This window comes from Gordonia jacobaea (genome assembly GCF_001186365.1).
GTDB classification, from domain to species: Bacteria; Actinomycetota; Actinomycetes; order Mycobacteriales; family Mycobacteriaceae; genus Gordonia; species Gordonia jacobaea.
The window spans coordinates 1-227,722 of sequence record NZ_LDTZ01000014.1 but is presented as its reverse complement, the minus strand read 5'-3'; the positions used below and the strand labels follow the sequence as shown (position 1 = coordinate 227,722).

At 65.6% G+C, this 227,722-nt stretch carries 216 protein-coding genes, 1 tRNA gene, 2 pseudogenes and 1 riboswitch (1 of these 220 cut by a window edge); of the genes and pseudogenes, 91 read left to right on the top strand and 128 right to left on the bottom strand.

Annotated features, from left to right (window positions below; genetic code table 11):
- The 4 genes from ABW18_RS04040 to ABW18_RS04025 all read right to left on the bottom strand — a co-directional run.
- On the bottom strand, window positions 1–954 hold the 5' portion of the coding sequence (locus ABW18_RS04040; RefSeq protein WP_049697717.1) for a bifunctional MaoC family dehydratase N-terminal/OB-fold nucleic acid binding domain-containing protein. The gene continues 102 nt to the left of window position 1, outside the view; 954 of the gene's 1,056 nt are visible here — the first part of the coding sequence; its start codon is at window positions 952–954; its stop codon lies off the left edge, out of view.
- Window positions 951–2,114, bottom strand: coding sequence for an acyl-CoA dehydrogenase family protein (locus tag ABW18_RS04035; protein WP_049697716.1), 1,164 nt, complete (start codon window positions 2,112–2,114; stop codon window positions 951–953). Before ABW18_RS04035 ends, ABW18_RS04040 begins: the two co-directional genes overlap by 4 nt.
- Before the next feature lie 57 nt (window positions 2,115–2,171).
- Window positions 2,172–3,269 carry an acyl-CoA dehydrogenase family protein gene (locus ABW18_RS04030; RefSeq protein WP_049697715.1) on the bottom strand — a complete coding sequence of 366 codons (1,098 nt, stop codon included), beginning with the start codon at window positions 3,267–3,269 and terminating at the stop codon, window positions 2,172–2,174.
- A gap of 116 nt (window positions 3,270–3,385) precedes the next feature.
- A complete protein-coding gene (locus ABW18_RS04025) occupies window positions 3,386–5,578 on the bottom strand; it encodes an acyl-CoA dehydrogenase family protein (RefSeq protein WP_049697714.1) in 2,193 nt (730 codons plus the stop codon).
- Window positions 5,579–5,708: 130 nt separating this feature from the next.
- On the opposite strand from ABW18_RS04025, the gene kstR reads away from it, so the two are divergent.
- Window positions 5,709–6,443, top strand: coding sequence for a cholesterol catabolism transcriptional regulator KstR (kstR, locus tag ABW18_RS04020; protein ID WP_049697713.1), 735 nt, complete (start codon window positions 5,709–5,711; stop codon window positions 6,441–6,443).
- Between the two features lie 27 nt (window positions 6,444–6,470).
- Here the strand turns inward: kstR and ABW18_RS04015 are convergent, their stop codons facing one another.
- The 10 genes from ABW18_RS04015 to ABW18_RS03970 all read right to left on the bottom strand — a co-directional run bounded on the left by ABW18_RS04015 (window position 6,471) and on the right by ABW18_RS03970 (window position 21,439).
- A complete protein-coding gene (locus ABW18_RS04015) occupies window positions 6,471–6,782 on the bottom strand; it encodes a Rieske (2Fe-2S) protein (RefSeq protein ID WP_049697712.1) in 312 nt (103 codons plus the stop codon).
- Window positions 6,779–9,268 (bottom strand): nitrite reductase large subunit NirB, encoded by a 2,490-nt coding sequence (nirB, locus tag ABW18_RS04010; RefSeq protein WP_049697711.1) that lies wholly within the window; start codon window positions 9,266–9,268, stop codon window positions 6,779–6,781. The genes ABW18_RS04015 and nirB (ABW18_RS04010) overlap by 4 nt, the downstream gene beginning before the upstream one ends.
- The gene (locus tag ABW18_RS04005; protein WP_049697710.1) at window positions 9,268–9,621 is read right to left on the bottom strand and encodes a hypothetical protein; all 354 of its coding nucleotides are present in this window, start codon (window positions 9,619–9,621) and stop codon (window positions 9,268–9,270) included. Before ABW18_RS04005 ends, nirB (ABW18_RS04010) begins: the two co-directional genes overlap by 1 nt.
- A 16-nt stretch (window positions 9,622–9,637) precedes the next feature.
- Window positions 9,638–13,738, bottom strand: coding sequence for a bifunctional nitrate reductase/sulfite reductase flavoprotein subunit alpha (locus tag ABW18_RS04000; protein WP_235434291.1), 4,101 nt, complete (start codon window positions 13,736–13,738; stop codon window positions 9,638–9,640).
- 56 nt (window positions 13,739–13,794) lie between these two features.
- Entirely contained in the window at window positions 13,795–14,529 is a 735-nt protein-coding gene (locus ABW18_RS03995; protein WP_049697708.1) for a sirohydrochlorin chelatase, read from the bottom strand.
- Entirely contained in the window at window positions 14,519–15,700 is a 1,182-nt protein-coding gene (locus tag ABW18_RS03990; RefSeq protein ID WP_049697707.1) for a uroporphyrinogen-III synthase, read from the bottom strand. The genes ABW18_RS03995 and ABW18_RS03990 overlap by 11 nt, the downstream gene beginning before the upstream one ends.
- Window positions 15,697–16,101: a nitrite reductase small subunit NirD gene (nirD, locus tag ABW18_RS03985; RefSeq protein WP_049697706.1), complete on the bottom strand. Its 405-nt coding sequence runs from the start codon at window positions 16,099–16,101 to the stop codon at window positions 15,697–15,699. The genes ABW18_RS03990 and nirD overlap by 4 nt, the downstream gene beginning before the upstream one ends.
- Window positions 16,098–18,641, bottom strand: a complete 2,544-nt coding sequence (nirB, locus tag ABW18_RS03980) for a nitrite reductase large subunit NirB (RefSeq protein ID WP_049697705.1) — start codon at window positions 18,639–18,641, stop codon at window positions 16,098–16,100. Before nirB (ABW18_RS03980) ends, nirD begins: the two co-directional genes overlap by 4 nt.
- A gap of 8 nt (window positions 18,642–18,649) precedes the next feature.
- Window positions 18,650–20,107 (bottom strand): nitrate/nitrite transporter, encoded by a 1,458-nt coding sequence (locus tag ABW18_RS03975; RefSeq protein WP_049697704.1) that lies wholly within the window; start codon window positions 20,105–20,107, stop codon window positions 18,650–18,652.
- A 273-nt stretch (window positions 20,108–20,380) separates the two neighbouring features.
- Window positions 20,381–21,439, bottom strand: a complete 1,059-nt coding sequence (locus tag ABW18_RS03970) for an alpha/beta hydrolase (protein WP_049697703.1) — start codon at window positions 21,437–21,439, stop codon at window positions 20,381–20,383.
- Window positions 21,440–21,643: 204 nt separating this feature from the next.
- Between ABW18_RS03970 and ABW18_RS03965 the strand changes: the two genes are divergently transcribed.
- Genes ABW18_RS03965 through ABW18_RS03945 form a run of 5 tightly spaced genes read left to right on the top strand, consistent with a single transcriptional unit; the run spans window position 21,644 to window position 26,579 of the window.
- Window positions 21,644–22,804, top strand: coding sequence for an acyl-CoA dehydrogenase family protein (locus ABW18_RS03965; protein WP_049697702.1), 1,161 nt, complete (start codon window positions 21,644–21,646; stop codon window positions 22,802–22,804).
- A 40-nt stretch (window positions 22,805–22,844) separates the two neighbouring features.
- Window positions 22,845–24,065 (top strand): CaiB/BaiF CoA transferase family protein, encoded by a 1,221-nt coding sequence (locus ABW18_RS03960; RefSeq protein WP_049697701.1) that lies wholly within the window; start codon window positions 22,845–22,847, stop codon window positions 24,063–24,065.
- Entirely contained in the window at window positions 24,062–24,931 is an 870-nt protein-coding gene (locus ABW18_RS03955) for an HTD2 family dehydratase (protein ID WP_049697700.1), read from the top strand. The genes ABW18_RS03960 and ABW18_RS03955 overlap by 4 nt, the downstream gene beginning before the upstream one ends.
- On the top strand, window positions 24,928–25,773 hold the full coding sequence (locus tag ABW18_RS03950) for an HpcH/HpaI aldolase/citrate lyase family protein (RefSeq protein WP_049697699.1): 846 nt from the start codon (window positions 24,928–24,930) through the stop codon (window positions 25,771–25,773). Before ABW18_RS03955 ends, ABW18_RS03950 begins: the two co-directional genes overlap by 4 nt.
- Entirely contained in the window at window positions 25,770–26,579 is an 810-nt protein-coding gene (locus ABW18_RS03945) for an alpha/beta fold hydrolase (RefSeq protein WP_049697698.1), read from the top strand. The genes ABW18_RS03950 and ABW18_RS03945 overlap by 4 nt, the downstream gene beginning before the upstream one ends.
- 4 nt (window positions 26,580–26,583) lie before the next feature.
- Here the strand turns inward: ABW18_RS03945 and ABW18_RS03940 are convergent, their stop codons facing one another.
- A complete protein-coding gene (locus ABW18_RS03940) occupies window positions 26,584–27,018 on the bottom strand; it encodes a MarR family winged helix-turn-helix transcriptional regulator (RefSeq protein ID WP_049697697.1) in 435 nt (144 codons plus the stop codon).
- Window positions 27,019–27,072: 54 nt separating this feature from the next.
- Window positions 27,073–27,732, bottom strand: a complete 660-nt coding sequence (locus tag ABW18_RS03935; RefSeq protein WP_049698039.1) for a GntR family transcriptional regulator — start codon at window positions 27,730–27,732, stop codon at window positions 27,073–27,075.
- Window positions 27,733–27,781: 49 nt separating this feature from the next.
- Between ABW18_RS03935 and ABW18_RS03930 the strand changes: the two genes are divergently transcribed.
- The 3 genes from ABW18_RS03930 (at window position 27,782) to ABW18_RS03920 (ending at window position 31,099) form a co-directional block, all read left to right on the top strand.
- Entirely contained in the window at window positions 27,782–28,267 is a 486-nt protein-coding gene (locus ABW18_RS03930; protein ID WP_049697696.1) for a TspO/MBR family protein, read from the top strand.
- Entirely contained in the window at window positions 28,264–29,490 is a 1,227-nt protein-coding gene (locus ABW18_RS03925; RefSeq protein ID WP_049697695.1) for an MFS transporter, read from the top strand. The genes ABW18_RS03930 and ABW18_RS03925 overlap by 4 nt, the downstream gene beginning before the upstream one ends.
- 232 nt (window positions 29,491–29,722) lie before the next feature.
- Window positions 29,723–31,099 carry an acyltransferase gene (locus tag ABW18_RS03920; protein ID WP_049697694.1) on the top strand — a complete coding sequence of 459 codons (1,377 nt, stop codon included), beginning with the start codon at window positions 29,723–29,725 and terminating at the stop codon, window positions 31,097–31,099.
- A 67-nt stretch (window positions 31,100–31,166) separates the two neighbouring features.
- On the opposite strand, the gene ABW18_RS03915 is transcribed toward ABW18_RS03920, so the two are convergent.
- The 3 genes from ABW18_RS03915 to ABW18_RS03905 all read right to left on the bottom strand — a co-directional run bounded on the left by ABW18_RS03915 (window position 31,167) and on the right by ABW18_RS03905 (window position 34,719).
- Entirely contained in the window at window positions 31,167–31,370 is a 204-nt protein-coding gene (locus ABW18_RS03915) for a cold-shock protein (protein WP_005207466.1), read from the bottom strand.
- A 144-nt stretch (window positions 31,371–31,514) separates the two neighbouring features.
- Window positions 31,515–33,386, bottom strand: coding sequence for an Ig-like domain-containing protein (locus tag ABW18_RS03910; protein WP_049697693.1), 1,872 nt, complete (start codon window positions 33,384–33,386; stop codon window positions 31,515–31,517).
- 637 nt (window positions 33,387–34,023) lie between these two features.
- The gene (locus ABW18_RS03905) at window positions 34,024–34,719 is read right to left on the bottom strand and encodes a response regulator transcription factor (protein WP_049697692.1); all 696 of its coding nucleotides are present in this window, start codon (window positions 34,717–34,719) and stop codon (window positions 34,024–34,026) included.
- A gap of 259 nt (window positions 34,720–34,978) precedes the next feature.
- Here ABW18_RS03905 and ABW18_RS03900 point away from each other — a divergent pair, with 259 nt between their 5' ends.
- The gene (locus ABW18_RS03900; protein WP_152929998.1) at window positions 34,979–37,150 is read left to right on the top strand and encodes a sensor histidine kinase; all 2,172 of its coding nucleotides are present in this window, start codon (window positions 34,979–34,981) and stop codon (window positions 37,148–37,150) included.
- Between the two features lie 326 nt (window positions 37,151–37,476).
- Here ABW18_RS03900 and ABW18_RS03895 read toward each other — a convergent pair whose 3' ends face one another.
- The 9 genes from ABW18_RS03895 to ABW18_RS03855 form a co-directional block, all read right to left on the bottom strand.
- The gene (locus ABW18_RS03895) at window positions 37,477–38,397 is read right to left on the bottom strand and encodes an SGNH/GDSL hydrolase family protein (RefSeq protein ID WP_049698038.1); all 921 of its coding nucleotides are present in this window, start codon (window positions 38,395–38,397) and stop codon (window positions 37,477–37,479) included.
- 86 nt (window positions 38,398–38,483) lie between these two features.
- Window positions 38,484–39,260 carry an enoyl-CoA hydratase gene (locus tag ABW18_RS03890; RefSeq protein WP_049697690.1) on the bottom strand — a complete coding sequence of 259 codons (777 nt, stop codon included), beginning with the start codon at window positions 39,258–39,260 and terminating at the stop codon, window positions 38,484–38,486.
- A complete protein-coding gene (locus ABW18_RS03885) occupies window positions 39,209–40,351 on the bottom strand; it encodes an enoyl-CoA hydratase/isomerase family protein (protein WP_083444304.1) in 1,143 nt (380 codons plus the stop codon). The genes ABW18_RS03890 and ABW18_RS03885 overlap by 52 nt, the downstream gene beginning before the upstream one ends.
- An 81-nt stretch (window positions 40,352–40,432) precedes the next feature.
- Entirely contained in the window at window positions 40,433–41,371 is a 939-nt protein-coding gene (locus ABW18_RS03880) for an aldo/keto reductase (protein ID WP_049697689.1), read from the bottom strand.
- 45 nt (window positions 41,372–41,416) lie between these two features.
- Window positions 41,417–41,791, bottom strand: coding sequence for an EF-hand domain-containing protein (locus ABW18_RS03875; protein WP_049698036.1), 375 nt, complete (start codon window positions 41,789–41,791; stop codon window positions 41,417–41,419).
- Between the two features lie 233 nt (window positions 41,792–42,024).
- The gene (locus ABW18_RS03870) at window positions 42,025–42,663 is read right to left on the bottom strand and encodes a hypothetical protein (RefSeq protein WP_152929997.1); all 639 of its coding nucleotides are present in this window, start codon (window positions 42,661–42,663) and stop codon (window positions 42,025–42,027) included.
- A gap of 161 nt (window positions 42,664–42,824) precedes the next feature.
- On the bottom strand, window positions 42,825–45,368 hold the full coding sequence (locus tag ABW18_RS03865; protein ID WP_049697687.1) for an ATP-dependent Clp protease ATP-binding subunit: 2,544 nt from the start codon (window positions 45,366–45,368) through the stop codon (window positions 42,825–42,827).
- Between the two features lie 261 nt (window positions 45,369–45,629).
- Entirely contained in the window at window positions 45,630–46,193 is a 564-nt protein-coding gene (locus tag ABW18_RS03860; RefSeq protein ID WP_049698035.1) for a dihydrofolate reductase family protein, read from the bottom strand.
- A gap of 38 nt (window positions 46,194–46,231) precedes the next feature.
- A complete protein-coding gene (locus ABW18_RS03855; RefSeq protein WP_049697686.1) occupies window positions 46,232–47,014 on the bottom strand; it encodes a VOC family protein in 783 nt (260 codons plus the stop codon).
- Between the two features lie 244 nt (window positions 47,015–47,258).
- Between ABW18_RS03855 and ABW18_RS03850 the strand changes: the two genes are divergently transcribed.
- The 3 genes from ABW18_RS03850 to ABW18_RS03840 all read left to right on the top strand — a co-directional run bounded on the left by ABW18_RS03850 (window position 47,259) and on the right by ABW18_RS03840 (window position 49,773).
- On the top strand, window positions 47,259–47,819 hold the full coding sequence (locus tag ABW18_RS03850) for an LppP/LprE family lipoprotein (RefSeq protein ID WP_049697685.1): 561 nt from the start codon (window positions 47,259–47,261) through the stop codon (window positions 47,817–47,819).
- Between the two features lie 114 nt (window positions 47,820–47,933).
- Window positions 47,934–48,440, top strand: coding sequence for an RNA polymerase sigma factor (locus tag ABW18_RS03845; protein ID WP_049697684.1), 507 nt, complete (start codon window positions 47,934–47,936; stop codon window positions 48,438–48,440).
- Window positions 48,441–48,444: 4 nt separating this feature from the next.
- Window positions 48,445–49,773 carry a VOC family protein gene (locus tag ABW18_RS03840; RefSeq protein WP_049697683.1) on the top strand — a complete coding sequence of 443 codons (1,329 nt, stop codon included), beginning with the start codon at window positions 48,445–48,447 and terminating at the stop codon, window positions 49,771–49,773.
- A 73-nt stretch (window positions 49,774–49,846) separates the two neighbouring features.
- Here ABW18_RS03840 and ABW18_RS03835 read toward each other — a convergent pair whose 3' ends face one another.
- A complete protein-coding gene (locus ABW18_RS03835; RefSeq protein WP_049697682.1) occupies window positions 49,847–50,266 on the bottom strand; it encodes a winged helix-turn-helix transcriptional regulator in 420 nt (139 codons plus the stop codon).
- A 113-nt stretch (window positions 50,267–50,379) separates the two neighbouring features.
- Here ABW18_RS03835 and ABW18_RS03830 point away from each other — a divergent pair, with 113 nt between their 5' ends.
- From ABW18_RS03830 to ABW18_RS03820, 3 genes are all read left to right on the top strand, one after another.
- On the top strand, window positions 50,380–51,249 hold the full coding sequence (locus ABW18_RS03830; protein ID WP_049697681.1) for an SDR family oxidoreductase: 870 nt from the start codon (window positions 50,380–50,382) through the stop codon (window positions 51,247–51,249).
- Between the two features lie 113 nt (window positions 51,250–51,362).
- Entirely contained in the window at window positions 51,363–52,628 is a 1,266-nt protein-coding gene (locus tag ABW18_RS03825; RefSeq protein WP_083444303.1) for a PQQ-binding-like beta-propeller repeat protein, read from the top strand.
- A 219-nt stretch (window positions 52,629–52,847) separates the two neighbouring features.
- A complete protein-coding gene (locus tag ABW18_RS03820) occupies window positions 52,848–53,666 on the top strand; it encodes a lytic transglycosylase domain-containing protein (protein WP_049697679.1) in 819 nt (272 codons plus the stop codon).
- A gap of 52 nt (window positions 53,667–53,718) precedes the next feature.
- Here the strand turns inward: ABW18_RS03820 and ABW18_RS03815 are convergent, their stop codons facing one another.
- The 4 genes from ABW18_RS03815 to ABW18_RS03800 form a co-directional block, all read right to left on the bottom strand.
- Window positions 53,719–55,029, bottom strand: a complete 1,311-nt coding sequence (locus tag ABW18_RS03815) for a M18 family aminopeptidase (protein ID WP_049697678.1) — start codon at window positions 55,027–55,029, stop codon at window positions 53,719–53,721.
- A gap of 5 nt (window positions 55,030–55,034) precedes the next feature.
- Window positions 55,035–55,715: a phosphoribosylformylglycinamidine synthase subunit PurQ gene (gene purQ, locus ABW18_RS03810; RefSeq protein WP_005207444.1), complete on the bottom strand. Its 681-nt coding sequence runs from the start codon at window positions 55,713–55,715 to the stop codon at window positions 55,035–55,037.
- A 30-nt stretch (window positions 55,716–55,745) separates the two neighbouring features.
- On the bottom strand, window positions 55,746–55,985 hold the full coding sequence (gene purS / locus ABW18_RS03805) for a phosphoribosylformylglycinamidine synthase subunit PurS (RefSeq protein ID WP_005207443.1): 240 nt from the start codon (window positions 55,983–55,985) through the stop codon (window positions 55,746–55,748).
- Window positions 55,986–56,150: 165 nt separating this feature from the next.
- Complete coding sequence (locus ABW18_RS03800; protein ID WP_049697677.1) at window positions 56,151–56,639, bottom strand: glutathione peroxidase; 489 nt, start codon at window positions 56,637–56,639, stop codon at window positions 56,151–56,153.
- A gap of 221 nt (window positions 56,640–56,860) precedes the next feature.
- Here ABW18_RS03800 and ABW18_RS03795 point away from each other — a divergent pair, with 221 nt between their 5' ends.
- Window positions 56,861–57,295 carry a MarR family winged helix-turn-helix transcriptional regulator gene (locus tag ABW18_RS03795; protein WP_235434290.1) on the top strand — a complete coding sequence of 145 codons (435 nt, stop codon included), beginning with the start codon at window positions 56,861–56,863 and terminating at the stop codon, window positions 57,293–57,295.
- Complete coding sequence (locus ABW18_RS03790) at window positions 57,292–58,857, top strand: DHA2 family efflux MFS transporter permease subunit (RefSeq protein ID WP_049697675.1); 1,566 nt, start codon at window positions 57,292–57,294, stop codon at window positions 58,855–58,857. Before ABW18_RS03795 ends, ABW18_RS03790 begins: the two co-directional genes overlap by 4 nt.
- Window positions 58,858–58,932: 75 nt before the next feature.
- Here ABW18_RS03790 and ABW18_RS03785 read toward each other — a convergent pair whose 3' ends face one another.
- Window positions 58,933–61,125: a S9 family peptidase gene (locus tag ABW18_RS03785; RefSeq protein ID WP_049697674.1), complete on the bottom strand. Its 2,193-nt coding sequence runs from the start codon at window positions 61,123–61,125 to the stop codon at window positions 58,933–58,935.
- Between the two features lie 7 nt (window positions 61,126–61,132).
- The gene (locus tag ABW18_RS03780; protein ID WP_049697673.1) at window positions 61,133–62,023 is read right to left on the bottom strand and encodes a phosphoribosylaminoimidazolesuccinocarboxamide synthase; all 891 of its coding nucleotides are present in this window, start codon (window positions 62,021–62,023) and stop codon (window positions 61,133–61,135) included.
- A gap of 93 nt (window positions 62,024–62,116) precedes the next feature.
- On the opposite strand from ABW18_RS03780, the gene ABW18_RS03775 reads away from it, so the two are divergent.
- Window positions 62,117–62,395, top strand: coding sequence for an Rdx family protein (locus ABW18_RS03775; RefSeq protein WP_049698034.1), 279 nt, complete (start codon window positions 62,117–62,119; stop codon window positions 62,393–62,395).
- A 91-nt stretch (window positions 62,396–62,486) separates the two neighbouring features.
- Here the strand turns inward: ABW18_RS03775 and purB are convergent, their stop codons facing one another.
- The 4 genes from purB to ABW18_RS03755 all read right to left on the bottom strand — a co-directional run bounded on the left by purB (window position 62,487) and on the right by ABW18_RS03755 (window position 66,010).
- Complete coding sequence (gene purB / locus ABW18_RS03770; protein ID WP_049697672.1) at window positions 62,487–63,914, bottom strand: adenylosuccinate lyase; 1,428 nt, start codon at window positions 63,912–63,914, stop codon at window positions 62,487–62,489.
- Between the two features lie 74 nt (window positions 63,915–63,988).
- A complete protein-coding gene (locus tag ABW18_RS03765; RefSeq protein ID WP_235434289.1) occupies window positions 63,989–64,396 on the bottom strand; it encodes a hypothetical protein in 408 nt (135 codons plus the stop codon).
- 17 nt (window positions 64,397–64,413) lie between these two features.
- Entirely contained in the window at window positions 64,414–65,025 is a 612-nt protein-coding gene (locus ABW18_RS03760) for a TetR/AcrR family transcriptional regulator (protein ID WP_049698032.1), read from the bottom strand.
- Between the two features lie 79 nt (window positions 65,026–65,104).
- A complete protein-coding gene (locus tag ABW18_RS03755; protein ID WP_049698031.1) occupies window positions 65,105–66,010 on the bottom strand; it encodes an SDR family oxidoreductase in 906 nt (301 codons plus the stop codon).
- 121 nt (window positions 66,011–66,131) lie between these two features.
- Here ABW18_RS03755 and ABW18_RS03750 point away from each other — a divergent pair, with 121 nt between their 5' ends.
- The 4 genes from ABW18_RS03750 (at window position 66,132) to ABW18_RS03735 (ending at window position 68,497) form a co-directional block, all read left to right on the top strand.
- Window positions 66,132–66,683, top strand: a complete 552-nt coding sequence (locus tag ABW18_RS03750) for a TetR family transcriptional regulator (protein ID WP_235434288.1) — start codon at window positions 66,132–66,134, stop codon at window positions 66,681–66,683.
- A 100-nt stretch (window positions 66,684–66,783) separates the two neighbouring features.
- Window positions 66,784–67,050, top strand: coding sequence for a metal-sensitive transcriptional regulator (locus ABW18_RS03745; RefSeq protein ID WP_005207431.1), 267 nt, complete (start codon window positions 66,784–66,786; stop codon window positions 67,048–67,050).
- Between the two features lie 44 nt (window positions 67,051–67,094).
- Window positions 67,095–67,487, top strand: coding sequence for a DUF302 domain-containing protein (locus ABW18_RS03740; protein WP_049697670.1), 393 nt, complete (start codon window positions 67,095–67,097; stop codon window positions 67,485–67,487).
- A gap of 26 nt (window positions 67,488–67,513) precedes the next feature.
- Window positions 67,514–68,497: an alpha/beta hydrolase gene (locus ABW18_RS03735; protein WP_049698030.1), complete on the top strand. Its 984-nt coding sequence runs from the start codon at window positions 67,514–67,516 to the stop codon at window positions 68,495–68,497.
- 1 nt (window position 68,498) lies between these two features.
- Here the strand turns inward: ABW18_RS03735 and purD are convergent, their stop codons facing one another.
- The 7 genes from purD to ABW18_RS03700 all read right to left on the bottom strand — a co-directional run bounded on the left by purD (window position 68,499) and on the right by ABW18_RS03700 (window position 77,881).
- Window positions 68,499–69,752, bottom strand: a complete 1,254-nt coding sequence (gene purD / locus ABW18_RS03730; protein WP_200903207.1) for a phosphoribosylamine--glycine ligase — start codon at window positions 69,750–69,752, stop codon at window positions 68,499–68,501.
- Between the two features lie 72 nt (window positions 69,753–69,824).
- Window positions 69,825–70,868, bottom strand: a complete 1,044-nt coding sequence (locus ABW18_RS03725; protein ID WP_049697668.1) for an adenosine deaminase family protein — start codon at window positions 70,866–70,868, stop codon at window positions 69,825–69,827.
- A gap of 56 nt (window positions 70,869–70,924) precedes the next feature.
- Window positions 70,925–72,232 (bottom strand): MFS transporter, encoded by a 1,308-nt coding sequence (locus ABW18_RS03720; RefSeq protein ID WP_160318037.1) that lies wholly within the window; start codon window positions 72,230–72,232, stop codon window positions 70,925–70,927.
- A 37-nt stretch (window positions 72,233–72,269) separates the two neighbouring features.
- Complete coding sequence (locus ABW18_RS03715; protein ID WP_049697666.1) at window positions 72,270–72,857, bottom strand: TetR/AcrR family transcriptional regulator; 588 nt, start codon at window positions 72,855–72,857, stop codon at window positions 72,270–72,272.
- Window positions 72,858–72,967: 110 nt separating this feature from the next.
- The gene (locus tag ABW18_RS03710; protein ID WP_049698029.1) at window positions 72,968–74,185 is read right to left on the bottom strand and encodes a low temperature requirement protein A; all 1,218 of its coding nucleotides are present in this window, start codon (window positions 74,183–74,185) and stop codon (window positions 72,968–72,970) included.
- 155 nt (window positions 74,186–74,340) lie between these two features.
- On the bottom strand, window positions 74,341–76,548 hold the full coding sequence (locus tag ABW18_RS03705) for an ArnT family glycosyltransferase (protein ID WP_049697665.1): 2,208 nt from the start codon (window positions 76,546–76,548) through the stop codon (window positions 74,341–74,343).
- A 67-nt stretch (window positions 76,549–76,615) separates the two neighbouring features.
- Window positions 76,616–77,881, bottom strand: a complete 1,266-nt coding sequence (locus ABW18_RS03700) for a bifunctional glycosyltransferase family 2/GtrA family protein (protein ID WP_049698028.1) — start codon at window positions 77,879–77,881, stop codon at window positions 76,616–76,618.
- A gap of 114 nt (window positions 77,882–77,995) precedes the next feature.
- Between ABW18_RS03700 and ABW18_RS03695 the strand changes: the two genes are divergently transcribed.
- The gene (locus ABW18_RS03695; RefSeq protein ID WP_049697664.1) at window positions 77,996–80,128 is read left to right on the top strand and encodes a RecQ family ATP-dependent DNA helicase; all 2,133 of its coding nucleotides are present in this window, start codon (window positions 77,996–77,998) and stop codon (window positions 80,126–80,128) included.
- A 99-nt stretch (window positions 80,129–80,227) separates the two neighbouring features.
- Here the strand turns inward: ABW18_RS03695 and ABW18_RS03690 are convergent, their stop codons facing one another.
- Window positions 80,228–80,653 (bottom strand): HIT family protein, encoded by a 426-nt coding sequence (locus ABW18_RS03690; RefSeq protein ID WP_005207423.1) that lies wholly within the window; start codon window positions 80,651–80,653, stop codon window positions 80,228–80,230.
- 122 nt (window positions 80,654–80,775) lie between these two features.
- Here ABW18_RS03690 and ABW18_RS03685 point away from each other — a divergent pair, with 122 nt between their 5' ends.
- Together ABW18_RS03685 and ABW18_RS03680 are read left to right on the top strand one after the other, a co-directional pair.
- A complete protein-coding gene (locus tag ABW18_RS03685; RefSeq protein WP_235434287.1) occupies window positions 80,776–81,903 on the top strand; it encodes a DNA adenine methylase in 1,128 nt (375 codons plus the stop codon).
- 47 nt (window positions 81,904–81,950) lie between these two features.
- Window positions 81,951–82,790 carry a hypothetical protein gene (locus ABW18_RS03680; protein WP_005207421.1) on the top strand — a complete coding sequence of 280 codons (840 nt, stop codon included), beginning with the start codon at window positions 81,951–81,953 and terminating at the stop codon, window positions 82,788–82,790.
- An 82-nt stretch (window positions 82,791–82,872) separates the two neighbouring features.
- On the opposite strand, the gene ABW18_RS03675 is transcribed toward ABW18_RS03680, so the two are convergent.
- The 4 genes from ABW18_RS03675 to ABW18_RS03660 form a co-directional block, all read right to left on the bottom strand.
- The gene (locus ABW18_RS03675) at window positions 82,873–84,417 is read right to left on the bottom strand and encodes a sensor histidine kinase (protein WP_049697663.1); all 1,545 of its coding nucleotides are present in this window, start codon (window positions 84,415–84,417) and stop codon (window positions 82,873–82,875) included.
- On the bottom strand, window positions 84,417–85,178 hold the full coding sequence (locus ABW18_RS03670; RefSeq protein ID WP_414652014.1) for a response regulator transcription factor: 762 nt from the start codon (window positions 85,176–85,178) through the stop codon (window positions 84,417–84,419). The genes ABW18_RS03675 and ABW18_RS03670 overlap by 1 nt, the downstream gene beginning before the upstream one ends.
- A 102-nt stretch (window positions 85,179–85,280) precedes the next feature.
- Window positions 85,281–85,961, bottom strand: coding sequence for a DUF899 family protein (locus ABW18_RS03665; protein WP_049697662.1), 681 nt, complete (start codon window positions 85,959–85,961; stop codon window positions 85,281–85,283).
- A 249-nt stretch (window positions 85,962–86,210) separates the two neighbouring features.
- Window positions 86,211–86,933 (bottom strand): TetR/AcrR family transcriptional regulator, encoded by a 723-nt coding sequence (locus ABW18_RS03660; RefSeq protein ID WP_049697661.1) that lies wholly within the window; start codon window positions 86,931–86,933, stop codon window positions 86,211–86,213.
- A gap of 77 nt (window positions 86,934–87,010) precedes the next feature.
- Between ABW18_RS03660 and ABW18_RS03655 the strand changes: the two genes are divergently transcribed.
- Window positions 87,011–87,400 carry a VOC family protein gene (locus ABW18_RS03655; protein ID WP_049697660.1) on the top strand — a complete coding sequence of 130 codons (390 nt, stop codon included), beginning with the start codon at window positions 87,011–87,013 and terminating at the stop codon, window positions 87,398–87,400.
- Between the two features lie 42 nt (window positions 87,401–87,442).
- Here ABW18_RS03655 and ABW18_RS03650 read toward each other — a convergent pair whose 3' ends face one another.
- From ABW18_RS03650 to ABW18_RS03625, 7 genes are all read right to left on the bottom strand, one after another.
- A complete protein-coding gene (locus ABW18_RS03650; RefSeq protein ID WP_049697659.1) occupies window positions 87,443–88,636 on the bottom strand; it encodes a winged helix DNA-binding domain-containing protein in 1,194 nt (397 codons plus the stop codon).
- A 10-nt stretch (window positions 88,637–88,646) separates the two neighbouring features.
- Window positions 88,647–89,045 carry a RidA family protein gene (locus ABW18_RS03645; RefSeq protein ID WP_049697658.1) on the bottom strand — a complete coding sequence of 133 codons (399 nt, stop codon included), beginning with the start codon at window positions 89,043–89,045 and terminating at the stop codon, window positions 88,647–88,649.
- A 186-nt stretch (window positions 89,046–89,231) separates the two neighbouring features.
- On the bottom strand, window positions 89,232–90,596 hold the full coding sequence (locus ABW18_RS03640) for a lipase family protein (RefSeq protein ID WP_083444300.1): 1,365 nt from the start codon (window positions 90,594–90,596) through the stop codon (window positions 89,232–89,234).
- The gene (locus tag ABW18_RS03635) at window positions 90,593–91,849 is read right to left on the bottom strand and encodes a hypothetical protein (protein WP_049697657.1); all 1,257 of its coding nucleotides are present in this window, start codon (window positions 91,847–91,849) and stop codon (window positions 90,593–90,595) included. Before ABW18_RS03635 ends, ABW18_RS03640 begins: the two co-directional genes overlap by 4 nt.
- 131 nt (window positions 91,850–91,980) lie before the next feature.
- Window positions 91,981–93,165: a carboxylesterase/lipase family protein gene (locus tag ABW18_RS03630; RefSeq protein ID WP_331436418.1), complete on the bottom strand. Its 1,185-nt coding sequence runs from the start codon at window positions 93,163–93,165 to the stop codon at window positions 91,981–91,983.
- Window positions 93,162–93,566 carry a carboxylesterase family protein gene (locus ABW18_RS23350; RefSeq protein ID WP_083444299.1) on the bottom strand — a complete coding sequence of 135 codons (405 nt, stop codon included), beginning with the start codon at window positions 93,564–93,566 and terminating at the stop codon, window positions 93,162–93,164. Before ABW18_RS23350 ends, ABW18_RS03630 begins: the two co-directional genes overlap by 4 nt.
- Before the next feature lie 138 nt (window positions 93,567–93,704).
- A tRNA-Thr gene (locus ABW18_RS03625) sits at window positions 93,705–93,779 on the bottom strand.
- A 4-nt stretch (window positions 93,780–93,783) separates the two neighbouring features.
- Between ABW18_RS03625 and ABW18_RS03620 the strand changes: the two genes are divergently transcribed.
- The 4 genes from ABW18_RS03620 to otsB all read left to right on the top strand — a co-directional run bounded on the left by ABW18_RS03620 (window position 93,784) and on the right by otsB (window position 97,912).
- Window positions 93,784–95,223: a threonine/serine exporter family protein gene (locus ABW18_RS03620; RefSeq protein WP_049698024.1), complete on the top strand. Its 1,440-nt coding sequence runs from the start codon at window positions 93,784–93,786 to the stop codon at window positions 95,221–95,223.
- Window positions 95,224–95,327: 104 nt separating this feature from the next.
- Window positions 95,328–95,489: a hypothetical protein gene (locus ABW18_RS22960; protein ID WP_005172211.1), complete on the top strand. Its 162-nt coding sequence runs from the start codon at window positions 95,328–95,330 to the stop codon at window positions 95,487–95,489.
- 123 nt (window positions 95,490–95,612) lie between these two features.
- Entirely contained in the window at window positions 95,613–97,136 is a 1,524-nt protein-coding gene (locus ABW18_RS03615) for an alpha,alpha-trehalose-phosphate synthase (UDP-forming) (RefSeq protein WP_049698023.1), read from the top strand.
- Window positions 97,133–97,912: a trehalose-phosphatase gene (gene otsB / locus ABW18_RS03610; protein WP_049697656.1), complete on the top strand. Its 780-nt coding sequence runs from the start codon at window positions 97,133–97,135 to the stop codon at window positions 97,910–97,912. The genes ABW18_RS03615 and otsB overlap by 4 nt, the downstream gene beginning before the upstream one ends.
- 7 nt (window positions 97,913–97,919) lie before the next feature.
- On the opposite strand, the gene ABW18_RS03605 is transcribed toward otsB, so the two are convergent.
- From ABW18_RS03605 to ABW18_RS03595, 3 genes are all read right to left on the bottom strand, one after another.
- The gene (locus tag ABW18_RS03605) at window positions 97,920–99,032 is read right to left on the bottom strand and encodes a zinc-binding metallopeptidase family protein (protein ID WP_049697655.1); all 1,113 of its coding nucleotides are present in this window, start codon (window positions 99,030–99,032) and stop codon (window positions 97,920–97,922) included.
- A 4-nt stretch (window positions 99,033–99,036) separates the two neighbouring features.
- A complete protein-coding gene (locus ABW18_RS03600; protein WP_197494476.1) occupies window positions 99,037–99,861 on the bottom strand; it encodes a transglutaminase-like domain-containing protein in 825 nt (274 codons plus the stop codon).
- A gap of 107 nt (window positions 99,862–99,968) precedes the next feature.
- A complete protein-coding gene (locus ABW18_RS03595; RefSeq protein WP_049697654.1) occupies window positions 99,969–101,087 on the bottom strand; it encodes an ROK family transcriptional regulator in 1,119 nt (372 codons plus the stop codon).
- Between the two features lie 90 nt (window positions 101,088–101,177).
- Between ABW18_RS03595 and ABW18_RS03590 the strand changes: the two genes are divergently transcribed.
- Complete coding sequence (locus ABW18_RS03590; RefSeq protein ID WP_235434286.1) at window positions 101,178–101,978, top strand: SDR family NAD(P)-dependent oxidoreductase; 801 nt, start codon at window positions 101,178–101,180, stop codon at window positions 101,976–101,978.
- 21 nt (window positions 101,979–101,999) lie between these two features.
- Here the strand turns inward: ABW18_RS03590 and ABW18_RS03585 are convergent, their stop codons facing one another.
- Entirely contained in the window at window positions 102,000–103,244 is a 1,245-nt protein-coding gene (locus ABW18_RS03585; RefSeq protein WP_152930015.1) for a L,D-transpeptidase, read from the bottom strand.
- Window positions 103,245–103,322: 78 nt separating this feature from the next.
- Entirely contained in the window at window positions 103,323–103,928 is a 606-nt protein-coding gene (locus ABW18_RS03580; RefSeq protein ID WP_049697653.1) for a helix-turn-helix domain-containing protein, read from the bottom strand.
- 48 nt (window positions 103,929–103,976) lie between these two features.
- On the opposite strand from ABW18_RS03580, the gene ABW18_RS03575 reads away from it, so the two are divergent.
- Together ABW18_RS03575 and ABW18_RS03570 are read left to right on the top strand one after the other, a co-directional pair.
- Window positions 103,977–104,822 (top strand): class I SAM-dependent methyltransferase, encoded by an 846-nt coding sequence (locus ABW18_RS03575; RefSeq protein WP_235434285.1) that lies wholly within the window; start codon window positions 103,977–103,979, stop codon window positions 104,820–104,822.
- 16 nt (window positions 104,823–104,838) lie between these two features.
- Window positions 104,839–105,816 (top strand): NAD(P)/FAD-dependent oxidoreductase, encoded by a 978-nt coding sequence (locus ABW18_RS03570; RefSeq protein ID WP_049697651.1) that lies wholly within the window; start codon window positions 104,839–104,841, stop codon window positions 105,814–105,816.
- A gap of 173 nt (window positions 105,817–105,989) precedes the next feature.
- Here the strand turns inward: ABW18_RS03570 and deoC are convergent, their stop codons facing one another.
- The gene (deoC, locus tag ABW18_RS03565; protein ID WP_049697650.1) at window positions 105,990–106,667 is read right to left on the bottom strand and encodes a deoxyribose-phosphate aldolase; all 678 of its coding nucleotides are present in this window, start codon (window positions 106,665–106,667) and stop codon (window positions 105,990–105,992) included.
- A gap of 27 nt (window positions 106,668–106,694) precedes the next feature.
- Between deoC and purU the strand changes: the two genes are divergently transcribed.
- Entirely contained in the window at window positions 106,695–107,588 is an 894-nt protein-coding gene (gene purU, locus ABW18_RS03560) for a formyltetrahydrofolate deformylase (RefSeq protein WP_049697649.1), read from the top strand.
- Window positions 107,589–107,649: 61 nt separating this feature from the next.
- On the opposite strand, the gene ABW18_RS03555 is transcribed toward purU, so the two are convergent.
- The 6 genes from ABW18_RS03555 to ABW18_RS03530 all read right to left on the bottom strand — a co-directional run bounded on the left by ABW18_RS03555 (window position 107,650) and on the right by ABW18_RS03530 (window position 112,579).
- Window positions 107,650–108,453, bottom strand: coding sequence for a hypothetical protein (locus ABW18_RS03555; RefSeq protein WP_049698019.1), 804 nt, complete (start codon window positions 108,451–108,453; stop codon window positions 107,650–107,652).
- Between the two features lie 150 nt (window positions 108,454–108,603).
- Window positions 108,604–109,779, bottom strand: coding sequence for an LmeA family phospholipid-binding protein (locus tag ABW18_RS03550; protein WP_049697648.1), 1,176 nt, complete (start codon window positions 109,777–109,779; stop codon window positions 108,604–108,606).
- Between the two features lie 76 nt (window positions 109,780–109,855).
- Window positions 109,856–110,650 (bottom strand): carbon-nitrogen hydrolase family protein, encoded by a 795-nt coding sequence (locus ABW18_RS03545; protein WP_049698018.1) that lies wholly within the window; start codon window positions 110,648–110,650, stop codon window positions 109,856–109,858.
- Between the two features lie 44 nt (window positions 110,651–110,694).
- Window positions 110,695–111,396: a class I SAM-dependent methyltransferase gene (locus tag ABW18_RS03540; RefSeq protein WP_235434297.1), complete on the bottom strand. Its 702-nt coding sequence runs from the start codon at window positions 111,394–111,396 to the stop codon at window positions 110,695–110,697.
- Window positions 111,397–111,487: 91 nt separating this feature from the next.
- On the bottom strand, window positions 111,488–111,997 hold the full coding sequence (locus ABW18_RS03535; RefSeq protein WP_049697647.1) for a DUF2505 domain-containing protein: 510 nt from the start codon (window positions 111,995–111,997) through the stop codon (window positions 111,488–111,490).
- Between the two features lie 87 nt (window positions 111,998–112,084).
- Window positions 112,085–112,579 (bottom strand): DUF2505 domain-containing protein, encoded by a 495-nt coding sequence (locus ABW18_RS03530; protein WP_049697646.1) that lies wholly within the window; start codon window positions 112,577–112,579, stop codon window positions 112,085–112,087.
- A 70-nt stretch (window positions 112,580–112,649) separates the two neighbouring features.
- On the opposite strand from ABW18_RS03530, the gene ABW18_RS03525 reads away from it, so the two are divergent.
- Window positions 112,650–113,732 (top strand): UDP-N-acetylmuramate dehydrogenase, encoded by a 1,083-nt coding sequence (locus ABW18_RS03525; RefSeq protein ID WP_197494482.1) that lies wholly within the window; start codon window positions 112,650–112,652, stop codon window positions 113,730–113,732.
- A 24-nt stretch (window positions 113,733–113,756) separates the two neighbouring features.
- Here the strand turns inward: ABW18_RS03525 and ABW18_RS03520 are convergent, their stop codons facing one another.
- The 5 genes from ABW18_RS03520 to ABW18_RS03500 all read right to left on the bottom strand — a co-directional run bounded on the left by ABW18_RS03520 (window position 113,757) and on the right by ABW18_RS03500 (window position 118,066).
- Window positions 113,757–114,836 (bottom strand): alpha/beta fold hydrolase, encoded by a 1,080-nt coding sequence (locus tag ABW18_RS03520; RefSeq protein WP_049697645.1) that lies wholly within the window; start codon window positions 114,834–114,836, stop codon window positions 113,757–113,759.
- Between the two features lie 30 nt (window positions 114,837–114,866).
- Window positions 114,867–115,700, bottom strand: a complete 834-nt coding sequence (locus ABW18_RS03515) for a MerR family transcriptional regulator (RefSeq protein ID WP_049697644.1) — start codon at window positions 115,698–115,700, stop codon at window positions 114,867–114,869.
- Between the two features lie 94 nt (window positions 115,701–115,794).
- Window positions 115,795–116,112, bottom strand: coding sequence for a DUF2516 family protein (locus ABW18_RS03510; protein ID WP_064868961.1), 318 nt, complete (start codon window positions 116,110–116,112; stop codon window positions 115,795–115,797).
- A gap of 10 nt (window positions 116,113–116,122) precedes the next feature.
- Entirely contained in the window at window positions 116,123–116,653 is a 531-nt protein-coding gene (locus tag ABW18_RS03505; protein WP_049697643.1) for a helix-turn-helix domain-containing protein, read from the bottom strand.
- 72 nt (window positions 116,654–116,725) lie between these two features.
- Window positions 116,726–118,066, bottom strand: coding sequence for a DUF445 domain-containing protein (locus ABW18_RS03500; RefSeq protein WP_152930014.1), 1,341 nt, complete (start codon window positions 118,064–118,066; stop codon window positions 116,726–116,728).
- Window positions 118,067–118,118: 52 nt separating this feature from the next.
- On the opposite strand from ABW18_RS03500, the gene ABW18_RS03495 reads away from it, so the two are divergent.
- Both ABW18_RS03495 and ABW18_RS03490 read left to right on the top strand, forming a co-directional pair.
- Window positions 118,119–118,916 (top strand): TetR/AcrR family transcriptional regulator, encoded by a 798-nt coding sequence (locus tag ABW18_RS03495; protein WP_231894135.1) that lies wholly within the window; start codon window positions 118,119–118,121, stop codon window positions 118,914–118,916.
- Window positions 118,909–119,766, top strand: a complete 858-nt coding sequence (locus tag ABW18_RS03490) for a polyphosphate kinase 2 family protein (protein WP_049697640.1) — start codon at window positions 118,909–118,911, stop codon at window positions 119,764–119,766. The genes ABW18_RS03495 and ABW18_RS03490 overlap by 8 nt, the downstream gene beginning before the upstream one ends.
- A 36-nt stretch (window positions 119,767–119,802) precedes the next feature.
- On the opposite strand, the gene ABW18_RS03485 is transcribed toward ABW18_RS03490, so the two are convergent.
- On the bottom strand, window positions 119,803–121,014 hold the full coding sequence (locus tag ABW18_RS03485; RefSeq protein ID WP_049697639.1) for a benzoate/H(+) symporter BenE family transporter: 1,212 nt from the start codon (window positions 121,012–121,014) through the stop codon (window positions 119,803–119,805).
- An 87-nt stretch (window positions 121,015–121,101) separates the two neighbouring features.
- On the opposite strand from ABW18_RS03485, the gene ABW18_RS03480 reads away from it, so the two are divergent.
- Complete coding sequence (locus ABW18_RS03480; RefSeq protein WP_049697638.1) at window positions 121,102–121,650, top strand: helix-turn-helix domain-containing protein; 549 nt, start codon at window positions 121,102–121,104, stop codon at window positions 121,648–121,650.
- 117 nt (window positions 121,651–121,767) lie between these two features.
- Here the strand turns inward: ABW18_RS03480 and ABW18_RS03475 are convergent, their stop codons facing one another.
- The 4 genes from ABW18_RS03475 to ABW18_RS03460 form a co-directional block, all read right to left on the bottom strand.
- Complete coding sequence (locus ABW18_RS03475) at window positions 121,768–122,589, bottom strand: hypothetical protein (RefSeq protein ID WP_049698014.1); 822 nt, start codon at window positions 122,587–122,589, stop codon at window positions 121,768–121,770.
- Between the two features lie 201 nt (window positions 122,590–122,790).
- Complete coding sequence (locus tag ABW18_RS03470; protein WP_049697637.1) at window positions 122,791–123,684, bottom strand: 3-hydroxybutyryl-CoA dehydrogenase; 894 nt, start codon at window positions 123,682–123,684, stop codon at window positions 122,791–122,793.
- Window positions 123,685–123,861: 177 nt separating this feature from the next.
- Window positions 123,862–125,148: an isocitrate lyase gene (gene aceA, locus ABW18_RS03465; protein WP_005209419.1), complete on the bottom strand. Its 1,287-nt coding sequence runs from the start codon at window positions 125,146–125,148 to the stop codon at window positions 123,862–123,864.
- 513 nt (window positions 125,149–125,661) lie between these two features.
- Window positions 125,662–126,429: a hypothetical protein gene (locus tag ABW18_RS03460; protein WP_235434284.1), complete on the bottom strand. Its 768-nt coding sequence runs from the start codon at window positions 126,427–126,429 to the stop codon at window positions 125,662–125,664.
- Window positions 126,430–126,488: 59 nt separating this feature from the next.
- Here ABW18_RS03460 and ramB point away from each other — a divergent pair, with 59 nt between their 5' ends.
- Together ramB and ABW18_RS03450 are read left to right on the top strand one after the other, a co-directional pair.
- On the top strand, window positions 126,489–127,910 hold the full coding sequence (ramB, locus tag ABW18_RS03455) for an acetate metabolism transcriptional regulator RamB (protein WP_049697635.1): 1,422 nt from the start codon (window positions 126,489–126,491) through the stop codon (window positions 127,908–127,910).
- 239 nt (window positions 127,911–128,149) lie between these two features.
- Window positions 128,150–129,547, top strand: a complete 1,398-nt coding sequence (locus ABW18_RS03450; protein WP_083444298.1) for a lipase family protein — start codon at window positions 128,150–128,152, stop codon at window positions 129,545–129,547.
- Window positions 129,548–129,549: 2 nt separating this feature from the next.
- On the opposite strand, the gene ABW18_RS03445 is transcribed toward ABW18_RS03450, so the two are convergent.
- A complete protein-coding gene (locus tag ABW18_RS03445; protein WP_049697633.1) occupies window positions 129,550–130,017 on the bottom strand; it encodes a MaoC family dehydratase in 468 nt (155 codons plus the stop codon).
- Between the two features lie 26 nt (window positions 130,018–130,043).
- Here ABW18_RS03445 and ABW18_RS03440 point away from each other — a divergent pair, with 26 nt between their 5' ends.
- A complete protein-coding gene (locus ABW18_RS03440) occupies window positions 130,044–130,604 on the top strand; it encodes a carboxymuconolactone decarboxylase family protein (RefSeq protein ID WP_049697632.1) in 561 nt (186 codons plus the stop codon).
- A gap of 9 nt (window positions 130,605–130,613) precedes the next feature.
- Window positions 130,614–131,270 carry a class I SAM-dependent methyltransferase gene (locus ABW18_RS03435; protein ID WP_049697631.1) on the top strand — a complete coding sequence of 219 codons (657 nt, stop codon included), beginning with the start codon at window positions 130,614–130,616 and terminating at the stop codon, window positions 131,268–131,270.
- A gap of 78 nt (window positions 131,271–131,348) precedes the next feature.
- On the opposite strand, the gene ABW18_RS03430 is transcribed toward ABW18_RS03435, so the two are convergent.
- The 5 genes from ABW18_RS03430 to ABW18_RS03410 all read right to left on the bottom strand — a co-directional run bounded on the left by ABW18_RS03430 (window position 131,349) and on the right by ABW18_RS03410 (window position 136,027).
- Window positions 131,349–132,452 carry an LLM class flavin-dependent oxidoreductase gene (locus ABW18_RS03430; RefSeq protein WP_049697630.1) on the bottom strand — a complete coding sequence of 368 codons (1,104 nt, stop codon included), beginning with the start codon at window positions 132,450–132,452 and terminating at the stop codon, window positions 131,349–131,351.
- A complete protein-coding gene (locus ABW18_RS03425; protein WP_083444316.1) occupies window positions 132,449–133,189 on the bottom strand; it encodes an ABC transporter ATP-binding protein in 741 nt (246 codons plus the stop codon). Before ABW18_RS03425 ends, ABW18_RS03430 begins: the two co-directional genes overlap by 4 nt.
- On the bottom strand, window positions 133,186–134,028 hold the full coding sequence (locus ABW18_RS03420) for an ABC transporter permease (protein ID WP_049697628.1): 843 nt from the start codon (window positions 134,026–134,028) through the stop codon (window positions 133,186–133,188). Before ABW18_RS03420 ends, ABW18_RS03425 begins: the two co-directional genes overlap by 4 nt.
- Window positions 134,028–135,026: an ABC transporter substrate-binding protein gene (locus ABW18_RS03415; protein ID WP_049697627.1), complete on the bottom strand. Its 999-nt coding sequence runs from the start codon at window positions 135,024–135,026 to the stop codon at window positions 134,028–134,030. Before ABW18_RS03415 ends, ABW18_RS03420 begins: the two co-directional genes overlap by 1 nt.
- A gap of 173 nt (window positions 135,027–135,199) precedes the next feature.
- Window positions 135,200–136,027, bottom strand: coding sequence for a carbon-nitrogen hydrolase family protein (locus ABW18_RS03410; RefSeq protein WP_200903213.1), 828 nt, complete (start codon window positions 136,025–136,027; stop codon window positions 135,200–135,202).
- Window positions 136,028–136,107: 80 nt separating this feature from the next.
- On the opposite strand from ABW18_RS03410, the gene ABW18_RS03405 reads away from it, so the two are divergent.
- Window positions 136,108–136,749, top strand: coding sequence for a GntR family transcriptional regulator (locus tag ABW18_RS03405; RefSeq protein ID WP_049697625.1), 642 nt, complete (start codon window positions 136,108–136,110; stop codon window positions 136,747–136,749).
- Here the strand turns inward: ABW18_RS03405 and ABW18_RS03400 are convergent.
- Complete coding sequence (locus ABW18_RS03400) at window positions 136,721–138,052, bottom strand: MFS transporter (protein WP_049697624.1); 1,332 nt, start codon at window positions 138,050–138,052, stop codon at window positions 136,721–136,723. The two genes, ABW18_RS03405 and ABW18_RS03400, sit on opposite strands and share 29 nt — an antisense overlap.
- Before the next feature lie 129 nt (window positions 138,053–138,181).
- On the opposite strand from ABW18_RS03400, the gene ABW18_RS03395 reads away from it, so the two are divergent.
- A complete protein-coding gene (locus tag ABW18_RS03395) occupies window positions 138,182–138,874 on the top strand; it encodes a DUF2848 domain-containing protein (protein WP_049697623.1) in 693 nt (230 codons plus the stop codon).
- 47 nt (window positions 138,875–138,921) lie between these two features.
- On the opposite strand, the gene ABW18_RS03390 is transcribed toward ABW18_RS03395, so the two are convergent.
- Complete coding sequence (locus ABW18_RS03390; protein ID WP_049698013.1) at window positions 138,922–139,806, bottom strand: DNA-3-methyladenine glycosylase family protein; 885 nt, start codon at window positions 139,804–139,806, stop codon at window positions 138,922–138,924.
- Between the two features lie 150 nt (window positions 139,807–139,956).
- Between ABW18_RS03390 and ABW18_RS03385 the strand changes: the two genes are divergently transcribed.
- A complete protein-coding gene (locus tag ABW18_RS03385) occupies window positions 139,957–140,811 on the top strand; it encodes a universal stress protein (RefSeq protein ID WP_049697622.1) in 855 nt (284 codons plus the stop codon).
- A gap of 84 nt (window positions 140,812–140,895) precedes the next feature.
- Here ABW18_RS03385 and lpdA read toward each other — a convergent pair whose 3' ends face one another.
- Window positions 140,896–142,281 carry a dihydrolipoyl dehydrogenase gene (gene lpdA, locus ABW18_RS03380; RefSeq protein ID WP_082937874.1) on the bottom strand — a complete coding sequence of 462 codons (1,386 nt, stop codon included), beginning with the start codon at window positions 142,279–142,281 and terminating at the stop codon, window positions 140,896–140,898.
- 116 nt (window positions 142,282–142,397) lie between these two features.
- On the opposite strand from lpdA, the gene ABW18_RS03375 reads away from it, so the two are divergent.
- Together ABW18_RS03375 and ABW18_RS22305 are read left to right on the top strand one after the other, a co-directional pair.
- The gene (locus ABW18_RS03375; RefSeq protein WP_049697620.1) at window positions 142,398–143,000 is read left to right on the top strand and encodes a TetR/AcrR family transcriptional regulator; all 603 of its coding nucleotides are present in this window, start codon (window positions 142,398–142,400) and stop codon (window positions 142,998–143,000) included.
- Window positions 142,997–144,187 (top strand): annotated as a pseudogene (locus ABW18_RS22305) (oxidoreductase); the annotation flags it as partial. The gene ABW18_RS03375 and the pseudogene ABW18_RS22305, both read left to right, overlap by 4 nt.
- Before the next feature lie 147 nt (window positions 144,188–144,334).
- Here the strand turns inward: ABW18_RS22305 and ABW18_RS03360 are convergent.
- A complete protein-coding gene (locus ABW18_RS03360) occupies window positions 144,335–146,878 on the bottom strand; it encodes an excinuclease ABC subunit UvrA (protein WP_053117362.1) in 2,544 nt (847 codons plus the stop codon).
- A 160-nt stretch (window positions 146,879–147,038) separates the two neighbouring features.
- On the opposite strand from ABW18_RS03360, the gene ABW18_RS03355 reads away from it, so the two are divergent.
- The gene (locus ABW18_RS03355) at window positions 147,039–149,099 is read left to right on the top strand and encodes a prolyl oligopeptidase family serine peptidase (RefSeq protein ID WP_049697617.1); all 2,061 of its coding nucleotides are present in this window, start codon (window positions 147,039–147,041) and stop codon (window positions 149,097–149,099) included.
- A 36-nt stretch (window positions 149,100–149,135) separates the two neighbouring features.
- On the opposite strand, the gene ABW18_RS03350 is transcribed toward ABW18_RS03355, so the two are convergent.
- The 8 genes from ABW18_RS03350 to ABW18_RS03315 form a co-directional block, all read right to left on the bottom strand.
- Window positions 149,136–149,855 carry a rhomboid-like protein gene (locus ABW18_RS03350; RefSeq protein ID WP_235434283.1) on the bottom strand — a complete coding sequence of 240 codons (720 nt, stop codon included), beginning with the start codon at window positions 149,853–149,855 and terminating at the stop codon, window positions 149,136–149,138.
- 74 nt (window positions 149,856–149,929) lie between these two features.
- Window positions 149,930–150,829 (bottom strand): alpha/beta fold hydrolase, encoded by a 900-nt coding sequence (locus tag ABW18_RS03345; RefSeq protein ID WP_235434282.1) that lies wholly within the window; start codon window positions 150,827–150,829, stop codon window positions 149,930–149,932.
- Complete coding sequence (locus ABW18_RS03340; protein WP_049698009.1) at window positions 150,826–151,638, bottom strand: hypothetical protein; 813 nt, start codon at window positions 151,636–151,638, stop codon at window positions 150,826–150,828. The genes ABW18_RS03345 and ABW18_RS03340 overlap by 4 nt, the downstream gene beginning before the upstream one ends.
- A gap of 52 nt (window positions 151,639–151,690) precedes the next feature.
- Window positions 151,691–152,638, bottom strand: coding sequence for a polyphosphate kinase 2 (gene ppk2, locus ABW18_RS03335; RefSeq protein WP_049698008.1), 948 nt, complete (start codon window positions 152,636–152,638; stop codon window positions 151,691–151,693).
- A gap of 174 nt (window positions 152,639–152,812) precedes the next feature.
- Window positions 152,813–153,331 carry a DUF6764 family protein gene (locus ABW18_RS03330; protein ID WP_049697616.1) on the bottom strand — a complete coding sequence of 173 codons (519 nt, stop codon included), beginning with the start codon at window positions 153,329–153,331 and terminating at the stop codon, window positions 152,813–152,815.
- A gap of 185 nt (window positions 153,332–153,516) precedes the next feature.
- Complete coding sequence (locus ABW18_RS03325; protein WP_049697615.1) at window positions 153,517–153,957, bottom strand: SRPBCC family protein; 441 nt, start codon at window positions 153,955–153,957, stop codon at window positions 153,517–153,519.
- A 38-nt stretch (window positions 153,958–153,995) separates the two neighbouring features.
- Window positions 153,996–154,673, bottom strand: coding sequence for a DUF4166 domain-containing protein (locus ABW18_RS03320; protein WP_049697614.1), 678 nt, complete (start codon window positions 154,671–154,673; stop codon window positions 153,996–153,998).
- A 144-nt stretch (window positions 154,674–154,817) separates the two neighbouring features.
- Window positions 154,818–155,363 (bottom strand): TetR/AcrR family transcriptional regulator, encoded by a 546-nt coding sequence (locus ABW18_RS03315; RefSeq protein ID WP_235434296.1) that lies wholly within the window; start codon window positions 155,361–155,363, stop codon window positions 154,818–154,820.
- A 96-nt stretch (window positions 155,364–155,459) separates the two neighbouring features.
- Here ABW18_RS03315 and ABW18_RS03310 point away from each other — a divergent pair, with 96 nt between their 5' ends.
- Window positions 155,460–155,948 carry a PaaI family thioesterase gene (locus tag ABW18_RS03310; RefSeq protein ID WP_049697612.1) on the top strand — a complete coding sequence of 163 codons (489 nt, stop codon included), beginning with the start codon at window positions 155,460–155,462 and terminating at the stop codon, window positions 155,946–155,948.
- On the opposite strand, the gene ABW18_RS03305 is transcribed toward ABW18_RS03310, so the two are convergent.
- Together ABW18_RS03305 and ABW18_RS03300 are read right to left on the bottom strand one after the other, a co-directional pair.
- Window positions 155,945–156,757 carry a tyrosine-protein phosphatase gene (locus ABW18_RS03305; protein WP_049697611.1) on the bottom strand — a complete coding sequence of 271 codons (813 nt, stop codon included), beginning with the start codon at window positions 156,755–156,757 and terminating at the stop codon, window positions 155,945–155,947. The two genes, ABW18_RS03310 and ABW18_RS03305, sit on opposite strands and share 4 nt — an antisense overlap.
- A 32-nt stretch (window positions 156,758–156,789) precedes the next feature.
- Window positions 156,790–157,920: a DUF4331 family protein gene (locus tag ABW18_RS03300; protein WP_049697610.1), complete on the bottom strand. Its 1,131-nt coding sequence runs from the start codon at window positions 157,918–157,920 to the stop codon at window positions 156,790–156,792.
- 129 nt (window positions 157,921–158,049) lie between these two features.
- Here ABW18_RS03300 and ABW18_RS03295 point away from each other — a divergent pair, with 129 nt between their 5' ends.
- A complete protein-coding gene (locus tag ABW18_RS03295; protein WP_049697609.1) occupies window positions 158,050–158,802 on the top strand; it encodes an esterase/lipase family protein in 753 nt (250 codons plus the stop codon).
- Between the two features lie 6 nt (window positions 158,803–158,808).
- Here the strand turns inward: ABW18_RS03295 and ABW18_RS03290 are convergent, their stop codons facing one another.
- From ABW18_RS03290 to ABW18_RS03250, 9 genes are all read right to left on the bottom strand, one after another.
- Window positions 158,809–159,324: a hypothetical protein gene (locus ABW18_RS03290; protein ID WP_049697608.1), complete on the bottom strand. Its 516-nt coding sequence runs from the start codon at window positions 159,322–159,324 to the stop codon at window positions 158,809–158,811.
- Between the two features lie 131 nt (window positions 159,325–159,455).
- Window positions 159,456–160,124 carry a DsbA family oxidoreductase gene (locus ABW18_RS03285; RefSeq protein WP_152929995.1) on the bottom strand — a complete coding sequence of 223 codons (669 nt, stop codon included), beginning with the start codon at window positions 160,122–160,124 and terminating at the stop codon, window positions 159,456–159,458.
- A gap of 97 nt (window positions 160,125–160,221) precedes the next feature.
- Window positions 160,222–161,337, bottom strand: coding sequence for a linear amide C-N hydrolase (locus ABW18_RS03280; protein ID WP_049697606.1), 1,116 nt, complete (start codon window positions 161,335–161,337; stop codon window positions 160,222–160,224).
- 376 nt (window positions 161,338–161,713) lie between these two features.
- Window positions 161,714–163,339 (bottom strand): chaperonin GroEL, encoded by a 1,626-nt coding sequence (gene groL / locus ABW18_RS03275; RefSeq protein WP_007238086.1) that lies wholly within the window; start codon window positions 163,337–163,339, stop codon window positions 161,714–161,716.
- 188 nt (window positions 163,340–163,527) lie between these two features.
- Window positions 163,528–164,694 (bottom strand): alkaline phosphatase family protein, encoded by a 1,167-nt coding sequence (locus ABW18_RS03270; RefSeq protein ID WP_083444314.1) that lies wholly within the window; start codon window positions 164,692–164,694, stop codon window positions 163,528–163,530.
- A gap of 116 nt (window positions 164,695–164,810) precedes the next feature.
- Complete coding sequence (locus tag ABW18_RS03265) at window positions 164,811–165,467, bottom strand: GntR family transcriptional regulator (protein ID WP_049697604.1); 657 nt, start codon at window positions 165,465–165,467, stop codon at window positions 164,811–164,813.
- 13 nt (window positions 165,468–165,480) lie between these two features.
- Entirely contained in the window at window positions 165,481–166,524 is a 1,044-nt protein-coding gene (locus ABW18_RS03260) for an isopenicillin N synthase family dioxygenase (RefSeq protein WP_049697603.1), read from the bottom strand.
- Window positions 166,525–166,552: 28 nt separating this feature from the next.
- Window positions 166,553–167,449 (bottom strand): ABC transporter permease, encoded by an 897-nt coding sequence (locus ABW18_RS03255; protein WP_049697602.1) that lies wholly within the window; start codon window positions 167,447–167,449, stop codon window positions 166,553–166,555.
- Entirely contained in the window at window positions 167,449–168,225 is a 777-nt protein-coding gene (locus ABW18_RS03250) for an ABC transporter ATP-binding protein (protein WP_049697601.1), read from the bottom strand. Before ABW18_RS03250 ends, ABW18_RS03255 begins: the two co-directional genes overlap by 1 nt.
- Window positions 168,226–168,553: 328 nt before the next feature.
- Here ABW18_RS03250 and ABW18_RS03245 point away from each other — a divergent pair, with 328 nt between their 5' ends.
- From ABW18_RS03245 to ABW18_RS03220, 6 genes are all read left to right on the top strand, one after another.
- Complete coding sequence (locus tag ABW18_RS03245) at window positions 168,554–169,756, top strand: hypothetical protein (protein ID WP_049697600.1); 1,203 nt, start codon at window positions 168,554–168,556, stop codon at window positions 169,754–169,756.
- A 131-nt stretch (window positions 169,757–169,887) separates the two neighbouring features.
- Window positions 169,888–170,523: a DUF4178 domain-containing protein gene (locus tag ABW18_RS03240; protein WP_049697599.1), complete on the top strand. Its 636-nt coding sequence runs from the start codon at window positions 169,888–169,890 to the stop codon at window positions 170,521–170,523.
- The gene (locus ABW18_RS03235) at window positions 170,520–171,047 is read left to right on the top strand and encodes a DUF2617 family protein (protein ID WP_049697598.1); all 528 of its coding nucleotides are present in this window, start codon (window positions 170,520–170,522) and stop codon (window positions 171,045–171,047) included. The genes ABW18_RS03240 and ABW18_RS03235 overlap by 4 nt, the downstream gene beginning before the upstream one ends.
- The gene (locus ABW18_RS03230; protein WP_083444297.1) at window positions 171,044–171,652 is read left to right on the top strand and encodes a DUF4247 domain-containing protein; all 609 of its coding nucleotides are present in this window, start codon (window positions 171,044–171,046) and stop codon (window positions 171,650–171,652) included. Before ABW18_RS03235 ends, ABW18_RS03230 begins: the two co-directional genes overlap by 4 nt.
- Before the next feature lie 72 nt (window positions 171,653–171,724).
- Entirely contained in the window at window positions 171,725–172,156 is a 432-nt protein-coding gene (locus tag ABW18_RS03225; RefSeq protein WP_152929994.1) for a DUF350 domain-containing protein, read from the top strand.
- Window positions 172,153–173,739, top strand: a complete 1,587-nt coding sequence (locus tag ABW18_RS03220) for a polyamine aminopropyltransferase (RefSeq protein WP_049697597.1) — start codon at window positions 172,153–172,155, stop codon at window positions 173,737–173,739. Before ABW18_RS03225 ends, ABW18_RS03220 begins: the two co-directional genes overlap by 4 nt.
- A gap of 17 nt (window positions 173,740–173,756) precedes the next feature.
- Here the strand turns inward: ABW18_RS03220 and ABW18_RS03215 are convergent, their stop codons facing one another.
- Window positions 173,757–174,593, bottom strand: a complete 837-nt coding sequence (locus tag ABW18_RS03215) for an SDR family oxidoreductase (protein ID WP_049697596.1) — start codon at window positions 174,591–174,593, stop codon at window positions 173,757–173,759.
- 301 nt (window positions 174,594–174,894) lie between these two features.
- The gene (locus ABW18_RS03210) at window positions 174,895–175,812 is read right to left on the bottom strand and encodes a dipeptidase (RefSeq protein WP_049697595.1); all 918 of its coding nucleotides are present in this window, start codon (window positions 175,810–175,812) and stop codon (window positions 174,895–174,897) included.
- A 171-nt stretch (window positions 175,813–175,983) separates the two neighbouring features.
- Here ABW18_RS03210 and ABW18_RS03205 point away from each other — a divergent pair, with 171 nt between their 5' ends.
- From ABW18_RS03205 to ABW18_RS03180, 6 genes and pseudogenes are all read left to right on the top strand, one after another.
- Complete coding sequence (locus ABW18_RS03205) at window positions 175,984–177,261, top strand: sensor histidine kinase (RefSeq protein ID WP_049697594.1); 1,278 nt, start codon at window positions 175,984–175,986, stop codon at window positions 177,259–177,261.
- Entirely contained in the window at window positions 177,258–178,037 is a 780-nt protein-coding gene (locus ABW18_RS03200; protein ID WP_049697593.1) for a LytR/AlgR family response regulator transcription factor, read from the top strand. Before ABW18_RS03205 ends, ABW18_RS03200 begins: the two co-directional genes overlap by 4 nt.
- Window positions 178,034–178,486, top strand: a complete 453-nt coding sequence (locus tag ABW18_RS03195; RefSeq protein ID WP_049697592.1) for a membrane protein — start codon at window positions 178,034–178,036, stop codon at window positions 178,484–178,486. Before ABW18_RS03200 ends, ABW18_RS03195 begins: the two co-directional genes overlap by 4 nt.
- Window positions 178,483–180,231 (top strand): sodium/solute symporter, encoded by a 1,749-nt coding sequence (locus ABW18_RS03190; RefSeq protein WP_049697591.1) that lies wholly within the window; start codon window positions 178,483–178,485, stop codon window positions 180,229–180,231. Before ABW18_RS03195 ends, ABW18_RS03190 begins: the two co-directional genes overlap by 4 nt.
- A 251-nt stretch (window positions 180,232–180,482) precedes the next feature.
- A pseudogene (locus tag ABW18_RS03185) lies at window positions 180,483–180,758 on the top strand (DUF485 domain-containing protein); the annotation flags it as partial.
- 83 nt (window positions 180,759–180,841) lie between these two features.
- A complete protein-coding gene (locus tag ABW18_RS03180) occupies window positions 180,842–182,485 on the top strand; it encodes a solute symporter family protein (protein WP_049697589.1) in 1,644 nt (547 codons plus the stop codon).
- Between the two features lie 109 nt (window positions 182,486–182,594).
- Here ABW18_RS03180 and ABW18_RS03175 read toward each other — a convergent pair whose 3' ends face one another.
- Together ABW18_RS03175 and ABW18_RS03170 are read right to left on the bottom strand one after the other, a co-directional pair.
- Window positions 182,595–184,022: an amidase gene (locus tag ABW18_RS03175; RefSeq protein ID WP_049697588.1), complete on the bottom strand. Its 1,428-nt coding sequence runs from the start codon at window positions 184,020–184,022 to the stop codon at window positions 182,595–182,597.
- A 93-nt stretch (window positions 184,023–184,115) separates the two neighbouring features.
- Complete coding sequence (locus tag ABW18_RS03170) at window positions 184,116–184,745, bottom strand: TetR/AcrR family transcriptional regulator (protein WP_235434281.1); 630 nt, start codon at window positions 184,743–184,745, stop codon at window positions 184,116–184,118.
- 90 nt (window positions 184,746–184,835) lie between these two features.
- Here ABW18_RS03170 and ABW18_RS03165 point away from each other — a divergent pair, with 90 nt between their 5' ends.
- From ABW18_RS03165 to ABW18_RS03155, 3 genes are all read left to right on the top strand, one after another.
- Window positions 184,836–186,083 carry an MFS transporter gene (locus ABW18_RS03165; RefSeq protein ID WP_049697586.1) on the top strand — a complete coding sequence of 416 codons (1,248 nt, stop codon included), beginning with the start codon at window positions 184,836–184,838 and terminating at the stop codon, window positions 186,081–186,083.
- A gap of 143 nt (window positions 186,084–186,226) precedes the next feature.
- Window positions 186,227–187,396 carry an acyl-CoA dehydrogenase family protein gene (locus tag ABW18_RS03160; protein WP_049698005.1) on the top strand — a complete coding sequence of 390 codons (1,170 nt, stop codon included), beginning with the start codon at window positions 186,227–186,229 and terminating at the stop codon, window positions 187,394–187,396.
- Window positions 187,397–187,423: 27 nt separating this feature from the next.
- Window positions 187,424–188,548 carry an acyl-CoA dehydrogenase family protein gene (locus ABW18_RS03155; protein WP_049697585.1) on the top strand — a complete coding sequence of 375 codons (1,125 nt, stop codon included), beginning with the start codon at window positions 187,424–187,426 and terminating at the stop codon, window positions 188,546–188,548.
- Window positions 188,549–188,567: 19 nt separating this feature from the next.
- Here the strand turns inward: ABW18_RS03155 and ABW18_RS03150 are convergent, their stop codons facing one another.
- Window positions 188,568–189,731, bottom strand: coding sequence for an LLM class flavin-dependent oxidoreductase (locus ABW18_RS03150; RefSeq protein WP_049697584.1), 1,164 nt, complete (start codon window positions 189,729–189,731; stop codon window positions 188,568–188,570).
- On the bottom strand, window positions 189,728–189,913 hold the full coding sequence (locus ABW18_RS03145) for a hypothetical protein (protein ID WP_049698004.1): 186 nt from the start codon (window positions 189,911–189,913) through the stop codon (window positions 189,728–189,730). The genes ABW18_RS03150 and ABW18_RS03145 overlap by 4 nt, the downstream gene beginning before the upstream one ends.
- Before the next feature lie 155 nt (window positions 189,914–190,068).
- Here ABW18_RS03145 and ABW18_RS03140 point away from each other — a divergent pair, with 155 nt between their 5' ends.
- The 4 genes from ABW18_RS03140 (at window position 190,069) to ABW18_RS03125 (ending at window position 193,712) form a co-directional block, all read left to right on the top strand.
- Complete coding sequence (locus ABW18_RS03140) at window positions 190,069–191,280, top strand: LLM class flavin-dependent oxidoreductase (RefSeq protein WP_049697583.1); 1,212 nt, start codon at window positions 190,069–190,071, stop codon at window positions 191,278–191,280.
- Entirely contained in the window at window positions 191,277–192,620 is a 1,344-nt protein-coding gene (locus ABW18_RS03135) for an NtaA/DmoA family FMN-dependent monooxygenase (protein ID WP_049697582.1), read from the top strand. Before ABW18_RS03140 ends, ABW18_RS03135 begins: the two co-directional genes overlap by 4 nt.
- A 78-nt stretch (window positions 192,621–192,698) precedes the next feature.
- The gene (locus ABW18_RS03130; protein WP_005206677.1) at window positions 192,699–193,130 is read left to right on the top strand and encodes a DUF350 domain-containing protein; all 432 of its coding nucleotides are present in this window, start codon (window positions 192,699–192,701) and stop codon (window positions 193,128–193,130) included.
- A gap of 102 nt (window positions 193,131–193,232) precedes the next feature.
- Complete coding sequence (locus ABW18_RS03125; protein ID WP_049697581.1) at window positions 193,233–193,712, top strand: SRPBCC family protein; 480 nt, start codon at window positions 193,233–193,235, stop codon at window positions 193,710–193,712.
- Window positions 193,713–193,963: 251 nt separating this feature from the next.
- On the opposite strand, the gene ABW18_RS03120 is transcribed toward ABW18_RS03125, so the two are convergent.
- Window positions 193,964–194,764 carry an HAD-IIA family hydrolase gene (locus ABW18_RS03120; protein ID WP_049697580.1) on the bottom strand — a complete coding sequence of 267 codons (801 nt, stop codon included), beginning with the start codon at window positions 194,762–194,764 and terminating at the stop codon, window positions 193,964–193,966.
- 67 nt (window positions 194,765–194,831) lie between these two features.
- On the opposite strand from ABW18_RS03120, the gene moeA reads away from it, so the two are divergent.
- The 4 genes from moeA (at window position 194,832) to ABW18_RS03100 (ending at window position 200,444) form a co-directional block, all read left to right on the top strand.
- Complete coding sequence (gene moeA / locus ABW18_RS03115; RefSeq protein WP_049697579.1) at window positions 194,832–196,079, top strand: molybdopterin molybdotransferase MoeA; 1,248 nt, start codon at window positions 194,832–194,834, stop codon at window positions 196,077–196,079.
- A gap of 102 nt (window positions 196,080–196,181) precedes the next feature.
- Window positions 196,182–197,006, top strand: coding sequence for a phosphatidylserine decarboxylase (locus ABW18_RS03110; RefSeq protein WP_414651992.1), 825 nt, complete (start codon window positions 196,182–196,184; stop codon window positions 197,004–197,006).
- A gap of 1 nt (window position 197,007) precedes the next feature.
- Window positions 197,008–198,144 carry a CDP-alcohol phosphatidyltransferase family protein gene (locus tag ABW18_RS03105; protein WP_049697578.1) on the top strand — a complete coding sequence of 379 codons (1,137 nt, stop codon included), beginning with the start codon at window positions 197,008–197,010 and terminating at the stop codon, window positions 198,142–198,144.
- Window positions 198,141–200,444, top strand: coding sequence for an AAA family ATPase (locus ABW18_RS03100; RefSeq protein WP_049697577.1), 2,304 nt, complete (start codon window positions 198,141–198,143; stop codon window positions 200,442–200,444). The genes ABW18_RS03105 and ABW18_RS03100 overlap by 4 nt, the downstream gene beginning before the upstream one ends.
- Window positions 200,445–200,499: 55 nt before the next feature.
- On the opposite strand, the gene ABW18_RS03095 is transcribed toward ABW18_RS03100, so the two are convergent.
- Together ABW18_RS03095 and ABW18_RS03090 are read right to left on the bottom strand one after the other, a co-directional pair.
- On the bottom strand, window positions 200,500–201,075 hold the full coding sequence (locus tag ABW18_RS03095; protein ID WP_049697576.1) for a hypothetical protein: 576 nt from the start codon (window positions 201,073–201,075) through the stop codon (window positions 200,500–200,502).
- A 140-nt stretch (window positions 201,076–201,215) separates the two neighbouring features.
- Entirely contained in the window at window positions 201,216–201,632 is a 417-nt protein-coding gene (locus tag ABW18_RS03090; protein ID WP_049697575.1) for a hypothetical protein, read from the bottom strand.
- Window positions 201,633–201,707: 75 nt separating this feature from the next.
- Between ABW18_RS03090 and ABW18_RS03085 the strand changes: the two genes are divergently transcribed.
- The 7 genes from ABW18_RS03085 to ABW18_RS22235 all read left to right on the top strand — a co-directional run bounded on the left by ABW18_RS03085 (window position 201,708) and on the right by ABW18_RS22235 (window position 210,760).
- Entirely contained in the window at window positions 201,708–204,632 is a 2,925-nt protein-coding gene (locus ABW18_RS03085; protein WP_049697574.1) for a Na+/H+ antiporter subunit A, read from the top strand.
- The gene (locus tag ABW18_RS03080; protein ID WP_049697573.1) at window positions 204,629–205,318 is read left to right on the top strand and encodes a Na(+)/H(+) antiporter subunit C; all 690 of its coding nucleotides are present in this window, start codon (window positions 204,629–204,631) and stop codon (window positions 205,316–205,318) included. The genes ABW18_RS03085 and ABW18_RS03080 overlap by 4 nt, the downstream gene beginning before the upstream one ends.
- Complete coding sequence (locus ABW18_RS03075) at window positions 205,315–206,922, top strand: Na+/H+ antiporter subunit D (protein WP_049697572.1); 1,608 nt, start codon at window positions 205,315–205,317, stop codon at window positions 206,920–206,922. Before ABW18_RS03080 ends, ABW18_RS03075 begins: the two co-directional genes overlap by 4 nt.
- The gene (locus ABW18_RS03070; RefSeq protein WP_049697571.1) at window positions 206,919–207,710 is read left to right on the top strand and encodes a Na+/H+ antiporter subunit E; all 792 of its coding nucleotides are present in this window, start codon (window positions 206,919–206,921) and stop codon (window positions 207,708–207,710) included. The genes ABW18_RS03075 and ABW18_RS03070 overlap by 4 nt, the downstream gene beginning before the upstream one ends.
- On the top strand, window positions 207,707–207,970 hold the full coding sequence (locus ABW18_RS03065) for a monovalent cation/H+ antiporter complex subunit F (RefSeq protein ID WP_049697570.1): 264 nt from the start codon (window positions 207,707–207,709) through the stop codon (window positions 207,968–207,970). The genes ABW18_RS03070 and ABW18_RS03065 overlap by 4 nt, the downstream gene beginning before the upstream one ends.
- Window positions 207,971–207,983: 13 nt before the next feature.
- Window positions 207,984–208,316 carry a monovalent cation/H(+) antiporter subunit G gene (gene mnhG, locus ABW18_RS03060; protein ID WP_005206692.1) on the top strand — a complete coding sequence of 111 codons (333 nt, stop codon included), beginning with the start codon at window positions 207,984–207,986 and terminating at the stop codon, window positions 208,314–208,316.
- 125 nt (window positions 208,317–208,441) lie between these two features.
- A complete protein-coding gene (locus ABW18_RS22235) occupies window positions 208,442–210,760 on the top strand; it encodes a diguanylate cyclase (protein ID WP_235434280.1) in 2,319 nt (772 codons plus the stop codon).
- Between the two features lie 15 nt (window positions 210,761–210,775).
- Here the strand turns inward: ABW18_RS22235 and ABW18_RS03045 are convergent, their stop codons facing one another.
- The 5 genes from ABW18_RS03045 to ABW18_RS03025 all read right to left on the bottom strand — a co-directional run bounded on the left by ABW18_RS03045 (window position 210,776) and on the right by ABW18_RS03025 (window position 214,505).
- On the bottom strand, window positions 210,776–211,513 hold the full coding sequence (locus tag ABW18_RS03045) for a hypothetical protein (RefSeq protein WP_053117358.1): 738 nt from the start codon (window positions 211,511–211,513) through the stop codon (window positions 210,776–210,778).
- Window positions 211,514–211,685: 172 nt separating this feature from the next.
- The gene (locus ABW18_RS03040) at window positions 211,686–212,816 is read right to left on the bottom strand and encodes a glutamate--cysteine ligase (RefSeq protein ID WP_049697569.1); all 1,131 of its coding nucleotides are present in this window, start codon (window positions 212,814–212,816) and stop codon (window positions 211,686–211,688) included.
- Window positions 212,817–212,869: 53 nt separating this feature from the next.
- Entirely contained in the window at window positions 212,870–213,541 is a 672-nt protein-coding gene (gene sodC, locus ABW18_RS03035; protein ID WP_049697568.1) for a superoxide dismutase[Cu-Zn], read from the bottom strand.
- Between the two features lie 70 nt (window positions 213,542–213,611).
- The gene (locus tag ABW18_RS03030) at window positions 213,612–214,091 is read right to left on the bottom strand and encodes a LytR C-terminal domain-containing protein (protein ID WP_049697567.1); all 480 of its coding nucleotides are present in this window, start codon (window positions 214,089–214,091) and stop codon (window positions 213,612–213,614) included.
- Between the two features lie 45 nt (window positions 214,092–214,136).
- Window positions 214,137–214,505: a DUF3263 domain-containing protein gene (locus tag ABW18_RS03025; RefSeq protein WP_049697566.1), complete on the bottom strand. Its 369-nt coding sequence runs from the start codon at window positions 214,503–214,505 to the stop codon at window positions 214,137–214,139.
- Between the two features lie 256 nt (window positions 214,506–214,761).
- Between ABW18_RS03025 and ABW18_RS03020 the strand changes: the two genes are divergently transcribed.
- From ABW18_RS03020 to ABW18_RS03000, 5 genes are all read left to right on the top strand, one after another.
- On the top strand, window positions 214,762–215,373 hold the full coding sequence (locus ABW18_RS03020) for a peptide deformylase (RefSeq protein ID WP_049697565.1): 612 nt from the start codon (window positions 214,762–214,764) through the stop codon (window positions 215,371–215,373).
- A 19-nt stretch (window positions 215,374–215,392) separates the two neighbouring features.
- Complete coding sequence (locus ABW18_RS03015) at window positions 215,393–216,472, top strand: N-acetylglutamate synthase, CG3035 family (RefSeq protein WP_083444296.1); 1,080 nt, start codon at window positions 215,393–215,395, stop codon at window positions 216,470–216,472.
- A complete protein-coding gene (locus ABW18_RS03010; RefSeq protein WP_049697564.1) occupies window positions 216,472–217,032 on the top strand; it encodes a guanyl-specific ribonuclease in 561 nt (186 codons plus the stop codon). Before ABW18_RS03015 ends, ABW18_RS03010 begins: the two co-directional genes overlap by 1 nt.
- 24 nt (window positions 217,033–217,056) lie before the next feature.
- A complete protein-coding gene (locus tag ABW18_RS03005) occupies window positions 217,057–217,602 on the top strand; it encodes a barstar family protein (RefSeq protein ID WP_049697563.1) in 546 nt (181 codons plus the stop codon).
- 152 nt (window positions 217,603–217,754) lie between these two features.
- Window positions 217,755–218,057, top strand: coding sequence for a GlsB/YeaQ/YmgE family stress response membrane protein (locus ABW18_RS03000; protein WP_049697562.1), 303 nt, complete (start codon window positions 217,755–217,757; stop codon window positions 218,055–218,057).
- A gap of 69 nt (window positions 218,058–218,126) precedes the next feature.
- On the opposite strand, the gene ABW18_RS02995 is transcribed toward ABW18_RS03000, so the two are convergent.
- From ABW18_RS02995 to ABW18_RS02980, 4 genes are all read right to left on the bottom strand, one after another.
- Complete coding sequence (locus ABW18_RS02995) at window positions 218,127–218,474, bottom strand: GNAT family N-acetyltransferase (RefSeq protein ID WP_049697561.1); 348 nt, start codon at window positions 218,472–218,474, stop codon at window positions 218,127–218,129.
- A gap of 221 nt (window positions 218,475–218,695) precedes the next feature.
- Entirely contained in the window at window positions 218,696–219,547 is an 852-nt protein-coding gene (locus ABW18_RS02990; protein ID WP_083444313.1) for an ABC transporter permease, read from the bottom strand.
- Window positions 219,544–220,353: an ABC transporter permease gene (locus ABW18_RS02985; RefSeq protein WP_049697560.1), complete on the bottom strand. Its 810-nt coding sequence runs from the start codon at window positions 220,351–220,353 to the stop codon at window positions 219,544–219,546. Before ABW18_RS02985 ends, ABW18_RS02990 begins: the two co-directional genes overlap by 4 nt.
- Complete coding sequence (locus ABW18_RS02980; RefSeq protein WP_049697998.1) at window positions 220,350–221,312, bottom strand: daunorubicin/doxorubicin resistance ABC transporter ATP-binding protein DrrA; 963 nt, start codon at window positions 221,310–221,312, stop codon at window positions 220,350–220,352. The genes ABW18_RS02985 and ABW18_RS02980 overlap by 4 nt, the downstream gene beginning before the upstream one ends.
- Before the next feature lie 144 nt (window positions 221,313–221,456).
- Window positions 221,457–221,567: riboswitch (TPP riboswitch) on the top strand.
- On the opposite strand from ABW18_RS02980, the gene thiC reads away from it, so the two are divergent.
- The 3 genes from thiC (at window position 221,561) to ABW18_RS02965 (ending at window position 225,030) form a co-directional block, all read left to right on the top strand.
- Window positions 221,561–223,276: a phosphomethylpyrimidine synthase ThiC gene (thiC, locus tag ABW18_RS02975; protein WP_083444312.1), complete on the top strand. Its 1,716-nt coding sequence runs from the start codon at window positions 221,561–221,563 to the stop codon at window positions 223,274–223,276. Its footprint overlaps the riboswitch before it by 7 nt.
- A complete protein-coding gene (thiD, locus tag ABW18_RS02970) occupies window positions 223,273–224,136 on the top strand; it encodes a bifunctional hydroxymethylpyrimidine kinase/phosphomethylpyrimidine kinase (RefSeq protein WP_049697559.1) in 864 nt (287 codons plus the stop codon). Before thiC ends, thiD begins: the two co-directional genes overlap by 4 nt.
- A gap of 87 nt (window positions 224,137–224,223) precedes the next feature.
- Entirely contained in the window at window positions 224,224–225,030 is an 807-nt protein-coding gene (locus tag ABW18_RS02965) for an HAD-IIA family hydrolase (RefSeq protein WP_049697558.1), read from the top strand.
- A gap of 87 nt (window positions 225,031–225,117) precedes the next feature.
- On the opposite strand, the gene ABW18_RS02960 is transcribed toward ABW18_RS02965, so the two are convergent.
- Complete coding sequence (locus ABW18_RS02960; RefSeq protein WP_049697557.1) at window positions 225,118–225,504, bottom strand: SHOCT domain-containing protein; 387 nt, start codon at window positions 225,502–225,504, stop codon at window positions 225,118–225,120.
- A 145-nt stretch (window positions 225,505–225,649) separates the two neighbouring features.
- Between ABW18_RS02960 and ABW18_RS02955 the strand changes: the two genes are divergently transcribed.
- Together ABW18_RS02955 and ABW18_RS22670 are read left to right on the top strand one after the other, a co-directional pair.
- Window positions 225,650–226,699, top strand: a complete 1,050-nt coding sequence (locus ABW18_RS02955) for an LLM class flavin-dependent oxidoreductase (RefSeq protein WP_049697556.1) — start codon at window positions 225,650–225,652, stop codon at window positions 226,697–226,699.
- A gap of 232 nt (window positions 226,700–226,931) precedes the next feature.
- On the top strand, window positions 226,932–227,722 hold a 791-nt coding region (locus tag ABW18_RS22670), incomplete at its 3' end, for an IS30 family transposase (protein WP_160318036.1).

Genomic DNA, 227,722 nt, shown 5'->3' with positions numbered 1-227,722 from the left:
CTGCCCGATGTGCACGTCGGCGGGGTCGACGTCGCGCAACTCGGCGAGCAGTCGGACGGGAGAAGGCAGCGGCAAACCGTCGTCGTCGCTGTCACCGCTGTCGACCGATTCGAGTCCGTCGAGTTCGACGAGGGCGACCACGAAAGGCAGTTCACGTCCCGGCACCTTGGGTGCGCGGTGCACCACATAGCTGTAGACCGTTCCCGTGCCCGACGCGACGACGTAGTCGGTGACCGGCACGGTGCCATCGGGTAGCCGAGGCTTCCAGGTCGCGGGTATCGGCGGATGACGCAGCGTTCCGTCGTCGAGCTTCTGAATGCGCAGTTCGTGGGCTGCGACGCCCTCCCAGAAGAACTCGGTGTCACGAGAGGCGCTGGGCCGCAACATCCGTGAGGGGTCGAGGTCGGAGGGCACCTCGCCTGCGCCGGCATCCCTGGGCGCCACGTCGTCGTCGTGCGGGCGGAACTTCAGGATGCGGAAATCCATCTCGGCGACCACCTCGTCGTCGACCGACCAGGTGTTGCGCGTGGTGAAGAACCAACCCTCCCCCAGCGCCGTCTGCTTGGGTCCGACGACGTCGACCAGTTCGGCAGACAGCGAGACCTGCTCTCCCACATCGAGATAGCGATGATAGGTGGTGTCGCAGTTGGTGGCCACGACGGAGGTGTACCCCGCCTCGTCGAAGAGTTCCGACGCCCGGCCGAGCGGATCGTCGGCCGTACGCTGCCCGTTCAGCCCGCGCATCGTCCACACCTGCGCCATGGCGGGAGGTGCGACGATGCCCGGATGTCCCGCGGCACGCGCGGCGTCGGCGTCGATGTAGACAGGGTTCGTGTCGCCGATGGCCTCGACCCAGTTGTTGATCATCGGGGTGTTCACCGGATCGCGCCCGAGGGTCGGCGCGCTCGGCCCGGCGTCGATGATCGCCTGCGCGGCGGTGCGGATGTCGCTCATCGCTTCGCCCTAGGCAGTCCTAGTCCGGCGGTCGCGATCATGTCGCGCATCACCTCGTTGACGCCACCTCCGAAGGTGATCACCACGTTTCTCTTCTCCTGAACGTCGAGCCAGTCCACCAGCGCCGCGGTCTCGGGATCGGTGAAATCCCCGTAACGGCCGATGATCTCGTCGATCATTCGGCACACCACCTGCACGCGCTCTGTCGCGAACACCTTCGTCGCCGCGGCATCGGCCATCGAGATGGCCTCCCCCGTCGACGCGACCTGCCAGTTGAGCAGTTCGTTGATCCGCGCGTACGCATCGATCTGGGCGAGCGCCCGCGCGACGTCGGGATGCTTGGCGATCACCGTGCCGTCGGGGCCGGGACGCGACGCCCACGCACGGACACGCGACGCCAGTCCCTCGATACGTCCGGCAGGTCCGAGCATCACGCGCTCGTGGTTGAGCTGCGTGGTGATCAGTCTCCACCCGCTGCCCTCGTCGCCCACGCGCATCGACACCGGAACGCGAACATCGTTGTAGTACGTGGCATTCACGTGATGGGCACCGTCCGCGGTGATGATCGGCGTCCAACTGAAACCGGGATCGGAGGTATCGACGATGAGGATCGAGATGCCCTTGTGTTTGGGGGCGTCCTTGTCGGTGCGTACCGCCAGCCAGATGTAGTCGGCGTCGTGCCCGCCGGTGGTGAAGATCTTCTGCCCGTTGACCACGTAGTGATCACCGTCGCGGACTGCCGTCGTGGTCAGTGAGGCGAGGTCGGTCCCGGCCTCGGGTTCGGTGTAGCCGATCGCGAAATGGACGTCGCCGGCAAGGATTCGGGGAAGGAAGAGCTTCTTCTGCTCGTCGGTTCCGTGTACCTGGAGGGTGGGGCCGACCGTTTGGAGCGTCACCGCGGGAAGCGGAACGTCGGCGCGTACTGCCTCGTTGGTGAAGATCTGCTGTTCGATCTCCCCGAACCCCTTGCCGCCGTACTCCTTCGGCCACCCCACCCCGAGCCACCCGTCGCTCCCCATCTGTCGGATCACGTCCCGATAGGTGGGGCCGTGGCGCTCGGTGAGCATGGTCTGTGCTGCCGTGGGGTCGACCAGATCGGCGAAATACTCACGCAGATCTGCACGCAACTCCTGCTGCTGCGGCGTGAGGTCTATGAACATCGGTGTGCTTCCCCTGCGGATTCGGTTTGAGCGGTCGGGTGAATCAGGTTGGCATCGCTATGGATTCGACGCGTGGGCGAGTTCGTCGAGCCGAGCATTGGCTCCTCCGACGAGTCGCGCGAGATCCTTGGCGATCGAGAAGTAGCGATGCAACGGATACGTCAGGTCGACGCCGACGCCACCGTGGAGGTGGGTCATGGTCCGCATCGCCGCGGGTATCTCCGCTGCCGTCCAATACGACGCGATACCCAGATCCTGTTGTGCATCAAGACCTTCGGACAAGCGCCACGCGGCAGCCGTGGTCGAGAGGTTCAGCGACCGTCCGACGACGTAGATGTCGGCCAACTGCTGTCCGACGGCCTGGAACAGCGCGATCGGTTTACCGAACTGCGTGCGGTTGGACACGTGATCGGCGGTGAGGCGCGTGGCCCCCGCGACGAGACCGTCGGCGTACGCACTCAACGCGAGTCGGTACAGGTCACGCAGCCCCGAGACATCGGCGGTCAGCACATCGGCGTCGTCGACGGTCACGTCGTCGAATCGCACGGTGAACTCGCCCCACCCGCTCGACGCCGGAGTTCGCGTGATCGACACACCGTCGGCGGCGGTGGCCACGGCGACCACCCCGCCATCGGTGGCGACGAGCAGCGTCGACGCGCCGTCGGCGTGGAGTACTCCGCTCTTGGTGCCCGACAACCTTCCGTCACGCAACGTGGTGCGCGGCGTCGAGGTCAACGGGTCGCCGGGTTCGCCCATCGCGATCGCGTGCCATGAGCCAGCGGTGAGAGTCGCGGCCCATCGATCACGCGAGGCGTCGTCGACCGTCTGCAGGAGGAGCGACGACGTCAGCGAGCCGAGTGCAGGCGTCACCGCTGCGGCCGAACCCAGTTGACGCAGCAACGGAAGCACGCCGAGAACTCCGAGATCGTCACCCCCGAGCGCTTCCGGTAGCGGCAAGGCCAGCAGCCCGGCGTCGGTCAGCGCCGTCCAGAGGTTGCGATCAAAGCCGTCGTACGACGCCGCGGCATCCTCCCGCGACTCGCCCGCCCTGACCCGTCCGCCGAACAACGACGTCCAGTCGGACTCGTGGCGGGCGAAGACATCCCGCGCCACATCGGCGACCGCTTCTGCGGAGCTGTCCATGCCGAAATCCACCGACGATCCCCTTTTCGCCAACACCAAAACTAGAACTCGTTCTAGTTGTATCAGACTCCGCGCTCCCGGTGGGCGAATTGGCAGTTGATCTGCTGATTCTCAGCCAGAGTCCCGCATCAGCCGCGCGGCAGACCGAGAATCCGTTCAGCAGCGGCGGTCCGGAGTATCTGGGTGGTGCCGCCCGCGATGGACAGACACCTGTTCTGCAGGAGCTGATCGGACGCATCGCCCGCCCCGACGCCGTCGACCCCGAGCAGGTCGAGACCGAACTCTGGCACCGACTGCCGGTGCGCGACGCCGATCAGCTTGCGCACGCTCGATACCGCGCCCGGATCGTGGCCGGCCAGCCGACGAGAAACCGCGAGCGCGTCGAGGACACGTCCGACGTGCGCGTCGGCGACGAGATCACCCAACCGTGCCAACTCGCCTGCGGACAGCTCCCGACCCAACGAGTCGATCTGACCCAGCAGCGCGTCCATCTCCTTGCCGAGTCCCGAACCACCCATCGCCACACGTTCGTTGGCGAGTGTCGTACGAGCCAGCCGCCAGCCGCCGTCGACCTCACCGACCACGCACTCGTCGGGCACGAACACGTCGTCGAGAAAAACCTCGTTGAAGTTGGCCTGACCCGACAACTCGCGCAATGGTCGGATGTCGATGCCCGCCGACGCCATGTCGACCAGGAAGTAGGTGATCCCCTTGTGTTTCGGCGCCTCGGGATTCGTGCGCGCGAGACAGATCCCCCACTGCGCGTTGTGCGCCTGCGAGGTCCAGATCTTCTGCCCTGTCAGACTCCAACCGCCCTCGACGCGAATAGCCCTGGTGCGCAACGACGCAAGGTCGGAGCCTGCCTCGGGTTCGCTGAACAACTGGCACCAGACGATGTCGCCGACGAGGGTCGGATGCACGAAACGTGTGTGCTGCTGGGCTGTTCCGTGCGCGAGGATCGTCGGGATCGCCCATGCCCCGATCACGAGGTCGGGACGTTCGACGCCCGCGCGTTCGAACTCGGAGTCGATGAGCAACTGCAGCGCGGGGTCGGCGCCGAGACCATGCGGCGGCGGCCAATGCGGTGTGAGATAACCGGATTCGGCCATCGCCGCCCGCTGCGCATTCGGTTCGGCCGCCGCGATCGCGGCGATGTCGGCTCTGATGGCGCCACGGCGATGCTCGACGGAGGTCAGGTCGAGTTCGAAGCGTCGACGCCCACCGAGGATGCCGAGGCGACCGAGTTGTTCACGCTGCGTGGACGCGGCCGCCGTCGCCGCGCGCAGCGCCAATGCCGTTCGCAGGTAGAGATGTGCGTCGTGCTCAAACGTGAAGCCGATGCCGCCGAGCACCTGGATGCAGTCCTCAGCCGTCGCAACGGGCAGCGAGGCGACCAGCACGTCGGCGGCGAGCCTGGAGAATGCGAGTTGCTCGCGCGCGGCTTCGGCGTCGTCGTCGCCCACCGGTGCGGCCACCGCAGCGTCGACGGCCACCGCGAGATCCCACGCCGCCGCGGTGACCTGTTCGCTGCGACAGAGCATGTCGGCGCAGATGTGCTTGACGGCTTGAAACGAGCCGATGGGTACACCGAACTGGGTGCGCACCTTGGCATAGTCGACCGCGGTGTCGAGCGCCCAGCGCGTCACGCCGCTGGCGTAGGCGACGGCGGTCGCCGACAGTGCGCCCGCAATGAGATCACCATCGTCGACGACGAGCAGGTCAGCGACGCTCAGGTCTGTAATGCGCAGCCGGCCAACCGAGCCTCGGCCGTCGAGGCTCGCCGCTGGCTCGACATCGCGTAGACCCGCATCGGCAGGGATCACATACCATCCCGGATCGAGGCCCTGACCAGCAATTTTCGCGAGGATCACGCAACCGTCGACATATCCGACGACGCCGCCGAGATCGATCGATCCGTCGACCAACTCCGCCTCGCCGCCTGCCCGCGTGAGGGTGGGCACCGTCGCGGAGACCTCTCCCGACACCAACGCGTCGCGCACCGCCGCGGCACTGGGATCGGTCGACACGGATAGCGCCAGGGTCGCCACGACGGTCTCGCCGATCGGACCCGGCACCAGGCTCGCTCCGCATTGCTCGACCATCGCGGCGACGTCGGAGAACGAGGCACCGACGCCACCCTGCGCCTCCTCGACCAGCGCGGCGAAAACGCCCAATTCGGCCAGTTCCGGAAAGAGGTCTCGCCAGTGGTCGCGCGGTTTCTCCAGTTCAGCCCGTACGATGTCGGTGGTGCGACGACGCGTCGCCCACGCGGAAATGGCTTCGCAGACGGCAATCTGTTCGTCGGACGTGGCAAGGCTCACGCTGAAATCCTCTGCATTCCGGTTGTGACGAAGAATTAGAACCTGTTCTAATAGTCCGAAGGGGTTTTGTCCACCAGACCTTTCGACGCCGTCAGCGTCGATGGTCACGAGATGAGGATGTCGCCTACATATGACCCGGTCGTCTGAAGATGCCGTGCCACAGAAGTCGGCACCGAGTCCGAACAAGGGAGTCTCGTCGAAGTCGGTCGCCGCCAAGGGCACTCCCGCACCACCCGACGCCGCTACAGCAACAGCAACCGCAGCTACGTCGACGACGGAGAGTGGTTCGGCCGCACAACGCGACCGTAGACGCCGCATCCTCGACGCGACGCTCGCCCTCGCCTCCAAAGGCGGCTACGACGCCGTGCAGATGCGCACCGTCGCAGAGAAAGCCGACGTTGCGGTGGGAACCCTCTACCGATATTTCCCGTCAAAGGTGCACCTGCTGGTGACCGCGCTCGCGCGCGAGTTCGAACGCGTGGAGACCCGCGTCGACCGCTCGCAACTGCAGGGCGAGAACGCCATCGAGCGGCTGCGCCACGTACTCGACATGATCACCTTCGCGATGCAGCGCGATCCCCTGTTGACCGAGGCCATGACGAGGGCCTTCATGTTCGCCGACGCGTCGGCGACCGCCGAGGTCGATCAGGTCGCCGGGATCATCGACCGACTGTTCGCGGGCGCGATCGTCGACGAGGGCGAGCCGAGCGACGAAGAACTCGCGATCGCACGCGTGCTGTCGGACGTGTGGATGTCGAACCTGGTGCAGTGGCTCACCCGCCGCGCCTCGGCCACCGACGTCACCAACCGGCTCGAGCTCACGGTCCGACTGCTCCTCAAGGGCCGGGTCGCAGCTCAGGCGTAACCGAACCGCCGGGTTGGGCCGTCGCGATCAGCCCAGGTCGACGGTGATGGTGCCGGACTCGTCGGCGCGCACCGCGTACGCACGGACTCCGCTGCCGCCGAAGGCGATCTCGTCACCGGTGCCCAGGTCGTAGGTGTGATTGTGCAGCGGGCACACCACGACACAGTCGTCGATCAGCGCATCGGCCAGTGGCCCGCCGCGGTGTGGACAGACGGCGTCGAGTGCGCGCAGCGAGTCGTCGCGCAGTCGGAAGACCGCGATCTGTGTACCGTCGATACCGAATGCCCGTCCCTCGCCCGGCGGGATGTCGGCGATGTTGCCGACTGCTATCTCGCTCATCGGACCGGCACCTGCGGGAGCGGCAGCAGCGGCAGCGCCGAACGGAACTGACCCGGAGTGGCAGGCTTTTTGCCGTCCTGCCAGGGGTCTCGATAGGCGTCGACGGACCGCTGCATGTTGGAATCGAGTTGTTGTGCAATGCCTTCCGCGTCGTCGACGACGACGGCCCTGATCTTCTCGATGCCGTAGCGCGGAACCCACGCGTAGGTGCGTTCGAGCCATTTCGCGCTCTCGCGGTAGTACTGCAGGAAGCGGCCCGCCAGTGTCATGACCTCGTCGGCACTGTCGACGGTCGCCAGCAGATCTCCCTTGCGGATGTGTGCGCCTGCGGCACCGCCGACGTAGATCTCCCACTTGCCGCCGTCGATCGCGACGACGCCGAAGTCTTTGCACAGCGCTTCCGCGCAATTGCGCGGGCACCCGGTGACCGCGAGCTTCATCTTCGCCGGACCCGCTATGCCCTGATACCGCTCCTCCAGAGCAATGCCCAGCGCCGTCGAGTCGCCAACCCCGAACCGGCAGAAGTCGCTTCCCACACAGGTTTTGACCGTTCGGAAACTCTTGCCGTACGCATACCCCGACGGCATGTCGAGATCGGCCCACACGGCGGGCAGGTCCTCCTTGCGCAGGCCGAGCAGGTCGATGCGCTGGCCTCCGGTCAGTTTGATGAGCGGCACGTCGTATTTCTCCGCGACGTCGGCGATCTTTCTCAACTGCTCGACGTTGGTCACGCCGCCTTTCATCTGCGGCACAACGGAAAACGTACCGTCGCGCTGGATGTTGGCGTGGACGCGGTCGTTGATGAAGCGTTCGGCGCGTTCGTCGATGAAGTCCGAACCCCACATCATTTCCAGCAGCGACGACAACCCCATCTTGGAGTTCGCATCCTCCTTGCCGTCGGGTGCGAGGGCCGCGAACACCGAACGCACCGAGTAGAGCTTGAGCTCGCGGATCAGCCGCATGAGTTCTGGCTTCTCGTACGGGATTGCGGGAACGTACCAGTTGGCCGACGGGTCCTCGGTGACCGCGTCGCCTGCGGCCCATTCGACGACCTGCGCCACCAACCCCTTACATGAGCCGCAGCCCTTTCCGGCGCGGGTCGCGGCCATCACGCCGGCCACCGAGGTGGTGCCGCCAGCGACACAGCCGACGATCGTCGCCTTGTCGACGCCGTTGCAGTTGCACACCTGGGCATCGTCGGAGAGTTCCTCGACTCCCGTTGCGGCGTCGGGTGTTCCGATGTCGAACATCAGCGAGATGCGTTCGTCGGGGAGTTCGGTTCCCTGGTCGAAGGCCTGCATCAGGAACGAGACCTTGCTGACGTCGCCGACGAGCGTGGCGCCGACGAGCTTGTTCTCCCGGATCACCACGGTCTTGTAGACGCCGTGCCGGGGCTCGTAGAACTGCAGGTACTCGTCGTCGGCATGTTCGGGTGCCTTGACACCCATCTGGGCGACGTCGACGCCCGCGACCTTGAGTTTCGTCGAGGTCCGCGAACCATGATATGCGGCAGTCGAATTGGCTGCGGTGAGGTGATCGGCCAGGACTTTGGCCTGCTCCCACAGGGGTGCGACCAGTCCGTACACCTGGCCGCGGTGCTGCGCGCATTCACCGACCACGTAGATGTCGTCGTCGTCGATCGAGCGCATGTGGTCGTCGACGACGATGGCGCGTTCGACGGTCAGTCCGGCACCGCGGGCAAGCCCCACGTTGGGGCGGATACCTGTCGCCAGCACCAGCAGATCGCAATCCATCTGCTCGCCATCGGCGAATCCGATTCCGGTGATGGCATTCTCATCATCGGCGAAGGCTTTGACGGTGCGCTTACCGGTGACCACGGTGACGCCGGTCGACTCGATCGCGCTGCGCAACACCGCGCCACCGGTTTCGTCGAGTTGAGCGTTCATCAGGATCGGACCGGAATGCACCACCGTCGACGCCACACCACGGCCGTAAAGACCGTGCGCCGCTTCGAGTCCGAGCAGTCCGCCGCCGATGACCACCGCGTGTTCGGCGTCGTCGGCGTGGGAGATGATCGCCGTGGTGTCGTCAAGGCTGCGAAAGCCGAATACGCCGCTCAGCTGCGTGGTGTCGTCGACCCACAACCCCTCGATGGGCGGGAAGAAGGCACGGCTGCCGGTGGCGATGATCAACTTGTCGTAGGCCACCCGCGAACCGTCATCGGCGAGAACGACTTTGGCGTACGGGTCGATCCGGACCACCCGCACCCCGGCGCGCAGGTCGATTCCGTTGTCGCCGTACCAATCGACGGCGTTGAGGTAGATGTCGTCGGGGGCATCCGAGCCGGCGAGCACGTGGGATAGCGCGATGCGGTTGTAGTTTCCATACGGTTCGTCACCGAAGACGGTGATGGCGAACTGTTCTGCCCCGCCACGCGCCAGGATCTCCTCGATGGCGCGGGCGCCGGCCATGCCGTTGCCCACCACCACCAGCGACTGCCGGGTCACCGCAGTCTCCTGCGCCATCAGAACTCCACCACGCCGAGGTCAATGACCACGGTGCCCGACGCGGAGGTGGGTGCGGCGAGCGCAAGGGAAATCTCCGCGCCCTCCAGAAAGTCCTCGACCAGGCGCAGCGGCACGTGGGTGCCGCCCTGAGCGGCAATCGGGAAGTAGCGCACCGGTTTCCCGTCGTGCATCAGAGCAATCGTGATCATCTCGTCGCTGCTGTTGCCGCCACGGAAGTAGACCGCCTGCAGGGTCGAGCCATCGGGCACGGTCAGCGTGAGCGAGTCGTCGATGACCGCGAGGGTCTCGAAGCCGGCTCCCTTGAACGCGAACAGGCCCTGCAGAAATCGCGGTGTGCTGCTGTCACTCATGGGGCGGGGTCACCTTTCAGTAGACGTCACGCACGTAACGTTTATCGGCGGCAAGGGCTTTCACATATGCCTCGGCACTGGGGCCGGACAACTTACCGTGTTCGGCGACGACCCGGGTCAGCGCGTCGTCGACATCGCGGGCCATCCGCATCCGGTCACCGCACACATAGAAGTGCGCGCCGTCGGACAGCCATCGCCAGAGCTGTTCACCGTGCTCGATCATCCGGTCCTGCACATAGACTTTCGACTTCTGATCGCGGGAGAATGCGACGTCGAGCCGGTCCAACGACCCGTCGGCGAGCATCGTCTCGAGTTCGTCGCGGTAGTAGAAGTCGGTGGCCGCGTGCTGCTCACCGAAGAACAACCAGTTCGGCCCACGATGACCCAGTAGCCGACGATGATGCAGGAACCCGCGGAATGGTGCGATTCCGGTACCCGGGCCGACCATGATCATCGGGGCGTCCGGATCCTCGGGCGGCGAGAAGCCGGCATTGCGCTGCACCCAGATTCGAATGTCGTCGTCGGCGGCGTGGTCGGCGAGGTAGGTCGAGCAGACGCCGTGACGCGGGACGCCGTGCAGGTTGTAGCGCACTGCCGACACCGTCAACTGGACCTCGTCGGGACTCTCCAGCGGACTCGACGAGATCGAGTACTGCCGGGGTGTCATCGGCGCCAGCGTCGACAACCAGTCGGCCGCCGATGCACGCATCGGGAACGTGGTGAGCAGGTCGGCGATCTGCCTGCCCCACAGCCAGTCGTCTAGGTCGGATTTGTTCTCCGGCGCCAGCATCGACCGCAGATCCGCCGATGCTGCCCGGTCGCAGACGAATTCGAGGACACCGGGGCTGATCTTCGCGATCTCGAGGCGTTCACGCAGGGCGCTGGCCAACGGCATGTCCTCGCCGCCGACGGTGACCACCGTGTCGGCGTCGAGTCCGGAGGTCTCCAGGAACGCCTCGACCAGTGGTGGACTGTTGCGCGGCCACACCCCGAGGGCATCGCCCGCATCGTAGGTCAGAGTGTTCTCGGGCAGCGCGAACCCGAACTGCCGCACGTCCTTTGCCGATCCGTCGCCACTGAGGCGGGTGTTCCGGACCAGCGAGGTCACCAGCGGGTTCTTACGGCCGTAGGAGATCGGCGCGTCCGGCACCGGCGGGGCTTCCGCGGGGGCGCTCGCCGACGGCAGCGCCGTGGCCAGTTCACCGGATACGGCGTCGAGCCAGCCCTGCGCCGTCGACTCGAAATCGGGTTCGCAGTCGACCCGGTCGAGAAGACGCGTGGCCCCCAGTTCGGCCAGCCGGTCGTCGAGTTTGCGTCCGAAACCGCAGAATTCGTCGTAGCTGGGATCGCCGAAGGCCAGCACCCCGTACCGCACGCCGCTCAGCGGTGGCGCATCGTCGCCGGAAAGTTGGTCCCAGAAGGATGTGGCGTTGTCCGGGGGATCGCCGTCTCCGGTGGTGGAGGTGACGATCAGCACCGTGCTCTCCGGGGTGAGGGCAGCGAGTCCGGCCTCGTCGAGGGTTTTGGTTGCGGCCGAATAGCCCTGCGCCGCCAGCGATTGTGCGACGGTCGGCGCGTAGTCCTCGACGGTACCGGTCTGCGATGCCCAGAGCACCTCGACGGTCGGCGCGAGCGCCGCGTCCTCCGGCGCTGCTGCCTGCGGCCCGTCCGCGGTGGACGTGGATCGTGAGAATGCCCCGGCGAGAACACCATTCACCCAGGCGCGATTCTGTTCGGACAGCGGTGCCTCGGGCGGCAACAGCGGTACGCCTGCAATCGACGCCTCGCTCTGCAGCCCGGCGAGCACTCCGGCCACATAGGCCTGTTCGGTGGCCGACAGCGCGGGCGGAGCAACGGCCGAAAGTCCCAGTGTCACAGCGAGAGATGACGCCGGGACATCGGTGCGGGCATGGGCCGGTGCGGGTGTATCAGCGGTCGGCGCTGCGGCGACCTTCTCCAACGCCACGGCACTCACCTTGAACTCCGGTTGCAACGACGCCGGGTCGACGGCGTCGTTGGTGACGGCATTGATGGTGACGTCCGCACCGAACATGTCGCTCCAGTGAAACGGTGCGAAGCAGTTGCCGGGGCGTACGCGGTCGGTGAGGACGGCAGGCAGCACCGCGGCACCGCGCCGTGATCGCACGCGCACCGAATCCCCCTCGGCCACATCGAGAGCGGCCGCATCGTCAGGGTGGATCTCGACGAACGGTGACGGGTTGAGTTTGTTGAGCTTGGCCACCCGCCCGGTCTTGGTCATGGTGTGCCACTGGTGCGGCAGCCGGCCGGTGTTGAGGACGAGGGGGAACTCGTCGTCGGGCATCTCGGCGGGCGGCAGACATGGTCGGGCGTGGAAGATCGCCCGCCCGCTCGGGGTGGGGAAGACGAACTCCGGTGTGGTGCCGTCGGCGCGCACCACCTTGGTCTGGCTACGGCCGTCGTTGAGATAGCGGATGGGGTGGCGGTCGGCGTCGTCGTCGGGCGGGCACGGCCACTGCAGCGGGGTCTCGCGGAGCCGCGCATAGCTGGCACCGCGAATGTCCCAGCCGGTCTTGGGATTCCAGAACCGCTTGATCTCCTCGAACACCTCTTCGGCCGAACCGAAGGAGAATCCTTCGCCGTATCCCATCTCGGTGGCGATCCGGCAGATCAGTTGCCAGTCGGGCAGCGCATCGCCGGGTGGCGCGACGGCCGGCTGGAAGAGGGTGAGGTTGCGTTCGGAGTTGATCATCACCCCGTCGGACTCGGTCCACAGAGTGGCGGGCAGTGCGACGTCGGCGTAGGGCAGGGTCTCGTTCTCGGCGAACACATCCTGCACCACCACCAGCTCACAGCGTTGCAGTGCTTCGATGACACGCGATCGATTGGACACGCTGGCAATGGGATTGGTGCAGATGATCCAGCAGGCCTTGATCTTGCCGTCGGCCATCTGGTCGAACATGTCGATGGTGCCGGTCCCGACCTCACTGCGCAGCGTACCGCGTGGCACACCCCAGGTGTCCTCGCAGAAGTCACGGTCGGCCTCGGAGATCACCGCCCGCTGGCCGGGCAAACCCGGCCCCATATAACCCATTTCGCGTCCGCCCATCGCGTTGGGCTGTCCGGTGAGCGAGAAGGGACCACTGCCGAGGCGGCAGATCGCGCCGGTGACCAGGTGCAGATTGATCAGCGCGTTGGTGTGCCAGGTTCCGTGGATGGACTGGTTGAGTCCCATTGTCCAGCAACTCATCCAGTTCGTGGACTCACCGATCCACTGTGCGGCCGCGCGGATGTCGGCCTCGGGGATGCCGGTGGTCTCGCTGACGACACCGGGCGTGTACTCGGAGACGAACTCCTTGGTCGCATCGAAACCCTCGGTGTAGGTCTCGACGAAGGAGTGGTCGACGTCGTCGGCCTCGATCAGCAGGTGCAGCAGACCGTTCAGCAGGGCGAGGTCGGTGCCGGGTTTGACCTGCAGGTAGAGGTCGGCCTTGGCCGCGGTGGCGGTGCGTCGTGGATCGATCACGACCAGTTTCGCGCCTGCCTTGACCCGTTCCATCATGCGTAGGAACAGGATCGGATGGCAGTCGGCCATGTTGGAGCCGATGACGAAGAACAGGTCGGCGTGCTCGAAGTCCTGATAGGAGCCGGGTGGGCCGTCGGCGCCGAGGGACTGCTTGTAGCCGGTGCCCGCGCTGGCCATGCACAGTCGCGAGTTGGATTCGATGTTGATGCCGCGCAGATAGCCCTTGGTGAACTTGTTCGACAGGTACTGCGCCTCGGTCGACATCTGGCCCGACACGTACACCGCAACCGAATCCGGGCCGTGCTCGTCGGCTATCGCCCGCATCCGACGTGCGGCAAAAGAGATCGCCTCGTCGATTCCGACCGACTCCCGGTCGGTGTCACGGCTAGTCCGGATCGACGCCTTTTCCATCCGTCCCGGAGCGGCAAGCATGTCCGACGTGGTCGACCCCTTGGTGCACAACCGGCCGAAGTTCGTCGGATGATCCTTACGTCCGGTGGTCTTGGTGACCAACGGAAGTCCTGCGCCGTCGGGCGTCGACACGTGCAGCACCATCCCGCACCCCACCCCGCAGTAAGCACAGAGCGAGTCGACGGTGGAGGTCGCGGGCATGACTCCATGGTTGGAGCCGATTGTTTCCGATGCCATGAATGCGCGTTACCGGTCGATCACATGGTTCTCACACGCGCTAGTCGCGACTGTGAGTCGCCCCGGCCCGTGGTGGTGAGCCGCGCGACGATCAGATCCGCCACCCGCGGGTCCGCGCCGATCGGGGCAGCAACGCCGTCGGCGCCGTACTCGCTCAAGCGGGCGTGAAACAGTCCTGGCGCCAACAGGTAGGCGGCGATGAAGACCCGACGCCGCCGCGACCCACGCGTGGCCGACACCACGTCGGGGACGCGTGGTGTCGCGGTGGTGACGTAGCCGACCGGAACGTCGTCGTCGATCAGCTCGCCGAGCTGACCAGCTGCGGTCTCGACGTCGGCCAGCGCGAGCGCATCCGAGGATCCGGCGGCGGCCATGACCACGGCGTCACCGCGCCGCCAGCCGGCGGCGCGCAGTCGCTCGAGCATCAGCACCGCGAGCATCGGGTCGGGGCCCATGTTGTCGCACAGGGCGACGCTCTGATGGCCGCTGGCCTCGATGTGCTCCGGGATGTCGCGTCGGACGTGGTATCCCGCGGCCAGAAAAGCGGGCACGATCAGCGCAGGCCCCGGGGTCTGCCTGAGTAGCTCCGACGGCGAGGGACCGAGGACGTCGACGAATGCGACGCGCGTCGTTCCGACGCGCTCCCCCACGAGTTCGGCAATGCGTGCGATGGTCGCGACTCCCGCAACCGAGCGGGTGCCGTGAGCCACGAGGATGGGTTGCGGCGCGGTGGCAGCGAAGTGTTCAGGCGTCATCGGAATCGTTCTCGTCGTATTCGAGGTCGACGGCCAAGCGGTATCCACGCTTGACCACCGTCTGGATCATTTTGGAATCGCCCAACGCCGAGCGCAGTCTGGTGACCGCCATCTCGACGGCGTGCGTATCAGTGCCACCGCCGGGAAGTTCGTCGAGCATCGCTTTGCGCGAAATGACTTGTCCCGGAACACGATGCAGCACGCGCAGCAGCGCCATACTCGAGCCCGTCACCGATTGGAAGCAGCCGTCGACCACCACGCCCGACGCGCGCAGGCTCAGGTCGTGCCCCGCGACGCGGAGCACGCTCGCGCGACGCGGTAGTTCCTCGGCGATGAGTCTGACGAGCGCTCCGAGACGAAACCGGGCGGGCTGGACCGTGGGAACCTGAAGCGCGTGCAGCGGCCCCGCCGTCACGTTGCCGACGCACATCGCGGGTACCACGGTGCGCATGGCGTGCAGCAACGGTTCAAGCGCACCGGTGCGATGCGCTTGACCGAGCATCGACGCCACCGCTGGTGCGCTGGTGAACGTCACGGCGTCGAGGTCGCGGTTGATGACAGCGTCGATCATCCGGGCCATCGGGTCGGTGTCGTCCGGCGGAGTCCAGCGGTAGACCGGCACCGGGACGACCTCCGCGCCCGCCTCGCGGAGCACGTCGCACAGGTCGGGTAGCGGCTCCCAGCTCGTCGTCGCGCCGTGGAGCTGTACTGCCACCCGCAGACCCGCGACTCCCTCGTCGAGTAGCTCACGGATCAGCTCGCTCGACGACTCGCTAGGCGGCGACCACTGTTCACGCAGACCCGCCGCGCGAATGGCCCCCTTGGCCTTGGGGCCTCTCGCGAGCAGGCGCACGCCACCGAGCGTGTCCACCAGGTCGTCGGCGAGTCCCCACCCGTCGGCCGCCTCCACCCAGCCGCGGAATCCGATTCCTGTGGTCGCCACCATGACGTCTGGCGGTTCCTTGAGAATGGATTCGGTGGCACGCTCGAGCTCGTCGTCGTCGATGAGCGGGATGATGCGGATGGCAGGGGCATGGATGACCTCGGCGCCACGACGTGTGAGCAGCGCGGCGAACTCGTCGGCTCGCCGCGCCGCCGTGATGCCGATGGTGAAGCCGGTCAGGGTCTTGTCCGGATTCGCCGTGACCGTGGGTGGGTCGGAGGGTGTCATCGGGTGTCGCTGGTCTCGATGATCCCGACCTCGACCATTCCATCGACAACCCGCACCGGGTACGTCCGCAGCGCCTGCGACTCGTCATCGAGACACGCGCCGGATTCGAGCGAAAACACCTGCTTGAGCAGGGGTGATGCGACGGTGGGCTCACCATTTCGATCGCCGATCAGCCCGCGCGACATCACGGCGGCGCGGCCGAAGGGATCGATGTTGTCAACGACGCGCAGTGTGTCCGCGCCGTCGGACAGGCGGAACACCGCGACCTGTGTGGTGCCGACGAGCGCCGCAACACCGCGGCCGACAGTCAACTGGTCGAGCGTGCACACCGGCACCCAGGTACTCACGGTCGCAACAGTGGTGTCGCCCGCCGACTGCGGAGCGTCGTCCAACGCGGTCATGATGCTGTCTCCTTGAGTCGTGTGGGCGTGCCGAGCAGCACCGGGACCTTGCGGCCCGACGAGTCGTCGAAGGCGATGGTCGGGTCGGGAGTCTCCGGGGCGTTGACGAAGGACACGAAGCGACGCAGCTTGTCCTCATCGTCGAGCACTGCGGCCCATTCGTCGCGGTAGCCGTCAACGTGCCTGGCGACCGCATCCTCGAGGTCGCCTCCGATACCAAGGATGTCGTCACACACGATTTGCCGCAACCGATCGAGCCCTCCGTCGAAGCTCTCCTGCCACGGCGCGGTGCGCTGCAACCTGTCGGCGGTCCTGACGTAGAACATCAGGTAGCGGTCGATGTAGCGCACCAGCGTCTCGTCGTCGAGTCCGGACGCGAGAAGCTTTGCGTGCGTGGGACTCTGGCCGCCGTTTCCGCCGACGTAGAGGTTCCATCCATTCTCGGTCGCGATCACGCCGACGTCTTTGCCGCGCGCCTCCGCGCATTCGCGGGCACACCCTGACACGCCGAGCTTGATCTTGTGTGGTGAACGTAACCCGCGATAGCGATGTTCGAGGCGGACCGCCATTGCCACCGAATCCTGCACGCCGTAGCGACACCAGCTCGAACCGACGCAGCTCTTCACAGTCCGCAAGCTCTTGCCGTAGGCGTGGCCGGACTCCATCCCGGCGTCGACGAGTCGGCGCCAGATCTCGGGAAGCTGCTCGACGCGCGCACCGAACATGTCGATGCGCTGACCACCGGTGACCTTGGTGTACAGGCCGAAATCCTTCGCGATCTGACCGATCGTGATCAGTTGGTCGGCGGTCACCTCGCCACCGGGCATCCGCGGAACGACCGAGTAGGTGCCGTTCTTCTGCAGATTGGCCAGGAAGTGGTCGTTCGTGTCTTGCAGCGCGGCCTGCTCGCCGTCGAGGATGTGATCGCTCGACGTCGAGGCCAGGATCGACGCGACGGTCGGCTTGCAGATCTCGCACCCACTGCCGGTCCCGAAGCGGGCGATCAGCTCGGAGAAGGTGCGGATTCCGGTTGCGGCGACGATCGAGAACAGTTCGGCACGCGACTGCGCGAAGTGCGCACACAGGGCCTTGGACAACTCGACGCCCGAGTCGGCGAGCAGCCTGGTGATCGACGGCACGCAGCCACCACACGTCGTACCCGCCGACGTGCAGCCCTTGATGTCGGCGACCGAGCATGCGCCCTCGGCGATGGCCGAGCAGATCGATCCCTTGGAAACGCCGTTGCACGAACAGATCTCGGCGTCGTCGGGCAGTGCGGACAATCCGATGCCGCCGCCCTCGCCTGCCGCGGGCGCGATCAACGACGACGGATCGCCCGGAATCTCGCGTCCCACCATCGGTTTCAGCATCGCGTACGCATCGGCGTCGCCGACGAGGATGCCGCCGAGCAGGGTCGACGCGTCGTCGGAGAGCACGAGCTTCTTGTAGGTGCCCGCGACGGGATCGGAGTAGACGATCTCGAGTGCGTTCTCGGTGACACCCATGGCGTCTCCGAAGCTCGCGACGTCGACGCCGAGTAGCTTGAGCTTCGTCGACATGTCGGCGCCGGGAAACAGGGTGTCCTCGACGCCGAGGATGCCGTCCGCGGCGATCTCGGCCATCGTGTAGCCGGGAGCGACGAGCCCGTAGCACCGACCCTCGACCGCGGCGACCTCACCGATCGCCCAGATCGCCGAATCGCTTGTGCGACATCCGGTATCGGTGATGATTCCGCCGCGCTCACCGACGTCGAGCCCGGCCTGCCGACCGATCGCGTCCTGCGGGCGGACTCCCGCGGAGAACACCACGAGCGCGGCGTCGAGGACGGTCCCGTCCGACAGTGTGACGGCGAGGAGTTCGTCGTCTCCGTCGGCGATGGCCGTCGTGGACACGCCTGTGTGCACGTGCAGACCGAGCTCACCGACGAGCGATGCCAGCAAAGCTCCGCCGCCGTCGTCGACCTGAAGTGGCATCAGTCGGGGCGCGAATTCGACGACGTGCGGCGTCATTCCGAGCAGTCGCAGGGCGTTGGCCGCCTCGAGTCCGAGCAGTCCGCCGCCGACAACGACTCCCGGCGCACCCGGCTCCGCGGCCTCGGCGATCGCGCGGATCGCGTCGAGGTCGGCGAGCGTGCGGTACACGAAGCTCCGCGGATTGTCCTTGCCCTCGACAGGCGGCACGAACGGATACGATCCGGTGGCGAGAACGACTGCGTCGTAGTCGATCTCGTTGCCCGACGAAGTGATGATCCGACGTTGATCGCGGTCGATCGTCGTGGCCGACTCGCCCAACCGGAGCTCGACGAGGCCGTCTCCGGCATAGGTGTTGTCGGGCAGCGACATCGACGCGGGGTCCCACGATCCGACGTAGCTCGACAACCCGACACGGTCGTAGGCAGCGACCGGTTCTTCGCTCAACACGATCACCCGGTATCGGTTCGCGGTGTCGCGTTCGCGCAGTTCCTGAACGAATCGGTGTCCGACCATTCCGTGGCCGACGACCACACAGGTTTGTGTATCCATCGTTGGTGCCGAATCCATCTCGCGGGTCACTTCGCCGGTTCCGCTGCCGGGACCGTGGCCGAAGGCGCGTCGTCGGCGACGGGCGGGTCGACCGCGATGTCGGTGGTCTCCCGCTCCTCCAGCACGATCTCGCGGCGGGCGTAGAAGATCCAGGTGATGATCGCAGCGACCACGTAGAAGCCGAGGAACACCCAGAAGGCAACCGTCGCAGACTGATTGGCCTTGTAGCTCGAACGCAGAACCAGGTTGATGGCGACGCCGCCGAGCGCACCGACCGCACCCGCGATGCCGATGAGTGCACCGGACATCTTGCGTGACCAGATCACGCGGCCCATGGTGTCGAGGCCGGTGAGGTTGCGCGACTTGTGTTCGAAGACGGTCGGAATGATCTTGTAGACCGAACCATTGGCGATGCCCGAGATCAGGAACAGCAGGATGAATCCGACGATGAAGCCGATCAGCTGAGCGGTACCGATCTTGTGATGGGCGTGTGCGTCGGCGGCCATTCCGGAGATCACCAGGACCGACGCCGATGCGATCATCGCGAGGAAGCACAGGAAGGTGATGCGGCCACCGCCGAAGCGGTCGGCGAGCTTGCCGCCGAACGGACGGGCGATGGAACCGAGAAGCGGTCCGATCCAAGCAATCTGGGCTGCGGCGAGTGCGGCATTACCGACGCCGGACGACTTGAAGCTGATCTGCAGCACCTGCGAGAAGGCAAAGCTGAAGCCGATGAACGAGCCGAACGTGCCGATGTAGAGAAGCGAGATCAACCACGTGTCGCGGTACTTCAGGCAATCGACCATGGAGCGATAGCTCGAGGTCTGGTGGTCGAGGTTGTCCATGTAGAGCGCGGCACCGATCGCGGCGAACGCGAGAGCGACGAGGTAGATGGCGCACACGATCTCCGGCTTGTCGGACGCCAACCAGATGACCAACAGCCCGATCAACTGGATCACCGGGACACCGATGTTGCCGCCGCCCGCGTTGAGTCCCAGTGCCCAGCCCTTGAGGCGGTGCGGGAAGAACGCGTTGATGTTGGTCATCGACGACGCGAAGTTGCCGCCGCCGAGGCCGGTGAGCGCCGCGGCAAAGAGGAACCAACCGAATCCGAACTTGCCCGGATTCAGCATCAGTATCAACACCAGGGTGGTCGGGATCAGCAGGACCACCGCGGAGAAGATCGCCCAGTTACGGCCGCCGAACTTGGCGGTCGCCGTGGTGTAGGGAATACGGAGGCACGCACCGACGAGAGTGGCCGTTGCCGTGATGGCGAACTTCTGGTCGAGGCTGATGCCGTACTCCGGCGACATGAAGAGCACCATCACCGAGAACAGCGACCAGATGGAGAAGCCGATGTGCTCGCAGATGATCGACCAGACGAGGTTGCGCTTGGCGATCTCTGCGCCGCCCGCATCCCAGGCTTGCCGGTCCTCCGGGTCCCATCCGGTGATGTGGTGTTTACGGGTGTAGGTGTAACTCATGTTGATGCCGCTTCCTGCAATGGGCTGAGGTGTCGCGACAACGGCGGCGCGACGTGATGTGTCTATGACCATAGGAAGCGCCTGTTGCAGGAAGTTTTCTGCGCGTGACCTCGCCGTCACAGTCTGCTCACCTGACGAGGCGGCGAGGTGTGAGAAGGGCAGTGTGACAAGACCGCGAGCATGAGAAGACCGCGAGACGTGCGAACTCTGCGTGGAAGAGCGGCCGAGCGGAGAGTCGACGGCCGGGCCGCGTGCCCGGCGTTAGAGCAAACCCTACTTCTTCGGCGCAGCCTTTGCGGCCGGTGCGGGCTTGGCGTTGAGATCGGCCTCGATCATCGGCCAGGTGTCGTGGAGATCCTGTTCCCAGTATGCCCAGGAGTGCGTCCCGCCCGATCGGGTCAGAACCTTGTTGGGCACGTTCAGCTGCCTCATACGCGCAACCATCTGCTGGGTGCAGTTGTTGACGGCCGCCTCGATGACCCCACCGAGCAGGACCTGGTTGGCGAGAGTGACCGGGTCACCGTTGATCAGTGGCGAGTCGAGCCGATCGTACTGGCCGGGCAGCCCCGTGCCGCTGGTCATGTAGACCTTGGTACCGCGCAGCTTGGCCGCGTTCAGATAAGGATCGTTCGCCCGCCACCCCGGGCCGCCGGGCACGCCCCACATGTTCACGATGTTTCCGCGTCCGCGATCGCCGACGACCATCCGAATGTATTGCAGCCCAAGCGGATCACTGGTTCGTGCACACCCGCTGTAGGCTGCGACGGCCTTGTAGAGCTTGGGCTCTGCGATCGCAAGATTGAGCACCGACGTACCGGCCATCGAGATGCCGGCGATCGCGTTGGCCTTGGTGGTCTTGAACTCCTTGTCGATGAGCGGCGGTAGTTCCTTGGTCAGGAACGTCTGCCACTTGTTGCGGCCGAGAACCGGGTCGTCGCGCTGCCAGTCGGTGTAATACGAGAATGCACCGCCGATCGGGGTGACCACGTTGACGTTCTTGTCGGCGAAGAACTGCGCGTACGACGTCTTGGCTGCCCATGTCGCCGAATCCTCGCCTCCGCCTGCGCCATTGAGCAGATAGAGGGTGGGCACCGGCTTACTGGTGTCCTTCGGATGCAGCACCGTGACGGGGATTGCCCTGTTCATCGATGCCGAGTAGACGATCAGCGTCGACTGCAGCGGCGAGTCATGGACGACGGTCTGAATGCTGGACGGGGGCGGAACGGGCGTCGGGTCGGCTGCGGCAACTCCGCTCATCGTGGCAGCGCCGACGATCACAGCCGCGAGCGCGGTCAGAGCCGTCGCACACCGAACTCCACGAAGTCGCACCATCAGCCCCTTTAGTCACACCAATAACAACAGCCTCAAATGTTACTGCCGCGCGCCGAGCGTCGCCAAATGCTCAGGGGCGTCGTTAGGCAGTTGTGACCACGGCATACGCCGAGCGTGTCGCCCCCCCCTGGACGTAGAAGGTGGTGACAATTCCCCGCAAACTCTATAGACTATTTTTAATAGACACCGTTTGAAGGAGTTCCCATGACCAGCACGCTGAGCGTCGAAGAAGAAGCCATCATCAAGACCGTTCGCGACTTCGTCGACAAGCAGGTACGCCCGGTGGTGCGGGAGTTGGAGCACTCGAACACCTACCCCGAGGACCTCATCGAGCAGATGAAGGAGATGGGCATCTACGGGCTTGCCATCCCCGAGCCGTACGGTTTCGCCCAGGTCTCCATGCCGTGCTACGCGCGGGTGACCGAAGAACTCGCCCGCGGCTGGATGAGTCTCGCGGGCGCGATGGGCGGGCACACCGTCGTCGCAAAGCTTCTCCTGACCTTCGGCACCGAGGAGCAGAAGGAGAAGTACCTGCCGCGCATGGCAACCGGCGAGATCCGCGCAACGATGGCGCTGACCGAACCCGGCGGCGGCTCGGACCTGCAGGCCATGCGCACCAGCGCTATCCGTGAGGGCGACGAGTACGTGATCAACGGCTCGAAGACGTGGATCTCCAATGCCCGCAAGTCCGACCTGGTCGCACTGCTCTGCAAGACCGACCCCAAGGCCCAGCCCGCGCACGCCGGCGTCTCGATCCTCCTCGTCGAGAAGGTGCCCGGCTTCGAGGTGTCCAAGGACCTGCCGAAGCTCGGTTACAAGGGCGTCGAGAGCTGCGAACTGAATTTCACCGACGCGCGCGTGCCCGCCGACGCCGTGCTCGGCGGCTCAGAAGGCAAGGGCTTCGCCCAGATGATGAAGGGCCTCGAGGTCGGCCGCATCCAGGTCGCCGCACGCGCCACGGGTGTCGCGCGAGCAGCATTCGACGACGCGCTGAGCTATGCACAGGACCGCGAGAGCTTCGGGGTGCCGATCTGGAAGCACCAGGCCGTCGGCAACATGCTCGCCACCATGGGAACAAAGCTCGCCGCGGCCCGCAGCCTGCTGTTCGACGCCGCCGACCGCGTCGGCACCGGACAACGCGCCGACATGGAGGCCGGAATGGCCAAGCTCTTCTGCTCGGAGACCGCGATGGAGATCGCGCTCGACGCCGTTCGCATCCACGGCGGCTACGGCTACTCCACCGAATACGACGTCGAGCGCTACTTCCGTGACGCACCGCTGATGATCGTCGGCGAGGGCACCAACGAGATCCAGCAGAACGTCATCGCGAAGCAACTCGTGAAACGCGGCGGACTCGACATCTGATCTGATCACCACACCCGAATATCACCGCGGAGGTGAGAGCATGCTCCCCCTGTCCGGAGTGACGGTCCTGTCGCTCGAACACGCTGTCGCAGCACCGTTTGCGACTCGACAGCTCGCCGATCTCGGCGCGCGTGTGATCAAGATCGAACGTCCCGGTACGGGCGACTTCGCCCGCGCCTACGACGAATCCGTCGACGGTCTTGCCAGCTACTTCGTGTGGCTCAACCGCTCCAAGGAGTCCGTTGCACTCGACGTGAAATCGGAGTCGGGTGCAAAGATGCTGCACGAGTTGGCCGATCGCGCCGACGTGATCGTCCAGAACCTCGGGCCGGGTGCCGCGCAACGACTCGGGCTCGGAGCCGACGAGGTGCGGGCGCGCGATCCGCGCAAGATCGTGCTCTCCATCACCGGCTGGGGCAGCACCGGACCGTGGGCTGATCGCAAGGCGTATGACCTTCTGGTGCAATGCGAAACGGGTCTGGTGTCGATGACCGGAACTCCCGACGACGTCGCAAAGGTCGGTGTCTCCATCGCCGACATCGCCGCCGGGATGTACGGATTCTCCGGAGTGCTCGCGGCGCTCTATCAGCGCCAGGTGACCGGCGAGGGCGCCACCCTCGAGGTTTCGCTGTTCGAGGCATTGAGCGAGTGGATGGGCCAGCCGGCCCACTTCACTCAGGGCGCGGGCAGACAACCGGGACGCTTCGGCGCCGCGCACGCCACCATCTCGCCGTACGGCCCGTACCCCGCCGCGGACGGACACATCTTTCTCCTCGCCATTCAGAACGAACCGGAGTGGCAACGGCTGTGCGAGAACGTCTTCGACGACGCCGCTCTCGCCGTCGATCCACGGTTCGCATCGAACACGTTGCGGGTGACCAATCGCGAGGCCGTCGACGCCGCGGTGACCGAGCATTTCGGCAGGATGACAACGGACGAACTGACCGCCCGACTCAAGCAGGCGAAGATAGCCTTCGGCGGCGTCAACACCGTCTCGGAGTTCCTCGACCATCCGGTTCTGGCGGGCCGTGACCGCTGGCGCAGCGTCGACACCGAGCGCGGACCGATACGAGCTCTGTTGCCGCCCATCGGTTTCGGTGACGAAGCGCGAATGGACCCGGTTCCGGCGCTCGGCGCCGACAGCATCGCCATCGCCCGCGAACTGGGCGCATCCGACGACGACATCGACGCACTCCTCTCGTCGGGCGTGCTCGGTGCACCCACACAGAAGACCGGTACCGCACAGGGAGGCACCTCGTGACCGACACCGCGACCACCACGTTGAGCAGCTACGTCGAGAACTGGGCACCGCAGCCCGTCGTCGAGGCCGACGCTCTCGATCCCGCACAGGCATCACGCCTGGCGGCCACCCTCGACCTGGACGAAACATTCAGCGCGGGTTCACAACTCCCGATGACCTGGCAGTGGGTCTACTTCTCCGAGTGGCCCCCCACCGGTGAACTCGGCCCCGACGGACATCCGACGGATGGCCACTTCCTCCCACCGATCCCCGACCGACGACGCATGTTCGCCGGGTCGTCGATCCGGATCGCCGAACCGCTCCGCCTCGGTACGCCCACACAGAAACGGACGAGCCTGCACGCGGTCACCGAAAAGCACGGCCGCACAGGCGACATGCTGTTCGTCACCGTGCGGTCGGAGTACATCCAAGACGACCGGACGGCCCTCGTCGAGGATCAGGACCTGGTGTACCGCAGCGACTCCGGATCGTCACGTCCGTTTGAGCGCGAGGTGGAGGAGCTCGGTCGGACGGACGCCGCGTGGACCGCGGAGCCGACGCCCAGCGCTCCCCTGCTGTTCCGCTACTCGGCGCTCACGTCGAACGCACACCGCATCCACTACGACCAGCCCTACGTGACGCAGGTCGAGGGCTATCCCGACCTCGTGGTCCACGGCCCACTTCTCGCGACCTACCTGGCCGAGCTGGTGCGGGCGAGGTCAGGGCAATCGTTGCGCAGCTTCGACTTTCGACTACGCAAGCCCCTGTTCCTCGGCGACGCATTCCGCCTCGAAGGCCGGCCATCGGGAGACGGCGATGACATCGAGCTGAAGATCGTCAGCGGTATCGACACGGTGCACGTCACCGGGCAGGGTGCGCTCGAATGAACGTCGACCTCATCCGTGCTGCCAGGACCTTCCTGTTCGTTCCCGGAAACCGCCCCGATCGCTTCGCGAAGGCCGAGGCGGCAGGCGCCGACGTCGTCGTGATCGACCTCGAGGATGCGGTGGCGCCCGACGACAAGGATGCCGCGAGATCCGATGTTGCCCAGTGGTTGTCGGCCGGACACCCCGCAGTTGTCCGGATCAACGGCGCAGACACGACATGGTTCGACGACGACGTCGCCATGCTCGGCGCGGTAAGCACACACAGCACGGTGGGCACACACAGCGCGGTCGGGACAGCGGCCATGATCGCCAAAGCCGAATCGCCGGAGATCGTTTGGAAGGTCGCCGCGGCAACAGAGGCTCCGGTCATCCCGCTGATCGAGACCGCGGTCGGTGTGCTCAACGCCCCTCGGATCGCCGCGACACCCGGCGTCGCACGCGTCGCCTTCGGCACCATCGATTTCGCGGCCGAACTCGGCGTCGACCCCGACGATCGCGAGGCGCTACTGAACGCGAGGTCGACGCTGGTTCTCGCGTCGGCTGCGGCGCGCGTCGCTTCGCCCGTCGACGGGGTCACGACGGCGCTGCGCGACACCGAGCAGCTCACAGACGATGTGGGATACGCCGCGCGAATCGGTTTGCGCGGCAAGCTCTGCATCCACCCGAGCCAAGTCGCTGCGGTGCACGACAGCCTCGCACCGACCGATGATCAGGTCGCGTGGGCACGGCGGATCGTCGACGCCACGCGTGCCGACGGGTCGGCTGTCGCCGTCGACGGCCACATGGTCGATCCGCCCGTCGTCGCACGCGCGCAGCAGATCCTCGCCGCGGTCCGGTCATGACCAGCGGTGCTGTCAGAATGGTTCCCGTGCAGGAGTATCACGAGACCGCCCGTGCGTCCGACGGCACCCGCCTGGCCGTCCAGGTACGCGGGAGCGGACCGGTGTTGCTCCTCCTACCCGGTCAGTCCAACAACCATCACTGGTGGGACCGCACCCGCAACGACTTCGCGCGCCACCGCACCACCGTCACCTTCGACTATCGCGGCACCGGCGCAAGCGATTCCCCCGACGGCGACTACAGCACGCAGTTATTCGCGCAGGATGCGCTGTCGGTGCTCGATGCGTTGTCAATCGGCCGATTCGACGTCTACGGCACATCCATGGGCGGGCGCACCGCGCAGTGGATCGCCATCTCCGCGCCCCATCGCGTCCGCAGACTCGTTCTCGGCTGCACGACTCCCGGAGGAAGCCATGCGCGCGAACGGGATTCGTCGGTCCGTCGCGCCCTGGCCGGCCCGGATGCCACGCAGGTCATGACCGACCTGATGTACACGCCCGAATGGCAGTCGGCCAACCCCGGGCCGTACACAGTTCTCGGTGACCCGACGATGACGTTACGCGCACGCCGACAACACTTGCGCGCCAGCGACTCTCACGATGCATGGGACCACCTGCCGGAGATCACCGCGCCAACCCTCATCCTCCACGGCTCCGACGACCGATTTGCACCGGTCGTCAACGCCGAGATCCTGGCGTCGGCCATTCCTGACGCCAGGACGCACGTCTTCGACGGCGCCCGGCACGCCTATTTCGACGAGTGTCGTGCAGAGGCCAGTCCGCTGGTGATGACTTTTCTCGACGACTAGCGGACTAGCCGTCGGCGCGGAGTCGATCGGCGAGTTCAGCGAGAGCGTCTGTCGCCGAGAACAATTCAGACCTCCGACGCTCCGACATTCCGTCGATTCCCACTGCGAGGGCTTCGACGTGCTCACGCACTCGCTCCTCGATGTAGGCGGTACCCGAATCGGTGATCGCGATGAGCGACGCCCGCCCGTCGGCCGGATCTGGACGGCGCTCGACCATTCCCGAGCGTTCGAGCGAGGCTATGAGCGCGGTCATGGCAGGCTGGTTGAGACCCTCGAGTAGGGCGAGGCTCGTTGCGCGCCGCGGCCCCCAGCGCCACAAACTGAACAGCGTCGACGAGCCGGCGATACTCAGGTCTCGGGTTCTGCGTTCGAGCGCGTCGGTCAACAGGTCGAACAGGCGGGTTGCGACCTCGACACTCGTCTCACCCTCACCCGCCATGCCCTTATCCTAGGCGGATTGCACATAATCCGTAAGTCGCCGGCAACGCCCTCGTCAACGCTGTGCGGCGAGGAGGTGTCCCGCGTTCCTGATGTGGTCGACCATCGCCGCCCGAGCGGCCTCGCCGTCGCGAGCACGCAACCCCGCGATGATCGCCCGATGGTCGGCGGCCGACGCCTGCGGCCACCCGTCGACCGAGGCGAAGAACCGACGCGGCGCATAGTTGAGCGATCCCTTGATCATCCACGAGAGCTTCGGAGAGCCGGCGGCAGAGTAGATCGACCGGTGGAACACATGGTTGAGTCGTTCCACTTCGTCGTAATCTGCTGTGTCAGCGGCATGTTCGAGATCCGCCTGGATCTTCTCAAGCGCGTCGAGATCGTCGTCGGACATCCGTGAGGTGGCGCGCGCGGCCAATTCGCCTGCGAGAAGCGATTGCCCGACGAAGACATCCTCGATGTCGTTGGCGCTCAACGGAGAAACCATGAAGCCGCGGCGCGGTTCGACGCGCAGCAAGCCCTCGCTCTGCAGGGTCAGCAGTCCCTCACGCATCGGTGTCGCAGAGATGTCCAGTTCGGCCGCCATCGTCTCCGGACGGATGAACTGTCCAGGCTCGAGTTGACCGGAGACGATCAGCTCGCGCACATGCTCGGCCGCCTCGTCGGACAGTCGTGGCCGACGCCTGCGGGTGCGTGCGGGAACGTCGGCACTCATGGCAAACAATATAGTCTATTGAGTTGGGCGCGGCGGTAACGTCGATGGAGTGCGTCTGACAACACTTCTCGCCACGGGCCTGGGTACCGCAGCAGCGGCAGCCGTCGGCAGCATCGCGTCTCGCTCGGCACTGCAGTCGTGGTACCCGAAACTGAACAAGCCGTCGTATGTGCCACCCGATCTCGCATTCCCGATCGTGTGGACCGCACTCTATGCCGACATCGCGGTGACATCGGCGATCAGCATCGACGAACTGAACGAACACGACGCCGCCGAGGCGAAGAAGTACATCGCAGCGCTCGGGACCAATCTGGTGCTCAACGCCGGCTGGAGCTGGCTGTTCTTCGGCGCGCACCGACTCGGAGCGTCGGCGATCACCGCGTTGGCACTGACCGCGAGCAGCGCCGACCTCGCGCGGCGCACGGCCAAGGTCTCGCCGGGCGCGGGGGCCGCGCTGACGCCGTACCCGCTGTGGTGCGGCTTCGCGACGAAGTTGTCGACAGACGTCTGGCGGCTCAATCGCGCGCAGCGTTGACCGCCCCGACGTCGCCGCTACCCGCGCAGTCGACCGGGGTCTTCGCGTCACTGTCGGTACACAACTACCGCCTCTACTTCGGCGGTCAGGCGGTCTCGCTGATCGGGACGTGGATGCAGGCCACGGCGCAGGCCTGGCTGGTGCTCACGCTCAGCGGGTCGTCGTCGATCCTCGGTCTGATCGTCGCTCTGCAGGCGCTACCGATCCTGATCATCGGGCCGTATGCGGGCGTGATCGCCGACCGCGTCGACCGGCGTCTGCTCATGATCTTTCTGCAGTCGATCATGGGTGTGCTCGCGCTGGTGCTGGCGATCCTCACACTCGGCGGCTGGATCGAGGTGTGGCAGATCGCGATCCTCGCGCTACTCCTCGGGCTCAACAACGCATTCGAGAATCCGGCGCGACAGGCCTTCATCCACCAGATCGTCGGCGAATCGTTGATCCGCAACGCGGTTACCCTGAACTCCGTCATGGTGAACGCCGCGCGAGCGATCGGTCCCGCGGTGGCGGGCGTTCTACTCGCAGCCGTGGGCGCCGGATGGTGCTTCGTCATCAATGCGACGAGCTTCGTCGCGGTCGTGGTCTCACTCGTCGCGATGCGAACCTCGGAGATCTCCCACGAGATTCCCGTCCCCCGCGCCAAGGGACAGCTCCGTGAGGGCCTGCGCTACGTCCGGAGCAAACCCATCCTGTGGGTTCCGCTGGTCATGATGGCGCTCGTCGGCACGCTCGCATACGAGTTCCAGGTATCGCTCCCCGTTGCCGCCCGTGACGTCTTCGACGGCGGACCGCAGGCTTTCGGATTCATGACGTCGTCGATGGGGGTCGGCGCGGTCGTCGGCGGCCTCATCGTCGCCGCACGCGGCACCACAGGCCTGCGCACGCTGATCGTGACCGCGACCGGATTCGGCATCACCATCGCGGTGACAGCGGCAGCACCCAGCTTGTGGCTGGCGATCGTGGCGCTGTTTTTCGTCGGCTGGCTCAGCGTCTCGTTCATGTCGACGGGCAACGCGACGCTTCAGCTCAACTCACGCCCGCAGATGCGCGGTCGGGTGATGGCACTGTGGTCGGTCGCCTTCATGGGGTCGACACCGATCGGCGGACCGTTGATCGGTGCGATCACCCAGGTGGCCGGGGCGCGCACGGGGCTCGCCGTTGGTGCGGCGTCGTGCTTCGTCGCCGCGGCAATCGGGCTCGCGGTGTGGCGGCGCACCCGCTGACCAGCAATTACCCGATTCGGCGCAAACCGGACGTCGATTAGGCCCGACAGCTGTCTCACAGCAAGAATCACAGGATCGGGGAGTACCGTTCCTCGATGCAACACACCATTTAGGGCGACTCATGATCTCTGGTCGCCGGGTTAACGGAGGGTGAGCAATCGTAAGCCAGCAGACGACGCCGCGACTGCCAGAACCCGAAGGCTCCCCCGAAAGCGACAAAGCAGACACAACGGTGCTGGCCGAAACGCCGTCGCTGACCGAGAAACCGTCGCTGAACGAAAAACCCCGCCGCGACAAGCACCTGTATCAGATCGATCTGGTCCGGCTCGTGACCTTCGGAGGCGTGATCCTCGATCACGTCATGATCGGCATCACCGCCGCGACAAGTGTTGCCGCAGGCTCCGTCGAGGTCTTTCTTCGCTACACCCGATATGGCTTCTTCGCGCTCACCGGCTTTGTGCTGACGTATCAGTACCGAAACCGCAGCCTCGAACCGATCAGCTTCTGGCGCCGTCGATTCAAGCTCATCGGTCTGCCCTTCGTGACGTGGACACTGTTCTACTGGCTGTACGGGCGATACCGTATCGGCGGCCTGGAGACGTTGAAAGGCATTGTCGCCGATCAACATTCGATGGTGACCGCAGCCAAGAGCATCGGCTACGACCTCATCACCGGCAACGCGATGTATCACCTGTACTTCTTGTCGGTGAGCATGCAGATCTACCTGTTCTTCCCGCTCATCCTCGCGATCCTCAAGCGCACGTGGGGTTTTCACCGTTACCAGTTGATCGTGAGCTTCGCGATCCAGGTGACGTTGATGTACCTCATGGTCCGTCCGCCGCTCGACATATTTGCCGACGGCGTCGGCGGCGTGATCTGGACGCACCTGGTCATCACGATTTTCCCGTATCAGTTCTTCATCCTCGCGGGATGTGTCGCTGCCATGCACTACGAGGCGTTCCAGGCGTTCGTGATCCGTTGGCGCTGGGCACTTCTCGCGGCGTGTGTCGCGACCATCGGCGCCACGCTCGCGTACTACCTGCACATCACGTCGACCGGCACGAGCGTCGCGCGCGCCACCAACGTGTTCCTGCCACACAACGTCTACGCATTCATCGCGATCATCATGATGTTGTACTGCCTGGGCACCATCTGGCAGCAGCGTCGAACACCGGGGTCGGTCCCCGACAAGATTCTCCGCACGGCGTCGGACAGATCGTTCGGGATCTACCTCGCGCATCCCCTCGCGCTGAGCGCGCTGCTGCCCACCATCGCACCGGCGTCGTGGCCCGGTGTTCCGCGCGTGATCTTTGCCTACGCGGCCACCGTTGCGGCAACCATCTTCGTGGTCGAGGTGCTTCGACGCAGCCCCATCAGCCTGATCACCACCGGTCGTAATCGCCTCGATTGGCGATCGCAGAATGTCGGCCGATCGCTGGCCGTCGCGGCGGTGGCGGTTGTCGGCGGAGTGATCGCCTCAGAGGTGTTCGACGTCTGGGCCGGCTACCTGTTCGCCGCGACCGGAGCGCTACTCGCGATCTCCGCCGGGATCGTCGCGTGGCATCATTGGCGCAACCGTGACGACGAGTTCACCGAACAGCCGGTCTGATAAAACCAGCGTGCACGAAAAAGCCCCGACGACATCGTCGGGGCTTTTTACCTGTGTCTGATGTAAATCAGAGAGCGGTCACGTTGGTGGCCTGAAGTCCTTTGGCGCCCTGTTCGACGTCGAACTCGACGCGCTGCTGCTCCTCGAGGCTGCGGAAGCCGCTGCCCGTGATGGCGGAGTAGTGAACGAACACGTCCTGGCTCTGGTCATCGGGAGCAATGAAGCCGAAGCCCTTCTCGCCGTTGAACCATTTGACGGTGCCCTGAGTCATGCAATTTCTCTTCCTGTTTTGCTGAGCCGTCAGTTCGACGACCCGACTTCTAGTGTGTCACACATTGGGGCCTGTCCACGATCCGATGTCCACAAGGACACGAATCCCTTCGAGCGGACGACATTCGCTGGGCGAATCGGCCGATCACACCGAGACCGCGGGGGCGTTGATCGTGATCGCCTGCGATGCAATGCCGCCGTGGCCGTCGTCGACCGTGATCACGAAGCTGTCAGGGTTGGTCGAGCCCGGAGTGTCGGGGCTATAGGTCCATGTGCCAGTCGTCGGATCGATGACCACCGCGCCGTGGGCCGGCTGACCACTGACCGAATAGGCCAGTGTGTCTCCGTCAGCGTCCGAGCCGTGCGCAGTTCCGGTCACGACGCCCGTCGGGATCACACTCAGGGTGGCATCGGAGTTGGCGGTGTAGAGACGCGTGCCATCCGGGGTGAGCGCGACGCCGTTCGGCTGCGCGCTCACCGCGTACGTCCCGAGAACCTGCTGGTAGGTCGGGCTCTGCGGATCGACGTCGATGACCGAGACGACTCGTGCCGTTTCTTGGCTGACGTACAGGAGCTTGCCATCTCCGCTGACTGCAGCGCCAGTCACCCCAATCGCGTCGATCGTGGCGATCTCCTGTTGGTAGGTGCTGCTGGCGGGATCCATGTCGATGATGCAGACGGAACTGGTTACGGAATCGGATATTGCCAGGTAAAGACGTGTGTTGTCCGGACTGACCGCCACACCATAGACATATGGGCGTGACGGATAGGTCGCGATCACCGTCCCCTGGGTCGAGCCACCCCTGACGTCGATGGCAACGACGCCGTCGAGGGTGTTCGTATACAACGTGTTGCCATCGGGGCTCAGTGTCACGGCGACGGGCACGTCTGGGACGGCGATCCTCGCAACGGCGGTGCCCATGGTCGAACTCGTCGGATCGAGGTCGATCACGTTCACAAACTTCCTGAGCGCATTATCGATGATGTAGGGCGAGCTATCGGCGACGTAGAGAGTCTTGCCGTCCGGCGTGACGGCCACTCCCGTCGCACGATGGGAAGACACCTCCGTGACGACCTGGTTGTAGGTTGGGCTGGCTGGATCGGCGTCGACGACCACGACCCTGTTCCAACGAACGTCGCCGACAAAGGCGTACTTGCCGTTCGAGCTCACCGTCACCGCGGCGGGCCAACTTGCGTCGGTCAATTGAATAGTGCCGGCAGTTGGCGCATTCGAGGTCACCGACAACGTGGGTGCCTGGTTCTCCGGGGTGATCGGCACGACGACCGAGGCAGTCTGACCCGCCGTTGTGGTCGCCGACAAGTAGTGCGAGTGAACGGGATTCGACGATGTGTCGTCAGATACCGACACGGCGAACGAGTCGGTCGTCGTAGCGGTACTTGATGTGTCACTGAGCGAATGAGCGTATGCGGGGTCGGGCGTGTAGGTGTACGTGCCGTCCGGATTGATCACCACCGTGCCGTGTTCGGGTTGAGTGAGGACGGTGTAGGTCAGCACATCACCGTCGGGGTCGCTGGCGCCGAGTGACCCGGTGACCACACCGGTCGATGCATCCACCAGCGGCGTCGAGGGCGACACCGTCGGATACGAATTGAAGAACCGTCGATTGACCTGCTGCCACGCCGCCCACGCGAACACCAGCGCAGGCGCCGGCGCGGGGGCGCTTGGGTCATGCGCCACAAGCGGATTGAACCCCAGCACGCTGAACAGCGTCGCAATGAACTTCGTCGGCGCATTCACCACTCGCACCCCACCCGACGTCGTCACCGGCGCGGGACCCGAACCGACGACCACCTGCGTCGCAGACGCGTCGGCAGCGGTACCGGCCAACGGGTTCACGACCGACAGAGACGCCACGCGGGAAGTCGGGATCTCGACGACCGCCGCACTGTCCGGGGTAGCGCTGCGAGGTGTGGCGGTGTCGCTGCGTGGTGTGGCGGTGTGTGGGCTGTCGCCCGACGACGCCGCGGCCGACGTTGAGGGTGCACCGGATGTCACTGTGCGAATCGACGGCGCAGACGGCGCTCCTGTCGGCTGGTCGACGTGTGAAGGTGTCGACGTGTCCGCGGGCGGATCGGTCTCGGTCGGCGTAGCGGGGGGCGCGATGGGCTGCGACGTCGTCGACCCAGCGTCCGACGACCCAGGGCTAGTGGAACCAGGGCTAGTGGAACCAGGACTAGTAGAACCAGGACTCGGCGAACCAGCATCCGAAGACGGTGTCTCCGCGGGCGCGGCCTGCGAGTGTGCGTCCGGTGGTGTGGCAGTCGATGGTGTGGCAGTCGGGTCCGACGAGCCGGTCGGCCCCTCTGTCGATACCGAGGAGTCAGCGGGCGCGGCCTGTGCAACCGAGGAGATCGTCGCCTGCCCTCCCCACCACAACACAGCACCGATCCCCGCACCCGCCACCGCCGCCCGCACCCTGCGAGTCGAACCGCTACATCTGGCCTGGGTCATCGTGTTGTCTCGGTCATCGGGTGGTCTCGGTCATCGTCACTCCTCAGTGATGGGGAAGCCTCGCGTCGGCCGCGCAGAGTCGACACGCGGGCGGCGCGCGCCCGCACCGCAAACGATTCCAACTACTGCGATCACTGGAAAGCCCCATCATTTGGGGACACAATTGCCGTATCGGAGGCGGCTATTTCGGCGGATTCCGACGCGGCATAGGAAGCCAGCCGTCTTCTACGGCTCTTTTGTAGAGGTCCGTCTTCGTCGGAGCGTCGCGATGCACCTCGCGGTACTTGCTACGAATGCGCTCGATGTATTCGTTGACGGTGTCCGGAGAGAGCCCCATGACCCGAGCGACGTGAGCCCCCGATCCGCCTGCGGCGTACAGTTCCAACACTTCTCTCAGTCGCGTGGGAAGGTCGACGAATTGCGGGTCTGAGTCGAGCGCCGCCGCCCAATCCATCGACACAACGGTCGACCCCGCCGCTGCCGTACGCACCGCTGCGCACACCTCTGCCTTCGTCGCGTTCTTGCGGACGACGCCAAGAGTTCCAGCACCTGCCGCATCCCGAACCAAATAGGGTTCGTCTCCTGACGTGTAGACGAGCGTCGCTACTCCGGCTTGCGATAACTCGGCGATGTTGCGCGCAGGCGTCGACCCGTCACCGAGTCGGAGATCGAGAACGACCAGGTCAAGTGGGACGCCCATGTCGGGAGAGCCGGGTCCGAGCTGAGCAAGGAGTTCTTCGACGGTGTGCGCGCCGACAACCAATTGCAGGTCACGTGTATCCGCGAAGAAACCCCGTAAGCCCTCGATCACCGAATCGTGATCATCGATGACTCCGATTCGCCGGATCTGACTTTCGGATTCTTCCGAATTCACCATGGGATAGTCCCTTCGGGAAAGTGGTCGGAATGTGCTCTCTACGAGACAGCACGAGCTGCTTGGGGGAATAATGCGGGCGGTGACCGCACGGCAATTCCCCCGACCATATCGGTCGGTGTCCGAGTTCCGTCGGAACAGTGCGAGGCGACCATCGAAGAATGCCACGCACCAATCGCCCACCGCGGACTCCGCTGCCTCTCGAACGGCTGTCTCTCGAACGCTTCGCTACTACGGATTGTTTGCGGGCGCGGCCTACTGCGTGTTCATTCCATTTCTGATTCCCGCAGTAGCGCAAGCACGCTCGATATCGGCGTGGTGGTGGACTCCGACGGCATTGATCTGTGCAGCACTCCCGGGCGTCATCGTCGGAGTTCATTGCCTGATCTCGGCCAATCCGGTCCGGCTCCGACGGTGGGCCGCCCTCGGAGCACTCGGTGTGCTCGTGGCGGAACTCCTCTGGTGGCCTGCGTGGAACGGCACACCGCTCGACGATGCCACCGTCTACTGGCTCGGACCCTTCGTGGTGTTGGGCACGATCTGCGCGATGATCGCATGGAAACCTGCCCCGGCAGCTCTGTATCTGATCGTCTGCGCGATCACGATCAAGGTCACCGGCAATGTGACCCAGGGGATTTCGTCGCCGGCGACGATGATTGCCGACGCCGCGTGCAGCGCGGCATTTGCCATCGTGCCGTTCGCACTCGGCGTGTCCGGATTGCGCATCGCGGCCACCCTCGACCGCAACTCTGCCGCTGAGATCGCCCTCGCCGAGCAGACGGCTGCGACCCGCGCGCGGTTGGCCGAACGCGCGCTCACACGGGCGATCACCCACGACGAGATCATGTCCACTCTTCTTGAGGCCGCACGAAACCCGGACTCGCCTCGACTCCCCTCTCGTGCAACCGCAACGCTGGTCGCGCTCGACGACGCCCTGCGCGAGACGACGTCGGGTCTCAATCCAGAACCTGCCGGGGTCGTGCGCAGGCTCAGCGAGGCCGCGCAGCACAACGATCCCGGCATGACTGTGAGCAGCGACGTGCGCGCATCCGCCGGATCGACATTTCCGCAGGTGTCCGTGGAAGCGTTGGTCGGCGCGACCGCGGAGGCCGCTCGCAACTGCTTTCGGCACGTTCCACCCGAGTGCAGCCGATCCTGCCGAATACTCGTCGAAGATCATGGGATCGAGGTCACCATCGGTGATGACGGGCCTGGTTTCGATCGCCTTGCTGTGCCACGTGAGCGGCTCGGACTCGCGATGTCCGTCGAGGAACGATTACGGCGGGTCGGTGGTGAGGCGACCGTCGACTCCGGTCCCGGCAGGGGCACCACCGTGACGCTCGTCTGGCACAGGCCTGCCGATCCCGTCCGCGTCGATGAACCCGACCCACTCCGCCTGCGTTCATCCACCGCTCGGGTGCTCGCTGCGTCGATCGTCATCGTCCTTGCTGCGGCTGCTGCACTCAATCCGGGTTCCGCTCCCTGGTGGGTCCCGGTAGGGATCGTCGTCATGATGGCGGTCGCGGTCGCGTTCCTGGTCGGCGGCGCAACAGACGTCCTGCGCCCACTGCCGGCACTCTTCGTCGCAGCGGTGCCCGCGCTCATGTGCGCCACCTACCTCTTCGCACTCGAAGACACCACGCAGGCGATTCCCCTGTGGGTGACCGGCCCACCGGCGCTGATCGCGGCACTGCTCGCGATGAGGGGACGGCCCGCCACAGCGATCATCGGCTTCGCCGTTGCCCTGGCGGTGACAGGTCTGTGGTCGTACGCCGCCACGGGCAACGCACTTCCCGGAATTCTGCTGATCGGCCCCTCTGGCGGCTTCGTCGCGATCGGCATCGTGTTTGCGCGGGTCAATCGAACGCTGGCGCGTGATCTGACCGACAGTCGACAACGAACGGCAGAAGCTGCGGGCAACGTCGCCGCGGCGCGTGCCGCGGCCCAGGAACGCGCCCGACAACTCGAACCGGTCACCGCATTGGCCCGACCGCTCCTGCTGCGACTCTGCGGAGGCGAGCGCCTTGACGACGCAACCCGAACCGAATGCAGCCTCACCGAGGCGCGGCTACGAGATCTGTTGCGTTCCAGGGCATTGTGCACTCCGGACATCAACGCCGCGGTCGACGATGCCCGACGTCGAGGGGTCGCGGTGAGCCTCCTCGACGACCGCGGACTCGATCGCCCCGACAGCGACGCCCCGGATCCTCTCGACAAGTCCACACGCGAGCTGATCATCGGCACGCTCCGCCGAGCGGCGGACGGCGCAGTCCGCATACGTGCGCTGCCACGGCACCGCACGTTTGCTGTGAGCGTCGTCGCCGAGGCCGACGACCGATGCGAGTGGGTCGGAGTCGACGCTGATGGCCGGGTCCGCACGACAGTCACCGAGATGGGGATTACCGACCTGGGATTCATAGAATCACCGAGATGACGGAGGTTCCCTCTCGGCGACCGTCGTGTTCGGAGGCACCGACCGTCGTCGAAACGTCACGCTCGGATGTAGACGCCGCCCAGCTCGCGGCCCCCTCCCCAGGGCACCACGCGAGCTGGGCAGATAACAGCGGCGGCAATGGTCACAACAACCTGCACCCACGAGATCTCCATCCACACTGACATTCGTCCGACGGCGGCCTACCCCCTCACCCCGGTGGCACCGGAGCCATGACCAACGCTAAAGGCACCCCGCCTCACGCACATGCCCCAGCTTTCAGGGACACCGACTGGGACGCCGGCTTTCAGGAAAAATCGGGCGCCGGATCAGGCGACCGGACCGCCGAGCGATTCGACGACGAGGCCCGCGACGCCGGCCTTGCCGCGCGTCGTCGGGTGATACGGAATCGGCGGAGCGAACCCGCGCAGCCACGGCTGTGCAGAACACACGGTGTAGTCGGCGCCGGCGACCGACGCCTGGACCAGGTCGACGCCTGTCTCGTGTGCCGCCAGCGCTGTGGCGTCCGCGAGTCTGTCGAAGATCCGCACCGTCTGCGCAGTCTGCTCGGGCGTGAGTGGCAGCAGGTCGCATGGCGCCTCACCCGCGACGGTGAGCGGTGGGTAGTCGACGAGCACCACTCGCGCGTGAGGAGCACGCAGCTTGATCTCCAACACCGTTTGGATCAATAGGCGCTGAACCCTCGCGTAGTCGGCGTCGGTGGGTTCCGCGGCGATCCGATGCCCGGTGTGACAACTCCTGGCGGCCGGCCCCAAAGCTTTGTCGACGCCGCTCGCGACGTTGTTGCAACTCATCGCGAGCAATCGACCGATGTAGTCGATGTCGTTTCCGCCACTGGTGACGGTCACGAGCGCGGTGTTGCGGGTGACGGCATCGATCTGCTTATGCGCGAGGAATCGTTGCGGCTTGTCGACGATGTTCTCCGTCGTCGCACCCGAACACGTGGCGTCGACCAGTCGCAGGCGCATCGCTTTGGCCACCCGATTGGGGTAGTTGTCGGGGCTGCGGAAGCAGACGTTCAGTCGCGTCGGTACGGCGTCTGGACCCGCGGCGTACGAACTTCCGAGCGCCACATACGCCGGCGGTGTCTCAGCGGAGGCACGGACGGCAGGCTTGACGGTCGGCCCATGCGACGTGCCGTCTCCGCTGACGCCGGGCACGACCACTGCCGCGGCAGCGAGAAGTGCACCGGCGGCAATACCCATGCGGCGGAACAGGCGTCGAGACACGCCTGTGATCTTCCCATATTCCTGGCGCAGACCGTCGCGACCACACCCGTCGCCCCTCATGACCGCCGGTCGGCGATCGATCGGGTTCAGCGGTTACGGAAATCCGGCTCGCGCTTGGCCACGAACGCCGCCATGCCCTCGGTCTGGTCGTCGGTGGCGAACGTCGAGTAGAACAGGCCGCGTTCGGCACGCACACCCTCTGTCAGTGTCGTCTCGAAGGCACGATTCACCGCATCCTTGGCCAGCCCCGCCGCGATCGACGACTTGCCCGCGATCGTCACGGCAACCTCTTTCGCTGTCGCGAGGCATTCGGCGGCCGGCACGACGCGGGAGACGAGTCCGGCACGCTCGGCCTCATCGACCTTCATCTGGCGACCCGTGAGGATCAGATCCATCGCCTTGGCCTTGCCGATGGCGCGCGTCAGGCGCTGCGAACCGCCGATACCGGGGATGACCCCCAGGTTGATCTCCGGTTGCCCGAACACCGCGTTGTCGCCCGCGATGAGGATGTCGCAGAGCATCGCGAGTTCGCAGCCGCCTCCGAGTGCGTAGCCGGTCACCGCGGCGATGGTCGGGGTGCGCAGCCGTGAGAGGTTGTCCCAGGCGCCGAAGAACGACTCGCTGACCACTTCACTGAAGGTCTTGTCGGACATCTCCTTGATGTCGGCGCCCGCTGCAAAGGCACGCTCGGAGCCGGTAATGACGATGGCGCCGATGTCCGGATCGGCGTCGAATTGCTCTGCCGCAGCGACGACTTCGTTCATCAGCGTGGTGTTCAGCGCGTTGAGCGCTTTCGGTCGGTTCAGCGTGATCACACCGATTCCATCGGCACTCTCGGTGATGATCGTCTCGTACTCGGACATTCGATTCCTCCTAGACGGGTTGTGGTCTCGAGCGAGAGTTCACAGGCTGCAGGCAGCGGGGCGAACACGGCGTCGAGCGACGCGGCGGCCGACGCATGATCCGAGGTCCACGCCGGGGTGCGATCCTTGTCGATCACCTGCGCGCGGATTCCCTCGGCCATGTCGGGATGCTGCAGGAAGCGCAGCGAGACGCGATACTCACGACGCAGTGTCTGCGCGAGGTCGGATTCCTTGTGGCGCAACGCGTACAGGGTTGCGGCCAACGAGGCCGGACTCTTCGACGCAATCCGATCCGCGGCACGATCGGCCGACTCGACACCAACCGCTCGACACCCCTCGATGATCTCCGACACCGTGTCGGCTGCGAAAGCCTCACGTATCCAGTCTCTTTCGGCGTCGAGCGTCGATGCGGGCGGCGTCACGGCGTAGCGAGACAGCGCGGCGTCGACGCCGTCGGAGACGATGGAATCACGGAAGGCGTCGAGATTCTCGGCCGGGACGTAGTGGTCGGCGAGGCCCATGGCGATCGCGTCGGCACCGGACAGCGTGCCGCCGGTCAGCGCCGCGTACGTACCGAGTTGGTCCGGCACGCGTGCGAGAAGGAATGTCCCGCCGACGTCCGGCACGAAGCCGATACCGACCTCCGGCATGGCCAGACGAGTTCTGTCGGTGACGACGCGCGTGTTGCCGTGCGCGGAGATACCGACGCCGCCACCCATCACGATTCCGTCCATGATCGCGACGTAGGGCTTGGGATAGGTCGAGATGTCGAGGTTGAGGCGGTACTCGTCCGCCCAGAAGCGGCCGGACGGGCTGTTCGCGGTCGCGGCGTCGTCTCCCCCTCCACCCGACGAGAGCTTTGACGCGTCTCGATGGATGGCCGCGATGTCGCCCCCTGCGCACAGCCCACGCTCACCCGCACCTGCGACGACGACTGCGTCGATGGCGGGGTCGTTCGCCCACGTGCGCAAAGCGTCGTGCATGGAGAGCGCCATCGGATGATCGAGCGCATTGATGGACGCGGGCCGATTGAGTGTTATCTGCCCGATCCGTCCGACCACATCGATGAGAACCGTCGGCTGATCCGTCATGAGTGCACTCCTCGCTGTCGCGCGCCTACCTTCCCCCCCAAATACTTGCACATCCTAGTATTCGGGTGCCAGTCGCCTGACCTACGGGACGCGATGCCCGGCGGCGCGGAACAGTTCGTACCACTCCGGACGGGTGAGCGGAATGTCGGAACCTTTCGACGCGGCGGCGACGCGTGCGGGGGTGGTGGTGCCGAGAACCACCTGCATCTGGGCAGGATGTCGCGTGATCCACGCCGTGGCGATCGCGATCGGTGCGACGTCGTATTTCGCTGCGAGCCTGTCGATCACGGTGTTCAGTTCCGGGTAGCGGTCGGATCCGAGGAAGACGCCGTCGAAGAATGTGGCCTGGAACGGCGACCACGCCTGGACGGTGATGTCATTGAGGCGGCAGTAGTCGAGCACGCCCCCGCCGTCGAGGGTCTGCGCCTGCCCCTCGCCCGCCATATTCGCTGCAACACCTTGCGCGATGATCGGCGCGTGGGTGATCGACAGTTGCAGCTGATTGGCGACGATCGGTTGTGTCACAGACCTTTTCAGCAGTTTGATCTGCCGTGGCGTGTGATTGGACACCCCGAAGTGGCGCACCTTGCCCGCCTGTGCCAGGTCGTCGAAGGCGCGTGCCACCTCGTCGGGCTCGACCAGGGCGTCGGGTCGATGCAGGAGCAGGATATCGAGGTGGTCGGTGTCGAGTGCCCGCAGCGATCCGTCGACGGCCTCGACGATGTGGTCGTACGAGAAGTCGTAGTAGGGACCATCTTTGACGATGCCCGCCTTCGACTGGATCGTGATCTGCTCACGCTCCGACGACGAGAACCGCAGGGCCTGCGCGAACCGTTGTTCGCATCCGTGCGCAGGTGCTGTGCCGTAGATGTCGGCGTGGTCGAAGAAGTCGATGCCCGCGTCGCGGGCCACCCCGACGAGCTCGCGGATCTCGTCGTCGGAGCGGTCCTGGATACGCATCATCCCCAGGACGACATTGGGCACGGTGACATCAGTGGCGCCGAGCGCGATTCGTTTCATCACGCCGATGGTAGGCGCCACTGAGTCAGCCGCTGCACACGCGCGCTAGACGCCGTAGCTGGTGTCGACGTAGCCGTCACCGTTGGTGTCGTAGTTCGCGGTGTCGACGTAGCCGTCGCCATTGGTGTCGTAGTTCGCGGTGTCGACGTAGCCGTCACCGTTGGTGTCGTAGTTCGCGGTATCGACATAGCCGTCGCGGTTGGTGTCGGCGTACTGCGTGTCGATGTAGCCGTCGCCATTGGTGTCGCTCTCACGGACATCGACTCGTCCGTCACCGTTGGTATCGGTGTACCGAACGTCGGCGTAGCCGTCGCCATTGGTGTCCTGGAGTTTCACGTCGGCGTAACCGTCACCGTTGGTGTCCTTGAGCTGAACATCCACGTAGCCGTCGCCGTTGGTGTCGTAGCTTGCAGTCGCCATGATCATGGTCCTTTCGAGGAGTGGATCTCCGGTGGTCGTCAACGCTTTCTGCGTTGTCATTACATTGGATGCGGCCAAAGCACTGACATGTTCCCCCGTGCCGGAATCTTTTTCCGACGCCTCACCTTAGACATGCGAAGAGCCCGGCACCACGGGCGGTACCAGGCTCTTCGCTGCTGAATTTTCTATCGGATCGCGACGCTGGCCGGCGCCTACCTTCGTCAGCCGATCGGTCATCTGCGGTGCTCGTCGAGAATGGTGTGCAGCACCTCCTCGGCGGCGATCAGCTCACGCCATCGCTCGGTGCCGCGTGGCGCTGTGGCCGTCGTGGTGAACACCACCGCGCGGCCGCCGACGATCTCCACCGCCAGTCCGGTTCGCGAAATCGCTTGTGCGCGACGGCCGATGTCGGTCCATCGTGGGTCGGCGAGCAACGAATCGACGGCGGCCTCGTCGCAATCGCGTGACACTCGCACCGCCATGCCTGTGCCCTTCGACGACACCTTGCGCGACCCCCGCGACCCGAACCGGCCCGCGAGTCGGTGATGGCCGTACGGCACCAACCGCCATCCGATCTCGACATGCGGCAACGCAACCCGCGTGTGATCGGGCGCCGCGCGACCAGCGACGTCGTACACCGGCTGGTCGTACTCGTCGTTGAACACCTCGAGGTGTGAGGCCAGCACACCGCCGGGGCCCTCGATCGCCCATGCCTGCCATCGGGCGCCACGTCGCCGGAGGTCGTGGACATCGACGCCGGCGTAGGTCGGCGGCTGGATGGCCGAGAGGTCCACCGACGTGGCCGTGGCCCATCCGAGTTGCGCGCCGACCTCATACAACGCGGTCGGCGCATTGGGCCCACGTCGAAACATCCCGATGTCCTTTCGGCACGCACTGCCCTTTCGGGCAGACGCTGTCCTTCTGGCGGACGCTGCGGCAACTACCCGAGAAGATACAGCGCAGGGGCGCAACAGCTTTTACTGTTGCACCCCTGCACTTGTCGATCTATTGACTTGTCGGTCTTTCGACTGACTCAGGCGTCGCTCTTGCCCTCGCCTGCCTTGCTCAGCTCCACCGGAGCGTCGGGCAGCTCGCGCGGCTTCTCCGAACCGACGAAGGTGAACTTCGCGTCCTCGCCTTCGCCTTCGCCGTCCCAGTTCTCGACGTCGATCAGCACGATCTGCCCCGGCTCGACCTCGCCGAACAGGATCTTCTCCGAAAGCTGATCCTCGATCTCACGCTGGATGGTGCGACGCAGCGGGCGCGCACCGAGAACCGGATCGAAACCACGCTTGGCCAACAGCGACTTGGCCTTGTCCGTGACCTCGATGGCCATGTCCTTGTTGCGCAGCGCGGTCTCGACGCGTGCCAGCATCAGGTCGACCATCTGGATGATCTCGTCCTGGGTGAGCTGGTGGAACACGACGATGTCGTCGATGCGGTTGAGGAACTCCGGCCGGAAGTGCTTCTTGAGCTCGTCGTTGACCTTCTGCTTCATCCGCTCGTACTGCGAGCCGTCGGAGCCGGTCTTCGAGAATCCGAGGCCGACTGCCTTCGAGATGTCGGAGGTACCGAGGTTCGAGGTGAAGATCAGCACCGTGTTCTTGAAGTCGACGGTACGGCCCTGGCCGTCTGTGAGACGTCCGTCCTCGAGGACCTGCAACAGGGTGTTGTAGATCTCCGAGTGCGCTTTCTCGATCTCGTCGAACAGGACGACCGAGAACGGCTTGCGGCGCACCTTCTCGGTGAGCTGGCCGCCCTCTTCGTAGCCGACGTATCCGGGAGGCGCACCGAACAGACGCGACGCGGTGAAGCGGTCGTGGAACTCGCCCATGTCGATCTGGATGAGCGCGTCGTCCTCGCCGAACAGGAAGTTGGCGAGCGCCTTGGAGAGCTCGGTCTTACCGACACCGGACGGGCCGGCGAAGATGAACGAGCCCGACGGGCGCTTCGGGTCTTTCAGCCCTGCGCGGGTACGACGGATCGCCTTCGACACGGCCTTGACCGCGTCTTCCTGGCCGATGATCCGCTTGTGCAGCTCGTCCTCCATGCGGAGCAGACGGGTGGTCTCCTCCTCGGTGAGCTTGAACACCGGAATGCCGGTCCAGTTACCGAGGACCTCGGCGATCTGCTCGTCGTCGACCTCGGCCACGACGTCCATATCGCCACTGCGCCACTGCTTTTCACGCTCGGCGCGCTCGTTGACGAGTTGCTTCTCCTTGTCGCGCAGGCTTGCGGCCTTCTCGAAGTCCTGCGCGTCGATCGCGCTTTCCTTCTCCTTGCGCGCGTCGGCGATGCGCTCGTCGAACTCGCGCAGGTCTGGCGGTGCGGTCATCCGGCGGATGCGCATGCGCGCGCCGGCCTCGTCGATGAGGTCGATCGCCTTGTCGGGCAGGAAGCGGTCGTTGATGTACCGATCGGCAAGGGTTGCCGCTGCGACGAGAGCTCCGTCGGTGATGGACACGCGGTGGTGCGTCTCGTAGCGGTCGCGCAGACCCTTGAGGATCTCGATGGTGTGCTCCACCGACGGCTCGCCGACCTGCACCGGCTGGAAGCGACGCTCGAGTGCTGCGTCCTTCTCGATGTACTTGCGGTACTCGTCGAGCGTGGTGGCACCGATGGTCTGCAGCTCGCCGCGGGCCAGCTTCGGCTTGAGGATGCTCGCCGCGTCGATTGCGCCCTCTGCGGCACCGGCACCGACGAGCGTGTGCAGCTCGTCGATGAACAGGATGATGTCGCCGCGGGTGTTGATCTCCTTGAGGACCTTCTTGAGGCGTTCCTCGAAGTCGCCGCGGTAACGGCTGCCTGCGACCAGCGAACCGAGGTCGAGCGTGTAGAGCTGCTTGTCCTTGAGCGTCTCGGGCACCTGGCCGTTGACGATGGCCTGCGCCAGTCCCTCGACGACGGCGGTCTTGCCGACGCCGGGCTCGCCGATCAGAACAGGGTTGTTCTTGGTGCGGCGGCTCAAGACCTGCATGACCCGCTCGATCTCTTTCTCGCGCCCGATGACGGGGTCGAGTTTGCCCTCGGCGGCGGCCGCGGTCAGGTTTCTGCCGAACTGGTCGAGGACGAGCGAGGTCGACGGCGTGCCTGCCTCGCTGGAACGACCGCCGGTGCCCGCCTCCTGCGGCTCCTTGCCCTGGTAGCCGGACAGGAGCTGGATGACCTGCTGGCGGACCCGGTTGAGGTCGGCGCCGAGCTTGACCAGAACCTGCGCGGCAACGCCCTCGCCCTCGCGGATGAGGCCGAGCAGGATGTGCTCTGTACCGATGTAGTTGTGGCCGAGCTGCAGCGCTTCACGCAGCGACAACTCGAGGACCTTCTTGGCACGCGGCGTGAACGGGATGTGCCCCGACGGCGCCTGCTGACCCTGGCCGATGATCTCCTCGACCTGGCTGCGGACGCCCTCGAGGGAGATCCCCAGAGACTCCAGTGCCTTGGCGGCAACGCCCTCACCCTCGTGGATCAGACCCAGGAGGATGTGCTCGGTGCCGATGTAGTTGTGGTTGAGCATCCGCGCCTCTTCTTGGGCCAGAACCACAACCCGGCGTGCGCGGTCGGTGAACCGTTCGAACATTGTTCTCCCTCACATTGCTAGCGCCCCGGCCGTCGATGTCTTCAAGCCTCTTGGCGACAACTGCGGTGGTGTCGGATATACGACGACCAGCCTGGCTTCCACTGTAGTGGTCAACTGGAGTGCACCTGCACTTAACGTCTGCACAGGTCGCAACGAAAACAGGTGTCGGCGGGGATCTGACAGCTACAACTCCGCAGGACACGGGCATGTTCCGGCAAATGGTGACGTGGGCTACGCCGAGAGCGAACGAGGCTCTGTGTACTACCGGACCGGCTCGTAACGGAGCACGACGATGTCGGTGTCGAGCTCAGAGCGCTCGACGAGACGCAGGTCGACGTGCTGCGAGATCCCTTCGAAGATCCGTGGGCCGTGGCCGACGATGCGCGGATGGACGATGAACTCGTAGGAGTCGATGAGGTCGAGTTCGGCAAGCGCGAGCGGCAGCGTGACGCCCCCGGTGGCCAGCCCGTTGCCCGGTTGGGCCTTGAGTTCGCGGACCGTCGACTCGAGGTCGTCGCGACGGATCAGTTCGGCATTCCAGTCGACGCTGGTAAGCGAGTCGGAGACGACGTACTTCTTCGCACGGTCGATGACGTGGGCGAAGGGCACCATCCACTCGGGCCTGCCGTCGGTGATCTCGTCGTTCCTGGCGACCTCGCGCCAACCTGCTTCCATCATTTCGTAGATCACCCGACCGAAGACCAGCGCGTCGGCGTCGGCGAGTAGCTGTGCCGAATGCCGATGCATCGCCTCGGTCGGGTTGACGGCCGTGTGGTCGACACAGCCGTCGATCGTGATGTTGATGGAGTATCGCAGTGGCCGCATGGGCGAAGGATACTGATCCGCCGATGCCGCGCTCGCGCTCATTGCTCACCTCGTTGCGCAAGTGCAATCACGTTTCCCGAGGGATCGGTGAACCAGGCGATGTCGGGTCCGACACCGTTGCCGTGCACGATGCCGCGCTCGTCGTGCTCGAAGCCGTCGTAGCGCAGGAATTCGACGCCGCGCGCGGCCAGGTCGTCGATGCTCTTGGCGAGGTCGGGCACCGGAATGTTGAGCACGGTGAAGGTCGCGGGTTGGTGATCGGGCTTCGGGTAGGCAAGGACGGTGGTACCGCGGTTGATGCGGATACCCAGAATGTCGTTGTCTCCCATGGGGAATCGCAAGACTCGCATGCCGAGTACGTCGCGATAGAACTGCTCGGTCGTGGCGGTATCGCGAACCGCGAAGCCGGAGTAGGGCGATGTCGGGGAACTCATTTGCGCCTCGTGCTCGTCGGACAATGAGACGAGTTGCAGCCAGTTGCCGTCGGGGTCCTCGACCGTCGCGAACTGGTTGCCGTCGCGGTCTTCGAGCGGGCTGATCCAGGTGGCCCCGAGGGCGTCGAGGCGCGCGGCCGTCGCCGCAGCATCGTCGACCTCGACGTTGAGCAGCGTGCGCGCTCCCTGCGGGTTGCGCCCCGAGACGTCGTCGCGCTTGTCGAACATCAGGTAGAAGCCGTCGAGCTCGATGATTGTGTAGCCCGGTCCGTCAGGACCGCCCGGTGCCGACATCGGTTCGGCTTCGAATGCGGTCGCGTACCAGCGCGCGAGCTGCTGCGGATCGTCGGTGGACAGGAGCATGGAGGAAATGGTTGCGGTTGCCATGCAGGTGTTGACCGGCCCGCAGCCGAAAACTCATCGAAGTTGCGTGGGACAGCGGGGTACAAAAATGCCCCCGTGGATCCCACGCAACTCGGATCCCCGGGCGCGACCCGGCCGAGACGGCGTCCCATCGATGAATGACTCCTGCTAACGACTGCCCTGCCCGCCGACCGATCACCTCAACAGCGGGCCGATCGCACGGCCGGCGGCCAGCGTCCACTGGTTCCCCGAGCGGAAGGCACCCCTCATGCACTCATTCGCCACTCGAACCCGGCTCTCCCTCCGAACGCGACGTCTCATCGTCCTCACACTGACCCTCGCGGGCCTGGTCGCGGGAACGCTGGGGGCAACCACGCTCGGCTCGGGCGCCGCCTCGGCCGCACCGCCGTACGGCAGCGGCCACGGACTCTGTTTCGACATCAATTCCCCGCTGGCGAAGTCGTCACTCTCGAAGATCGGGCGTGACGCCAACGGTGGCGGTTGGTCGCCGTACCGAGCGAGCAACAATCCGTTGAGGAATGGGTGCAACCTCGACTGGATGTTGGTCAACGGCAACGGAATCGGCGATGCGACATATCAGTCACGCGTCCTGTTGTTCAAGCACGGTCGATTCATCGGAACCGTCGATCCGAGGCCGTACGGCTACACCTGGGTAGCGAAGTACACCAAGAACTCGGTGACGGTCCGGTACCGCTGGCTCAAGCCGTCGGACCCGTTGTGCTGCGCCAGCGGCGGACCGACGTTCGTCACGGCGTACACCGTCGGCACCCACATCATCCGCGTCGGACACTTCCCACCGCGCCCCTGATCCCACCTGGCCCGACCACCGCCCCGCTACGTTGACGCTGCGGGGCGGTGTGCTGTGGCAAAAAGTTCTCCCAACGGCCGTCGGGTTTCGGTGGCGGCAAACGATGATGGTGGTGTGAGCGGCGAACACACCGGCCCCGAGGCCATTCTCGAGGTCTACGACGAGGCGCTACCCGCTGTCTACGGGTACGTTTTTCGACGCTGCTCGGATCGGCGGATCGCCGAGGACGTGACCTCCGAGACATTCCTGGCCGCGATGGACACGATGCGCCGCGACCGGACCGCCTCGCCGAATGTCGGCTGGTTGATCGGCGTCGCCCGGCACAAGCTCGCCGACCACTGGCGGCGGGCGCAGCGCACACCCGAACCCGTCGACGAACTACCCGAACACCCCGACGACGGGTGGGATGCCCACCTCGACCGCATGGTCGCGCACGCGACACTGGCGCAACTCTCACCGATCAACCGCGCCGTGTTGACGTTGCGCTACGTCGACGACCTGCCGGTCGCCGACTGCGCGCACATCCTCGGCCGTACGGTCGGCGCCACCGAGGCACTGCTCACCAGGGCCAAGCGAGCATTCCGCGAGGCCTATCCGCTCAACCAGTCCGCGAAGGGGTGATCGCATGAACGCCGACGACGCGACGCCGACATCGCACGACCCGCTCAGCGTTCTGAGCTCCGCCACGACGCCGGGCTGGAACGAACCCCTCGCTCCCGCACACGATTTCGCCGAAGCACTACGCAGGCGACTCGAGCGTGGAGTGTCACTTCCCGAAGGAGTCGACATGAACACCGTCCAACTCGAACACGAATTGACCGCAACCGACATCGACACGAGCGCACCGCAGGAGCTCGTCGAACGTCCGGGCGCGCTGCCCTATCTCACCGTGCACGACGCACGCTCGGCGCTCGACTGGTACGTCGATCGGCTCGGCGCCACCGTTCGTGGTGAGCCGATCCTCATGGACGACAACACGATCGGACATGCCGAGCTCGAGGTCGGGGGCGGGGCGATCTACCTGGCCGAAGAGTTCCCCGACATGGGGTTGCGGGCACCGCAGCCCGGAGCGGTATCGGTCAGCCTCATGCTCGCCGTCGACGACACCGACGAGGCTCTGCGTCGCGCCACGGCAGGCGGAGCCGCGGTGACCCGAGAACCCTACGAGGCGTATGGTTCTCGCACCGCGACCATCATCGACCCCTACGGGCACCGATGGATGCTGACCGGTCCGACGCTCGCGGCGCGGGCGTCGATGAGCGAGCCGCCCGCCGCGCGAATCCTTCAGGGCGACATCGGTTTCATCTCGGTCAACACCCACGACGCCGCCCGCGCCCGCGCCTTCTACGGCGCGGTCCTCGGTTGGAAGTTCGACGACGAGCTGCGCATGGTGACCACCGCGAGTCACCCCACCGCCGTGGTGGAAACGTCTGGGCCGCAGACGATCTTCTGCGCCTACGCGGTCGACGACCTCGACGCCGCGCGGCGTCGAATCGAAGCGGCCGGCGGGACGACACGCGACGACCGGCACGGCCTCGACTGCGTCGACGATCAGGGCGTCGAATTCGCGGTGTACGTCGCAGCTCCCGACGAACCGCGCGCGGCTCAGCATCCGCGCGGCGTCGGAGAGCTGTCGTATCTGACGGTGCACACCCGCGACAGCGCACGGTTGCGCGAGTTCTACGGGACCACGCTCGGCTGGACGTTCACGCCCGGACGCATCGCCGACGGCTGGGAGGTCGACGACGCACACCCGCAGATCGGCATCGCGGGCGGAGCGGATTCCGACGTTGCGGTGCCCATGTGGAACGTCGTCGACGTCGACGCCGCCGTCGAGCGGGTCCGCGCAGCGGGAGGCTCGGTGATCTCCGAACCCGAGCGCGCGGCGTACGGGATCGTGGCACTGTGCGCCGACGACCAGGGAGCGCAGTTCTACCTCGGGCAGCTGTTCTGAGGCGACGAACCGAAAAGTTGTGTGGGACGTGCGGGTACAAAAATGCCTCCGTATGTCCCACGCAACTTTGCCGTCAGCGGCTGTCGTAGCGCTCGCGCGCCTGCTCGACGTCCGGTAGGTGCCCCTCGACCAGTTCGATGACAGCCATCAGGCGCTGAGCCACCTCGCGACCCAGATCGGTCAGGGAGTACTCCACCTTTGGGGGAATCGATTGCAGCACAGTGCGGTTGACGAATCCGTCGCGCTCCAGCGTCTGCAGCGTCACCGACAGCATTCGCTCGCTGACACCCTGTACCCGACGCCGCAGGGCACTGAACCGCAGGTCACCGTCGTACAGAGCTCCGAGCGCGAGCAGGCCCCAGCGACTCGTCACATCCTGCAGCACTTCGCGCGATCCGCAATCCCGCGCGAACACGTCGGCTTCGAGCGCCGGATCTTCTAGTGCCGGATCGATGTCGGAGTCACGCGCCGAGCGGTCTTCTGCCCTGGTCATGGCCTCAGTGTACTGCACATTACAGCCAGCGCTTCCAGAAACTGTTGCACTATACGAAAAGTAAGTGCACGATGAGATGGACAGCTTGATCCACCAGAACACCAGGAGATCACATGACCACCTATGCAATCACCGGAGCAACGGGGCAGCTCGGCGGACTCGCCGCCGGCAGCCTGCGCGCCGCAGGCGTCGACGTCGCCGACATCGTGGCGATCGTGCGCGACGAGAAGAAGGCGAGCACGCTGTCGAACGTGGGAGTGAACGTCCGCGTCGCCGACTATGAATCGCCCGAGACACTTCGCGCGGCACTGGCGGGCGTCGACCGCCTGCTGCTGGTGTCCGGCAGCGAGGTGGGCCGTCGAATCCCGCAGCACCGCAACGTGATCGACGCAGCCAAGGAAGCCGGGATCACGCTGATCGCCTACACCTCCATCCTGCGCGCCGACACCAGCACCTTGGCGCTCGCGGAGGAGCATCAGGCCACCGAGCAACTGCTCACCGAGAGCGGAATCCCCACCGTGCTCCTTCGCAACGGTTGGTACTGGGAGAACTATCTGGCGGGCGCGTCGGCCGCGATCGACTCGGGAAACCTCTACGGCAGCGCTGGCGACGGCAAGGTGGCGGGCGCGTCGCGTTCGGACTATGCAGACGCAGCGGCGTCGGCCCTGATCAACGCCAAGGGCGGCGAGATCTACGAGCTCGCGGGTTCGGAGCATCTGACGCTCAGCGACATCGCTGCCACGCTCGCGAAGGTGAGCGGCCGTCACGTGCACTACCAGGATCTCCCCGAAGCAGACTTTGCAGCGGCGCTGACCAGCAATGGCGTCCCCGAGGCTTTCGCGAAGGTCCTGGCCGACTCGGATGCGGGCATCGCGCGCGGTGAACTCGACTCCGATTCCACCGACCTCGAGACCCTTGCAGGCCATCCCTCGACGCCGCTCGCCGACGTGATCAGCGGCGCGCTTTCTGCGACCGGCGCCTGACTCGGGAGAGCGTGACCTCACGCGGGGCCGGTCGGCCGCTCGGCGCAGAACGCGTCCGTGATTGACTGTTGGCCATGTCTGCCCGCTCCGCTGTGAGGCGCGTTGCACAACGCATGCCGTTTGGCATCGGCACAGTCACCCTGGTGTTGATCGCACTGCTCGTCGCGACCGTCGGGATAGTGCTAGCCATCGGAACACCCACGGTGGCACGGACATACGAGAACGCCCAGCTCCGCGGCTACACACAGCAGCCAGAGGTCGCGTGGACCGCATCGGCGGAGACACTGCCCGGCTACAACCAGACCGGCAACATCGAGGTCGCCGACGCCCGCGGCGATCACTGGCTGCTCTCGTATCCGCGCGGCATCGGACGCGCCTACCAACTCGTCGATCGCCACAGTGGACGCGCACTGTGGTCGCAGCCCGTCGTCGCAGGGCTCGGTTCGTGTGCGTTCGACGCCGCGGGGAACGTCGGGTGTGCCATCAAGCTCGGCGATCAGCCGGACGGCTTCTATATCGTCGACGACTCGGGCAGCGTCGGTTCGAAGTCGGCCCTCGACGACACCGCCCGGGTGGTCGGAGTCGGCGCGAACTTCGTGCGCATCGATCAGGCCGGTTACGAGGTCTCGATGCGCACCGCGGGGGGCAAGCGCGTCTGGGGTCGTACCTTCGCGTCCGCTGCGCAGGCGACGTTCGACCACGACATGCTCATCATCTCGACGGCCGACGGCAGCCGATTCGTCGTCGATTCGCGGGGCAAGGACACTCTGCGCTGCCGCCAGTGCGACATCCTGACGTACTCCTCGGGCCTCGCCGTTGTTCGACGCGACGGGGATCAGGAGTCCGTCGACACCTATGCCGTGGTCGGCGGCACCCCCACCCGACACCCGACGTCGGAGTCCGCCGAAGCCGAGGTGGTCGACGGACCGTCGACCCTTCCGGTGCTCACGACGGTCGGCGACGCGTCCATGCAGGCGACGCAGGGTTTCTACCAGGTGCGCGACCCGGCCCGCGGGGGCGCGCTCTGGCAGATCACCGATCCGAACCTCTCGAAATCCAACACCCGACCGTGTGGATCGATGGTCGCCTTCGCGCAGATGGACCGCTCACGAGTCGTCTACCAACTCGACGACGGCGAGCGCGCGGGAACCCTGCCGGTGCCGAGCATCGACGACCCCGACACCAACCTCGACCTGTTGAGCTGTGTCGGCTCGTCCGGCGATCACCTGGTGTTCGGCAGCAGCGGCCAACTGACAGCGTTCGACGTCCCTGCGGGCAAGGTCGCTTGGACCCGTCCGATCCTCGGGCGGGCGACGGACGTCGACGGCTACATCGTGCTCACCGAGGGCACCTCGCTGTCGGTGTTGCGACCCAACTAGGGGTTTTACGAAGGGCCGAAATCCTTGCATCAGCAAGGGCCTAAAGCCCCTGTGTGCCAGACGTCACACTCGACGAAACATCCCCGTAACGACCAGCGATGTCGCACGTCGACGTTCAGCGATCACTCAGTTTTCGATAACGCTGCGATAACGGTAAGGACACGTCCGCATGTACGGTCTCTTTCGGTACATCCACCGACGTACGTGTGAGGTTCAGTTTTGGGTAAGCATTCGAAGCAGCGGCGAGCAATTCTGCCGCATGCGTTCACCAAGTCGCGGGCGCCGCTGATCGGGGCCGCGTTGATCCCCGTCGTCGGAGCCCTGACTGTTGCCGCGGGCGCCAACGCCGACCATGGCACCCTGGGCGCTCCCACACCGAGCCAGTCCACCACACAGTCCGCCGCCACTCCGAGCGCGCAGAAGGACGCTGAGGCGCAAAAGAAGACGCCCGCTCCCGCACAGCCGGTCGTCGCGACCCAGAAGGCGACAGCGACGCCCCCGCCTCCCCCACCGCTTCCCGCCAGCGTCACCGACGGCGCCGTCCCGCAGGTCGCGTTCGAGGCGTACCGAAAGGCCGCCGACACGATGGCACGCGATCAGCCGAACTGCGGCATCCCGTGGACGCTCATCGCCGGAATCGGCAAGGTGGAATCGCACCACGCCAACGAGGGCGACGCCACACCCGACGGCACGCTGAAGAATCCGATCTTCGGACCGATGCTCGACGGTTCGCTCGCGGGCAACCAGGTCATCACCGACACCGACGGCGGACGCCTCGACGGCGACTCCGTCCACGACCGCGCCGTCGGACCGATGCAGTTCATCCCCGCCACGTGGGAGAAGTACGGCGCCGACGGCAACGGCGACGGCAAGATCGACCCGCAAAACCTCTTCGACGGTGCGCTGACCACAGCCCGGTACCTGTGCGACGGCCACCTCGACCTGCGCAACCAGGCCTCCGAGGCCACAGCCGTTCTGCGGTACAACAACTCGATGGACTACGTGAACAACGTCCTGGGCTTCGCGCGCAGCTACTGACGCGCACACCGACCGTCCGCCGGGGCGTGAGGGGTGGCCCCGGCGGGCGGGATCAGGCCGGTGAACTCAGAAACGCCTGCAGCGCAGCGGAATACATCGGAACGTCGGCGGCGCCCATCAGTTCACGTGCGCTGTGCATGGCCAGCTGCGGTGCACCGACGTCGATGGTGAGCAGCCCTGTCCGCGTCGCCGTGATCGGTCCGATCGTCGAGCCGCACGGCAGGTCGGCGCGGTGGATGTAGCGCTGCATCGGCACCCCGGCGGTGTCGCAGGCGAGCGCAAATATGGCCTCCCCCAACGCATCCGACGCGTACCGCAGGTTCTGGTTGACCTTGAGAACCGGTCCGCCGTTGATCGCGATCCGGTGCGTCGGCTCGTGCCGGTCCGGGTAGTTCGGGTGAGTGGCGTGCGCCATGTCGCCCGAGACGCATACGCTCGATGCCATGGACCGTAGATAATCGTCGCGAGAACCACCCTGCGACAACACGATTCGCTCCAACGTCGTCGCCAGGAAGTCCGACGCCGCGCCCCGCTCCGAGCCGCTGCCCACCTCTTCGTGGTCGAACAGCGCGAGCACTCTCGTGTGGATCGTCGGCTCGCCGTCGAGCAGCGCGTGCAGTCCCGCGTAGCAGGTGCCCTGGTTGTCGAGCCTTGGGGCGCTGAGCAATTCGTCTTCGGGTCCGATGAGCCTCGATGGCGTGACATCGTGGGTCATCAACTCCCACCCGAGCAGGGCGTCGGCGTCGATGCCCGCGTACTCGGCAACCCACTGCAGGATCGGGGTCGCGGCGTCGACACCCCAGATCGCGTCGACGTGTCGCTGGGGGTTCAGTGTGACGCCCTTGCGGTCCTCGGAGAGGTGAATCGCCAACTGGGGCACGCGAAGTACCGGCTCGGTGACGTTGACCAGCACACTGCTGACGCCACTGTCCGCACGATAAGCCAGGCGGCCCGAGAGCCCGAGATCGCGATCGAGCCACGAGTTGAGCCACGCACCGCCGTAGGGTTCGAGCGCAACCGTTGCCAGCCCGGCTGATTCACGGTCGGGGTTCTGCTTGAGCCGCAGATTGGGGCTGTCGGTGTGGCCACCGACGATCCGGAATCCGTCGCCATCGCCGAGATCCCACGCGATGATCGACCCGCCACGAATGACATAGAACCGACGGCCCGCGTCGTCGACGAAGCCCTCGAAGGCATCGCTCTCCTCCGTCGACCAGTCCTGATCCTCGAAAAGGCGTTGAAATCCTGCGGATTCGAGCTCGGCGGCGACCGTCGCGCAGACGTGGAAGGGTGACGGCGAGGCGTCGATGAACTCACCGAGCCCCTCGGCTGTGGCGGACGTTGCCAGCGACGGGGTGGGCATTGGGATCAGGCGTTGGCGAGTACGGCGTCGATCGCGGAGTAGAACAGCCCGAGACCGTCGTCGCTGGGGCCGGTCAGCGCTTCGGTCGCGTGCTCGGGGTGCGGCATGAGTCCGACGATGCGTCCGTTGGGGCTGGAGATGCCGGCGATGTCGAGGACGGAACCGTTGGGATTGCTTCCGGCGTAGGTGAATACGACCAGGCCCTCACCCTTGAGTTCTTCGAGCTTGCGCTCCGGCGCGACGTAGCGACCCTCGCCCGACTTCAGCGGGATGAGGATCTCGGCGCCTGCGTCGAACCGCGACGTCCACGCCGTCGTGTTGTTCTCGACCTTGAGCCACTGGTCCTGGCAGATGAAGTGCAGACCCTCGTTGCGGGTGAGCGCGCCGGGCAGCAATCCTGCCTCGCACAGGATCTGAAAACCGTTGCAGATTCCCAGAACCGGCATTCCACGCTCGGCCGCCTCGATCACCGCACCCATCACGGGAGCGAACTTGGCGATCGCGCCGGCACGCAGATAGTCGCCGTAGGAGAAGCCGCCGGGAACGATCACCGCGTCGACCCCCTTGAGGTCGGCGTCGCCGTGCCAGAGTTCGACGGCCTCGGCGCCCGCGATGCGCACCGCACGCGATGCGTCGACGTCGTCGAGGGTTCCGGGGAAGGTGATGACACCGATACGTGCAGTCATGTGGGTCCTACTCGACTCGATCTCGTGCCGTCAGTCGGCGATGCGGGAGACGGTGAAGTTCTCGATCACCGTGTTGGTGAGCAGTTCTTCTGCGATCCGGCCGAGGGTCACGTCATCGACCGAGTCGTCGACCTCGAGCTCGAATCGCTTGCCCTGCCGTACCTCGGAGACGCCGTCGAATCCGAGCCGACCGAGGGCTCCGACGATGGCCTGCCCCTGCGGATCGAGGATTTCGGCCTTGGGCATCACGTCGACCACCACTCGTGCCATCGGCTAGCGCTCCTCTTCTCACGTGACATCCGCTCGACGAGACGCCGACGGATTTTCGACGGCTCTCACCTTACCGTTCAACCCGCAACCTGCACTCTCCGGTCGCGGTTTGCCGGTTCTGGGTTGACCTGGCTTGAAGTTGGCCCGGTCTTGGAGTCGACCCGGTCAGAGCACCGCTTCGATGGCTTCGATCACGACCGGGTCTGTCGGCTCGGTGCGCGGGCGGATGCGAGTGGTCACGTGGCCGTCGGCGTCGACGACGAACTTCTCGAAATTCCACTGCACGTCGCCCGCCTCGCCGTTGGCATCTTCGGTCTTGGTGAGCTCGGCGTAGAGCGGATGCCGGTCGTCACCGTTGACGTCGGTCTTCTCCAGCAGCGGGAAGGTCACGCCGTAGGTGGTCGAGCAGAAGGTGGCGATCTCTTCGGCGCTGCCGGGCTCCTGGCCCATGAACTGGTTGCAGGGCACGCCGACGACGGTCAGCCCGCGGTCTGCGTACTTCTCGGCGACCTCCTCGAGGCCCGCGTACTGCGGCGTGAGGCCGCACTTGCTCGCGACGTTGACCACGAGCAGCGGCCCGGAGAAGTCAGCGAGGCTCAGCGCCGAGCCGTCGAGCGCGGTGACCGGGATGTTCTTGATGTTGGTTTCCGACATGGGATCGAGAGTAGTCACCGGCGGCCATCCACCGAGATATGTCGCAGATCACAATAGGCCTCGACCATGGTTACATCTCACATATATTTGCGTTGGTGAGATAGTTGCAGGGGCGTTAGTGTTTTCAAGAGTCCGCTCCCGCTCAGCTCCAGAACGACGCCGCATGTGATGCGCTCAGCAGTTTTCTGGAGCGACTCTCCTGCCTCGGCACCGCCGAGGCCATGGACACTCTCGCGGCGTCGGAGCTGACGTTCACGCAGTTCCGCGCCCTTTTCGTCGTATCGATGCACGACGCCCCGATGCCCGTCCACGAGATCGCCGAGTGCGTCGACCTCTCGATTGCGACCGCGGGTCGCACCGTCGACCGGCTGGTGCAGGCCGGGCTGGTCGATCGTCGCGAGGATCCGGGCGATCGTCGGGTCAAGCTCGTGACGCTGACCGACCAGGGCCGCGAGACCGTCGAAAAACAGTTGGACATCAAGCGAGACCTCGTCGGACGATTCATCGACGGACTGCCCGATGAATTCCGGGCCGCGCTGACGTCTGCATTACGGAACATCGTCGACGCCGATGTCGACTACTTCACTCTCGACCGCGAGTCCTCGAGGACCCGCACTGCGACACCGTCCACCTCCGAACCGAAAGATCCCTCATGACGAGTTCCTCTGCCGGCGCGCACGCGCACGCCGGCCCACCGGACACCAAGCTCGATCGCCATGTGCTGATCGTCGCCGGTGTGGTCGTGCTCGGCGCGATCATGTCGATCCTCGACGTCACCGTGGTCTCGGTCGCGCAGAACACCTTCCAGAACGAGTTCAACACCGACGCCGCGGGCGCCGCATGGACGATGACCGGCTACACGCTGGCGTTGGCCGCTGTGATCCCGCTGTCGAGTTGGGCTGCAGCACGATTCGGCACCAAGAACGTCTACATGACGTCGCTGATCCTGTTCACCATCGGCTCCGCGCTCTGTGCCCTGGCATGGAACATCGGCTCCCTCGTGGCATTCCGCGTGGTGCAGGGTCTCGGCGGCGGCCTCCTCATGCCGATCGGCATGATGATCCTCACCAAGGCGGCGGGCCCCGAGCGCGTCGGTTCGGTGATGGCGGTTCTCGGTATCCCGATGTTGCTCGGTCCCATCGCGGGACCGATCCTCGGCGGCCTGCTCATCGAGAAGGCGAGCTGGCACTGGGTGTTCCTCATCAACGTGCCGATCGGCATCGTGGCCCTTGTCTATTCGTGGTTCGCGCTGCGCAACGACGAGGAGAAATCGAAACCCAAGATCGACATCCTCGGGCTGCTGTTGTTGTCCCCTGGTCTTGCGTTGTTCCTCTACGGAATCTCGTCGAGTACCGAGGCGGGTACGTTCATCGACACGAAGGTCCTGACCACGTCGATCATCGGCCTGATCCTCATCCTCGGATTCGTCTGGCACGCACTGCACACCAACCATCCGCTGCTCGACCTGCGACTGTTCAAGAACAAGGTGCTGGCGATCGCCGTCATCACGATGACGTTCTTCATGATCGCCTTCTTCGGTGCGGCGCTGCTCTATCCGCAGTACTTCATCGGAGTCCGCGGCGAGAGCACGCTCGCGGCAGGCCTGCTGCTGGCACCGCAGGGTATCGGCGCCATGCTCACCATGCCGATCGCAGGCAGGATGACCGACAAGATCGGCCCGGGCAAGTTCGTACTCGTGGGCATCGTCCTGATGGCACTCGGTATGGGCACGTTCATGTTCCTCGGTTCCGACACGCCGTACTGGCTGCTCTGTGGCGCGCTGTTCGTCCAGGGCCTCGGCATGGGTATGACGATGATGCCGATCATGTCGGCAGCGCTGGCAACACTGAGCAACAAGCAGGTGCCCGACGGCTCGACGCTGATGAACGTCGTGCAGCAGACCGCGTCGTCGATCGGTACCGCGATCATCTCGGTGATCCTCGCGACCAACCTCAAGGCGCATGCCGAGTCACAACTGGCGATCGCGTCGAATGCGGCTCCCGAGAAGTACGACATGGCCGTGAAGGCCGGAATGGCACCTCAGGACCCGCCGGATCAGTGGTTCAGTTGGGCCGCCGAGGCTTTCGGCACCACGTTCATCGTGGCCGTCGCGCTGATCGCGGTGACGATCATCCCGGCGTTCTTCCTGCCGCGCAAGAAGATCGCGTCGCCTCTGGTCGAGGAGGACATGGACCGCGCGCCGATCGTCATGCACTGACCTGATCGGCTGGTCACCAAACAAGTTGCCCCTGGCTGCGGAGATCGCGGCCAGGGGCAACTTTGTCGTTGTGGTCTACTCGGTCAGCGCGCCGGTCTGCTGAAGAATCCAGGCCAGTTCGAAAGCGACTTCTTCCCACTGTTTGTAGCGACCGCTGACGCCGCCGTGGCCGGCCGACATCTCGGTCTTGAGCATGATCGGAGCATCGGAGGTACTCAACGCCTGAAGCTTCGCAACCCATTTCGCCGCTTCCGTGTACATCACGCGGGTGTCGTTGAGCGACGTCTCGGCCAGGATCGACGGATAGGGCTGTGCGGTGACGTTCTCGTACGGCGAGTACGACTTCATATACTCGTAGACCTCCGCGTCGTGCAGCGGATCTCCCCACTCGTCCCATTCGATGACCGTCAGCGGCAGCGACGGATCGAGGATCGAGTTCAGTGCGTCGACGAAGGGCACCGACGCCAGAATGCCGTTGAACAACTCGGGCGCGAGATTGGCGACCGCCCCCATCAGCAGTCCGCCTGCCGAACCACCTTCTGCGACCATCAGTTTCGGCGTGGTCCAGCCCTTGTCGACCAGGTATCGCGCCGAATCGACGAAGTCGGTGAAGGTGTTCTTCTTGGTGAGCGTCTTGCCGTTCTCATACCAGTGACGCCCCATCTCGCCACCGCCGCGCACGTGTGCGAGCACGAATACGACGCCGCGATCGAGCATCGACAATCGTGACACCGAGAAACCGGGATCGAAACTCGCCTCGTACGAGCCGTAGCCGTAGAGCAACAGCGGTGCGGGCGAAGAACTCTCACTGCCGTCGACTCCGACACCCTTGCGTCGGACGATCGACAGCGGGATCTGCGTTCCGTCTGCGGCCGTTGCCCATTCGCGGGACTGCTCGTACTCGTCGGGGTCGTAGCCGCCGAGTACAGGCTGCCGCTTGAGCAGCGTGCGTTCACCTGTTTCGACGTCGAGCTCGAACAACTCGGCGGGTTCGATGAAGCTGCCGTATCCGAAACGCAGACGGGGCGTTGCCCATTCGCGGTTGCCGGCGAGCCCCAGCGAGAACAGCTCCTGCGCGACTGCGACCTCGATGAAGTCCTCCGCGACCGGCATGCCGTCGATACGGCGCAGATCGGCAATCGAGACCCGGGGCAGCGCGTCGGCGCGATACGACAGGACGAGGTAGTCGCGGAAGGCGTCGATGTCCTCGATCCGGACGCCGCGGCGATGACCGATGAATTCGGTTCGGGCAGAGGGGTCGTCGACGGGTGCGATGTCGATCGCGAAGTCGTCGGCCTTCTCGCCGTCGCGGATGTCATTGTGCACGATCAAGAAGTAGTCGCGACCGGAGATCTCGGCATGCTCAACCGAATACTCGACGCCATCGACACGCGGTGCGACACTGCGGAATTCACCCGTCGGATCGTCGGCGGCAAGCACAAAGCACTCCGACGTGATCTTCGATCCCGTCACGATCATCAGGTACTTGTCGCTGCGCGTCGAACCCATGCCGACCCAGTATCGCTCGTCCGGCTCGTGGAACACCGTCACGTCGTCGGTGCCAGCCCCGATGTCGTGGCGCCACACCGTATCCGGGCGCCACGCGGCGTCGACCGTCTGATAGAACACGTGCTTGGCGTCGAGTGACCACGACGCTCCGCCCGCGGTGTCGGTGATGACGTCGGGGAGCAGTTCGCCGGTCTCGAGGTTCTTGAACCGCAACGTGTATCGCTCGTCACCGACGACGTCGGTGCTGTACGCGAGCCACTTGCCGTCGTGGCTGATGGCGAGCGAACCGAGGCTGAAGAACTCGTGGCCTTCTGCTTCGACGTTGGCGTCGAGCAAAATCTCCTCGCCCGGCAGCGGTGCGTCGTCGGACACCTCGGGCGGTGTCCAGTTGTCGACATCGACGATGGGGCAACGACATTGGATGCCGTACTGCTTACCCTCCTGCGTGCGGCCGTAGTACCAGTAGCCGCCGCGTCGGCCCGGCACCGACATGTCGGTTTCCTTGGTGCGCGACTTGATCTCACCGAAAATGGTGGCGCGCAGGTCTGCGAGCTGAGCCGTATTCGCCTCTGTGTAGGCGTTCTCGGCCTCGAGGAAGGCGATCACCTCGGCGTCGTCCTTGTCGCGCAACCACTCGTACTCGTCGACGAAGGTGTCGCCATGGTGGGTGCGCTCGGTACGAACCTTCTTCGCGACCGGCGGTACCGCCGGGGAGGACGCGGTCGGGGTGGCAGCGTTGCCGGGTTGTGCGTCGGTCACGGGTCTCCTATGCGTGGTCGGGCCAGTCGTCGAACGACTTCTGCGAAATCAGTTCGTAGGCTTCGATATAACGTGCGCGGGTGCGCTCGACGACGTCAGCGGGCAGGCTGGGCGGCGGGTCGTCGGACGATCGGTCCCAGCCCGACGCCGCCGAGGTCAGCCAGTTGCGGACGATCTGCTTGTCGAAGCTGGGTTGTACGTGTCCCGGCGAATACGAGGCGGCGTCCCAGTATCGGGACGAGTCGGGGGTCAGCACCTCGTCGGCGAGGACGAGCGAGCCGTCGGGGGTTTGACCGAACTCGAACTTGGTGTCGGCCAGGATGATTCCGCGCCCTGCGGCGAGATCGGCTCCCCTGCCGTAGATGTCGAGCGTCGCGGTGCGCAGGGACTCGGCGAGGTCGGTGCCGACGACATCTGCAGCCTGCTCGAAGGTGATGTTCTCGTCATGATCACCCTGCTCCGCCTTGGTCGCGGGAGTGAAGATCGGTTCCGGCAGCTTGTCGGCCTCATGCAGACCCGACGGGAGTACGACGCCGCACACCGCGCCGGTCTTGTTGTAGTCGATGAGACCGGACCCGGTCAGATAGCCGCGGGCGACGCATTCGACGGGAACCATCGGCAGCTTGTGCACCACCATTGACCGACCCACGAGCTCAGCGGGTATGCGCTCGTCGTCGGGGCCACCGGCGAGATGGTTCGGCACGCCGAGCGCGTCGAACCAGAAGAAGCTCATCGCGGTGAGGATGCGACCCTTGTCGGGTATCTCCGGCGAGAGCACGAAGTCGTACGCCGAGATGCGGTCGCTGGCGACCATGAGCAGGGTGTCGGAATCGATCTGATAGATCTCGCGCACCTTGCCCGAGGCCACAAAGGTGTACGAATCGAGAGCTGGACGCATGCTTCGACCTTAGTTGCTGCGTCGGCGCGCAGACATGTTCGGGTTGACAGCCGGACTTCGGAGCCCCGGCACATCATGTGGGACCGTAGGCAGATGACCCCACCCGCGATCACCATCACCTACTGCACGCAGTGCAACTGGCTGCTGCGCGCGAGCTGGATGGCCTCGGAGATCCTGAGCACCTTCGGCACCGACCTCGGCTCGGTCACCCTGGTCCCCGGCACCGGCGGCATCTTCCGCATCGACGTCGACGGGACACAGCTCTGGGAACGCAAGGCCGACGGCGGTTTCCCCGACGCCGCCGAGCTCAAGCGCCGCCTGCGCGACACCGCGCTGCCCGACTGGCAACTCGGGCACTCCGAGAAGAAGTGAGTGGTTTCGACAAGCTCAACCAGCGGGGGGCAGCTCAACCAGCGGGTGGTTTCGACAAGCTCAACCAGCGGGAGCGCCGCTCAACCAGCGTCTAGAGGATGGGTGCGGGCACGTAGTTGGCGGCCTCGGGGTTGTCGGCGATGAGCTTCTCCGCGGCGGCGATGACGTCGGCGACCTGGCGGCCTGCGGCTCCGACGAACGCCTCCTTGTCGTCGAGTAGCGCGTCGAGCTGGGCGCGGTCGAGGGGGATGCGCTCGTCGGCGGCCAAGCGGTCGAGCAGGTCGGGCTCGCGACCTTCCTCACGCATCGCGAGCGCAACCGCGACGGCGTTCTCCTTGATCGCCTCATGCGCGGCCTCGCGCCCCACGCCCGCTCGCACCGATGCCATCAGCACCTTGGTGGTGGCCAGGAACGGCAGGTAGCGGGCCAATTCGTTCTCGATGACCGCGGGGTAGGCACCGAACTCGGCGAGCACGGTCAGGAAGGTCTCCAGCATGCCGTCGATCGCGAAGAAGGCATCCGGCAGCGCGACGCGTCGCACAACCGAGCAGAACACGTCGCCCTCGTTCCACTGCGCGCCCGCGAGTTCGGCAGCCATCGAGCCGTAGCCACGCAGCACCACCTGCAGGCCGTTGACGCGCTCACAGCTACGCGTGTTCATCTTGTGCGGCATCGCCGACGACCCGACCTGGCCCGGCTGGAAACCCTCGGTGACCAGCTCGTGGCCGGCCATCAGCCGGATCGTGTGCGCCAACGACGACGGCCCCGCACCCACCTGCACAAGCGCGGACACGACGTCGTGATCGAGCGAGCGAGGGTAGATCTGGCCGACGGATGTCAGCGATCGCGCGAATCCGAGGTGCCCGGCGACGCGCGTTTCGAGGTCGGCGAGCTTCGACGCGTCGCCGCCCAGCAGGTCGAGCATGTCCTGGCTGGTACCCATCGGCCCCTTGACGCCACGCAGCGGATAGCGGTCGATCGTTTCGTCGACGCGCTGCAACGCGATCATGAGCTCGTCGGCAGCAGATGCGAACCTCTTGCCCAGCGTCGTGGCCTGCGCGGCAACGTTGTGACTACGTCCGGCCATCACCGTCGAGCTGTACTGCGCAGCATGCTCGACGAGTCGTGCGAGCACCGTGATCCCGTGCGCGTACACGTGACGCAGCGATTGCAGGATCTGCAACTGCTCGACGTTCTCGGTGAGGTCGCGGCTCGTCATGCCCTTGTGGATCTGCTCGTGGCCGGCGAGCGCGTTGAACTCTTCGATGCGCGCCTTCACGTCGTGGCGGGTGATGCGCTCACGCTCGGCGATCGACGCGAGGTCGATCTGGTCGATGACTGCCTCGTAGTCGGCGACCGCGCCGTCGGGGACCTCGATCCCCAGGTCCTGCTGCGCCTTCAGAACAGCCAGCCACAGGCGGCGTTCAAGCGCGATCTTGTTGGTCGCCGACCAGATCTCGGCGAGGTCGGCAGACGCATATCGGCTGGCCAGAACATTGGTGATGGCAGGTTTCGACACGCCAACAGTCTAGTCGTGTACTCGACACTCGACTGTCACGGGCGTCTGGCCGTCGACCGGCCACGGGCGGCGACTCAGATCGCGATGCACGTCCCGCCCGAGCCGTAGCCCTGGTGCACTCGTGCAAGCGTCAGCTTCGACCGCACACCGTTCTGTTTGGTGTAGAGGTATCTGTCGCCGATCCGGCGGGGAATCCATCTGATCGTCGCCTGGCCGCCCGCAGGTTCGGCGCTCCCGATGAGCCGTGGTGTGTAGCCCTTCTTGCCCTCCCAGAACGTGACCGTCCCGCGCGAGTTCACCAAGCCCGTCAGCCAATACGTGCATCCGGTTCCGTAGACCACCGAGGAGAACGGCACTCCCGGATCGGGCGCCTGGACCGGTTCGGCCGACGCCGCGCCCTGCGCCGACAACGCTGCGACGAGCACGCCCACCGCGACGACGACGGTCGCCACAACCCGAGCGATACCGTGGCGCCACGCCACGACAGTTCTCCGCTGATTCACCGTGGTTCCTCCACTCGCGGGGCCAGCACGTCGACGACCTCGCCGAGCGCGTCGCGCGTCGCGCCGGCCGGCGACGATCCGCTGCCGAGCGCACCGAGAACGGCGCCGTCTTCGATGGCGATGAGATTCTCGATGTGTGCGGCCCGTGCCAACCGTCCCGACCTGTCGAGCACGACGAGGTGTGTTGCGGCGAGCGTCGCACGTCGCGCGGCCACGACGTCGTAGAGCCGCGGGTACCTCGGTGTGAGCGCGATCATTTCGTAGCGGGCCGCCAACTCGTCGTGGGGGGTGTTCTCACCGACGAACACGTCGGCGAGGATCTCTGCGGTCGCATGACTTCCTCGACGACGCCGTGCAACCGCCTCACCCCGATCGACGATCGCCTGCTCGTCTGCCCGCGACACGAAGCCCGCGGCCTCGGCCATCAGGTCGTCGAGCGAGCCGAAGTAGTACGTCGTCGACGCGAGTGGCAATTGCGCACGATCGGCAACTGCTCGGTGACGCACGGCGTCGAAGCCGCCCTCCAGCAACAACTCTCCGGCAGCCGCGATGAGGCGCGACCGCCTGCGCTCTCCCTTGGGAGTGGTCGCCGCCGTCATGGCCCCCATGCTGCCAAGCGATTTCACTGCACGGTTGGCTTTCGCGAATCTCGACCTCGCGATCACACGCGTTGGGCATATTGCGCACTCAGGTGAAGTAGTGCCCGGCCGCGAGGTCGCTGAGTAAACCGGGGAACTCCGGCTCCCAGTCGAGCAGTTCACGAGTCAGCGTCGAAGCCGTCGGATTGTCGATACCGACGAAGCCTGCGAGATAACCGAATACGTCAGCAGCCCTGTCCGCGGGAACCGACACCACCGGGACGTCGAGTCCCCGCCCGATGGCCGCGGCGATCTCCCGGAACGGCACACCCTCCTCAGCAACCGCGTGTAGCCGGGTGCCTGCCGGTGCCGACTCGAGCGCACGGCGATAGACGCGCGCGGCGTCGCGGGTGTGCACCGCGGGCCACCGGTTGTGTCCGTCACCCAGGTATCCCGACGAGCCAGCGTTACGCGCGAATCCGATCAACCCGGGGACGAAGCCATGGCAGTCGAGGTCGGAGTGCACTGTCGGAGGTAGACGCACGACCGACGACCGCACACCGTCGTCGGCGAGTCCGATCACGAAGTTCTCGGAGTCGATCCGGTACCCCGAAGGAAGCGCATCCTCCTCGGTGCCGGGGCGTCCGGTGATGCCGGAAGCGGCCAAGAGAAGCGTTCCGGATGTACCCACCAGGGGTTTGCCGGTGCCGCGCACGGCGTCGCCGATGGCGGCGAGCGCCGCGAGGTCGGAATCTGCGGCGCCTGCCATATCCCCGACCTGCATGAGGTCGTGTCGGAAGGCGAGATGGATGACCCCGTCGCAGTCCGACGCGGCGGCACGCAGCACGTCGAGGTCGTCGAGTCCACCACGGACGACCTCCGCCCCGCGGTCGGCCACGAGCGCGGCTGCGTCGTCAGAGCGAGCAAGTCCGACGACGCTGTGGCCAGCCGTAATGAGCTCCGGTATGAGTGCGGACCCGATGTGTCCCGACGCACCGGTGAGAAAAACGCGCATGACAAGCCTCTTCGTAGTGATGACATGATCTGACATCACTCACGCTACCCCTGATGTCAGGTTCTGTCATCGACGCTATTCTGGCCAGATGGGTCGATGGCCGACGGGATCACGGGAGCGGATGCAGACAGCCGCGGTCGAGTTGTTCCTCGAGAAGGGTTTCGACGAGACCTCGGTCGCCGACATCACCGAGCGCGCGGACGTCACCGAGCGGACCTTCTATCGGCATTTCGGCGACAAACGCGAGGTGCTGTTCGACCGTGAGCGCACCCTCGAGCGGGCGACGATCGAAGCGGTCGCCGATACTCCCGCGGGCGTTGCTCCGCTCGACGCCGCTGCTCACGCCCTCGCCGCGGCGAGCAGCCGGTTCTTCGTCGACAGGCTCGACCACGCTCGAATCCGGCAGCGAATCATCGACGCCACTCCCGAGCTACACGAACGGGAGCTACTCAAGATGACCTCGCTCGCGGACGCACTGGCCGTGGCACTGGAAGCCCGCGGCCACGCCCCCGTGCGCGCACGGCTGGCCGCCGACATGGCGATTGCCGCTTTCACCGCAGCGTTCGATCGCTGGCTCTCGGACGACACCGACACAGAACTCGGCGCACTCGTCCTCGACACAGTCGACGAGTTGCGAAGCGTGGCAGGCGAATCCACCGTTCGGCGGCCGTAACAGCGTTGCACGGTGCAACGTCGAGTACGGTGGTTCACGGTTTGGCGGATACCCCCTGGGGTATATTGGAGCCATATCCAGCCACCCCGAGGAGGCGCACATGGTCGGCGACGACGAAGCGATCACCGTCGTACTCAACAGATTGCGCCGTGCGCACGGTCAGCTCGCGGGCGTGATCTCGATGATCGAGCAAGGTCGTGACTGCAAGGACGTCGTCACGCAGCTCGCCGCGGTCTCGCGTGCACTCGACCGCGCCGGGTTCAAGATCGTCGCCACGGGCCTGCGTGAATGCCTCACCGGCGACGAGGCAACGACGGAACCCATGACAGAAGAACAGCTCGAGAAGCTGTTCCTCGCTCTGGCCTGAACCCGGCCATACAGAATCGCCGGGCACACAAGAAAGGAAACGCCATGCAACTCGGCTACTCCACCACCCTCACCACGGAGTTCGACGACGCCGTCGCCCGCACCCGCGCAGCGCTGGCAGAGCAGGGATTCGGCGTGCTCACCGAGATCGACGTCACCGCGACATTGAAGAAGAAGCTCGACGAAGACATCGAGCCCTACCTCATCCTCGGTGCGTGTAATCCCGGTCTCGCGCACCGCGCACTCGGCATCGAACGGCAGATCGGTCTGCTGCTGCCGTGCAACGTGGTCGTCCGGGCGAATCCCGAGGTCACGGGCGAAGTGATCGTCGAAGCGATGAACCCCGACATCATGGTCGCGGTCGCCGATGCGCCGGGGCTACCCGACGTCGCCGCAGACGCGTCGACCAAGCTGAAGGCGGCAATCGCCGCTATCTGATCGGTGCCCACTATCCTGTGAACTCGATGAGCACCGATCACCGGCCGAACGCCGCAACCCCGCGCGCCGACCCCGCCTCCGACGCGCCGTCGGCGCAGCCCAACCGTCGGGCCGTTCTCGCGTCCGCCCTGGGTGTCTCGGCAATCGGAGCGCTGTCGGCGTTCTCACTGTCGTCGTGCTCACGCTCGGATGCGGTGACTGTCGACGAGCGGCGAGCTGCGGTCCCCCGTTCCGCCGACGACGAGTTGCCCATCGAGACCTCGCCCGCGCCCATCGCCGAGGGTCCGAAGCTCATCACGGGTAGCTTCGTCTCCGCCAAGATGGGTGGTCGGCCGACGCGTTGGGCCGTGGCACGACCGTCGGGTGTGACCGGCACGCTCCCCGTCGTGGTGGTCCTGCACGCGTTGAACACAAACGAGCAGTCGATCTTCACCAATAAGCTCAGCGTCCAGACCGTGCTTCAGGAGTACGTCGACGCGGGCAATGCGCCGTTCGCGATTGCCGCGGTCGACGGCGCGCGCAACTACTGGCACGCGCGCGCCGACGGAACCGATGGCGGCGCAATGGTTCTCGACGAGTTCATCCCGATGCTGGCGAGCAATCGCGAACTCGACTTGTCCACCGATCGACTCGGGCTCTTCGGCTGGTCGATGGGCGGTTACGGAGCACTGCGCCTCGGAGCGCTACTCGGCGCGCCCCGCGTCGCTGCGATCGCGGTGAGTTCGCCTGCGCTGTGGGCAGATCCGAACAATTTCCCGCAGCGCGCCTTCGACAGTTTCGACGACTATCAGCGCAACTCGCTGTTCGGCCAGCAGCGCGCGTTCGACAAAATCCCGCTGCTGATCACCATCGGTTCGAGCGATCAGTTCTACACCTACACGCGTCAATGGGCCGCAGGACTACACCCACCGGCGGCATTCGGGACAGCGGCCGGCGGACACACGAATCGCTACTGGCGCAGCGTTCTTCCCGATCAGGTGGCGTTTCTCGGGCGCGAACTGGCCCGTTAGATCAGATACTGATCTCGCCGTCGAGCGCGGCCTTGCCGATGTCGGTGCGGTGATGCGAGCCCGGCAGTTTGATCGCGTCGATCCGCTCGTACGCCTGAGCGCGCGCCTCGGCGAGGTCGGCACCTACACCGAGCACTCCGAGTACCCGACCTCCCGACGACACCACGGCACCGGACGCGTCGACTGCTGTTCCGGCGTGCAGCACGCCCTCGCCGGTTGCGCCGGTAATCGCGTCGCCCGTGCGCGGCTTGCCCGGGTAGTTCTCCGCTGCGACAACCACGATGACCGCCGCGCCGTCTTCCCACTCCAGTGGGGGCAGGTCGGCCAGGGTGCCGGTTGCCGTCGCGTTGAGCGCTTGTCCCAGAGGCGATTTCAGCAGCGCGAGCACCGCCTGCGTCTCGGGATCACCGAACCGACAATTGAATTCGACGACGGACGGCCCGTCCTTGCCGATCGCGAGTCCGGCATAGAGCAGCCCGGAAAACGGCGTGCCACGTCGAACCAGCTCTGCGGCAACAGGTTTGACCACATCGTCGACGATCTGGCTGGTCACCTCGTCGGGTAGCCACGGCAGCGGCGTGTAGGCACCCATGCCGCCGGTGTTCGGTCCGGTGTCGTTGTCGCCGACCCGCTTGTGGTCTTGCGCGGGGATCAGCGGTACGACGGTCTCGCCGTCGACCAGGCAGAACAGCGAGACCTCTGGTCCGTCGAGAAAGCTTTCGAGCAGGACCGGATGGCCGATCTCGAGACACTCCGCCGCGTGACTCCGTGCGGCCGCGCGGTCGGTGGTCACGACGACGCCCTTGCCCGCGGCCAAGCCGTCGTCCTTGACCACCCAGGTCGGGCCGAAACGATCGAGCGCGGCGTCGAGTTTGGCAGGGTTGTCGACGACCTCGCTGTGCGCGGTGCGGACACCGGCCGCTGCCATGACATCTTTGGCGAAGGCCTTCGATCCCTCGATCTGTGCCGCCTGCGCTCCGGGTCCGAACGTCGCGAACCCGGCGTCGCGCAGCACGTCGGCCACACCGAGAACCAGCGGCACCTCGGGGCCGATGACAACGAGATCAGCGTCGAGCTGACGCGCCAGTGCCACCACACCGTCGGCCGACACGACGTCGACGGCGTGATTGGTGGCGATCGACGCAGTCCCCGCGTTACCGGGCGCGACGTGCAGTTCGGTGACCGACGGATCGCGGGACAGGCCGATGAGCAGGGCGTGTTCACGGCCGCCCGAGCCGATGACTAGTACGCGCACGCCCACGACTCTAGTGGTTGGGGTGCGCGCGAAGCAGCACAGGTGGGGCGGCGTCGACGCGGCGCAGCGATGTCACGACACCACAATGTCGCTCGCGCTTGCATCTTCGACCACCTGCAGTTCCGCTAACGCGTCTTCCTTGACCTGCACACTGGCCCAGCTCGCCCTGACGGTATCTCGCATGATTGCGATCATGCGCTCTCTTGTAATGCGTCCGTCATTCAGCAAGCCAGCGATCAGCTTGCTGAGATGTCCACTCGCGAACTCCTCAGGATCGTCTGTATTGACGCTGACAGACAAACCCCTATCGTGCATGTCAATGAGCCGTTCGATCCTTCGCGGGCCAGGGTCCGAGGGCCGCCAAGTGGGAACAACGGTGAAATGAATATTGCGGTCACGCGCTTCGGTTAACAAGGACTCGGGAGCATCGAGAATATTCACGCCGTGGTCGATTCGCTCGACCCCGATCTCTTGGACACATTGCCGAATGTGTTCGACGGAGTTCAGTTGATCGCAGTCACAGTGCGCCGTCAGGCGCAATCCTCGGTCGCGAGCCGCGGCGAAGAACTCCGCGAACATAACCGGCGGATGCCCTGTCTCTTCCGAACAACTACCTACACCCACAACGGAACCTGGGTGACGATCAATGACCTTGAGGACGGCGATGGCGGATGCGACGCTGAGGCTCCTATTGATGCCGTAGATGTACGCGACGTCCACCCCCATGCGGGTCGCGGAGAGCGCAGACTCATGGAGCGTATCGAGCAGCTCGTCGAGATCGATTCCGTGGTCGACATAGTCCTGTAAGCACACGTGCACTTCGACGTGCCTGATGTTGTTCTCGGCACACCGCTCGACGTAGCGCCGCGCAATGAGTTCAACATCCTCGACACGCCTAATCGCCGAGAAAACGGCGTAATGGTAAGCCAGAAAATTCTGGAGTGCGGGTTCGCCGTAGTCCTGCGCGGCGCGCATGTCGTCTACCGACTCGAATGGCAGATCGATACCATTTCGCTTTGCCATCGCTATCGAATCCTCAGGGCGGACTGTCCCCTCGAGGTGCGTGTGTAGCTCAAACTTCGGAAGCACGCTAGCCCACTCATCATCGGTCAGCACGGCTGGTCCTGACCCTGACGCACCAGCATCAACGTCGGACGAGTTTGGCCGGTGCGTCATGCTGCGACCGCCTGCACCGACGCCGGCGTTTTGGTTTCTCCAACACGCCTCGCCTGCATGAGCATGACCGTCATACAGGCCAGGCTGATCGTCGCCTGTGCGATCAGGAAAAGTACAATCGGCCAGTAAGAACCGCCTGTCGCTCGGAGGAGTTGAGTACTGATCAACGGCGCGAACGCACCGCCCAACAACGCGGCAAGTGTGGAACTCACCGAAATGCCAGTCGCTCGGATCTCGCGCGGAAATCTGCTTGCCGCCAGCGACGAGTTGAGCGCGAATACCGCGTTAGCCCCCGCGTAGCAAATCGGAACGGCGAGAAGGTAGAGCGCAAGATTGCCGCTATGGACCATGGCGAACATCGGGAATGCCATGACGATGGTATACAGACATCCCACTATGGATATCGAGAGAATCCCAAATCGATCACCAAGCTTGCCATACAGCGAGAACGTGCACACACTCGCAGCGCTCAGTATTACTGACGCAAGCAGAGTCTGGGGTTGACTGAACCCGACCTGGCGGGCATATACAAGTACCAAGAACACAGAGGTGATCTGAAATCCGCCGAATCCTAACAGAAGAGCGCCGGTAGCCAGACCAACCTCACGAACTCTGCCCTCTCTGAAAATCGCCACCAGTGGCTGCTTAGAAACTTCTCCGGCATCGCGCACTTTGGTGAACTCCGGCGTCTCGCCCACCCGTAGCCTAATGACCAGAGCGACGACGGTCAGCACACCAGCGAATAAAAAGGGAATACGCCAGAGCTCTTGAAGGCCAGCGTTGGTCGCCGACAGAGCAAAAAACAGCAACGAAGCGATCATCGATCCTGCCGGCGATCCCAATTGGACGAAAGTCCCGTACAGGCCACGACGATGAGCGGGCGCATGTTCCACCGCCATCAAAGTTGCCGAACCCCATTCTCCTCCCAGCGCGATACCCTGCAGGAATCGCAGCACCACTAGCAGCACCGGAGCTGTGGCCCCGATTACCGCATACCCTGGTAGGCAGCCTATGAGAAACGTCGAAACACCCATGATCGACACGGTTGCCACAAGAGTCGTTTTTCGACCTGCGCGGTCTCCCAGCGCCCCAAAGATCATCCCGCCGATCGGACGTGCTACAAATGCAACCGCAAAGGTGGCCAGCGCTGCTGCTGTTGCTGCGAGATCATTTCCTTCGGGAAAGAAGACGGAACCGAACACCGCTGCAGCAGCTGTCCCATAGATGACGAAGTCATAGTATTCGATCGTCGTGCCCGCAAATGCTCCGATAGCGGCCCGCCGTGCTTTTCTCTGATCGTTCATAGTTTCCTCGTTGAAGTATTGGGTTCGGTTCCGAAGATCACAGGTCCCGGTCCACATCATTGAGGACGAGTTTCATCAGCCATCCGACGGTTTCGGCGACCTCGAAGCCGTCGAGGCCCGATTCTTGGCGTAGAGCTGCCCATGCCGTAACGCTGTCGAGATACGACAGGCCGGCGATAGCTCTTCGACGGATAGCGGAGTCCGCCTCGGGGTACTCGGCATCAAACAGCTGCTCCAAGCGCGTATGCAAGGCGGCTCGGAAACCTGTCCGCAAGGGCTGAAACGTTGCCGACCGCGCCATCAGCATCGCCAGCCTTGGTCGGCGCTCGTAGAGCTCGACGACGCGCGCGTAGACATCCGGTAGGTCGCGCAGCGAGGACATCTCGATCAACCCGAAGACCTCGGAATTGATGTATTCGCCCGCGGCGGCGTACAGATCCACGCGAGTCGGATAGTGCCTGTGAACTGTGCGCTCAGAAGTACCAGCCCGGGCTGCGACATCCGCCATCGACACTGCGTCGGTTTCCCGCTCTTCAACGAGGCTTACGTAGGCCTCGACGATTGCGTGAGCAGTCTGTAAACGATACTTGGCGCGAAGGTCTTTAGACTGTTCAGGAGTTGTCATGTCATGACTCTGACATTTAGTCATGACTCTGTCATGACGTCACTATTACGCCAGCATTGCCCAGTTTAAGAACATGTGATCATCGAAGGTTCTTGCGATCAAGCGCGATGTCACGACACCACTGCGTCGAGTCCCATGTCGACGAGCGCTTGCGCGCGCCGCGGTACGCGGAACGCCTCGTCGACGATCACGATGAACACCGGCGCCAACGCGACCACCACGACGGAGATCGTCAGCGACACCCCGGCGAACGCCATCCACACCCCGGCGACGAGTAGGACAGCGGCCCCGATCGCGCACAGCAGCGAGACCGGGTCGAATCTCACCAGATAGTCGTACATGCCGAGAACAGAGAGGCAGTAGATGCCCAGCGGCACCGCGACGCATGCCACGACGGCGCCCGCGCTGATCTTCGCTTCGTGCTCGGTCCACAGCGCTGCCACCTCGAGGCCCGCTCCGGTTGCCGCGGCCGACATGAAGATCACGGTGTGCCCGTAGCCCCACTGGAAGCACTTGCCCGGGTTCAGATGCAGCGCGTCGCCAACCGGGACGGTGAAATAGATCCACCACATCGCGAAGATCATGACCATCGCGGAGAGTCCGAAGACCGCAGACTCGGTCGTCCAGCCCTCCTCCTCGACCACCGCCTGCAAGATCGCGACGGTGCCGACGACACCCTCGCCGAGAGTGACGATGGTCAGCGCCGAATAACGCTCGGCGATGTGATGTGGGTGCCACGGCGTCGAAGTGAAGCGCGTCTCCGCCACGTACGGCCCGAGGTATTCGACGAACGCGCACGCCGCGATCGCGATGATCGTCGGCCACAGCGACAGATCGACGATCGCAACGATCACCCAGAGGACCTGCGCGATGAAGATCATCAAGGCATAGGTCAGGCAGGTCTTGCGGTAACGCGGACTCTGCGACGCCGCCCGCAGCCACTGCGTGACCAACCCCAGCCGCATGACCACGTACCCGATCACGACAACGCGGATGTCGACGTGCTCGTTGTTCTCGATCGAGGTGAACACCGGCGCGATTCCCAACGCGAGGATCGCGACACCGACCATCTGCACCAGCACCATGACGCGGAAGAACCAGTCGTCGGTGTCGAATGCCGAGGCGAACCAACTGAAGTTGATCCACGCCCAGATCGCGGCGAAGGTGCACAGCACGTATCCGAAGAAGGCGGTACGCCAGTGACCTTCAGCGAGGTAGTGGGCCACCTGCGTGCCTGCTACCGAGAAGATGACCACGAAGACGAGGTCGAAGAACAACTCGAGGTTGGTCGCCGAGCGTCGTTCCTCGTGCGGGTCTCTGCCCGTCATCCGACTCAGTCGATGTCCGATCGTCAATGCCACGATCAGAACCTTAACGTCGGAGGACGTCGACGTCAGGACACTCAAGCGAGACCGGACCGATCGCAACAGGTGGTTGTCGATTAGCTCCCGACTGTCGAGGTCCCGACGCCGACGCCGGGCGACTACTTCGGAGCTGTCAGGTCGTAGGTGGTCACACCATCGACCGTCTTGGCGGTGAAGTTCTGCTCCACCCACGCAGTGATCTGACTCGACGGCCGGCTGCTGTCCGAACCGCCACCGAATCCGCCACCGCCGAATCCACCGCCGCCGATGAAGTAGTGGATCTTCTTCTGCTCCACCAGCTTCTGGAACTGTGCGAGCGTCGGCGAGGGATCGGTGCCGTTGAACCCGCCGATCGGCATCACCGAGTAGCCCGATTCGAGCTGGTAGCCCGACGCGGTGTTCGAGCCGACCGCCGCGGCAACCCAGGTGTACTTCTCGGCGTCGGACTTCAACAGCGCGAGCATCTCGGCGCTGGGCTTCGACCCCATCAGCAGACCGCCACCGGGACCGCCCATTCCGCCACGCATTCCCGCGTACCCGGCGCCCGCGGCCATGCCGGGCGGCATGCCCATACCCATACCTTGACCTTGGCCTTGGCCTTGGCCTTGGCCCTGGCCGCCCATACCCGGGCCGCCGAATCCGCCCTGGCCGCCCATGCCCTGGCCGCCGAATCCGCCCTGGCCGCCTCCACGCTGTCCGCCGAATCCGGCTCCGCCGCCGCGCATTCCGCCCGGTCCGCCCCGCATTCCGGGACCGAATCCGCCCTCGACGCGCGGTCCCGCACTGATGATCGACCCCTGCTTGGCCGTGGTGATGGTGTCGACGGTGTACGCGAACGGGCCTGCGAGTGCGGCGATCACCGACATCGCGATCGCGAGCGCACCGACGTAGGCGCGCTGCGCGAACAACATTGCAGCACCCCCGACGATCCCGAGGAACAGCACCACGTAGCGCAGCCACGGCACAAAGTCCGACGACCGCGCGAGCAGCGCGAAGCCCCAGATCGCCGCGATCCACACCGCAGCGGCGAGCACACACCGGACCCACACCTTGTCGCGCGCACGCCAGGCCACCGCGGCACCACCGGCGAGCACGGCGGCGACGGCCGGCGCGAGGGCAGCGGTGTAGTAGCTGTGGAAGATGCCCGCCATGAAGCTGAACACGGCCATCGTCACGAGCAGCCACAGCCCCCACACGACGAGGTAGGCACGTCGTGTGTCGGTGCGCTTGGCCCGACCGATGATGATCAGCGCGGCGATACCGAGCACCAGTGCCGACGGGATCAGCCAGGCGATCTGACCCCCCTGCTCGGGTTGGAACATTCGCAGCAGTCCGGGTTGTCCCCACATGCCGCCGCGGCCACCGGGCGCGCCCGGTCCCGCGAAATCGGCACCCATTCCGCCGGGCCCCGCTGCCGAACCACCGTAGGAACCGCGACCCATGCCCGGCCCGACGCTGCCGGTCTCGTTGCCACTGAGGCGGCCGAAACCGTTGTAGCCCAACGTCAGTTCCATCACGGAGTTGTTCTGTGATCCACCGATCCACGGTCGCGACGACGCCGGCCACAGCGCGACGGCCAGCAGCCACCAACCCGCGCTGACGATCATCGCTCCGAGCGCGGCGAAGCAGTGCGCGAGGCGTCGGCCCCACCCGCCCGGACCGAATGCGAAGTAGGTGATCGCGAGTCCCGGCACGATCAGCATCACCTGCAGCTGCTTGGTGAGGAAGCCGAACCCGACGAACACGCCGACCAGGATCATCCACCGAAGCCGCCCTGTCTCAACGGCTTTCAGACACGCCCAGACCGCGGCGACCATCAACAGGATGAGCAGCGCCTCGGGATTGTTGAAGCGGAACATCATTGCGGCGACCGGGGTGAGCGCCAACGTCGCACCGGCGAGGATGCCCGCCCAGTGGCCGAAGTACCTGCGGGTCATCCAGTAGAGCAACGCCACCGACGCCACGCCCATCAAGGCGTTGGGCACCAGGATCGCCCACGAGTTGAGCCCGAAGATCCGCACCGACAGCGCCGGAATCCACAGCGACGCAGGCGGTTTGTCGACGGTGATCGAGTTCGCCATGTCCGACGACCCGAAGAACCATGCCTTCCACGACTGCGACCCCGCCTGGATCGCCGCGGAGTAGAACGAGTTGGCCCACCCGTTCGCCGAGAGGTTCCAGAGGTTGATCATCGTCGTCGCGATCAATAGTGCGGCAAGCGATCCGCGCTCCCAGAGCGTCGTGCGTGCCGTCGAACCGGCCGTGGTGTCGACAGGCGCGCGGCCCCGGGAATCCGGGGCCGTCGCCGATTCTGCTGTGGTGGTCATCGTCTCGATTCTTGCTCGGTAGGGCGGCTGGCAGCAGTGTGGCTGGCCTCGTGAATGCTGTGGAACGTCATTCCGCTGCCTCGGCGGTGCGTCGCAGATGGGCGCGGAACACCCACCGCAATCCGACGAAGCGAGTCGCCGTCGCGACCAGATTGGCGACGATCAGCACGACGAGTTCGACATGCTTCGACGCTTCCGGCGCGTACGCGTGCAGTCCCGCGAGTGCCCCCGCGGTGACCGCCCACCCGAACAGGAAGACGCCGAATCCGAAGAGCTGGTGTTTGAGAGCATCCTCGCGACCATGCACGCCGAAGCTGAACTTGCGGTTGGCTGCGGTGTTGAGCACCGCGGTCACGGCGAGTGCCACAAAGTTGGAGACCTGCGCACCGAGGATCGAGTGCAGGAGCAGATAAAGCACCGCATACGCGGCCGTCGACGCCACCCCGACGACGCAGAATCGGACGAGCTGGCCGACCATGCCCGGCGGAACACCTGCGATGTCGGGACCGGCCGCGCGTTCACGACCGACCGTCGAACGCAGCTCGACGATGGGCAGCCGACCACGCGCCAGCGCGTAGCCCACCCGGGCGCAGCCCTTGAGGTCGTCGACCGCCGTGGACACGATGTCGACGGTGCTGTTCGGATCGTCGACCCAATCGACCGGGATCTCGGCGATCCGCAGCCCGATGCGCTCACCGAGGACGAGTAGTTCGGTGTCGAAGAACCAGCCCGTGTCCTCGACGTAGGGCAACACCTGACGGGCGATGTCGGTGCGCATCGCCTTGAAGCCGCACTGGGCGTCGGAAAACTTGGCGCGCATCGTCGTACGAAGAATGAGATTGTATGAGCGCGAGATGAATTCGCGCTTGGTGCCGCGTACCACCCGTGAGCCGCGGGACAGTCGGGAGCCGATCGCGATGTCGGAGTGCCCGGACTCCAACGGAGCGATGAGCGGCATCAGCGCGTTGAGGTCGGTGGACAGATCAACGTCGCAGTAGGCGACGATCCGTGCGTCGCTGCGCGTCCACACCGCCTTGAGTGCCCGGCCGCGGCCCTTCTCGTCGAGGTGCACCACCCGGATGTCGCCGAGTTCGCCCGCGAGTTCCGCGGCGATCGCGACGGTGGCGTCGGTGCTCGCGTTGTCGGCAACGGTGATGCGCGCGGTGAACGGGACGTGTGTCCGCAGGTGGTCGTGGAGGCGGCGCAGGCACAAGGCGATGTCGGTCTCTTCGTTGTAGACCGGTACGACGATGTCGACTACCGGAGCGGTGACCGATGTGTCGGCGACGATCGTCACGGGTGCCGCGGCCTGCGGGAGGGCTTCTGTCGTCATGAGTACAGATTCGGGTGCCAAACTGCAGCAACTCTGCGTCGAACCTGCCAGCTTCCTGTGAGCGTCTGGCCTGCGAAAAGGTCATCGTCGGTGGCCATCACTAGATTGGCGGGCATGACGGCAACACCGGTAGGACTGTCCGACGACGATCAGGCGGTCGCCGACGCGGTGATCACCAGCCTCGCGGGCGACGGCGCGCGCCTGCGCGACGACCAGCTCAGCGCGGTGGCGGGGCTGGTGGGGAGTTCGGGGAGCGAGGCGAGCGGGCCGAGAGTGCTCGTGGTGCAGGCGACGGGGTGGGGAAAGTCGGCGGTGTACTGGACTGCGACGGCGATCCTGCGGTCTCATCGGCGGGGTCCGACGTTGATCGTGTCGCCGCTGTTGTCGCTGATGCGCGATCAGGTGTCGGCAGCCGAGCGTGCCGGACTGCGGGCGGCGACGCTCAATTCGTCGAACGTCGACGACTGGTCGGCAATCGAGACGTCGTTGCGTTCCGGCGAACTCGACGTCCTGCTCGTCTCCCCAGAACGTCTCGCGAATCCGGGATTCGGCAGGCGCGTGCTCGACGCGTTGTCGGGCGAGCTGGGCCTGCTCGTCATCGACGAGGCGCACGCGATCTCCGATTGGGGTCACGATTTTCGGCCCGACTACCGCCGGGTCTCCGACGTCCTGCAGTCGCTCAATCCCCAGACTCCTGTTCTCGCAACCACGGCCACGGCGAACAGTCGGGTCACCGACGACGTCGCCGCGCAACTCAGCGCAGGCGGCGAGCAGTCCGAGACCTTGGTGCTGCGCGGTCCACTTGCTCGAAAGTCGTTGCACCTGAACGTGATCGACGGGCTGTCGCCGATCGGACGGTACGGATGGGTCGCACAGCACCTGCCAGAACTCCCCGGATCAGGCATCGTGTACGTGCTCACCGTCGCCGACGCCGAACGCCTCGTCGACGCGATTCGCGCGATACACGGCGATTCGCTGGCCGTCGAGGCGTACACCGGGCAGCTCGACGCAGACCGCAGGCACCATCTCGAAGATGCCCTGCTGCGCAACGAGGTCAAGGCGCTCGTTGCGACGTCTGCGCTCGGAATGGGTTATGACAAGCCAGATCTCGGGTTTGTGGTACACGTCGGATCGCCGCCGTCGCCGGTGTCGTACTACCAGCAGGTCGGGCGTGCGGGCCGCGCACTCGACGACGCCGTCGTGATGCTGTTGGCGTCGGCCACCGACAACTCGGTGTGGGACTACTTCGCGACCGCCACCATCCCTGATCCGGTGAAGATGGAGTCGGTGCTCTCGGCATTGCGCGAGGCCGACGAGCCGATGTCGGTGCCCGCGCTGGAGGCGGCGACCGGGCAGCGTCGAGGTCGAATCGAGTTGATGCTCAAGCAGCTTGCGGTCGACGGGGCCACCGAACGTGGGCCGGACGGATGGTCGGCGACGGGTACGCCGTGGACGTTCGACGCCGCCCACTATGACGGGGTCGTCGCGGTGCGGCGTCGCGAAGCCGACATCATGCGCAGCTACATCGCAGGCCGTCAATGCCTGATGCAGTTGCTCACCGAATCGCTCGACGATCCGCAGGCGCAGCCGTGCGGGCGTTGTTCGGTGTGCACGGGAGCTCTGACCGCACCGCTGACCGCCGACGTCGATCCCGCCGTCGTACGCACGATCACCGGCAACCTTCGACGTTCCGCGCAGATTCTCGAACCACGAAAGATGTGGCCGGGCGGCGATTTCGGGCGCCGCGGCCGCATCGCCGCCGACCTCGCCGCCGAACCGGGAAGAGTGCTGGCACACGCCGACGCCCCGGAGTGGACCGACCTCCTCAGTGCCGCTCGCGCCGACGATCAGCAGGCGCTTGCCGACCTCGGCGATGCTGCGGTGGCGACACTGTCGTCGTGGGTGCGGCAGTCGGGCGTGCGCCCCGACATCATCATGTCGCTGCGCCTGACCGGCACCAACCTGGCCGATCAGCTCGCCGAACACTTACGCGTCGTCGGCAAGCGGCCGGGCGGACATCTACCGGTGCGGCAGGGCAACCCGCCCGATCGCGACGCACCCGGCGCCGTCGAGGCCGCGTATTGGCGCGACCATCTGGGCGAGCCGCCCCCGGAGGTCGCGGGTCAGAACGTGCTGCTCGTCGTCGACGAGTCGCGGTCGGGGTGGGCGATCACACTCGCCGCCGCCGCACTGCGCGAGGCAGGCGCCACCGCGGTGATGCCGCTGCTGATTCACCGGAGCGTCTGACCGCCCGGGCCGCTCGACGACTGGGCACTGCAGATTGTCGACTGTGCGCTCGAGACTGCCGACTGGGCGCTCCAGCGCGTCGACTGTGCGGCGCGACGCTCAGTCTGCGACGTACTCGCCGTACCCGGTTGCCCGGAGCGCGGCGCGGATCTTCTCGGCGTCGGCGTCGAGTTCCTCAGGCGTGATGTCTTTGCGGGCCTTGCTGAGGTCGAACGTCTCCATGCTCTTGGCGGGGAAGACGTGCAGGTGCACGTGCGGTATCTCGAGTCCGGCGATGAGCAGACCCATGCGCGGAGCGTCGAACGCGGCTTTGACGGCACGGCCGACCTGCTGCGCGACGTCGGCGAGATGGGTGAACGATGCCGTGTCCATCTGCTCCCAGTGATCGACCTCCTTGCGCGGCACGACCAGGACGTGGCCCTCGGTCACCGGCTCGATGGTGAGGAATGCGACCGCCTGGCCGTCCTTCCACACGAATCGACCGGGCAGTTCTCCGTTGATGATCTTGGTGAATACCGATGCCATGAGGACATTCTATGGCGGTCGGGCGGCAATACTGCGGGTGTTGTGGGCAATCCCGGCGACGTTGTCGGCGATCGAGTCGTGTTGCCTGCGATCTTGTCGGTGGGCCGTGACATTCTTTTCCTGTGAGTCGTCGAGAGTTCACCGACGCCGCGCCCCCGACGCAGTCCGTAACGCCGTCCGGGACGCGGCCGGTCGGTTCCGCAGAGGTGGTGGCACGCGCCCAGCGCTTCCCCCGGTTGCGGTACATGGGCTCCAAGTACCGGCTCCTCCCCCACCTCGAGCGGACGTTCGCCGAGATCGGCGGAACCACCGCGGTCGACGCGTTCTCCGGGTCGGGGGTCGTGTCGTATCTGCTCAAGGCGCAGGGGTTCTCCGTTGCGAGCAACGACTTTCTGAACTTTCCGAGCATCATCGCCCGCGCGACGGTCGCCAATTCTTCGGTGCGTCTCGAGCCCGAGTTGATCGACGAGATCTGCGGCCCACCCCTCGACGACCGCGACTTCATCCGCAGCACGTTCGACGGCCTCTACTTCGACGCCGCCGACCGCGCCTTCCTCGATTCCGCGTGGTCACACATCGCGCGGCTGCGTGGGTACCGCCGCGACCTTGCCATCTCCGCCCTCGTCCTCTCGGCAGCACGTAAGCAGCCACGCGGCGTCTTCACGTTCACCGACGCCACCCGCTACGCCGACGGCCGGCGCGATCTGCGCATGTCGCTACGCGATCACTTCCGGCTGCGCGCGGCGTCGGAATACAACTCGACTGTCTTCAGCAACGGCCGCAAGCATCGCAGCAGTTGCGATGACGTCTTCGACCTCGACGTCACACCGCTGTTCGACGCCGCTCCCGACCTCGTCTATCTCGATCCTCCCTACGCACCGCCCACCGACGACAACGACTACATCAAGCGCTACCACTTCCTCGAGGGCCTCTCGGTCTACTGGGAGGGCATGAGCATCATGGAGAACACCAAGACCAAGAAGCTGCCGAAGCGGTTCACCCCGTTCGCCTACAAACGGACCATCGACGACGCCCTGGTCCGCACGTTCGAGCACTTCGAGGACGCGGGCGCGATCGTGCTGTCCTATTCGTCGAACGCCCTGCCCGGCGCGGACCGCATCGTTGACCTGCTTGGCAAGGTCAAGCCGTCGGTCGAGGTCATCGCGATCGACCACAAGTACAGCTTCGGCACCCACGCCGCCGCGACCCGTCGCGACGTGAGCGAGTACCTGTTCATCGGCCGAGACTGAACATCGTTGAAATACAACATCTTTGAGACACACAGGGATCGACGACGATGAGTGACGCGGGAGAGTTCGACGACTATCTGTCGACGCTGGGCCGGCTGACCGCACACGTCGACCCGACAGCGTCGACCCCCGATGCGGAAAAAATCGTCGACGCCGTCGAGACACTGACCGAGGTACTCGACACCGACCTCACTGGGCTCGCCGTCTGGGCGCGCGATCACGCCGACGAGGACAGCATTCTGCGGCTGGCCGTCGGCCTCTCGCAAGAGAAGTTGCGCAACAACCTGCGGCACGAGTTCGGGACGTCGTCGTGGCAAAAGGTTGCGCGCACACAGCCATACGAGCTGGTCAGTTGGATGGACCGGGAGTTCGACCTGGTCCGGATGCTGCGAGTACAGATGGCACGGACGTACACGTTTGCCGACATCCTCGTGGCGCGATCGGGAACGCGCGCAACGGCCACCCGCGCGGGAGCGTCGGGGCGACACATCGAAGACGAGATCGAGGCCATCGCCCGCGATCTCGGACTCCCCTACGTGACCCGCTCCCGATTCTCCGGACGAGGCGGGCGCGATGCCCCCGCCGATCTCATCGTCGGACACGAGGGAGCTGCCGACATCGTCGTCGCCGCAAAGGGTTTCGACTCAACCGGCAGCAAGCTGACCGACGCCGTGCGCGAGATCGAGGAGATGGCCGAGGTCCGGCTTCCGCGCCAGGTGGTCCTGGCGGTCATCGACGGAATCGGCTGGAAGTCGAGGCAGTCCGACCTCCGCCGCATCCACCAACTATGGGCCGACCGCCAGATCGACGGGATGTACACGCTCGCAACGCTCGACACATTCCGCGACGACCTCGCCGAGTTCGCGCGGCTGCACCGGCTGGTCTGACGCACAGTCGACGGTCCCGAGCGCCCAGTCGACGGTCCCGAGCGCACGGTCGACAGTCTCGAGCGCACGGTCGACGCGCAGCTCAGGCCGCGAGCCGGGGTAGGCGCACCCAGAAGCACGCGCCCTGGCCGGGTGTCGACTCGACCCCGACGCGGCCGCCGTGAGCCCCGACGAGTGCCGCCACGATCGAGAGGCCCAGTCCGCTGCCGCCGCCTTCGCCGCGGTAGCGCGACGAATCGCCGCGGTAGAACCGCTCGAAGACGTGCTCGAGTTCGCCGGCTTCGAGGCCCTGACCGGTGTCGGCAACGGTGATCACCACGTCGTCGACGGGCGCACCGTTGCCGTGGGTGCCTGCGCGGTCGACGGCGACTCCGACGGTGATCGACGCATCCTTCGGGGTGTGCACCACCGCGTTGTTCACCAGGTTGCGGATCACCTGCATGAGGCGTGGTGAGTCGCCCAGGACCATCGGCGGCTCGTCGGACTCGCCGATCTCGAGCCGGATGCTCCGCTCGGGTGCCGCGACGCGCGCCGCCTGCACGGCGTCGGCGGCCAGCGACAACACGTCGACGGGCTCGGAGTTCAGCGGCCGGTGCGCGTCGAGACGCGCGAGCACCAGCAGATCCTCGACGAGCAGAGCCATTCGGCCCGCCTCGTCGTCGATGCGTCGAAGTGCGTCGCCGGTGTCGGGGAGCGCGCCGCTGCGCGACAACTCGGCGAACCCCTTGATCGAGGTCAACGGCGTACGAAGTTCGTGGGAGGCGTCGGCGACGAAACGTCGCATCTTCTCCTCGGATGCGCGCGCCTGCTCTTCGGACGCCCTGGCCTGCTGCTCGGATGCGGCGGTTTTGGCGAACGCGTGCTGAATCTGGCCGAGCATGGTGTTCAGCGACGACGACAGGCTGCCGACCTCGGTGTTCGGCGCGGCAGGCGGTACGCGCATGTTGAGGTTGCCCGCCGCGATCGCGTGCGCGGTCTCCTCGACGCGGCGCAACGGGCGCAGCGAGGAGCGGACGAGTAGATAGCTCAGCACCCCGATCACGAGAACGATCGCCGCACCGATCCCGAACTCGAGCCACTGCAGACGCGAGATGGTCTTGTTCACATCCGTCAGCGGGATCGCGACGATCGACTGCCCCTCGGGACTCGACCGCTTGATCACCCGCCACTGCGGCCCGTTGCCGTCCGCGGAATTCACCGTCACCGGGCCGTCATCGCCCTGGGGCAGAGCGGAGGTGGCGGGCTCGTCGTCGAAGTCATTGCTGGAGATCACCGTCCCGTTGGACAGGGTGTTCTCCACGAAGTACGGCGACGGCGGCCTGCGAGGCCCCGGCGGTGGGCCGGGCGAGTCGCTGACGTGGATGCGGGGCTTGGCCCAGGTGTCGACCGCCGAAACGAGACCCGCGTCCGTGCGCGACATCAGGTCACTCTTCATCGCCGACGTCACGGCAATCCCGGACACCAGAAGGCCGACGGCCATCAGCAGAACCGTCAGCGCAACCAGCGAGATACGCAGTGGTACACCGCGTTTCGCACGACTGGCGACTGCGCCAGATAGTCCGCCCGCAGACTCGGCGCTCTGCGGAGCAGACCGTGCCGCTGCAGAGTGCGGCTGCGTTGCCACCATCAGGTACGCGGCTCTCGCATCACATATCCGACGCCGCGCAGCGTGTGGATGAGTGGCTTCTCGCCGAAGTCGAGTTTGCGACGCAGGTACGAGACATACGATTCGACGACGTTCACCTCGCCGCCGAAGTCGTAGTTCCACACATGGTCGAGGATACGAGGCTTCGACAGCACCGTGCCCGCGTTCACCATGAAGTAGCGGAGCAACGTGAACTCCGTCGGCGACAGCGAGACCAGCTTGCCCGCCTTCCAGACCTCGTGGGTCTCGTCGTCGAGTTCGATGTCGGCGAAGGTGACCCGCGACGCCTCTTTGGCCTGCGCGTCGAATCCGCTGCGGCGCAACAACACCTGCAAGCGCGCGACGACTTCTTCGAGGCTGAACGGCTTGGTGACGTAGTCGTCGCCGCCGACCGTCAAGCCGTTGATCTTGTCCTCGACGCTGTCGCGGGCAGATAGGAACAGCGCGGGTGCGTCGACGCCGTCGGCGCGCAACCTGCGCAGCAGCCCGAATCCGTCCATGCCGGGCATCATCACGTCGAGGATGAGCACATCGGGCTTGTAGGTTCGGCACCTGTCGATGGCCTCGGGGCCGCCAGCGGCGACCTCGACGTCGTATCCCTGAAACTTCAACGACACCGAGAGCAGCTCACGGATATTGGTCTCGTCGTCGACGACGAGCACTCGCGGCCCAGTTCCGGCGCCCCTGCTGATCAACTGGTGTGTTCCCTGACCCATCTCGTTCACAGATACACCTTCTCGCAGCATTCTGCCATCAGTCTGGAGACGAGCTGGCAGCTTCCTGTGAGCGTTGACCTGCACGTTCGGGAGCGTTCATTCTGCGACGCCGGGCCCAGGGCCCTGGGCCTACGCCTCTCCGTACAAGCGTGCGATGTCGGCCGAGCTCGCCCACCCCGAGTACGTCGGACGCTGCGGCCAGCCGTCGGGCACGTCCTGCCACTCCTCCTGCCTGCCCCACGGCAGGATGTCGAGGAGCGAGAAGCTATGACCGAGTTGCTCGGTGCCGCGGCCGGCGGTGTGCCAGGTACGGAAGACCCGTTGCCCGTCGCGGAGGAAGACGTTGATGGCGAAGCCCTCGCCGGGTGCCGCGTCGACCTCGGTGCCGAAGGTCGTGCCCGCCGCCGAGTACCAGTCCATCCGGTTGCCGACCCGCCGCTTGTAGTCCAGCGCCTCGCCGATCGGTCCGTTGGTGACGATCACGAAACGCGCGTCGTAGTTGTCCAGGAAGTCGAGCCGGGTGAACTGCGACGTGTACCCGGTGCAACCGCCACACTGCAACGCGGCTCCGTCTGTCCACATGTGGTTGTAGACGATCAACTGTGAGCGACCGTCGAAGATGTCCGAGAGCGCGATCGGGCCGCCCGGACCGGTGAGCGTGTGATCGGTGACCTCGACCATCGGCATTCGACGACGTTGCGCCGCAATCGCATCGAGTTCACGAGTTGCGGCCTTCTCACGGGCGCGCAGCTCGTCGAGTTCGCGACGCCAGGTATCTACGTCGACGACGGGTGGGAGTCCTGCAGACATTCAGTGCTCCTGTCCTTGAAGTTGGGCCGAGGAAGTCGGGCCGAATTCAACCGAGAAGAAGTCCGGTCACAGAGACTGACCGCGGTGACCGGGAAAACTCATCGTCGCGCCGACACACGAACACGTTGCCCCTGGGTACGTACACAACTGTGACGTCAGCGGGGCGCCGCGACAATTATTGTCGTGGCCTCTCGCTGACGACCGGATTGTGTACGCAAGTTTGTCGCGCTCGCGGCCTCCTCGCTGCGTTCACACCCCCGAGGACTCCATCGCCTCGATGCCGAGAAGCAGCGCCGACAATCCGAAGTCGCGGGCGGCGCCGGCGTTCTCGGCCGCCCCGGTCGCTTGTCCAGCGGCCGTACCGATACGGGATGCCAGCGGATAGCGTTCCTCGACACCGAGTTTCGCGAGCTGCGCGCCCTCCCGCTCCCACCACTGCTCGGGGGTCTCTTCTCGCCGCTCCGCAATCGCGTGATGCAGCGAACGAGCCGACGCACGAACGAAGTTCAGCACCAGTTGCAGCGCAGCATCTTTCGCCGCGTCGCTGAGCTCGAGAGACTCGACGGCGCCGAGTTCACGCTCGTATTTGCCGAGGGTTCCCGGTCCGAGAATCGCGCGTTCGGACTCGACGTCGACCATCCACGGGTGGCGGTCGAACAGGCTCAGGTTGTCGGCTGCGACCTGCCGCAGGCGCGACTGCCACGTTCCGGTCAGCACCGAATGCGTCATGTCGGCACGACACTGGTCGACCATGAGCTCGACGAGCTGCTCACGATTGTCGACGTAGGAGTACAGCGACATCACCGGCGCTCCCAGCTCCTGCGCGACGTCGCGCAGGGTGAATCTCGACCCGATCCGGTCGGCGACCGCGATGGCCGAGTCCACGACCGCGTCCGCCGTGAACCGCGGCGGCCTCCCCTGCCGCGCAGGCAACGGCACCACCTTGCGCCAGAGCAGTTCGATGGTGCTCACCAGTGCATCTCCCGTTCCTTGACTTTTCGTACACTATACGGATACTAGATCTCGTACCCCATACGAGAAAGGCTCACATGCCCATCACAGCCACCGCGATTTCCCTCAACGTGCCCGACCCACAGGCGTCGGCCGAGTTTCTATCCCGCCACGTCGGATACACCGTCGCCATGCAGGCAGACGGCTTTATCTCGCTGGCCGCCCCGGACGATGCGCCGACGGGGACACCGAACGTCATCTTTCTCAAGACCGGCCTGGAAACCTTCAAACCCGCCCATCGTGCGGGGAGCGCGGGAGACGGGCTACTCCTCGCATTCGTGGTCGACGACGTCGACGGTATTTTCCGCGCAGTGCGCGACGCGGGCGCACAGGTGGTGACCGAACCGGAGACCGAACCCTGGGGCGAGCGCTACTTCCAGATCGAGGATCCGAACGGCATCATCGTGCAGTTCGTCGAGTGGGTGTAGTTCGAGAGCACCCAACCCGTCGTGGTCAGCGGCCCGTAGCTCTCATCGAGGCGCCCCACGCATGAACGGCGCCGGGTATGCGGGCCGCGGGTTCTCGTCGCCGAGCCATTCGGCCAACGTGTCCGCGCGCGATGTCAGTGCCCGAGTCGCGGCGCGGGGCAGTCGCTCGAACGAATGGATCTCCACCGATCCGTCCGGCTGGCGCGACCAACCTCCGACGATCCGACCGTCCCACCACGCGGTTTGCCCGCCGTTGCCGTTCGAATCGAAGACGTGCTCGCCGTGCTCACCGAGGTAGAAGGCGCGTTGCTTGTGACCCATCGTCGTCGGGTCGAGCTCGGGGAGCAGCACCGCCTGCGGTTCCACGGCGCCGACTTCTTCGGTGTCGTCGGCGTGCACGTAGCCGACCGATCCGTCGTCGAGGTCGACCTCGACGACGTCGAGCTGCGCAAGTGCCGCTCGCACAGCGGTTTTGGTACTCCCGAGCCACCAGACGATATCGGTCTCGGTACCCGGTCCGAAGGCACGCAGCCACCTGTCGATCATTCTGACGTGGCCGGTCTCGATGTCGGGCGAATCGAGCGGTTCTTCGAGCCACTGCTCCATCCCGACCCACAGCGGCTTGGACCGATGCCAGGGACCGTCGTTGGGGCCGCGGACGATCTCGCCGGCTGCACTCATCATGTTCAGGACACGCGGTGCCATGGGAATCGTTCCGCCCCAAGACTTTCCCGTGCCGACGGTCACTCGACCATCGAGTTCCGGTAGCGCCTTGCGCAATTGGGTCGTGCTGCGTGGAACACCGTCGGACACCAGCCGCGCCACCGCCGCCCGCGCCGTGTCGATCCAGCCGTCGGGATCGGGAAAGTCGCTGCTGCGCCGCAGGTCTCGCAGCATGTTGGTCCGTTCCGACGCGGTGACGCGCGGACCGACAGCGCCGACGGCGTCGCGCAGGGTCTCCCTCGGCAGAACAAACATGGTGCGGCGCATGGCAAGTTGTCGGACCAGGCTGCGGTCGTCGTAGAGTGCGGCGTCGAGGTCGGCGGGCACGAAGCCCGGCATCCGCGCCCACGTCGACAGATAGACCGTCGACCACGTGGTCGCGTGCAGCCCGACCATCGACTGCGCGACGTCGACGGGCGTCGCGGCCGAGAAATCTTCGGCAAGTCGGTGCCTGCGCATGAGGCGAGCTCGACGCTCGGAATCGGAGATGTGCGGTCGGTGCGCCGAGCTCATCGGACCGCGGTCACGCGGGAAGTGCAGCGACAGCGTCGATTTCGACGACCTGCTCGTCGTACGGCAACACCGTGACCCCCACCATCATGGCCGGCGGCACTGACTCACCGAGTTCTGCGACGACCGCGTCCCACGCGACGGCGAGGTCGGCCTGGAGATGCTCGGCCACATAGATCGTCAGCTTGGCGAGATCAGCGGGTGTCGCGCCGCGCTCGGCGAGCAGTGCCGACAGGTTCTCCAGACACCGGCGAGTCTGCCCGACGACGTCGTTGGCCGCGACGACGACGCCCTCTTCGTCGAGCGGCGAGATTCCCGCGGTGAACAGCAGCGGCCCCGCGCTCACTGTCGCGCTGTAGGGGAATCCGCCGTTGTGGAGCACCGACGAGCCGTTGAGCGTGATCCGGGTCATGCCACGATCGTATGCCCCTCGCTGATCGAGCGCCCCCACCGCTGATCGAGCCTTACCCGCTGATCGAGCCCTACCCGCTGATCGAGCCTGTCGAGATCACCCCCCACCGCTGATCGAGCGCCCCCACCGCTGATCGAGCGCCCCCACCGCTGATCGAGCTTGTCGAGATCACCCCCTGGCGAGACCTCAGCTCTTCAGCCGCGCGTCGAGCCAGTCGATCGTCTGCATCCCAAAGAGGTCGGTGCCCCAGCCGTACATGTTGGTCAGGAAGTGCAGCATGCTGCAGTCCGTCGGCTGGTAGTCGACGCGGGTGCCGCCCGCGCGGTACGTCGCGGCGAGCTTGCGCGAATCCGCGGCGGGCACCAGCGACATCGGCGAGTCGTCCTTGGCGCAGGAGGCGATCAGCACCGGCGACTTCGGCGACCGTGTACCCAGCAGGTTGTCGCGGTAGACGTGCTGGAACTCGGGGATGTCGGCCGGGCTCTTGCCGCCCTTGAACAGCGTGCGCAGCGGCACGAACGGCGTGCCGAAGTAGGCGGGCGTCTGACACTGCGTGCGGAACACGTCGGCGAGCGCCTTGCCCGCGGGCGTCAGCTTGTCGTCGATCTTCATCTCCGGGTACCGCGGCTCGAGCCCGAGCAGCGTCGCAAACGCGAAGCCCGAACCGACCGAGCCGTCGGAGGTACGGATGAAGTTGCGCTGGTTGACCACCATGCCCTCGAGCACGGTGCCCTTGATGTTCAACTCGGGCGCGTAAGCCGCGGCCTTCTCTGCGCCGAACGCAGCGCCGACGCCGCCCCCGGCAATCCCGAAGATCGCCTTGGGAGCGCTCTTCGACAGTCCCGCCGGTCGATGGTCGAGCGCTGCGCGCATGCCGTCGAGCAGAGCGTTTCCACCGAACTTGCCCGCAAAGACGCCGTGCGGATTGGGATCACCGTCGTTGCCGACGTCGCTGATCATCACCGCATAGCCCTTGCCGAACATCTGCGCGAGCGGTCCGAGCGCCGACCACGACGCACCGTCGAGCGGATCGGCTCCGGTCCACATCGACGACGGGTGGCAGTACGCACCGACGCTGTCATTGGCGAACTGATAGCCGACGAGCGGCCGGGTCGCGTTGTCGCGGCCGTCGACCGGCACCATCAGGATTCCCGTGCTGAGCTCGGGTTCGTCGTGCAGTCCGCGCGTGACGTACATCAACTTGTAGGCGTCGAGGTTGCCAGGGCGGAATCCGGTGAACTGGACGTCGACCTTCTTGGCCTTGAGCACGGTGCCCGGCTTCTCGTCGCCACGCAGACGCGGCTCGGCGTAGAACGGGTCGCCGGAAGTGAGTGGCTTGATCACCTCATCGGGACTCGCCGGCCTGCCGTTGGTGAACGTGCCGACGACGTAACCGTTGAAGATCTCATCGAGTCCCGGTGTGCGATTGGGTGGGGCGGCGTGGGCGGCGGGTGCCGACAGCACCGCTCCCGCAAGCGCTGCGACGGCGAGAACCACGCCGAGTGCGCCGCGTCGTCGGTTGCCGCGCAACACCTTTGGTGTGTGACTCACTGGTAGCTCACCTTCGTCGTCTCCAGGGCGGACTGCAGCATCGGCGCGATGTTCCACATCGGCCGGTGGCTCTCCAACTGCTGGTCATACGGTTTGCGCAGCGTCGCGGAGAGCTCTGGCCAGTGATTGTTGACCTGCAGCTTGTACTTGGGCAGCAACTGATCGGTGATGTATGCCCACCGTTCGGGGAAGACCGACCAGTTCCAATTCGGCAGTGGCACAGTCAATGTCGCCGGACGCCCGTTCGGCGCGGTCCCGTGAATCTCGATCGAGCGGAACGAGCGCGGCGCGACAACGCCTGCCACAGAAGGCGATCCGGCAACGGTGCTCGCATACGTCATCGCCTCGCCGACGTCGCCCTTGTAGGCACGCGTCGCGTCCCACTGAGCCTTGATGACCTCGCCCTGCTCGCGACGCAGCAGTCGCGCGTTGCCCGCGGCGATCGCGTCGGGTTGCTTGGAGGCGATCTGCTGCCAGGCACGCAGGATCTCGCCGTCGAACAGGCCCGCACGGTGCATCTCGTCGAGAGCGGGCAGTCCGCCGACGACGTAGGCGCGGTGCATCGGCATGAGGTCGGAGAAGATGTTCTTCTGCATCACCAGGATGTCGCCCTGGATCTTGCGCAGGTCGTCTGCGGAGATGGTCGCTCCGACACGTGCCAGCGCACGCAGGCCGCGGGGCAGTTTGTCGACGAAGACCGGGCCGAGGGTCGTATTGGTCTGTCCGACAATCGCATTGGCGATCGGCTGCAGGCGGGCGAAGTCGTAGATGTTGGTCGCGAGCTCGAAGTCGAGGAGCCCGCCACCGAAGTCGGCGCCGACGAGCCCACCCATTCCCGCCCACTGCAGTTCACGATGCGACAGTTGCAGGTTCTCGTAGAACCGGTACGAGCGAACCAGATTCTGCCGATTGGCGCTCACACCTGCCCGCGGGTTCCACGACGCGAGATCGATCCCCGCGGCCTTCGTGGTGTCGGCGAGCCAGTATTGGAAGAGCAGCGCGCGATACGACGACGGCGCGATCGAGCGACTACGCGCTTCTTCGAGTAGCGAGCGGAGCACCGTCGGATCGGTGGGCAACGCGGGGTTCACACCACCGGGCCCGTTCGACGCGTCTCGGTTGACGAGCGGCAGGTTCAGAACTCTGTCGAGTCGATCACTCGCCGACGCCTGCGGCGTCGCCGCGACCACTCCGACGAATCCGAGCGTGACAACCACTGCTGCGAGCAGAGATGTCCCCAAGAATCTGCGCATTGTTCCCCTCCACGTCATCCCCTACTTACTTGCAAGTAAGAAGAGTCTGAGACGCGAGGTTAATGCCGTCTCATTCGAGAACGCAAATCTGCTGCGCTCAGGTTGATCTTTCGCCTGCGGGAGACGGTTGCTCAGCGAAACCCGAGAACCTCGTCGCCCCATGCTTCACGCAGCGGTCCGTCGAGATCGTCGACGACGCTGTCGTGAGCGTCGATGACCAGCGTCGCGCGACGGTCGGTGGTGAACGTCGGCCACGAGGGCGTTGCCGAGTCGAGACGGGAGTTCGGGTCGCCGTCGCGGATGAACGAACCCCACCGAGCCTGCATGTCCGCGGCGATCCGCTCACCGACCCGTCTGCCGCCGAGCCAGAACTGGAAGCCGGCCTTGCCGCTCGGAAAGTAGCCGAACAGATACGGCACCTCGGTGGCGTGCGACGCACGAATCCCGATGGCCCGCAACAGCCTTGTCGACCAGTCGAATCGATAGAGATGCACCGGAGCGACTCCCGCGTGACCCTCCGCGGCCCACACCGTCGGCATCCTGAACGCCATGTCGCGCGCGACGTCGAGGCCCATGGACTTCGCCTTCGCGCCCGGATACGCTGCCGCGACGCGCTCGGCCGTGGGGATCGAGACCTCCGGATACTCCGACGCGATCGCGGTGAACATCTGCACGATCGCGGGCTCACTGATGGGCAGCAATGGCGATTTCATGAACTTGAAGAGCGCGGCCTCGTCGCGATTGGTGCCGATGAGAAGTGGAATCGGCAGCGACTCGCCATCTCGGTAGACGTCGATCGGATGTCGCGGCACCAGATCGCCGTCGACCACCGGCGAGAAGGGGATGGTGCCCGGATGTGCGGCAGGCACCCCGGTGAATGCCTTCATCGTGGCGGCAACCAACTTGTCGGTGTCCAACGCAGCAAAGCTCTCGATGTCGCCACACGTTCCTCCGACAGCGGCGGTCAACCGCTCGACGACGAACCGTGCGCGCGCCCTGTCGTACACCGAGGTCACCGGGGAGCTCTGCGCGACGGCGCGGTGGAAGAGTCCTCGAGCGAGCGGCATCGTCAGCAGCGTCGTCACCATTCCGCCGCCGGCGGACTCGCCCGCGACCGTGACATTGTCCGGATCGCCGCCGAACGCGTCGATGGTGTCGGCCACCCAGCGCAGCGCGGTGAGGACATCGCTGAGGCCAGCGTTGGATTCGTATCGTCCACCGGCGGAGGCAGTGGGACCGGCCGCACCAGCCGTACCGGGCCCCGGAGCGCCGAGGTCGGCAAAGCCGAGAGCACCGAGACGGTAGTTCAGCGTCACCACCACGATGTTCTGCGTCGACGCGAGATGCGCGCCGTCGTAGATGGGTGTGTGCCCGCGCCGAAAACGTATGCGCCACCGTGAATCCACACAATGACCGGCAGTCGACGGCCATCGCCTGCCGCTCCCTGCGGCGCCCAGACATTGAGGAACAGGCAGTCCTCGCTCTTGACGGCGTCGGGTGACAAGGGGACGCCCGGGTTCACTTGCTGGGGCGCCACAGACCCGAACGTCGTCGCGTCGACGGTTCCCGACGTCGGCTCGAGCGGTCGCGCGCGGCGCCACCGTAGATCGCCCGTCGGCGGTGTTGCGTATCGGATGCCACGCCAGACATCGACGTTGCCGGTCGTCTGACCCCGGTAGACCGTCTGGCCGGCCACTGCGTCGGCTGCACTGTTCACGCCGCAATGATAGGGAGCCGTTGGCGGTTCGGCCTGCTGGTTTGTGCCAAAGGATCATCCGACCCCACACTTACGCGGGACATCGGATACGGGGCCCGGTCTGGGGAATCAGGCGTCGCGAGACACAACCGGGACGGGTGGAGCCCCCTGTCGGGATTGAACCGACGACCGCTCGCTTACAAGGCGAGTGCTCTACCACTGAGCTAAGGAGGCATGCGTGCGTGAGTATATCGGGCGCGCTGTCCGCCGCCTCACCGGGACGAGGCAGGCGACGATCGACACGATCGAACCGGGCAGCATCATGGTGGCACCGCGCCGCCCGATCGACCGGTTCGACGTCGGCGCGATCACCGAGGTGCTCGACCTCGCGACCAAGATCGGTGCCGTGCTCCTCGACTCGGGAACCGGCGCGATAGACACCTCCTCGCAAATCCGGTTCGTCGCGAGCATCTACGGCGTCGAGGATGTCGACGTCGACGTCACGTACAACACGATCGTCGTCGTAGCCCGACGTGGTGCGACCCTTCCCCCGATCACGACGATGCAGACGGTGCACTACCGGTCGCTCGACTTCACGCGCCTCGCAGCCGTCGACCGGCTGGTTCGTCGCATTCGCGACTCGGCGATCACACCGTCGACGGCACACCGGATCGTCGACCAGATCATCGCGGCCAAACACCCCTACCCGTACTGGGTCTCGACGTTCGCGTGGGGCCTCATGGCGTCGGGCATCTCGGTGCTTCTCGGCGGTGACGTGGTCGTGGCGGTCCTCGCCTGGCTCACCACCGTCGTCACGGTCACGTTCAACCGCCGACTCAACAGGATCGGCACACCGATCTTCTTCCAGCAGGTCGCAGGCGGATTCATCGCCGTCGTACCCGCTGCGCTCGTGTACGAACTCGGCGAGAAGACCGGGTGGCAAAGCCTGTCGATCACCCCGTCTCAGGTCATCGCCGCGGGGATCGTCGTGCTGCTGTCCGGCCTCTCGCTGGTCGGTTCGGTGCAGGACGCCATCACCGGTGCGCCGATCACCGGCGTCGCGCGCTTCTTCGAACTGCTGCTCATGACCGGCGGCATCATCGCGGGCGTCGGTATCGGATTGCGCCTGATGAGTTCGGTCGGCATCTACCTGCCGACGATCACCTCGTCGACGGAGTTCGCACCTGTCGACGTCCCCATCCGCGTCGCGTCAGGCGCAATCGCGGCCTTCGCGTTCGCGCTCGCCAGTTATGCGGAGCGTCGTGCGCTGCCCATCGCGTTCCTGGGCGGTCTCATCGGCGCAGGCGTCGCGGCAGCGGCGTCGTTCCTGCCGGTCGGCGACGTCATCGCCGCGGGACTCGCCGCCACCTGCGTCGGCCTCGTCGGCGGTCTGCTGGCCCGCCGCGCGCTGGTTCCGCCGCTGGTCGTCGCGATCGCGGGCATCACTCCCCTGCTTCCCGGTCTCGCCGTCTACCGCGCCCTCTACGGCGTGCTCAACGACCAGACGCTCACCGGACTCACCTGGATGGCCGCGGCGCTCGGCGTCGGCTGCGCACTGGCCGCGGGCGTCACGCTCGGAGAGTTCGTCGCCCGCACGCTGCGACGCCCCCGCCTGCCCGTCGCACCCGACTGGGCGCGCCGCCGTCGCGAGGCACGCGCCGCACGACGACGCTGGTAAGGTGTCCGGCCCGACGAGGTCTTGCAGTACAGCCCATCGCCAGCGGGTAAGATCGGGTGTTGCGCACAGCACAACCTCGCGCAACAGCAAGCCGAGAGGACGAGATGCCCCCCAAGACCACTGACATCGCCGACGAAGAGCTGGAGCCGGTGGCCGACGAGACCGCCAACTCCGCACGCCGCGTTGTCGCCGCCTACGCCACCGACGCCGACGAGTGCCGGATGCTGCTGTCCATGTTGGGGATCGCTCCGGGCGAGAACGCCTGAGTCGTGAACCCGGGATCCGAAGAGGTATCCGAGCGTTCCGACACCGACGCACCCGCAACGTCAGGCGTGCACAACACGGAGGCCACCTTCGGCGCACGCCTCCCCGAACCCGGCGATTCCCGCTTGGGTCCGGCCGGTTCATCCGACGACCCGGGTTCTGAGTTCGTCGTCGTCGCCAATCGACTGCCCGTAGACAAGGTGGTCGACGCCGACGGCAACGTCACCTGGAAGCGCAGTCCCGGCGGCCTGGTCACGGCGCTCGAGCCGATCCTGCGCAAGCACAAGGGCGCATGGGTCGGATGGTCGGGAGCTGCCGAATCCGACACCGAGGAAGCCGAGGTCGACGGCATCAGCATCCGCTCGGTCCCGCTCTCGGCCGAGGAGATCGCCGAATACTACGAGGGCTTCTCCAACGCCACGCTGTGGCCGCTCTACCACGACGTGATCGTCAAGCCCGAGTACCACCGCGAGTGGTGGAACGCCTACGTCGAGATCAATCGCCGATTCGCGGAGGCGACGTCGAAGGCCGCCGCGCACGGGGCGATCGTGTGGGTGCAGGATTATCAGCTTCAGCTCGTCCCGAAGATGCTGCGCATGCTGCGCCCCGATCTACGCATCGGCTTCTTCCTCCACATCCCGTTCCCGCCGGTCGAACTGTTCATGCAGTTGCCGTGGCGCACCGAGATCATCGAAGGCCTCCTCGGGGCCGACCTCATCGGGTTCCATCTTCCGGGCGGCGCACAGAACTTCCTCTACCTGGCCCGACGCCTCGCCGGCCAGGCCACGAGCAAGGGCACTGTCGGCGTCCGGTCGCGCTTCGGCGTGGTGCAGGTCGGTTTCCGGACCGTTCGCGTCGGCGCTTTCCCGATCTCGATCGACTCCGGAGAACTCGACACCCAGTCGAAATCCAAGGACATCCGATCCCGCGCCCGCGACATCCGCAAGGAACTCGGCAATCCCAAGACCATCCTGCTCGGCGTCGACCGACTCGACTACACCAAGGGCATCGACGTCCGGCTGCGCGCGCTGTCGGAACTGCTCGACGAGGGTCGCATCGATCCACACGACACCGTCATGATCCAGCTCGCGACCCCGAGCCGCGAGCGCGTCGAGAGCTACGTCCGCATGCGGGCAGGAATCGAGCAGCTCGTCGGAAACATCAACGGGCAGTACGGCGAAGTGGGCCATCCGGTGGTGGAGTACCTCAATCGGTCGGTGCCCCGCAACGACCTACTCGCCTACTACGTGGTGGCAGACGTCATGCTCGTCACGCCGTTGCGCGACGGGATGAACCTCGTCGCCAAGGAGTACGTCGCATGTCGCAGCGACCTGGGTGGTGCGCTGGTTCTGAGTGAATTCACCGGTGCCGCAGCGGAATTGCGCACCGCCTATCAGGCGAACCCGTACGACCTCGACGGCGTGAAGGACGCGATCGTCGCAGCCGTCGAGCAGACACAGGCCGAAGGCAAGCGTCGTATGCGGGCCCTACGCAGGCAGGTACTCACCCACGACGTCGAGAAATGGGCGAAGAGTTTCCTCGACACCCTCACGTCGACAACGGAGACCACGTCGTCGGCCAATCGCGGAGTCCAACTCGTCTCCAGCGGCAGCACAGACGACACCGACCGTGGGGACGAGAATTCGTGAGCGACACGGGAATTCCCGACGACCTGCGTGACGCCGTCGCACACACGGTCACCGTGTCTCGACTCTTGGTGTCGAGCGACTACGACGGCTGCATCGCGCCCATCGTGTCGCGTCCGCAAGACGCCAAGCCCAACGAGGCGTCGATCTCGGCGATCCGCGCCGCGGGTGCGCTACGCGACACCGAGGCCGCGGTCATCTCTGGCCGATCGCTTCACGACCTACGCGCACTGTCGGGTCTCGACGACGACTCGGTCACCTTGGTCGGCAGCCACGGCACCGAGTTCACCACCGGGTTCGGCGAGCAGGTCACCGACGACGAGCGAGCGCTCCTCGATCGAATCGTCAAGGCGTTCAATGAGATCGCCGACACCCATCCGGGTACGACGGTCGAGGTGAAGCCGATCAGCGCCGCACTGCACGTGCGCAATGCGGAACCCGACGTCGCCGATGACGCCCTCGCGAAGGCGCGGTCCGGGCCCGCGTCGTGGCCGGGGGTTCAGGTCACCGAGGGCAAGATGGTCATCGAGCTCGCGGTCATCGAGACCAGCAAGGGTCACGCACTCGACATATTGGAGACCCAGTTCGGTTCGGACGCAACGGTCTACATCGGCGACGACGTGACAGACGAGAAGGCGTTCGCGCACCTCACCGGCGAGAATGACATCAGCGTCAAGGTGGGCGACGGCGACACCGGCGCCCGCTACCGGATCGCCGACACCGACGACGTCGCAACACTTCTCGCGCTCGTCGTCGAGTTACGTAAGCAAGCCCTCTAGGCTCTACTTACGCCGGTGCGGCGACCGGGTCGATCAGCGGGTCGTCGTGCGCGGAGCGCTTGTCGGTTTCGCGGATCACCTTGTGGACAAAGCCGAGCTTGCTGACGACCGGTTGGGGGATGACGAACGGGTACAGGGGCCGCGCACCCATCGCCTGATTGACACGGTTGAACATGGTGCCCAACCACTTCCAGTCGTACAGGAGACGTTCGATGGGTTGGTCGGCGTAGGACTCCAGCGGGATGATGTCGCGGTCCATCGCGAAACGCACCTGGTCATTGTCGAGCCGAACGCCCGATTCCCGTGCGGTGTCGATGGTTCCGGTGATGTGCAAATAGTGGGCGAAGCATTCCGCGAAGTCTTCCCACGGGTGCATCGTCGCGTACTCGGAGATGTAGGACTCGGCCCAGTCGGCAGGCGCGCCGAACTTGTAGTGACGGTCGATGGCGTCGCTGTAGCTCGCACGTTCGTCGCCGAACAGTTCACGGCACTTCTCGAGGTATAGGTCGGCGCCCTCGCCGTTCTCGACGAGAATGCTCTCGTAGTAGTGGCCCACCTCGTGCCGGAAGTGTCCGAGCATCGTCCGGTACGCCTCGCCCAGATCCACGCGCAGCCGCTCGCGATACGCGTCAAGGGTCTCGGAGAGGTCGATGGTGACGACGCCGTTGGCGTGCCCGATCGTCACCGGCCTGCCGAGCGTCTGGCTCGACAGCAGATCGAAAGCCAGCCCGCCGTCGGTGCGCCAGAACGGTTCGACGGGCAGGCCGAGGTCGACGAGCTGATAGACCAGCATGCGCAGATCCGACAGCGCAGATGGTAGCTTCTCGCGACCGATCGGGTCGTCGGCGTCGGGGATCTTGCGCAGCAGCGAATCGGGGAAGCACCGACCGCGCATCCCCGCGTCCTCCTCGGAGAACTCGGCAGGGGTCATCCAGTTGCAGCCGCTGTCCCAATTGATGCAGCGCACCCAGCGTGCGCCGTCGATGTCGACGCCGTCGTCGGAGGCGACGACCAGTGATCTACTCGGCAGGTGGATACCGACCGTCGTGCCGCAGTTGGGGCATTGCTGTCCGAGAAAGCCCGACAGCGCATTACAGATGGGACATGTCAGTGCATGCATGGGTTCATCGTATGCTGATGCGCTCTTTTCCACTGTCAATGGGCAGCTCGCCACGGACTGTCGCCATGACCTGGTAGTTGTCCAGCGAGATCGAGCCGTTGTGGTTGTCGAGGAAAGCGGTGTCGGCGGCGTCGCGACCGGTGGCGATGCGCACGAGGCTCTGTCGAGGTGACAGCTTTGTTGCATCGACCACGACCCACTGCCCCTCGATCAGCGCCTCGGCGACCGCGTGGAAGTCCATCGGGTCGCACCCGGGCGCGTACACGGCGACCAACCGGGCGGGAATGTTCAACGCGCGCAACAGCGCGACGACGAGGTGCGCGTAGTCGCGGCACACACCCGCACCTGCGAGCAGCGTGTCGACGGCGCCGTCGATCGGGTCGCTGGCACCGGGGATGTAGTCGAGGCGGTCTTCGACGAATGCGGTCACCTGATCGAGGAGCTCACCCGCGGGGAGCGAGGCGTCGAACTGTCCGGCGGCAAACCCGAAGAACTTGTCGCACTCGGCATATCGGCTGGGGCGCAGGTACATCGAACGGTCCGTCGGCGCGACCGCCACCGGATCGGCCGGTGCGGTCACGGACGCGGTGTAATTGACGGCGACGACACCCGACTCCACGTTCAGCCGATGGATTCGACCGCCGTGCGGATCGATGATCTCCTCCGGGGTGATCTCGTCGCCGTTGACGGCTACGACGAGCTTCTCGTCGAGCTCGATGCCGGGCATTTTCGCCACGGCAATCTGCATCTCGAGTTCGGTCGGTGCGGTCACAGAAATCGACATGGTTGCGGAGACGTCACGCGGCAGCGTCAGGGGGGAGCTCGACATATCGCTCACTGTAAGGGCGAATTGCCCATCACGCGTAATCGAGCGTCACATCTGCGCTCTTGCCCTGCGCACCGCACGCCGTTTGGGCGTCGGGTCGGGACGGACCTCTACGAGAGCGAGGCGACCGGATCTGCGTAGATCACGCTGAGCGCCACCACAATTGCCGCGCCCTCGGGCACCGTGACCCCGAACAGGGACGGCGTGAGTTCCATCGGCCAGTCCGTCTTCGACGCGGCGTCGAACGCCGCCTGCACCGGCGCGAGGCCGTGGGGATGCGCGGCGAAGGCGTCGCCCGCGACGACGACCGAATCCGGATTGAGCGCATCACGGAACGTCGCGACAACCTCGCCGAGAATGCGTGCGCGTTCGTCGACGATCGGTGATGCGTCCGGCGAGATCCCCAATCGCCGCGCCGCCCGCAACGTCGGCTCGCTGCCGATGACGTCGGATAGTGTTGCGGCTCGCCCCGGACACAGCACCGGGGCGTCTACTCTCACATGCGCGATGCTGCCCGCGCCCCGTGCGGGGATGTGGACGCGCCCGTTGAGCGTCATGGCCATACCGGTGGTCTCGCGCGCATAGAAGAACAGGCCGGAAGCGGCGTCGACAATCGTCTGGCCGAGCAGCAGTTCGGCCGCCGCCATGGCCTCGACATGTTCGCAGACCGACACCGGCACGCCCAGTGCGTCTGCCAGCGCCGGTCCGAGCCGTGCGCGGTGCCACCCGAGTATCGGATGATCGACCGTGCCCGACGCCGCGTCGACCGAACCGCCGACGGCCGCCCCACCCCAGAGCAGGCGTCGTCCCGAGAAGCGGTCGGCGAGTTCGCGAAGTTGTCCGCAGAGTTCGGCGAGGGCGGTGTCGGCGTCGCCGTGCGGGGTGAGGACCGCATGGCTGTAGAGGGGGCGCCCGCCCAGATCCACGATGGTTAAAAGGGTGCGCCGCGCTCCGATATGCATGCCGGCAGCACACAGCGTGTCGCGGTCGAGGGTGAGTGGATTCTTGGGGCGCCCGATACTGCCGGGACTGACGAGGTCTGGCCGCTCGGTGACCAAACCCTGACCCGCCAGGGCTGTGACCTGGCGATTGATGGTTGCCGGGGACAACCCCGTGATGTCGGCAAGTCGGTCACGGGTGATCGGCGCACTGACCCGGATTGCGTGCAGCACGGCTGCAGCAGGCGTCGAGCCTATCTGCAATGTCGCCGGGACGACTCCACGCAACATGCGCTGAATGTAGCAGCGCACCGACGACTGACAGCAGCACCCCGCGCAGCGACGTCGGTCGGACGGCTCGGACTCGATAAAGTGAAGCCCATGACCACACCTTCCGACGACCCGACCACGACCTCGCCCGACGTCGAGCCCATCGCAGCGCACATAGACGACGCGAAGGTCGCCGTGGTGACCGGAGCCAGCTCAGGTATCGGCGAGGCGATCGCTCGCACGCTCGCGGCGCAGGGCTACCACGTGGTCGTCGGTGCGCGTCGCGTCGACCGCATCACCGAGCTCGCGGCCGAAATCGGCGGCACCGGAAGGCAACTCGACATCACAGACGACGAGTCGGTCGCCCGATTCGTCGACGGTCTCGACCGCGTCGACCTGCTCGTCAACAACGCGGGAGGCGCGAAGGGACTCGACCCGGTCGCGACAGCAGACCTCGACGACTGGCGCTGGATGTGGGAGACCAACGTCCTCGGCACGCTGCGGGTCACCAAAGCCCTGCTGCCCGCGCTGGAGGCGTCGGGCGACGGTCTGATCGTCACGATCACCTCCACCGCGGCGCTCGAGGTCTACGACAACGGCGCCGGCTACACGTCGGCGAAGCACGCAGAGGGCGTGCTGCACCGCACGCTGCGTTTCGAGTTGTTGGGCAAGCCGATTCGGCTCACCGAGATCTGCCCGGGGATGGTCGAGACCGACTTCTCGCTCGTACGTTTCGGCGGCGACAAAGACCGCGCCGACGCCGTCTACTCGGGAGTGACCCCGCTGACCGCGGGCGACATCGCCGAGGTCGTCGGATTCGTCGCCTCCCGACCCGCGCACGTCGACCTCGACCAGATCGTCATCCGGCCACGCGATCAGGCGTCGTCGCGCCGCAACGTTCGTACCGGGTAGGACCGATCAGTCCGTCTCGGCTCAGTTGGGGGCGCCCACCGACGTCGGGGCACCCTTGGGTGTCGCAGGGGCCGACGCCGTGCGCGGCTCACCCTTGATGGCCGACATCGACTTCCAGGTCGGCCAGTCGAAGATCCAGTCGAAGATGTCGCCGTCGGCCTCCGACAGGTCGATCCGCGTGCCGGTCACCTCGACGGGGTCGCCGTAGATCGCGGTGTTGAAGTACTGCTGCGCATTCTCGAGCGACAGGTTGATACACCCGTTGGTGACATTCGACGCGCCTTGCACGCCAACGGTTTGCGGGTTGGCATGGATGAACTCGCCGTTGTTGGAGATACGTACGGCCCATCGCTCGCGGATGTTGAAGTACCCGGCGGCCGGGTTGCTCATGTAGAAGTCTTCGTGCTTCTCGCTGACCACATGGATGCCCGAGCGGGTGACGTTGCGGTCGACGTCGCCCTGACCGTAGCTACACGGCAGCGTCATGAGGGTCGCGCCATCGCGCACGACGACGATCTGGTGACTCGACGCCTCGGCCTTGACGATCTGCGAACGCCCGACCACGTAGTCGCTGGTGACGTCGGCCGCGCCGTAAGCGCCGTCGCCGTGGTCGAGCCCGTAGAGCTTGGCCGACATGTGGATCTTGGTGCCGGGAGCCATGTACTCCTTGGACCGCCAATGCACGCGCGAACCGTTGTCCTCGCCGAGCCATGCCCAGCTTCCCTCTGTGGGCGGCTCGGTGGTGAGCGTGAGCGCCTTCTCGACAGCCTCTTTGTTGTCGACCGTGCCGTCGAACTTCAGGATGAGCGGCGCGGCAATGCCGACTTCCTGACCGTCTGCGATGTTGACGACGACGTTGAGCTGCGTCTTCGGGTCCAGAGTGGTGAATTTGCCCTCTACCGGACTGCTCATCCGGTCGTATCCGGTCGCACTGCCCTGCCACGTGTAGGTGGTGCCGTAACCGAGCGGCTCGGTGACCGTGAAGGTCGTGCGGTCGTCGGACATGGTGCCCGCGATGGCCTTGCCCGAGGGGTTGAGGAGCTTCACGTCGGGGTTGAGCACCCCGTCAATGGCCTTGACCTCGACCTTTGCGGTCGGATTCGGCGCAGCCTCATCGGTGAGCGACGGCGTGAACTCGACGCGGACCGTCGGCTTCTTGGGACCGCTCGCTGCTTGGGTGTCGTTCGACTTACCGCACGCCGCGAGCACAACTGCCGCAAGCGTCGCCAAACCACCGGTGGCGAGCACCGTGCGGCGACTGGGCATTACATTCTCGGACATCGAATACACAATAGCGATCGCATATGTGTTAGTGCCGTCGAAGACCTGTGAGGAACCTTCGACTCACTTCGCTGCGTGGCCCCTTTTCGTCGACCACGCCTGACGCACAGGACCGAGGTGGGCGCGCTCGCCGTCGTGGTCGAAGATCGACAAGATCTCGACCGCACCGTCGCGGGCCCGGATCGCGTGCGGGATCATGGTTGCGAATTCGGCCGCCTGACCTGCAGGAACCAATATCACGCGGTCGCCGAGCCAGAGCTCGACGGTCCCCGAGAGCACCGTGAACCACTCGCGCCCGGGATGCACCCCGAGGTTCTTGGGGTCGACGGGCGCTCCCGGGACGATCCTCATCTTGGCGACCGATACCCCGCCCGGCGTGTCCGACCCCGAGAGCGGCCACACGGTCACGCCCTCACTGTCGTGCGGCTGCGGCCGGATCACCACGTCCTCGTCGGACGCCGGCTCGACGAGCTGGTCGACGGACGTACCGAGTGCGCGCGCGATGGCAACGATCTGGTCGAGGGCGACGCGTCGACCACCGGTCTCGATCCTGCTCAACGTGGACGGACTCATTTCGCAACGCGAGGCCAGCGAGTCGAGCGTCCAGCCCTTCGCGAGTCGGAGGCCGCGGATGCGCTGCCGGACGACGTCGTCGAGTTCTTGCTCCATACGCAAGATTGTATGCCTCAAACGCACGAGCTGGCTAACCTCGGAGCCATGGGACACGATTCACACCCGCACGGGCACGGCCACGGCCACCAGCACGAGCACCAGGGCGAGGACATGGTCGAGATGCTCGAACTCGACGCCGCCGTCATGGGCTCATACCTCGACACAGCAACCGACCGCATCCGCGCGACGCTAGGGCGCGAGCCGTCGGTGATCGTCGACGTCGGGGCAGGCACGGGCGTCGGAGTTCGCGCCCTCGCACGCGCATTTCCGACCGCAGAGATCATCGGCGTCGACGCTTCTCCCGAGATGACCGCCCACATCGACGCGGCGTGCCACCCGCGGGTGCGTACCGCGATCGCCGACCTCGACAACGGCTGGCCGGCAGCAATTCCCGACGCCGACGTCATCTGGGCGTCGTCGTCTCTGCATCACATCGCCGATCCCGACGCCTTCCTCCGCACCGCGGCCGCGCATCTGAAGCCTGGCGGCGTACTCGCCATCATCGAGATGACCTCTCCCCCACTGTTTCTGCCCAGCGGCAACCCGCTCGAAGAACGTATCGCCGCGGCGATGAGCACACAGGAGATGAACCCATTCGCGGACTGGACGCAGGCGTTTTCACAGGCCGATCTCGACGTCGTCGAGTGCGTCGACCTGTCTGTGGAGATCTCCGAGATCACGCCGACGGTGCTTCGCTACGGCACGTCGTGGCTGTCGCGGATACGAACAGGCCTCGCCGACGACCTGACCGCCGACGACCTCGCCGCCATCGATGCACTCGTGGACGACGAGTCGCCGTCGTCGCTCGCTCGGCGCACCGACCTGAACGTACGCAGCGGCCGCAGGATGTGGATCACCAAGCCGCACAGCACAACTGACACAACTCTCTGAGAACGGAGACACCTTCATGCCACAGACATCCACTGGTACGTATGACGCGCTCGTGATCGGCGGTGGCGCAGCAGGTTTGGCTGCCGCCGTCGCGCTGGCCCGGTCCTTACGCTCGGTCGCGGTCATCGACGCGGGCAAGCCCCGCAACGCGCCCGCCGAGGAAGCACACAACCTCCTCGGCCGCGAGGGAATCTCGCCGTTGCAGCTCGTCGCCATCGGTCGCAAAGAAGCGCAATGCTATGGCGCACAGATCATCTCGGGAGAGGTACAGTCGGTCACGCGCACAGAACTCGACCGCGCAGAGCCCTACAGAGACACCACCTTCGACGCAGCTCTGACCGATGGAACGACGCTGCGTGCCCGCCGATTGCTGCTGGCATCCGGACTCGTCGACGAACTACCCGACATCGCGGGCATCGAATCACTATGGGGCACGGACGTGTTGCACTGCCCCTTCTGCCACGGGTACGAGGTTCGTGGAAGGCGTATCGGAATCCTCGGTACGGGACCGGCCACGCTGCATCAGACACTGTTGTTCAGGCAGCTGAGTCCGCACATCACGGTGATCGATCACGGCATGCCGCCGCTGTCCGACGACGACCGCGCGATGTTCGACGCACTCGGCGTCGAGTACGCCGCAGGGCCGGTGGCCCGACTGGACACGGATACATCGGGACGTCTTCGCGCCGCGGTCTTTGCCGACGGCAGCGAAGTGGAACTCGACGCGCTTGTCGTCGCACCGCGTTTCCTCGCGAGAACCGCACTGTACGAGTCGTTGGGCGGCGAACCGACCGCGACGCCGACGGGTGTGTTCATTCCGACGGAGATGGGCGGTCGGACCCCACTCGCGGGCGTGTGGGCCGCGGGGAACTGCGCAGATCCGATGGCCATGGTCGGCGCAGCGGCCGCAGCGGGCACGCAGGCCGGCGCGATGATCAACGCCGACCTCGCCATGACCGATGCACGTAGGACGGTCGGCAGCGCAGCCGCGTAGTCGTCGATCGTGTGGGAGTCGTTCCCCGATTCGGCGCCGCACGCGCTCGGCTGACCGGAGAATGTGTGTCGTATCGAAGGATGTGGGCGCTGCAGCACACAACTCCTTCGATACGGCACACATTTACGTGCCGCGGCTTTACGTGCTGCGGCCGGCCGCAGGCTCCAGAACGGCTACTCGGGGAAGCCGTCGAGCACCGCGCGGCTGCCGGACAGTCCGAGCCTGCTGGCCCCGGCCTCGATGAGTTCTGCCGCGAAGTCGGCGGTGCGGATGCCCCCGCTGGCCTTGACCCCGACCGTCGGCCCGACGGTGTCGCGCATGATGCGCACCGCTTCGATCGACGCGCCGCCCGCCGGATGGAAACCCGTCGACGTCTTGACGAACCCGGCGCCTGCCGCCACTGCGCGACGGCACACCTCGGCGAGGGTCTCGGGGCCCGCCACGTCAAGGAGTACGGCCGACTCGACGATCACCTTGAGCACCGCCGCCTCACCGATCGCCTCGTGCACGGTCAGCACGTCGACGAACACCTCTTCGAAGCTGCCCGCTAGCGCCGCCCCGACGTCGACGACCATGTCGACCTCGTCGGCGCCGGAGTCGACGGCCAGCCGCGCCTCCGCAGCCTTGACCAGCGAGTGGTGCTTACCCGACGGAAAGCCTGCGACGACGCAGGACTTCTGAGCTCCCGTCGCGATCGGCAGCATCGACGGCGAGAGGCAGACAGCGTAGACGCCGAGGTCGGCGGCTTCGGCGACCGTCGCTTCGGCATCGGCGCGGGTGGCTTCTGGTTTGAGGAGTGTGTGGTCGACGATCGCGGCGACGTCGGCGCGCCTCAGGTCGGTGTTGGTCACATAGGCGAGCTTGGCACACTGAGTGGTGTGAGCCTCGCAGACACCTCCAGTGCAGACACCTCCAGCCGAAGGTATGTGCTGACCCTCGGATGTCCGGACCGGACCGGTATCGTCGCGCGGATCTCGACGTTCCTCACCGACGTCGGCGGCTGGATCACCGAGGCCGCCTACCACTCCGACCCCGACACCGGCTGGTTCTTCACCCGCCAAGCCGTCCGCGCCGACTCCGTCTCGACCGGCGTCGACGAATTGCGCGAGCGCTTTGCCGAAGCCATCGCCGACTTCGGACCGGACACCGTGTGGCGACTCACCGACAGCGGAGTGCAGAAGTCGGTGGTGCTGCTCGTCAGCAAGGAGGGGCACTGCCTCACCGATCTGCTCGGTCGCGCCGACCGCGGCGAACTACCCGCCCGCGTCGAGGCCGTCGTCGGCAATCATCGTGACCTCGAGGGCCTCACGACGCGGTTCGGCGTGCCGTTCCATTACGTGCCGTTCCCCGCGGGCGACAAGCAGGGAGCCTTCGCGAAGGTGGCGTCGATCGTCGACGACCTCGACCCCGATGCCGTCGTCCTGGCTCGTTTCATGCAGATCGTGCCGCCGCAGCTGTGCGATCGGTGGGCAGGCAAGGCCATCAACATCCACCACAGCTTCCTCCCGAGCTTCGTCGGAGCGCGCCCCTACCATCAGGCGTTCGCGCGCGGTGTGAAACTCATCGGCGCGACGTGCCACTACGTCACCGCCGACCTCGACGCCGGGCCGATCATCGAGCAGGACGTCAGCCGCATCGACCACAACGACTCCGTGAACGACATGGTGCGTCAGGGCCGAGACATCGAAACGCTCGTTCTGTCACGCGGACTGCGCTGGCACCTCGAGGATCGCGTCTTGGTTCACGGGCGAAAGACCGTGGTGTTCAACTAGATTCGCGCACAGTCGGCTGTATAGAGCGCACAGTCGGCGGGATAGAGAGCCCAGTCGGCGGTCAGAAGTCGAACCCGCCGAAGTCGCCGCCACCGAAATCTCCGCCGCCGAAGTCGCCACCGGAATCGCCGCTGCCCCAGTCGCCGCCACCGTCGCCCGAGTCGCCGCCCCAATCGCCGGAGTCGCCGCCACCGTCGATGCCTGCCATGTCGGAGCCGTCGCCTGCGCCGTTCTCGAATGCGGCGGCGTCGTAGGGCACTCCGTGCATACCCGAGAACAGCGTCGAGAAGAGCAGCATGGAGCCGACGCCCCAGGCACCTGCCACCAGAGCAGGCTTCCACCACGGTTCGGAGTACCACCCGGCGGGCACGGGTCGTCCGGCGACGCGGCCGCCCGGGTAGTAGTTCGGGGTCCGCGACGACGGGGCGGGAGAGGCCTCGACCTGACGTCCGTCGAATTCGACGGTGCGGTCTTCGGTCACCGCGCCCGCGCTGCGCTGGCCGTCGAGCTCAGGAATCGCTGGTCCCGGGTCCATGTTCATCGCGGTGCGCGCGGCGCGGATGTAGTAGAGCCCCTCGATCGCGGTCTGCTTAGCAAGGCGGGCCTGCGCGGGTGAGTTGGCCTGATCGATCTGCGAGCCTGCCGCCGTGTAGCGCTCACCGGCGTCGGCGAGCGCCTGCTTCGACGCAGGTGAGTCGCCGACCAGCATGTACACCTGGCCGCCGAGACGTTCGATGACCTGTCGGGCGTCGGCCTTGGCGTCGTCGAGGCTGCGGGCTTTGCTCGCGCCTGAACGCTGCTGCGACACCACCACCACCCCAACAACGAGGACGACGACAATGATGATCAAGAGCAGCGCGGTCATGTTCTCCTCCAACACGGGGGCGAGTGGACGTCGTGGCAGAAAATCGGACATCCCCCTTCGAGGGTACCGATGCCGCGCGAGTCCGGCCTGCGACAACGTCGTCGACCGGTCCGGTTGGCTAGGGATTGGTCCCGGAGCGGTCGCGGAAGATCACATGACGTTGCAGCCGCCCGAGTTCTCGTTGCCGCCCGTGGCGGAACTGGTGAGTGTGAGGTTGTCGCCGTCGACAGCGAAGTCGACGCCGTCGTTGGTCACCTTGAGGTTCTTGACGTTCACCTGATCGAAGAACGGGCCGAACATCGACTTGGACACACCGTCGACGATCTGCTGGGCGTAGTCGGAGGGGATGCCGAAGACGAAGGCGTTGGCTTTGACGACCTCGAACTTGATGTGACCGTTCTCTGTCGTGGGTTTGATCGTCGCGCTCACCGGGATCGGGATGAATCCCAGGTTGAACGACGTACTGACGTCGACGGTTCCGTCTGCCTCGTTGCCGGTGATCGACTCGATGTTCGCGCCCGCGACGATCCCACCGGCACCACTCTGATCGGTTCCGGTGCCGTTCGTGCCGGTGCCGCCTGTGCCCGTGCCGGTGCCGTTCCCGCCGGTCTCCTGCTTACCGAGTTCGACGACGCGAGAGAACGGGACGTATCCGTTGCCGTCGAGCGAGCCGACGGTGGTCTTGTCGCCATCGGCGTCGATCCGGTCCGCGCGGATGTGCAACCTGGTCGCGCCCGAGTCGTTCGCGGTGTCGACCTGCACCCAGGGGATCTCACTTCCCGTGGCCTGCAGCAGCATCGGCTTCTTGCTGAGCGAGACGCTCGTCGGCACCCCGGTGAGGCTGCTGAACTGCTGTTCGAGACAGTCGGTCACCCGCTTACGCAGGATCAGCTCCGACGCCACCGCGCCGATCACGAGCACCAGGACGAGCGCAGCCGCAGTGATGCCGATGATCTTGGCGGTGCGACGCCGACGCACAGGTGACGTAAGGACCGGCTCGCCTGCGGGGTCGGCCGGATCGATGACAGTCGTCGCCGTCCCCTGCTCGAATGACCGGGTACCACCGTCGGTCGCCGAGTACGCCCGCGGTCCGGGCTCGGTCGGCGCCGCGGCGAACTGCTCGGTCGGGGCGTGATAGGCCGGAGCGTGATCGGTTGGCGCGTCATCAGATGACGCGTGATGAGCTGACGGTTGATCAGTTGATGAGGCCCCACCGGTCGTCGACGACGAAGTCGAGTCGGCCACCGGCGCCCATTCGCTGTCGGGGGTTGCCGATGGGTCGGCGTCGCCTGGCCGCGCCTGGGGTTCCTTGTCGTTGTCGGTCATGGTCAGAGCACCTCCGGTCCGTGGTCGTCGATCTGTGGCGCACAAGCTCGGTGGTGATTGCTTGGGCCGAGATCGGTCAGATGGATTTCCGGTTGGCGAGGACGGCGATGCGCGTCCGTGCCGTCTCCACCGCCGCTAGGTCGATGTCGTGAGCCCGGACACATTTTCCGGACCCGTACGCGGCGACCACCGTACCCAAGGGATCTGTGATTTGGCTGTGGCCTACACCGGTTGGTGTACTGCCCCGCGCAAGGTCCGGATCCTCGGGTTCTGCCTGCCCGACCGCGACCACGTAGCACGAAGAATCGAGTGCCCTCGCCGTCGCGAGCACTTCCCACTGCGCGACCTTCCCCGGCCCCGCACCCCATGACGCGGGCACCGCGATGACTTGCGCGCCGCGCTCGGCAAGGGTTGTGAACAGGTCGGGGAATCGGATGTCGTAGCAGGTGGCGACGCCGACCGTGGTGCCTGCGACGTCGACGATCACCGGTTTGTCGCCTGCGGCCACGGTCCGGGACTCGAGAAACCCGAATGCGTCGTAGAGGTGGATCTTGTCGTACGACTCCCGACGACCATCGGGATGCGCGATCAGCAACGTGTTGAACACCCGGCCGTCGTCGGCGGGGGTGAACATGCCCGCGATGATCGCGATCTGCCGGTCGACGGCGATCTGCGAGACCCGCGTGGCCCACGGCCCGTCGAGCGATTCGGCGATCGGGCCCAGCGGAACCCCGAACCGGCACATCGTCGCCTCCGGAAACACGACGAGGTCGGCTCCGTCGGCAGCGGCCCGCGCCGCGGCGTCGGCTACGACGACGAGATTGGCGCCCGGGTTATCGCTGGAGTTGATCTGTGCCATTGCGATGCGCATGTGGCAAGCGTAGTTGCCGGCCCCGACCGTCGAGACGGTCTCGGCTAGCTCGTCGGTGCAACGACGGACCACGGAACCGTCAGCACGTTGTCGACGCTGCGCCTGCGGACCGGCTCGACCGGAACACCCGACTCGGACAAGAGCCGTAGCGTCTCGCGCCACCGCGCACGCGGCCCGAACGCGGCGTGCGGAGCGGCGATATCCCAGCACCGGTCGGCGGCGACGAGCAGATCGTGCACGGGCTCGCCGGGCACGTTGCGGTGAATGAGCGCCTTGGGTAGTCGTTCGGCGACCTCCGACGGTCGGCTCGTGTACGCGGGAGCCCAGCTCAGGGTGAGGCTGCGGGGGCCGTCGGCGTCGAGCAAGACCCACGTGCAGCGTCGACCGAGTTCATCGCAGGTGCCCTCGACGATCACGCCGCTCGGCCCGAGCCGATCCATCAGCCGACGCCATGCGGGCCACACCTCGTCTTCGTCGTACTGCCTCAGCACGTTGAACGCTCGGACGACCTGCGGTCGCAGTCCCGCGAGTTCGAAACCGCCGAGACCGAAACGCACGCCGTCACGAGGTTCGACGACGCGCTCGGGATCGATCTCGAGCCCCACCATCTCCAGATCGGGCGCCACGGCTCGTAGCCGCTGCGCCATCTCGACGGTGGTGTCGGGTCGCGCTCCGTAACCGAGGTCGACGACGAGCGGTGCGCTCACCTCGTCGAGCGCGGCGAGCACCGACGGATCGGTCGCCATCCAACGGTCGACGCGGCGCAGACGGTTGATGTTCGTCGTGCCGCGGGTGATTCGGCCGGTCGGCTTGTCGGAGCCGCGCTGGGGCAACGCGCTAGAGGTTCTTCGTGATCCAGTCTGCGGCGTACTCGGCCTCGGCGCGGAACAGGTCGACGAGGTTGACCAACATCAGCTGCTCGAGCTTGCCGTTGACGAACGGGATGTACACCTTGACCTCGGTGGTCTTGCGGATCGCGCAGCCCGTCTCGGTGGGAAACAGTTCCTGCCAGCCGTTGAGGCTGCCGGGACCGGCGGGAATCGACGCGTTGTAGTCGCCCTTGGTGTTGTCGGGGTCGAACGGACCGAACGACTCCTCGCGGGTGATGACCATGTCCTTCATCAGCACTGTCTGCGCCAGTGCCGGGAGCTGATCACGTCCGATGGTCTGCTTGAGGACAACACTCATGCCGGTCTCGTCGGATCGGAAATCCTCGACCTCGCAGTGCGGCGAGATCATCTGGAACCCCGCCATCATGTCGTCCCAGTACTGCTTTGTGCTCTGCGCTTCGTAGAGCTTCTCCACGGGATGCGAGTAGCGCGCTGAGTAACTAAGCCGTCGTGCCATGGGTTTCAGGCTAACCGAGCACGGTACGGCCATCAAAAACTGGGACCGGCGCCGACCTGCCCGCACCGTACTGACTCGACGTCGAGCTCAGTGGTTGGACTGCTCCCAGGTGACGGTCTCGTCGTGCTCGGCGTCGAGCAACTTGGTCAGCTCGTCGATGACGGCCTTCTCGATCTTGCTGCCGACAAAGGGGATCGAGACGGTTGCGCTGCCGCTGTACTGCATCGACGCGGGATCGCCAGTCACCGACACCGTGGCCTCGACCGTCGCGGGTGCGCCGGTGACCGACGCGGTCATGGTTCCGCTGATGGTCTCGCCGTTGCGGGTGAACACGTTGCGGCGCGGGATCTCCAGATCGCCGGGGCGAACCTTGGTGATCATCGACGGCAGTTTGTCCTCGGGGATGCCCTGCTTCATCTCGACGGTCACGGTGTCGCCGTCGAGGGAGAACGACTCGAGCACGCCGTGACTCGAGTTGATGATCTGGAGCAGATCACGCCAGTACTGCTCGTTGGTGATGATCTCCCAGTACCGCGCGGTGGAGAACGTGTAGGTCACGGTGTGATTCAGCGTGCTCGCCATGACTGAGGAGACTACCCGAGCCGCCGTGCACCATCGGCCCCGACAGCGCCCGCTCGGTTACCGTTACACCGTGATCGACAACCCCTCCGCCCTGCAGTCCGCGCCGCTCGCCGATCTGACCACGTTGCGGGTCGGCGGCCCGGCGCACGCGATCGTGCACTGCCCGGATACTCGCAGCGTCGTCGAGGAGATCACCGCGCTCGACGCCGAGTCCGAACGGGTCCTCATCATCGGCGGCGGATCGAATCTGTTGATCTCCGACGACGGATTCGAGGGCACCGCCGTCGTGATCGAGAGCGGACACGTCGATTTCGGTACCGGACGCGAATCGGGCCGCGCGCACGTGACCGCCGACGCCGGGGTGGCGTGGGACGCTCTCGTCGAAGCAACGATCGACGCGGGATTCGGTGGGCTGGAATGCCTTTCGGGAATCCCGGGCGCTGCGGGCGCCACACCGGTACAGAACGTCGGCGCGTACGGGGTCGAGGTCGCCGACATCTTGCGAAGCGTGCAGGTGCTCGACAGGCGAGCTCGAACCCTGCGCTGGGTGTCGCCTGGCGAACTCGGACTGGGCTATCGGACGAGCAACCTGAAGTACCGCGACGATTTCGTCGTCGTCGCTGTCTCGTTCTGGCTCAACGACGATCGGCTCAGCGCACCGCTGCGCTACCGCGACCTCGCCGACCGACTCGACGTCGCGCGGGATTCACGAGTCGACGCCTCACTCGTCCGCGACACGGTCCTCGGACTGCGCCGCAGCAAGGGCATGGTGCTCGACGCCGACGATCACGACACCTGGAGTGCCGGTTCGTTTTTCACCAACCCGATCATCGGATCCGACGACGCGCCGGCCGTCATCGCGCGCATCCGCGACCGCGTCGGCGCAGACATCTCGATGCCCTCGTTCCCCGTCACCGATGGGGTCAAACTCTCGGCGGGCTGGCTGATCGAACGCGCGGGTTACGCCAAGGGCTACCCGGGACCGGCCTCCCCCGCGCGCCTGTCGACCAAACACACACTGGCAGTGACCAATCGGGGCGGCGCGACCGCCGACGAACTCCTCGACCTCGCGCGCGACGTACGCAACGGAGTGCGCGAGGCTTTCGGCGTCACGCTGCACCCCGAGCCGGTCCTGGTGAACTGCTCACTCTGACCAGGACGGCTCGATCAACACACCTCAGAGGTGAGCGGCCTGCACCTGCGTGCGCGACACCTCATCGACGACGTCGTCGAGCAGCTCGTTGACGCGCTGGGCCGCCTCGATCGTCGACATGTGACCGACGCCGTCGAAGATGACCTGGTCGCGCAGAGAACCGTTGCGGCGCAAGATGCCTGCCATCTCATCGGCGTGTCGGCGAGGGGTGAGTCGGTCGTCGGTGCCCACGATCACGGTCGTCGGAACACTCAGGGCCTCGAGTCCGGCCTCGACGTCGAGGCGGCCCATCGCCGCACCCCAGCGCCCACGCGCGCGAGGCGGACACGCCATGATCATCGTGTCGACGAACTCCACATGCGATGCGCGCGCCGCCGAGCCGAGCGTCACGTACTGGGAAACGCGAGAAGTGAACTGGCCGTGCGGCAATGGCGTCGACGCACTGGTGACGAGCCGACTGACCGCGGGCACGAACGGCCTGCTGTAACGCGGCAGCCCCTCGGGGATGAGCAGATGGTTCTGCACGACGCCGCGCGCCGCCGTTGACGCGAGCACCACCGCCGACACCGTCGTCGACACCTTCTCCGGGTGCTGCTTGGCCCACGACATGATGGTCATGCCACCCATGCTGTGGCCGATGAGGATCGCCTTGCGGCCGGGCGGGACAACCGCACCGAGCACGGCGTCGAGGTCGTGACCAAGGGTGTCGACGGTTGGCCTGCGGCGTCCGAGTTCGCTGAGCCCGTGCCCGCGCTGGTCGTACGCGACGACGGTCCGCTTACCCGCGAAGTGGTTGATCTGCGGATTCCAGTAGTGGGTGTTGCAGGTCCACCCGTGTACCGCGACGATCACGTCGCCGGTGTCGGCCGCACCCGGATCGGGCCCGTACAACTCGACGTTCAGCCTGGTTCCGTCGATGCTCGCCACGCTGCGCTGCACTCGAGGTGCCGTCGGGTCGGCCAGCAGGTCGTCGGGTCCATCGTCGAGGGCCGGAGCCGACGTCATCACGCCGCGCGCGATTCCAGCGAGGTTGGTGCCTGCACCGACGGCCACTCCGCCGAGTCCGAGCGCTGCGGCGCCGAGCGCCCAGTTCCGAGTCTTCATACGTCTCCACTCCACCCCGTGTGGTGCTCGCTACTCGCGAATGACATCTTCCGATGTAACACTACCCGTTGTCAGATTCGACGGCGATGCCTCATAGGTCGACGCCTCGGCCGGCTCCCCGTCAGCGTCTGCCTCGGGTCCGCCTGACGCGGCGTCGAAGTAGGTCGACGCCTCGCCGATGGCCTTGGAGATCTCGTCGTCGAGGGCTTTGCGGAACGTGGTCTCGACGATGTCGTGGGCCATCGGTCGGACCGTTTGGATGAGTTCGGCCATCTTGCTGACGTTGGCCTCACCGAGTTCTGGCAGCTTCTCGTCGAAGTACTTGTCGGTGATGATCGAGACGAAGCTGCGCGCCGCGTCTTCGAGGTCGTCTTGCACACGGACGAACCGATCGAGCAGGACATCGATGTCGATGCCGCTCTTGACCAGCACTTCGGCACCCTCGAGGACCTCGGGGTTCTTGATCGCGTAGTGGGCGCCGTCCTTGACCATCAGACCGAGTTTCTGGCCGAGCGCGATCGATTTGTCCGAGGCATTGAGCGTCTTGCGCAGTTCGGTGATCGTAATGGTCGCGGCGCGTTTGAAGTTTCGGAAGCGCCCGCCCTTGGGCTCGCCGCGCAGCACGTGTTCGACCTTCATCCCGTAGTGGGCGGCATGCAGGAGTTCGCTGATCGTCGCGAAGGTGTAACCACGCTCGAGCATGCGGGAGATCAGGTTGAGGCGGACCAGATGCTCTTCGGAGTACCAACCGGTGCGGCCGCGGATCGTCGGAGGCGGGAGCAGTCCGCGGTCCTGATACACGCGGATGTTGCGAACACTGACTCCCGACGCGTCCGCGAGCTCGTTGATCCGATACTCAGCCATGAATCAGAGTGTATTCGCCACCCATCGTGGCTCCCGCCACTCCCTGCAGGGGATCGACACGTAGCGATTCAGGCAGTCCGGGCCCCCAACGTCACTAGCGCCCGACCTTCCGAAACCAGGACTTCCCCTGAATCGAGTCGACGCGGGGCCGCACATCGACGATGTACACCAGGACGGCCACGACGCCGATCAGATAGAACAGCGACGGCGCCTGAAAGAACCAGATGAACACCGTTGCCGCGGCAAGGATCGCCACCCAGATGACCTTCTTCTGCCGATCGACGGCAGGGAAGGCGTCGGAGCGCTGGATCGACGCGTGGATCAGCGACACGATCGCCGCAACACCTGCGACGACGGTCAGCACCCACAGGATCAGGTTTTGGCCCGCAGCCATGAAGCTCACAAAGTTCACGAATCACACTCTAGTCGTGCTTGCCGACGGTCGGGTCTGCGTCGTTCTCGCGGTTCTCGCGCTGGAAGGACTCGTAGATCTCCAGCAGCATCTGCTTCTGCCGTTCACTGATCGACGTGTCGATCAGCAGCGCATCACGGACGGGGCTCGCGGGGCGTTCCTCGAGGATGCCCGCGCGCACGTAGAGCACCTCGGCGGACACACGCAGTCCCTTGGCGATTTGGGCCAGGACATCCGCAGAGGGTTTGCGCAGCCCGCGCTCGATCTGACTCAGATACGGATTCGACACTCCCGCACGGTCGGCAAGCTGACGCAGCGAGACCTCCGCTGCCACACGCTGTGAGCGGATGAACGAACCGATGTCCTGCGCCGCCGTCGCGACCACGTCCTGTGCCGCGTTGGCGACCGTCTCGACGGGGTTGCTCGAACCCTCATCCCCTGCCGCCTCGACAGCCTCGTCAACCGTCTGCTCGACGACCGCGCCCGCGTCGTCGGACCCGGTGTTCGCGTCGTCGTCCGATGGGATTGGTTTGCTCTGCACTGCTTCTCACTCCCGATACTCGCTGCCCCATGCCAGTATCGGGGTGCGTGCTAGCTCGTGCAAGCAGTCACGTCACCCGAAGATCAGAACCGACACCGTGTAGATCGCGAGTCCGGCCAGCGAACCGACCACGGTGCCGTTGATCCTGATGAACTGAAGATCGCGCCCCACCTGCAGTTCGATCTTCCGGCTGGTGTCGTCGGCATCCCAGCCCCGCACGGTCTCGGTGATCACGGAGATGATCTCGCGGGAGTAGTTCGTGGCGACGTGCTGAGCCACCCGAGCCACCCAGCCGTTCATCTTCTCCTGCAGCGGGCGGTCGTCACGGATGCGCGTTCCGAGTCGGATGACGGCGTCGGTCAGGGTGTTACGCAGCGTGCTGTTGGGGTCTTCGAGCATCTGCTCGATGACCGCCTTGCCGGTGTTCCATGCGGTCGACGCCGCGTCGGCGACCTCGGCACTACCGACGAGGTCGTGCTTGATGCCCTCGAAACGCTCGATCATCACGGGGTCGTGCTGGAGGTCGTGTGAGAACTGTTCGACGAACTGATGCATCGACCGTCGCATCTCGTGATCGGGATCGGTCTTGACCTTGTAGGTGAAGTCGACGAGTTCTCGGTAGATCTTGTCGCCGACGAGCGTCGAGACGAACTTCGGTTTCCACGACGGTCCGACGTCGCGGTCGACGACACGCTCGATGAGGTCCTGGCTTCCGACGGCCCAGTCGTAGGCTCGGTCGCAGAGCAACTGGAAGACCGGATCGAGCCGGTCCTCGTCGACGAGTTGTTCCAGAATTCGGCCGATCGGGGGCGCCCATTCCGGCTCTGCCGCCCATTTCAGCACGGCCTGGATGAACTGCTCTATGTCCTCGTCGCCGAGCATCTCCGAGGCCAGTTTGATCGCGCGTGCTGCCTCGTCGGAGATCCGCGGACGGTTCGCGGGATCGGCGAGCCACGTCGAGACTCTGCGCGGCATGTCGAGCTGTTCCGCACGTTCGACGACGACGGCGGGCGTCATGAAGTTCTCTTCGATGAACTCGCCGAGCTGGTCTCCGATCTCGTCCTTCTTCTTCCTGATCAGAGCCGTGTGCGGTACCGGAATGCCCAGCGGATGCTTGAACAGAGCGGTCACCGCGAACCAGTCGGCGAGTCCGCCGACCATGCCCGCTTCCGACGCCGCTCGCACGTAACCCACCCATGCCGCCACGTCGGCGCCGTCGCGATGCTCGAGGTAGCGCATGCAGAGGTAGACGATCGCGGCCACCACGAGGAAGCCGGTCGAGACCACTTTCATCTTGCGGAGGTCACGTCGGCGGCGCTGATCACCCGGTCCGTCGGCGGCACCGAATCCCGGCGACGACCCCTTCGCCCGCGCGGGCGTCTGCCCCGGTTGGCCGGATACGTCCGGAATCACTGTCGACACTCAATAAGTTCTACCCTCTCCCGGGGATTAGGCTGGCCGAGTGATACCCAACCGGCCAAGCCCTGCGGCCGCGGCACGTACTGCGCTTTCGGCTGCCGCACATGTGACACGCGGGGTCGAACAGGCCCTGTTGGGTGCGGTCACCGACGACGCGGTCAAGCCGGACGGTCGCAGACAGCGCTGGGAAAAGCACAAACAGGAACGTCGCAGCGAGTTGACCGACGGCACGATCGAGGCCGTGCGGGCACTCGGGGCCGACGCCGGCATGGACGAGATCGCCACGCACATCGGCGTCTCCAAGACCGTGCTCTACCGGTACTTCAGCGACAAGAACGACCTCGGCACAGCGGTCACGGTGCGCTTCTTCGAGACAACGCTCCTCCCTCGATTGGCGGAGGCTATCTCCGACGACGCCGACGAGTACACCCTGACCAGAACCGTCATCGGCGTCTACGTGCGAGCCGTCGCCGACGATCCCGGCCTCTACCGCTTCGCCCTGACGAACTCTCCGACGTCGTCTGTCGGGACCGTCGAATCGGAACGTCTGGTCGCGCAGTTGCTGACCGCGACCATCGTCGCCCGGATGGAGGAGCGCGCCGCGGACACGTCGGGCGCCATGGTCTGGTCGCACGTTCTGGTGGGCGGCATGCAGCGCGCCGTCGACTGGTGGATGACCGACCGCGAGCTTCCCGTCGACGATCTGATCGACTACCTGACGATGATGGTCTGGAGTTCGGTCACCGGGATCGCACGCGTCAACGGATCACGCGAAGCGTTCATCGCCGACCCTCCTGTGCTGACACAACCGACGAGACCTGAGGAGGTCAGCTTCGATGGCTAAGAAGGCTGGATGGACGACGCCCGCGACCGAGTCGCTGCGGGCATCGACGCTCGGGCCGATCGCCGACTTCGATCCCGAGTCGACCCCCGGCTTCGACGGCGACCGTGACCTCGGTGCGGAGTTGCTCACCGAGCGTGGGGAGGTGCTCGCCGACCTCCAGGAGTTGCTGTTCGCCAACGGCCGGTCGGGCGATCACCGATCGGTCCTGCTCGTGCTGCAGGGAATGGACACCGCGGGCAAGGGCGGAATCGTGCGACACGTCGGCGGCCTCGTCGACCCACAGGGCTTGTCCATCAAGGGTTTCGGCAAGCCGACGCCCGAAGAGCTCGAGCACGACTTCCTGTGGCGCATCCGCAAGGCCGTGCCGCCCGCGGGACGCATCGGCATCTTCGATCGCTCCCACTACGAGGACGTGCTGCCCGTGCGAGTGCACAACCTTGTGCCGCAATCGGAATGGGAAGGGCGCTACGCGACGATCAACGAGTTCGAGGACGACCTCGTCGCGACCGGAACGACCATCGTGAAGTGTGCGCTCGTCGTTTCCAAGGAGGAGCAGCGCACGCGTCTCGCAGAGCGCCTCGAACGGCCGGACAAATACTGGAAGTTCAATCCGGCCGACATCGATGAACGTCCGTTCTGGGACGACTACCTCGCGGCATACCAGGCGATCTTCGATCGCTGCGACTCCGACGCCGCACCCTGGTACGTGATTCCTGCGAACAAGAAGTGGTTCTCACGCCTCGCGATCTGCGAACTGCTGATCTCCGCACTGCAAGGACTCGACCTCGAATGGCCGAAGGCCGACTTCGACATCGAGGCCCAGAAGAAGCGGCTCGCCGAATCCGTCTGAGCGCGTTGGTTCTACGTCAGTTAGGTCGCGCGAGGTTCAGTCCCGCGTGGCCGATCCGGCGCCCGACTCGTCGCGGCGTCGAAGCACCGTGTGCGCCACGAGTCCGACGACGAGCGCCCAGAACGCTCCACCGATGCCCCAGAACGAGATTCCCGCGGCCGCGGTCACAAACGTGAGTGCGGCGGGAATCCGATACTCCTCCTGCGCCAGCGCACCGACGAGCGCCGAGGCGAAGGTGCCGAGTAGCGCCAGTCCCGCAACAGTTTCGAGCAGACCGTGCGGCGCGATCGCCGTGATCGTGACCAACACTCCCGACAGTGCGGCGAGGATCAGGTACGACACGCCCGCCGAGATCCCGGCGATCCAGCGTCGAGAACGATCCGGTCCGGCTTCGTCACCCGCGGCGAGCGCTGCCGACAACGCCGCCAGATTGATCGCGTGGCCACCGAACGGCGCGCCGATGACCGTTCCGGTACCCGTGACGAACATCGAAGCCCGCCACGGGGTCTGGTAGCCGAACGACTTCAACACCGCAACGCCCGGCACGTTCTGCGATGCCATCGTGACCACGTAGAGCGGGATCGCGATCCCGACGATCGCCGAGACGTCGAAATCCGGTGTGGTCCAGGTGATCTGCGGCCACCATTCGGTGTGCGCCGCGGAGTCGACACCGTGCACCGCGAGATAGATTCCGATCACGATGAGCGCGGTGATCAGAGCGAGCGGCAACGCCCAGCGCGACAACCAGCGAGTGGCACACAACCACACGACGAGAATCGGAATGGTCAGCAACGGTTGCACCGCAAGCGATTTGATCGGCGCCAGGCACAGCGTCAGCAGCACGCCCGCGAGCATCGCCTGCGCGATGGGCGTCGGAATTCTCGCTATGAGATCGCCTAGCGCCGGGATCAATCCCGTTGCGAGGACGAGAACTCCGACGACGAGAAATGCTCCGACTGCGGCCGGCCAGCCCGCGTGGTAGCTCGCGCCCATCGCCGCGAGGAGGGCTGCGCCCGGCGTCGACCATGCCAGAGTGATCGGCATCCGATAGCGCAGACACAGCACGATGATGCCGAGCGCGAACGTCACCGTCAGCGCCAACAGACCCGAGGCGGCTTGCGTCGACGACGCGCCGACAGCGCGGAGCCCGGAGACGACGACCACAAAGGACGAGGTGAAACCGACGAGCGCGGTGACGATGCCCGCGACGATCGGCTCGGTGTTCGACACCCGCTGCTGTGTGGTCACGACGCCAGCATAGCGGTATCGTTCTGTAAACAGAACACTCGGGAGCGGTACCCACCGCGACCGACGAATGAAGCGGAAGGCAGGCACGTGGTCGAGGGAGTTGCGAGCGACTCGGAGCGTGATGATCGACGACGGGACGTCGGTGAGCGGATCTCCGCGCTACGCACCGAACGCAACCTCAGCCTGTCCGCGCTTGCCCGCGCCGCCGGGATCGGCAAGGGCTCACTCTCCGAACTCGAAGCGGGACAACGCAACCCGACCCTCGACACGCTCTATGCCGTGGCAGGCCCGCTCGGCGTGCCACTGACGGCACTCCTCGGCGAGGCGTCGGGAACCGAAGGCGACGGCACGCACCTCACCGCACGGTTACTCCACGTCGAACATCACGACGACGGTTCGACGACGGAGGTCTTCTGGCTCCATGTCTCCTCCGGAGGGGTCCGACGCTCCCCCGCGCACGGCGCAGGCGTCGTCGAACATGTCCGGGTGGTGCGCGGAAACCTGGTCGCAGGACCCGTAGGCGACGAAAAGCCCGCGGGCGCAGGCGAATCACTGCAATGGATCAGCGACCGACCGCACACCTACAGCACCGACGACGACGTCCTCGCCGTACTCACCATCGACTCACCCGGCTAGCGGCCACCTGAATACTCGCGTCAACGCAGAACGTCCCGCGACTCGGACGCTGCACGATCGAATCATCGATCGTGAGGTCCGAGTACGCGGGACGCGAACTCTGCTAACCGAAACGGGTTAGCTGGTGCTCTTCTTGGCGGTGGTCGACTTCTTGGCGGTGGTCGACTTGGTCGCGGTGGTCGACTTTGCCGGAGCAGCCGTGGTGGTCCGCTTGGCGGCAATCTTCTTGGCGGGCGACGCATTTGCGGTGCGCGCCTTGCCCTCGACCGCGCCTGCGGCACCGTCGATCTTCGACGCTGCGGTCGCGCTACGGGCCTTGGCGGTCTTGCCGGCCTCGGTGACCGCTGCACTTGCCTCGTCGAGCTTCTCGTTCACCTCGAGGGCGGCCTCTTCGACCTTGCCGCTGAGATCGTCGACGGCGTCATCGAGGGCATCGCCGGCTTCGCCGACGCGGGTGCTGACCAGCGTTGCGAGCTTCGAAGCCTGCTCACCAACGGCGCGAGTCTGATGCGAGACCACACCGAGTGCGTCCTCGGTCAGGTCGACGGCGTCGTTGTAGGTCTTCTCCGCGCGGGTCAGACCCTCCTGCACGATCGGCTGCTGCCAGAGGCGGCCGACGGCCTCTTCGCCGCGCTCGGCGAGCGAGGTGTAGATGGTCGTGGCGAACTCGACGTAGCCGTCGGCAACCTTGCGCAGTTCCTCGGGGGACAGCTTGGTGCGCAGGTCGTCGATGGTCGACTCGATGGTGCCGGGGAGCTCCTCGGGCAGCGCGTTCAGGCGGCCGCGGGTCTCCTCGAAGCGGGTCTGAGCGGTCTCGCCCGCGGCCTCGGTGCGCTCCTTGATCTGCGTGACAGCGTCGCTCACCTGCTTGAGTGCAAGGTCTCCCGCGCCAACCACGGCATAGAACGGGCTGGGCAGATTGCGTTCGGTGGTGGTCATGGCGATCTCCTTAGTCATTGGTCACCAAAAAAGGTTGCGGCACAAGGCATATCGAGGAGGCAAACCACTTTGTCGCTTCTGGTCTCGATAGGTGCCGCACCAGCACTTGTAGTGGTTCCGAAAACCAGTATGCCACGTTTGCTAGCTATTGCAAGCAATCTGCTAGCACTAATTGCCGAATCGCTGTGATACCGCACACAGTCAGAATCGTGCCTGCTGGTCGTCGGCGTATTGATAAAAGCCACGCCCCGACTTCTTACCGAGGTGTCCGGCTTCGACCATCCGCAACAGCAACGGCGTCGGTGCGTACAGCGCCTCTTTTGTCTCCGCATACATGCGGTCGGCGATCGCCGTGACGGTGTCGAGACCGACCATGTCCGCAAGCCGCAGCGGACCCATCGGGTGCGCACAACCGAGAACCATGCCTCGGTCGACGTCTTCGATGTCGGCAAATCCGTTCTCCACCAATCTAATTGCCGAGAGTAGGTACGGCACGAGCATCGCGTTCACCACAAACCCCGACCGATCGGCAGACGCGATGACCTGCTTGCCGAGCACCGCGTTGGCGAAAGACTCTGCACGCGTGACGATGTCGGCACCCGTGTGCAGCGTTGACACCAATTCGACGAGCGGTAGCACCGGGACAGGATTGAAGAAGTGAAGGCCGACCACGCGCGCGGGGTTCTGGGTCGCCATGCCCAGCGTGATGATCGGAATCGACGACGTGTTGGACGCCAGAACGGCACAGGGATCCGACACGGTCTTGTCGAGGACGGCGAAGATTTCGGTCTTGACGGCCTCGTCCTCGACGACGGCCTCGCAGACGACGTGCCGGTCGGCGAAGCCGTCGAGTTCGGTGGTGAATCGCAGTCGCAACGCCGCCTGTTCGCGTTCACGCTCGGTGAGCTTGCCGCTCGACACTCCCCTATCGAGCGAGCGCAGTATCCGCGACCGGCCACCGGCGACGAGCTCACGCGTCGGTTCGTAGACCAGAACGTCTGCGTCCGACCGGGCACATACCTCGGCGATCCCCGCGCCCATCTGGCCCGCACCGACCACGCCGACACGCCATGCGTCCGCCACCACTGCCTCCATTCAGATCAACGCCGACCCGATCCACTCTGCCCATAACCCATGCGCGACAACGTATTTGGCGAGCACACGAGCAGCTCCGATGCACGCCCAGAAGCCCCCAGATATGCCAACAGGCGGCCCGCAACATAACGCTGCGAGCCGCCTGATGCGCAAAACCTCAGAGAGGCTGGCTGGTTCCTAGTGGAACTGGCCTTCCTCGGTGGAGCCCTTCAGAGCTGCGGTCGAGGTGTTGGGGTCGACCGTGGTGGCGATGCGGTCGAAGTAGCCCGCACCGACCTCGCGCTGGTGCTTGGTGGCGGTGTAGCCACGAGCCTCAGCAGCGAACTCGCGCTCCTGCAGGTCGACGTAAGCGGTCATCTGCTCGCGGGCGTAGCCGTAAGCGAGATCGAACATCGAGTAGTTGAGGGCGTGGAAGCCTGCCAGGGTGATGAACTGGAACTTGAAGCCCATCGCGCCGAGCTCGTTCTGGAACTTCGCGATGGTCGCGTCGTCCAGGTGCTGCTTCCAGTTGAAGGAAGGCGAGCAGTTGTAAGCCAGGAGCTGGTCAGGGAACTCGCTCTTGACGGCCTCGGCGAACTGGCGAGCCAGCTCCAGGTCGGGCTTGCCGGTCTCCATCCAGATGAGGTCGGCGTAGGGAGCGTAGGCCTTGGCACGCGCGATGCAGGGCTCGATGCCCTTCTTCACGTTGTAGAAGCCCTCGGTGGTGCGCTCACCGGTCACGAACGGCTTGTCGCGCTCGTCGACGTCGGAGGTGATGAGGGTTGCGGCCTCGGCGTCGGTACGAGCGACGACGACGGTCGGGGTGTTGGCAACGTCGGCAGCCAGGCGAGCCGAGGTCAGGGTGCGGATGTGCTGCTGGGTGGGGATGAGCACCTTGCCACCGAGGTGGCCGCACTTCTTCTCCGAGGCGAGCTGATCTTCCCAGTGGGTACCGGCGGCGCCGGCCTTGATCATGGCCTTCTGGAGCTCGTAGACGTTGAGGGCGCCACCGAAGCCGGCTTCGCCGTCGGCCACGATCGGCACGACCCAGTTGTCGACCGAGTTGTCACCCTCGACGCGGGCGATCTCGTCGGCGCGCAGCATCGCGTTGTTGATGCGCTGCACGACGGCCGGCACCGAGTTGGCCGGGTAGAGCGACTGGTCGGGGTAGGTGTGGCCGGAGAGGTTCGCGTCACCGGCGACCTGCCAACCCGAGAGGTAGATGGCCTTGAGGCCCGCGCGCACCTGCTGCACGGCCTGGTTACCGGTCAGCGCGCCGAGCGCGTTGATGTAGTTGTCGCTGTTGACGCCTTCCCACAGGATCTCGGCGCCACGACGAGCGAGGGTGTGCTCCTCGACGACGGTGCCCTGGAGCTCGGCAACCTGCTCGGCAGTGTATTCGCGCGTGATGCCCTTCCACCGCGGGTTGGTGTCCCAGTCCTGCTGGATTTCCGCGGCGGTGCGGGGCTTTCCGACGTTGCTCATTAGCCACTTCGCTTTCGTTGTGCTGCTCGTCCCGATCTCCCGGGACGAATGCTTGTCCGGCTCACAGAGACCGGGGCCTATATGGGCCCGGCCGAGGCTGCCAGGGAATGCATCCAGGCCGGGTGGTGTCAGGCCTCCGGGCGCGCGTCGAGCTCGCATGTGTGACGACCACCACAGCGTGGGGTCGGAGTTTGCGAACTCTTCGGCACTTCCCGGAAACGCCTGACTCAAGGGTGCCACAACGGAAACACGCAGGTCCAATCCCCTTTGACTGCAAAAATGCGCCAACCATGTGGCGAAGATTTGCAAATTTTGCAAATCTGGAGATGTGAAGAGTCGTCAGCAGGACGTTAAAAAGTACGCGCGTACTGCGTTTTCTCGATACGCCTCAGCGGTGGCCCACCCACGGCGGCACACCGCGTCGACGCTCGCCGGAAAGACTCCCGACACCTCACATGTGGCGTGTTTCACACCACGGTTCGAGGTACTCCCGGGCGCCGACGCCACTCCTCGTCACCGCGCGGCCGCGCTCAGGGCTGTGCCGAAGAGATCAACGAAGGCCGACGACGGCATCGGCTCCACCGCGTCGGCTGGCGGGTTCTGCGCCCGTCCGGCCGGGCCGTTCACCGTGAGAGCGACCGTGAAGACCGCTCCCCCGGCGCGCTTCACGAGCGCATATCCGACATATCCGACCTGCTTGCGGACCGTCGAATCCGGCAGCGCGGTCGACACATCCGAGCGCGACAGAAAAGCACGTTCGACGCTGAGTCCGTCGGGACCGTTGGCGACCTCCGGCGGGTCGGGCAGCGTCGTCGACTCGGTGGTGACCGTCGCACCCGCGAGGCTTCCCGACGCAACGGTGGTTCGCGTCGTTCGGCACTGCCCGCTCCTCGTGCGGATGTCGTCGTCGATGTCGCGTCGAACGGTGGACACCAGCTCCACGAGCCCGACGTCGGCCGCGCTTGCCGCCAACACCGCTGAGTTCGACTCGCCGACCTTCTCGGTGAAGCTCGTATCCGCGGTTGGACGGCACTCCTGCGGCACCACACCGTCGGCGCGTGCCGCGGCAAGTTGGGCCCGGTCGGAATCGACGAGGTCGGAGACGGTCAGTTGCGTCGTCGCGAAGCCGGAAGGCAACTGCGCGGGCCGAAGCAGCAGATCGGCGGGAGCGACGGCCGTGGCGCTCACGACCGCGTCATCGTCACCGCAGCCCGCGAGCGTGACAGCGACGCAGGCGAGCAGCGTCGCTGCCACCCACCGTCGAACCCACCGCCCACGCATCGGGTCACCGTACCCTGAGCGGGTCCGACGAATTGGCGACCTATGAACTGCGGGGACCTATGAACAACAGGGCCTATGTCGGATCGCGTTTGCGGCAACTTCGCTCCGAACGCGGGCTGTCGCAGGTGGCGTTGGCGCAGACGCTGCGCATCTCCGCGTCGTATCTCAACCAGATCGAACACGACGCCCGCCCGCTCACCGCGTCGGTGCTGGCGCGGATCACCGAGGCATTCGGAGTCGACGGCGGGTTCTTCGACTCGCAAGACGACGTCCGACTCGTCGCAGAACTGCGCGAGGCGCTGCTCGACGACGACATCGAGGCCGCGCCGACGACCGCCGACCCGCAGGAGATCGCGGCGATGGTCTCGGCTCACCCCGATATGGCGCAGGCGATGGTGAATCTGCATCGCCGGTATCGGATCGCGATCGACCAACTCGCCGCGGCGACCGACGAACGCAGCGACCGCGCCATGCGCGGATCGATAACCGCGCCCCATGAGGAGGTGCGCGACTATTTCTACCAGCGCCGCAACTACATTCACGCACTCGACGTCGCGGCAGAAGAGCTCAACGCACGCATGCGGATGCACTCGGGCGACGTCCGACGGGAGATCGCCGACCGGCTCGAGCGCGTGCACGGCGTGACGATCGCGCCACGCGTCGACCTCGGCGACTACCTCCTGCACCGATTCGACCCCACGACACGACGTCTCGAGGTCTCGGCCGCGCTGTCGGCCGGCCAGCGGGCGTTCAAACTCGCCGCAGAACTCGCGCTCGTCGAATTCGACGATCTCCTCACCGAATTGGTCGACGAGGCGAATTTCACCAACACCGAGGCGCAGGCGCTCGCGAAGACCGGACTGGCCAACTACTTCGCGGCCGCAGTGTTGTTGCCCTACACGCAGTTTCACGGTGCGGCAGAGGATTTTCGCTACGACATCGAACGCCTGTCGGCGTTCTACGCGGTCTCCTACGAGACCATCTGCCACCGACTTTCGACGCTGCAACGCCCGAATCTCCGTGGTGTGCCGTGGTCGTTCGTCCGCGTCGACCGCGCGGGAAACATGTCGAAACGACAGTCCGCCACGGGATTTCACTTCTCGTCGAGCGGCGGCACGTGTCCACTGTGGAATGTCTACGAGACGTTCGCCTACCCGGGAAAGATCATCACGCAGATCGCCGAAATGCCCGACGGCCGTGACTACTTCTGGGTCGCACGCACAGTGGAGAGGCGGGCGGTGCGATACGGCCAGCCGGGCAAGACGTTCGCGCTGGGACTTGGCTGCGAACTGCGCCACGCCGCTCGAGTGATCTACTCGGACGGCCTCGAAATCGGCCCGCAGGCGCGAATCACCCCAATCGGCGCGGGATGTCGCGTGTGCGAACGCCAGCACTGTGCACAGCGCGCATTCCCGCCGCTCGGCTCGAGCCTGCGCATCGACTCCCATCGCAGCAGCGTGTCGCCCTACATGTCGCTCTGACGCAGTCGACGCAGTCGCTATGACGCAGTCGACGCAGTCGCGATGACAGTCGACGCATTCTCGACAACTCTTCTTGTCGCACAAGCGGACCCCGGTCCGAGGGTTACAGATCAATCACATGTCATACGGCGTAGCCATTTGTGGGTCGAACGATCAGGATGCAGCCCTATGGTGGGCGCGGGAGAGGGGAAGCAGCCGTCGGGGGTGCTTCCCTTCTCCCGGTCTGGAGGCAAGGCGCCATGCGTTCGTCACGGCGACACCCATCGCGGCGAAACTCCGCCGCCGTCTTCCTGCTGGCGTGTGTTGTCGCCGCGATTGCCCCGAGCGTCGCCGCAGCGGATCCGCCGAACATGATGGGTATCCCCCAACAGGTCCCCGATACCATCGACCGCGTCGTCCCCGCACCACCCTTTCCACATCTGTCGACAATCCCGTTGCGCGCACAGTCACCCGGGTTGTCTTGGCGGACACAAGAATTGCATGAGGCGACGTTGCCTACCCCGACCGGGGATCCCATGTTCGACCGGTGGCCGTCGAACCTCGGCTCCCTCCAGCCCGGCACCGTCATCGCGACCCGCGACGTGACCGCGTCGGCCGCGCCGGTGGTCACCGTGCCGATTGCGTCGGCGACGCTCATCAAGTTCCGCAGCACCGACGCCGTCGGAAAACCGAGTTTCGGTACCACGACGCTGATAACTCCTACCGCGTCCGCACCGGTGCGCGGCCCCCGACCGATCGTCGTGAACAACCTCCCCATCGATTCACTCGGGACCGCGTGCAACCCGGGTTACACGCTTGCCCATGGCTTTTCGATCGCAAGCGGTGTGACAGACCTCCTGCCTCCGACGACGCAGCTCGCGCTTGCCCACGGCTATGGCGTGCTGATCCCCGACCACCAGGGGCCGCGGATGGCATACGCAGAGCCCGTCGTCGCAGGTCATATCGTGCTCGACTCCATCCGCGCCGCGTCGAACCTGAAGCCGAAGATGTTCGGGCAAAGCGCAATTGCGATGAGCGGATACTCCGGCGGCTCGATCGCCACCGCCGGTGCGGCGAAACTCCTGGCCGGGTACGCGCCTGAGCTCGCGCCGCGCGTCGTCGGGGCAGCACTGGGAGGTGTGCCTGCCGACTTCCGCATGCTCGTCGGCAGTATGAACGCCAACCTCGCGACCGGACTATTCCATGCCGCGACGTTCGGTATCGCCCGTGAGCGGCCCGAGATCCTCACCATGGCCAACAACCCTGCTCAGTGGATTGCGTCGTCGCCGTTGAAGAACGTGTGCGTGATACCCGAGGCCCTCGCGGGCGCCACATTCATGCCGATGCAGTTGATGGCGAACGTCGGTGATCCGTTCCATTCGCCCATCGCAGAACACATCTACCGCGTGACAAAGATGTCCGACACCCGATCGGCGGTTCCGCTCTACATCTACAACGGCGCCCAGGAGTGGTGGATACCGGCCGCCGGGGCGCGCAACCTGTTCCTCGAACAGTGCCGACTCGGCGCGAACGCTCAATACCGTGACGTCGTCGGCGAACACGTCACCGCCGCCGTGATCGGCTTTCCTGACGCGATGAGTTGGCTCGACGCTCGTTTACGCGGCTCACCTGCACGCAGCGGCTGCCCTCATCGGTGATTTCAGTAGACGAGCACGCGCACGTTCTCGGCGACGCACGCGGGTTTCTCCACACCGTCGATCTGCACCGTGCTGCGCACCACCATGGTCACCCCGGCCGGACTGTCGTCGATCGACACGATCTCGGCGTTGGCGCGGATTCGCGACCCGACCTTGACCGGGCTGGGAAAGCGGACCTTGTTGAGTCCGTAATTGATCACCAGCTTGGGTCCGTTCACGGTGAAGATGTCGCCCGCCAGTAGCGGGAGCAGCGACAGAGTCAGGTAGCCGTGTGCGATCGTCGCACCGAAGGGTCCGTCCTTCGCGCGCCCGGGGTCGACGTGAATCCACTGGTGATCGCCGGTCGCGTCGGCAAAGGCGTCGATGCGGTCCTGGGTGACCTCTAACCAGTCCCCGTAGCCGAGGTCCTCGCCGATCGCTGCGGTCAGCTCCGAGATGCTGTTGAACGTCCGTGGTGTGATGTCCGTCATGAATTCTGTAGTCTACCGTTGCGTTCATGACGACCAGCGAAGGTGACGTGGCAACCGGCCCGCGTGTTGCTCCGGGAACGTTGAGCGACCTCGGACTCATCAACTGGGTGTTCGCGAGGGGCGCGGCACGCGTCATCGGCGTCCGCGACGCTCACGTCTTCTCCACCCTGGGCCGCACGCGCGGGCTCTTCCGCGCGTGGCTCTACTTCTCGAGCAGGCTGATGCCCTTCGGCTCACTGTCACGCCGCGAGTCGGAGATGGTGATCATCCGGGTCGCGCATCTGCGTGGCAGCGACTACGAACTCGACCACCATCGCCGCCTGGGCAAACGCGCAGGTATCGACGACGCCGAGTTCGCCCAGATCATCTCGGGCCCCGACGCGGGCTGGGGCGATCGGGAGAAGTGGATGCTGCAGGCGGTCGACGAATTGATCGCCGACAAGGACATCAGCGACACCACCTGGACGTCGCTGCGTCGCCATCTCGACGAACGCCGTGCCATCGCCTTCGTCCTGCTCGCCATGCAGTACGACTCGCTGGCCACCACGCTGCACACGCTGCGCGTCGCGCGCGACGAACGCGTCTGAGGTTCACCCATGACCTCGCTGGCCCAGCGGGCCATGAACAACCGACTGTTCAGCGAGGTCTACGAGCGACTGTGGCGACCGGCGTTCACCCGACTGTTCAGTTTCGGCGGATCGTCGACCGAGCTCGCCGACCGCGCACTGGTTGCGCATCTGGCGCGGCCCGGTGAGCGCAGCATTCTCGACGTCGCGTGCGGCCCGGGCAATTACGCGCGCAGGCTGTCGACGGGATTGACCGGCGACGGCCGTTGCGTCGGTATCGACTTCTCGCCGACGATGCTGTCCAAGGCCGTGGCCACGAACAGTGGCGAACGGGTCGCCTACATCCGCGCCGACGCGCATTCGATTCCGTTCGGCGACAACACCTTCGACTCCGTCGTCTGCCTGGCCGCGCTGTATCTGATCCCCGACCCGCTGCCGGTGATCGACGAGCTGGTCCGGGTTGCCAAACCAGGTGGCGAGGTCGCGGTGTTCACCTCCGTGGTCACCAACCTGACCGGACTGCCGGGAGTCCGAACCGTCACCGCACTCACCGGGTATCGGATCTTCGGCCGCACCGAGATCGTTGATCGCCTGCGGGCGGCCGGCGCGGTCGACGTCGAGCAGACCATCACCGGGCAGGGGCAATTCGTCCTCGCCCGGCTGCCCGCCGAAGAGGACTGTCCCTGAACGTGTGTCGTATCGAAGGATGTGTGCGCTGCAGCACCCACATCCTTCGATACGACACACATCCAGACGCCGCGAACCTCAGATCACCTGGGGCGCGCGGGCTTCGGCAGCACGCACCAGCGGCGCAACGCCCTCCGCGAACCAGTACGCCTCCTCGATGTGCGGCTGACCGGACAGGATGAAGTGGTCGACGCCGAGCGCGCGGTACTGACCGATGAGGTCGGCCACCTCGGCGTGGCTGCCCACAAAGGCGGTGCCGGCACCGGGACGCACCAGTCCGTAGCCTGCCCACAAGCCCGGGTACACCTCGAGATTCGCGAGGTCGGCGTTCAACGCGAGTTGTCGACGCTGCCCCTCGGACTCGGACTGCAGAAGCCGTTCTCGCGCAAGGGCAATCACGTTCGGGTCCATGCGGTCGACCAGCTTGCGGGCTTCTGCCCATGCCTCTTCGCGCGTGTCGCGGGTGATCACGTGCGCACGGATGCCAAAGGAGAGCGTCCTGCCGTGCCTCGCCGCCCGGGCACGCACATCGTCGATCAGGGCGGCCACCTTGTCCGGCGGTTCGGTCCACGTGAGGTACGTGTCGACGTGTGCAGCGGCAACCTCCCGTGCGGCGTCGCTTGCGCCACCGAAGAATACGGCGGGCGCTGGTGACGGAGGCCGTGCCACGGTGGCGCCGGTGACGTCGAGGTACTCGCCGACGAAGTCGTACGGTGTCCCCGACCACGCCCCGCGCACGATCTGCAAGAACTCTGCGGCACGGGCGTACCGTTCCTCCTTGCCGAGGTGATCACCGAAGCGCTCCTGCTCTTCGCGATCACCGCCGGTCACGATGTTCAATGCCAGTCGCCCACCGGATAGTTCGGCGAACGTCGCGGCCTGCTGGGCGGCCAATGTCGGAGTGATCAATCCCGGTCGAAACGCGACGAGGAACTTCAGCCTGCTCGTCTCCTGGATGAGAGCCGCGGTGGTCACCCACGCATCAAGGCACCAGGTTCCGGTCGGAGTGAGCACCGACTCGAATCCCAGCTTCTCGGCAGTCTTGGCGACGAGGGTCAGGTACTCGAGGTCGGGTGCGCGGTGTGCCGACGCGGTGCCGAGGACGCCCGACGACTGCAGCGCACCGAACACCTCACGACCGTCGCCCGACGTCGGCAGAAACCAGTGGAATGACGAACTCATCGGGCAGGCTCCTCAACAGATGTCGCGGTAGTGTCTCGGCTTCCGACGCCGAGGTGGCCGAGCACTCGTTCACGCAGTTCGACGACGCGCTGATCATCCCGGTGGCGGGGACGTTCGACGTCGACCGCGACGTCGTAGGCGATGGCGCCGTCCTCGAGGACGAGCACACGGTCGGCCAGTACGACGGCCTCCTCGACGTCGTGAGTGACGAGCAGCGCGGCGAATCCGTGTGTGCTCCACAGTCTCGTGAGCAACGAGTGCGCTTCGATCCGGGTGAGAGCATCGAGTGCGCCGAACGGTTCGTCGAGCAGTAGTACTTCTGGATTGCGCACCAGTGCGCGAGCGAGCGACGCGCGCTGGGCTTCTCCACCGGAGAGCGTCAGCGGCCAGGCGTCGACGCGATGCGACAGCCCGACCTCGTCGAGCGCCGTCACGGCCCGCGCTGCGGCATTGCCGCCGGAGAGGTTGAGCGACACGTTCTTTCGGACGCTCCGCCACGGCAGCAGCCTCGGTTCCTGAAATGCCACCGCGCGCGATCCGTCGACCTCGAGTCGGCCGCCGTGCTGGTCGTCGAGCCCGGCGATGATCCGCAGCAGCGTCGACTTACCCGATCCCGATCTGCCGACGAGTGCCACGATCTCGCCGCTGTGCAGTGTCAGATCGATGCCGTGCAACACCTCGACGTTGCCGAAGGAACGTGTAATCCCCTGTGCACGAACAACTGTCTCCCCACTCATCGACTCACCCTCCATCGGAGCAGCCAAGCCTCGAGGCCGCGGACAATCGAATCGCTGAACAATCCCAGCAAGGCGTAGATCACCAAACCGAGCACGATGATGTCGTTGCGGAAGTACGTGCGCGCATTCATGACGAGGTAGCCGAGTCCGGCGTCGGCGTTGATCTGCTCAGCGACAATCAGCGACAGCCATGCCACACCGAGCGACAGTCGAAAACCGGTGAGGGCACTGGGCATCGCCCCGGGAAGAATCACGGTGCGAGCCAATCCGATTCGGCCGAGTCCCACCGAGCGTCCCGCCTCGATCAGTTTCGCATCGACTCCGTGGATACCCGACACCAGGTTGAGGTACAGCGGGAACAGCACGCCGAGCGCCACCATGTAGACCTTGGGCTCTTCGCCGATGCCGAACCACACGACGAACAACGGAATCAACCCTAGGAACGGCACGGTGCGGAGCATCTGTAGTGGTGGGTCGATGGCCAGATCTGCGATCCGAAAGAAGCCGACAAGCAGACCGAGCGCGACCGCAAGCACCACACCGAGCGTCAGGCCGATGCCGACACGCTGCAGCGAAACCCCCAGCGCCGCTTGCAGTTCTCCTGTCCCCCACAGCTCACGTGCTGCCGCCCACACCTGTGTCGGCGGAGACAGCTTGCTGGCCGGAATGACTCCGTTGGTCGACAGCACCTGCCAGGCGATCAGCAGGACCAGCGGCGAAACGAGGCGCAACCACGGGCCGACCGACAGGCGATGACGTCGTCCGCCCGACGCACGCCGACTGTCTGCTTCGGTGTCACCCCGGACCGCTGTGGCCGACCCCGCGACTGCCCCCGTCATCAGTTCGTGCCCGAGAGCGCGCCGTTGAACTGGTTGTCGAAGTAGTCGGCGGCCGTGGGCTTGTTCGGGATCACCTTGGCGTCGGCGAACAGGTCGAGGAGACGCTGATGCTTGGCGATCTGCGCGTCACCGATCGGGACCAGAGAACCGGACGACGTCGAGAACGTCGCTCGCGCAACGGGTTCGGGGAGCTTGGTGAGCTTGCTGTAGATCGGAATCCACTGGTCCTCATGGGTCACGGACCACTTGTTGGCTCGCGCGAGACGGCCGATGAGATCGCTGATGGCCTTCTGCTTCGCCGAGTCGCCGAGCGATGCCGACGAGGCGAGGTAGTAGGCCTGCTGGGTGACCAATCCCGCACCGTCGGAGACGGCCTGTGCGCCGTGCTGCGAGATCGCCACTTGAGCAAACGGATTCCAGACCGCCCAGGCGTCGACCTGGCCGTTGGTGAATGCCGAAAGACCCTCGGTGGGCGTCAAGTATGTCTGCTGGATGTCGCTGGGCTTGAGGCCCGCCTTGTCGAGGAGCGCGAACACGAGTCCGTTGGAGCTCGATCCCTTGGTGAATGCAACCTTCTTGCCCTTGAGGTCGGCGATCGACTTCACCGACGAACCGCTCGGAACCAACAGGAAGTCTCCGGGCTTCTCGCGCGCCTGGACGGCGACGATCTTCAGGGGAGCGCCGCTGGCCTGCGCGAAAACCGGTGGCACATCGCCGGTTCCACCGATGTCGACCTTGCCAGCAGCCGCGGCTTCGAGCAGTGGCGGACCCGACTCGAACGAGGCCCAGTCGATGTCGTAGGGCAGGTCTTTCAGCTCACCAGACGCCTCCAGGAGCGACTGCGTCTGCTTGACCTGATCTCCGACGGTCAGCGTGATGCGTTGCGCCGACGCCGATTGCGTACCGCTTCCTGAATCGTCGAACGAGCACGCGCTCACCGACAGCGACAGCGCAGCTATGAGTCCGACGGCCAGTGCGCCCCAACGTTTCCTCGACACAGTTCTTCCTTCCCAGACCACCCCCGTGGGCGTCGATGTTGGGAAGAATTGTCGGCGCCGGTGTAGCGATCGCACCAATCACCGCCACTGCCGGACACGGAGGCCGGTCGCATCGGCCCAGCTCAGCTGCGCCGCAAACATTTTCACTCACCGCGACCGAAAGAACCGTTGGTTCAGCTCGGCACAGCACTGCCGATCATCGAGGCATCAATACGTCGGCGGTTGCGCAGAACGGGCAGCGAGTCACGCACACGTCGGACTGCCGCCGTATCGATATCGGCAACCAACAGGTCGGGGCCGCTGCCGAGCTGACCGATCACCGCCCCGGAAGGGTCGCAGACCATGCTGTGTCCGACACCTAAAGGCGCAGTGCCGGTGGTGATTTCGCCGCTTACCGCCGGGTCAGCCTGTCCGCATGCCGCGACGAACGTCGTAGAGTCCAACGCCCTCGCCCGTGCCAGGAGCGTCCATTGATCGACCTTGCCCTCGCCCGCACCCCAGGACGCCGAGACGGCCACGAGGTCTGCCCCCGCGGCCGCAAGCTCTTGGAACATCGCCGGGAACCGAATGTCGTAGCAGGTCGCGAATCCGATGGTCACGCCTTTCACCTTCGCGGTGACCAGGTGATCACCCGCCGACACGGTGTCGGATTCCGAGTATCCGAACGCATCGTAGAGGTGGATCTTGTCGTAGTGGGTGCGCGTTTCGGGTCCCGTGATCAACAGGGTGTTGCGCACTCGCGGCCCGTCGCCCGGCGTGAACATGCCTGCGACGACCGTGACCCCCGCCTCCGACGCGATCTCGTCGACAGCACGCGCCCAGTCCCCGGAGATCGGCTCTGCAATCTCGCCAAGGGGGACCCCGAATCGGCACATCATGGCCTCCGGAAAGACGACGACATCAACTCCGCGTGCTGCGGCATCGCTGACGTGACGTTTTATGATCCTCAAATTCGCGGCCGGGTCGGTGCCACTGTTGACCTGTGCGAGTCCGATGCGCAGTTGCGGGTTTGATGTTGTTCTCATTGAATCCTCCTGGATAGGTCCGCGACCACGGGTTATAGATGGGGTATACATAAGGTATGCAAAGTCCGTCCGGCCGGGACAAGGCATACGAGTACGTGCGCGACGTCGTACTCACGTCGCCCGCGGCCGCTGGTGCATTTCTCAACGAACAAGACCTGGCGACGCAGATCGGGGTCTCCCGCACGCCGGTCCGTGAGGCATTGCTGATGCTGCAGGCCCAGGGCCTCGTCGAGTTGGTGCCGAAACGTGGCGCGCACGTCCCGCCGATGTCCGGCCGCCAGTTGCGCGAATTGATGGATCTGCGCGGCGTGCTGGAGCGGCACGCGGCGTCGATCGCACTGCGCGCGAAGTCGGCGCCGGTAGCCCAGATGCGCGCGATCCTGGCTGACCAGCATCAACTTGCCGACGCGCCGAGCGATGAAGCCGCGAAACAATTCATCGATCTCGACGGTTCGTTCCACATGGCACTCATCGACGCAGCCGGAAGCGAGCTGCTGTCGACGACCTACGCCGGGCTGAGGTCGCGTCAACTGCGCGCCGGCCTGACGGCGTTGTCCACGACGCCGGATCGGCAACAGTCGGTCTGCCGAGAACACGGCGCGATCGTCGACGCGCTTGAATCCGGAGACGAATCGGCCGTCGGAAATGCCATAGACGCGCATCTGGAGATCACTCTGCAGGCACTGCTGCGGGGTTGATTCTCCGCAGGGACGCATCCTCGGCTTCAGCGCGGTCCGGGTCTCGCCCGATCGCCAGTCCGATGAGAGTCAGCACACCGACGAGACCGATGTACCCGACGATCGGCACCCAGTTATCGGTCTTGTCGAGCAAGAACGTGAAGATCAGGGGCGCCAGCGCGCCGCCGAACACTCCGGCGATCGTGTACGCCAACGAGCTTCCCGTCGACCGCAACCGAACCGGAAACTGCTCGGTCACGAACGCAGCCTGCGGTCCGTACATGAACGAGTGGAACACCAGTCCGACCGTCACGCCGAGGATGAGCAACGGCAGCGAGTCTCCGCGGACGAGCACAAAGAAGAGAACACTCCACGCGACGCCGCCAACGGCCGCGATGGCGTACAGCAGGCGGCGGTTCACGCGATCGGACGCCGCCCCTGCCAACGGAATGAGGCCGAGCTGGAATGCCGATCCGATGAGGATCGCGATGAGCACATCTCCACGGTCGAATCCCAGCTTGTTGACCCCGTAGGTGATGGAGAAGACGGTGAACAACGCGTACATCACATCCGGCGCAATGCGCGAGAGTATCGCCGACACAAGCGGTTTGGTCTGAGTACGGAAGACTTCACTCACCGGGGCATCGGAACGATCATCGCTGTCCTGGAGCGCTTTGAAGACCGGTGTGTCTTCCAGACGCAGTCGAATCCAGAGTCCGAAAGCGACAAGTACCGCCGAGAGCAGAAACGCGATTCGCCAGCCCCACGACTCGAACTGGGACTCGGTGAGGGTGAGAGTCAATAGCGCGAGTGCACCGTTGGCGAGGAGATTTCCCGCGGGCGGGCCGATCTGTGCTGCCGACGACCAGAAGCCTCGCTTCTCCGGCGGGCCGTACTCGCTGGAGAGCAGCACCGCACCACCCCATTCGCCGCCCACCGCGACTCCCTGCGCGAACCGCATGACGACAAGGATGATCGGGGCGACGACCCCGATCGCCGCGTAGGAGGGGATCAATCCGATCACGAACGTGGTCGCACCGATCAGCAGCAGCGTGATCACAAGCAGGCGCTTACGCCCGATCACGTCGCCGAGTCTGCCGAAGACGAAACCGCCGACCGGCCGGGCAACATAGCCAACCGCGTACGTCGAGAACGCGAGCAGGGTGCCGGTCAGTGGATCGCTATCAGGAAAGAAGACTTTCGGGAACACCAGCGCAGCCGCTGCGGAGTAGACGGCAAAGTCGTACCACTCGAGCGCTGTGCCGGTCAGGCTGGCAGCAAACGCCTTGACCAGCGGCTTCTTATCGGTGACAGCATCGGTCATCGGTAGTTTCCATTCGTTGTCGCGGACTGTCGTCGTGTGACGTGTCTCCCATACTTGCTGTATACAAGACGTATGCGCAAGTGTTCGGCGCTATCGAAACAGGCTGTTTACGAAAGGACTCCGACCCACATGCTCACATTTACGCTCCCCGACGGATCGTCGGTCGCCGTAGAACCGCAGGTCGTGTGCAATGCCGGCTACGCGGGCCGCGACCAGGCCGCCGTTGCCAGCCACATCGCAGAACTCGCCGAGCTCGGAGTACCTGCACCCGCAGTGACTCCGTCGCTGTATCCGATCTCGCCGTACCTCGCGCAGCAGACCGACGAGGTCGTAGTGCAGCACGGTCGCACCTCCGGCGAAGCCGAGTGGGCCCTGATCGTCACCGGCGACACCCGTGACGACGTCTTGCTCACCGTTGCATGCGATCACACCGACCGAGAACTCGAAGTTCACGGAGTCGCGTGGAGCAAGAACGCGTCACCAGACGTGCTCGGTACCGCGGCGTGGCGCCTGTCCGACGTCGCAGACCACATCGACGACATCACCTTGTCGGCGTGGGTCGGGCACGGGAGCGACACCGCAGACACCCTGATCCAGTCCGGCACCCTCGGCGACCTGCTGTCGCCGAACTACTGGCTCGACGTCCTCGCGGAACGAAAGTTGCTGCGCGAAGGCACGATTGTGATCTCGGGAACCATTCCGATGGTTGAGGGGATAGACCAGTTCGCTGATTCGTGGCGCGTCGCGATGACCGACGAGGCCACGGGCGCAACGATCGAGTGCGGGTACCGCGTTGCCCGCATGCCCGAACCCATTGGCTGACGGCCCTAGCCCCTGCCTGACAACCGAACGCACTGCCTGACAACCGATCACAGCTCCCGATAGTCGCGGACCGACATCCGGTTCCCTCGGCGCGGCGCATACGTGCCGTGGAGTTCTGCCATGCGCACGATTCGATAGCGTTGGCCCGCATACGGTTCCAGCAGTTCCAACATCCCGGCGTCGTCGACCTTCTCGCCGATCAGCGTATGACCGATGAGAGCGGGGATGTGGTAGTCGCCGACCGGCACGGCATCGGCGTCGCCGACGGCTCGCGCACGGGTTTCCGCAACCGTCCACGGGCCGACTCCGCGGAGCACGTCCAACTTGTCGTGGTGACGTTCGACGTCCAGGGCGGTAGCACCTCTGATGGTGCGCATGCGCACTGGTTCGGCACCACTGCGATGCCACTCCCACACGGGAATCCGGGTCCAGTCGGCTTGCGGGGGTGGAACGCGCATGTCGCGCGGGACGGGCCCCGGGGCTGGTTCGCCGAAGCGTCGAAGTATGTGCCGCCACGCCCGCCACGCCTCGGTCCCGACGACTTTCTGCTCGAGGATCGCCGCGGCAAGCGCCTCCCACACGCGGCCGGTACTACCGATGCGCAAACCTGTCGACGCCGCGACCAATCGAGCGACGGCATCGTCTCGCGGCACCAGGGCGGCCGGGTCGTCCGAGGCGCCGAGCATGTCCGGCATCTGTTCCAGTAGCCATGCGGCGCCAGGTCCCCAGGCGCGCCCGCGGATCGTCGAACCGTCGGAGGCGATTGCCAGCGTGCCCGGGCCGTCGGGAGTGTGCACCGCGCGCCAGATGGAACCGTCGGCGCCGTACCGGAAAGCCGGGTCGCCACTACCTCGTCGGTGGAGTCCGAGCGTGGCGCGGAGGTCGACCGGCTGCTGCGGCGTCCACGAACGTGTGGCCTCGCCGCTGCTCATCCGTTTCTCCTCGCCTGCGCCACCTCGACTGTAGTCGTCGGGTCCGACATCGCCGCGCGGGCGCACTGCCCGTCATCGGGGGCGTGCGACCCGATCCGGATGGGACGTAAGCCTCACGATCGGCATCGCTGACCAGCGCACACTCGAAGTATGAGGTATTCGGAACCCATCACCGTAGGCATCGACGGATCGTCGAGCGCATTGGCAGCGGCGCGCTGGGCAGCGCACACAGCATCTATTCATCAGACCACCCTCGACATCGTGTTCGCGATCGAGCCGGCATCGCCCCCGCTGATCGAGTTCGCGGTGCCCGAGGCATTCTTCGACGCCGCGCGTCTCGGCGCCAAGGCCGCGCTCAACGCGGCGACAGACGTCGCCTTCCATGAGGACCCCGACCTCGCACCGCGCACGCACATCGTCACCGGTTCGCCACGTGGCGCGCTGCTCTCGCGCTCGCGGACGTCGTCGATGGTCGCTGTCGGCGCATCCGGAACCGGCCGTCTCACAGCGGCTTTCATCGGGTCCACGGCGTCAGCGCTGACGTCGCATTCGGTGTGCCCCCTCGCGGTGATCCGCGAAACCAGCAACGACGTCGAACCCACCGGTCGGGTTACCGTCGGCGTCGACGGTTCTCCCGAATCGCTCGAGGCCCTCGATTGGGCGGCGCACGAGGCGACCGACCGAGCCGCCGAGCTGCTCGTACTCTCGGCATGGGACGCAACGGGTTTCGATCACTCCCACAAGGCGTTCACCACCGCAGAACACCAGATCGAAGGCACACTCGCCGTGCCCGTCGAAGCGATCAGACGACGCCTGCCCGGCTTGCGGGTGACCACGCAAATCGTCAACGACGCTCCGGTTGCCGCGCTCACCAAGGCGTCGGCCGACTCGGATGTCGTCGTCGTGGGCAGCCGGGGTCGCGGCGGATTCACCGGGCTTCTACTGGGGTCGACGAGCCAACGGGTCCTGCATTCGGCCCAGTGCCCGCTGATCATCGTGCCGTGACGTCTCGTCGCTGAAGAGACGCGAGCCGGGACCGACATCGTCGTCGGTCCCGGCTCGCGTGAATTCCGTTGTGCTGCAGGTTTTCTACAGGTTGATCATGTGCCCGATCGCGCCATGGAACGTTTCTTGCATCGCTTCGCTCATGGTCGGGTGGGTGTGGACGTTGCGGGCCAGTTCCTTGGCGGTCAGGTCCCACTTCTGCGCGAGCGTGAGTTCGGGCAGCATCTCGGAGACGTTGTCGCCCACGAGGTGTGCGCCGAGGAGCTCGTCGGTGTCGGCGTTGGTGAGGAGCTTGACGAAGCCTGCGGTCTCGCCCATGCCGCGTGCCTTGCCGTTCGCACTGAACGGGAAGGTGGTGGCCTTGACGTTGAAGCCCTCGTCCTTGGCCTGCTGTTCGGTGAGTCCGAACGAGGCGACCTGCGGCTGGCAGAACGTCGCGCGGGGCATGAACCGGTAGTCGCCGAGGGTCATGGTCTCGGCGCCCGCGATGGTCTCCGCAGCGACGACGCCCTGGGCCTCGGCGACGTGTGCGAGCTGGAGCTTCGCGGTGACGTCGCCGATCGCGTAGATGCCGTCGACGTTGGTGCGCATGAAGTCGTCGATCGCGATGGCACCGCGTTCGGTGAGTTCGACGCCGGTGTTCTCGAGGCCGAATCCCTCGACGCGGGGAGCGAAGCCGACGGACATGAGTACGCGGTCGACGGTGACCTCGCCGTCGTTGCCCTTGGCGTCCTTGTAGGTGACGGTGACGTCGTTGCCGTTGTCGGTGACGGTCTGCACTCCGGTGGAGGTGAGGACCTTCACGCCGAGCTTCTTGTACTGCTTGGCGATCTCCTTGGAGACGTCGATGTCCTCATTGGGGAGCACGCGGTCGAGGAACTCGATGATCGTCACGTCGACGCCGTAGTTGGCGAGGACGTAGCCGAACTCCATGCCGATCGCGCCTGCTCCGACGATGACGATCGAGCCCGGCAGATCGCGGGTGAGGATCTGGGTCTCGTAGGTGACCACGTTGTCGGAAAGCTCGACGCCGGGCAGGAGCTTGACCACTGAGCCGGTGTCGATGATGACGTTGTCGAAGGTGATCTCGCGGTCGCCGACCTTGATGGTCTTGGCGTCGACGAAGGTGCCGTACCCCTCGATCTCGGTGATCTTGTTCTTTTTGTTCAGGTAGTGCACGCCCTTGGCGCTCGCGTCGGCGACGCTGCGACTGCGGTCGAATGCCGAGCCGAAGTCGAAGGTCACATCCCCGGACATCCCGAATGTCTTCGACTCATGGTTGAAGATATGGGCGAGTTCGGCATTGCGCAGCAACGCCTTGGACGGAATACATCCAACGTTCAGACAGACACCGCCCCAATACTTCTCTTCGATGATGGCGGTGTTCATGCCCAACTGGGCGGACCGGATCGCGGCCACGTACCCACCTGGACCTGCTCCCAGGACAACTGTTTCAAAGTGATCAGCCACGACTGTCAGCCTACGACTAGGGCCAGCCTGCGCGCAGAACGTCCCCCTTACTGACCCGAATCGACCGTTCCGGCAAATCGGCCACCGCGTCGTTCAATCATTGATTGAATCGCTGAATGAGCGTGTCCACGTCACCCACCCGCGAGCAATTGCTGCGGACAGCCGAGCGACTCTTCCTCACCGACGGCTACGACGCCGTCTCGGTGCGCGCCATCTGCGCGGGCGCGGGAGCCAATCCGGCAGCCGTTCACTACCACTTCGGATCGAAGGATCAGCTCGCGACGGCACTGCTCGAGGCGCGCCTCACGCCGCTCTGGGCAGATCAGCTCATGTCGATCGACACCTCGCGAGCCTCCGTGGCAGCGCTGGTCGACGTCGTGATCTCGCCGTTTGTCGAGATTCAACACGATCCCGCCGGCCACCTGCATCTGCAGCTGCTCGCGCGGTTCGTCCACGCGAATCCGGAGGCGCCCTGGCACGGTGCGTGGTTCGACCTCGACCGGTGGGCCGACATGCTGGTCGCGATGGTCGGTGCCCTCGGCCACGACCAGGCTCGACGACGCTGGGCACTCGCCTTCGAGCTGATCCTGTCGCGCTTCTCCGCCGAGCGTCCGCTGTCCGACGACGCCGTGACGTCGCTGACCGAGTTCGTCGTGGCCGGGCTCGGTCAGCCGTGTACACCGGCAACCGTCACCAACCCGGCCGCGGTCAGCTCGTGAACGGCACGTCGTCGACCCCCGACCCCTTCGAGCCGGCACGCCTTGGGCCGCTGACGCTGCGCAACCGACTCATCAAATGTGCGACGTTCGAGGGTGCGACGCCCGACGCGCTCGTCACCGACGATCTCGTCGAGTTCCACCGCGAGGTCGCGGCGGGCGGCGTCGCCATGAGCACGGTTGCGTACTGCGCGGTCAGCCCCGAGGGTCGGACCGATCGACATCAGATCTGGATGCGTCCCGAGGCGCAACCTGGCTTGCGTCGACTCACCGACGTTATCCACGCCGAAGGCGCGCTTGCCGCTGCACAGCTCGGCCACGCGGGGCCGGTCGCGAACTCGGCGTCAAATCGCGCGAAAGCGCTTGGTCCGTCGCGCATTCCGGCGCCGATGGGGATGTCGGTGACACGAAAGATCTCGGCTGAGAGCATCGCAGATCTCCGCACATCGTTTCGGCGGGCGGCGCGCATCGCAGTCGACTCGGGATTCGACGGACTCGAAATCCATTGCGGCCACAACTATCTCATCAGTTGTTTCCTTTCGCCGCTGCTCAACCACAGACACGACGGTTACGGAGGCTCACTGGTCAACCGTGCGCGGCTCGCGCGCGAAGTGGTCGAGTCGGTGCGTGACGAGGTCGGCGACTCGGCAGCCGTCTGGGTGAAACTCAACATGTACGACGGCGTGGGCGGCGTCGGGAGGTGGCGCGGATTCGACGTCGACGAGGCATGCGAGGTCGCGCGACTTCTGGAATCGGACGGCCACCTCGACGCGATCGAGCCGACGGCAGGCAGCTCACTGCTGAACCCGATGTACCTCTTCCACGGCGACGCACCGCGCGAGGCTTTCGCCGACGCCTTCCACGGCGCGATGCGGTGGGGACTGAAGGCTGCGGGCCCCTTCTTCCTCAAGCACTACGACTATCACCCCGGCTACCTGATGCCGCTCGCTCGCCGGCTGCGCGAGAGCATCGACCTGCCGATAATCCTGCTCGGCGGTATCACCGACCGCGAGACGATGGACGCCGCGCTGGGCGAGGGCTTCGACTATCTCGCGATGGGCCGCGCCCTGCTGCGCGAACCCGACCTACCGCTGCGGATCGCCGCCGACCCCGCCGTGCGCTCCCGGTGCACGCACTGCAACCTGTGTATGCCGACGATCTACTCGCGCACGCGGTGCCCGCTGCGCGAGTGGGCGCACCCGCCGCTGTTATCCGCTGGTCGAGCGCCCCACCGCCGGCCGAGCGCCCACCGCTGGTCGAGCTTGTCGAGACCACCGCTTGTCGAGACCACCGCCGGCCGAGCGTTATCCGCTGGTCGAGCTTGTCGAGACCACCCCTCAGCCCCGCAGGTGCTCGGCGAGGTAGCGGCCGGTGATCGACGCGGAACTGCTCGCGACCTCGCCGGGCGTTCCGAACGCGACGATCCGACCGCCCGCCTCGCCGCCCCCTGGCCCCATGTCGATGACGTAGTCGGCGTTGGCGATCACGTCCAGGTCATGCTCGATGACGATGACCGTCGCTCCGCGTTCGGTCAGTCGGGTCAGCACCTGCAGCAGCGTGCGCACGTCCAGCGGATGCAGCCCGACGCTCGGCTCGTCGAGGACGAACACCGTGTCGGACTGGTCGCGGTGCAACTGGTTCACCAGTTTCAGACGCTGTGCCTCGCCGCCGGACAGCGCCGGGGTTGATTCGCCGAGCGTCAGGTAGCCGAGTCCCAGTTCGTCAAGAGCCTTGAGCCGCTTAATCACTCGCGCCAGTCCCGATACTGCGGCGGCGGCGTCGCGGATCGTGTAGCCGAGCAGCTCCGGAAGCGACACTCCGTCGCGGGTGAACTCCCTCGCACGCGGCGCGAACCTGCTTCCCTTGCATTCGGGGCACACGATGTCGATGTCGGGCAGGAACTGTACGTCGAGTGAGACCTCGCCGGTACCTTCACATCTCGGGCACGAAAGCGATCCGGTGTTGTAGGAGAAGTCCGAAGCGGTCAAACCCGCAGCACGTGCGGTGTCGGTGTCGGCGTAGGCCCGACGGAGATCGTCCATCACACCGGAATAAGTTGCGACAGTTGACCGTACGTTGATTCCGATCGGCGTCGCGTCGACCACCTGGGGATGAAATCTCTTGCCCGAGGGCAGCTCCGGCACATCGAGTTCGACGACGTGGCGCGGGAGCCGCCCTGCAGGCTCTGTCGACAACGCCGCCAGCGCGGGTACGAACGACTCGAGCACCATCGTGGTCTTGCCCGAGCCCGATACCCCGGTGACGGCAACGAGCCGACCACGCGGAATGTCGACGGTCAGCGGTTCGACGGTGTGGATCGCCGACGTCTCGAGATGGAATGTCCCGAGCGCGAACACCTCGTCGCGCGGACTCTGCGCACGAACCACCACTTCCTCTGCGCCGGTGAGGAATCCGGCCAGGCGCGAATCCGGGTCGTCGGAAACCGCCGACACCGTTCCCTGCGCGATGACCCTGCCACCGTCACTTCCTGATCCGGGTCCGATCTCGACGAGCCATTCCGCCTGACGCAGAATCTGCACGTCGTGGTCGACGAAGACCACCGAATTGCCATCGGCGAGAAGGTCGTTCATTACACCGAGCAGACCCTCGATGTTCGCGGGATGCAGACCGATCGACGGCTCGTCGAGCACGTAGAGCACACCGGTGGTCCGATTGCGCACCGCCCGCGCGAGTTGTACGCGTTGCCGTTCGCCCGTCGACAGCGTGGCGCCCGCGCGGTCGAGGGTGAGATAGCCGAGTCCCAACTCGACGAGCCGCCGCGCCATACCGAACAGCGTGTCGACGAGTCCCTGTGCCATTTCCCGCATCTCGGGCGGCAGTGTCGCCGGAACCCCTGGCGCCCAGGCGAGTACATCGTCGAGCGAGAGCGCGGTGATATCCGCCAGATTGTCTTCGCCGATCCGTGGTGCCCGCGCAGCGTCGCTCAGTCGTGTGCCGTCACATGCGGGACACGTTCCGACAGTGAGGAAACGGCTCACCCGAGCCAGCCGCTTCTCGTTGTCGGCACGCTTGAGCTCCTCGGTGACCGTGAGCCGGGCATTGCGGAAGGTGAAGTCGAGGTCGTGCACGCCCTTCTTCGACGTGACGGTGATGTGCTTCTTCTCCTCCGGTCCGTCGAGCACGATCTCGCGTTCGTCGTCGGTGAGATCGCGCCAGGGCACGTCGGTGCGCACGCCGAACTCGCGGGCGATAGCGGGCTGCACGTTGAACCCGAACATGTTCCAGGGCACCACCGCGCCCTCGTCGAGGGTCTTGTCGGGGTCGGGGACGAGCGCGTCGTCGTCGACAGTCCGTACGACGCCGGTCCCCCCGCACGTCGGGCACGCGCCGCGCGAGTTGAAGGCGAGATCCTCGGCGCCCGGCGCATCGACCTGTGCGCCGCACACCGGGCAGGAGAACGGTCGCTCCGCCGCGACGTCGATCGTCGGAGGCACGTAGTGGCCGTTGGGACACCGATGCGACGCCAGGCGCGAGAACATCAGGCGCAGCACGTTGAGCAACTCGCTCGACGTACCGAACGTCGAACGCACTCCCGGTGGCGCGGGTCGCTGTCGCAGTGCGAGCGCCGCGGGTACGTGTTCGACGGAGTCGACGTTCGCGCGCGCTGCCTGCGCCATGCGGCGTCGGGTGTAGGTGGACAGCGCCTCGATGTAGCGCCGCGACCCCTCCGCGTACAGCACCCCGAGAGCCAGCGACGACTTCCCCGATCCGGACACCCCCGCGATTCCCACCAGCGCGCGCAGCGGAATATCGACGTCGAGATCGGCCAGGTTGTTCACCCGAGCCCCGCGCACGGAGATCTGATCGGGCTCTGCACTGCGACGCACAGGGGCGGACACGTGCTCGACGGAACGGCTCACCCTCTCGAGCCTATCCACGCCTGACCGTATCGACACGCTGCCGACACCGCCGACCAGCAGCGCGCCGACCCGAATACGCGGGCGCGCTATTTTGGCCAGTAGGTCCGTGTGAGCGGACGATCGACCACGCCAGACGTCCCCGACGAGAGGTTGCGCACCGATGACATCCGAGAGCACCGACCCTTACCTGTGGCTCGAGGAGGTCACCTCCGACTCCGCGCTCGACTGGGTGCGCGAGCACAACGCCCCGACCGTCGACCGGCTGACCGCGTCGAAGCGCTTCGCCGAGATCGAGGAACAGACCCTCGAAGCCCTCGACACCGACGACCGCATCCCCTACGTTCGACGCCGCGGCGACTACCTCTACAACTTCTGGCGCGACGCCACCAATACGCGCGGCCTGTGGCGCCGCACGACCCTCGACTCCTACATCACCGACGATCCCGAGTGGGACGTATTGATCGACGTCGACGAACTCGCCAAGTCCGAGGACGAGAACTGGGTGTGGAAGGGCGCGACGGCGCTGCGCCCCGATTATCGGCGAGTGCTGATCTCGCTGTCGCGCGGCGGTGCCGACGCCGCGGTGGTGCGCGAATTCGACCTCACCACACGCACCTGGGTCACCGACGGATTCACGCTCCCCGAGAACAAGTCGACGGTGAGTTGGATCGACGAGGACAACGTCTACGTCGGCACCGACTTCGGTACCGCACCCGACGGGCACAGCTCGCTGACCGAATCGGGATACCCGCGCATCGCGAAACGCTGGACGCGCGGCACCCCTCTCGACGACGCCGTCACCGTCTTCACCGGCGAACCGTCGGACATCTCGATCCGAGCCGTCTACGACGACACCCCCGGCTACGAACGTCATTTTGTTTCTCGCGCAACGGATTTCTTCAACTCTCTGCTCTTCGAGAACCGTGACGGCGAGCTCGTCCTCATCGACGTACCCACCGACGCGTACGCGGGCGTACGACGCGACTGGCTGCTGGTCATGACGCGCTCGGAATGGTCGCCGACGGGTCCCGACGGTCCGACGTACGCGCCCGGCACGCTCCTCACGTTCGACTATCAGGCCTACCTCGACGGCAACCGCGACGCCACAGTGCTCTTCGAGCCGGATGGCCACACCAGCCTCGTCGACTTCACGTTCACCAAGAACTACCTGATCATCACGACGCTGCACGACGTACACACGTCGATCACGGTGCTGACCGTTGGCGACTGGTCGCCCGTCGAGATAGCCGGATTACCGGGCCTGGCAACGATTTCCGTGCTCGACACCGACCCCGATCACAGCGACGAAGTCTTCTGGTCGGCCACGTCGTTCACCGAACCGCCCAGCCTGCTGCACGGCACGATCGGCTCCGACGACGCCACCGTGATCAAGCACAGCCCCGAGTTCTTCGACGCATCGGCAGTGACCACCGAGCAGTACTTCGCGACGTCCGACGACGGCACGCTCATCCCCTACTTCGTCGTTCGACGTACCGACGTCACGAGCGGGCCGACGCTGCTCTACGGGTACGGCGGCTTCGAAAATGCTCTCACCCCAGGCTATTTGACGGTTGCCGGGAGGGCATGGATCGAACGCGGCGGCATCTATGTGATCGCCAATATCCGTGGTGGCGGCGAGTACGGCCCCGCATGGCACACCGTGGCGCAGAAGGCGGGACGCCATCTCGTTTACGAGGACTTCTCCAGCGTTGCGAAGGACCTGGTCATTCGACGCTTCACGACTCCGGAACAGCTTGGTGCACAGGGCGGTTCGAATGGCGGACTGCTGATGGGCGTCATGCTCACCCGCTATCCCGAGCTCTTCGGTGCACTCGTCTGCCAGGTGCCGCTGATCGACATGTACCGCTACCACCTTCTGCTCGCGGGAGCGTCGTGGGTTGCCGAGTACGGCAATCCGGAAGACCCCGAGGAGTGGGCGTTCATGGAGCCGTTCTCGCCCTATCAGAACATCCGACGCGACGTCGACTACCCGCCGATCCTTGTGACGACCTCGACTCGCGACGATCGCGTACACCCGGGTCACGCGCGCAAACTCGTTGCGCGGCTTGAAGAAAACGGACACACCGTCGACTACTACGAGAACATCGAGGGCGGCCACGGCGGCGCCGCCGACAACAAGCAGGCGGCATACAAGTCGGCGCTGGCCTACGAGTTTCTCTGGGAGACGTTGGGTGAGACGGAGAAACAAGGCGAGAACTAGAGACGACGGCTCGTAGGCGCGGGTGCGCCTCGGCGTTCAGTCCGTCACGCGTTGCCGTCCACGCGTCCAACGCTCACGCAGCCGACGGGCCGAGGCGACGGGGTCCCACGCCTCGCCGCGTCCGCGCGTGATCGGGTACCACGCGAGCCCGATCAGCGCGGCGCTCAGATGGCCGATGTTGGTGAAACTGAGGTCGGTGATCACCGGAACGGCGTAGTAGATGAACACTCCCGCGAGGTAGATCCATCGCCAGGGTCGCGCGATCCGATATGTGAGTACTCCGACGACCCCGGCGAAGAAGTAGCTGACGCCGACATCCTGCACGTGGATCATGTCGGCGCTGCGGACGCCCTCGTGGATGGCGAGCCCCAGCACACCCTGACTGACGAACGTCGCGATGATGTGCGCCGATGCTCCGACGAGGAGCCAGCGCCACGAGCCAAGCCACCGCTCGGCGGGCACATGGAAGATGCAGAAGGCCACCGCCCAGGGCAGCCAGAACGCGCCGTCGATCCAGAACAGGCTGGTCCATAGGACGTGGATCGGATCGTGCGTGAGGTGTTCGAGGTTGGTCGAGCGTGCGCCGAGCACGCGATCGAGGTCGGCCGGGCTCATCAGGTGCTGCGCGATGGTCGTCGCCAACAAGACCGCGAGCCAGAGGAACGTCAGTGGTGCGCTGCGGAGGCACGACACGAGGTGGGCGGCCACACGTCGTGGTCGCCGGCTCGTCGTCGTGTCACCGGTTGCCTGCGTCATCGTGGTCAAGTGTGACGCACCGAAGGCTACTGCGCCCGCGATCGACGCTGACCGAGGTCATCCTCGGAGGAACCTCACAGCTCGTGCAGCCACTCGCAGACCAGGCGAGGCGCGGCCGGATCGCGCGCCCAACGGTTGTGCCCGAGTGGTGCTGCGATGTGCCGATGGTCGACGGCGCCGCGGGTGAACTTCGCGGTCATGGCGCCCATGACCTGCGGCGGTGCGTCGGCGTCGGCGCCGATCGTCACCGCGAGCACCGGGATGTCGATCTCTCCGAAAGCGGCCTCGTAGTCGATGTCGGCACCGCGTGGACTGAATCGGCCGTGCCTGTTCAGATACGTCCAATCGCGGATGAGCACGCGGGACTGCCTGCCGTAGCCCTCGACGACCGTTCCCGGCCAGAAGCCGACAGCATGCGAAATGCGGTACATCGCGAGCGGCCCCAACGAGGCCCGCAGACCCGAGCCGCCGCGGTAGAGCCTGTGGAACGGCACACCGGAGGCGATGAGAATGAGGCCGCTCAGTCGATGACTGTCGTCGGCGCCGAGGTGCGCCTGCCGCGCCGCATACAGCGACGCAATGTGTCCGCCCATCGAGTGACCGGCGACGAATAGCGGGCCTTCGGGGACCTGCCGTCGGGCGACGGCGATTGCCGACGGCACGTCGTCGACAACCATCTCCTGCTGGCCGAACGCGCTGGCGCGTGACGGGCGCGGCCTGCTTGCCCCCTGCCCGCGCAGGTCTGCGCACGCCACCGACACCCCGGCGGCGGCGCAGCGGGTGGCGAACAGGTCGAAGTAGCTTGCCGGAGTTCCCAGTCCGGGAAACAGAACGATCAGCGGCGTCGGGGCGACCGAGTCGGCGACGAAGATCCGCAGCGGCGTGCGGGTGCCGTCGGCGAGCACGACGTCGTCGATGACGTCGGGAGCGCGCTGCGGGGTGGAGAAGCCGGCACCCGCATTGGAGAAGGTCAACGCCTTCCGCCGAAGACCAGACGCACCACGACGCCGAACACAAAGATGCCAGCACCCACCAGCATCGAGATCACGCCGGTCCATTGCAGCTCTTGCGAGATGGTGTCGATCACGACGTCGGCGACTGGTTTGGCGCTGTTCTCCGACGACGAGAGGTCGTTCTTCACATATGCCCCGTAGAGATTCGCGCCCGCCCAGCACACCACGCCCGCGATGACCGCCGCGATGCCGAGCCACGCGATCACGGTCCCGCGTCGCCTTGCCACGAGCAACGCGATGACCGCAGCGATGATCCCCACGATCACCGACACCTTGCCGATCGTCGTGATCTGCTCGCCCGCCCGGTGATATGCGCCCGCGTGTAGCCCGGTGTTGCCGCTGGAGACCGGGATCGTGATGGAGCCGGAGACCGTGACACCGACACGCGCGCTCGCGAGCACGCGGTTGACCATCGGTGTGATGTCGAGTTGCATCGGCGCATTCGGGTCCGACGCCTCGTCGAACAGCCATTGGTGCTGCTGCTTGGCGACGTCGGCGAAGTCGGCGGGGAACTGCGAGCTGTTGGTATAGGCGTTTGCGAGCGGCCGCACGACGGACTCGGCTCCCGAAATCGACGTGCGCGAAGCGATCTCGTCGGTGATCTGGCCTGCGAGGTAGTCCTTGACCGCCTGGTCGTGACCGACCGGCTCGATCAGAGAGCTGAAGCCGTCGTCGCTGACGATTCGTTCGCTGATCCACACAGCGGGCACTGCAAGAACGATGGCTACGACCGCGACGATCGTCGCCAGACCACTGAGGAAGGTTCGCACGGCTATGACGCTACCGGTCGATGCTGACCTCTCGATGTGCGTTCGGCGGCGGTCACTCCCCGACCAGGTCGCGGGCACGCCCGACGATCAGCGGATCGGGCTGGCCGACGAATTCTTCGTCCTTGCCCTCGTAGTCGAATAGCGACAGCACGTAGCGCATCGCGTTGATGCGGGCACGCTTTTTATCGTTGCTCTTCACGACGGTCCACGGCGCGTGGTCGGTGTCGGTGCGCTCGAACATCGTCTCCTTGGCCGCGGTGTACGCGTCCCACTTGTCCAGGGAGGCCAGATCCATCGGCGAGAGCTTCCACTGCCGGACGGGGTCGATCTGTCGGATCGCGAACCGGGTGCGCTGCTCGAGCGGCGTGACCGAGAACCAGAACTTGATCAAGCTGATGCCGTCGTCGACGAGCATCTTCTCGAATCCGGGGGCCTGTCGCATGAACTCGTCGTACTGCTCGTCGGTGCAGAATCCCATGACCCGCTCGACGCCCGCTCTGTTGTACCAGGACCGGTCGAAGAAGATGATCTCGCCGCCTGCGGGCAGATGCTGCACGTAACGCTGGAAATACCACTGCGTGGATTCACGCTCGCTCGGCTTCTCCAACGCGACGGTGTGCGCGCCGCGCGGATTGAGGTGCTCGTTGAAACGTTTGATGGTGCCGCCCTTGCCCGCGGCGTCGCGTCCTTCGAAGAGCCACAGGTGACGTTGGCCGGTCTGCTTGGACCACTTCTGCATCTTCAACAGTTCGATCTGCAGTCGACGCTTGGTGATCTCGTACTCCCGACGGCTCATGCGCTCGTCGTACGGGTAATCCTCACGCCAGGTGTCCACCACATTGCGCTCGGGAAGCGTGAGGAGGATCGGGTCGTCGTCGTCATCGTCGTTCACCGTGAACTGCGTGGTGTCCTTCAGATCGACGAGCTGCTGGAGGGCCTCACGTCCGTTCAACTTGCTGAAATCGGGGCCGACGGCTTCGAGATCGTGTAACTCGGTCACCACCCAAAGATATGCGTATCCGGCAAACACCGCGTGGCAATGAGGTGAACTCGGCTTCGGCGAGAACGTGGCGTTGGTCCCGAAATGCAGACTGCCGACGCACCCCGTTGGGAGCGTCGGCAGTCGGCCCGGTACTCAAGACTTCAGTAGCGCGGGTTCAGTCGAAGAAGACGTTCAGTTGCGCAGGCTGATCGATCCCGAGCGCAGGCATGCCTTGCCGCTGCCCGAGTCGGCTGCCGCCGCGAACCCGCCGGAGCACGAGACGCCCTGCTCCGTCGCGACCGCCTGGCCGCCCCATCCGCCGACGGCGACCGAGTTGCTCCCGCGACGCGCCTGAGCGATCGACATCGCGCCCGGGCCGGTGGTGACCGAGTAGGCGTTACCGCCCGAGTTGGCTCCCGCGAGCGCCGTCGATCCCGGCTGCAGATTGTGTGCGCGGGCATGCCCTCCACCGTCGGCGACTGCCACCGCGGTGCCGCTCGACGAAGCGTCGGTCGCGCTTGCCGAGCTGCCTGCTCCCGCGCGCGCACCGCAACCGCTCGTGCCCGAGATGTGCTGTACCGAAGAGCCGTTGGCGGCATTACATTCTGTGCCCGCATGCGCATCACCGCCACCGAGCGCGAACCCGGCAACTAATCCCGCACCTCCGCAGACGACGGCGAAGACACGGACGGCAAAAGTGTTGATACGCAATTTATTTGGCCTCCAGAAGACGATCGGGCGTCACGCAGACGCGGGCAGCCCGATCAGCGTACCCCGCAACCGCCATCAGGAATACCGCGCAACCCACGTTCTCAGGTAACGGATAGGAAACGACGCCGGGTCCCCTCTCTCGGGACTCCGGCGTCGTTGTCAGGAAGTACGAAAAGCTATGTGGCTCAAGCCTTTGCGCGACGCTCCGCCTCGGCGGTCAAGCCTTTGCGCGCGGTGTCGACGGCGACCTTCTGCCCCCGCTTCACGATGAGTCCCGGCAGTTTGATCTTGAGGTCGACCAGCAACTCGAATTCGACGTGCGTGCTGTCGCCGTTATCGGTCAACGTGTACTTGCCCTGCTGCTCCGAGAGCGTCGTCGACTTGATCAGCGTCCACTCGCAGGTGGTGTCGGTCCACGAGTAATTCACCGACTGATCGTCGTTGATGCCTGCCGCATTGACGGTCATCGAGACCTCGTCCGGCGTGCCGTCATCGTGGGTGCTGACGATCTGCGCTGCTTTGTGGGGGCCGGACCATTCCGGGAGTGACTCGATGTCCATCAGGACTTCCATCACCACCGATAACGGTGCGGCGATATCGAATTCGGTCTTTGCTGAGACGGCCATGCTGAGCAACCTACCTTGTGCGTGTGATCGGGATGACGTCAATGCTCGCGGTCGACGAGGCGAAGCGGCCACGCCTCGTCCGGGATATCACGTAGACCGCAGGCGACGTCGACGGCGGTGAACCACCCGCGGAAGTGGATGACCTCGCCGACGACCGGATTCCGGACCGTGGCGTCGCAGCGGAAGCGCTCATGCTCGTCGTCCCATCCCTCGATGTACTTCATCTGGGTGGCGAACATGCCCTTCATCCCGACCTTGGGTCCGCGACCAAGCCAGCGCATCGGCCCGCTCTCGAGAAGCAGTTCGCCGGCCCGCGTCACCGACGGCTCGATGGGCCACAGCAGGTCCGGGCCGTCGCCGAAATAGTCGACGAGTCCGGACCTGCCGTCGACCAGAAGCGAGTTCAGCGCGCGGTCGCCGTTGGTGTAGGAGAAGGTGCGCAGCACGGCCAACGATTCACGGCCGAGTTCGTCGACGTAGCAGTACTGGTTCTGGGTGAACGGCACCATTCGGCTCGACCGCGCCGGGAACGCGTTTCGCTTGGCGTAGAACCAGACGAGCGGTGGCGGCAGCGCCGACGATACGTACACCGACTCGTAGATTCCGCTGCCGAGTTGGGCCACACCCGACGTCGAGTCGATCGAATACCGCCACGCGACGTTGGGGTGCAGTTTGTCGAAGTCGGAACCCAGCGCCTCCCGATACACCGGCGTCACGATTCCCTCCCCCCAAGCTTGCCCGGGTAGCAACAATCTGCCCGGGCCTGTGGGAGAACCTACTATGTGGCGCACAACACCGTGTAGAGACCTCCGGCCCGAGGTGGGCAGTATTGCCCGCGACGGTCGACGCGGTGGGCTGTTTCAGCCCACGACCACGGCGGATTCACACAGTCGGGAGAGTTCATCGATCACCAGATCAAGAGGTTCGACGCTGCGCTGGGTCATCGACAGTCCGACGGCCCCCTCGATACCCGCGATGATCAGATTCGCCAGCGAGTCGGCGCGCGCGTCGTCGACTCCCTCGTAGACGAGGCGTGCCGCGATCTGGTGGCGCCAGCGTCGAAAGATCTCGTCTGCCTCGTCGGCCATCGTCGGCTCGGCCCGCCGGGCGAGTCCCCCCGCGAGCACCGGGCAGCCGCGCTGGAAATCGGTGCTGACCAGCATCTTGCGCCAAACGTCTCCGATAGAGACCACGGCGTCGGCGGCCGAACCCGCGTGGGTGTCGGCGATTCGCGACGAGATGAACTCCCCCGCGTACCGCACGGCCTCGTTCATCAACTCCGACTTCCCGCCCGGGAAGTGGTGATAGATCGAACCGCGTGGCGCCTTGCTGGCCGCGAGAACGTCGCCGATCGACGTCCCCGGTACGCCGTCTCGCCCGATCAGATCCGCGGCGTAGACGATCATCCGGTCTCGCGGGCCGAGTTCCCCGTCATCGTGAGCCACCGTCACGCCGCCTTTCCCAGAACTCGACTATGCAGGTCTTCATAGTTGATTGCTTCTATGCAAGGATACATAGTCATGGAGCCATCCACCGCTGATACAGCAGCACCGAGCGACCCCGCAACCATGTCCGGACTGGAGTTGCTGCGCGCCTGGGCCGACAATCCCGACGACGCACGCCCGAGCATCGGACGCCTGCTCGGCATGCGCCCGGTCCGAGTCGACGAGGGTTCGGTCAGCTTCGCCGTCACCCCGCAGCCCGACTTCGCCAATCCGCTCGGCACCGTCCACGGCGGCATCTGCGCGACGCTGCTCGACTCTGTGATGGGTTGTGCAATCCACACCACACTCCCCGCGGGCGCGGGCTATACGACGCTGGAACTGAAGGTCAACTACATCCGTGCCGTGCAGACCGACGACGGCGAACTCACCGGTGTCGGCGAGATCATCCACGTCGGCGGGCGCACCGCCACCGCGGAGGGCAAGGTGTTCTCGGCCGACGGCAGGCTGGTCGCGCACGGTAGCACCACCTGCATCGTGTTTCGCTAGGCCGAGACGAGATAGGTGTCGCGCAGCGTGGTGAGCGCGTCGTCGTCGAACCCGAGTCCGGCGACGAAGTAACCCTCGATGTCGGAGTACTTCTGCCGTACCTCGTCGAACGCGCCGTCGAGGTAGGACGGGTCGACGCCGAGGATTGGGAGCAGGACGTCCGGGTCGCCGCCCGCAGCGGCGAAGTCGTCGAAGATCGGCTTCAACGCCGGGATCAGACGCTCATTGGTCAGCAAGTAGTCGTGATAGATGTCGTCCTTGTCGACGCCGAGAAGCGCCAGTAGCGACGCCGCAGCCCAGCCGGTGCGATCCTTGCCGGTGGTGCAGTGGAAGAGCGACGGCCCGTCGTATTCGCCGAGGAGCCCCTGGTAGTAGCCGCGATAGGAGCGCACAGCGCTCGGTAGCGAGACCATTCCGCGGTACGTGGCAGCGATGGCGTCGGCGGCCTTACCCCCCGCGAGTTCGCGCGAGGCCATTTTCACGGTCTCCGGGTCGGAGAAGAACTGCTGCAGATTTGCCGGCACCGCGGTTGTCGAATCGGCAAGGACGTCGAGGTGGATGTCGGCGACGTCGGGAAGCGCCGGATCGGGAAGTGCGGTCCGCTCGGCCTCCGAACGCAGGTCGTAGATCGTGCGGACACCGAGACTCTCGAAAGTAGGCAGATCGGCCGTAGCCATCGAACGGAAATCCGTCGAGCGGTACAGCCGGTCGGATACGACGACCCTGCCACCGTGCCCGCGGTAGCCGCCGAGGTCGCGCAGGTTGGGCAGACTGGAGACGGGACTCGGCGCACCGGGCTTCAAGGGCATGGCACCGAGTCTTCCAGATGACCTGTCGCGATTCAGTGAGACCCGGGCGCCTCCGGCGGATTCGGATTGGCGGGGGCGAGGTACGGGAACGTGTCACTTGCGAGGCGGGTCGGGGCGTCGACGTGATCGCTGATGCGCGGCCCCTTCGCAGCGTTGACGAGGTAGGTGTACAGGGTGTCCATGCAGTCGTCGTTGAGCGAGCGTCCGCCCATCGTCTCGTGCGGTCGGCCGTCGCGGACGGCGCGTTCGATCTCGAGAAAAGTGTTGTCGCCGAAGGGCTTCCACGCGTCGACGATCATGAAGTCGGCGAGCAGCATCTCGGCGAGCGGGTGGTTGCCGTCGGCGTCGACCGGCCAGTCCACGTTGCCGTCGAGACCGTCCCAGTAGGCGAGGTTGGCGTTCAGCCGCGCGTGGTAGGCGCCGAGGTAGTCGGGGCCGAGCGCGAAAGCGTCCTCGGCGTTGAACAGGTCGCGGATCTCCAGATCGCGATTGACGGTGTCGTAGTTCTTCATGCCGAGGATCGCGTTCTCGAACTCGGGTCGACCGAACCGCTCCCACCGGACCGTAATCTTGCCGCCGATGACGCTCTCCCCGACGACGGCGACAATGCTGCCGTCGCCGACAAGCGGCTCGAGATCTACTTCGACGACGATGCTCATCACGTTCTTGCCGTCACCGAGGATGCTGCCGTGGTCGGTGAACGAGAGCTTCCCGGTCGAGATGGTGTTGACCAGCGCGGTTGCGTCGCTGAAGAACGGATCCCACCGGGGGCCTCCGAAGGCGCGCACCCCGTCGGTGGCACCGCCCGCCTCGTCGTCGACTGCGAACGCGACCGACGTACCCGTTGGGTTGCCACCGACGGACACCGTGCAGGTGCCGGTCTGGGCGACGTCCGGGGTGGTGAACGTGCAGTCGATGGCGACCTCTGCCTCAGCGTCGGCCGCCGAGAAGAGCGCGGGCTCGGACGCGTCGACGGTGATCGGGCGGATGCGGAACCGATAGATCAGGGCATCCGAGAAGCGTCCGTTCGGGGGCGTCCACGGCACGAGGTTGAGCACCAGGCCCAGACGACCTTGCGCTCCCGGGACCGTGAACGCGTACATGTCGGTGATGTCGGCTTCGGGAAGTTGATGGGCCCGCGGCCCAGAGTTGTGGTGCGACATGGGAATTCCCCTCGCTGGTCCAAATCGGCTTCGAAGACCAACGCTACCGACCGTCGCCGACGACGGCCCTCCGAGCGGGTTCACCGCATAGGTTAGTAAGGCAAGGCTAAGCATGGCTAGAATGCCCGCATGAGAATTCTTCGCCGCCTCACCGCGATCGTCGCCCTCACCGCCGCTGCCGCCGGGGTTGCGTTGGCAGCGCCGACGACGACCGCAGATGCCGCTGCGCCGCGCGGAACACTCCTCATCGTGCCCGGCCAGTCGTTCGGAGCCGCTCCGTACACGCTGATGGCCGACGCGCTGCGCCGTGATGGCTACCGGGTGCGCGTCCTCGACCTCATGGGCACGCAACTCCTCTCCGACTCGCGCGCCATCGGCAGGGCAGTCGACGCAGAGAAGAAGGCCAGACCGTCGACGCCTGTGTCGCTCGTCGGACACAGCGTCGGCGGCGTGACGACGCGCTACTACGTGAAGAAGCTCGGCGGCGCGTCGAAGGTGGCCAACGTAATCGCCGTCGGCACACCGGAATACGGCTCGCCGGGCGGATGCAACCAACCCGGCGCCGACGGACAGTTGTGCCCGGGCAGTGCGTTCCTGCGTGAACTCAATGCAGGAGACGACACCCCTGGACCCACCAGGTACTACCGCATTCGCAGCGCGTACGAATGGGTGACCGGCGACCTCGACGGCGGCCAGTGCCGTGTCACGCCGTTGCCCGCATTCGTCGCACCGACCGGCTACACCGAGCACACGGCCGAGGCCGTCAATCCCGCAGTATTCCAAGCTGTTTCGCGTGCAGCAGCCGGAAACTGCGACGGACAGTTCGTCGATCAACCCGACGGCCAGTTGACCGCCGAGAACTCACTTCGACCGCAGCGCTGAGTTGGTTCAGCGCGGGCAATTGACTGTGTAATCCCAGACGGTGCCGCTCTCCGGCCCGGTGACCTTGACCGTCACGTAGTTGGCGACACCCGGCGGCACGTTGACCACGATGCTGCCCTCGCCCTTGTTGATGCGGTCGCCGACATATCCGGTGCTGCGAATCAGCCGGCCCTGGTAGAACACGTCGATCTTGTCCGGCTGAATTCGGGTGTCGTAGTTGAGGGTGAACGACGTCGGACCGGTACGGCCGATGATGTGCTTGGTCTCGGTCACGCCCTGCCCACCCGACTTCGTCGACTGATTGCACTGCTGGACCTTGGGCGAACCGCCACCCGTGCTCCCGAGCCCGAGTTGTTCGATGACCTCCGGCGGCACCGCCTTCAGCAGGTCCTCGGCCGACCCCGTGTCGACGCTGCTTCCGGTCGAGGTATCAGCGACGGCCGCCCCTGGTACGCCCAGCGCACCCAGCGCCGAGGCGACCCCGATCACCAATGCGAAACGTCGAAACCTGTTGAGAGACATAGAACCCCTTCGGTGAGAGTTGTTGTGCACCCACCGTATTGAGTCCGTGCGCCGACTCGTGTCACCCGAAGATACGAAACTTCACCAAAGTGATTCGATCGGATTACATTGGTGAATCAATGTAACGAGTTCTAGGTTTCAGCGCGTTCGGCGAGGACCTGGCCGATGGCCTGCGCGAGCACCTCGGGCGGTTGAGCACCCGAGACGCCGTAGCGACCGTCGATCACAAAGAACGGCACACCGCTGATTCCGTATGCACTCGCCTGCTCGAGGTCGGCGTCGACGGCGTCCGCGTACGTCCCTGCGCGCAAAGCCTTTTCGACGTCGTCTCGGTCGAGACCGATCTCGGCCGCAAGGTCGGCGAGTTCGTCGATGCCGCCGATGTGCTTTCCTTCGGTGAAGTGTGCGGCGAACAGACGCTCGGCCATATCAGCCTGCCGGCCAACACTTTTGGCGTAGTGCAGCAGTTCGTGGGCCTTGCGGGTGTTGGCGTGGCGCGCGATGTCGAAGTCGTAGTGCAGGCCGGCATCAGCGGCGACCTGGGTGACGTGGGCAAACATCTGCCTGACCTGCTCGGCAGGCATTCCCTTGCTCTGCACCAGGAAATCGATCTCGGGAGCGTCCGTCTCCGGCGGTGTGTCGGGAGCGAGTAGGTAGCTGTGGAAGTCGACAGAAACAACGTTGGGGTCGACGTCGTCGGAGTCGTCGAGGAGCGCGAGCGCGGCGTCGAGGTTCCGCTTGCCGATGTAGCACCACGGGCAAGCGATATCCGACCAGACGTCGATGGGTAAAGTACTCATGCACTGTGCAACGCCGAGGCGTCGGTGCCACATTCCGCGGCGCCGACGGTACCGCCGAATGTGTAGGGGACGTGTGACCGTGTCAGGTCACACCGCCTCACGTCGCGTCGACGAATTCCGCGAGCTTTGCGTCCACCTTTTCCTGGACCGTCTTGATGCGATCCTCGATCGGCTTCGTTGAGTCCAAGCTTTCTTTTGCCTTGGCGGCTACTTCGCCGATCAGTTTTGCCTGCTCGATGGAAACGATATGGAACTTGTGCTTTTCGAACTTGTGGGCCACATTGCCCGAAAGCCCATTCTCGACCGTGAGACCTTTGACCAGATCCAACTTGGCGTCGCCGGAACCCTCGGTGAAGTCGAGGTCCTTCAAATCGACCCACACGACGTTCGGGCATGTCACGGACTCGAAGATGTAGCGCGGGTTGGTCAGGTCGATGACGACCTGCCACAGCGTCGTCGACGCATCTGGCTTGCCGGGTTCGGGAATCCGGTACGGCTGCGCGGCATTTCGGATAATGCTCGCCATGGCGGCGGTGGCCTGCACGCGTGACTTCGGCTCTGGTTGGTTGTGCACGTAGTAGGTGGCGCGAGCGAAACGGTCGGGGGCGGCGCATGTACCCGGTAGGGGTTGGTCGCCGCCGAGACCCTCATACTTCTTCACGAGTTCGAGTTGTTGGTCGTAGCTGGGCGAATTCGTCATCACCCAGTAGTCCTCGCTGTGATAGACGTCCAGCTTGCCGTCGATGTACTCGAAGATGGCCGAATCGCCCGTCGCGTCATCGATCGCGAGGTGGATCGCAGGTTTGCTGCCGCCGGTCGGGTCCGTCATGGGGATCACCTGCGGGTTGTTTTCTTCTACCCACCGGACGGCTTCTGCCACCGACGCGAAGTTGTCGAGGAAGTACTGCAGCCACACCGACATCGCGAGCTGAGGGCGGTCGGGGTCGGGGTCACCGTACTCGGATTCGGCCAGCCACAGGATGTGACCCGCCAGACCTTTCTCGTTGACCCCGTCGGTCGAGAGGATGTCGTAGACGCCGGCGATCACACTGCCGTACTTGGAGGTCCACTTCAGCTTTCCCTCGACGCGATCATTACGGTCGACGCCGCGCGGGAGCTTCCAGAGATTGGTGTGGAGATCCTGGTGGAAATCCATGTTGCGGCCGACGATCACAGAACCGTTGGCCTCTGGCCACATCACCCGTGTACACACAGGAATCCACTTCCGTTCGTTGTTGACAACACCGACGAGACACTTCGCCGCGACGCGCGAAATATCGATCCGAGCATGCCACGAATAAACGTGGGTCGCTTACTTCACGGTAGCCGCGTGAATCAGCCCGGCGCGCGATAAGTCTCAGAATCATTCCGCGGCGTCTCGAATTAAGTCATGCGGCGCCCACTCGACGCGATACAACGCCCAGTCGACGGGAACGCCGAAGGCCGGCCACCCTTTCGGGTGACCGGCCTTCGGTGTGTTCGCTATGCAGCGGTGGGTGGGATCAGAATCCCATCCCCGTCGTAGACGGGATCAGAATCCCATCCCCGTCGTAGACGGGATCAGAATCCCATCCTCGTCGGAGACGAGATCAGAATCCCATTCCGCCCATCTCGTCGGCGCCTGGCATGGCCGGGGCCGGGTTCTTCTCGGGCTTGTCGGCGACGACGGCCTCGGTGGTGAGGAACAGAGCCGCGATCGACGCTGCGTTCTGCAGGGCCGAGCGGGTGACCTTGACCGGGTCGTTGATGCCTGCGGCGAGCAGATCCTCGTAGGTGCCGGTGGCGGCGTTGAGGCCGGTGCCCAGCGGCGAGTTGAGGATCTTGTCGGCGACGACGCCGGGCTCGAGCCCTGCGTTGACGGCGATCTGCTTGGCCGGAGCCGACAGCGCGACGCGCACGATGTTGGTACCGGTCGCCTCGTCGCCCTCGAGGGTCAGCGAGTCGATGGCAGGCTCGGACTGCAGCAGAGCCACGCCGCCACCGGCGACGATGCCCTCTTCGACGGCAGCCTTCGCGTTGCGGACGGCGTCCTCGATGCGGTGCTTGCGCTCCTTGAGCTCGACCTCGGTGGCCGCGCCCGCCTTGATGACTGCAACGCCACCGGCCAGCTTGGCCAGGCGCTCCTGCAGCTTCTCACGGTCGTAGTCGGAGTCGCTGTTCTCGATCTCGGTGCGGATCTGCGACACGCGTCCGGCGATGGCGTCTGCGTCGCCCGCGCCGTCGACGATGGTGGTCTCGTCCTTGGTGACGACGACCTTGCGAGCCTGGCCGAGCTGCTCGAGACCGGCACCCTCCAGCGAGAGGCCGACCTCTTCGCTGATGACCTCGCCACCGGTGAGGATGGCGATGTCGGCGAGCATGGCCTTGCGGCGGTCACCGAAGCCGGGAGCCTTGACGGCAACAGACTTGAAGGTGCCGCGGATCTTGTTGACCACCAGAGTCGAGAGGGCTTCGCCCTCGACGTCCTCGGCGATGATCAGCAGCGGCTTGCCCGACTGGATGACCTTCTCCAGCAGCGGGAGCAGATCCTTGACGGTCGAGACCTTGCCCGAGACGAGCAAGATGTACGGGTCGTCGAGGACGGCTTCCTGGCGCTCGGGGTCGGTCACGAAGTAGCCCGAGATGTAGCCCTTGTCGAAGCGCATACCCTCGGTGAGCTCGAGCTGGAGTCCGAAGGTGTTGGACTCCTCGACGGTGATGACGCCTTCCTTGCCGACCTTGTCCATCGCCTCGGCGATGAGCTCGCCGATCGAGGGGTCGCCTGCCGAGATACCAGCGGTCGCAGCGATCTGCTCCTTGGTCTCGACCTCCTTGGCGCTCTTCAGCAGCGACTCGGTGACGGCGTCGACAGCCTGCTCGATGCCGCGCTTGAGGCCCATCGGGTTGGCGCCTGCGGCAACGTTGCGCAGACCCTCACGCACGAGTGCCTGAGCCAGAACGGTTGCGGTGGTGGTGCCGTCGCCAGCGACGTCGTCAGTCTTCTTGGCGACCTCCTTGACGAGCTCGGCACCGATCTTCTCGTAGGGGTCCTCGAGCTCGATCTCCTTGGCGATGGACACGCCATCGTTGGTGATCGTGGGGGCGCCCCACTTCTTCTCCAGAACGACGTTGCGACCCTTGGGTCCCAACGTCACCTTGACTGCGTCGGCGAGGGTGTTGAGACCCCGCTCGAGGCCGCGACGGGCCTCTTCATCGAACGCGATTTGCTTGGCCATGGGTAAGTGATCCTCCGATAGGGGGTGACACTAGGTTTGTATGGCCGGACTCGGTGCCCGCGACGGACGACCGGTGTGTCATTCGGTACCGATCTCACCGTCCCGACCTAGCACTCACGATCCGTGAGTGCCAACGTCCGTTTTAGCACTCGACCCCGGTGAGTGCAAGGTCAACGGTGAGGAGCGGTCTACGCGGGATCGTTGCCGATCAGCAGCGGCACCAGCAGTTCATCGGCAGTCCAGCCACCGTGGTGCCCGAGCATGCGCGACTCCCCCGGCTCAGCGGCCGGTCGGGTGAGCACCGTACGGTCCTTTGCCACGACGACGAGATCGCCGATGCGCGCAGCGGTTCGATCGGCGGTGCAGGGTCCGTACCAGTGTTCGGCGAGAACCTGTTCGCGCGGCGCGACGTGCGCGTCGTCGCCGAGGAGATTGCGCCAGGCATCCGCGACGTCGTCGACGGCCCCGTCGATCGCGTAGACGTGGCGCACCCGCGCCTCGCCCGCGACCCGTGCGACGCCCGCCGACAACGCGGGCTCGGCGTCGAGGTCGATGGCCTTTCCCGCGCGCAGCATCCCGTGGTCGCCGGTCACGACGAGGGTGGCGTCGGACGGAAGGTCGGTGAGGATGCCGGCGACAAGGGAATCGACAGTTCGCAGTGCGTCGCACCAGGGGTCGGAGCCCGGACCGTAGATGTGACCGGCGGTGTCGAGGTCGGCGAGATATGCGTAGACGACTCGCGGCCGGTGTGAGCGGGGCAGCGTCCTGGTCAGCGCGGTGGTGATGCCTGCTCGAACCTCGGCCGGAGCCTTGGCGGGGAGATGTCTGCCTGCGGTACCGGAGGCGACGGAGGTGAAGCCCGTGTCCTTGAACTCGCCGGGCATCACCTGAAAGACGCGCACCCCCGACCGCTCGAGCGCGCCCACCGCGCCGTCGCCGTCTCCCGGGGTAAGTGCGGTCGGCGGATAGACGTCGTAGGCCGACGGGCCGTCGGCGCTGTCGAGTGTCCAGCGCAGCATGTTCAGCGTGCGGGCCGGACCGTGACTGCGGGCCGCGTCGTCCGGCACGAAGCTGTAGCCGATGATCCCGTGCTCACCCGCCGGTTCGCCGCGCATCAGGCTGGTGATCGACGTCGCCGTTGTCGACGGGAAGCCCGCCCGCAGCACGGCGCCCTGCAGTCCGGTGAGTGTCGGTGCGAGGTGTGCGTGGGCGGCGAGCTGCCGTTCGCCGAGGCCGTCGACGAGCAGCAGCACCACCGACGCCGCGTCGAGTTCGGGGAGGCGACTGCGCTCGCTCGCCGTCGGCCGATCGCCACCGACGGAGTCGACGCCGAGGCACCGCCCGATCCAGGGCATCACGTCGGCGAGCGTGTCCGGGTACTCGCCCCACAGCTGCGGCGGCAGGTCAGTGAGTTCGCGCGCCCCCGTCGCGCCTGTCCCCGCCGCGCCTGTCCCCGTCACGCTGTGCGCAGTCACGATCTGAGCAACCGAACCAAGACTCCGGCGGCGTGTGCCTGTGCCGCGATCTGCGCCCCCGCGGCGTCGCCTGCTTCCAGCGCACTGACGATTCGATGATGCTCTGCCACCGCGAGACGTCGGTTGACGTCGTGCTGCCACATGTCGGAGCGGTACAGGTGCGACTGTGTGTCGAGTTTGAACAACGCGTCGCACAGCGGTTTGTTGCCCGACAGGGACCGCACCGCGGTGTGGAAGTCGAGGTCGAGTTGGGAGTCTCGGTGGTGATCAGCGGCCTCGGCGAGCAGTGCCTCCTGGGTGCGCACCTGCTCCCACAGGTCGTCGATCTCGGCGTAGGTCACGCGTTCGACGGCTTGCCGGGCGGCGAGACCGTCGAGCACCTCGCGAACCTCGAAGACGTGGCGCAGACTAGCCTCGTCGAGCGCGGCGACCTTGGCGCCGACACGCGGTGTGTACTCGGCGAGTCCTTCGACGACGAGTTGCTGCACCGCCTCGCGGACCGGGCTGCGCGACACTTCGAGACGCGCGGCAAGTCCCGGCACGCTCAGCGGGGTGCCGGGGGCCATCTGCCCGGCGAAGATCTCGTCGCGGAGTCGGCGCACCACCGACTGCGTCAGCAATGCGCCCTCACCGCCTCCAACCGTCACGGTCATCGAGCGTAACGCCCTATCGCGCCGTGTGCGCCGACGTCAGCCGCTGCGCCTCCCGATCAGCGGCCTGTGGCGCGACCCCCTGTTTCATTCCGGCCAATTTGGCGTTGATGTTGTCGGCGACGGTGATCGGCGGGTACCCGGGCTGATCTGTGCGCGCACATCCGGGCAGTGTTTCGATGACGGCGTCGAAGTTGCCGTCGAAGAAGAAGGCCGCGGAACGTCGTCGGATGATCCTTCCGTCGACGACGGGCGGGTCGACCCGATGGATGGTCGACAACCAGCGATCATTTGTCCAGCGGGCCATGGCGTCGCCGAGGTTCACGATGAGAGCACCGGGCTCGGGCTGTACGTCGTGCCAGATGCCGTCGCGATCGAGGACCTGCAATCCCGGCACACGGTCGGCCCACAGGACGGTGAGGATGCCGAAGTCGGTGTGTGCGCCCATTCCGGTCAACTCGCCCGCGAGTTCGATCTCGCCTTCGGGCAGCGTGTAGTTGTTCATCTTCAGCGCGTCGATCGAGTGATCGGTGAGCGCGTCGAAGTAGCCGTCCGGAAGGCCCAGCGCTTCGGTGAAGGCACGCAACAGGATTCGTGACACGCCTCGCGCCTGGGAAAACCATTCTTCGACGGCCGGCCGGAAGCTCGTCACCGCGTCGTCGGGCCAGGTGTTGTCGGGATAGCTGGACTCGGGAAGATCCGTTGCCGCATACCAGGATTGCTCCGAGCCGACGGTGAACGCCTCATAGAAGTCGTTCATCTGATTCGCCGCTGCCACACCAAGACTCATGCTCAGCGACTCGCTCTTGGGCGGACTGTAGCCACGGTTGGCACCCGGCCGCGTGTAGTTCTTCTTCACGTCGAGCGGGAGTGCATAGAACGCGTCGAGGGCTTCGGTCAGACCGTCGACGACGCTCTGGGAGATTCCGTGTCCAACGATTTGCATGAATCCGACTGTGGCAGAGGCTTCGTCGAGTTGACGCGCCACCTGTGCTCGTTGTTCTGGCGTGCTCTGCGGGTCGGCGTAGGGCGAGATGTCGATGATGGGAACGGTGAACATGTGAGGAGTTCCTTGTGAGAGTCGGCGGCTAGCGGCGGCGTGCGACGGCGGCGTTGAGCATGCTGAACACCGCGAAGACGGCGATGCCGAACAACGACGCGAGCACGATGGCCGCGATGAGATCGTCGGATTGCAGTCGCGCGCGGTAGACGTCGAGCAGAGTCCCGATGCCCGGTTCGCCCTTCGCGAAGAACATGTCGCCGATGATCGCGCCGACCACCACGAGCCCCGACGCCGTGCGGAATCCGGTCATCATCGCCGGAAGTGCCGCGGGGAACTCGAGTTTCACCAATCGCTGGGTGCGCGAGGCCTTCGACAGCGTGAACAGCTCGTGCATGCCGCGGTCGACGGAGGTGAGCCCGAAGTGGGTGTTGGCGATGATCGGGAAGATCGCGATGATGACACACACGATGGTGCGCGCCACCATGCCGTACCCGAACCACAGACCGATCAGCGGGACGATCGCGAGTACCGGAATGACCTGCAGCACAACGGCCCACGGGTAGATGGCGCGCTCCATCAGGGAGCCGCGGCTCATCAGCACACCGATCGCGATGCCGATGACAGCGGCGAAGAGGAACCCGACGAGGCTCACCTTCGCGGTGACCCAGAGCGCCTCCAGCATTGGGTTGACGTGAGCCTTGTCGAGCAACGAGTTGGTCAACACCTCGTGCGGCGGCGGAAGGAGGAAGCGCCGCTGCGGAGAGAGGATCACCATGCTGACCAGGTACCAGAGCCCGATCGCCGCAGCGAGAGACACCGCGGGCGGTGCGACCATGCGCACCGCTGTGCGCAGCCGCGCTCTCGTCGACGATGTCGTCTTACCGCCTGGCGCGGTTCCCGAGGCCGAGGGGGCAGGCGACGCTGTGGTGACAGCGGGGCCCGCCGTCGAATCTTGTGTCATTGCAGTCGATGTGATGGTCATCAGGCACCTCGGAGTGTTTCGGAGATCGCGGCGACGTACGACGTGAAAGCCGGGTCGAAGCGCACGTCGGGTTGACGGGGATAAGGAAGGTCGATGCGGATGTCCGCGGCGATTCGGCCCGGTCGGGCCGACATCACGATCACCCGGTTGGCGAGGAACACCGCCTCGGGCATCGAATGGGTGATGAACAGCGCGGTGAATCCGCGATCGCCGTACAGCCGCAACAGTTCTGCCTGCATGTCGAGGCGAGTCATCTCGTCGAGCGCACCGAACGGCTCGTCGAGCAACATCACCTCAGGTTCTTTGGTGAGCATGCGCGCCAACGAGACTCGCATCTTCATGCCGCCCGACAGCGTGCGCGGAAGCTGCTTCTCGAAGCCGGCCAGGCCCACGGCGTCGATGGCCGCGGCGGCACGTTCCCGCCGCTCCGAGCGTGACTCACCCGCGATCTCGGCACATAGTTCGACGTTGGCCTGCACAGAACGCCACGGCAGCAATGTGGGTTCCTGGAAGATCACGCCGACCGAATCGGTGGCCAGCGCGACGCTACCGGTTGTCGGCGCCTCCAATCCCGCAGCCATGCGCAGGAGCGTCGATTTGCCACAGCCGGAGGGGCCGACGATCGCGACGAAGTCGCCACGGGCGATGTCGAGGTCGACGTCGGCGAGAGCGATTGTGCCGGAGTCGAACTGCTTGGATACTCCCGACGCCGAGATCATCACACCCTTCGTGAGATGCCTCGCGTCAGTGTCGTTGACGGTGTCGATCAGGTTCATGGGTACATCCATCAGAGCCACGGCACATGAGAGCGCCTACATGTAAGAGTCGGACTTACTTCGCTTTCTGATTGTTGGTTACATGCATTGCGCTCGCGTGTCGTGACGTAAACAGTATGTGACAGAACCGCGGGCTCGAACCCTGTACACGCAGGTGAGGCACCATCAAAGCGCATGTCAGAAGTGGTTTTACGGTGTCAGAACCGTCCATCCGCGCTACATGCACCGGACTCGCGCGATCCGCGGGCAACCCCTACATTTACATGTAATCCACTCCAGGGGCCGGCGTCGTCGGTCTCGTTCACCCTTCCGCAAGAGGAGTTCCACCGTGTCCAAAGCTTCGCCGTCCCACGTCGCCTCGCGACGTCGCAGACTGTCAGTACGCGCAGCCGTCGTAGCGGCAACCGCCTCCGCGTGTGTCGCCGCACTCGCCGGGTGCACCGACTCGTCGTCGACGTCGTCTAGCTCGGCGCAGTCGCTGCCGTCCGCACCGGCCGAATACAACCTCGCGTCCGTCTGCCCGAAAAACGTTGTGGTGCAACTCCAGTGGCAGCCGCAGTCGGATATGGCCGGCGTGATCGGGCTGATGGGCCCCGGATACACCGTCGACGCGAATCAGAAGTCGGCCACCGGCCCGCTCGCCTACGACGGCAAGGACACCGGCGTCGACATCACCCTGCGGGCGGGCGGTCCCGCGATCGGATTCCAGTCGGTGCCCTCGGTGATGCACGCCGACGACAGCATCGACCTCGGACTCGTCCACGGCGACCAGCTCGTCTCAGCTGCCTCGAAGCAGCGGGTCGTAGCACTGACGCCACTACTGCAGTACAACCCGTCGATCCTGATGTGGGACCCGGAAAAGCACCCCGACTGGCGCACCATCGCCGATATCGGCAAGTCCGACGCCACCGTCGTCGTGTCGAAGGAGCAGGTGTTCCCGCAATGGCTGGTTGCCAAGGGGCTACTGAAGCAGAGCCAGCTCGACACCGGATACGACGGCGCGCCAGCGCGATTCGTCGGCGACCCGTCGATCGCGCAGCAGGGCTTCGTGAACTCCGAGCCGTACACCTACGAGCACGAGACCCCGTCGTGGGACAAGCCCGTCGCCTACGCGATGGTCCGCGACGCCGGTTACGACGTCTACGCGTCGAATGTGAGTGTGCGGCCCGACAAGATGGAGAAGCTGACTCCCTGCCTGCAGAAGCTGATCCCGATGATCCAGCAGACCGGCAAGAGTTACGTGAACTCCCCCGACGCGATCAACAAGACCATCACCGATTGGGTTTCGCAGGACGTCTCGTTCAGCACCTACAGCGAGGGCGAGGCGTCGTACTCGGCCAAGATCCTCAAGGAGAAGGGCGTCATCGGCCCGGACGCCGCGGGCGTGTGGGGCGGCATCGACATGGCGAAGGCGCAGGAGTCGATCAATCAGTTGATCCCGGTGCTCAACAACTCCGGATCTGATCTGCCCGCGCAGATCCCCGCGAACGAGCTGTACTCGACCCAGTTCATCGACACCAACGTCAAGTAGGACCGGTGTTCAGCAGAACCGGGTTCAGTAGGACACGGGTTCGGTAGCGACGGTGCGTCGGGCTGGATGTCATTCGCGGTACCGACACTGGGTGCCCCGAATGTCCGGCCCGACGCACTATCCTCTGACCAATGGAATTCCTGCTGATCATCGTCATCGCTCTGCTGGCGATCATCGTCGTCGTGCTCGTGTTCAACGTCTTGAGCAAACGAAAGCGCGAGCAAGCCGAGCGGGACGCGCTGTATTCGCGCACGTACCAGCCGCGTGATCCCTTCTCGACCGCAGACGACGACGCCGTGCGCGGCGATCCTCGCCAGCTCAAACCCGGCGACCTCGTCGAGATCCGCGGAGAGACGTTCGCGGTCCGGGGCGCGCTCAAGCTCTCACAGGACGGCTTCTCGTGGGCCGAGAACTTCCTCGACACCGGTCTGGGCCGGAAGGCCTGGATCTCGGTGGAGGACGATCCGGATCTCGAAGTGGTCCTCTGGCAGGAGCTCAGCGGCGTGACCGTGACCCCCGGACCGGCTTACGTCGATCTCGAAGGTCGGCGGTATACGAACGACGAAGCGGGTTCAGCACAGTTCACGTCGTTCGGTACGACAGGTCTGGCGCAGGTCGGCCGGATGCGCTATCACGACTATGAAGCGGGTGGCGACAGGCTGTCCTTCGAGGATTACGGCAGCGGGTGGGAATGCGCGCGCGGCCAGGTGCTCGATCGTTCGGAGTACCGGATCTACCCGTCGAATCCGGGCCCGGAGCAGCGGTGAGTCCGTTCACCGACCTCGACGTCGCGTTCTCCGACACCCGGGCGGGTCAGCTCGGATTCTCGCTGACCGCCGCGCAGCGTGAGCCGCTCGCAGCGGCAGATCACACGATCGGGGCGTTGACGATCTCCATCCGACTCCTCGGTGCCAGCCACCAGATCGTCATCACTGACGACGCGCACGAACTGTGCGAGACGGTCGCCTGCCTGCCAGACATCACCACCGCACTGCCGGACAGCTTTCAGGCCGACGGCTACGTGTTCTCGTCGCGAGTCATCGAGTGCAGTTCCGCGGCGATGGCCGACCTGCTCCAACAGATCGAATCCGAGGTCGAAGGACATGCGCGCGCCGGGTTGCCCGCACTCCTCGGGCGATTCCCCGGCAACGAGCTCGCGGTGACGGCGGTGACCGCCGACATCGACGACGCCGCGCTCGTCTGGCGCACCTGGCACACCTATCCGCAGGCGGGCGAGGTGGTGGTCACGTCGAGCCGGATCGACCGTGACGCCCTGGCGGTCCGGTCATGACCTATCCGCCGGGAGGCGACGACCCGGGAGGGCAATGGCCTGGCGCCCCGGGTGGCCCGCAAGGACCCGGCTGGTCAGGCGGGCCGCAGGGGAAGGGACAGGGGCAGGCTGATCCGACCCGGAGGCTGCGGCGCATCCGTAACACGATCATCGCGCTCATCGTGATCGTCGCGTTGATCGCGCTCGGCTCGTGCGCGGTCAGCGCATTTCGCGGATCGGGCGGCGGGGACGCCCGGGCGTACGTGACGTCGCACTATCAGCGCGACAGTTCGCTCGACGAGTCCGACGTCGACGCATACATCGCCGACGGTGACCCGTCGACTGTGTCAGCCCAACTCGCGTCGGCCCAGAATCCCACCGACCAGCGCGCGGGCGACACTGCCGGGGCGGGCAACGTCGCAGGTACGCAGTTTCTGCAGTACCCGGGCTACCTGATCGGCCTTTTCCCTTATGCCGCAGACAAAACCAAGGTGATGGTCAGCCGCGACTACCGGTCGGGCTACAACCACTATCACAGCTACGTCGGCGGCTATTGGGTCCCGACGCCCGACTTCTCCGGGTCGGGAAGCTCCAACCGCGGTGGTGGCATTGGAACCGGAAAGTAAGACATCGGGGCGCAGTTTGTGCCAGCACACGGAAGTCCGACCAGAGCAAGCATCAGACACGGGAGTACACACATGATCTCGGCCGACGCGATTCTCACCAACACCTACTACGCCGCCGCCTACGCGGGTGTCGGGGTCTTGCTGATGCTGATCTCTTTCGCGGTCATCGACGCGTTGACGCCCGGCAACCTGCGTCATCAGCTGTGGATCGACCGCAACCGCAATGCGGGAATCCTCGTCGGCTCCAATCTGATTGCCGTCGCGATCATCGTCACCGCTGCGATTGCAGCGAGCGAGGGACGCCTCGCAGTCGGGTTGACATACACCGTCATCTACACGCTGATCGGTCTGGCGGTGATGTGCGCGACGTTCTTCGTCATCGACCTGTTCACCCCGGGCAAGCTCGGTGAGATCGTCATCGGGGCAGAAAGCCATCCCGCGGTGTGGGTCCACGGCATCTCGCACGTCGGCATCGCAGTGATCATCGCCGCTGCCATACTGTGACACTGCTGGCCGAACACACCGCTCCCCGATCACGGTTCGCCCGTGTCGGATTGCTCGCCGTCGTATTCGTCTGCGCGGCATGCGGGCTCGTGTACGAGTTGGCGCTGGTGTCACTCGGCTCGTATCTGATCGGCAACACAGCAACACAGGCGTCGATCGTCTTGGCGGTCATGGTGTTCGCGATGGGCATCGGCTCGCTGGCAGCCAAACCGCTACAGCGCCACGCGGTCACGGCTTTCGCAGCCATCGAGCTCGCGCTCGCACTGCTCGGCGGGTTGTCGGTGCTGGCGCTGTACGCGGCGTTCGCATATCTGTCGTTGTATACCCAGGCCCTCGTGGTGGTCGCTTTCGTGTTGGGTCTGCTCATCGGCGCGGAGATTCCGTTGCTGATGGTGCTGCTACAACGTATTCGCAAGCAGGAGGCGGGTTCTGCGGTCGCCGACCTGTTCGCCGCCGACTACATCGGAGCACTCATCGGCGGTCTGTGCTTTCCGTTCGTCCTGCTACCCGTGTTCGGACAGTTGCGCGGCGCAATCGTCGTCGGCCTCGTCAACGCCATCGCCGGCTGTTTCCTGGTCTTCGTGATGTTCCGAAAGTCGCTGACGCGCACCGGGTTCGCAGTGCTGAGCGCGGCCGCCATCGCGGTGATCGCCGTGTTGGTGGCCGCGCTGCTCTACGCCGACCGTTTCGAGGTCACCGCGCGTCAAGCTCTGTATCGGGACCCGATCGTCGCCGCCGAACGCACGCAATATCAGGACATCGTGATCACAGAGCGACGTATCGGCTCGGGGGGCCGCGATACGCGGCTGTATCTGAACGGCGACCTGCAATTCGCATCGAGCGATGAATACCGTTATCACGAAGCACTCGTCCATCCAGCGATGGCCGACGCGGTGGCCCGCAGCAGCGACGGCGGGTCGACTCCGGCGTCGGTGCTCGTGCTCGGTGGTGGCGACGGACTCGCCCTACGAGAAGTGTTGCGCTACCCCGGTGTTCGGCCGACCCTCGTCGAACTCGATCCCGCGATGATCCAGCTCGCACGCACCGATCCTCGACTGCTCGGGTTGAACCGGAACTCCATGAACGATCCACGTGCACGCGTCGTCACCGCAGACGCCTTCACGTGGTTGCGGCAGCAGCACGAGCAGTACGACGTGATCATCGTCGACATGCCCGACGCGGACGAATCAGCAACGGCCAAGCTGTATTCGACGGAGTTCTACTCACTCGCGAAGGCTCATTCCGCACCGGGAGGTCGGGTCGTCGTGCAGTCAGGCTCGCCGTATTTCGCTCCGAAATCGTACTGGTGCATCGGGTCGACGCTGCGTTCTGCCGGGCTGGCCATAACGCCGTACCACGTCGACGTCCCGTCGTTCGGCGACTGGGGATTCTTTCTCGCCGACCAGGGCGCACCACCGGAGCTTCACCTGCGCGCACCGGGGCCGATGCGCTTCCTCAGCGAATCCGAGCTGTCGGCGGCCGCTGTCTTTCCGCTCGACCGGCAACCACTCGACATGCCGCCGTCGACGCTGATGGACCCGCGCATTCTGCGCTACGCGCAGGGCGAGTGGGCGACATACTGATTGGCGCGCGGGGGTGGCTACCGCGGGTCGACGAAGATGTCGTACTCGATCGGCTCCTGTCCGCCGTAGATCGAGAAGTCGGTGACGCCGTCCTCGGCCAGCACCTCGACGTCGAGGTAGCACCGCCCCGTCTGCGAGGGGTCCTTGGAGAGCACGGCGACAGCGGCGTCGGCCATGATCTGTGGCGATCGGGAGTGCGCGACGGCCTCGTCACCACCGAGCAGGTTGCGGACCGCGGCGGTCGCGATCGTCGACTCCGGCCACAGGCAGTTGCTCGCGACGGCGGAGTCGGCATACTCGGCGGCGAAACCCATTGCCGCAAGCGTCATTCCGTACTTGGCCAGCATGTAGCCCGGGTGCTTGCCGAGCCACTCGGTGCTCATGTTGAGCGGGGGCGACAGCGTGAGCACGTGCGCGCTCGGCGACTTCCTCAGGTAGGGAAGGCATTTCTGGGTGAGCAGGAATGTCCCACGGACGTTGACCTGCTGCATGAGGTCGAAGCGTGAGATCGGCAGTTCTTCGGTTGCCGTGAGGTTCAGGACGCTGGCGTTGTTGATGCAGATATCGACGCCGCCGTAGGTGTCGACCGCCGTCTGCACGGCACGCGCGACGTCGTCTTCATTGCGCAAATCGCCGACGACGCCCGTCGCCTTGCCACCTGCCGCCTCGATCTCCTCGACGGCGGTGTGGATGGTGCCGGGGAGCTTCGGGTGCGGCGCGTCGGTCTTGGCCAGCAGCACGATGTTGGCCCCTCGTGCTCCGAGTGCGGTCGCGATCGCAAGACCGATACCGCGGCTACCGCCTGAGATGACGGCGGTGCGCCCCTCGAAAGTCTGATCGGATGTTGACGACATTCCTGTGGCCACTGTGGCCCCTCTCCTGTGTGTCGATTCCGTGGCATCGTTTGGCCGGCGCCGACTGCGCACTGCCATCTGTGCGCTGTCCACTACGAAATCAGTTGTGCGCCTGCCACAATCGGCATCGTCCACGTGCGGATGTGTATCTGAGTGCTCCTGCAAGGAGATTTACACATCCGCAAGGGAAGGTCAAGACCGAGCGATCGGTCGGGAGGCTGCGGCGGCGCACGGTCGACGGTTTGGAGCGCCCAGTCGACGGTTTGGAGCGCCCAGTCGACGGTCTCGGGCGCTCGGCGGCTCACCAGCTTGCCGCCGCCACCCGTCGAAAGTTGCCGCCGAGCACTGCTGCGATGTCGGAGTCGCCCCAGCCCCGCCGCGAGAGATGCGCCCCCAGGGTGATGAACACCTCGGGAGCCATCCACTGGATCGGGCCCCAACGGGTGTACGAGTCGTCGAAGGAGTCGGGGTGGTCGCGGATCTCCGCGAGGAAGTCGGCGGCGTCGAATGAATGGTCGGTGCTGACACCGACGTGGTCGATGCCGACGAGGTCGACGGCGTACTCGAGGTGTCGGGTCATCGCTTCGAGGGTCGGCGTATTGGGGCCGAGGAAGATTCCGACGCCGGTGATACCGACGACACCACCGGTGCGGGCACATTCGCGTGCCTGATCGTCGGTGATGTTGCGCGGATGGTCCCAGACCGCGCGCATGCACGAGTGGCTGTAGATCACCGGCTTGGTCGACACCTCGCACAGGTCGAGGCCGGTACGGACACTGCAGTGCGAACCGTCGGGAACCATTCCGGCAGAGTTCATTTCGGCCACCAGTCGCCGCCCCCACGCGGTGAGTCCGGTGTCCGTGGCGTCCAGACAACCGCAACCCGCGGCGTTGGCGTGGTTGTAGGTGGGCAGCATGGTGCGCACGCCGAGTTCGACGAAGCGGTGGACGTTGTCGAGATCGAAGCCGACGGCGATCTGCCCGCGTTCACCTGCGGCGTCGATCTCGTCGAGCGATGCGACAACCGTCAGGTCACTGCGGCGCGAGATGGCAGAACGAAAGTGCGCCAACAGGTTTGTCGAGTCGGCATGGGTCTGCGGCGCGTAGCCGACGTTCACCGAGACATACGTCGGGCCCGGCCGCGAGAACCTGGTCAGGTAGCCGACGTCGGCGTCGGGTTGCAGCGGCAGACACGCGTGCTGGTCCCACAGCGGTGTCATCGCGACTCCTCTCGCGCCTGGTTGACTCTCGGATCACTCGCCTTGCCACGAAGTCCGACGTACTCCCTCGACACAGACGCCCGTTTCGGCCACACATCGCTCGCGTGCTCGCAAGAATGGTCGCATGACAAGTGCTGCCCCCACCGACGCCGACGTTGAGGCCGACGTCTGATGTCCGACGGTGTGGCCGTACTGATCGCGGTGCTCATCATTGCCGCCGTCGCGATGATCGCGGTGCTGCTCCGAACGCGCCGCGTCGTGGCGACACCCACCGAACGCGCCGTGCACTCCACGCTGAACACAGCGTCGAGGGCCGCTCGTCCGTTGCGGCGGGGTCTGACAACCGAATCGGCACAGCAGGCGCTCGCCCCGCTGCGAACCCTCACCGCCACCGATGCGATTGCCCTGTACGACGCGGACGGCACACGGCTGGCCCACGACGAGCCACATACGTGGGACGAACGACTGCTGGGCCGGGCCGACGACATCGCCGCGACCGCGGGTGAAGAACTGCGACACGTGTTGCTCCGCGATCCTGTCGGAGTCGACGCGCGGATACGCGCTCTCATCGCCCAGCCGCTCGTGGTGGACGACGTCGCGGTCGGTGTACTCGTCGTCGCCTCTGTCCGGCTGCCGGGCCCGGGCATGCTGAGCGCGATCTCGGAGGTCGCGCGCTACGCGTCCAGCCAGCTCGAACTGGCCGACCTCGACGCGTCCCGAGCTCGTCTCGACCGCGCCGAGGTTCTCGCTCTACGCGCACAGATCAGTCCGCATTTCATCTACAACGCGTTGAGCACCATCGCGTCGTTCGTACGCACCGATCCGGACCGCGCACGCGAGCTCATCCTCGACTTCGCCGACTTCACCCGCTATTCCTTCCGCGCCGCGGGCGAGTACACGGTGCTGGCCGACGAACTGCGCAACATCGACCGCTATCTCACGCTCGAGCGTGCCCGATTCGGCTCAGCGCTCGACGTGCGGCTGCAGGTCGCCCCGGAGGTGCTCGGAGTGGTGCTTCCCTTCCTCGCCCTCCAACCACTGGTGGAGAACGCGGTGCGGCACGGCGTCGCGGCGCGGGGCGGCGGAACGATCTCGATCACCGCGCGCGACGAGGGCACCGACTGCGTCATCGCCGTCGAGGACGACGGTGTGGGGATGGACCCGGAGTTGCTGCGCTCCGGAGACATCGACGCACTCGACGCGACGTCGACCGAACCCACGGAGGAGACGTCGGGCGCACGGGTGGGGCTGACCAACGTCGACCATCGCCTGCGGGCCGCGTTCGGCAACAACTACGGTCTAGTGGTCGAGACAGGTGTGGGTGCCGGCACGAAGGTCACCATGCGGGTGCCGAAGTTTCGCGCAGGTGTGCGTGTGGAGCAGTCGCCTACGCACCCAGCAGCGCCGACGCACCCAGCAACGCCGACGCAGGAGGCGAACCCGCGATGACCCTGACCGTTCTTGCCGTCGACGACGAACCTCCGGCGCTCGACGAGCTGGTGTACCTGCTCGAACGGCGATCCGACGTCGGCGAGGTGATCCGCGCGGGTGACGCCACCGCCGCCCTTCGCGAACTCGCCGAGAACTCGGTGGAGGCGATCTTTCTCGACATCAATATGCCTGGGCTCTCCGGAATCGAACTGGCCCGTGTGCTCGGCAACTACTCCGATCCGCCGTCGATCGTGTTCGTCACCGCACACGAGGATCGTGCGGTGGATGCGTTCGACGTCGGCGCCGTCGACTATCTGTTGAAGCCGCTGCGCGAGGATCGGCTCGGGCAGGCCGTCGAACGTGCGGTTGCCGCCCGGTCTGCGGCCGGTGGAGATTCACGTCAGGACGTCGGCGACGATGTGATCCCCGTGGAGCTGTCTGGGGTGACGTCGTTGGTGAGGCGTGATTCGATCTCCTGGGTCGAGGCCGTCGGCGACTACGCCCGGCTGCATTCGGACTCGGGCGCGCACCTGGTGCGCATACCGCTTTCTACGCTCGAATCCCGTTGGCGGGAGCACGGATTCAGCCGCGTGCACCGTTCGTACCTGGTGTATCTGCCGATGGTCAGCGGAATGCGCACCAGCGGGTCCCAGACCCTCGTCTGTGTACGGGCAAACGGCACGTCGCCCGCGGTGGAACTGCCGGTGAGTCGACGTCAATCCCGGGAGTTGAAGGAGCGCCTCGTCCACGATCCACTGCGCGCCTACCGGACGCCGTCCGGCGACGACACATGAGCGAGCCGTCGACTCCTCGCCGTGAGCGCGTGGTACTCGCACAGAGACGGGGTGCACGGCGAGTCCGCACGCGCGTCGAGGTGCGAGAGCAGACCGAGGTCGGCGACGCTTTGGTGCGGGGCCTGATGCGCGCCCAGCTCGGTCTGGCGCTTCGGCTCGGCGTCACGACGGCTCTGCTGATTGCCTCCATTCCGTTGCTGGGCACCGTGTTTCCCACATTGGGCGAGGCTACGATTGCCGGCATCCGGCTGAACTGGCTGGTTCTCGGCGTGCTGATCTATCCCCTGCTCTACCTGGTCGGCCGGGTGTACGTGCGGATCGCCGAGCAGGCTGAGGACGACTTCCTCGGACTCATCGAGGAGGACACCGACGCGGGCGTCGAAGATGTGACCGACGCTGGCGTCGAGAATGTGACCGACGCGGGCGTCGAGGATGGCCAGAGCCCATGACCGACTACGGCATTCGCATCGTCACCGCGGCGGCGCTGCTCCTCGCTGCGCTCGCGACGGTGGCGGTCGGCGTCTACGGTGGCAGGAGGTCGCGCACGACCTCCGACTTCCTTGTCGCCTCGCGCGCGGTCAGTTCGCGGCGCAACGCAACGGCGATCTCAGGCGAATACCTTTCTGCGGCATCGTTTCTCGGAGCGGCGGGGTTGGTCGCCAAGTACGGCGCCGATGCGCTGTGGTACCCGGTCGGCTTCACCGCGGGATACCTCGGCCTGTTGATGTTCGTTGCGGCACCGCTGCGCCGATCCGGTGCGTACACGGTGCCCGATTTCGCGGAGTTCAGACTCGGTTCGCGAGCGGCACGCCAGACCGCGATGGTTGTCGTCGTCGTGGTCTGCCTGATGTATCTGATTCCCCAGCTCCAAGGCGCGGGACTGACTTTGAACATCCTGCTCGGCGCACCCGTGTGGGTGGGGGTGGTTCTCGTCGGAGCGATCGTCGTCGTGAACGTGGTGGGCGGCGGCATGCGGTCGATCACCTTCGTCCAGGCGTTTCAGTACTGGCTCAAGCTGACGGCCATCGGAATTCCGACGATTGCGCTTCTCGTGGTGTTCTTCGCCGATCGGCCCGCACTGGGCGAACCCGCACCCCCTCGAGTGTCCGAAGCGACGACGGTCGACGTCACCACGGATGTGGTTGTGGCAGTACCGGAAACCGACGGTGTTGAGGTGACAGGCGTCATCGACGGCCAGCCCGTCAACGACGCACCGTTCGCGTCGGCGGGTGAACACACCGTTGCGGCGGGGAGCACGATCCACCTGCGCGCGGGAGCAGCGACGCCCGTTGTGGCGGGCGCACCGTCGACAGGCCAGAGATGGCTCGCGTCCGGCGGCGGATTCGGTGGCCCGCACGCACTTTTCGCCGTCTTCTCGCTGATCGTCGCGACATTCCTCGGAGTGATGGGGCTGCCGCACGTGCTGGTGCGCTTCTACACCAATCCGGATGGACGCTCGGCGCGTCGAACCGCGGTGACCGTCATCGTCCTGCTCGCCGTGTTCTACCTCTTCCCCCTGCTCCTCGGCGTGCTTGCCCGGGTGTACGTCCCCCAACTCCTCATCACCGGAACCGCCGACGCCGCGGTGCTGTTGCTCCCGAGCGCAGCGGTCGGAGGCATTCTCGGCGAACTGTTCGCCGCGCTGGTCGCGGCGGGCGCCATCGCGGCGTTCCTCGCTACGTCGTCCGGTCTGCTCATCAGCGTTGCAGGGGCCCTGTCGACCGACGTGCTGCCGGGTCGGGTCCGCGACTTTCGACTGGCAGCCGCGATCGGTGGTGCACTCGCGATCGTCATCTCGTTCGCCGCGTCAGATCTCGAACTGTCGCGGACAGTCGGGTTCGTCTTCGCCATCGCCGCGTCGACGCTGTGTCCGCTTCTCGTACTCGGAATCTGGTGGCGCGGGTTGACGCCCGCGGGCGCCATCGCCGGCCTTGCCGTTGGCGGGCTGTCGTCGGGTATCGCGACGTCACTGGCGATCGCGGACGTCGTGGACGACGAGGTCGGCAACGGCTGGCCGTCGGCGATCATCGGCTACCCAGCCGCTGTCACCGTTCCACTCGCCTTCGTGACCATGATCTGCGTGAGCGCGATGACCCAACGCCACAGGGTCGCCGATGTGTCGCAGATCTTCGCGCGGATGCATGTGCCGGAACGGCTCGGCCTGAGCGTCGAACGGGTGCCAGAGGAGCCATGACGCCGCAGCGACAAGGTTGTACGAGCATGTGATGACGCCCAGAGGCCAACCGTTCGTCGGCGCGCAACGACCGCTCGGCGCACGATTCGCGGGCTTCATCGTGTGACCTGCGACACCTCTTGTGAGTGATCTCCGTCTCTTCGAGAGTTGACGGGTATCCACATCACACGAGTTCTTTCGGAGGCACGGTGTCAACCACAGAGCACGTACCCGAAGCGCATTCCGCGCCGACGGGACAACAGTTCATCGACATGCAGCGCAGTGACCAGTTTCAGGATCTTCGTACGACGTTGCGCCGGTTCGTCTTTCCGATGACTGCGTTCTTTCTCATCTGGTACGGCCTCTACGTGGCCCTCGGCGCCTTCGCGCACGACTTCATGGCCACGCCGGTCTGGGGCAACATCAACGTCGGGCTGATTCTGGGTCTGCTGCAGTTCGTCTCGACCTTCGTCATCACCGGGGCCTACGTGCGGTTTGCCAATCGTGAGCTCGACCCCAGGGCGGCCGCTCTCCGCGAGGAAATGGACACGGAGTGCGCGGCCACCGGCCAGGGCGCCGATGCCACACAGAGCTCCAACGCCACACAGGGCACCGATGAGGGGGCGACTCGATGAACTCCTCAGCCACAGTGCATCTCGCCGCCGGAACGGTCGGGAACCCCGTCGCCAACATCGCGATCTTCGCCGCGTTCGTGGCGATCACCATGTTCGTGGTGATCCGCGCGAGCCGAAACAACTCGACTGCCGCAGATTATTTCACCGGTGGCCGAGCATTCTCCGGCCCGCAGAACGGAATTGCGATCGCGGGTGACTACCTCTCTGCGGCGAGCTTCCTCGGCATCGCGGGTGCCATCGCCGTCTACGGTTACGACGGCTTCCTGTACTCCATTGGATTCCTCGTCGCATGGCTGGTCGCGCTTCTCCTCGTTGCCGAATTACTGCGCAACACAGGGAAGTTCACCATGGCAGATGTGCTCAGCTTCCGATTGAGGCAACGCCCCGTCCGTCTCGCCGCCGCGATCTCGACGCTGGTCGTCTCCCTGTTCTATCTGCTGGCGCAGATGGCGGGCGCCGGAGGTCTCGTTGCCCTCCTCCTCGACGTCGAATCGCGCACCGGCCAGTCGATCGTGATCGCCGTGGTCGGCGCACTGATGATCGTCTACGTGCTCGTCGGCGGAATGAAGGGAACCACGTGGGTGCAGATCATCAAGGCCGTCCTGCTGATTGCGGGCGCGGCCATCATGACCCTCATGGTGCTCGGCAAGTTCGGGATGAACTTCTCGGAGATCCTCGGCTCTGCGCAGCATGCCATTTCGGGGTCGTCGAGTGAGAAGATCGCCTCGCATGACGTGCTCGCGCCCGGAGCCAAATACGGCGGCTCGGTGGAATCAAAGATCAACTTCATCTCGTTGGCTGTTGCACTCGTGCTCGGCACCGCGGGGCTCCCGCATGTGTTGATGCGCTTCTACACGGTCCCCACCGCCAAGGAGGCTCGACGCTCCGTCGTCTGGGCAATTGCTCTGATCGGCGCGTTCTACCTCTTCACGCTCGTGCTCGGTTACGGCGCTGCTGCGATTGTCGGTCCGGACCGCATCATGGCCGCAGCAGGCAAGGAGAACGCCGCAGCACCGCTACTGGCCTTCGAACTCGGTGGCGTCATCCTGCTCGGAGTGATCTCCGCGGTCGCGTTCGCGACGATCCTCGCCGTCGTCGCGGGATTGACCATCACCGCGTCGGCGTCCTTCGCGCACGACATCTACGGCAGTGTCATCAAGCGCGGCAAGGCAAGTGAGGCCGACCAGGTGCGCGTATCACGGATGGCCGCGGTGACTCTCGGTGTGCTCGGCATCGTGCTCGGCATCCTCGCCAACGGTCAGAACGTCGCCTTCCTCGTGGCCCTCGCGTTCGCAATCGCGGCGGCAGCCAACCTGCCGACAATCCTGTTCTCGCTGTACTGGAAGCGATTCAACACCCGCGGTGCGCTGTGGAGCATCTACGGCGGGCTCGGGCTGACGTTGATCCTCATCATCTTCTCACCGGCGGTGTCGGGTAAGTCGACGTCGATGCTCCCCGGCTCCGATTTCGCGTGGTTCCCGCTGGAGAACCCGGGGATCGTAGCAATCCCGGTCGCGTTCCTACTCGGGATCGTCGGAACGCTGACAGCACCCAAGGACCGGGGCACTCCGGAACGCAACGCGGAGATGGAGGTGCGTTCGCTCACCGGCATCGGTGCCGAAAAGGCTGTGGCGCACTGATGTAGCGAAACCGATGTTGCGAAGCAGTACGGCCTCATAGGACCGGACGATGCCGGGCGCTCGATCGAGATCGAGTGCCCGGCATCGTGCTGTGAACCGGTGGGCGGGCTCAACCAGCAGTCGCGCCCGCGTCCTGAATCCGCGCGAAAGGCTGGGCCGCTTCGAGCTCGTATGCCAGCTCAAGCAGCGTCCGTTCGTCGCCGACATCGCTGCAGAAGTGCACTCCGACAGGCATTCCCACCGACGACTGCGCCAGGGGCAGGCTGACTGCCGGCGTACCGGAGGTGTTGTTGATCGGCGTGAACGAGACGTAGCGCATCAATCGATCGAAGACAACGTCGAAATCGCCTGCGGGATCGAGGAATCCGATCTCCGGAGTAGTGTGCGCAAGGGTTGGCGAGAGCACGACGTCGAACCGCGTGAACATCTCCCGAAACATCGCCGTGGAGCGCTTGAGGGCACGGACGGTCGCGGGGGTGTGCCACATGCGCCGCAGATACTTCCGCGACAGTCCACGCGTGAACGCATCGAGCTGCGAGCGGTCGAATCCCCTGCCGTAGGAACGCTTTCCGAAGTGGTCGATGAAGAATGCCAGCAGCGCCCAGTACTCGGTGAAGTCGTCGACGTATCGCCTGTCGACGGGGACCGGCACATGTTCGACGCCGTGTCCGAGCGACTCGAGCAGTTCGGCGACACCCGCCACCGCGTTCTCGGTGTCGCGGTCGAGTAGCTGTCCGGTGATCGGTTCGGTCATCATCGCGATGCGCAAGCGGCGTCGACCCTCGCCGGTCACGAGACCGATGGCGGTCAGATCGGCTGCAGGTCGATACTTTTCGGCATCGGCGAGGAAGTGTGCGGTGTCGCGCACCGAGCGGCTCACGATTCCGTTGGCGATCAGATCGATCGGCATCTGCTTGGATTCGGCTGTCAGCAACAGCCGTCCCCGACTCGGCTTGAAACCCACCAGCCCGCAGGCGGCCGCGGGAATGCGGATCGATCCGCCTCCGTCGTTCGCGTGCGCGATCGGAAGCGCGCCTGCCGCGACAAGTGCAGCCGACCCTCCCGACGATGCGCCACAAGAGAATTCGGTGTTCCACGGATTGCGGGTGGGTGGCCTGTCGACGAACTCCGTTGTCGCGGTGAGTCCGAACGCGGGCAAGGTCGACGCGCCGACGATGTTCACGCCGGTCGAGACGAGCTGTTCGAGGAGCGGTTCCGTGGTCGATGCGGGGGTATCGGGAGTAGCGGCCGAACCGTTGCGAGTCGGGATTCCGGCAAAGTCGGTGTTGTTCTTGACGATCGAGGGCACTCCCGCGAACGACGCCGCACCGAAATCGGTATCGACGGCACGCTTGCGGGCGCGCTCGCGATCGTCGAAGGCGACAGCGTTGAGCGTCGCGTTCACCGCGTCGATGCGATCGAGCGCGGCGTCGACCGCTTCGACCGCCGAGATCTCGCCTGCGGCAATGGCCGCGCCGACGCCTACGCCGTCGAGTTCGCCCAGCGCGTCGTCGCGAAAGGCATGTACGTGCTGCATGGCCCGAAGCCTAGCCGTACCGGACGGCCGTCAGGACCGGATCAGTTCGCAACCACTCGCCGACTCACCGGACCCCGACTCACCGGACCCAGCTCACCGAACCATGGCCATGACGTCGGCGGCGAGGTCGGTGGCGTACTCGTCGTCGATCGGCAGCGCGAACACGGCGTGGTGGTAGAGCGGGGCGATGATGTGGTTGAGCACCTGCCGCACGCTGGGTGTGCTCTCCCCGCGCGCGCCGGCACGCTCGATCATCTCCGTCGCCTGTTGCCGTCGGATCTCCCAGCACGGACACACCTCGACGATGCCGTCGCGAGCCGACGCCATCGCCCGCAGATACGCACGACGTTTGGGACGGCCGATGTCGGCGGCGATGATCCGCGACCAGTCGCCGAGGTCGTCGGCGAGTGTGCCGTGATCGGGCAGTTCCTCGCCCTGCGTCAGCGCGGCGACCGCGACCTCCTCGAGCAGATCGCCGATGGTCCCCCAGCGTCGATAGATGCTGGTGGGATTCACACCTGCCAGCTCTGCGACCTGCGGGATGGTCATCGTCTCGCGTTCTCCGCTACCGACGAGCTGGCCGACTGCAGTGAAGACCGCGCTCTGCACGCGAGCGCTACGGCCACCGGGCCGCTTGCCGTGCGATGGGGCCGTTGATGGAGCAGTCGTCGACGCCGCACTCTGCGTCGACGAACCACCCGTTGCCTGCGACGTTCCAGCCATGTCACCATTATTGCAAATAGCGTTGCTTTTACAACCGCGACCACATACATTGGCCTTAATGCAGCCAGCTTTGCCTTAGGAGGTACGGTCGTGACAGCCACGTTGGAGAACACAGCTCGACGTCGCCGCGGCGCACGGCCGCTGCATCCGCATCGCGCGTTCTGGATCGTCACCGCAACCATCATCACGGTCCTGTTCGCCTCGGCGGCCCCATCCCCTCTCTATCCCGTCTACCAGCAGCTATGGGGCTTCTCGCCGTTCACCCTGACCGTGGTCTTCGCGATCTATGTCGCAACGATGCTCGTCAGCCTGCTCACCGTCGGGTCGCTGTCGGATCACATCGGCCGACGCCCGGTCCTCGCGGTCGCGCTCGTCCTGCTCATCGGAAGCATGGTGCTGTTCGTCGTCGCCGACAGCGTCGGACTCCTGATCGCCGCGCGAGCCCTACAGGGGCTCGCGACGGGAGCGGCGATCGGCACGCTGACCGCCACCGTCGTCGACATGCAACCGTCACAGCGCCTCGGCTCGGCGATCACCGGCGCGGGGCCGACCATCGGACTGGCGGCCGGAGTCGTCGTCGCCGGCGTGTTGGTCCAGTACGCACCCGCGCCACGAATCCTCGTCTACGAGGTGACGCTGGCAGTATTCGCGATCCTGCTGGTCGCGCTGTTGATCGTTCCGGAGACGTCGGAACGCGTCGGTTTCGAATCCCGCCGCCACGTGTGGCGAACCCTCGCACCGCAGGCGTCGGTGCCGTCGGCCCTGCGCAAGCTGTTCTTCGCGGCGATCCCCGCATTCGTGGCGACCTGGTCGATGGGAGGCCTCTACCTCTCGTTGGGTTCGTCCGTGGTGGCGCGCGTGTTCGGGATCACCAACCACGGAGCCGCGGGCGCCGTCCTGTTCGTGTTCTTCGCCTCCGGCGCGGTGACCTCTCTGGCGATCACAACCTGGGACGCCAATACCAAACTGACCTACGGCTATCCGGCGCTCGCGGGAGGCGCGATCATCTCTCTCGCAGGCGTCCTCACGTCGATGCTCCCGCTGTACATCGTCGGATCGATCATCGCGGGTTCCGGATTCGCGGCCACGTTCCTCGGGGCACTCGACAACCTGAGCAATCAGACGCCGTCGCATCAGCGCGGGCAGGTGTTCTCGGCAGTCTTCATCACGAGCTACATCGCCTTCAGCGTCCCCGCGGTGATCGCTGGACTCGTGGTGTCGCACATCGGCTTGCAAGAGACCGTCGTCTGCTACGTCGCATATGTCCTCGCCATCACCGTGCTCGGCGCACTGGTCACCGCGTGGACGCGGACCAGGAAGGACCGCGTTCGGGCCTGAGTCGACGTCACACCGAGCGCGAGGCACGGACTCGCTACGGTTGGAACTCAGACCGTGGCGACCACGGTTTGAGGTCACGATCTGGCGGAATCTCGCGGGGCCGCACTTTCGCACTACAGGTGCCACAGGGTAAGACTGGTTACATGCACTTGAAGTTCGATTCAGATGAACAGAAGTTCCGCGAAGAACTCCAGAGCTTCTTCACGACGAAGATCCCCGAGGAGATCCGTCAGCGTGCTGCCGCAGGCACGCTGAACCTGCCCGACGACATCGTCACCACCCAGCGCATCCTCAATGCCGAGGGCCTGGCTACGCCCGGCTGGCCGACCGAGTGGGGTGGCCGCGACTGGACGCCCATCCAGCGCAACATCTATCACGATCAGCTCAGCCTGAACTTCGTGCCCGATCCCCTGACGTTCAACGTCAACATGGTGGGTCCGGTCATCGCGACGTTCGGTTCCCAGGAGATCAAGGAGCGGTTCCTCCCGAAGACCGCCAACCTCGACATCTGGTGGTGCCAGGGCTTCTCCGAGCCCGAGGCCGGCTCCGACCTCGCGTCACTCAAGACCCGCGCGGTCCGCGACGGCGACCACTACATCGTCAACGGCCAGAAGACCTGGACCACGCTCGGACAGTACGCCGACTGGATCTTCTGCCTCGTGCGCACCGACCCCGACGTCAAGAAGCAGGCGGGCATCAGCTTCCTGCTCATCGATCTCGACACCCCGGGCATCGAGATGCGCCCGATCAAGCTCATCGACGGCAGCGTCGAGGTCAACGAGGTCTTCTTCAACGACGTCAAGGTGCCTGTCGAGAATCTCGTCGGCGAGGAGAACGCCGGCTGGACCTACGCCAAGTTCCTGCTCGGCAACGAGCGCACCGGTATCGCACGCGTCGGCTGGACCAAGACCAAGCTCGCCGAGGCCAAGAAGCTCGCCGCCGCAACGAAGACCGCGACCGGCACGTTGCTCGACGACCCGCTGTTCGCCGCGCGCCTCGCGGAACTCGAAACCGAACTGCTCGCGCTCGAGGTCACCCAGCTGCGCGTCGTCGCAGGCTCTGCCGACGGCAAGCCGAATCCGGTGTCGTCGCTGGTCAAGCTGCGTGGCAGTGAGCTGCAGCAGTCGGCAACCGAGTTGCTCGCAGATGTTGCGGGCGCGCGCGGATTGGCCGTTGACGCGCCGGGCGTCGGGACTCCGGAGTGGGCGCAGCTCGCGGTGCCCGAATACCTCAACTACCGCAAGGTGACCATCTACGGCGGTTCGTCGGAGGTCCAGCGCAGCATCATCTCGTCGTCGATCCTCGGTCTGTAGCCCGACAACCACACTTGGAGTAACACAATGGATTTCGAGCTCACCGAAGAGCAGTCACTGCTGCGCGACACCGTCCGCAGCGTGTTCAAGAGTTATGACATCGAGAAGATCCGCGCCGTGTCGGAGACCGACACGGGCTGGTCGGCGTCGATTTGGGAATCGCTTGCCGAGATCGGCATCCTCGGACTGCCGTTCAGCGAGGACGCAGGCGGCACCGGTGCAGGACCGGTCGAGGTCAGCGCGCTGATGGGCGAGGTTGGTCGCAGCCTCGCACCCGAGCCGCTGCTGTACGGCGCATTGTTGCCGGGCATCGTCATCGACAAGGTCGCCTCCGGCGACCGCCGTACCAGTTTGCTGACAGAGGTATCGGAGGGGCGGCTGCTGCTCGGATACGCTCACGCAGAACCCGAAGATCGTTGGCCCGCAGCGGCAGTCACCACCACGGCGACCGGCGCCAGCGACGGCGTCACTCTCGACGGGGTGAAGTACCCGGTCCTGGCGGGTGACGTGGCGCAGAAGTTCGTCGTCAGCGCCCGCCGCACCGACGGAACCATCGGACTGTTCCTCGTCGACGCCGACGCGTCGGGGGTGACCGTCGACGGGTTCCGCACCTACGACGACCGTCGAGCCGCCCGGGTGAGCTTTGCCAACGCCCCGGCGATCGAACTGGCCGAGGGTGATCAGTCCGACGCTATCGCCTACGCGGACATCTTCGCGCAGACGGCTCAGTGCGCCGAGGCTGTCGGCGCGATGGAACGCGCAATGGAACTGACGACCGAATACCTCAAGTCGCGCAAGCAGTTCGGTGTGCCGCTCAAGACCTTCCAGACGCTGACGCAGCGCGCCTCGGACGTGTACGTGGCGCTCGAGCTGGCACGCAGCATGAGCCTGTACGCGACGGCTTCGCTCAACGACGAGGTCGACGACCCGTCGGTCTACAGCCGCACGAAGCTGCAGATCTGCCGCTCGGCACGCAAGGTGGGCCAGGAAGCGATCCAGATGCACGGCGGCATCGGCATGACAGCGGAATACCCTGTGGGACATTACGTTGCACGCCTGACCGCGATCTCTCGCACCCTCGGCGACGCTGACGAACACCTCGGTGTCCTCGCCGGCAAGCTCGGCGATTACGAAATGGTGACCGTCAACTAGGTTCGCACCAGATGGGGGTTCATCGACGTGAGTCGGTGAGCCCCCATTCTGCTGCCAGGAGCTGGTGAGAGCGAAGCCTATCGTCGAAATCGTGTGTGACGCTGGTGATCACGAGCTCATCGGCGCCGGTGACGCGTGCCAGCGTGTCGAGTCGTTCGGCGACGGTCGACGGCGAGCCGACGAACTGCGTCCGAATCCGGTCGTCGACAACCGCACGTTGCTCATCGGTCAGCGGCGCCGCGCTATCGGGATCGAGGTAGGGTTGCGCTCCCCGACCGGTCCGGATGTCGTGCACCCAGTGGCCGTAGGTCGACGCGAGATGTGTTGCGGTCGAATCATCTTCGGCAACGACGACGTCGGCGGACACCACCACATATGGCTCGGACAGGCGGGCAGACGGACGGAAGTTGGCCCGGTAGGCTTCGACCGCCTCGAGAACCGTTGCGGGACTGACGTGATAGTTCGCGACGAACGGCAGCCCCTCGGCGCCTGCGACCTGCGCGCTCTGCCCCTTGCTGCTACCGAACACCCAGACCTCGACGTCGGCGTGTTCGCCTGGGACAGCGTGCAATTCGACGTCGCCGACGCGCAGCCCTCCGTCGAGCAGCGCGAGGATGTCGGACACGGCGTCGGCGAAGTCGGGTTGCGCGGCACCCTCAAACTCCAGTGCCGCCGCGGTGGCACCGATCAGCGGTGACGACAGAATGCCCGCGAAGACGAACGGTTCGGGTAGGAGCAGGCCGTCGACGACGCGTTCGGATTCGGCCGCGGGTGGTGGCCCCGTCGGCCCTTTGGGCGCAGCCGCCGCCGCGGCGAGTGCTTCGGTGCGCCGTTGCCCCGACCGCCCGAGCCCGAGGTCGAGGCGGCCGGGAAACACGGCGTCGATGGTGCCGAACGCCTCGACGACCGACGCCGCGGTGTGATGTCCGAGTTGCACTGCCGCACTGCCGACCCGAATCGATTCGGTTGCGGCAGCGACCAGGGCTATCAGCGTGGCGGTCGACGACGAACCGACCGAGACGAAGTGGTGCTCGGCGAGCCAGAAACGTCGGTAGCCCCACCCCTCGGCGGCGCGCGCCAGCGCGATGCTGCGCCGCACCGCCTCTGCGGGAGTCGACCCCTCACTGACCGGCGCAAGGTCGAGGACTGAGAGTGGCAGCGGCGCAGCGCTTTTCGCTGTCATCGGCGGACGCGCTGGGGGTTGGTGTGAGCGGTCTGTGTGCTGACGCCAGGGTCGGCATGGCCGACTCCGGGGTAGTACGCCGCCGACGATTCGGGCGTCTGGCCAGCGGCTCCGCGCAACAACATCTGGTGGTGCGTCTCGACCATCTGCGACAACCCGCCCACCTTGGACAACCAGCTCATCGTCACTCCCGCAGCTCGAATTTCGGCAGCTCTGTTCCCAGTCCGCAATGTCCCAGTAAGCACCCATATGACGATCGAGAGAACGGTTGTGCTCACGCTGATCTTTTGGTCGCGGTCGGGAAGAGGCCCGAGCGGGTCGACCGTTGAGACGAGTCGTGAGTGATTCAACGCTGTCGTTGGCCATCGGACTGCGTGGCGCCGGTCGACACCCGGCTGCCTGGCGAGACCCGGAGGCCAGACCGGACGCACTGTTCAGCGCCAGCTACTGGCGCGACGCGATCGTCACCGCCGAACGCGCTGGTGCCGATCTCGTCACGCTCGACGACGGATTCGAGCCTCGGCCGCTACTGCCCGGCGAGTCGTCGGCCGGCGCGCCGCCGGTGCGTACCGACCTCGTCAACGGCAGGCTCGACACCGTGCTGATCGCGGCACGAATCGCGCCGCTCACCACGCGAATCGGACTCCTGCCCACAGTGACCGTGACGCACACCGAGCCGTTCCACACCTCGAAGGCGATCGCCACGCTCGACTACGTCAGCGGTGGACGTGCGGGAGTCGTGCTGGCCGTCGACGACCGGCCCGAGAACGTCTCACTGTTCGGACGTCGGAACCTCGAGGTGGCATCGGATCGCGCTGCGCTGCACCGAGAAGCTGCCGAATACGCGGGGGTGATCGGCCGACTGTGGGACTCGTGGGAGGACGACGCCGAGATCCGCGACGTCGCGACCGGACGCTTCATCGACCGGGATCGGTTGCACTACATCGACTTCGAAGGCGAGTTCTTCTCCGTGCGCGGCCCGTCGATCACACCACGACCCCCGCAGGGGCAGCCCCTCATCGCGACGACGGTGTCGGCAGGCGATCCCGCGTCACTCGAATTGCTCAGCGGCAGCGCCGATATCGGGTTCTTCACGAGTCCAGATGACCGTGCGACGCTCGACAAGGTGCTCGCAGCGTCGGGCAGCAATCGCCGAGAAGACCTACGACTTTACGACGACCTCGTCGTCTACCTCGACGACACGCAGGCGTCGGCGGCTGGTCGTCGAGCGCAGTACGACGATTGGCTCGGCACCCGCTTCGACGACGGCACACAGGAGTTCGTCGGCACCGCAGCAGGATTGGCCGACCTCATCGAGGAGCGTGCAGGTGCAGCTGACTCGGCGGAGGGGGTCCGGCTGCATCCGGCCGCGATCGGGCACGACCTTCGCCGCATCGCCGATGACCTCGCCCCCGAGCTGCGTCGACGCGGTCTCCTTGTCGACTCGGAAGCGAAAACCTCAGGAGCACACACCCTTCGGGAGACCTTGGGTCTGCGCCATCCCGTCAATCGATACTCACGTGCGACCGTGTCAGGCGGTGTCCGATGACCAAGCAGGTACATCTCGCGGCGCACTTCCCCGGCGTCAACAACACGACGGTCTGGAGTGATCCGGCCGCCGGAAGTCACATCGAGTTCTCGTCGTTCACGCGCTTCGCACAGACCGCCGAGCGCGGGTTGTTCGACTTCCTCTTCCTCGCCGAGGGACTCCGGCTGCGCGAGCAGAACGGCAAGATCTACGACCTCGACGTCGTCGGACGGCCCGACACCTTCACCATCCTCGCCGCACTCGCGGCGGTCACCGAACATCTCGGACTCGCCGGGACGATCAACTCGACATTCAACGAACCCGTCGAGGTGGCAAGGCAATTCGCGTCGCTCGACCACCTCTCCGACGGTCGCGCAGCCTGGAACGTCGTGACGTCGTGGGATGCGTTCACCGGCGAGAACTTCCGCCGCGGCGGATACCTTCCGGCGGATCAGCGCTACGTGCGGGCTCGGCAGTTCCTCGAAACCGCTGTGGAACTGTGGGATTCGTGGGAACGCGACGACATCGTCGCCGATCGGTCCTCCGGCGAATTCCTGCGCAGACCACACGCCGGCCAGTTCGCGCACCTCGACTCGCAGTTCGACATCAGCGGCACATTCGGGGTGCCGCGCAGCCCGCAGGGGCGGCCGGTGATCTTCCAGGCGGGAGATTCGAACGAGGGTCGGGAGTTCGCCGCCGCGCGCGCCGACGCGATCTTCTCGCGACACTCGACGCTCGACGACGGCAAGGCGTTCTACGCCGACGTCAAGGGGCGTCTCGCCGCTCACGGGCGGAGACCGGACGATCTGCTGATCCTGCCCGCCGCGACGTTCGTCGTCGGAGATACCGATGCCGACGCGGCGGAACTCGCGCACGAGATCCGACTCGCGCAGGTCAGCGGACAGACCGCGATCAAGTTCCTCGAGCAACTCTGGAATCGAGACCTCCACGACCACGATCCCGACGGCCCGCTACCGAGCATCGACCCGCTGCCCGGCGAGAACACCGTCGCGAAGGGGCGAGCCAGTGTCCGCATCCACGAGGACCCACGCGACGTCGCAGCCCGCTGGCGCGCGTTGGCCGAGTCGAAGAAGCTCACGACGCGTGAGTTGATCATCGAGGTCACGGGGCGTCAGGCGTTCGTCGGTTCGGCGCGCACCGTCGCCGACGAGATCAACCGCTTCGTGCAGGCCGACGCGAGTGACGGCTTCATCCTCGTTCCACACGTCACTCCCGGCGGCCTCGACCGCTTCGTCGACGACGTGATTCCCGAGCTCCAAGACCTCGGCGTGTACCGGACCGAGTATCCGGGTCGGACACTGCGTGAGAACCTCGGGCTCGCAGGGGTCGTCGCGGGTTAGGGTTTTCGTGGGTGTCGCGCCCGCGTGCACCGGCGACCACGCACCGACCAGAGGGTCGGCGACGAGGGGAGATCACAGGTGGACGCAGTGTTCGGCACCAATCTGGCCTGGGGTGCGTCGTTCAGCCTCCTGGGGGTTGCGCTCATGGTCGTCGGCTTCGGTGCCCTCGACCTCGTGACTCCGGGCCGGCTTCGGCAGCTCGTCTGGGTGGACAACAACCGCAACGCGATGATCCTGACGACGTCGATGGTCGTCGGAATCGCGTTCGTGCTGGTCGCCTCGGTGGTCGACACGGTGACCCTCGTGTTGTGGAAGGCGCTGCTCTACACGCTCGCCTACGCGGTGCTGACCATCGCGGTGATGATGTGGTCATTCGTGCTCATCGACTGGCTCACGCCCGGCAAGCTCGGGACCATCCTGCTCGAGAACGACGCGCATCCCGCGGGATGGATCTCTGCCGCGGTCTTCGTCGGCGTCGCGGCGATGATCGGGACCGTGCTCATCGTCTGAGTCTTATTGACTGTCCGACAATAGGCGTTCTAGGGTGATGCGAGCTGTGACCGGCGACACCGTCGGTCATCGACCGTCCGCAACGCACAACCCGGGGGAACCATGACCGCCGCACTGATCGAAGAGTCCATCGACATCGACGCCACGCCCACGCAGGTCTGGTCCGTGATCTCCGACCTCGCCCGCATGGGCGAGTGGAGTCCGCAGTGCGCCAAGATGTTCATCATCGGCGGGCCGGTGAAGCTGGGCACCCGCACGGTCAACATCAACCGTCGCGGACCGCTCGCCTGGCCGACGACGTCGAAGGTGGTGCGGTTCGCACCCAACCAGGAGATCGGGTTCCGCGTCGCGGAGAACCACACCGTGTGGAGCTACACCATCGAGCCGAACCCGTCGGGCGGCGTGACGGTGACGGAACGTCGGGAAGCCGCGGGCGGCAAGACGACCAAGGTGTCCTCGACGCTCGTCGACCTCGTGTTCGGCGGCTCCGACTCGTTCGAGGAAGAGCTCAAGGTCGGGATGGCCGAGACCCTGGGCAAGATCAAGCGCGCCGCAGAATCGAGCACCGCCCGGGCCGCCTGAACGCCCAGTCGACGGGATAGAGCGCCCAGTCGACGGAGTGCAGCGCCCAGTCGACGGGATACAGCGCCCAGTCGACGCTCTCGAGCGCACAGTCGACGGGTGCACTTCGCGTCGAGTGGGCGCCTTAGACAGTCGAGTGGGCGCTTCGGCCAGTCGAGTGGGCGCCTTAGAAAGTCGAGTGGGCGCCTTAGACCGTCGACTGGGCGCTCCAGACAGTCGAGTGGGCGCTTCGGCCAGTCGAGTGGGCAGGGTCAGGCGCCGTCGAGCTTCTCGATAAGGGCCGGGAGGTCGGCGAGGGAGTCGATGATGTGGTCGGGCACCGGCCCGAACTCATCGCGCTGCAGGGCGCGCAGCGCGTCCTCGCGGAACTTGCCGGTCCGCACCAGCACGCCGATGAGTGCGGCGGCCTGGGCGCCGAGGACGTCGTTGTGCATGTCGTCGCCGACCATCACCACCTGGGTCGGCTCAAGGTTCATGAGTTCGACGGCGGCGCGAAAACCTAGTGGCGAGGGCTTGCCGATAGCGCGGATCTTTCGTCCCGAGGCTTTCTCGAGGCCCTCGAGGTAGACGCCGGTGTCGATCGAGAGGCCACGGGCCGTCGACCAGATCATCGAACGGTGCATCGCGACGACCGGGGTACCGGCGAGCATCTTCTCCAGCACTGTCGACAGCGCAGTGTGTGTGAACACCGGCCCGGCGCCGCCGAGGACGATGACCTGAGCTTCGTTTGGGTCGTCGGTGAGTGGCACGCCGGTCATGTCCTCGGCGATCGGTCCCTCGTTGAGAACCCAGGCGAGCTTGCCGGGATAGTTGCGGGCCAGGAATTCGGCGGTGAGTTTGGCGGCGGTGAGGATCTCGTCGGGTTCGACCTCGAATCCGCAGTTGCCGAGCGCTTCGGCGATCTGTGATCGCGACCGTGATGTGGTGTTGGTCAAGAACATTCGCGGGTAGCCGCGCTCGGAGAGTTCTTCGATCGCCTCGACGGCGCCGGGCAGCGCATGCCACGAGGTGACCATCACCCCGTCGATGTCGAGCAGCAGCCCCAGCGTCATGCATCGAATCTAGTGCCCGTCGGGCGCGAGCGCAGGACGGGCTCGATCTACGTGGCATGCTGGGCCAATGCGTTCCGTCGCCGAGCATCAGAAGATCGTCAGCGAGCTGTTCGGGCCTCCGGAAACGGTCCGCGTCGCGGTTGCGGATGCGCTGGGTATGGCCACCGTCGACGACGCCGTCGCGGCATTCGCGATGCCCGCCTTCGACAATTCCGCGATGGACGGATACGCGGTGCGGGCCGACGACATCGCCGGTGCCAGTGCGGCGGAGCCCGTCCGGCTGCCCGTCGTCGACGACATTCCTGCCGGCCGCACGGGTCTGGTGACACTCGCACCGGGGACGACCGCGCGGATCATGACCGGTGCACCGCTGCCCGACGGCGCCGATGCCGTTGTGCCGGTTGAACTCACCGACGGCGACTTCTCTGTCGACCACGTGCCCGACTCGACGGTCGGGTTCAGCTCGGGCGTCGAGGCGGGAAAGCACATTCGACGCGAAGGCTCCGACATCGCGCGCGGCGACGTCGCGCTGCCCGCCGGCACGGTGCTCGGGGCGGCACAGATCGGACTGCTCTCGGCGCTCGGCCTCGCCGACGTCGCGGTTGCCCGACGGCTGCGGGTTGTGGTGCTGTCGACCGGCTCCGAGCTCGTCGAGCCGGGAAAACCGTTGCAGCACGGGCAGATCTACGAGTCCAACGGCGCCATGCTCACCGCAGCCCTCACCGAGGCGGGCGCGCTGGCACGGCACGTTCACTTCGTTCCCGACGATGTCGCGGACTTCCTCGAGCGCCTGGACGAGGCGTCGGCCGACGCGGACCTGATCATCACCTCCGGTGGCGTGAGCGCCGGGGCGTACGAGGTGGTCAAGGAGGCACTCGACGCCGGGCCGGTCGAGTTCGTGAAGGTGGCCATGCAGCCCGGGATGCCGCAGGGATGTGGGCATCACCTCGACCCGGCCGGCCGTCGCGTCCCGATCATCACGTTGCCGGGAAATCCGGTCAGTTCGCTCGTGTCGTTCGAGGTGTTCATCCGTCCTCCCCTGCGCGCGGCGATGGGCCTGTCACCCGACCGACCACGCGTCGCGGCCACGCTCGGCAGCGACATCCGATCACCGGAGGGCAAAAGGCAGTTCATGCGCGGCGTCGTCGACGAGTCGCTGCTCCCGGGCGTCGACGGCCGGCTGGTCGTCGAGCCGATAGGTCCACCGGGGTCACATCATCTGCGCTACCTCGCGGGGGCGAACGCGTTGATCGACATCCCCGCCACGACCACCGCATTGCCTGCGGGTTCGGTCGTCAACGTCGTCGTTCTGTGACGTCTGCGACCCCCAGACCCCGGAACCGCAGCTGTCTGGCATCGCTAAGCTGTACGGACGCGACGGGCAATTCCGGCGCGACCGACTCGGGAGGATGATCAGGTGGCCAGGCGCCCGCGACCGGACGCATCAGCACAACATCCGGCAACCGAATCCGACGGTCCGATCCGTTCCGGCCTGACCCCGACGCACCTCGTTGCTCTTGCGCGCGAGACCCTTCCCCCGATCCACCCGGCAGGCCTCCCGTTCGTCGCCGCGGCATCGGCGGTGGCGGTGGTTGGTCGGCGACATCGGTGGATCGCGGTGCCCGCGACCGCCGCGGCAGGAGCCTGCGCAGCCTTCTTCCGGCATCCCTCACGGGTTCCGCCGACTGAGCCGGGCGTCGTGGTGGCTCCGGCAGACGGGATCGTCAGCCTCGTCGACGATGCCGTTCCCCCAGCGGAATCGGGTCTCGGCGACCAACCCCGACCGCGCGTCTCGACGTTCCTGTCGATCTTCGACGTCCACGTGCAGCGTGTCCCGATCAGCGGTCGCGTGTTGTCGGTGACGCACACGCCCGGTTCGTTCGTGTCCGCCGACCTCCCGGAGGCGAGTTCGGCAAACGAGCGCACGACGATGGTCGTGCGCCCCGACGGCGGGGACGATTCCGACGGCGACGATCCCGACCCGACACCCCGCGACTCCGACATCGCCGTGGTACAGATCGCCGGCCTGCTTGCGCGTCGAATCGTCTGCACCGCGAAGGTCGGCGATCACCTCTGCATCGGCGACACCTACGGACTCATCCGGTTCGGCTCACGCGTCGACGTCTACCTCCCGCCGGGTACGAAGCAACAAGTGTTGGTCGGGCAGCGCACCGTCGGCGCCGAGACCCCGCTCGCCACGCTGAGTACCTCGGATACCACCCGCGTCCGCGACGGCGGATGACATGCCGACCAACAATCGAGCGGGCGTAGACCGCACCCCGCTGCACTACCGCAATCCGTCGATGAGGTCGACGCGACGTCGAGTCCCCCGGGGCTCGGCGTCGAACGACGAGCAGGGCAGACTGCGGCGACAGGCCGCCGCGGGGCGGATGTTCGTACCGTCGGCGCTGACGATTCTCGCGATCTGCGCGGGGTTGACGGCGGTACGCGCTGTCATCAACGACAACGTCGACCTTGCGATGGCACTCGTCGTCGCCGCGGCCCTACTCGACGGCATCGACGGCCGCGTGGCCCGGCTGATGGGCGCGACCACCAAGATCGGCGCCGAGATCGATTCACTCGCCGACGCCATCAACTTCGGCGTCGTGCCAGCGCTGATCGTGTACCTGTATCTGCTGCAAGGACACGACCTCGGCTGGGGATTCGCGCTGATCTACTGCTGCGCGATCGTGCTGAGGCTCGCGCGGTTCAACACCCTGCTCGATGACACCGATGCCCCCGGCTACACCCGCGACTTCTTTGTCGGCGTACCCGCGCCCGCAGCAGCCCTGGTGGCCCTGCTGCCGATCGGGCTCGCCCAGCAGTTCGGCGACGGATGGTGGACCTCGCCGCTGGTCGTCGGATTGTGGTTGGTCGTGGTGGCACTGCTCGCGGTCAGTCGAGTTCCGACAGCATCGCTCAAGACGTCGTCTGTGCATCCGCGCAAGCTTGCGGGCCTGTTGATCCTCGTCGCGATCGGCGCAGCACTGCTGTTGACCTACCCATACGTGCTGATGATCATCCTGGTGGCGGCATACGCCGTGCACATTCCGTTCGCCTGGCGCAGTCGACGCTGGGTACAGGCGCGGCCAGAACACTGGGAGGCCCCGCCCGCCGAGCGCCGGGCGGAACGTCGGGCGATCGCCCGCGGCCAGCCGCGCCGCACGCTGCCACCGCGCAAATCGACCGCGCGACTCGGCTTGCACATCCCGGGCTCTGAAACCACGGCGCCCCACAGTGTTTCCGACGCCCCGGTTTCCGACACCACGGTGTCCGACGCCCCTGCTTCCGACACCACAGTGTCCGACGCCCCTGCTTCCGACGCCCCTGCTTCCGACGTCCCTGTCACCGATGCCCCGGCCGGCGGTGACGCCCGGTGAACGCGCAGCTCACGCTGACCGCTCGGCTCAATACGTCGGCTGCGGATTCGCGCCGCGGGATCGTCCGCGCTCATCCCGAAGCGCTGACGGCGCTCGGATTGCGTGAGTGGGACGCGGTGTCGATCACGGGTGCACGGGTCACCGCGGCCGTCGTCGCGGCAGCACCGTCGGGGACGCCGACCGGCACGCTACTGCTCGACGACATCACGTTCTCCAACGCGGGCATCAAGGAAAACGCCTCGGTCGTGCTCTCCGGGGTTGCCGTGCACGGCGCGGCACGGGTCGTCGTCACCGGTTCCGCTGTTGCGAGTCGAGGCGTCGACGAGGCGACGCTGCGGCGTGCACTCCTCGGCAAGGTGCTGTCGGTCGGGGATGCGGTGTCGCTGCTTCCACGCGACCTCGGTCCGGAACTCACCGCGAGCGCCGCCACCCGCGCGCTCACGTTGTCGGTCGGCATCACGTGGACCAACGAGTTGCTGACGGTCACCGCAACCGATCCCGGGTCGCCGGTCAGCGTGCAGCCCTCGACCGCCGTGCTGTGGGCGTCGGATGGCGTCGACGCCACACGCGGTGCCGTCGGTGCAGCACCACGCGCCGCGGACACGAGTCCCGGCGTTGTCGGCGAGAGTCGCGGCGCCGTCGGCGCGGCAGCAGGTGGGGTCGGGCGCGGTTGGCTCACCACACCGCCGGGTGCGGAATCGCCGGGGCACGTGGTGCGCCCGGCGTCGGAGTTGGTCGGGGTCGACGCGCAGGTCGCGAAACTCACCGAGTGGCTGAGCATCACGCTCGACGAGCCAGGCGTGCTGCGCGCGCTCGGGGCCACTCCCCGACTCGGCGTGCTGCTCTCCGGTCCGGCAGGGTCCGGGAAGGCGACGCTCGTGCGATCCGTCTGTGCCGCAAGGACATTGACGACGATCGACGGACCAACCATCGGATCGCTCGAGGCCTCGGCCCGCCTCCGCGCGGTCAGCGACGCGATCGCCGATCTCCGACGCTCCGGCTCGGGGGTGCTACTGATCACCGACGTCGACGCCCTGCTGCCCGCGAAGTCCGAGCCTGTCTCGACGTTGATCCTCGACGAACTGCGGGCAGCGATCAGCCCCACCGACGCGACGTCGACGTCCGACGACCACATCGCGTTGATCGTCACCAGCGCTGAACCCGCGGGGCTCGACGAACGCCTACGCGCTCCCGACCTGTGCGACCGCGAACTCGTCATCGGACTACCCGACGCCGCTCGACGCGCACGGATACTCGGAGTGATCCTCACCGGAGTACCCACCGACGGTGCACTCGACCTCGACCACATCGCCGCGCGCACACCGGGTTTCGTCGCAGGCGACTTGGCTGCGCTCGCGCGCGAGGCTGCATTGCGTGCGGCCGCGAGGGCAAGCGCTACCGATGCGGCGCCCTCACTCACCGACGATGATCTCGTCGGGGCACTCGACGTCATCCGACCCGTCTCGCGGCTACGCACCCCCGAGGTCGCGGTCGGATCCATCACCCTCGACGACGTCGGCGACATGACCGAGACGAAGCAGGCGCTCACCGAGACCGTGCTCTGGCCGCTCCAGCACCCCGGCACGTTCACGCGGCTCGGCGTCGAGCCGCCGCGCGGTGTGCTTCTCTACGGACCACCCGGCTGCGGCAAGACCTTCGTCGTTCGCGCGCTCGCGGCGTCGGGCATGCTCTCGGTGCACATGGTCAAGGGCGCCGAGCTGATGGACAAGTGGGTCGGGTCGTCGGAGAAAGCGGTGCGCGACCTGTTCGCCGCGGCACGCGAATCGGCACCGTCGCTGATCTTCCTCGACGAGGTCGACGCCCTCGCCCCGCGTCGCGGCCAGTCGACCGATGCGGGCGTCGGCGATCGCGTCGTGGCCGCGCTGTTGACCGAACTCGACGGCGTCGAGCCGCTGCAGGACGTCGTGGTCCTCGGCGCGACCAACCGGCCGGACCTCATCGACCCGGCACTGCTACGTCCGGGGCGGCTGGAGCGATTGGTCTTCGTCCCGCCACCGGACGCGCAAGCCCGCGCCGAGATTCTGCGCACATCGGGCCGCAAGGTGCCCCTGGCCGACGGCATCGACCTCGACGCGCTCGCCGCCGACCTCGAGGGCTACTCGGCCGCCGACTGCGCCGCGCTGCTGCGTGAGGCGGCACTCGCGGCCATGCGCCGCGACATCGACGCCGCGACCGTCACCGCCGACGACGTCGTCGACGCCCGCACGCGGGTTCGACCGTCACTCGACGCCGCACAGGTCGAGGACCTGCGCGCCTACGCCGACCGACGGAGTGAGTGAACAGCTGGGGCGAGTGAACGGCTGGGTTCAACTGGTCTGGTTCAACTGGTCTGGTTCAACTGGTCTGGGTGCCGGTCTGCCCGGTCTGACCCTGCTGACCGTTGGGCACCTGCCCGTTCGGGGTTTGGCCGTTCGGGGTCTGGCCCTGCTGGCCATTCGGCAGCTGGCCGTTCGGCACTTGGCCGTTCGGCATCTGCCCCTGCTGACCGTTGGGAAGCTGCCCGTTCTGGCCCGTGCCGCCGTTCATGCCGGGCATCTGGCCACCATTCATGCCACCACCGTTCATGCCGGGCATCCCGCCCCCGTTCATTCCGCCACCGTTCATGCCGCCGCCGTTCATCCCGGGGCCGCGCATCTGGCTCTGGCCCGTCGAGTTGTCGTGGCCCACGACGTACCCGGCGCCGAAGCCGAGCAGTCCGAACCCGACGGCCAGTCCGATCCCGCCCGCGATGATCGCGTTCTTGACCTTCGGCGGCACCTGGTCGGCTCGTGGCTGCGCAGAGTCGCCGGCCGGAGGCGCTTCCGCCTGCCAGGCCGCCTGCCCTGGCGTCAGGTGATCGGTCGTCGGGTGATCGGGATTCGTCGGGTACTCGGGGTTCGTCGAGTGTTCTCCGGTGGTGGGTGCGGACATCGTGGGGACTCCCTGCGCTCGGGTGCGTCGTCGACCAGCGCCGGACATTCGGCGCGCTGATGACGCATCAACAGTGCCGTCCACGGTGCGTGGCATCCCTTGCGTCCGACTGCCCACTCTCTGGCAGTCGGCTGTGAACCTCAGCTCGTCGTGATCGTGTAGAATACCGACGACCCGCCGGACGCGGCGGCAGGGGTGACACCCGCGCTCACCCAGTACGTCTTGCCTGCCTTATCCGCAGTCAGCACCACGACGGACTGTCCGTTCTGCGACGTTCGTTGCGACTCTGTGTAACCGGCGTCGGTCAACTTCTTGACCGCGGTGTCCAGGACACCGGAATCGCCGGCGGGCGCCTGGACCGTCACCGACCAGCCCTTGGTCGCATCGCCTGACGCAGTCAGCACCGTTCCGTCGATCAGGGGAACTTGATCGGAGGGAAAATCAGACGGTAGTGCCACTCCCTTGAGACCGCTGTCCTCGTCGGACCCGCAAGCACCGATGACCAGCGCAAGCGTGCACGTCAGCAGAACGACTGTGAACCTGACTAAGCGGGACATGACTGCAACGGTAAGATAGTCGAGCGGGCAGTTGCTCCGTGACACCCCGCCAGACGACGAAAGACGGAGTGCCCTTTGATCTCGGTGTTGGCCGCGTTGGCCGTGTGTGCGCTCATCGCACCCGCCATCGTTCATGCGCTCGGCACCAGGGGTTTCTACGTACTCGCGCTCGCTCCGCTCGGCGGTCTGATCTGGGTCCTGCTCAACTGGCCACACGCGCACGATCCTCCCCGCGTCGAGACGGTCACCTGGGCTCCGACGCTGCAGATGGATTTCGTGATGCGTTTCGACACGCTCACGGCCATCATGTCGGTGCTGATCCTCGGTGTCGGGGCGTTGGTGCTCTGCTACTGCGCCAATTACTTCGACGACGCTCGCCCGCGGGTCGCCATCTTCGGTGGCGAGATGATTGCGTTCGCCGCGGCAATGTTCGGACTCGTCGCCAGCGACAACATGCTGATGCTCTATATCTTCTGGGAGCTCACCACGGTGTTGTCGTTCATGCTCGTGGGCTTCTATCACGTCCGCGCCACCTCGCGCAGATCCGCGACGCAGGCACTACTCGTGACCACCCTCGGCGGACTCGCGATGCTCGTCGGCATCATCATGCTCGGCGAACGAACCGGGTCGTATCTGCTCTCCGACCTGGTGGCGCACCCGCCGTCGAGCGGCATCTTTGTCGACGTCGCGATCGTGCTGGTGCTGATCGGCGCCGTCAGCAAGTCCGCGATCGTCCCGTTCCACTTCTGGCTGCCCGGCGCGATGGCCGCGCCGACACCTGTCAGCGCATACCTCCACGCCGCGGCGATGGTGAAGGCCGGCATCTACCTGATCGGGCGGTTGGCTCCCGGCTTCTCCGGCCTCACCAGTTGGCAGGTCATGACGATCGGGCTCGGCTGTTTCACCATGCTGCTCGGCGGCTGGCGCTCGCTTCGCGAACTCGATCTCAAGCTCATCCTCGCGTTCGGCACTGTGTCGCAGCTCGGCTTCCTCGCCGTGTTGTTCGGCATGGGCGACGCGAACGTCGCGATGGCCGCGCTGGCGATGCTGGTGGCGCACGCGATGTTCAAAGCCGCACTGTTCATGGTCGTCGGCATCATCGACCACTCGACCGGTACCCGCGACATCCGCAAGCTGGCCCGGCTCGGCCACCGTCTGCCCGTCCTCGCCCTCATCGCCGCCATCGCGGGTGCGAGCATGGCCGGGTTGCCGTTCACCATGGGGTTCGTCGGCAAGGAGACCGCGTTCGCCTCGATCTGGGATACCGGATCGCTGCAGCACTGGCAGGCCGAGACCGTCGACTACGTCTTGTTGGCGGGGTCGATCATCACGATGGCGTACACGACGCGATTCCTGTGGGGCGCGTTCGGTCGCAAGGTGCGCCAGCTCCCGAGCCGCGTCGTCGCACAGATGCATCCGCCCTCGGTCGCGTTCCAGACGCCACCCGCGATCCTCGCGGTACTCGGTGTCGTCACCGCTTTCCTGAGCCCGCTGATCGGCACCGCCTTCGAGCCCTACGCCGAGACCCTGCCGTCGTACGGCCACAAGATCGAGCATCTGGCCATGTGGCACGGCTTCGGGCTGCCGGTGGTCTTCTCCATCATCGTCATCGTCGGTGGCGCAGCACTGTTCATGCTGATCCGACGTCTTCGGGATGTGCTGTTCCGCTACCGCCCGCTACTCAACGCCGACCGCATCTACGACGCCACGCTGCGCACGGCCGACTCCCTCTCGCTCACACTGACCCGCAACACCCAGCGCGGTTCGCTGCCCATCACGCAGGGCGTGATCATGTGCACCGCGATCATCCTGCCTGTCACGGTGCTGTTCCTCGGTGCACGTGATCGACTCTCGCCGCGCGGATTCGACTCGTCGATCGAGGTGGTGATCGGTGGGATCATGGCAGCCGCGGCGATCGCGGCGGTCCTGCTGCGCAACCGACTCGCCGCAACACTGATCGTCGGTGTCACGGGCTACGGCTGCGGAGTGCTGTTCGCTCTCTACGGCGCCCCCGACCTCGCGCTCACCCAGTTCCTGGTCGAGACGCTCACGCTGGTCATCTTCGTGCTGGTCCTGCGCAAGCTGCCCGCAGAACCCGAGCCGCGCCACGCGACGGGGTTCAAGGCGGTCCGCGCACTCATCGGCGCAGCGGTCGGTGTCAGCCTCGTGGTCATCGGCCTGTTCGCCGCTGCCGCGCGCAACTCACAGCCTGTCTCGGTCGACATCCCCGAAGCCGCGTACAAGTGGGGCCACGGCGCCAACGCGGTCAACGTGCTGCTCGTCGACATCCGCGCGTGGGACACGATGGGCGAGATCAGCGTGCTCATCGTCGCAGCCACGGGCGTCGCGTCGATGGTGTTCCGCAACCGCAGGTTCGGTGCCGCGCCGCGCGTGTCCGACGCCGCACGCATGCTCGCGAATGGTCCCAACGGCAACCCGAACGGCCAGAACGACGAAGACGACGACCCGATCCCGCCGGATCGCACCACGTGGCTGCGCGGCAGCGAGTTCCGCGACCCACGCCACCGGTCGATGGTGCTCGAGGCGACGACGCGTCTGATCTTCCCGACGATGGTCGTGCTCTCGATCTACTTCTTCTTCGCGGGCCACAACGCTCCCGGCGGAGGGTTCGCGGGTGGTCTCACGATGGGACTGGCACTCGTGTTGCGCTATCTGGCGGGCGGTCGCTACGAACTCGGCGAGGCGCTGCCCATCGAACCCGGCAAGTTCCTCGGAACAGGATTATTGATCTCCGCGGGCACCGCGGCGACCTCGATGCTGCTCGGCGCGCCCGCGCTGTCGTCGGCTGTCCTCAAGGTCACGCTGCCGCTGCTCGGCGACATCAAGATCGTCACCGCACTGTTCTTCGACCTCGGCATCTACCTCATCGTGGTCGGCCTGGTGCTCGACATCCTGCGCAGCCTCGGCGCGCGCCTCGACGTCGAGACCTCGATCCCGGCAGGCACCATCATGCGCGTACCCGGGGAGGCAAGCCGATGAGCGTGAATCTCGGACTCCTCGTCATCGTCGCGATCCTCGCCGCCTGCGGCTCGTATCTGCTCATGGAACGCAGTCTGATCCGCATGCTGCTGGGTCTGCTGCTGGTCGGAAACGGCATCAACCTGCTGATCATCACCCTCGCGGGACCTCCGGGAAACCCGCCGATCCTCGGCAGGACGTCGGATCACCGCACGCAGGACGCCGACCCTCTCGCGCAGGCGATGGTCCTCACGGCGATCGTCATCACGATGGGTGTCGCCGCGTTCATCCTCGCGATGGTCTACCGCCTGTTCGTCCTCAACCGAGACGACGACGACCTCGAAGACGACGTGGAAGATCGCAAGGTCCTCAACACGAACCTGCAGACCGCACCGGACCGCGACCGCAGCGACAACCCCGAGACCGGCGCCGACACACCACTCGGCGACCTGTTCGACGACGAAGGCAACCCACTGACACCCGAGGAGTACGCCGCACTGCACCGGACCAAGATCGAGACCGACCTCATGCCAGACGATGACGACGTCATCGACGAGGTCTCGCGCGAGGAGGACGAACTCGCAGAAGCCGGCCTCGACGTCGTCGACATGACGTGGCCGCTGGGCAATGATCTGCAGGATCCGGACAAGCCCTATCCCGGAACGGCCGACCCGCGTGATCCCCCGCAGCCGGGAGACGATCGATGATCCCCCAGCCCTCGTGGATTCCGGTTCTCATCACGCTGCCGACGCTCGTACCGCTGCTCGGTGCCGCGATCACGCTGCTCGCCGGTCGAAGCCCCATCCTGCAGCGTGCTGTCGCTCTCGTCGCGATCGGTACCGCGCTCGTCGCGTCGGGCATGATGCTCTACCTCACCGACGAACACGGAACGTTCTCGGTCCACATCGGCGGGTGGGGGTCGAAGGGGTACCCGAACGGTCCGCTCGGGATCACGTTGGTCGTCGATCCGCTCGCAGCGTTGATGCTGGTGGTCTCGACCGTTGTGCTGCTGTGCGTGGTGAGCTACGCGATCGGGCAGGGTATCCGCGACGGCACGTCGCAGCAGCCGGTGTCGATCTTCCTGCCGACCTATCTGATCCTGTGCGCGGGCGTCTGCAACTCCTTCCTCGCCGGCGACCTGTTCAACCTGTTCGTCTCGTTCGAGATCCTGCTGTCGGCGAGCTTCGTGCTGCTCACACTCGGTGCCAGCGGAGAACGCGTGCGTGCAGGAGCGTCGTACGTGATGGTGTCGATGCTCTCGTCGCTGATCTTCCTCGCGGGCATCGCGTTCGCCTACGCGACGACCGGCACGCTGAACCTCGCCGAGATGGCGCTGCGACTCGACACCGTGGCCGAGGGAACCCGCAACGCGCTCTACGCGGTGCTCCTCGTCGCATTCGGCATCAAGGCCGCGGTGTTCCCACTGTCGTCGTGGCTGCCCGACTCGTATCCGACGGCTCCCGCCCCGGTCACCGCGGTGTTCGCCGGCTTGCTGACCAAGGTCGGTGTGTACGCGATCATGCGCACACATACCCTGCTGTTCCCCGGCGGATCGATGGATTCGATCCTGATGGTCGCGGGCCTGCTGACGATGCTGATAGGCATCTTCGGTGCGATCGCGCAGTCCGACATCAAGCGCCTTTTGTCGTTCACGCTCGTCTCGCACATCGGCTACATGATCTTCGGTATCGCGCTGTCGTCACGACTGGGACTGTCCGCGGCGATCTACTACGTCGCGCACCACATCCTCGTGCAGACGACGCTGTTCCTGGTCGTCGGCCTCATCGAACGACAGGCGGGCTCTGCGTCGTTGCGCAGGCTCGGCGGCCTGATCGCGAGTCCCCTGCTCGCAGGACTCTTCTTGATCCCGGCCCTCAACCTCGGCGGCATCCCCCCGTTCTCCGGGTTCATCGGCAAGGTCGGGTTACTCGAGGCGGGCACTCGCGACGGGTCGGTGCTCGCGTGGTTGTTGGTCGCCGGTTCGGTGATCACCAGCCTGTTGACCCTCTACGTTATGGCCCGCGTGTGGACCAAGGCGTTCTGGCGACCGCGTGCCGACGCTCCCGAGGGCGAGCTCGCCGACAGCGCTCCGTCTGCCCTCATCGACGAGCGTGCCGACATCTCCTTCGACGACCGCGAAGACGTCGGCCGCATGCCGACGTCGATGGTGGTACCGACCGCGCTGATGGTCGCGGCCGGTCTCGTGCTGACCTTCTGGGCAGGCCCGATCCTGCGCTTCACCGACAGCGCGGCCGACAACATATCCGACCGCGACAACTACATCGTCAGCGTGCTGGGAGGTGACAGATGACGAGCCAGGACCAGGGCAACCAAGACCCCCGGCGCCGCAGCTCCGGGGCGGTACGCGCGCCCGGCAAGGGACCCGTGAGATCGTTCCTCGTCAATGCGTGGCGCGTGTCGCTGCTGTTCATCTTCTGGAACACCGTCCGGGTATTCGTGTGGCTTCGCGAACACATCCGGCTTCCGGGCCGAATCGCGAGTGACGGCCGTGAACTGGCCGTCCGCCTGTGGGTCCTCGCCTGGCTCACCTTTGTCTGGGTGCTGCTGTGGGGCACGGTGTCGTGGGCCAACATCATCGGTGGCGTCGTGCTCGCGCTGGTCATCTCCATCGTGCTGCCGCTGCCGCGGGTTCCGGTCGAGGGCCGTATCCACCCCGTGTCGGTGCTCTGGCTCATCGCACGGCTGATCGTCGACTTCTTCGTGTCGAGCGCGCAGGTGGCGTGGGCCGCGATCCGACCCGGCTATCGCCCACTCGGAGCGGTCATCCGGGTGCGGGTGGCAATCAAATCCGACATGGTGCTCACCCTCGCCGTCGACTATCTCAACCTCGTGCCCGGCACGATGGTGCTGGAGATCGACCATCGTCGACGGCTGATCTACGTGCACGTCTTCGATGTCCGCTCAGACAAGAAGGTGCGGGCGTTCCACCGGCAGATCGCGTTCGTCGAGCGGATGTTCATCAAGGCATTCGAGCGTGACAGCGAATGGCACCCGAGTCCGTACCACGGCATCGACGATGACTATCACCACGTGCGCACCGCCGAGCGGGCGTCGATCAAAGCGGAGCAGAACCAATGAGCGTCGTCTGGGTGATCGTGGCCACGCTGCTGCTCGTCGCAGCCGTGCTCACCGCTGCCCGCGCGCTCATGGGACCGACAACTCTCGACCGTCTCGTCGCCCTCGACACTCTCATCGCGCTCGCGATGTGCGGTCTCGCGGTGTGGGCGGCCTACAGCGGCGACACCACCGTGGTGCCCGGCGTCGTGGCGCTGGCACTACTCAGCTTCGTCGGGTCGATCGCGATCGCCCGATTCCGAGTCCGGGACGACCAGACGTGAGGGGGCAACGACCATGATCGTCGACATCGTCAGCTCGGTCTTCCTCATCCTCGGCGCGTTGATGGCGTTCACCGCGGCGCTCGGGGTGTTCCGTTTTCCCGACACCCTGAGCCGGATGCACGCGGCGACCAAACCTCAGACCTTCGGACTGCTGCAAATCCTCCTCGGCGCGATCATCCAACTCGGCGACAACGTCGACGTCGGAATGTTGATTCTCGCCGGCCTCTTCGCCATCATCACTGCACCGGTCATCGCGCATAGAATCGGGCGACTGGTATATCAGGAACAACGTGCCCAGGACGGATTGATCGCGAAAGAACGGTTGGACCGCGGCGATATCGACTGATCTCGTCACAATCGCCTGTGAAGCGTCGCACGCTACACAGTGTTCGGTCACAATCATGTAGGGGATTCGTCCTCGCGCCCGACCGCGCGAACGAAGAGCACACGCGGAGGTGAGAAGTGTCGTCGGTGGCGCAGCGGTTTGATCAGCGCTCGCTCGCGATGCTGTGCAGCCAGGTCGGCGCTGTCCCGCTCATCGCATTCGGGCTCGCGTCGGATTCTTTTCTCATGCCCGGTACACACTGGGTATTGGCACTCGTCGGGGTTTTCACGCTCTTCTCGGTCGCGCTCACTATCCGCGCCGGCAAGCTCAGTGATCAGCAGTTCACGCTTGACGGTTTCGGTGGAATGTTGGGCATCGCGGCTTCTGCTGCGGTAATCGCCGACAACGGCTCGGCAATCGCGGTTCTCGTGCTCATCGCTGCGGTGCCCGCACTCACCGCCATGGCGTCGCCACAGCATCTCGTTGTCGGTTTCGTGGTCGCGGCAATGGCTCTCGCATGTGGGGTCATGGCCGCACGCGCCACGTCGGTGACCGCTTTCGCGGTCGGTGGTGGCGCGGTGCTGATGGCAATCGCGGTCCCGACGATCATGGTCACGATGCTGCGTCGCACGCTGTCGTCGTTGATCGATGAACAGGCACGACTGAGCATCACCGACCCACTCACCGGCGCTCTCAACAGACGCGGTCTCTTCGACGGCGCCACACCGATCTTCCGCGCCGCGAACCGCACGGGCAGGTGTATCGCCATGCTCGTCATCGACATCGATCACTTCAAACGCATCAACGACGCCCACGGTCACGCCGCGGGCGACGCGATCCTCGTCGACGTGACGACCATGCTGGGCGACAACGTCCCCGACGACGCTCTGGTCGCGAGAACGGGCGGCGAGGAGTTCACCATCCTGATGGCCGTCGACGACGAGGCACAACTGCGCGACATCGCTGCACGGCTGTGTCTGACGGTGCACGCACACGCGGGAGTCACGATCAGCGTCGGCGGTGTGACCGCCGACCCCGCCGAACTCCACGACGGCGACTCCACACTGACCTCGCGGAGCCTCGACCAGCTCATCGCTCCCGCCGACCATCTCCTCTACGCAGCAAAACACCTTGGTAGAAACCGGTCGGTCGTCTCCTCGATCGCCGAGGTCAATTGGCACTCGGACGACATGAAGGCGGCGCAGGCCGGTACGGCACCGACCCCGGCTCCGGCAAGGTCTGGACCCGACACACCGCCCGACTCCGTGACCGCCACGGTCATCGGCAACGAGTGGAACAGGAGAGAGTCGATGATCGAGATCCTGCACCCCTACTACGACGCCGCGCGGATTGCGCAGCTCACCGACGCGTCACGTCGCGAACTGGTCGACATGTGGCCCGCTGCGCTCGAAGAGCTTCGCGCGCTCGATGCGCTCGAGCATGTCGAGCCGGGGCCCGCGCCGGACACCCTCGTCGACTTCGGCGATCCCGCCGTCATCGACGACCGAACACGGTACGTCGTGATCGACTGGCGCAACACGGTCGTCCGGATGCCCGACGCCGAGCTGTTCTATCGGCTCAAAACCGCGCGCAACCGATTCCTGCTGACCACTTCCGAGCAAGAGGCGTGGCGCGACGCGACGGTCGCTGTCGCAGGCCTTTCGGTCGGGTCGTCAGCGTTGGCGTCGTGCGCGCTGACCGGTGCCCGCAGTTTCCACATCGCCGACTCGGATCGACTCTCACCGACCAACCTCAACCGCATGACGACCTCGATCTGCGACGTCGGGCTCGCCAAGGTCGACATCGCAGAACGACGCATCCTCGAGGGCGATCCGTACTCGTCGGTGACACAGTTCGTGCACGGCTACTCGACCGACGTCGCCGACGCCTTCCTCGGGGTGGCGACGGGCAAGCCGGTCTCGGTGATCATCGAGGAGATCGACGACATCGCGATGAAGATCGACATGCGTCGTCGGGCACGCGCGGCGCGCATTCCGGTGGTCAGCGTCACCGACATCGGCGAGAACGTAATGCTCGACATCGAACGATACGATCTCGATCCCGAGTACCCGATCTTCCACGGACGCGGCGAGAACTTCAGCGCCGCCGACGCTGCGGACCCGGTGCAGCGCCTCGACATGGCCATGGCGATCGTCGGCGACAATCTGACGTCGCGAATGGCGTTCTCCGCCAGTCAGGTCGGTCGAAGTCTCGCCTCCTGGCCGCAATTGGGCTCCACCGCGGCAATGTCGGGTGGTATCGCGGCCGCGGCCGCGCGCAACATCGTGTGCGGTCGTCCGGTGATGTCCGGACGCTACGTCCTCGACATCGAGCGCATGATTCTGGCGCAACGCGAGTACCACGAATTGCAGTGGAACGAACTGACCCCCGACGTGTTCGCCGCGGTCTTCAGCGAGAGCACGAGTGAGCGACCGAAGACCAGCGGGCCGCTCACTTCCGAATAGCGTCGGTGATGTGTTTCACGCGACGTCGACGGATCCAGCGTCGAATGTGTGGGAAATTTGCCTGAATTCGGTACACATTGTTCGCCACACCGACGGTTTCGCATGTCGCGCGAGTAGGTCGCGGTCCCAGAACATTGCCTGCGTCCGATACCTTTCGTCGGGATACGGCGTGTATGGAATGTCGGTATCAACCCGACCGCCACCCGATTCCCACCTGGCGAGCACATAGTCGGCCGCGGTGGCGAGCATGTGTCGCGTGCCGGTGGCCGCCATCACGATCAACGGTGTGCGGGCAAGAAAGCCCGCGGCTGCCGCCGCGTCGCTCGACGTCGGATCGACGAACGCCGACTTCACCTCGATCAGGCCTCCCGCCAGGCGCGCGCCGATCGCTCTGATCAGCTCCGACTGCCCCGGTTGGCCATCCCATTCGGTGACGGCATGCGACTGATGCGGCAGCGTGTACGGTCCCTGAACACGCAGGCCACCGACGATGCCCCCCGCGGTATCGAGCACCGCGCAGAACAGCGTGGTACTCGAGCCGTCGCTGATCGCGTCGTAGTCGAGCGCATCGTCGACGCCACGAGCGGAGTACGCGGCGTGAGCGCCGTCGAGGTACTGGCGCCAGAGGTCGGGGACGATTGTCGGCGACGCGACGACCATCGTCGCATCGCTCGTCGCGTCCGGGACGACGATCGGATCGAGCGGGCCGGCGATGTTCGGGGCAGGACTCGACAAGGGCACAACAGCATGCATGGCTGATTTCCTTCAGAGGGTTTTAAAGGCGACCCCTTGATTGTGCCGGTTGCCGACCGCAAAGCGAGAAGTGAAACCGATGACAACGCCAAAATCGACCACGCACGCTATGTACGCAAAACGTGATTTCGCGACAACCGAGAATGCCGCGGGCAGCGTCACCCGCGGGTTTTCAATCCAGTTCTGAAACCACTGACGCGACCACGGCGCGCATGTCACCGGTGCGCTCGTGGACGCTGCGCTGCCGCTGATAGCTGGCTCCGTGATCGACGATGTCGACGACGCGCGCCAGTTCATCGATGCACCCGAGTTCCTCGGCGATGGGCTCGAGTCGTTTGAGCAGCACGGTGAGATCGTCGGTCACGAGTCGTTCATCGCAATCGGAGTCGAGGATGACGATGGCCTCGAGGCCGTAACGCGCGGCCCGCCACTTGTTCTCCTGCACCAGCCACGGCGCCATGTGCGGCAGTTCTTCACCCGCCGACAGCCGACGATCGAGATCGACGACGAGGCAGTGGATGAGCGCGACGATCCCGGACAGCTCCACCAGGTTCGTCATCCCGTCGCACACCCGAACCTCGATGGTGCCCAGGTGCGGTGAAGGACGGATGTCCCACCGAATCTCGTTGAGATGGTCGATGATTCCCGTGGTCTTCTGGTCGGCGACGAACGCCTCGAACTCGTGCCACGTCTGGAACTGGAACGGTAGCCCCGCGGTGGGCAACTGCTGGAACATCATGGCGCGGTTGCTCGCGTAGCCGGTGTCCTGACCCGACCACATCGGAGACGACGACGAGAGCGCGAGGAGGTGCGGGTAGTAGTTGAGCAGCGACGTCAGGATCGGTAACACCTTGTCGCGTCGGTCGATGCCGACGTGCACGTGGACTCCCCAGATCAGCATCTGCCTGCCCCACCACTGGGTGCGATTGATCAACTCCGCGTACCGGTGTCCCTCGGTGAGCAACTGCGTCGACCACTCCGCGAACGGATGCGTGCCTGCGCCATACAGGTCGACACCGAGTCCGTCGGTGATCGACCGCACGACGTCGAGTGTCGCCGAGAGGTCGTCGATCGCCTCACGCGTCGTCGTACTCACACCGGTCACCAACTCGACGGTGTTGCGCAGCAACTCCTTGTGAACCTTGCCCGCACGGTCGGGGGCACGACGACCGACCTCGGTGAACAGCTCCGCCGCCGAGTTCGACAGATCGCCGGACACCTTGTCGGTGAGTGCGAACTCCCACTCGACGCCCAGCGTCGGCGTCGGCGAACCGGAGAACTCGATCGGGATGATCTTCGGCATCGATCAGGCCTTCCGCTCAGACCGGTGCCGGTCAGACCGGTACCGGTGTCGCGTCAGCCCTCGACGGAGATGACGCCGCATGCCAAGCGTGAGCCCGCGTCGCCGGTCTTCATCGTGTCGGCGTCGGGCGCCGGTGCGTAGCGAGTCGGGATGTTCGCGAAGTTGTCGGGCTTCTCGTGGATGATGATCGACTTACCAGCGACCTGATTGAGGTTCACCGAGTCCGTCGTGGTCACGGTCTCGCCGGTGCCGTCGGCGAGCACGTTGATCGACACGAGGTCGCCGCTCGACGGATGAGTGGTACGGCCGTCGACCTGCAGATGACCGCCCGCCGACGAGAACGGAGTCGAGCCGCTCGCCTGGCACACGCCGTTCTCGTGGATGTGCATGCCGTGGAAGCCCGCCGCGATGCCGTTGGTGACCTTGACGTCGACGCGAAGCGACGACCCGCTCGGTGTGAACGTCGCGGTACCGACGGTCTCGCCCTTGATGTCCTTGAGCTCAGCGGTCGCCGACTCCTTGGACGAGTTCGGGATGCCGTCGGCGTCGTCGACGGATCCGGGGGGAGCCTGATTGCCCGTCACGACCGACGGGGTGGTGCCGGGAGTGTCCGACCGCGGTTCGTCGGGAGTACAGCCGGCAAGCGCCGCGGCGATGGCGCCCGCAGCACCCAGCGCGAGCACGCTGCGCAGGGTCTTCGAGCCGAGTGTCGAACTGCCGGTCATGAAAGCTCCTAGAGATCCGTTGGGCCGTCAGGTGAACAAAGTCGGATGAAAAGTCTTGCCGCGTCAGAACTCATCGGGTGACCACCACCACCGCGAGCCCGTCCCGGCACATCGTGAACGACGACGGGCGCTGCTCGACGCTGGGGTTCGAACCCAGCGCGGTCGCCACCTTCTCCGCGTCCGCCTTGTGCGACGAGTCGCGGTAGAGAATGGTGTTCTCGGTGAAGCTGCCGCCGTCGTAGTTCGCCGGGCTGGCCGTGTTGAAACCCTTGGCCTTCAGATCGTCGGTGACCTCCGACGCGAGACCAGAGACCGAACCCGCGTTGATCACGCAGAGACGCTCGCTCGTCGAGGCATTCGCGGCAGACGACGACGCGGGGGTCGTCGTGGTGGCGACGCTCGCCTGGGCCTCGCGCAGGTCTTCGTCCGGACTTTGTCCAGAGGTCGCCGCGGAGTGCCAGCCGAGTCCGACGAACACGACAGCCACCGCGAGGAGCAACATGGCCCCCGCCCGCAAGGGAAGGCGATTGGGCTCGCGATCAGCATTCATCACCGATGACCTTAACGCACACGCGGCGGGCAACCGCGCTCAGCGTTACGTGATGTCGAAGCCGAGCCGCCGCGCCGCACGGGCCTTCTGACGCGATGCCCGCAGCCTCCGCAGACGCTTCACCAGCATCGGGTCGGCAGCCAGCGCCTCCGGGCGATCGACGAGCGCGTTCAACACCTGGTAGTAACGCGTGGCCGACAATCCGAACAGCTCTTTGATCGCTTCTTCCTTGGCCCCCGCGTACTTCCACCACTGCCGCTCGAACGCCAGGATGTCGTGCTCGCGTCGCGACAGACCATCCGGACCCACCTCGTGAGGATCGACGGATTGTCCGGCCGCGCTCTGCGTTGTCGGTTGGGGTGCGTTCTCGGGTTGATCACCGTGCTTGCGACTACGCGCTGCTGCGCCGTCCATCTTGCTCCCTCACGCTCGCCTCCGGCCCTACCCGCGTCGGCTCCTCGACCGGGTCAATCGGCGTACCACCCCGGTGACAGAACTCGGGCTACGAGTGCGCTGACCGTCGAATGACACCGATGTGGTTCGTGACCATCTAACCACGCCCGCAAGCCGTCAACCGTGTGTGACTCGCCCGGTCGAGTCGCTCTTACCGAGCCGATCACGCAAGGCCCAGGGCAGTCGACGTCATCCGCGCGCAGTAGGCTTTTCACTCATGTCTGTGCTTCCGATCTGCATCGTTGGCGAGCCGGTCCTGCACCAGCAGACCGAGTTGGTCGAACTCGACGACGCCGGTCGTCCGTCCGACGAGATCGTCACCCTCCTCGACGACATGTACGAGACCATGGACGCCGCGCACGGCGTCGGCCTTGCGGCCAATCAGGTGGGCGTCGGCAAACGGATGTTCGTCTACGACTGTCCCGACGGCGACGCGGGTCGCGCCTCGGCCCGGCGACGGGGCGAGGTGATCAATCCCGTCCTCGAGACGTCGGAGATCCCGGAAACCATGCCCGACCCCGACGACGACGAAGAGGGCTGCCTGTCGGTGCCCGGCGAGCAGTTCCCCACCGGCCGTGCCGAGTGGGCGCGGGTCACCGGCGTCGACCGCAACGGCGACGAGGTGGTCATCGAGGGCAACGGATTCTTCGCCCGCATGCTGCAGCACGAGACCGGACACCTCGACGGCTTCCTCTACGTCGACGTCCTGATCGGACGCAACGCCCGCGCGGCCAAGAAGGCGATCAAGAAGCACAAGTGGGGCATCCCGGGACTGACCTGGATTCCCGGCGAGCAGGCCGACCCGTTCGGCCACGACGACGACGACTGACCCACCGACGGGACACGCGATGAGCGAGCGACCCTCGGGTCCCGACCCGGCCGGTCTGCGCCCTGCACGTCTTCCCCCTGCACGTCTGCCCGCCGACGCCTACCCCGGCGACCGCGTCGTCGTGCGGTATCTGCTCGGCGACGCCGCGCCCGCCGACTGGCGGCACTCACCGAACCCGGCTCCCGCGTCGGCGCCCACGATGTCCGATGTCACGGGTTTTCTGGTGGAACGCGCCGATACCGGGAGCCCCGACTCGACGCTGCTGATCGAGCGCGACGGTAAGGTCGAGTCCATCCCCCGCGAGTCGGTTGTGTCGATCCGCCTCTTGTCGGCAAAACCTGTGCGCAACAGCGCAATCCGCGACCTCGAGCATGCCGCGGCGCTCGCGTGGCCGGGCGTCGAGTCGACGTGGATCGGCGGCTGGCTGGCGCGTGCGGGTGGCGGATTCTCCCGTCGCGCGAATTCTGCTGTGCCACTGGATCGTTCGGCGCACGCGGATGCGCCGACGTTGCACGCCATCGGATCCTGGTATGCCGAACGTGGACTACCCGTCCTGCTCGCGCTTCCCGAGCGATTGATCGCGGCGCGTACGGTCGGGGGCGAACCCGCCAGCCCAACCGTGCACATCCTGACCCGTGACCTCGACGACTCCGCCAGTATCGCAAGTGATTTCCCGACAACCTCGACAGAAATCGACGTCGAACTCGCTCCGACGCCGAGCGCGCGTTGGTCACAGTCGTACCGCCCAGGTACCGACGCAGATCTCGTTGCCGCGGTTGCCGGTTCGGCTCAGGGCCCGGTGACGTTCGCGACGGTCGTCGACGAGAGCGGTTCGCTGATCGCAACCGGGCGAGCGGCCGTCACCTCGTCGCCGTCCGGCGTCGCGTGGCTCGGAGTCACCGCGCTGTGGACCGACCCGGCGCACCGTCGGCGCCATATCGCCGACGCCGTGCTCGCCCGACTGATGGCGTGGGGCGTGACGCACGGTGCGCAGTCGGCGTACGTGCAAGTCGAAGCAGACAACGCTGTTGCCGGACGCTGGTACCGCAGAAGGGGATTCGCCTTGCACCACACCTCGCACTACGAGTCGGTGACCTGATGTCGGCACGCAAACCGACGGTCGCGCAGCGTCGTCGACAAGCGGTGGCGTCAGCCGTCGCTCTGGTGGTCATCGGACTCGTCGTCGTGGCGACGTGGCTGATCAACCGATCCGACGACTCGAGCTCCGCCACCCATTCGGCCTCGTCGACATCGTCGACGGAGAAGCCGTCGTCATCCACCGCGAAGCCGTCGTCGAAGAAGCAGTCGGGCACAGCTTCGCAGGGCGGCAACGCTTCTCGGACCACGGTGGCACCGACCGCGGCGGCACCGGTTTCGGCGCAGGTGACCAAGACGCTGTCGCTCATCGACGCCGGTAAGTGGCCGCCAGACGACGCGTCGGGAACCAAGGGCGGGACCAACTTCGGGAACTTCGAGGGCCGGCTGCCGAAGAAGACGTCGTCGGGTAAGCGGATCACCTACACCGAGTGGGACGTCAACCGTCGCGAAGCGGGAAGGAGCCGCGACGCGGAACGTATCGTGACGGGCAGCGACGGTTCCGCGTGGTACACCGCCGACCACTACAACACCTTCGTCCAGATCCGAGGCCCCAACCGATGACCGCCAACCTGTGAGCCGCAAACCATGACACCCAGCACGGGAGGCGACAACATCTCCGACACCGGTATTCCGCTAGCGCGTTTCCTCGACGACGCAGCCCGACAAGGGCCCGCCGTCGGACTCTGGGTTGGTAGCCGACCACCGAGCGCGCCGTCGTCGTACGAGTTCCGAGAAGTGACCGGCAGAACGATGACCACCCTGCTCGGTCTCTACGAAACCTATGCGCGCGCATGGGATTTTCCGGACTACTTCGGCCACAACGCCGACGCCTTCGACGAGTGCATGCGCGAACTCGACGACTCCGACAACCACACCTCCAAGCCCGCGGGCTACCTCACCGACATCGTCGACGCCGACCGCCTACTGACCGCCGACCGTGAGGCATTCGGCTGGTTCGCGACGTCGCAGCTACGGTTCCGCGACCACTATCGCGACGTTGCCGTGCCGCGCAGCACCTTTGCCACGCTTCTCGAAACGTCGGCAAGCCGACGACGCGATGTGATCACGCGCTGGCGTCGAGCCGGAGTCACCGTCGTGACCGTCGGTGACGACCACCGACCCCGTCTGTGACGACCACCGCCCCGTCGGGGACGATCATCCACTCTGAGGCAAACGACCCACTGCCACGCATGTGACGGAACGCTTGTTGCACCGCGCCACACCGGGTTACGTTGACAGCACCCCTGCAGACAGACGGGGAACCACTAAATAGGGAGTCGGTCATGACAATTCTCGCTGCAACCGAGGTACTCGCAAGATCGACGACGACGACAAGCGTCGGCTGGATCGGCTACATCATCATCGGCGCCATTGCCGGATGGATCGCCGGAAAGATCGTCAAGGGCGGCGGCTCCGGCATCTTGATGAACATCGTCATCGGCATCATCGGCGCACTGATCGGCGGCTTCCTGCTGAGCTTCTTCGTCGACACCGCGTCCGGCGGCTGGTGGTTCACACTCTTCACCGCGGTTCTCGGCGCGGTGATCCTGCTGTGGATCGTTGGCGTGGTTCAGAGCAGGCGCTGACGTCTGGGCGCTGAGTTCATCGGGCCGGGTCTGCGGGGGCAGGCCCGGCTCCGCTCTCGGGAGCGGCGCTCAGGCGGGAGCGAGCGGAACAACCCCCGGATGGCCGTCGAGATAGTGCTTGGTGAAGGTGCACACCGGGCGTAGCCGGGCGCCCTGGCTTCTGGCGTAGGTGATCACGCTGCGCGTCAGGCCGGTACCGAGGCCGTGACCGGTGTACTCGTCGTAGAGCACCGTGTGGAGAACGGTCAGTGTTGTCTCGCCGTCGACCGTCTCGCTCGAGTATCCGAGAACACCCACCAGGTCACCGGCAACCCACAGCTCGAATCTGTCACGCGTCGGGTTGTGCACGACCTGCGCTATCTGCTGCAGGATCGACCGCGCCGACTGAGTCGGCCGTTGATGATTCTTCCGATGCATGGCTCGTCCATCCCCTCTTCAGGCTCGTTCGCAGCGTCTACACAGCTCACTGATTGCTGCGTCCGGTCCCTCCGGGCACGACGGTGTGTGATCGCAGTCACATCGTAACCTGCGGGAGCGTAGGTTCAAGGACTTTGAGTCGAGATCGCCGGTATCGAGACAGATCCACGGCAAACGTTCGTCTGCGGTTCACCCGGCTGTGACAGGAAGTCGACGGCTCGCTACGAGGCACCACGTTCGACGGCCCGCCGATAACCACGCATCGAGAGCACGCCGAAGACCACCGCAAATGCCGCCGCCCATCCGAGGGTGAGGCAGAACGGAACCAGAATCGGGCCGCCCTCGGTCAACCCGGTCATGGTGTCGATCGCCGGGCTCATCGGCTGATAACGCACGATGGGCTGCAGCCATCCCGGGTACTCGGAGATCGGCGCGAATCCCGTGTTGAAGAACAGCATCAGCAAGAACAGAACCCCGAGATGGTCGACGACCGACTTCTGCGCGACAGTCGCGATCGCGATGACCACGAAGACGAATCCGATGCCGAAGACCACAGGCACCAGGACCGCGCCGATCCCGGCGAGCCACCCTTGGGTGAACCGAAATCCCATGAGCGCCGCGACCGCGAACAGCACGACCGTGCCCAGCAATGTGCGGACCATCTCTGCGAGCACACGGCCGGCCAGGAAACTCGACCGCGGAATCGGCAGCGTCCACAGCCTCCCGAGCACCCCGGACTCACGCTCGGACACGAGGTAGATGCCCGTCATCAGCGTGCCGAACATCGCGCCGACCAACGCGACGAGCCCGGTGTAGCCATAGATGCTCTGACCGGCACCGATGGCGGTGGTGATCCGGCCGAGCACGAGCTGGAACATCGCGAGAAGGAAGGCGGGAAAGACGACTGCCTGAATGAGCACGCCGGGGTCGCGCGACCACGTCCGCAGCAGCGTCGACGCGAGCACCCGCGCCCCGACGCCCCACCCCACTGCCCTGCGTTCCACTGCTCTGCGATCCGCTGCTCCTGCCGCACCGCGCCCTTCTGCACCGCGTGGCGAGATGTCGACGCTCATCGCTGCTCCCCCTTTCGTGCGGCCAGCGCCGAGCACAGCGCTCCGACGGCCAACAGTCCGACGCTCCACCCGACGACAGGCCCGGTCTGGACGTCGGCACCGGTCGAGAGCGCGCGCATTGCCTCGGCGAACACCGACACGGGCTGATTGCGGACGACAGGCTCAATCCACCCGGGAAAAGCATTGGCAGGCACCAGGCCCGTCGAACACATCACGAGCAACAGTTGCGGAATCATCAGCATCTGCCCAACGCTTTCGGCGTGCGTAGCGACGCTACCCAGAGCATCGGCCATCATGCTCAGTGCGAGAGCGAAAACGATTGCGAGCGCGAAGAACCCGATCGATTCGACGATGCTGCCGCGCAGCCTGAAGCCGAACACGCACGCATACAGCGACACCGATACAGCCGAGACAGACATCCGCACAACAGCATTCGTCATGCGCGCAGCCGCTGGCGTCAGGCGAGAGATGGGCAGCGAACTCAGCCGCTCCCGCATACCGCCGGTCGCCTCGTCGCCCGCGATCTCACACGAAATGATGGCGACAAACATGGCGGCCTGCAGAATGACCAGCGGCGCAACGTATTGCGCATAGTCGACGCCGCTGCGTTCAAAGCGAGAGTGCAGTGGCACGTAGAAGCAGGTGAAGAACACGATAGGCGAGCCGATCGCGAAGAAGAGCAACCCGGTGCGGATCGACGAGTCGAGACTCCTCCTGGTCAGCACAGCGTATGCCGTCGACCAGCCGACCGACGTGCGTGGCGCCGCTTCCCGACGCACCGCCGTTCGCTCCGCGGAGATCGTCATGGCACGACTTCCTCACTGGCAGCGCGATTCTCGTCGGTCAACTGCAGGAACACCTCGTCGAGCGACGGCCGGCGTAGCGCGATGTCGAAGACGCCCACCCCTTCGGCGCGCAGCGTCGACGCGACGGCGACGACAGTGTCGAGTTCTCCCGGCGCCTCGACGACGAGGACCGGACGCGACTGCGCCGACGTCGCGGCGTCGAGGAATTCGTGGTCGGCCAGCGCGGTCCGCACCCGCGTCACATCGGCTGCGTCGAGCAGAGTGATCTCGCAGATCGCCGATCCCGCTTGATGTTTGAGCTGCTCGGGGGTTCCGCGAGCGACCACTGAGCCGTGATCGAGCATGACGATGTTGTCGGCGAGACGATCGGCCTCTTCGAGATACTGCGTCGTGAGCAGCGCGGTGATGCCCTCGGTTCGTAGCGCCGCGATCGTTTCCCACACCGCGGCACGGCTACGCGGGTCGAGTCCGGTTGTCGGTTCGTCGAGGAACAGCACCCGTGGGCGCGTGACGAGTGCGCACGCGATGTCGACCCGGCGGCGCTGGCCACCCGACAGCGCCGACACTCGACGATCGACGAACTCGCTCAGTCCGAACGCCTCGGCCACGTGTGCCACGGAGCCCTTCGCCTCGGCCGACGACAGGCCGGTGAGCCTTCCGAACATGACGAGGTTCTCTCGTGCGGACAGGGTGTTGTCCAGCGATGCGTATTGCCCTGTGAGAGAGATCAATTCGCGCACCCTCGCCGCGTCGTCGACGACGTCGTGTCCGGCGATGAGTGCACGTCCGGCGGTCGGACGCTGCAGCGTCGCGAGGATCGAGACGGTCGTCGTCTTGCCGCTGCCGTTGGGACCCAACAGGCCGAGGACCTCTCCCTCGGCGATCTCGACGTCGATTCCGCGAAGCGCGTGCACCTCCCCGTAATCCTTCTGCAGACCTACGATCTCCACCAACGTCATCGCTGTTGCACCCTTCCGGATCGTCGCGAGCTCGAACAGCACCCTGTCTGTTTGGTAAGGCAATCCTAAGTTAGGAACTCGCGTTGGGCTACCCCCGGTTTCGTGACGCAACAGCAGCAAGCCAGTAGAGTGAACTGCACACAACCGAATCAACGCGGGGGCTCTCACGTAACCGAGGGCTGAGATGGCGGCAGGCGGCCGCTGACCGCATGAACCTGTCCGGGTAATGCCGGCGTAGGGAGAATCTCATGGGCACACGTGTATCCGGCGGCAGCGATTCCGCGTACCAGAATTCCGCGTACAAGGTCGACTCCGACATCCTGACAACCGGTCCGATCGAGGGCAGCACCAAGCATTACGCCGACGTCGATGGGTTACGGGTTCCGCAGCGACGCATCAACCTCACCAACGGCGAGCACCTCGATGTCTACGACACATCGGGCCCCTACACCGACTCGACCGCCGTGATCGACGTCGAGGCAGGCCTTGCCCGCACCCGCGACGAGTGGCACCGTCCCGACCCCGTCGACGGAGCGTCGACCCAACTCGCTTGGGCACGAGCAGGACTCGTCACCGACGAGATGCGCTTCATCGCCGCACGCGAGAACGTCGACGTCGAACTCGTGCGCAGCGAGGTCGCTGCCGGACGTGCAGTGATCCCAGCCAACCACCGTCATCCCGAGTCCGAACCGATGATCATCGGCAAGGCGTTCGCGGTGAAAATCAATGCGAACATCGGCAATTCGGCGGTGACCAGTTCCATCGCGGAAGAGGTCGAGAAGATGGTCTGGGCGACGCGATGGGGCGCCGACACGATCATGGATCTGTCCACCGGCGACGACATCCACCTCACCCGCGAGTGGATCATGCGCAATTCCCCCGTCCCGGTCGGTACTGTGCCGATCTACCAGGCACTGGAGAAGGTCAAGGGCGATCCCACCAAGCTGACGTGGGAGATCTACCGCGACACCGTGATCGAGCAGGCCGAGCAGGGTGTCGACTACATGACGGTGCACGCGGGCGTGCTGTTGCGCTACGTACCGCTGACCGCTCGCCGGGTGACCGGAATCGTCTCGCGCGGCGGGTCGATCATGGCTGCGTGGTGCCTCGCCCACCACGAAGAGTCGTTCCTGTACACGCATTTCGACGAGCTGTGCGAAATCTTCGCGCGCTACGACATCACCTTCTCACTCGGCGACGGACTGCGTCCGGGCTCGATTGCCGACGCCAACGACGAGGCACAGTTCGCCGAACTGCGCACCCTCGGCGAGTTGACCCGCATCGCGAAATCCCATGGCGTGCAGGTGATGATCGAGGGGCCGGGTCATATCCCGATGCACAAGATCGTCGAGAACGTGCGCCTCGAAGAGGAGTTGTGCGAGGAGGCGCCGTTCTACACCCTCGGCCCGCTCGCCACAGATATCGCGCCCGCATACGACCACATCACCTCCGCGATCGGTGCGGCGATGATCGCGCAAGCTGGGACGGCCATGCTCTGCTATGTCACCCCGAAGGAGCACCTCGGGCTACCCGATCGCGACGACGTGAAAGTCGGTGTGATCACCTACAAGATCGCGGCCCACTCAGCCGATCTCGCCAAAGCCCACCCGCGAGCTCAGGAACGCGACGACGCTTTGAGCAAGGCGCGCTTCGAGTTTCGCTGGACAGACCAGTTCAACCTCGCACTCGACCCCGACACGGCACGGGAATACCACGACGAGACCCTCCCCGCGGAACCCGCGAAGACGGCTCACTTCTGCTCGATGTGCGGCCCGAAGTTCTGCTCGATGCGTATCTCCGCCGACGTGCGGGCCTATGCAGAAGAGCACAATCTGGTGACGGCAGAAGACATCGACCGACGAATCGAGCAGGAGATGGCAGCGAAGTCCGCCGAGTTCGCCGACGCGGGCAACCGCGTCTACCTGCCGATCGATGCGACATCGGGAGCCGCAAGCAGATCATGACGACACCACTGTTGCCCACCACCGAACCGGGGGTCACACCTGTCCGGGTGATGACCATCGCGGGTTCGGATTCCGGCGGCGGCGCCGGAATCCAAGCAGATATGCGGACTTTCGCGTTGCTCGGACTACACGGACTCGTCGCGGTCACCGCGGTGACGGTCCAGAATTCGGTGGGCGTCAGCGGCTTTCAAGAGATCGATCCGGAGACGGTCGCGGCGCAGATCCGCAGTGTCGTGACCGACATCGGGACGAGTGCCGTCAAGACCGGCATGCTGGCGTCGGGACCGATCATCCACGCCATCGTCGATACCTGCGTGGAACTCGGCATCGGGCGCGGTGGCGACACCCCGCTCGTCGTCGACCCGGTCTGCGCGTCGATGCACGGCGATCAGTTACTCGCCGACGAAGCACTGGATGTGTTGCGGCGCAGACTATTTCCTCTCGCCACGGTCGTCACACCGAATCTCGACGAAGTGCGACTGCTGACGGGCATCGAGGTCATCGACGCGGCGTCGCAGCGCAAGGCCGCCGTCGAATTGCACGGTTTGGGTCCGCAGTGGGCACTGGTCAAAGGTGGCCACCTGCGCTCCAGTGCGCTCAGTCCCGACCTGCTGTACGACGGCACCGACTTTCTCGAGTTCGCGACAGCTCGCGTCGACACCCCGCACGATCACGGCGCGGGCGACACACTCGCAGCGGCCATCGCGTGCGCTCTCGCGCATGGATATGCCGTGCCGGACGCCATCGATTTCGCAAAGCAGTGGGTTACCCGCGGCCTGCGTTCGGCCTATCCGCTGGGAGCCGGGCACGGCCCCGTCAACCCGTTGTGGCGCGTCGGCAACGACGTCCGACATGCGTGAACGGGAATCGTCTGAGAAGTAGCGGACCAATAACAGTCCGCCACATCTCGCGATAAACATCACGAAGCTCACCGTAGGGTGAGAGTCATGGGCTGGACGTTTCTCATGGACATGGACGGCGTGCTGACGAACGAGGAACACCTCGTACCCGGCGCAGACGAATTCATCGCGGAATTGCGCAACAACGACATTCCCTTTTCCGTTCTCACCAACAACTCGATCCGCACGGCACGTGACCAACACGCCAGATTGCTGCAGATCGGCCTCGACATTCCCGAGGAATCGATCTGGACATCGGGAATGGCGACGGCCGACTTCCTCGCGTCACAGGACCAGGGCGACACCGCCTTCGTCATCGGCGAGTCGGGGCTGACCACGCCGCTGTACGAGAAGGGGTTCGTGACGACGGAGACCAATCCCGACTACGTGGTGCTCGGCGAGACGCGCATGTATTCGTTCGAGGCGATCACCAGTGCAATTCGGATGATCGAGCGCGGTTCGAAGTTCATCGCCACCAACCCCGACGTGACAGGCCCCTCGCACGACGGTTCGATCCCGGCGACCGGCGCGGTGGCCGCCATGATCTCCAAGGCGACCGGCCGCGAGCCGTATTACGTCGGCAAGCCCAATCCGATCATGATGCGGTCGGCGCTACGACGCCTCGGCTCGCATTCGGAGAACACCCTGATGATCGGCGACCGCATGGACACCGACATCATCGCGGGCCTCGAATCGGGAATGCGGACGATCCTGGTGCTCACCGGAATCTCCACACGCAAGTCCGTCGAGAAGTATCCCTACCGCCCCACACTCATCTTGGACTCGGTCAACGACCTCGTCGGCCACACCGACGATCCCTTCGGCGACGCCGTCACGCCGGAGTCATCGACGTAGCCTGCCGGCCTTCTCGAACAGCAGCGTGGTGCACGCGAAAGTGCCCGCCCCGAGTTCTGGGCGGGCACTTCTGCGTGTCGTCGAAACTCAGCTCGAGGCGAGGGCCTTGGACTTGAGGTGCTCGAACTCGTCGGGTGTGATGGCTCCCGAGTCGAGCAGCGACTTTGCATCCGCGATCTGTTGTGCGGGCGAGGTGCCTGCGACGTCACGGATATAGGTGTCGGATGCCTTCTTGTACTCGGCGGCGGCTGCCTGCGCACGCTCCTGCATACCCTTGCCCTTGGCGAGCAGATACACGATCGCCGTGATGTACGGGAAAATGATCAGGCAGATGACCCAGATCGCCTTCGCCCACCCCGAAGACTTATGGTCACGGAAGAGGTCGGCGATGATGTACCACAACACGATCAGGTAGGCGACGAACGCAAAGATCACGACCATCGTCCACAGGAAGTTCCAGAAGCCTTCCCACATTTCGGTTTCTCCTAGCTTGGCGGGAATCGGCCTTATTGGCCGTGGATGACGGTACATGCAATCCCGAGCGCTGTAAGCGCGAGCTGCGGATTCACCAATTCCACAAAATGTCTTTCACTCACCCGGGCCATTAGGCAGGTCCGGCATGATGAGACATTTGACCATCGAACTCGGACTCGACACGTTCGGCGACGTCACTGTCGACGACTCCGGCGACACCATCTCGTACGCGCAGACGATCCGCAACGTACTCGACCAAGCCGTCCTCGCCGATTCGGTCGGTGTCGACTTCTTGGGGGTCGGCGAACACCATCGCGACGACTACGCGATCTCGGCGCCCGACGTCGTCCTCGGCGCGATCGCCGCGCGCACCGAGCGGATACGACTCGGCTCCGCAGTCACCGTCCTCAGCTCCGACGACCCGATCCGGGTGTTCGAACGCTTCTCGACGGTCGACGCGATCTCGTCCGGGCGCGCAGAGGTCATCTTGGGCCGCGGCTCCTTCACCGAATCCTTCCCGCTGTTCGGGTTCGAACTCGATCAGTACGAGGAGTTGTTCACCGAGAAGCTGTCACTGTTCGCCGAGTTGCGCACGGGTGAGCCGGTGACCTGGGAAGGTGCTCTGCGACCACCGTTGCGCGACCAGACGGTGTATCCGGAGCTGGAGAATCCGCCGCTCCCGACATGGATTGCCGTGGGCGGCAGCCCCGAGTCCGTGGTCCGTGCAGCAAGTTACGGGCTGCCGTTGATGCTCGCGATCATCGGTGGCGACCCGCTGCGCTTCGCGCCGTACGTCGATCTCTACCGTCGCGCCCTCGAACAACTCGAGAAGCCGACCGACCTTCCCGTCGGCGTCCACTCCCCCGGGCACATCGCCGAGACCGACGAGCAGGCGCGCGACGAACTCTGGCCGCACTACCGGGTCACCGTCGGGCGCATCGGCGCCGAACGCGGCTGGCCGCCACCGACGCGCATCGAGTTCGACCAGTCGACCGGACCCGCCGGTTCGCTCTACGTCGGATCACCGGAAACCGTCGCGCAAAAGATCGCACGCACCGCGAAGGCGCTGGGTCTGAGCCGGTTCGACCTGAAGTACTCGCACGGCACACTCCCCCACCCCGCCCTCATGCGCAGCGTCGAACTCTATGGGACACAGGTGATCCCGCGCGTCCGCGAGCTGCTCGCCGAGTCCTGACCGCGCCCTGCCCACCGTGCGCTCGAGACCGTGGCGGGTTCAAGGGAACATGGCAACACTCTGAGTGATTGGGGTGTGTGATGCGGGTGTTGAGGCGTGGTCAGTCGATGCCGCCGTTGGCGGTGTGGGAGTTTGGCAGGCGCGGCGGGAGGGTTTGCCCACGGCGTTGGCGGCGCGACGCGCGGGGTTCTCTTCTCGGTTGGGTTACCGGTTGGTGGCCAAACATGGAGGAGTGATCCCTCGAGTTGCCCGGCCGAGCGCAGTGGATGAACAGGGGCCTGGTCCGCAGTCACGGTATTTGTCGGCGCAGGAGCGTGATCTGGTCGCGCACAAGACTGCTGCGGGTCTTGGGGTCCGCGAGATCGCGCGTGATCTGCAGCGTTCCCCGTCGACGATCAGTCGTGAGTTGCGGCGTAACCGGGCTGTGCACCGCCCGTATGGGGCGGCCTACGCCCATCGCAGCGCGCAGCGTCGGCGGGCGCGACCGAAGTTGCGCAAGCTGGAGGACAATGATCGGTTACGCGCGTATGTGTGGGACAAACTCAGTGGTGACGAGTACTGGTCGCCGCAACAGATCAGCGCTCGGCTGGTGCGTGATTTCCCGGAGGATGAGGGCATGCGCATCAGTCATGAAGCGATCTATCAGGCTTTGTATGTGTTCCCGCGTGGGGAGATGAAAAAGCAGGTCAAGGCGTCGTTGCGGTCGGGTCGGGCAGCGCGTAAACCGCGTACCGCGTCCACGACGGGCCCCAGTATCGTGCCGCGGGAGTTGCTGATCGCTCATCGTCCCCCCGAGGTGGGTGAGCGTGCGGTTCCCGGTGACTGGGAAGGTGACTGCATCGTGGGCCGTGACGGGCGTTCACAGATCGGCACGTTGGTCGAACGCTCGACCCGGTATGTGATGTTGCTGCATATGCCGACCACACGCACCGGTGAGGACCTGCGTGCTGCGTTGCAGGTGGCGATCGGTGGGTTGCCGGCACACCTTCGGCGTTCGATCACCTGGGATCAGGGCTCGGAGAT

What these genes read in the sequence shown, in the direction of transcription:
- ABW18_RS04035 (WP_049697716.1), bottom strand. Translation starts at nt 2,114, where the DNA reads ATGTTCATAGACCTCACGCCGCAGCAGCAGGAGTTGCGTGCAGATCTG.
- kstR (WP_049697713.1), top strand. Translation starts at nt 5,709, where the DNA reads ATGACCCGGTCGTCTGAAGATGCCGTGCCACAGAAGTCGGCACCGAGT.
- ABW18_RS04015 (WP_049697712.1), bottom strand. Translation starts at nt 6,782, where the DNA reads ATGAGCGAGATAGCAGTCGGCAACATCGCCGACATCCCGCCGGGCGAG.
- nirB (WP_049697711.1), bottom strand. Translation starts at nt 9,268, where the DNA reads ATGGCGCAGGAGACTGCGGTGACCCGGCAGTCGCTGGTGGTGGTGGGC.
- ABW18_RS04005 (WP_049697710.1), bottom strand. Translation starts at nt 9,621, where the DNA reads ATGAGTGACAGCAGCACACCGCGATTTCTGCAGGGCCTGTTCGCGTTC.
- ABW18_RS04000 (WP_235434291.1), bottom strand. Translation starts at nt 13,738, where the DNA reads ATGCCCGCGACCTCCACCGTCGACTCGCTCTGTGCTTACTGCGGGGTG.
- ABW18_RS03995 (WP_049697708.1), bottom strand. Translation starts at nt 14,529, where the DNA reads ATGACGCCTGAACACTTCGCTGCCACCGCGCCGCAACCCATCCTCGTG.
- ABW18_RS03990 (WP_049697707.1), bottom strand. Translation starts at nt 15,700, where the DNA reads ATGACACCCTCCGACCCACCCACGGTCACGGCGAATCCGGACAAGACC.
- nirD (WP_049697706.1), bottom strand. Translation starts at nt 16,101, where the DNA reads ATGACCGCGTTGGACGACGCTCCGCAGTCGGCGGGCGACACCACTGTT.
- nirB (WP_049697705.1), bottom strand. Translation starts at nt 18,641, where the DNA reads ATGGATTCGGCACCAACGATGGATACACAAACCTGTGTGGTCGTCGGC.
- ABW18_RS03975 (WP_049697704.1), bottom strand. Translation starts at nt 20,107, where the DNA reads ATGAGTTACACCTACACCCGTAAACACCACATCACCGGATGGGACCCG.
- ABW18_RS03970 (WP_049697703.1), bottom strand. Translation starts at nt 21,439, where the DNA reads ATGGTGCGACTTCGTGGAGTTCGGTGTGCGACGGCTCTGACCGCGCTC.
- ABW18_RS03965 (WP_049697702.1), top strand. Translation starts at nt 21,644, where the DNA reads ATGACCAGCACGCTGAGCGTCGAAGAAGAAGCCATCATCAAGACCGTT.
- ABW18_RS03960 (WP_049697701.1), top strand. Translation starts at nt 22,845, where the DNA reads ATGCTCCCCCTGTCCGGAGTGACGGTCCTGTCGCTCGAACACGCTGTC.
- ABW18_RS03950 (WP_049697699.1), top strand. Translation starts at nt 24,928, where the DNA reads ATGAACGTCGACCTCATCCGTGCTGCCAGGACCTTCCTGTTCGTTCCC.
- ABW18_RS03945 (WP_049697698.1), top strand. Translation starts at nt 25,770, where the DNA reads ATGACCAGCGGTGCTGTCAGAATGGTTCCCGTGCAGGAGTATCACGAG.
- ABW18_RS03940 (WP_049697697.1), bottom strand. Translation starts at nt 27,018, where the DNA reads ATGGCGGGTGAGGGTGAGACGAGTGTCGAGGTCGCAACCCGCCTGTTC.
- ABW18_RS03935 (WP_049698039.1), bottom strand. Translation starts at nt 27,732, where the DNA reads ATGAGTGCCGACGTTCCCGCACGCACCCGCAGGCGTCGGCCACGACTG.
- ABW18_RS03915 (WP_005207466.1), bottom strand. Translation starts at nt 31,370, where the DNA reads ATGACTCAGGGCACCGTCAAATGGTTCAACGGCGAGAAGGGCTTCGGC.
- ABW18_RS03905 (WP_049697692.1), bottom strand. Translation starts at nt 34,719, where the DNA reads ATGGTGAATTCGGAAGAATCCGAAAGTCAGATCCGGCGAATCGGAGTC.
- ABW18_RS03890 (WP_049697690.1), bottom strand. Translation starts at nt 39,260, where the DNA reads ATGTCCGAGTACGAGACGATCATCACCGAGAGTGCCGATGGAATCGGT.
- ABW18_RS03885 (WP_083444304.1), bottom strand. Translation starts at nt 40,351, where the DNA reads ATGACGGATCAGCCGACGGTTCTCATCGATGTGGTCGGACGGATCGGG.
- ABW18_RS03880 (WP_049697689.1), bottom strand. Translation starts at nt 41,371, where the DNA reads ATGAAACGAATCGCGCTCGGCGCCACTGATGTCACCGTGCCCAATGTC.
- ABW18_RS03875 (WP_049698036.1), bottom strand. Translation starts at nt 41,791, where the DNA reads ATGGCGACTGCAAGCTACGACACCAACGGCGACGGCTACGTGGATGTT.
- ABW18_RS03870 (WP_152929997.1), bottom strand. Translation starts at nt 42,663, where the DNA reads ATGTTTCGACGTGGGCCCAATGCGCCGACCGCGTTGTATGAGGTCGGC.
- ABW18_RS03865 (WP_049697687.1), bottom strand. Translation starts at nt 45,368, where the DNA reads ATGTTCGAACGGTTCACCGACCGCGCACGCCGGGTTGTGGTTCTGGCC.
- ABW18_RS03860 (WP_049698035.1), bottom strand. Translation starts at nt 46,193, where the DNA reads ATGCGGCCACTGCGATACTCCATCAACATCACGATCGACGGCTGTGTC.
- ABW18_RS03855 (WP_049697686.1), bottom strand. Translation starts at nt 47,014, where the DNA reads ATGGCAACCGCAACCATTTCCTCCATGCTCCTGTCCACCGACGATCCG.
- ABW18_RS03850 (WP_049697685.1), top strand. Translation starts at nt 47,259, where the DNA reads ATGCACTCATTCGCCACTCGAACCCGGCTCTCCCTCCGAACGCGACGT.
- ABW18_RS03840 (WP_049697683.1), top strand. Translation starts at nt 48,445, where the DNA reads ATGAACGCCGACGACGCGACGCCGACATCGCACGACCCGCTCAGCGTT.
- ABW18_RS03835 (WP_049697682.1), bottom strand. Translation starts at nt 50,266, where the DNA reads ATGACCAGGGCAGAAGACCGCTCGGCGCGTGACTCCGACATCGATCCG.
- ABW18_RS03830 (WP_049697681.1), top strand. Translation starts at nt 50,380, where the DNA reads ATGACCACCTATGCAATCACCGGAGCAACGGGGCAGCTCGGCGGACTC.
- ABW18_RS03825 (WP_083444303.1), top strand. Translation starts at nt 51,363, where the DNA reads ATGCCGTTTGGCATCGGCACAGTCACCCTGGTGTTGATCGCACTGCTC.
- ABW18_RS03815 (WP_049697678.1), bottom strand. Translation starts at nt 55,029, where the DNA reads ATGCCCACCCCGTCGCTGGCAACGTCCGCCACAGCCGAGGGGCTCGGT.
- purQ (WP_005207444.1), bottom strand. Translation starts at nt 55,715, where the DNA reads ATGACTGCACGTATCGGTGTCATCACCTTCCCCGGAACCCTCGACGAC.
- purS (WP_005207443.1), bottom strand. Translation starts at nt 55,985, where the DNA reads ATGGCACGAGTGGTGGTCGACGTGATGCCCAAGGCCGAAATCCTCGAT.
- ABW18_RS03800 (WP_049697677.1), bottom strand. Translation starts at nt 56,639, where the DNA reads ATGTCGGAAACCAACATCAAGAACATCCCGGTCACCGCGCTCGACGGC.
- ABW18_RS03795 (WP_235434290.1), top strand. Translation starts at nt 56,861, where the DNA reads ATGGACACTCTCGCGGCGTCGGAGCTGACGTTCACGCAGTTCCGCGCC.
- ABW18_RS03790 (WP_049697675.1), top strand. Translation starts at nt 57,292, where the DNA reads ATGACGAGTTCCTCTGCCGGCGCGCACGCGCACGCCGGCCCACCGGAC.
- ABW18_RS03780 (WP_049697673.1), bottom strand. Translation starts at nt 62,023, where the DNA reads ATGCGTCCAGCTCTCGATTCGTACACCTTTGTGGCCTCGGGCAAGGTG.
- ABW18_RS03775 (WP_049698034.1), top strand. Translation starts at nt 62,117, where the DNA reads ATGACCCCACCCGCGATCACCATCACCTACTGCACGCAGTGCAACTGG.
- ABW18_RS03760 (WP_049698032.1), bottom strand. Translation starts at nt 65,025, where the DNA reads ATGGGGGCCATGACGGCGGCGACCACTCCCAAGGGAGAGCGCAGGCGG.
- ABW18_RS03755 (WP_049698031.1), bottom strand. Translation starts at nt 66,010, where the DNA reads ATGCGCGTTTTTCTCACCGGTGCGTCGGGACACATCGGGTCCGCACTC.
- ABW18_RS03750 (WP_235434288.1), top strand. Translation starts at nt 66,132, where the DNA reads ATGCAGACAGCCGCGGTCGAGTTGTTCCTCGAGAAGGGTTTCGACGAG.
- ABW18_RS03745 (WP_005207431.1), top strand. Translation starts at nt 66,784, where the DNA reads ATGGTCGGCGACGACGAAGCGATCACCGTCGTACTCAACAGATTGCGC.
- ABW18_RS03740 (WP_049697670.1), top strand. Translation starts at nt 67,095, where the DNA reads ATGCAACTCGGCTACTCCACCACCCTCACCACGGAGTTCGACGACGCC.
- ABW18_RS03735 (WP_049698030.1), top strand. Translation starts at nt 67,514, where the DNA reads ATGAGCACCGATCACCGGCCGAACGCCGCAACCCCGCGCGCCGACCCC.
- ABW18_RS03720 (WP_160318037.1), bottom strand. Translation starts at nt 72,232, where the DNA reads ATGAACGATCAGAGAAAAGCACGGCGGGCCGCTATCGGAGCATTTGCG.
- ABW18_RS03715 (WP_049697666.1), bottom strand. Translation starts at nt 72,857, where the DNA reads ATGACAACTCCTGAACAGTCTAAAGACCTTCGCGCCAAGTATCGTTTA.
- ABW18_RS03710 (WP_049698029.1), bottom strand. Translation starts at nt 74,185, where the DNA reads ATGACGGGCAGAGACCCGCACGAGGAACGACGCTCGGCGACCAACCTC.
- ABW18_RS03705 (WP_049697665.1), bottom strand. Translation starts at nt 76,548, where the DNA reads ATGACCACCACAGCAGAATCGGCGACGGCCCCGGATTCCCGGGGCCGC.
- ABW18_RS03700 (WP_049698028.1), bottom strand. Translation starts at nt 77,881, where the DNA reads ATGACGACAGAAGCCCTCCCGCAGGCCGCGGCACCCGTGACGATCGTC.
- ABW18_RS03695 (WP_049697664.1), top strand. Translation starts at nt 77,996, where the DNA reads ATGACGGCAACACCGGTAGGACTGTCCGACGACGATCAGGCGGTCGCC.
- ABW18_RS03690 (WP_005207423.1), bottom strand. Translation starts at nt 80,653, where the DNA reads ATGGCATCGGTATTCACCAAGATCATCAACGGAGAACTGCCCGGTCGA.
- ABW18_RS03680 (WP_005207421.1), top strand. Translation starts at nt 81,951, where the DNA reads ATGAGTGACGCGGGAGAGTTCGACGACTATCTGTCGACGCTGGGCCGG.
- ABW18_RS03675 (WP_049697663.1), bottom strand. Translation starts at nt 84,417, where the DNA reads ATGGTGGCAACGCAGCCGCACTCTGCAGCGGCACGGTCTGCTCCGCAG.
- ABW18_RS03665 (WP_049697662.1), bottom strand. Translation starts at nt 85,961, where the DNA reads ATGTCTGCAGGACTCCCACCCGTCGTCGACGTAGATACCTGGCGTCGC.
- ABW18_RS03655 (WP_049697660.1), top strand. Translation starts at nt 87,011, where the DNA reads ATGCCCATCACAGCCACCGCGATTTCCCTCAACGTGCCCGACCCACAG.
- ABW18_RS03650 (WP_049697659.1), bottom strand. Translation starts at nt 88,636, where the DNA reads ATGAGCTCGGCGCACCGACCGCACATCTCCGATTCCGAGCGTCGAGCT.
- ABW18_RS03645 (WP_049697658.1), bottom strand. Translation starts at nt 89,045, where the DNA reads ATGACCCGGATCACGCTCAACGGCTCGTCGGTGCTCCACAACGGCGGA.
- ABW18_RS03635 (WP_049697657.1), bottom strand. Translation starts at nt 91,849, where the DNA reads ATGCGCAGATTCTTGGGGACATCTCTGCTCGCAGCAGTGGTTGTCACG.
- ABW18_RS22960 (WP_005172211.1), top strand. Translation starts at nt 95,328, where the DNA reads ATGCCCCCCAAGACCACTGACATCGCCGACGAAGAGCTGGAGCCGGTG.
- ABW18_RS03605 (WP_049697655.1), bottom strand. Translation starts at nt 99,032, where the DNA reads ATGCATGCACTGACATGTCCCATCTGTAATGCGCTGTCGGGCTTTCTC.
- ABW18_RS03600 (WP_197494476.1), bottom strand. Translation starts at nt 99,861, where the DNA reads ATGTCGAGCTCCCCCCTGACGCTGCCGCGTGACGTCTCCGCAACCATG.
- ABW18_RS03595 (WP_049697654.1), bottom strand. Translation starts at nt 101,087, where the DNA reads ATGTTGCGTGGAGTCGTCCCGGCGACATTGCAGATAGGCTCGACGCCT.
- ABW18_RS03590 (WP_235434286.1), top strand. Translation starts at nt 101,178, where the DNA reads ATGACCACACCTTCCGACGACCCGACCACGACCTCGCCCGACGTCGAG.
- ABW18_RS03585 (WP_152930015.1), bottom strand. Translation starts at nt 103,244, where the DNA reads ATGCCCAGTCGCCGCACGGTGCTCGCCACCGGTGGTTTGGCGACGCTT.
- ABW18_RS03580 (WP_049697653.1), bottom strand. Translation starts at nt 103,928, where the DNA reads ATGGAGCAAGAACTCGACGACGTCGTCCGGCAGCGCATCCGCGGCCTC.
- ABW18_RS03575 (WP_235434285.1), top strand. Translation starts at nt 103,977, where the DNA reads ATGGGACACGATTCACACCCGCACGGGCACGGCCACGGCCACCAGCAC.
- ABW18_RS03570 (WP_049697651.1), top strand. Translation starts at nt 104,839, where the DNA reads ATGCCACAGACATCCACTGGTACGTATGACGCGCTCGTGATCGGCGGT.
- ABW18_RS03555 (WP_049698019.1), bottom strand. Translation starts at nt 108,453, where the DNA reads ATGACCGCGCTGCTCTTGATCATCATTGTCGTCGTCCTCGTTGTTGGG.
- ABW18_RS03550 (WP_049697648.1), bottom strand. Translation starts at nt 109,779, where the DNA reads ATGACCGACAACGACAAGGAACCCCAGGCGCGGCCAGGCGACGCCGAC.
- ABW18_RS03545 (WP_049698018.1), bottom strand. Translation starts at nt 110,650, where the DNA reads ATGCGCATCGCAATGGCACAGATCAACTCCAGCGATAACCCGGGCGCC.
- ABW18_RS03540 (WP_235434297.1), bottom strand. Translation starts at nt 111,396, where the DNA reads ATGGCGACCGATCCGTCGGTGCTCGCCGCGCTCGACGAGGTGAGCGCA.
- ABW18_RS03535 (WP_049697647.1), bottom strand. Translation starts at nt 111,997, where the DNA reads ATGGCACGACGGCTTAGTTACTCAGCGCGCTACTCGCATCCCGTGGAG.
- ABW18_RS03530 (WP_049697646.1), bottom strand. Translation starts at nt 112,579, where the DNA reads ATGGCGAGCACGCTGAATCACACCGTGACCTACACGTTCTCCACCGCG.
- ABW18_RS03520 (WP_049697645.1), bottom strand. Translation starts at nt 114,836, where the DNA reads ATGAAGACTCGGAACTGGGCGCTCGGCGCCGCAGCGCTCGGACTCGGC.
- ABW18_RS03515 (WP_049697644.1), bottom strand. Translation starts at nt 115,700, where the DNA reads ATGGCTGAGTATCGGATCAACGAGCTCGCGGACGCGTCGGGAGTCAGT.
- ABW18_RS03490 (WP_049697640.1), top strand. Translation starts at nt 118,909, where the DNA reads ATGGCTAAGAAGGCTGGATGGACGACGCCCGCGACCGAGTCGCTGCGG.
- ABW18_RS03475 (WP_049698014.1), bottom strand. Translation starts at nt 122,589, where the DNA reads ATGACCACCACCGAACGCAATCTGCCCAGCCCGTTCTATGCCGTGGTT.
- ABW18_RS03470 (WP_049697637.1), bottom strand. Translation starts at nt 123,684, where the DNA reads ATGGAGGCAGTGGTGGCGGACGCATGGCGTGTCGGCGTGGTCGGTGCG.
- aceA (WP_005209419.1), bottom strand. Translation starts at nt 125,148, where the DNA reads ATGAGCAACGTCGGAAAGCCCCGCACCGCCGCGGAAATCCAGCAGGAC.
- ABW18_RS03460 (WP_235434284.1), bottom strand. Translation starts at nt 126,429, where the DNA reads ATGCGTGGGCGGTGGGTTCGACGGTGGGTGGCAGCGACGCTGCTCGCC.
- ramB (WP_049697635.1), top strand. Translation starts at nt 126,489, where the DNA reads ATGAACAACAGGGCCTATGTCGGATCGCGTTTGCGGCAACTTCGCTCC.
- ABW18_RS03450 (WP_083444298.1), top strand. Translation starts at nt 128,150, where the DNA reads ATGCGTTCGTCACGGCGACACCCATCGCGGCGAAACTCCGCCGCCGTC.
- ABW18_RS03445 (WP_049697633.1), bottom strand. Translation starts at nt 130,017, where the DNA reads ATGACGGACATCACACCACGGACGTTCAACAGCATCTCGGAGCTGACC.
- ABW18_RS03440 (WP_049697632.1), top strand. Translation starts at nt 130,044, where the DNA reads ATGACGACCAGCGAAGGTGACGTGGCAACCGGCCCGCGTGTTGCTCCG.
- ABW18_RS03435 (WP_049697631.1), top strand. Translation starts at nt 130,614, where the DNA reads ATGACCTCGCTGGCCCAGCGGGCCATGAACAACCGACTGTTCAGCGAG.
- ABW18_RS03430 (WP_049697630.1), bottom strand. Translation starts at nt 132,452, where the DNA reads ATGAGTTCGTCATTCCACTGGTTTCTGCCGACGTCGGGCGACGGTCGT.
- ABW18_RS03425 (WP_083444316.1), bottom strand. Translation starts at nt 133,189, where the DNA reads ATGAGTGGGGAGACAGTTGTTCGTGCACAGGGGATTACACGTTCCTTC.
- ABW18_RS03420 (WP_049697628.1), bottom strand. Translation starts at nt 134,028, where the DNA reads ATGACGGGGGCAGTCGCGGGGTCGGCCACAGCGGTCCGGGGTGACACC.
- ABW18_RS03405 (WP_049697625.1), top strand. Translation starts at nt 136,108, where the DNA reads ATGCAAAGTCCGTCCGGCCGGGACAAGGCATACGAGTACGTGCGCGAC.
- ABW18_RS03400 (WP_049697624.1), bottom strand. Translation starts at nt 138,052, where the DNA reads ATGACCGATGCTGTCACCGATAAGAAGCCGCTGGTCAAGGCGTTTGCT.
- ABW18_RS03395 (WP_049697623.1), top strand. Translation starts at nt 138,182, where the DNA reads ATGCTCACATTTACGCTCCCCGACGGATCGTCGGTCGCCGTAGAACCG.
- ABW18_RS03390 (WP_049698013.1), bottom strand. Translation starts at nt 139,806, where the DNA reads ATGAGCAGCGGCGAGGCCACACGTTCGTGGACGCCGCAGCAGCCGGTC.
- ABW18_RS03385 (WP_049697622.1), top strand. Translation starts at nt 139,957, where the DNA reads ATGAGGTATTCGGAACCCATCACCGTAGGCATCGACGGATCGTCGAGC.
- ABW18_RS03375 (WP_049697620.1), top strand. Translation starts at nt 142,398, where the DNA reads ATGAGCGTGTCCACGTCACCCACCCGCGAGCAATTGCTGCGGACAGCC.
- ABW18_RS03355 (WP_049697617.1), top strand. Translation starts at nt 147,039, where the DNA reads ATGACATCCGAGAGCACCGACCCTTACCTGTGGCTCGAGGAGGTCACC.
- ABW18_RS03350 (WP_235434283.1), bottom strand. Translation starts at nt 149,855, where the DNA reads ATGACGCAGGCAACCGGTGACACGACGACGAGCCGGCGACCACGACGT.
- ABW18_RS03325 (WP_049697615.1), bottom strand. Translation starts at nt 153,957, where the DNA reads ATGGCCGTCTCAGCAAAGACCGAATTCGATATCGCCGCACCGTTATCG.
- ABW18_RS03315 (WP_235434296.1), bottom strand. Translation starts at nt 155,363, where the DNA reads ATGATCGTCTACGCCGCGGATCTGATCGGGCGAGACGGCGTACCGGGG.
- ABW18_RS03310 (WP_049697612.1), top strand. Translation starts at nt 155,460, where the DNA reads ATGCAAGGATACATAGTCATGGAGCCATCCACCGCTGATACAGCAGCA.
- ABW18_RS03305 (WP_049697611.1), bottom strand. Translation starts at nt 156,757, where the DNA reads ATGCCCTTGAAGCCCGGTGCGCCGAGTCCCGTCTCCAGTCTGCCCAAC.
- ABW18_RS03300 (WP_049697610.1), bottom strand. Translation starts at nt 157,920, where the DNA reads ATGTCGCACCACAACTCTGGGCCGCGGGCCCATCAACTTCCCGAAGCC.
- ABW18_RS03295 (WP_049697609.1), top strand. Translation starts at nt 158,050, where the DNA reads ATGAGAATTCTTCGCCGCCTCACCGCGATCGTCGCCCTCACCGCCGCT.
- ABW18_RS03290 (WP_049697608.1), bottom strand. Translation starts at nt 159,324, where the DNA reads ATGTCTCTCAACAGGTTTCGACGTTTCGCATTGGTGATCGGGGTCGCC.
- ABW18_RS03285 (WP_152929995.1), bottom strand. Translation starts at nt 160,124, where the DNA reads ATGAGTACTTTACCCATCGACGTCTGGTCGGATATCGCTTGCCCGTGG.
- groL (WP_007238086.1), bottom strand. Translation starts at nt 163,339, where the DNA reads ATGGCCAAGCAAATCGCGTTCGATGAAGAGGCCCGTCGCGGCCTCGAG.
- ABW18_RS03270 (WP_083444314.1), bottom strand. Translation starts at nt 164,694, where the DNA reads ATGCCCTGGATCGGGCGGTGCCTCGGCGTCGACTCCGTCGGTGGCGAT.
- ABW18_RS03265 (WP_049697604.1), bottom strand. Translation starts at nt 165,467, where the DNA reads ATGACCGTGACGGTTGGAGGCGGTGAGGGCGCATTGCTGACGCAGTCG.
- ABW18_RS03260 (WP_049697603.1), bottom strand. Translation starts at nt 166,524, where the DNA reads ATGTTCACCGTTCCCATCATCGACATCTCGCCCTACGCCGACCCGCAG.
- ABW18_RS03255 (WP_049697602.1), bottom strand. Translation starts at nt 167,449, where the DNA reads ATGACCATCACATCGACTGCAATGACACAAGATTCGACGGCGGGCCCC.
- ABW18_RS03250 (WP_049697601.1), bottom strand. Translation starts at nt 168,225, where the DNA reads ATGAACCTGATCGACACCGTCAACGACACTGACGCGAGGCATCTCACG.
- ABW18_RS03240 (WP_049697599.1), top strand. Translation starts at nt 169,888, where the DNA reads ATGGAATTCCTGCTGATCATCGTCATCGCTCTGCTGGCGATCATCGTC.
- ABW18_RS03230 (WP_083444297.1), top strand. Translation starts at nt 171,044, where the DNA reads ATGACCTATCCGCCGGGAGGCGACGACCCGGGAGGGCAATGGCCTGGC.
- ABW18_RS03225 (WP_152929994.1), top strand. Translation starts at nt 171,725, where the DNA reads ATGATCTCGGCCGACGCGATTCTCACCAACACCTACTACGCCGCCGCC.
- ABW18_RS03215 (WP_049697596.1), bottom strand. Translation starts at nt 174,593, where the DNA reads ATGTCGTCAACATCCGATCAGACTTTCGAGGGGCGCACCGCCGTCATC.
- ABW18_RS03210 (WP_049697595.1), bottom strand. Translation starts at nt 175,812, where the DNA reads ATGACACCGCTGTGGGACCAGCACGCGTGTCTGCCGCTGCAACCCGAC.
- ABW18_RS03205 (WP_049697594.1), top strand. Translation starts at nt 175,984, where the DNA reads ATGTCCGACGGTGTGGCCGTACTGATCGCGGTGCTCATCATTGCCGCC.
- ABW18_RS03200 (WP_049697593.1), top strand. Translation starts at nt 177,258, where the DNA reads ATGACCCTGACCGTTCTTGCCGTCGACGACGAACCTCCGGCGCTCGAC.
- ABW18_RS03195 (WP_049697592.1), top strand. Translation starts at nt 178,034, where the DNA reads ATGAGCGAGCCGTCGACTCCTCGCCGTGAGCGCGTGGTACTCGCACAG.
- ABW18_RS03190 (WP_049697591.1), top strand. Translation starts at nt 178,483, where the DNA reads ATGACCGACTACGGCATTCGCATCGTCACCGCGGCGGCGCTGCTCCTC.
- ABW18_RS03180 (WP_049697589.1), top strand. Translation starts at nt 180,842, where the DNA reads ATGAACTCCTCAGCCACAGTGCATCTCGCCGCCGGAACGGTCGGGAAC.
- ABW18_RS03175 (WP_049697588.1), bottom strand. Translation starts at nt 184,022, where the DNA reads ATGCAGCACGTACATGCCTTTCGCGACGACGCGCTGGGCGAACTCGAC.
- ABW18_RS03170 (WP_235434281.1), bottom strand. Translation starts at nt 184,745, where the DNA reads ATGGCTGGAACGTCGCAGGCAACGGGTGGTTCGTCGACGCAGAGTGCG.
- ABW18_RS03160 (WP_049698005.1), top strand. Translation starts at nt 186,227, where the DNA reads ATGCACTTGAAGTTCGATTCAGATGAACAGAAGTTCCGCGAAGAACTC.
- ABW18_RS03155 (WP_049697585.1), top strand. Translation starts at nt 187,424, where the DNA reads ATGGATTTCGAGCTCACCGAAGAGCAGTCACTGCTGCGCGACACCGTC.
- ABW18_RS03150 (WP_049697584.1), bottom strand. Translation starts at nt 189,731, where the DNA reads ATGACAGCGAAAAGCGCTGCGCCGCTGCCACTCTCAGTCCTCGACCTT.
- ABW18_RS03145 (WP_049698004.1), bottom strand. Translation starts at nt 189,913, where the DNA reads ATGAGCTGGTTGTCCAAGGTGGGCGGGTTGTCGCAGATGGTCGAGACG.
- ABW18_RS03135 (WP_049697582.1), top strand. Translation starts at nt 191,277, where the DNA reads ATGACCAAGCAGGTACATCTCGCGGCGCACTTCCCCGGCGTCAACAAC.
- ABW18_RS03125 (WP_049697581.1), top strand. Translation starts at nt 193,233, where the DNA reads ATGACCGCCGCACTGATCGAAGAGTCCATCGACATCGACGCCACGCCC.
- ABW18_RS03120 (WP_049697580.1), bottom strand. Translation starts at nt 194,764, where the DNA reads ATGACGCTGGGGCTGCTGCTCGACATCGACGGGGTGATGGTCACCTCG.
- moeA (WP_049697579.1), top strand. Translation starts at nt 194,832, where the DNA reads ATGCGTTCCGTCGCCGAGCATCAGAAGATCGTCAGCGAGCTGTTCGGG.
- ABW18_RS03105 (WP_049697578.1), top strand. Translation starts at nt 197,008, where the DNA reads ATGCCGACCAACAATCGAGCGGGCGTAGACCGCACCCCGCTGCACTAC.
- ABW18_RS03095 (WP_049697576.1), bottom strand. Translation starts at nt 201,075, where the DNA reads ATGTCCGCACCCACCACCGGAGAACACTCGACGAACCCCGAGTACCCG.
- ABW18_RS03090 (WP_049697575.1), bottom strand. Translation starts at nt 201,632, where the DNA reads ATGTCCCGCTTAGTCAGGTTCACAGTCGTTCTGCTGACGTGCACGCTT.
- ABW18_RS03080 (WP_049697573.1), top strand. Translation starts at nt 204,629, where the DNA reads ATGAGCGTGAATCTCGGACTCCTCGTCATCGTCGCGATCCTCGCCGCC.
- ABW18_RS03075 (WP_049697572.1), top strand. Translation starts at nt 205,315, where the DNA reads ATGATCCCCCAGCCCTCGTGGATTCCGGTTCTCATCACGCTGCCGACG.
- ABW18_RS03070 (WP_049697571.1), top strand. Translation starts at nt 206,919, where the DNA reads ATGACGAGCCAGGACCAGGGCAACCAAGACCCCCGGCGCCGCAGCTCC.
- ABW18_RS03065 (WP_049697570.1), top strand. Translation starts at nt 207,707, where the DNA reads ATGAGCGTCGTCTGGGTGATCGTGGCCACGCTGCTGCTCGTCGCAGCC.
- mnhG (WP_005206692.1), top strand. Translation starts at nt 207,984, where the DNA reads ATGATCGTCGACATCGTCAGCTCGGTCTTCCTCATCCTCGGCGCGTTG.
- ABW18_RS03045 (WP_053117358.1), bottom strand. Translation starts at nt 211,513, where the DNA reads ATGCATGCTGTTGTGCCCTTGTCGAGTCCTGCCCCGAACATCGCCGGC.
- ABW18_RS03040 (WP_049697569.1), bottom strand. Translation starts at nt 212,816, where the DNA reads ATGCCGAAGATCATCCCGATCGAGTTCTCCGGTTCGCCGACGCCGACG.
- sodC (WP_049697568.1), bottom strand. Translation starts at nt 213,541, where the DNA reads ATGACCGGCAGTTCGACACTCGGCTCGAAGACCCTGCGCAGCGTGCTC.
- ABW18_RS03030 (WP_049697567.1), bottom strand. Translation starts at nt 214,091, where the DNA reads ATGAATGCTGATCGCGAGCCCAATCGCCTTCCCTTGCGGGCGGGGGCC.
- ABW18_RS03025 (WP_049697566.1), bottom strand. Translation starts at nt 214,505, where the DNA reads ATGGACGGCGCAGCAGCGCGTAGTCGCAAGCACGGTGATCAACCCGAG.
- ABW18_RS03020 (WP_049697565.1), top strand. Translation starts at nt 214,762, where the DNA reads ATGTCTGTGCTTCCGATCTGCATCGTTGGCGAGCCGGTCCTGCACCAG.
- ABW18_RS03015 (WP_083444296.1), top strand. Translation starts at nt 215,393, where the DNA reads ATGAGCGAGCGACCCTCGGGTCCCGACCCGGCCGGTCTGCGCCCTGCA.
- ABW18_RS03010 (WP_049697564.1), top strand. Translation starts at nt 216,472, where the DNA reads ATGTCGGCACGCAAACCGACGGTCGCGCAGCGTCGTCGACAAGCGGTG.
- ABW18_RS03005 (WP_049697563.1), top strand. Translation starts at nt 217,057, where the DNA reads ATGACACCCAGCACGGGAGGCGACAACATCTCCGACACCGGTATTCCG.
- ABW18_RS03000 (WP_049697562.1), top strand. Translation starts at nt 217,755, where the DNA reads ATGACAATTCTCGCTGCAACCGAGGTACTCGCAAGATCGACGACGACG.
- ABW18_RS02995 (WP_049697561.1), bottom strand. Translation starts at nt 218,474, where the DNA reads ATGCATCGGAAGAATCATCAACGGCCGACTCAGTCGGCGCGGTCGATC.
- ABW18_RS02990 (WP_083444313.1), bottom strand. Translation starts at nt 219,547, where the DNA reads ATGAGCGTCGACATCTCGCCACGCGGTGCAGAAGGGCGCGGTGCGGCA.
- ABW18_RS02985 (WP_049697560.1), bottom strand. Translation starts at nt 220,353, where the DNA reads ATGACGATCTCCGCGGAGCGAACGGCGGTGCGTCGGGAAGCGGCGCCA.
- ABW18_RS02980 (WP_049697998.1), bottom strand. Translation starts at nt 221,312, where the DNA reads ATGACGTTGGTGGAGATCGTAGGTCTGCAGAAGGATTACGGGGAGGTG.
- thiC (WP_083444312.1), top strand. Translation starts at nt 221,561, where the DNA reads ATGGGCACACGTGTATCCGGCGGCAGCGATTCCGCGTACCAGAATTCC.
- thiD (WP_049697559.1), top strand. Translation starts at nt 223,273, where the DNA reads ATGACGACACCACTGTTGCCCACCACCGAACCGGGGGTCACACCTGTC.
- ABW18_RS02965 (WP_049697558.1), top strand. Translation starts at nt 224,224, where the DNA reads ATGGGCTGGACGTTTCTCATGGACATGGACGGCGTGCTGACGAACGAG.
- ABW18_RS02960 (WP_049697557.1), bottom strand. Translation starts at nt 225,504, where the DNA reads ATGTGGGAAGGCTTCTGGAACTTCCTGTGGACGATGGTCGTGATCTTT.
- ABW18_RS02955 (WP_049697556.1), top strand. Translation starts at nt 225,650, where the DNA reads ATGATGAGACATTTGACCATCGAACTCGGACTCGACACGTTCGGCGAC.